This is a genomic window from Bacillus sp. WC2503, assembly GCF_052682895.1.
In genome coordinates, this window is record NZ_JBQYMD010000001.1 from 1063706 (window position 1) to 1294391 (window position 230686).

210 protein-coding genes, 15 pseudogenes, 3 riboswitches and 2 other annotated features (2 of these 230 cut by a window edge) are annotated in these 230686 nt (G+C 33.8%); of the genes and pseudogenes, 174 read left to right on the forward strand and 51 right to left on the reverse strand.

Translation table 11 applies throughout. The features are described 5' to 3' along the window. The 7 genes and pseudogenes from ACUN26_RS05690 to ACUN26_RS05720 all read left to right on the forward strand — a co-directional run. A pseudogene (locus ACUN26_RS05690) lies at positions 1-55 on the forward strand (5'-methylthioadenosine/adenosylhomocysteine nucleosidase); it begins 630 nt to the left of the window's first position. 227 nt (positions 56-282) lie between these two features. Beyond that, entirely contained in the window at positions 283-726 is a 444-nt protein-coding gene (locus ACUN26_RS05695; RefSeq protein ID WP_001167038.1) for a GNAT family N-acetyltransferase, read from the forward strand. 27 nt (positions 727-753) lie between these two features. Next, complete coding sequence (locus ACUN26_RS05700; RefSeq protein WP_000342905.1) at positions 754-1113, forward strand: YunG family protein; 360 nt, start codon at positions 754-756, stop codon at positions 1111-1113. A gap of 53 nt (positions 1114-1166) precedes the next feature. Then, positions 1167-2492 (forward strand): bifunctional S-methyl-5'-thioadenosine deaminase/S-adenosylhomocysteine deaminase, encoded by a 1326-nt coding sequence (locus tag ACUN26_RS05705; RefSeq protein WP_002038396.1) that lies wholly within the window; start codon positions 1167-1169, stop codon positions 2490-2492. Positions 2493-2647: 155 nt separating this feature from the next. Continuing rightward, complete coding sequence (locus ACUN26_RS05710; RefSeq protein ID WP_445540872.1) at positions 2648-4276, forward strand: peptide ABC transporter substrate-binding protein; 1629 nt, start codon at positions 2648-2650, stop codon at positions 4274-4276. Between the two features lie 394 nt (positions 4277-4670). Then, positions 4671-5426: a class I SAM-dependent methyltransferase gene (locus ACUN26_RS05715; protein WP_001260789.1), complete on the forward strand. Its 756-nt coding sequence runs from the start codon at positions 4671-4673 to the stop codon at positions 5424-5426. 431 nt (positions 5427-5857) lie between these two features. After that, entirely contained in the window at positions 5858-7009 is a 1152-nt protein-coding gene (locus tag ACUN26_RS05720) for a TIGR04053 family radical SAM/SPASM domain-containing protein (protein ID WP_002038462.1), read from the forward strand. A gap of 165 nt (positions 7010-7174) precedes the next feature. Here the strand turns inward: ACUN26_RS05720 and ACUN26_RS05725 are convergent, their stop codons facing one another. Continuing rightward, positions 7175-7705 carry a GNAT family N-acetyltransferase gene (locus ACUN26_RS05725; RefSeq protein ID WP_000483987.1) on the reverse strand — a complete coding sequence of 177 codons (531 nt, stop codon included), beginning with the start codon at positions 7703-7705 and terminating at the stop codon, positions 7175-7177. Positions 7706-7849: 144 nt separating this feature from the next. Here ACUN26_RS05725 and ACUN26_RS05730 point away from each other — a divergent pair, with 144 nt between their 5' ends. The 3 genes from ACUN26_RS05730 (at position 7850) to ACUN26_RS05740 (ending at position 10546) form a co-directional block, all read left to right on the forward strand. Then, positions 7850-8548, forward strand: coding sequence for a response regulator transcription factor (locus ACUN26_RS05730; RefSeq protein WP_000414519.1), 699 nt, complete (start codon positions 7850-7852; stop codon positions 8546-8548). Then, complete coding sequence (locus tag ACUN26_RS05735) at positions 8514-9614, forward strand: sensor histidine kinase (RefSeq protein WP_002093790.1); 1101 nt, start codon at positions 8514-8516, stop codon at positions 9612-9614. Before ACUN26_RS05730 ends, ACUN26_RS05735 begins: the two co-directional genes overlap by 35 nt. A gap of 71 nt (positions 9615-9685) precedes the next feature. Next, positions 9686-10546 carry a M23 family metallopeptidase gene (locus ACUN26_RS05740; protein ID WP_000265665.1) on the forward strand — a complete coding sequence of 287 codons (861 nt, stop codon included), beginning with the start codon at positions 9686-9688 and terminating at the stop codon, positions 10544-10546. A 57-nt stretch (positions 10547-10603) separates the two neighbouring features. Here ACUN26_RS05740 and ACUN26_RS05745 read toward each other — a convergent pair whose 3' ends face one another. Beyond that, on the reverse strand, positions 10604-11899 hold the full coding sequence (locus tag ACUN26_RS05745; RefSeq protein ID WP_001030659.1) for an Nramp family divalent metal transporter: 1296 nt from the start codon (positions 11897-11899) through the stop codon (positions 10604-10606). Positions 11900-12394: 495 nt separating this feature from the next. On the opposite strand from ACUN26_RS05745, the gene trhO reads away from it, so the two are divergent. Then, positions 12395-13354, forward strand: coding sequence for an oxygen-dependent tRNA uridine(34) hydroxylase TrhO (gene trhO, locus ACUN26_RS05750; RefSeq protein ID WP_000246236.1), 960 nt, complete (start codon positions 12395-12397; stop codon positions 13352-13354). A gap of 178 nt (positions 13355-13532) precedes the next feature. On the opposite strand, the gene ACUN26_RS05755 is transcribed toward trhO, so the two are convergent. Further along, positions 13533-15008, reverse strand: coding sequence for a hypothetical protein (locus tag ACUN26_RS05755; protein ID WP_000387455.1), 1476 nt, complete (start codon positions 15006-15008; stop codon positions 13533-13535). Between the two features lie 174 nt (positions 15009-15182). Here ACUN26_RS05755 and panE point away from each other — a divergent pair, with 174 nt between their 5' ends. Next, positions 15183-16127, forward strand: coding sequence for a 2-dehydropantoate 2-reductase (panE, locus tag ACUN26_RS05760; RefSeq protein ID WP_001221916.1), 945 nt, complete (start codon positions 15183-15185; stop codon positions 16125-16127). A 62-nt stretch (positions 16128-16189) separates the two neighbouring features. Here the strand turns inward: panE and ACUN26_RS05765 are convergent, their stop codons facing one another. Then, positions 16190-16318, reverse strand: coding sequence for a hypothetical protein (locus ACUN26_RS05765; protein ID WP_000038255.1), 129 nt, complete (start codon positions 16316-16318; stop codon positions 16190-16192). A 140-nt stretch (positions 16319-16458) separates the two neighbouring features. Then, positions 16459-16606, forward strand: a riboswitch (cyclic di-AMP (ydaO/yuaA leader). A 144-nt stretch (positions 16607-16750) separates the two neighbouring features. On the opposite strand from ACUN26_RS05765, the gene ACUN26_RS05770 reads away from it, so the two are divergent. From ACUN26_RS05770 to ACUN26_RS05790, 5 genes are all read left to right on the forward strand, one after another. Beyond that, positions 16751-18577 carry an APC family permease gene (locus ACUN26_RS05770; protein WP_000254863.1) on the forward strand — a complete coding sequence of 609 codons (1827 nt, stop codon included), beginning with the start codon at positions 16751-16753 and terminating at the stop codon, positions 18575-18577. Positions 18578-19178: 601 nt separating this feature from the next. Then, on the forward strand, positions 19179-20339 hold the full coding sequence (gene nheA, locus ACUN26_RS05775; protein ID WP_000751861.1) for a non-hemolytic enterotoxin NHE subunit A: 1161 nt from the start codon (positions 19179-19181) through the stop codon (positions 20337-20339). 37 nt (positions 20340-20376) lie between these two features. After that, positions 20377-21585, forward strand: a complete 1209-nt coding sequence (nheB, locus tag ACUN26_RS05780; RefSeq protein WP_000162968.1) for a non-hemolytic enterotoxin NHE subunit B — start codon at positions 20377-20379, stop codon at positions 21583-21585. 134 nt (positions 21586-21719) lie between these two features. After that, the gene (nheC, locus tag ACUN26_RS05785) at positions 21720-22799 is read left to right on the forward strand and encodes a non-hemolytic enterotoxin subunit C (protein ID WP_001244616.1); all 1080 of its coding nucleotides are present in this window, start codon (positions 21720-21722) and stop codon (positions 22797-22799) included. Positions 22800-23033: 234 nt separating this feature from the next. Then, positions 23034-23660 carry a LysE family translocator gene (locus ACUN26_RS05790; RefSeq protein WP_000432984.1) on the forward strand — a complete coding sequence of 209 codons (627 nt, stop codon included), beginning with the start codon at positions 23034-23036 and terminating at the stop codon, positions 23658-23660. A gap of 339 nt (positions 23661-23999) precedes the next feature. On the opposite strand, the gene ACUN26_RS05795 is transcribed toward ACUN26_RS05790, so the two are convergent. Next, positions 24000-24665: a CPBP family intramembrane glutamic endopeptidase gene (locus tag ACUN26_RS05795; RefSeq protein WP_001009316.1), complete on the reverse strand. Its 666-nt coding sequence runs from the start codon at positions 24663-24665 to the stop codon at positions 24000-24002. A 626-nt stretch (positions 24666-25291) separates the two neighbouring features. On the opposite strand from ACUN26_RS05795, the gene ACUN26_RS05800 reads away from it, so the two are divergent. From ACUN26_RS05800 to ACUN26_RS05835, 8 genes and pseudogenes are all read left to right on the forward strand, one after another. Beyond that, entirely contained in the window at positions 25292-25882 is a 591-nt protein-coding gene (locus ACUN26_RS05800) for a TetR/AcrR family transcriptional regulator (RefSeq protein ID WP_000169660.1), read from the forward strand. Positions 25883-26251: 369 nt separating this feature from the next. Further along, positions 26252-27199 carry a sugar-binding transcriptional regulator gene (locus tag ACUN26_RS05805; RefSeq protein ID WP_000409788.1) on the forward strand — a complete coding sequence of 316 codons (948 nt, stop codon included), beginning with the start codon at positions 26252-26254 and terminating at the stop codon, positions 27197-27199. A gap of 307 nt (positions 27200-27506) precedes the next feature. Then, the gene (deoC, locus tag ACUN26_RS05810; protein ID WP_001017434.1) at positions 27507-28178 is read left to right on the forward strand and encodes a deoxyribose-phosphate aldolase; all 672 of its coding nucleotides are present in this window, start codon (positions 27507-27509) and stop codon (positions 28176-28178) included. Positions 28179-28279: 101 nt separating this feature from the next. Then, complete coding sequence (locus ACUN26_RS05815) at positions 28280-29461, forward strand: NupC/NupG family nucleoside CNT transporter (protein ID WP_000876190.1); 1182 nt, start codon at positions 28280-28282, stop codon at positions 29459-29461. Positions 29462-29497: 36 nt separating this feature from the next. After that, complete coding sequence (locus ACUN26_RS05820) at positions 29498-30799, forward strand: pyrimidine-nucleoside phosphorylase (RefSeq protein ID WP_002093789.1); 1302 nt, start codon at positions 29498-29500, stop codon at positions 30797-30799. Positions 30800-30832: 33 nt separating this feature from the next. Further along, positions 30833-31228 (forward strand): cytidine deaminase, encoded by a 396-nt coding sequence (locus ACUN26_RS05825; RefSeq protein WP_000358537.1) that lies wholly within the window; start codon positions 30833-30835, stop codon positions 31226-31228. Between the two features lie 147 nt (positions 31229-31375). Next, positions 31376-31771 carry a DUF2871 domain-containing protein gene (locus ACUN26_RS05830; RefSeq protein WP_000737880.1) on the forward strand — a complete coding sequence of 132 codons (396 nt, stop codon included), beginning with the start codon at positions 31376-31378 and terminating at the stop codon, positions 31769-31771. A gap of 15 nt (positions 31772-31786) precedes the next feature. Next, positions 31787-32280, forward strand: a pseudogene (locus tag ACUN26_RS05835) (CcdC family protein). Positions 32281-32329: 49 nt separating this feature from the next. On the opposite strand, the gene ACUN26_RS05840 reads toward ACUN26_RS05835, so the two are convergent. After that, complete coding sequence (locus tag ACUN26_RS05840; protein ID WP_000789785.1) at positions 32330-32560, reverse strand: DUF896 domain-containing protein; 231 nt, start codon at positions 32558-32560, stop codon at positions 32330-32332. Between the two features lie 245 nt (positions 32561-32805). On the opposite strand from ACUN26_RS05840, the gene ACUN26_RS05845 reads away from it, so the two are divergent. After that, the gene (locus ACUN26_RS05845; protein ID WP_000994712.1) at positions 32806-33720 is read left to right on the forward strand and encodes a membrane protein; all 915 of its coding nucleotides are present in this window, start codon (positions 32806-32808) and stop codon (positions 33718-33720) included. Between the two features lie 71 nt (positions 33721-33791). On the opposite strand, the gene ACUN26_RS05850 is transcribed toward ACUN26_RS05845, so the two are convergent. Continuing rightward, positions 33792-34499: an alpha/beta fold hydrolase gene (locus ACUN26_RS05850; protein WP_000109315.1), complete on the reverse strand. Its 708-nt coding sequence runs from the start codon at positions 34497-34499 to the stop codon at positions 33792-33794. A gap of 143 nt (positions 34500-34642) precedes the next feature. Here ACUN26_RS05850 and ACUN26_RS05855 point away from each other — a divergent pair, with 143 nt between their 5' ends. Beyond that, positions 34643-35518 (forward strand): LysR family transcriptional regulator, encoded by an 876-nt coding sequence (locus ACUN26_RS05855; RefSeq protein WP_001100317.1) that lies wholly within the window; start codon positions 34643-34645, stop codon positions 35516-35518. Positions 35519-35568: 50 nt separating this feature from the next. On the opposite strand, the gene ACUN26_RS05860 is transcribed toward ACUN26_RS05855, so the two are convergent. Together ACUN26_RS05860 and ACUN26_RS05865 are read right to left on the reverse strand one after the other, a co-directional pair. Further along, the gene (locus ACUN26_RS05860) at positions 35569-36297 is read right to left on the reverse strand and encodes an urease accessory protein UreH domain-containing protein (protein WP_000493105.1); all 729 of its coding nucleotides are present in this window, start codon (positions 36295-36297) and stop codon (positions 35569-35571) included. Positions 36298-36312: 15 nt separating this feature from the next. After that, positions 36313-37290 carry a F510_1955 family glycosylhydrolase gene (locus tag ACUN26_RS05865; RefSeq protein WP_000683854.1) on the reverse strand — a complete coding sequence of 326 codons (978 nt, stop codon included), beginning with the start codon at positions 37288-37290 and terminating at the stop codon, positions 36313-36315. 206 nt (positions 37291-37496) lie between these two features. Between ACUN26_RS05865 and ACUN26_RS05870 the strand changes: the two genes are divergently transcribed. The 3 genes from ACUN26_RS05870 to ACUN26_RS05880 all read left to right on the forward strand — a co-directional run bounded on the left by ACUN26_RS05870 (position 37497) and on the right by ACUN26_RS05880 (position 42833). Then, on the forward strand, positions 37497-38780 hold the full coding sequence (locus ACUN26_RS05870) for an aminopeptidase P family protein (protein WP_000842952.1): 1284 nt from the start codon (positions 37497-37499) through the stop codon (positions 38778-38780). A gap of 118 nt (positions 38781-38898) precedes the next feature. Further along, positions 38899-40539, forward strand: a complete 1641-nt coding sequence (locus tag ACUN26_RS05875) for a multicopper oxidase family protein (protein ID WP_000675770.1) — start codon at positions 38899-38901, stop codon at positions 40537-40539. A 614-nt stretch (positions 40540-41153) separates the two neighbouring features. Further along, positions 41154-42833 (forward strand): SH3 domain-containing protein, encoded by a 1680-nt coding sequence (locus ACUN26_RS05880; RefSeq protein WP_000721644.1) that lies wholly within the window; start codon positions 41154-41156, stop codon positions 42831-42833. Positions 42834-43045: 212 nt separating this feature from the next. Here the strand turns inward: ACUN26_RS05880 and ACUN26_RS05885 are convergent, their stop codons facing one another. After that, a complete protein-coding gene (locus ACUN26_RS05885; RefSeq protein ID WP_000458513.1) occupies positions 43046-43591 on the reverse strand; it encodes a hypothetical protein in 546 nt (181 codons plus the stop codon). A gap of 871 nt (positions 43592-44462) precedes the next feature. Between ACUN26_RS05885 and ACUN26_RS05890 the strand changes: the two genes are divergently transcribed. From ACUN26_RS05890 to ACUN26_RS05935, 10 genes and pseudogenes are all read left to right on the forward strand, one after another. Then, on the forward strand, positions 44463-44897 hold the full coding sequence (locus tag ACUN26_RS05890) for a hypothetical protein (RefSeq protein ID WP_002038451.1): 435 nt from the start codon (positions 44463-44465) through the stop codon (positions 44895-44897). 236 nt (positions 44898-45133) lie between these two features. Further along, positions 45134-45832, forward strand: a complete 699-nt coding sequence (locus tag ACUN26_RS05895) for a YrrS family protein (protein WP_000532007.1) — start codon at positions 45134-45136, stop codon at positions 45830-45832. 371 nt (positions 45833-46203) lie between these two features. Continuing rightward, positions 46204-47667 carry a hypothetical protein gene (locus ACUN26_RS05900; protein WP_001134790.1) on the forward strand — a complete coding sequence of 488 codons (1464 nt, stop codon included), beginning with the start codon at positions 46204-46206 and terminating at the stop codon, positions 47665-47667. 343 nt (positions 47668-48010) lie between these two features. Continuing rightward, positions 48011-48493, forward strand: a complete 483-nt coding sequence (locus ACUN26_RS05905; protein ID WP_000287105.1) for a hypothetical protein — start codon at positions 48011-48013, stop codon at positions 48491-48493. A gap of 656 nt (positions 48494-49149) precedes the next feature. Further along, positions 49150-49336, forward strand: a pseudogene (locus ACUN26_RS05910) (hypothetical protein). 864 nt (positions 49337-50200) lie between these two features. Further along, positions 50201-51649 carry a transglutaminase domain-containing protein gene (locus ACUN26_RS05915; protein WP_023441220.1) on the forward strand — a complete coding sequence of 483 codons (1449 nt, stop codon included), beginning with the start codon at positions 50201-50203 and terminating at the stop codon, positions 51647-51649. Positions 51650-52020: 371 nt separating this feature from the next. Next, a pseudogene (locus tag ACUN26_RS05920) lies at positions 52021-52223 on the forward strand (hypothetical protein); the annotation flags it as partial. Between the two features lie 974 nt (positions 52224-53197). Then, the gene (sdaAB, locus tag ACUN26_RS05925; RefSeq protein WP_001056997.1) at positions 53198-53896 is read left to right on the forward strand and encodes an L-serine ammonia-lyase, iron-sulfur-dependent subunit beta; all 699 of its coding nucleotides are present in this window, start codon (positions 53198-53200) and stop codon (positions 53894-53896) included. A gap of 21 nt (positions 53897-53917) precedes the next feature. Continuing rightward, the gene (gene sdaAA / locus ACUN26_RS05930) at positions 53918-54808 is read left to right on the forward strand and encodes an L-serine ammonia-lyase, iron-sulfur-dependent, subunit alpha (RefSeq protein WP_000282016.1); all 891 of its coding nucleotides are present in this window, start codon (positions 53918-53920) and stop codon (positions 54806-54808) included. A gap of 293 nt (positions 54809-55101) precedes the next feature. Then, positions 55102-56424, forward strand: coding sequence for an aromatic amino acid transport family protein (locus ACUN26_RS05935; protein ID WP_001014214.1), 1323 nt, complete (start codon positions 55102-55104; stop codon positions 56422-56424). Between the two features lie 71 nt (positions 56425-56495). Here the strand turns inward: ACUN26_RS05935 and ACUN26_RS05940 are convergent. Further along, a pseudogene (locus ACUN26_RS05940) lies at positions 56496-56606 on the reverse strand (IS6 family transposase); the annotation flags it as partial. A 507-nt stretch (positions 56607-57113) separates the two neighbouring features. Here ACUN26_RS05940 and ACUN26_RS05945 point away from each other — a divergent pair. From ACUN26_RS05945 to ACUN26_RS05970, 6 genes and pseudogenes are all read left to right on the forward strand, one after another. Beyond that, positions 57114-57584: pseudogene (locus ACUN26_RS05945) on the forward strand (ATP-binding protein); the annotation flags it as partial. A 542-nt stretch (positions 57585-58126) separates the two neighbouring features. Further along, on the forward strand, positions 58127-58378 hold the full coding sequence (locus ACUN26_RS05950) for a WYL domain-containing protein (protein WP_224992858.1): 252 nt from the start codon (positions 58127-58129) through the stop codon (positions 58376-58378). A gap of 18 nt (positions 58379-58396) precedes the next feature. Further along, positions 58397-58564, forward strand: a complete 168-nt coding sequence (locus tag ACUN26_RS05955; protein ID WP_229198737.1) for a hypothetical protein — start codon at positions 58397-58399, stop codon at positions 58562-58564. A gap of 239 nt (positions 58565-58803) precedes the next feature. Continuing rightward, positions 58804-59463: a serine/threonine protein kinase gene (locus tag ACUN26_RS05960; protein WP_000026521.1), complete on the forward strand. Its 660-nt coding sequence runs from the start codon at positions 58804-58806 to the stop codon at positions 59461-59463. A 261-nt stretch (positions 59464-59724) separates the two neighbouring features. Then, positions 59725-60099: a recombinase family protein gene (locus ACUN26_RS05965; RefSeq protein WP_000333841.1), complete on the forward strand. Its 375-nt coding sequence runs from the start codon at positions 59725-59727 to the stop codon at positions 60097-60099. 232 nt (positions 60100-60331) lie between these two features. Continuing rightward, positions 60332-61732, forward strand: coding sequence for a zinc dependent phospholipase C family protein (locus tag ACUN26_RS05970; RefSeq protein ID WP_000725204.1), 1401 nt, complete (start codon positions 60332-60334; stop codon positions 61730-61732). A 279-nt stretch (positions 61733-62011) separates the two neighbouring features. On the opposite strand, the gene ACUN26_RS05975 is transcribed toward ACUN26_RS05970, so the two are convergent. Next, on the reverse strand, positions 62012-62332 hold the full coding sequence (locus tag ACUN26_RS05975; RefSeq protein ID WP_001202918.1) for a helix-turn-helix domain-containing protein: 321 nt from the start codon (positions 62330-62332) through the stop codon (positions 62012-62014). Between the two features lie 361 nt (positions 62333-62693). On the opposite strand from ACUN26_RS05975, the pseudogene ACUN26_RS05980 reads away from it, so the two are divergent. Then, positions 62694-62876, forward strand: a pseudogene (locus ACUN26_RS05980) (ISNCY family transposase); the annotation flags it as partial. A gap of 319 nt (positions 62877-63195) precedes the next feature. On the opposite strand, the gene ACUN26_RS05985 reads toward ACUN26_RS05980, so the two are convergent. Continuing rightward, positions 63196-64323, reverse strand: a complete 1128-nt coding sequence (locus ACUN26_RS05985) for an FtsW/RodA/SpoVE family cell cycle protein (RefSeq protein ID WP_000722112.1) — start codon at positions 64321-64323, stop codon at positions 63196-63198. A 187-nt stretch (positions 64324-64510) separates the two neighbouring features. Then, a riboswitch (M-box (ykoK) riboswitch) is annotated at positions 64511-64687 on the reverse strand. A gap of 501 nt (positions 64688-65188) precedes the next feature. Then, positions 65189-65356, forward strand: a riboswitch (M-box (ykoK) riboswitch). 273 nt (positions 65357-65629) lie between these two features. Between ACUN26_RS05985 and mgtE the strand changes: the two genes are divergently transcribed. From mgtE to ACUN26_RS06000, 3 genes are all read left to right on the forward strand, one after another. Then, the gene (gene mgtE, locus ACUN26_RS05990) at positions 65630-66958 is read left to right on the forward strand and encodes a magnesium transporter (protein WP_000735192.1); all 1329 of its coding nucleotides are present in this window, start codon (positions 65630-65632) and stop codon (positions 66956-66958) included. A 160-nt stretch (positions 66959-67118) separates the two neighbouring features. Next, positions 67119-68216, forward strand: a complete 1098-nt coding sequence (locus ACUN26_RS05995) for a phosphodiester glycosidase family protein (protein WP_000681827.1) — start codon at positions 67119-67121, stop codon at positions 68214-68216. Between the two features lie 859 nt (positions 68217-69075). Then, positions 69076-69969 (forward strand): cation diffusion facilitator family transporter, encoded by an 894-nt coding sequence (locus ACUN26_RS06000; protein WP_000993331.1) that lies wholly within the window; start codon positions 69076-69078, stop codon positions 69967-69969. 197 nt (positions 69970-70166) lie between these two features. Here ACUN26_RS06000 and ACUN26_RS06005 read toward each other — a convergent pair. Next, positions 70167-70256: pseudogene (locus tag ACUN26_RS06005) on the reverse strand (DUF4878 domain-containing protein); the annotation flags it as partial. A gap of 263 nt (positions 70257-70519) precedes the next feature. Here ACUN26_RS06005 and ACUN26_RS06010 point away from each other — a divergent pair. After that, complete coding sequence (locus ACUN26_RS06010) at positions 70520-72004, forward strand: WD40/YVTN/BNR-like repeat-containing protein (protein WP_080001225.1); 1485 nt, start codon at positions 70520-70522, stop codon at positions 72002-72004. Between the two features lie 744 nt (positions 72005-72748). Here ACUN26_RS06010 and ACUN26_RS06015 read toward each other — a convergent pair. Continuing rightward, positions 72749-73359: pseudogene (locus ACUN26_RS06015) on the reverse strand (tyrosine-type recombinase/integrase); the annotation flags it as partial. 557 nt (positions 73360-73916) lie between these two features. On the opposite strand from ACUN26_RS06015, the pseudogene ACUN26_RS06020 reads away from it, so the two are divergent. From ACUN26_RS06020 to ACUN26_RS06030, 3 genes and pseudogenes are all read left to right on the forward strand, one after another. Next, positions 73917-75083: pseudogene (locus ACUN26_RS06020) on the forward strand (serine hydrolase domain-containing protein). A gap of 568 nt (positions 75084-75651) precedes the next feature. Next, a complete protein-coding gene (locus ACUN26_RS06025) occupies positions 75652-77184 on the forward strand; it encodes an alpha/beta hydrolase (RefSeq protein WP_000105168.1) in 1533 nt (510 codons plus the stop codon). Position 77185: 1 nt separating this feature from the next. Continuing rightward, positions 77186-77338: pseudogene (locus ACUN26_RS06030) on the forward strand (IS4 family transposase); the annotation flags it as partial. A gap of 329 nt (positions 77339-77667) precedes the next feature. Here ACUN26_RS06030 and ACUN26_RS06035 read toward each other — a convergent pair. The 3 genes from ACUN26_RS06035 to ACUN26_RS06045 all read right to left on the reverse strand — a co-directional run bounded on the left by ACUN26_RS06035 (position 77668) and on the right by ACUN26_RS06045 (position 81674). Beyond that, complete coding sequence (locus tag ACUN26_RS06035) at positions 77668-79455, reverse strand: response regulator (protein WP_000460014.1); 1788 nt, start codon at positions 79453-79455, stop codon at positions 77668-77670. Between the two features lie 113 nt (positions 79456-79568). Continuing rightward, positions 79569-80147, reverse strand: a complete 579-nt coding sequence (locus ACUN26_RS06040) for a sensor domain-containing protein (protein ID WP_001239359.1) — start codon at positions 80145-80147, stop codon at positions 79569-79571. Between the two features lie 204 nt (positions 80148-80351). Next, the gene (locus ACUN26_RS06045) at positions 80352-81674 is read right to left on the reverse strand and encodes an erythromycin esterase family protein (RefSeq protein ID WP_000226292.1); all 1323 of its coding nucleotides are present in this window, start codon (positions 81672-81674) and stop codon (positions 80352-80354) included. A 381-nt stretch (positions 81675-82055) separates the two neighbouring features. Between ACUN26_RS06045 and ACUN26_RS06050 the strand changes: the two genes are divergently transcribed. Together ACUN26_RS06050 and topB are read left to right on the forward strand one after the other, a co-directional pair. After that, the gene (locus tag ACUN26_RS06050; protein WP_000600474.1) at positions 82056-82940 is read left to right on the forward strand and encodes a CPBP family intramembrane glutamic endopeptidase; all 885 of its coding nucleotides are present in this window, start codon (positions 82056-82058) and stop codon (positions 82938-82940) included. A gap of 528 nt (positions 82941-83468) precedes the next feature. Next, positions 83469-85613, forward strand: coding sequence for a DNA topoisomerase III (topB, locus tag ACUN26_RS06055; RefSeq protein ID WP_000766748.1), 2145 nt, complete (start codon positions 83469-83471; stop codon positions 85611-85613). A gap of 424 nt (positions 85614-86037) precedes the next feature. Here topB and ACUN26_RS06060 read toward each other — a convergent pair whose 3' ends face one another. Further along, complete coding sequence (locus tag ACUN26_RS06060; RefSeq protein ID WP_001017070.1) at positions 86038-86739, reverse strand: YczE/YyaS/YitT family protein; 702 nt, start codon at positions 86737-86739, stop codon at positions 86038-86040. A 138-nt stretch (positions 86740-86877) separates the two neighbouring features. Between ACUN26_RS06060 and ACUN26_RS06065 the strand changes: the two genes are divergently transcribed. Then, on the forward strand, positions 86878-87753 hold the full coding sequence (locus ACUN26_RS06065; RefSeq protein ID WP_000347546.1) for a LysR family transcriptional regulator: 876 nt from the start codon (positions 86878-86880) through the stop codon (positions 87751-87753). 331 nt (positions 87754-88084) lie between these two features. After that, complete coding sequence (locus ACUN26_RS06070) at positions 88085-89332, forward strand: DUF4153 domain-containing protein (protein WP_001084258.1); 1248 nt, start codon at positions 88085-88087, stop codon at positions 89330-89332. A gap of 128 nt (positions 89333-89460) precedes the next feature. Here ACUN26_RS06070 and ACUN26_RS06075 read toward each other — a convergent pair whose 3' ends face one another. Continuing rightward, complete coding sequence (locus tag ACUN26_RS06075; protein WP_000103793.1) at positions 89461-90426, reverse strand: arsenic resistance protein; 966 nt, start codon at positions 90424-90426, stop codon at positions 89461-89463. A 282-nt stretch (positions 90427-90708) separates the two neighbouring features. On the opposite strand from ACUN26_RS06075, the gene ACUN26_RS06080 reads away from it, so the two are divergent. The 5 genes from ACUN26_RS06080 to ACUN26_RS06100 all read left to right on the forward strand — a co-directional run bounded on the left by ACUN26_RS06080 (position 90709) and on the right by ACUN26_RS06100 (position 96206). Then, the gene (locus ACUN26_RS06080) at positions 90709-91401 is read left to right on the forward strand and encodes an FMN-dependent NADH-azoreductase (protein ID WP_000522497.1); all 693 of its coding nucleotides are present in this window, start codon (positions 90709-90711) and stop codon (positions 91399-91401) included. A 238-nt stretch (positions 91402-91639) separates the two neighbouring features. Further along, the gene (gene brnQ, locus ACUN26_RS06085) at positions 91640-92998 is read left to right on the forward strand and encodes a branched-chain amino acid transport system II carrier protein (protein WP_001284765.1); all 1359 of its coding nucleotides are present in this window, start codon (positions 91640-91642) and stop codon (positions 92996-92998) included. Between the two features lie 84 nt (positions 92999-93082). Further along, entirely contained in the window at positions 93083-93502 is a 420-nt protein-coding gene (locus ACUN26_RS06090; protein WP_000750859.1) for a VOC family protein, read from the forward strand. Between the two features lie 399 nt (positions 93503-93901). Further along, a complete protein-coding gene (locus tag ACUN26_RS06095) occupies positions 93902-95551 on the forward strand; it encodes a copper resistance CopC/CopD family protein (RefSeq protein ID WP_000114318.1) in 1650 nt (549 codons plus the stop codon). Between the two features lie 34 nt (positions 95552-95585). Then, entirely contained in the window at positions 95586-96206 is a 621-nt protein-coding gene (locus ACUN26_RS06100) for a YcnI family copper-binding membrane protein (protein WP_000821385.1), read from the forward strand. 46 nt (positions 96207-96252) lie between these two features. Here the strand turns inward: ACUN26_RS06100 and ACUN26_RS06105 are convergent, their stop codons facing one another. Then, the gene (locus tag ACUN26_RS06105) at positions 96253-97158 is read right to left on the reverse strand and encodes a DMT family transporter (RefSeq protein ID WP_000192823.1); all 906 of its coding nucleotides are present in this window, start codon (positions 97156-97158) and stop codon (positions 96253-96255) included. 97 nt (positions 97159-97255) lie between these two features. Between ACUN26_RS06105 and ACUN26_RS06110 the strand changes: the two genes are divergently transcribed. The 7 genes from ACUN26_RS06110 to ACUN26_RS06140 all read left to right on the forward strand — a co-directional run bounded on the left by ACUN26_RS06110 (position 97256) and on the right by ACUN26_RS06140 (position 103248). Further along, complete coding sequence (locus ACUN26_RS06110) at positions 97256-98125, forward strand: LysR family transcriptional regulator (RefSeq protein ID WP_000156755.1); 870 nt, start codon at positions 97256-97258, stop codon at positions 98123-98125. 120 nt (positions 98126-98245) lie between these two features. After that, positions 98246-98677 carry an Rrf2 family transcriptional regulator gene (locus tag ACUN26_RS06115; RefSeq protein WP_000704077.1) on the forward strand — a complete coding sequence of 144 codons (432 nt, stop codon included), beginning with the start codon at positions 98246-98248 and terminating at the stop codon, positions 98675-98677. A 72-nt stretch (positions 98678-98749) separates the two neighbouring features. Continuing rightward, on the forward strand, positions 98750-99400 hold the full coding sequence (locus ACUN26_RS06120; RefSeq protein ID WP_000216688.1) for a DsbA family oxidoreductase: 651 nt from the start codon (positions 98750-98752) through the stop codon (positions 99398-99400). Between the two features lie 57 nt (positions 99401-99457). Then, a complete protein-coding gene (locus ACUN26_RS06125) occupies positions 99458-100060 on the forward strand; it encodes a nitroreductase family protein (protein WP_001277038.1) in 603 nt (200 codons plus the stop codon). Between the two features lie 126 nt (positions 100061-100186). Further along, positions 100187-100318: a hypothetical protein gene (locus tag ACUN26_RS06130; protein WP_000997344.1), complete on the forward strand. Its 132-nt coding sequence runs from the start codon at positions 100187-100189 to the stop codon at positions 100316-100318. A gap of 111 nt (positions 100319-100429) precedes the next feature. Beyond that, positions 100430-102040, forward strand: coding sequence for an amidase family protein (locus ACUN26_RS06135; protein ID WP_000759437.1), 1611 nt, complete (start codon positions 100430-100432; stop codon positions 102038-102040). A gap of 188 nt (positions 102041-102228) precedes the next feature. Continuing rightward, a complete protein-coding gene (locus tag ACUN26_RS06140) occupies positions 102229-103248 on the forward strand; it encodes an AI-2E family transporter (protein WP_001006567.1) in 1020 nt (339 codons plus the stop codon). A gap of 37 nt (positions 103249-103285) precedes the next feature. Here ACUN26_RS06140 and ACUN26_RS06145 read toward each other — a convergent pair whose 3' ends face one another. Both ACUN26_RS06145 and ACUN26_RS06150 read right to left on the reverse strand, forming a co-directional pair. Continuing rightward, complete coding sequence (locus ACUN26_RS06145) at positions 103286-103576, reverse strand: YesK family protein (RefSeq protein WP_000342830.1); 291 nt, start codon at positions 103574-103576, stop codon at positions 103286-103288. A gap of 115 nt (positions 103577-103691) precedes the next feature. After that, the gene (locus tag ACUN26_RS06150) at positions 103692-104636 is read right to left on the reverse strand and encodes an L-lactate dehydrogenase (RefSeq protein WP_000715319.1); all 945 of its coding nucleotides are present in this window, start codon (positions 104634-104636) and stop codon (positions 103692-103694) included. A gap of 200 nt (positions 104637-104836) precedes the next feature. Here ACUN26_RS06150 and ACUN26_RS06155 point away from each other — a divergent pair, with 200 nt between their 5' ends. From ACUN26_RS06155 to ACUN26_RS06185, 7 genes are all read left to right on the forward strand, one after another. Then, on the forward strand, positions 104837-106273 hold the full coding sequence (locus tag ACUN26_RS06155) for a flavin monoamine oxidase family protein (protein ID WP_000528022.1): 1437 nt from the start codon (positions 104837-104839) through the stop codon (positions 106271-106273). Between the two features lie 110 nt (positions 106274-106383). Continuing rightward, on the forward strand, positions 106384-107301 hold the full coding sequence (locus ACUN26_RS06160) for a CobW family GTP-binding protein (RefSeq protein ID WP_001044962.1): 918 nt from the start codon (positions 106384-106386) through the stop codon (positions 107299-107301). A 282-nt stretch (positions 107302-107583) separates the two neighbouring features. After that, positions 107584-108801, forward strand: a complete 1218-nt coding sequence (locus ACUN26_RS06165) for a substrate-binding domain-containing protein (RefSeq protein ID WP_000062008.1) — start codon at positions 107584-107586, stop codon at positions 108799-108801. A gap of 89 nt (positions 108802-108890) precedes the next feature. Then, complete coding sequence (locus tag ACUN26_RS06170) at positions 108891-109664, forward strand: ABC transporter ATP-binding protein (protein WP_000149304.1); 774 nt, start codon at positions 108891-108893, stop codon at positions 109662-109664. Next, positions 109642-110343, forward strand: a complete 702-nt coding sequence (locus ACUN26_RS06175) for a branched-chain amino acid ABC transporter ATP-binding protein (RefSeq protein ID WP_001196711.1) — start codon at positions 109642-109644, stop codon at positions 110341-110343. Before ACUN26_RS06170 ends, ACUN26_RS06175 begins: the two co-directional genes overlap by 23 nt. A gap of 22 nt (positions 110344-110365) precedes the next feature. Continuing rightward, positions 110366-111226: a branched-chain amino acid ABC transporter permease gene (locus ACUN26_RS06180; protein WP_000382809.1), complete on the forward strand. Its 861-nt coding sequence runs from the start codon at positions 110366-110368 to the stop codon at positions 111224-111226. Between the two features lie 49 nt (positions 111227-111275). After that, positions 111276-112229, forward strand: coding sequence for a branched-chain amino acid ABC transporter permease (locus ACUN26_RS06185; RefSeq protein WP_002093784.1), 954 nt, complete (start codon positions 111276-111278; stop codon positions 112227-112229). 91 nt (positions 112230-112320) lie between these two features. Here the strand turns inward: ACUN26_RS06185 and ACUN26_RS06190 are convergent, their stop codons facing one another. Beyond that, positions 112321-113109, reverse strand: a complete 789-nt coding sequence (locus ACUN26_RS06190) for a LysR family transcriptional regulator (protein ID WP_000404971.1) — start codon at positions 113107-113109, stop codon at positions 112321-112323. Positions 113110-113229: 120 nt separating this feature from the next. Between ACUN26_RS06190 and ACUN26_RS06195 the strand changes: the two genes are divergently transcribed. Then, positions 113230-113778 (forward strand): DUF4865 family protein, encoded by a 549-nt coding sequence (locus ACUN26_RS06195; RefSeq protein WP_000579879.1) that lies wholly within the window; start codon positions 113230-113232, stop codon positions 113776-113778. Between the two features lie 88 nt (positions 113779-113866). Here the strand turns inward: ACUN26_RS06195 and ACUN26_RS06200 are convergent. Then, positions 113867-114040 (reverse strand): annotated as a pseudogene (locus ACUN26_RS06200) (siderophore biosynthesis protein); the annotation flags it as partial. Here ACUN26_RS06200 and ACUN26_RS06205 point away from each other — a divergent pair. The 10 genes and pseudogenes from ACUN26_RS06205 to ACUN26_RS06250 form a co-directional block, all read left to right on the forward strand. Next, positions 114036-114107, forward strand: a pseudogene (locus ACUN26_RS06205) (DUF4352 domain-containing protein); the annotation flags it as partial. The pseudogenes ACUN26_RS06200 and ACUN26_RS06205 overlap by 5 nt on opposite strands. A gap of 369 nt (positions 114108-114476) precedes the next feature. After that, complete coding sequence (locus ACUN26_RS06210) at positions 114477-114920, forward strand: MarR family winged helix-turn-helix transcriptional regulator (protein WP_001205523.1); 444 nt, start codon at positions 114477-114479, stop codon at positions 114918-114920. A 118-nt stretch (positions 114921-115038) separates the two neighbouring features. Then, positions 115039-116093: pseudogene (locus ACUN26_RS06215) on the forward strand (LLM class flavin-dependent oxidoreductase). Positions 116094-116685: 592 nt separating this feature from the next. Continuing rightward, positions 116686-118089 carry a cytochrome ubiquinol oxidase subunit I gene (gene cydA / locus ACUN26_RS06220; RefSeq protein ID WP_000448866.1) on the forward strand — a complete coding sequence of 468 codons (1404 nt, stop codon included), beginning with the start codon at positions 116686-116688 and terminating at the stop codon, positions 118087-118089. Further along, entirely contained in the window at positions 118076-119092 is a 1017-nt protein-coding gene (gene cydB, locus ACUN26_RS06225; protein WP_000950090.1) for a cytochrome d ubiquinol oxidase subunit II, read from the forward strand. The genes cydA and cydB overlap by 14 nt, the downstream gene beginning before the upstream one ends. Beyond that, positions 119092-120813, forward strand: coding sequence for a thiol reductant ABC exporter subunit CydD (gene cydD, locus ACUN26_RS06230; protein ID WP_000824053.1), 1722 nt, complete (start codon positions 119092-119094; stop codon positions 120811-120813). Before cydB ends, cydD begins: the two co-directional genes overlap by 1 nt. Continuing rightward, positions 120810-122534: a thiol reductant ABC exporter subunit CydC gene (gene cydC / locus ACUN26_RS06235; RefSeq protein ID WP_000073465.1), complete on the forward strand. Its 1725-nt coding sequence runs from the start codon at positions 120810-120812 to the stop codon at positions 122532-122534. Before cydD ends, cydC begins: the two co-directional genes overlap by 4 nt. Before the next feature lie 299 nt (positions 122535-122833). Then, positions 122834-125395, forward strand: a complete 2562-nt coding sequence (locus ACUN26_RS06240) for a glycosyltransferase (RefSeq protein WP_001214020.1) — start codon at positions 122834-122836, stop codon at positions 125393-125395. 219 nt (positions 125396-125614) lie between these two features. After that, positions 125615-125836 carry a hypothetical protein gene (locus tag ACUN26_RS06245; protein ID WP_000459109.1) on the forward strand — a complete coding sequence of 74 codons (222 nt, stop codon included), beginning with the start codon at positions 125615-125617 and terminating at the stop codon, positions 125834-125836. Positions 125837-125925: 89 nt separating this feature from the next. Beyond that, positions 125926-126372 (forward strand): DUF6376 family protein, encoded by a 447-nt coding sequence (locus ACUN26_RS06250; protein ID WP_000695210.1) that lies wholly within the window; start codon positions 125926-125928, stop codon positions 126370-126372. An 87-nt stretch (positions 126373-126459) separates the two neighbouring features. On the opposite strand, the gene ACUN26_RS06255 is transcribed toward ACUN26_RS06250, so the two are convergent. Then, entirely contained in the window at positions 126460-127461 is a 1002-nt protein-coding gene (locus ACUN26_RS06255; protein ID WP_000602821.1) for a S66 family peptidase, read from the reverse strand. 204 nt (positions 127462-127665) lie between these two features. Here ACUN26_RS06255 and ACUN26_RS06260 point away from each other — a divergent pair, with 204 nt between their 5' ends. Then, positions 127666-128619 (forward strand): D-alanyl-D-alanine carboxypeptidase family protein, encoded by a 954-nt coding sequence (locus tag ACUN26_RS06260; protein ID WP_001080885.1) that lies wholly within the window; start codon positions 127666-127668, stop codon positions 128617-128619. Positions 128620-128863: 244 nt separating this feature from the next. Continuing rightward, positions 128864-129466 carry a nitroreductase family protein gene (locus ACUN26_RS06265; RefSeq protein WP_002093783.1) on the forward strand — a complete coding sequence of 201 codons (603 nt, stop codon included), beginning with the start codon at positions 128864-128866 and terminating at the stop codon, positions 129464-129466. 142 nt (positions 129467-129608) lie between these two features. Here the strand turns inward: ACUN26_RS06265 and ACUN26_RS06270 are convergent, their stop codons facing one another. Then, the gene (locus ACUN26_RS06270) at positions 129609-129779 is read right to left on the reverse strand and encodes a hypothetical protein (RefSeq protein WP_000789336.1); all 171 of its coding nucleotides are present in this window, start codon (positions 129777-129779) and stop codon (positions 129609-129611) included. A gap of 691 nt (positions 129780-130470) precedes the next feature. Here ACUN26_RS06270 and entFM point away from each other — a divergent pair. Beyond that, positions 130471-131760, forward strand: coding sequence for an enterotoxin EntFM (entFM, locus tag ACUN26_RS06275; RefSeq protein ID WP_000755500.1), 1290 nt, complete (start codon positions 130471-130473; stop codon positions 131758-131760). Between the two features lie 96 nt (positions 131761-131856). Here the strand turns inward: entFM and ACUN26_RS06280 are convergent, their stop codons facing one another. Next, complete coding sequence (locus tag ACUN26_RS06280; protein ID WP_001194291.1) at positions 131857-132621, reverse strand: alpha/beta fold hydrolase; 765 nt, start codon at positions 132619-132621, stop codon at positions 131857-131859. Positions 132622-132861: 240 nt separating this feature from the next. Here ACUN26_RS06280 and ACUN26_RS06285 point away from each other — a divergent pair, with 240 nt between their 5' ends. The 8 genes from ACUN26_RS06285 (at position 132862) to ACUN26_RS06320 (ending at position 140530) form a co-directional block, all read left to right on the forward strand. Then, complete coding sequence (locus ACUN26_RS06285; protein ID WP_445540873.1) at positions 132862-134622, forward strand: ABC transporter ATP-binding protein; 1761 nt, start codon at positions 132862-132864, stop codon at positions 134620-134622. 86 nt (positions 134623-134708) lie between these two features. Continuing rightward, entirely contained in the window at positions 134709-135386 is a 678-nt protein-coding gene (hitR, locus tag ACUN26_RS06290) for an envelope stress response regulator transcription factor HitR (protein WP_000612405.1), read from the forward strand. Next, positions 135383-136456 carry an envelope stress sensor histidine kinase HitS gene (hitS, locus tag ACUN26_RS06295; RefSeq protein WP_001231633.1) on the forward strand — a complete coding sequence of 358 codons (1074 nt, stop codon included), beginning with the start codon at positions 135383-135385 and terminating at the stop codon, positions 136454-136456. Before hitR ends, hitS begins: the two co-directional genes overlap by 4 nt. Before the next feature lie 169 nt (positions 136457-136625). Further along, positions 136626-137345, forward strand: a complete 720-nt coding sequence (locus ACUN26_RS06300) for a 3-ketoacyl-ACP reductase (RefSeq protein ID WP_000818985.1) — start codon at positions 136626-136628, stop codon at positions 137343-137345. 148 nt (positions 137346-137493) lie between these two features. Continuing rightward, positions 137494-138165 carry an O-methyltransferase gene (locus ACUN26_RS06305; RefSeq protein ID WP_000103829.1) on the forward strand — a complete coding sequence of 224 codons (672 nt, stop codon included), beginning with the start codon at positions 137494-137496 and terminating at the stop codon, positions 138163-138165. A 133-nt stretch (positions 138166-138298) separates the two neighbouring features. Next, positions 138299-139171, forward strand: coding sequence for an aminoglycoside 6-adenylyltransferase (locus ACUN26_RS06310; RefSeq protein ID WP_001258517.1), 873 nt, complete (start codon positions 138299-138301; stop codon positions 139169-139171). Positions 139172-139288: 117 nt separating this feature from the next. Continuing rightward, positions 139289-140119, forward strand: a complete 831-nt coding sequence (locus ACUN26_RS06315; RefSeq protein ID WP_000291210.1) for a peptidoglycan-N-acetylglucosamine deacetylase — start codon at positions 139289-139291, stop codon at positions 140117-140119. A 69-nt stretch (positions 140120-140188) separates the two neighbouring features. Further along, the gene (locus tag ACUN26_RS06320; protein WP_000964938.1) at positions 140189-140530 is read left to right on the forward strand and encodes an SdpI family protein; all 342 of its coding nucleotides are present in this window, start codon (positions 140189-140191) and stop codon (positions 140528-140530) included. A gap of 48 nt (positions 140531-140578) precedes the next feature. On the opposite strand, the gene ACUN26_RS06325 is transcribed toward ACUN26_RS06320, so the two are convergent. Beyond that, positions 140579-141187, reverse strand: a complete 609-nt coding sequence (locus ACUN26_RS06325) for an NUDIX hydrolase (RefSeq protein WP_000141362.1) — start codon at positions 141185-141187, stop codon at positions 140579-140581. 82 nt (positions 141188-141269) lie between these two features. On the opposite strand from ACUN26_RS06325, the gene ACUN26_RS06330 reads away from it, so the two are divergent. From ACUN26_RS06330 to ACUN26_RS06435, 22 genes are all read left to right on the forward strand, one after another. Then, positions 141270-141908, forward strand: a complete 639-nt coding sequence (locus ACUN26_RS06330) for a pyridoxamine 5'-phosphate oxidase family protein (protein WP_000510739.1) — start codon at positions 141270-141272, stop codon at positions 141906-141908. 234 nt (positions 141909-142142) lie between these two features. Next, positions 142143-142374: a binding site (T-box leader), on the forward strand. A gap of 115 nt (positions 142375-142489) precedes the next feature. Then, positions 142490-142721, forward strand: a binding site (T-box leader). A 306-nt stretch (positions 142722-143027) separates the two neighbouring features. Further along, a complete protein-coding gene (locus tag ACUN26_RS06335) occupies positions 143028-144323 on the forward strand; it encodes a homoserine dehydrogenase (RefSeq protein ID WP_000552042.1) in 1296 nt (431 codons plus the stop codon). Next, positions 144316-145374, forward strand: a complete 1059-nt coding sequence (gene thrC, locus ACUN26_RS06340) for a threonine synthase (RefSeq protein WP_000276420.1) — start codon at positions 144316-144318, stop codon at positions 145372-145374. Before ACUN26_RS06335 ends, thrC begins: the two co-directional genes overlap by 8 nt. Continuing rightward, complete coding sequence (gene thrB / locus ACUN26_RS06345; protein ID WP_000612653.1) at positions 145371-146264, forward strand: homoserine kinase; 894 nt, start codon at positions 145371-145373, stop codon at positions 146262-146264. The genes thrC and thrB overlap by 4 nt, the downstream gene beginning before the upstream one ends. A 116-nt stretch (positions 146265-146380) precedes the next feature. Continuing rightward, the gene (locus tag ACUN26_RS06350) at positions 146381-146593 is read left to right on the forward strand and encodes a DUF6366 family protein (protein WP_000095422.1); all 213 of its coding nucleotides are present in this window, start codon (positions 146381-146383) and stop codon (positions 146591-146593) included. A 216-nt stretch (positions 146594-146809) separates the two neighbouring features. After that, the gene (locus tag ACUN26_RS06355; RefSeq protein ID WP_000738143.1) at positions 146810-149116 is read left to right on the forward strand and encodes a glycoside hydrolase; all 2307 of its coding nucleotides are present in this window, start codon (positions 146810-146812) and stop codon (positions 149114-149116) included. A gap of 318 nt (positions 149117-149434) precedes the next feature. Continuing rightward, entirely contained in the window at positions 149435-150439 is a 1005-nt protein-coding gene (locus ACUN26_RS06360; RefSeq protein WP_002093782.1) for an LCP family protein, read from the forward strand. A 152-nt stretch (positions 150440-150591) separates the two neighbouring features. Then, on the forward strand, positions 150592-151839 hold the full coding sequence (locus ACUN26_RS06365) for a hypothetical protein (RefSeq protein ID WP_001174827.1): 1248 nt from the start codon (positions 150592-150594) through the stop codon (positions 151837-151839). Between the two features lie 13 nt (positions 151840-151852). Beyond that, positions 151853-152542, forward strand: coding sequence for a response regulator transcription factor (locus ACUN26_RS06370; protein ID WP_000104235.1), 690 nt, complete (start codon positions 151853-151855; stop codon positions 152540-152542). Continuing rightward, on the forward strand, positions 152539-153900 hold the full coding sequence (locus ACUN26_RS06375) for a HAMP domain-containing sensor histidine kinase (protein ID WP_000824523.1): 1362 nt from the start codon (positions 152539-152541) through the stop codon (positions 153898-153900). The genes ACUN26_RS06370 and ACUN26_RS06375 overlap by 4 nt, the downstream gene beginning before the upstream one ends. Positions 153901-154152: 252 nt before the next feature. Next, positions 154153-154974, forward strand: a complete 822-nt coding sequence (locus ACUN26_RS06380; protein ID WP_000409398.1) for a peptidoglycan-N-acetylglucosamine deacetylase — start codon at positions 154153-154155, stop codon at positions 154972-154974. A 14-nt stretch (positions 154975-154988) separates the two neighbouring features. Beyond that, on the forward strand, positions 154989-155645 hold the full coding sequence (locus ACUN26_RS06385) for a YkyA family protein (RefSeq protein ID WP_033657376.1): 657 nt from the start codon (positions 154989-154991) through the stop codon (positions 155643-155645). Positions 155646-155801: 156 nt separating this feature from the next. Continuing rightward, positions 155802-156482: an MgtC/SapB family protein gene (locus ACUN26_RS06390; protein WP_000119504.1), complete on the forward strand. Its 681-nt coding sequence runs from the start codon at positions 155802-155804 to the stop codon at positions 156480-156482. A gap of 79 nt (positions 156483-156561) precedes the next feature. After that, a complete protein-coding gene (locus ACUN26_RS06395; RefSeq protein WP_000229281.1) occupies positions 156562-157086 on the forward strand; it encodes a GNAT family N-acetyltransferase in 525 nt (174 codons plus the stop codon). A gap of 307 nt (positions 157087-157393) precedes the next feature. Further along, complete coding sequence (locus tag ACUN26_RS06400; protein ID WP_001163329.1) at positions 157394-159202, forward strand: IucA/IucC family protein; 1809 nt, start codon at positions 157394-157396, stop codon at positions 159200-159202. Between the two features lie 66 nt (positions 159203-159268). Next, positions 159269-161107, forward strand: a complete 1839-nt coding sequence (locus ACUN26_RS06405; RefSeq protein WP_000861775.1) for an IucA/IucC family protein — start codon at positions 159269-159271, stop codon at positions 161105-161107. Next, positions 161094-162332, forward strand: coding sequence for an AMP-binding protein (locus ACUN26_RS06410; protein ID WP_000909555.1), 1239 nt, complete (start codon positions 161094-161096; stop codon positions 162330-162332). Before ACUN26_RS06405 ends, ACUN26_RS06410 begins: the two co-directional genes overlap by 14 nt. Continuing rightward, on the forward strand, positions 162329-162604 hold the full coding sequence (gene asbD, locus ACUN26_RS06415) for a petrobactin biosynthesis protein AsbD (protein WP_001250763.1): 276 nt from the start codon (positions 162329-162331) through the stop codon (positions 162602-162604). The genes ACUN26_RS06410 and asbD overlap by 4 nt, the downstream gene beginning before the upstream one ends. Positions 162605-162627: 23 nt before the next feature. Next, the gene (locus tag ACUN26_RS06420; protein ID WP_000200694.1) at positions 162628-163611 is read left to right on the forward strand and encodes a DUF6005 family protein; all 984 of its coding nucleotides are present in this window, start codon (positions 162628-162630) and stop codon (positions 163609-163611) included. Between the two features lie 37 nt (positions 163612-163648). Beyond that, positions 163649-164491 carry a sugar phosphate isomerase/epimerase family protein gene (locus tag ACUN26_RS06425; RefSeq protein ID WP_000877704.1) on the forward strand — a complete coding sequence of 281 codons (843 nt, stop codon included), beginning with the start codon at positions 163649-163651 and terminating at the stop codon, positions 164489-164491. Between the two features lie 125 nt (positions 164492-164616). Continuing rightward, positions 164617-164823 carry an alpha/beta-type small acid-soluble spore protein gene (locus ACUN26_RS06430; protein ID WP_000113546.1) on the forward strand — a complete coding sequence of 69 codons (207 nt, stop codon included), beginning with the start codon at positions 164617-164619 and terminating at the stop codon, positions 164821-164823. Between the two features lie 236 nt (positions 164824-165059). Beyond that, a complete protein-coding gene (locus ACUN26_RS06435; protein ID WP_033657374.1) occupies positions 165060-166289 on the forward strand; it encodes an MFS transporter in 1230 nt (409 codons plus the stop codon). Positions 166290-166337: 48 nt separating this feature from the next. On the opposite strand, the gene ACUN26_RS06440 is transcribed toward ACUN26_RS06435, so the two are convergent. Further along, positions 166338-166955: a LysE/ArgO family amino acid transporter gene (locus ACUN26_RS06440; RefSeq protein WP_001287313.1), complete on the reverse strand. Its 618-nt coding sequence runs from the start codon at positions 166953-166955 to the stop codon at positions 166338-166340. 119 nt (positions 166956-167074) lie between these two features. On the opposite strand from ACUN26_RS06440, the gene ACUN26_RS06445 reads away from it, so the two are divergent. Together ACUN26_RS06445 and ACUN26_RS06450 are read left to right on the forward strand one after the other, a co-directional pair. Then, entirely contained in the window at positions 167075-168520 is a 1446-nt protein-coding gene (locus ACUN26_RS06445) for an aminotransferase-like domain-containing protein (protein WP_002038489.1), read from the forward strand. Positions 168521-168532: 12 nt separating this feature from the next. Beyond that, positions 168533-168700, forward strand: coding sequence for a DUF3933 family protein (locus ACUN26_RS06450; RefSeq protein ID WP_000816372.1), 168 nt, complete (start codon positions 168533-168535; stop codon positions 168698-168700). A gap of 105 nt (positions 168701-168805) precedes the next feature. Here the strand turns inward: ACUN26_RS06450 and ACUN26_RS06455 are convergent, their stop codons facing one another. After that, a complete protein-coding gene (locus ACUN26_RS06455; RefSeq protein ID WP_000686787.1) occupies positions 168806-169771 on the reverse strand; it encodes a patatin-like phospholipase family protein in 966 nt (321 codons plus the stop codon). A gap of 81 nt (positions 169772-169852) precedes the next feature. Continuing rightward, on the reverse strand, positions 169853-169999 hold the full coding sequence (locus ACUN26_RS06460) for a YjcZ family sporulation protein (RefSeq protein ID WP_000540425.1): 147 nt from the start codon (positions 169997-169999) through the stop codon (positions 169853-169855). A gap of 224 nt (positions 170000-170223) precedes the next feature. On the opposite strand from ACUN26_RS06460, the gene ACUN26_RS06465 reads away from it, so the two are divergent. The 4 genes from ACUN26_RS06465 to ACUN26_RS06480 all read left to right on the forward strand — a co-directional run bounded on the left by ACUN26_RS06465 (position 170224) and on the right by ACUN26_RS06480 (position 173177). Beyond that, the gene (locus ACUN26_RS06465) at positions 170224-170976 is read left to right on the forward strand and encodes a YwqG family protein (protein WP_000368922.1); all 753 of its coding nucleotides are present in this window, start codon (positions 170224-170226) and stop codon (positions 170974-170976) included. A gap of 150 nt (positions 170977-171126) precedes the next feature. Beyond that, the gene (locus ACUN26_RS06470) at positions 171127-172287 is read left to right on the forward strand and encodes a transglutaminase domain-containing protein (RefSeq protein ID WP_000520819.1); all 1161 of its coding nucleotides are present in this window, start codon (positions 171127-171129) and stop codon (positions 172285-172287) included. Positions 172288-172388: 101 nt separating this feature from the next. Continuing rightward, positions 172389-172586 (forward strand): DUF4083 domain-containing protein, encoded by a 198-nt coding sequence (locus ACUN26_RS06475; protein WP_000362892.1) that lies wholly within the window; start codon positions 172389-172391, stop codon positions 172584-172586. Between the two features lie 129 nt (positions 172587-172715). After that, complete coding sequence (locus ACUN26_RS06480; RefSeq protein ID WP_000796419.1) at positions 172716-173177, forward strand: NUDIX hydrolase; 462 nt, start codon at positions 172716-172718, stop codon at positions 173175-173177. Positions 173178-173219: 42 nt separating this feature from the next. Here ACUN26_RS06480 and nadE read toward each other — a convergent pair whose 3' ends face one another. Further along, entirely contained in the window at positions 173220-174038 is an 819-nt protein-coding gene (nadE, locus tag ACUN26_RS06485; RefSeq protein WP_000174898.1) for an ammonia-dependent NAD(+) synthetase, read from the reverse strand. A gap of 273 nt (positions 174039-174311) precedes the next feature. On the opposite strand from nadE, the gene ACUN26_RS06490 reads away from it, so the two are divergent. The 3 genes from ACUN26_RS06490 (at position 174312) to ACUN26_RS06500 (ending at position 177805) form a co-directional block, all read left to right on the forward strand. Next, on the forward strand, positions 174312-176192 hold the full coding sequence (locus tag ACUN26_RS06490) for an FtsX-like permease family protein (RefSeq protein WP_001026012.1): 1881 nt from the start codon (positions 174312-174314) through the stop codon (positions 176190-176192). A 114-nt stretch (positions 176193-176306) separates the two neighbouring features. Then, positions 176307-176594 (forward strand): AbrB/MazE/SpoVT family DNA-binding domain-containing protein, encoded by a 288-nt coding sequence (locus ACUN26_RS06495; protein ID WP_000648323.1) that lies wholly within the window; start codon positions 176307-176309, stop codon positions 176592-176594. A gap of 260 nt (positions 176595-176854) precedes the next feature. Beyond that, positions 176855-177805: a serine protease gene (locus tag ACUN26_RS06500; protein ID WP_001089053.1), complete on the forward strand. Its 951-nt coding sequence runs from the start codon at positions 176855-176857 to the stop codon at positions 177803-177805. Positions 177806-177845: 40 nt separating this feature from the next. Here the strand turns inward: ACUN26_RS06500 and ACUN26_RS06505 are convergent, their stop codons facing one another. Next, complete coding sequence (locus ACUN26_RS06505) at positions 177846-178154, reverse strand: ArsR/SmtB family transcription factor (RefSeq protein ID WP_001259900.1); 309 nt, start codon at positions 178152-178154, stop codon at positions 177846-177848. 107 nt (positions 178155-178261) lie between these two features. On the opposite strand from ACUN26_RS06505, the pseudogene ACUN26_RS06510 reads away from it, so the two are divergent. After that, positions 178262-179196, forward strand: a pseudogene (locus ACUN26_RS06510) (aldo/keto reductase). 246 nt (positions 179197-179442) lie between these two features. On the opposite strand, the gene ACUN26_RS06515 reads toward ACUN26_RS06510, so the two are convergent. Together ACUN26_RS06515 and ACUN26_RS06520 are read right to left on the reverse strand one after the other, a co-directional pair. Then, positions 179443-179667 carry a hypothetical protein gene (locus ACUN26_RS06515; protein ID WP_000162608.1) on the reverse strand — a complete coding sequence of 75 codons (225 nt, stop codon included), beginning with the start codon at positions 179665-179667 and terminating at the stop codon, positions 179443-179445. Positions 179668-179751: 84 nt separating this feature from the next. Continuing rightward, complete coding sequence (locus ACUN26_RS06520; protein WP_000426317.1) at positions 179752-180099, reverse strand: DUF4257 domain-containing protein; 348 nt, start codon at positions 180097-180099, stop codon at positions 179752-179754. A gap of 194 nt (positions 180100-180293) precedes the next feature. Here ACUN26_RS06520 and ACUN26_RS06525 point away from each other — a divergent pair, with 194 nt between their 5' ends. The 5 genes from ACUN26_RS06525 to ACUN26_RS06545 all read left to right on the forward strand — a co-directional run bounded on the left by ACUN26_RS06525 (position 180294) and on the right by ACUN26_RS06545 (position 185387). Continuing rightward, positions 180294-180821, forward strand: coding sequence for a DinB family protein (locus tag ACUN26_RS06525; protein ID WP_001019819.1), 528 nt, complete (start codon positions 180294-180296; stop codon positions 180819-180821). Between the two features lie 182 nt (positions 180822-181003). Beyond that, on the forward strand, positions 181004-182056 hold the full coding sequence (gene rsgA, locus ACUN26_RS06530; RefSeq protein ID WP_001073071.1) for a ribosome small subunit-dependent GTPase A: 1053 nt from the start codon (positions 181004-181006) through the stop codon (positions 182054-182056). A gap of 208 nt (positions 182057-182264) precedes the next feature. Continuing rightward, positions 182265-184247: a methyl-accepting chemotaxis protein gene (locus ACUN26_RS06535; RefSeq protein WP_000040625.1), complete on the forward strand. Its 1983-nt coding sequence runs from the start codon at positions 182265-182267 to the stop codon at positions 184245-184247. Positions 184248-184460: 213 nt separating this feature from the next. Beyond that, positions 184461-184766, forward strand: a complete 306-nt coding sequence (locus tag ACUN26_RS06540) for a hypothetical protein (protein ID WP_000539577.1) — start codon at positions 184461-184463, stop codon at positions 184764-184766. A 255-nt stretch (positions 184767-185021) separates the two neighbouring features. Continuing rightward, positions 185022-185387, forward strand: coding sequence for a DUF3979 family protein (locus tag ACUN26_RS06545; RefSeq protein ID WP_000965089.1), 366 nt, complete (start codon positions 185022-185024; stop codon positions 185385-185387). Positions 185388-185423: 36 nt separating this feature from the next. On the opposite strand, the gene ACUN26_RS06550 is transcribed toward ACUN26_RS06545, so the two are convergent. After that, positions 185424-186464, reverse strand: coding sequence for a YkvI family membrane protein (locus tag ACUN26_RS06550; RefSeq protein ID WP_000370197.1), 1041 nt, complete (start codon positions 186462-186464; stop codon positions 185424-185426). A gap of 241 nt (positions 186465-186705) precedes the next feature. Between ACUN26_RS06550 and ACUN26_RS06555 the strand changes: the two genes are divergently transcribed. The 3 genes from ACUN26_RS06555 (at position 186706) to ACUN26_RS06565 (ending at position 188919) form a co-directional block, all read left to right on the forward strand. After that, on the forward strand, positions 186706-187149 hold the full coding sequence (locus ACUN26_RS06555; RefSeq protein WP_000105199.1) for a Dps family protein: 444 nt from the start codon (positions 186706-186708) through the stop codon (positions 187147-187149). A 105-nt stretch (positions 187150-187254) separates the two neighbouring features. Beyond that, positions 187255-187710 carry a DUF3939 domain-containing protein gene (locus tag ACUN26_RS06560; protein WP_000488204.1) on the forward strand — a complete coding sequence of 152 codons (456 nt, stop codon included), beginning with the start codon at positions 187255-187257 and terminating at the stop codon, positions 187708-187710. 264 nt (positions 187711-187974) lie between these two features. Next, positions 187975-188919 carry an alpha/beta hydrolase gene (locus ACUN26_RS06565; RefSeq protein ID WP_000798330.1) on the forward strand — a complete coding sequence of 315 codons (945 nt, stop codon included), beginning with the start codon at positions 187975-187977 and terminating at the stop codon, positions 188917-188919. 45 nt (positions 188920-188964) lie between these two features. Here the strand turns inward: ACUN26_RS06565 and ACUN26_RS06570 are convergent, their stop codons facing one another. Both ACUN26_RS06570 and ACUN26_RS06575 read right to left on the reverse strand, forming a co-directional pair. Beyond that, positions 188965-189966: an LLM class flavin-dependent oxidoreductase gene (locus ACUN26_RS06570; RefSeq protein WP_000594073.1), complete on the reverse strand. Its 1002-nt coding sequence runs from the start codon at positions 189964-189966 to the stop codon at positions 188965-188967. A 104-nt stretch (positions 189967-190070) separates the two neighbouring features. After that, positions 190071-190262, reverse strand: coding sequence for a DUF3896 family protein (locus ACUN26_RS06575; RefSeq protein WP_000810136.1), 192 nt, complete (start codon positions 190260-190262; stop codon positions 190071-190073). 324 nt (positions 190263-190586) lie between these two features. Between ACUN26_RS06575 and ACUN26_RS06580 the strand changes: the two genes are divergently transcribed. Both ACUN26_RS06580 and ACUN26_RS06585 read left to right on the forward strand, forming a co-directional pair. Beyond that, positions 190587-192050, forward strand: a complete 1464-nt coding sequence (locus tag ACUN26_RS06580; protein WP_001168166.1) for a flavin monoamine oxidase family protein — start codon at positions 190587-190589, stop codon at positions 192048-192050. Positions 192051-192134: 84 nt separating this feature from the next. Beyond that, entirely contained in the window at positions 192135-192719 is a 585-nt protein-coding gene (locus ACUN26_RS06585; RefSeq protein WP_000803474.1) for a GNAT family N-acetyltransferase, read from the forward strand. A gap of 23 nt (positions 192720-192742) precedes the next feature. Here ACUN26_RS06585 and ACUN26_RS06590 read toward each other — a convergent pair whose 3' ends face one another. Beyond that, positions 192743-193645 carry an aldo/keto reductase gene (locus ACUN26_RS06590; protein WP_000442807.1) on the reverse strand — a complete coding sequence of 301 codons (903 nt, stop codon included), beginning with the start codon at positions 193643-193645 and terminating at the stop codon, positions 192743-192745. 165 nt (positions 193646-193810) lie between these two features. Here ACUN26_RS06590 and ACUN26_RS06595 point away from each other — a divergent pair, with 165 nt between their 5' ends. After that, positions 193811-194761: a CobW family GTP-binding protein gene (locus tag ACUN26_RS06595; RefSeq protein ID WP_000613433.1), complete on the forward strand. Its 951-nt coding sequence runs from the start codon at positions 193811-193813 to the stop codon at positions 194759-194761. A gap of 136 nt (positions 194762-194897) precedes the next feature. Here the strand turns inward: ACUN26_RS06595 and ACUN26_RS06600 are convergent, their stop codons facing one another. Together ACUN26_RS06600 and ACUN26_RS06605 are read right to left on the reverse strand one after the other, a co-directional pair. Next, positions 194898-195368, reverse strand: a complete 471-nt coding sequence (locus ACUN26_RS06600; protein WP_001048673.1) for a GNAT family N-acetyltransferase — start codon at positions 195366-195368, stop codon at positions 194898-194900. A gap of 137 nt (positions 195369-195505) precedes the next feature. Then, on the reverse strand, positions 195506-196456 hold the full coding sequence (locus ACUN26_RS06605) for a metal ABC transporter substrate-binding protein (protein ID WP_001126163.1): 951 nt from the start codon (positions 196454-196456) through the stop codon (positions 195506-195508). Between the two features lie 264 nt (positions 196457-196720). On the opposite strand from ACUN26_RS06605, the gene ACUN26_RS06610 reads away from it, so the two are divergent. Both ACUN26_RS06610 and ACUN26_RS06615 read left to right on the forward strand, forming a co-directional pair. Beyond that, positions 196721-196870 carry a hypothetical protein gene (locus tag ACUN26_RS06610; protein WP_000540935.1) on the forward strand — a complete coding sequence of 50 codons (150 nt, stop codon included), beginning with the start codon at positions 196721-196723 and terminating at the stop codon, positions 196868-196870. Positions 196871-196986: 116 nt separating this feature from the next. Next, positions 196987-197646 (forward strand): oxidoreductase, encoded by a 660-nt coding sequence (locus ACUN26_RS06615; protein WP_001042745.1) that lies wholly within the window; start codon positions 196987-196989, stop codon positions 197644-197646. 29 nt (positions 197647-197675) lie between these two features. Here ACUN26_RS06615 and namA read toward each other — a convergent pair whose 3' ends face one another. Next, positions 197676-198713, reverse strand: a complete 1038-nt coding sequence (namA, locus tag ACUN26_RS06620) for an NADPH dehydrogenase NamA (RefSeq protein ID WP_000555706.1) — start codon at positions 198711-198713, stop codon at positions 197676-197678. A gap of 133 nt (positions 198714-198846) precedes the next feature. Between namA and ACUN26_RS06625 the strand changes: the two genes are divergently transcribed. From ACUN26_RS06625 to ACUN26_RS06650, 6 genes are all read left to right on the forward strand, one after another. Then, on the forward strand, positions 198847-199299 hold the full coding sequence (locus ACUN26_RS06625; RefSeq protein ID WP_000283917.1) for a methylated-DNA--[protein]-cysteine S-methyltransferase: 453 nt from the start codon (positions 198847-198849) through the stop codon (positions 199297-199299). Between the two features lie 25 nt (positions 199300-199324). Continuing rightward, a complete protein-coding gene (locus ACUN26_RS06630; protein WP_000388939.1) occupies positions 199325-200323 on the forward strand; it encodes a DUF2628 domain-containing protein in 999 nt (332 codons plus the stop codon). Positions 200324-200394: 71 nt separating this feature from the next. Continuing rightward, positions 200395-202056 carry a peptide ABC transporter substrate-binding protein gene (locus ACUN26_RS06635; RefSeq protein WP_000824261.1) on the forward strand — a complete coding sequence of 554 codons (1662 nt, stop codon included), beginning with the start codon at positions 200395-200397 and terminating at the stop codon, positions 202054-202056. Positions 202057-202115: 59 nt separating this feature from the next. Beyond that, positions 202116-202532 carry a FosBx1 family fosfomycin resistance bacillithiol transferase gene (gene fosB, locus ACUN26_RS06640; RefSeq protein WP_000911701.1) on the forward strand — a complete coding sequence of 139 codons (417 nt, stop codon included), beginning with the start codon at positions 202116-202118 and terminating at the stop codon, positions 202530-202532. Positions 202533-202545: 13 nt separating this feature from the next. Continuing rightward, positions 202546-203088 (forward strand): short-chain dehydrogenase, encoded by a 543-nt coding sequence (locus ACUN26_RS06645; RefSeq protein WP_000543132.1) that lies wholly within the window; start codon positions 202546-202548, stop codon positions 203086-203088. A gap of 16 nt (positions 203089-203104) precedes the next feature. Next, positions 203105-203716 carry a phosphoserine phosphatase 1 gene (locus tag ACUN26_RS06650; protein WP_000859191.1) on the forward strand — a complete coding sequence of 204 codons (612 nt, stop codon included), beginning with the start codon at positions 203105-203107 and terminating at the stop codon, positions 203714-203716. Positions 203717-203762: 46 nt separating this feature from the next. Here the strand turns inward: ACUN26_RS06650 and exsB are convergent, their stop codons facing one another. Beyond that, positions 203763-204344 carry an exosporium protein ExsB gene (exsB, locus tag ACUN26_RS06655; protein WP_000817491.1) on the reverse strand — a complete coding sequence of 194 codons (582 nt, stop codon included), beginning with the start codon at positions 204342-204344 and terminating at the stop codon, positions 203763-203765. Between the two features lie 181 nt (positions 204345-204525). On the opposite strand from exsB, the gene cotH reads away from it, so the two are divergent. The 8 genes from cotH to ACUN26_RS06695 all read left to right on the forward strand — a co-directional run bounded on the left by cotH (position 204526) and on the right by ACUN26_RS06695 (position 212305). Then, on the forward strand, positions 204526-205602 hold the full coding sequence (gene cotH / locus ACUN26_RS06660) for a spore coat protein CotH (protein WP_000938007.1): 1077 nt from the start codon (positions 204526-204528) through the stop codon (positions 205600-205602). A gap of 104 nt (positions 205603-205706) precedes the next feature. Continuing rightward, positions 205707-206324, forward strand: a complete 618-nt coding sequence (locus ACUN26_RS06665) for an NUDIX hydrolase (protein ID WP_000153577.1) — start codon at positions 205707-205709, stop codon at positions 206322-206324. Positions 206325-206428: 104 nt separating this feature from the next. Next, positions 206429-207031, forward strand: a complete 603-nt coding sequence (locus tag ACUN26_RS06670; protein WP_000880689.1) for a DedA family protein — start codon at positions 206429-206431, stop codon at positions 207029-207031. A gap of 96 nt (positions 207032-207127) precedes the next feature. After that, positions 207128-208507: a putative polysaccharide biosynthesis protein gene (locus tag ACUN26_RS06675; RefSeq protein ID WP_002038509.1), complete on the forward strand. Its 1380-nt coding sequence runs from the start codon at positions 207128-207130 to the stop codon at positions 208505-208507. A gap of 184 nt (positions 208508-208691) precedes the next feature. Next, positions 208692-209633, forward strand: coding sequence for a magnesium transporter CorA family protein (locus ACUN26_RS06680; protein ID WP_000933700.1), 942 nt, complete (start codon positions 208692-208694; stop codon positions 209631-209633). A 198-nt stretch (positions 209634-209831) separates the two neighbouring features. Further along, a complete protein-coding gene (locus ACUN26_RS06685; protein ID WP_000418718.1) occupies positions 209832-210728 on the forward strand; it encodes a permease in 897 nt (298 codons plus the stop codon). A 3-nt stretch (positions 210729-210731) separates the two neighbouring features. Then, on the forward strand, positions 210732-211601 hold the full coding sequence (locus ACUN26_RS06690; protein ID WP_000488051.1) for a TIGR03943 family putative permease subunit: 870 nt from the start codon (positions 210732-210734) through the stop codon (positions 211599-211601). A gap of 197 nt (positions 211602-211798) precedes the next feature. Next, the gene (locus ACUN26_RS06695; protein WP_000141169.1) at positions 211799-212305 is read left to right on the forward strand and encodes an acyl-CoA thioesterase; all 507 of its coding nucleotides are present in this window, start codon (positions 211799-211801) and stop codon (positions 212303-212305) included. Between the two features lie 126 nt (positions 212306-212431). Here ACUN26_RS06695 and ACUN26_RS06700 read toward each other — a convergent pair whose 3' ends face one another. Further along, on the reverse strand, positions 212432-212518 hold the full coding sequence (locus tag ACUN26_RS06700) for a YjcZ family sporulation protein (protein ID WP_000505094.1): 87 nt from the start codon (positions 212516-212518) through the stop codon (positions 212432-212434). Between the two features lie 160 nt (positions 212519-212678). Here ACUN26_RS06700 and cls point away from each other — a divergent pair, with 160 nt between their 5' ends. The 4 genes from cls (at position 212679) to ACUN26_RS06720 (ending at position 215442) form a co-directional block, all read left to right on the forward strand. Beyond that, the gene (cls, locus tag ACUN26_RS06705; protein WP_033657373.1) at positions 212679-213863 is read left to right on the forward strand and encodes a cardiolipin synthase; all 1185 of its coding nucleotides are present in this window, start codon (positions 212679-212681) and stop codon (positions 213861-213863) included. Positions 213864-213893: 30 nt separating this feature from the next. After that, complete coding sequence (locus tag ACUN26_RS06710; protein WP_000340533.1) at positions 213894-214358, forward strand: spore coat protein; 465 nt, start codon at positions 213894-213896, stop codon at positions 214356-214358. 182 nt (positions 214359-214540) lie between these two features. Continuing rightward, positions 214541-214720, forward strand: a complete 180-nt coding sequence (locus ACUN26_RS06715; protein ID WP_001045965.1) for a hypothetical protein — start codon at positions 214541-214543, stop codon at positions 214718-214720. A 101-nt stretch (positions 214721-214821) separates the two neighbouring features. Then, positions 214822-215442, forward strand: a complete 621-nt coding sequence (locus ACUN26_RS06720; RefSeq protein ID WP_000861679.1) for an NAD(P)-dependent oxidoreductase — start codon at positions 214822-214824, stop codon at positions 215440-215442. A 24-nt stretch (positions 215443-215466) separates the two neighbouring features. Here ACUN26_RS06720 and ACUN26_RS06725 read toward each other — a convergent pair whose 3' ends face one another. The 3 genes from ACUN26_RS06725 to ACUN26_RS06735 all read right to left on the reverse strand — a co-directional run bounded on the left by ACUN26_RS06725 (position 215467) and on the right by ACUN26_RS06735 (position 218336). Then, a complete protein-coding gene (locus ACUN26_RS06725; RefSeq protein WP_000215663.1) occupies positions 215467-215949 on the reverse strand; it encodes a DUF456 domain-containing protein in 483 nt (160 codons plus the stop codon). Position 215950: 1 nt separating this feature from the next. Next, the gene (locus ACUN26_RS06730; RefSeq protein WP_000353739.1) at positions 215951-217258 is read right to left on the reverse strand and encodes a hemolysin family protein; all 1308 of its coding nucleotides are present in this window, start codon (positions 217256-217258) and stop codon (positions 215951-215953) included. A 208-nt stretch (positions 217259-217466) separates the two neighbouring features. After that, the gene (locus tag ACUN26_RS06735; RefSeq protein ID WP_000055279.1) at positions 217467-218336 is read right to left on the reverse strand and encodes a hypothetical protein; all 870 of its coding nucleotides are present in this window, start codon (positions 218334-218336) and stop codon (positions 217467-217469) included. Positions 218337-218592: 256 nt separating this feature from the next. On the opposite strand from ACUN26_RS06735, the gene cbpA reads away from it, so the two are divergent. The 4 genes from cbpA to ACUN26_RS06755 all read left to right on the forward strand — a co-directional run bounded on the left by cbpA (position 218593) and on the right by ACUN26_RS06755 (position 221969). Further along, on the forward strand, positions 218593-219240 hold the full coding sequence (gene cbpA / locus ACUN26_RS06740) for a cyclic di-AMP binding protein CbpA (protein ID WP_001220521.1): 648 nt from the start codon (positions 218593-218595) through the stop codon (positions 219238-219240). 447 nt (positions 219241-219687) lie between these two features. After that, positions 219688-221025, forward strand: coding sequence for a branched-chain amino acid transport system II carrier protein BrnQ4 (gene brnQ4, locus ACUN26_RS06745; protein WP_395935011.1), 1338 nt, complete (start codon positions 219688-219690; stop codon positions 221023-221025). A gap of 66 nt (positions 221026-221091) precedes the next feature. Next, positions 221092-221421, forward strand: a complete 330-nt coding sequence (gene csaA, locus ACUN26_RS06750; protein ID WP_001263029.1) for a chaperone CsaA — start codon at positions 221092-221094, stop codon at positions 221419-221421. Between the two features lie 20 nt (positions 221422-221441). Continuing rightward, positions 221442-221969 (forward strand): DUF1572 domain-containing protein, encoded by a 528-nt coding sequence (locus ACUN26_RS06755; RefSeq protein WP_000351102.1) that lies wholly within the window; start codon positions 221442-221444, stop codon positions 221967-221969. On the opposite strand, the gene ACUN26_RS06760 is transcribed toward ACUN26_RS06755, so the two are convergent. Both ACUN26_RS06760 and ACUN26_RS06765 read right to left on the reverse strand, forming a co-directional pair. Further along, positions 221942-222247: a hypothetical protein gene (locus tag ACUN26_RS06760; protein ID WP_044810160.1), complete on the reverse strand. Its 306-nt coding sequence runs from the start codon at positions 222245-222247 to the stop codon at positions 221942-221944. The two genes, ACUN26_RS06755 and ACUN26_RS06760, sit on opposite strands and share 28 nt — an antisense overlap. A 4-nt stretch (positions 222248-222251) precedes the next feature. Continuing rightward, a complete protein-coding gene (locus tag ACUN26_RS06765; RefSeq protein ID WP_000770733.1) occupies positions 222252-222548 on the reverse strand; it encodes a hypothetical protein in 297 nt (98 codons plus the stop codon). A gap of 89 nt (positions 222549-222637) precedes the next feature. On the opposite strand from ACUN26_RS06765, the gene spoIIP (ACUN26_RS06770) reads away from it, so the two are divergent. From spoIIP (ACUN26_RS06770) to ACUN26_RS06790, 5 genes are all read left to right on the forward strand, one after another. Further along, positions 222638-223792, forward strand: coding sequence for a stage II sporulation protein SpoIIP (gene spoIIP, locus ACUN26_RS06770; protein WP_001079305.1), 1155 nt, complete (start codon positions 222638-222640; stop codon positions 223790-223792). Between the two features lie 265 nt (positions 223793-224057). Continuing rightward, complete coding sequence (locus tag ACUN26_RS06775) at positions 224058-224555, forward strand: GNAT family N-acetyltransferase (protein WP_000617587.1); 498 nt, start codon at positions 224058-224060, stop codon at positions 224553-224555. A gap of 11 nt (positions 224556-224566) precedes the next feature. Beyond that, entirely contained in the window at positions 224567-225307 is a 741-nt protein-coding gene (locus tag ACUN26_RS06780) for a M15 family metallopeptidase (RefSeq protein ID WP_000747716.1), read from the forward strand. Positions 225308-225330: 23 nt separating this feature from the next. Beyond that, positions 225331-225777 carry an NUDIX hydrolase gene (locus tag ACUN26_RS06785; protein ID WP_000178280.1) on the forward strand — a complete coding sequence of 149 codons (447 nt, stop codon included), beginning with the start codon at positions 225331-225333 and terminating at the stop codon, positions 225775-225777. 185 nt (positions 225778-225962) lie between these two features. Beyond that, positions 225963-227438: an amidase family protein gene (locus ACUN26_RS06790; RefSeq protein WP_000405411.1), complete on the forward strand. Its 1476-nt coding sequence runs from the start codon at positions 225963-225965 to the stop codon at positions 227436-227438. A 49-nt stretch (positions 227439-227487) separates the two neighbouring features. On the opposite strand, the gene ACUN26_RS06795 is transcribed toward ACUN26_RS06790, so the two are convergent. Next, positions 227488-228705 carry an MFS transporter gene (locus tag ACUN26_RS06795; RefSeq protein WP_000267076.1) on the reverse strand — a complete coding sequence of 406 codons (1218 nt, stop codon included), beginning with the start codon at positions 228703-228705 and terminating at the stop codon, positions 227488-227490. A 273-nt stretch (positions 228706-228978) separates the two neighbouring features. Here ACUN26_RS06795 and ACUN26_RS06800 point away from each other — a divergent pair, with 273 nt between their 5' ends. The 3 genes in view from ACUN26_RS06800 to spoIIP (ACUN26_RS06810) are tightly spaced (at most 2 nt apart) and all read left to right on the forward strand, a layout consistent with a single transcriptional unit that may run on beyond the window. Further along, a complete protein-coding gene (locus ACUN26_RS06800; RefSeq protein WP_000929499.1) occupies positions 228979-229407 on the forward strand; it encodes an NfeD family protein in 429 nt (142 codons plus the stop codon). 2 nt (positions 229408-229409) lie between these two features. Continuing rightward, positions 229410-230378, forward strand: a complete 969-nt coding sequence (locus ACUN26_RS06805) for an SPFH domain-containing protein (protein WP_000561128.1) — start codon at positions 229410-229412, stop codon at positions 230376-230378. After that, positions 230356-230686, forward strand: the start of a protein-coding gene (gene spoIIP / locus ACUN26_RS06810) for a stage II sporulation protein P (protein WP_002093778.1). Its footprint extends 917 nt past the window's final position; only the first 331 of its 1248 coding nucleotides appear in the window; its start codon is at positions 230356-230358; the stop codon falls past the right edge of the window. Before ACUN26_RS06805 ends, spoIIP (ACUN26_RS06810) begins: the two co-directional genes overlap by 23 nt.

The following is a 230686-nucleotide window of genomic DNA, read 5'->3' on the forward strand; positions in this document are numbered from 1 at the left end:
TTCAGCTTCACATCATTCCATTCATTTTGTTAAAAAGTTACTAGAATCGTTGTAAAAGACATAGCTCTACTTTGAGAAAAAGCGAGTACTGAACTATAAGAAGCACGTGTAATACTGCTCTGTAGTGAGTGTTCGCTTTTATTTTATGAACTAAATGCGTGGAGATGTAAGTATTGCAGCGAGGGATAGTAAAGATATTTATAGAATAATTGTAAAGTATCGTATTTTACTATGGAATGTGAAAATAGAACTACAAGTAATAAAAGAGAGGATAAATAAACTATGCAAATACGAGAAGCTGCATTAGCAGAAGCAAATGAATTAAGTGAATTCGCACTACAATCAAAAGCAACGTGGGATTATAGTGAAGAATTCATATTTGCTTGTAAGGAAGATTTAACAATTACAGAAGAATACATAAAAAATAATTTTGTATATGTTTTAGAAAACGATAATGCGAAGATTGGTTTTTTCTCATTTTTACGTAATGATAAAGCTCTCGATTTTTTGTACATTCATCCTGATTACAAAGGAAAAGGTTACGGGAAAATACTTTGGGAGTATGTAATAGAAAAAGCCAATGAACTAGGATTAAAAAGTTTTACGATTGATAGTGATCCGAATGCAAAAGGATATTACTTGAAAATGGGAGCACAGTTAATAGGAGAGACACCATCAACTGTCTTTAAGGGTCGTTTACTGCCTCTTTTGAAATATGATGTGTAAAACTACTAATAGTAGGGGAAGATTAGAATGGATGATGTAAAGGAAAAAAGAATATATGAAGCACTAATAAAATCGTGGTCGATTGAAACAAGTTCAAAGTGGACAATTGAAAATCCAGCAAAGGGACAGTGTGGTGTAACGGCTCTAGTCGTTCAAGATATATGTGGAGGGAAAATTAAAAAGACAAAAATAGGGGGCGTGTGGCATTTTTATAACTTTATAGATGGACAGAGGTTTGATTTTACAGAGGCTCAATTCAATGAAAACCTGAATTATTTGGATGTGGAATCAAATCGGGAAGAAGCATTTGCAGATACAAATGAAAAACAATATAGCATTTTGAAGGGAAAAATAACGAAAGAATTCAAATTATCTTTTGACTCTTAATCTTTAATAAGTTACTATAATGGTGGTAACTTATTAAAGGGAACTTCATAGAGTTGAAAGGGGAAATACTTTTGAAAACAACTTATGTAAACGCTACAATTGTAACGATGAATGAACAAAACGAAGTGATAGAAAATGGATATATCATTGTAGAAAATGATCAAATTATAGATGTAAAGAGCGGAGAATTCGCTAATGATTTTGAAGTAGATGAAGTAATTGACATGAAAGGAAAGTGGGTTTTACCAGGGCTTGTAAATACACATACACACGTTGTAATGAGCCTTTTAAGAGGTATTGGCGATGATATGTTATTACAGCCGTGGCTTGAGACGAGAATTTGGCCACTTGAAAGTCAGTTTACTCCAGAGCTTGCGGTCGCTAGTACGGAATTAGGATTACTTGAAATGGTGAAAAGTGGTACGACATCATTCTCTGATATGTTTAATCCAATTGGAGTAGATCAAGATGCAATTATGGAAACGGTATCAAGGAGTGGAATGCGCGCTGCTGTTTCAAGAACTTTATTTAGCTTTGGAACGAAAGAAGATGAAAAGAAAGCAATTGAAGAAGCTGAGAAATATGTGAAGCGTTATTATAACGAAAGTGGAATGTTAACTACGATGGTTGCACCACATAGTCCATATACATGTTCCACAGAACTGTTAGAAGAGTGCGCACGTATTGCAGTAGAAAATCAAACTATGGTTCATATTCACCTTTCGGAAACAGAGCGTGAAGTACGTGATATTGAAGCGCAGTACGGAAAACGTCCGGTAGAATATGCAGCAAGTTGCGGATTGTTTAAACGCCCAACAGTTATTGCGCATGGTGTAGTATTAAATGAAAATGAGCGTGCATTTTTAGCAGAACATGATGTTCGAGTAGCTCATAATCCGAATAGTAATTTAAAACTAGGTTCTGGTATAGCGAATGTGAAAGCGATGCTAGAAGCAGGAATTAAAGTAGGGATTGCAACAGATAGTGTTGCGTCTAATAATAATTTAGATATGTTTGAAGAAATGCGCATTGCAACTTTATTACAAAAAGGTATTCATCAAGACGCAACAGCATTGCCAGTAGAAACTGCTCTTTCTCTAGCGACAAAAGGAGCTGCAGAAGTAATTGGTATGAAACCAACTGGATCACTTGAGGTTGGAAAGTGTGCTGATTTTATTGCGATTGATCCGTCTAATAAACCGCATTTACAACCAGCTGATGAAGTGTTATCACACCTTGTATATGCAGCTAGTGGAAAAGATATAAGTGATGTAATTATTAACGGAAAACGTGTCGTTTGGAATGGTGAATGTAAAACGTTAGATGAAGAGCGTATTATATTTGAAGCAAGTCGTTATAAACGAGGTTTACAAAGATAGGTATGTGCAAGTTGTTTGAAAAAGCTGTCCTTTTTTAAAAAGGACAGCTTTTTTCTTGAGCGAATAAATATTCAATATAATGTCGCATCTTTCTGTTAATATTTCTGTTATAATATATAACGTTTATAATATTTTATTTTTAAGGAGAACAATTCATGAAGCGAAAAAAGAGCCATTTAATGGTAATGGCAATTATTACATCTTTATTTTTAACAGCTTGTAATAATAAAGCGAATAAAAGTGATGCAGAGGCTAAAAAACAAGTGTTAAATGTAACAGTATCAGAAGAAATTCCTTCACTTGATACTGCAAAAACGATGGATGGGACATCATCACACGTTATGCAAAACATATTTGAAGGGTTGTATGTGCTAGGTGATCAAGATCATCCTATTCCAGCAGTAGCAAAATCGTTTAAAAGAAGTGAAGATGGTAAAAAATATACATTTGATTTGCGTAAAGATGCAAAATGGTCAAATGGAGACAATGTAACAGCAAATGACTTTATATTTGCATGGAAACGTGCAGTTAACCCGCAAACGGCATCTCAATATGCGGACATGTTCTTTCATGTGAAAAATGCGAAAGAAATAAATAAGGGAACAATGTCACTTGATGAACTTGGGGTTAAAGTTATAAATGATTATAAGTTAGAGGTTGAACTTGAACAGCCAATTCCGTATTTTTTACAGTTGTTAGCACTGCCTATATACTTACCACAGCATGAATCATTTTTGAAAGAACAAGGAAATAAATACGGATTGGAACCTAGTAATCTCATATATAACGGCCCATTTGTATTAGAAAAATGGAAACATGAACAAGAGTTCCAATTAAAGAAGAATGCTACATATTGGGATCAAAAGAAAGTGAAATTAGACGAAATAAATTTTCATATTGTAAAGGATACAATGACGGCTGTAAATTTATATGAGGCCGGCGATTTGGATCGAGTACCTATTAATTCTCAAGTTGTAGACAAGTATAAAGGGAATAAGGAATTACATATGTCAAGTGATCCTGGAATCGCTATGCTACGTTTTAATGAGAAAAATAATGCGTTAGCCAATAAAAAAGTACGTCAATCTATCTCATTAGCATTAAATAAAGATGATTTTGTTGCTCACTTTATTAATAACGGGGCAAAACCTGCAAATGGACTTGTACCAGTTGGTCATATGAATGAAGAGACTGGCAAAGATTTTAGAAAAGAAAACGGAAATATTTCTTCATATGATTTGCAAAATGCGCAAAAGATTTGGGAAGAAGCGAAAAAAGAGCTTGGAGTAGAGCAAGTAAACCTCGGGTTTTTAACGTTTGAACAAGATAATGCAAAACGTATGGCAGAATATATAAAAGGTGATTTAGAAAAGAATTTGAATGGATTAACGTTACAAATTAAACAGCAGCCATTTAAGCAAAAGTTACAGTTAGAACAAACAGGTGATTACGATATAACGATGGCAAATTGGGGACCTGACTATAAAGACCCAATTAATTATTTAGAGTTATTTACGACGGGGAATCCGAATAATAAAATGAGTTACTCGAATTCTCATTACGATGATTTAATAAGGAAAGCGAAAAATGATTTTGTACTTGATCCGGAGAAACGATGGGAAGCGTTGCGAGAGGCTGAGCAGGTCTTATTAGAAGACGCTGCCGTGGCACCGCTTTATCATCTTGGTTCAGCTTATGTACAAAAGGATTATGTAAAAGGAATTGCAAAACATCAATTTGGTGGCGTTTATACTTATAAGAATGCTTATGTTGATAAGAAGTAAATAAAAAAACCTTACTTTTAAAAGTAAGGTTTTTTTACAGAGTGTTGGGAAACCCTTTAGGGTTGTTGCCAGCACATAAAAAAGATGAATGCGTAATTGTTGTTACGTATTCACAAAAAGTTGCAAAAAAATCAGATTGAGCAGTTTATTTAAGTAAAAAGAAGTTAGTAGTAAACGAAATTAAATAGCTAAGAAAAAAGCTCAATTTCTTACTTTTAATACTGAGAAACTGGTCAGTTATTAAAAAATTAGGGTATATTAACGGGGATTCATATTGGAACTAAGGTAGATCCATTTGGCTGTATTCTTAAGTTGTAGACTTAGAGATTGAAGCTGGAATTAATTATTTAATTCCTATTTCTGTACATAATATCGTGGGGAAGAAGGTAGTACTTTGAGAACAACAGAAAATTTTAACGACAAGGCCGATATATATGCGAAATATCGCCCCGATTACCCTAATGCATATATTGATTATTTGTTTTCGGCTAACCAACTGAAAGAGGACCGAATTGTGGCTGATATTGGTTCAGGTACGGGGATATTTAGCCACCAGTTGCTTGAAAGAGGTTTAAAGGTTATTGGAGTTGAGCCAAATGATGACATGAGAAAGATGGCTGAGCAATCGTTAAAACTATATGCTCGTTTTCAATCAATAAAAGCAACAGCTGAAAATACCACTTTAAAAGAGCATAGTGTGGATTTAGTAACTGTTGCTCAAGCATTTCATTGGTTTGATAAAGCAGCTTTCAAAATGGAATGCCAACGAATCTTGAAACAAAAGGCAAATGTTGCTCTCGTTTGGAATAGTAGAGATTTAACTAGTTCGATTATGAAAGAGAATGCAGAAATTTGCCAGAAAACCTGCCCGACTTTCAAAGGGTTTAGCGATGGAATAGAGGAAACTCCCGAAGTATTTAACACCTTTTTTAAGGATGGAAAGTATGAGTTTAAAGAGTATCAAAATGATTTACTTTTTGATTATGAAGGTTTTTTGGGAAGGAATTTATCAGCGTCCTATGCTCCGAAAAAGGATGAAGAAGAATATAAAAAATTTGTTTTTCTCCTGTCAGAGTTATTCGAAAAACATAGTAAGAATGGAAAAATTGTTCTTCAAAACATGACGCGAAGCTATCTAGGAAATGTCTAAACAACCGGACATAAAGGGACTTTAATCGAAGTGCCTATTTGAATTGTAGATTATCATGTACTAATTAAGATCTTCAACAAACGGGAGCGATTGTTGAACAACAATTAAAAGGGCGATACATATTATTCATGCATAATATGTATCGTCCTTTATTTTTTATGACCTTTTACAATTTAAGTCTTCTAACTAAAAAAAATCTGTTGAAGAAAGCCGCGATGTTTATAAAAAGTTGTGAAGCTTTGCCCTTTTAGATCATTTAGTCTAAAGGGGTGTTTATATTTTTAACAAAGAGCTTTTGTGATTGTTGAAGAGGAAGGTAGAAACATTAGATTAATAGCAGTATAGGGGCATTATTATGACTGAAGATTTTTATTTGTGATACATCTCACACCATAAATACATATATAACTTTACAATTAGAATATCAATTGATGGGAGGGTTAATCTTGATTAATCGTGATTTTAATGAAAATCCGTTTATTGTGATATGGGAGTTAACAAGGGCATGTCAATTAAAATGTCTGCATTGTCGTGCAGAAGCACAGTATCATCGTCATCCTCTAGAGCTAACATTCGAAGAAGGAAGAAAGCTAATTGATGATATATATGAAATGGAAAATCCAATGCTTGTATTTACTGGTGGAGATCCATTAATGCGTCCAGATGTATATGATATCGCGGAATATGCAGTGAAAAAAGGTGTTCGAGTTTCTATGACGCCAAGTGCCACTCCAAACGTGACGAAAGAAACGATTCAAAAAGCAAAAGAAGTGGGACTTGCTAGATGGGCATTTAGTTTAGATGGACCAACAGCTGAAATACACGATCATTTTAGAGGGACAGAAGGATCATTTCAATTAACAATGAATTCCATTCGTTATTTGCATGAATTAAAAATTCCTATTCAAATTAATACTGTTGTTTCTAAATATAATGTGGATGTACTTAAAGAAATGGCAATGTTAATAGAAGAATTAAAATGTGTACTTTGGAGTATATTTTTCTTAGTTCCAACAGGACGAGGTAAGGAAAAAGATATGATTTCACCAGCCCAACATGAAAGGGTATTCCATTGGCTATATAAGCTTAGTAAAAAGGTTTCTTTTGATATTAAAACAACAGCTGGTCAGCACTATAGACGGGTTGTGCTTCAAGAAAAAATGAAAGAAAATAACAAGACAAATCAGATCATTCAATATCAGGATGTATTGATGAATGGGACGACAGGGCGAATTGATGGGCTTGGTCGTGCTCCAAAAGGGGTGAATGACGGAAACGGTTTTGTATTTATTTCTCATATTGGAGATGTATATCCAAGTGGATTATTGCCTATTAAAACCGGGAATATTAGAACGACAGCACTAGCTGAAATCTATCGAAACTCTCCTGTTTTTCAAAACCTTCGTAATCCGGACAAGTATAAAGGAAAGTGCGGTGTTTGTGAGTTTCGATATGTTTGTGGGGGATCTCGTTCTAGAGCATATGCGATGACGGGGGATTACATGGAAAGCGAACCTTTCTGTGTATACATTCCAAAAGCATTGCGAAAACAGAAAAAGAACGTAAAAACGGGAAATGAGTAAAAGTTTGCTCATTTCCCGTTTTTTTAGATTTTATAATGTATTGTACTTCGCATCAATCGTACGATAATCTAAGAAATGAAAACCGATCGTTTTTTTCCATCCCTCATTAAAAATCTACTATTTGGATCCGTTGTACGGATACGAATTCTTCACACATAAATTCTATTAAACCGATTTTAATAAAGCATAAAAATTCGTATCATATGGAATATCATCTTGATACATATAATTTTTTAGAACGCCTTCTTTTTCAAAACCTAATTTTAATAGCACCTTATTTGAAGCTTCATTTTCAAGAAAGACAATTGCACCAATACGTTTTAAATGAAGCGTGTGGAAACCGTATGATATAACCTCAGAAACTGCTTCCGTAGCATAGCCATTTCCCCAGTGTTCAGGGAGAAAGGCATAACTTATATTTGCTCGTTTATGCTCAGAAGACCAATCGTGAAAACCAATTGTTCCAATGAGTTCTTTTTTATCTTTTAATTCGATGCCCCATTTTATACCGTTTCTTGCATTGTAACTCAACTTGAAATTATTAATAATTTGCTTTACTTGATCTACATTCTGTAATGGTTTTTGGCCATAATAGCGCAGTACATCAGTATTAGAAAAGCATTGTAGTATACCCGGTGCATCTTTTTCCGTAAGTTCTCGCAAAATGAGTCGGTCAGTTTTTAATATAGGAAACATATTTTCACTCCATTTCTTATGAAACTAGAATGCATTTGTTATTATATAATTTAAACTGAAAATAAAGATTATTCAAGATGAAAGGGTAGGTTTGATTTATGTTAAAATGGGATGTGGAATATATTTCAAAAAAGAGGTTTAGAAATGGAGAAAAACTCAATATTAATTGTAGATGATGATCTAGATATTGTTCAATTTATTAATGTGAATTTAACGCAAGAAGATTTTACTGTTTTTAGTGCTCATAACGGAGAAGAGGCATTAGAGATAATAAATAATAACAGTATTCAACTTGCTATTCTTGATATTATGATGCCTCAAATGGATGGTATAGAACTGTGTAGAAGGATTAGAGAGAAATATAGTTTACCAATTATGTTTTTAAGCGCAAAATCATCGGATGTAGATAAAGTAATTGGATTTAGTACTGGGGCAGATGATTATATTGTGAAGCCGTTTAGTACAATTGAATTTATAGCAAGAGTGAAAGCTCAATTAAGAAGGTATACATATTTTAATCAAATTGCTGTCCAAGTAATGGAAAAGAAAATAAACATTAAAGGTTTAGAAATAGATGAAATTTCTAGAGTAGTAAAGATATATGGACAAACAATTAATGTTACAAAAACTGAATATGATATTTTGCACTTAATGGCAGCTGCAAAGAACCGTGTGTTTACGATTGAAGAAATATATGAAAGTGTTTGGAATGAAAGGGCCTATGAAAGTAATAATACGGTAATGGTTCATATTGCGAGATTAAGAAATAAAATTGAAGAGAATCCAAAAGAACCGAGGTTTATACAAAATGTTTGGGGAGTCGGGTATAAAATTGGAGATTAAATCATTACAAGGAATTAGAGCTAAATTCTTTTTTGCATTTATATGTAGCATTCTGTTAGCTACGGTAAGTATCATATTAGTTCAAATTTTATTTGGAAGTATATATAGTGACGTTGTCGCGCTAGAAGAGAAATATTCGTTTTTTTATTTTATGTTTTTTCTGCTGTTAACCACTATATATTTTGCATTACTGACAAAGACAACTATAAAAAGATTGAATGAGATCAATAAGAATGTGAAGGAAATAAGCAATGGTAATTTGGAAATACATATACCTATTTCGAAAAGCGATGAGATTGGTGAGTTAGCGACGAATGTCAATAGAATGGCCAAAAGTTTAAAAGAGTCTATTGAAAATGAAAAAAAATCACAGGAAATGAAAAATGAAATGATTAGTAATATTTCACATGACTTACGAACGCCTGTAACATCTCTAATTGGTTATGCGGACTTACTAGGAAATAAGCTTCATTCACATGGAGAAGAATGTGGACAATATGTAAGCATATTAAAGCGAAAAAGTTATGAATTAAAAAATCAAGTTGAAGATTTATTAGAATACTGTCAAATAAACTATAGAGAGATTGAATTACATAAAAATGTAGTAGATATGAAAGCATTAATTGAACAGGTCATGATTGATTTTTTACCACAGTTAGATGATGCCAATATGAGTTTTTATATTAAAAGTAATGAAGAGCTATATGTAAAAGTTGATGTAGCGCTTATAGTGAGACTATTTGAAAATATAATTAGTAATAGCATTATGTACGGGAAAGATGGAAAAGAAATTTCAATTCAAATTTCCCAAAGAGAAAGGAATGTTGAAGTAGAAATTAAAAATTTTGGACAATGTATTCCGACAAAGAGTCTTCCTTACGTTTTTGAGAAGTTTTATCGTGGTGAAAAATCACGTAGCTCTCATACGGGTGGGAAAGGAATGGGACTTGCAATTTCGAGAAGTATAGCTCAGCTCCATAAAGGAGATATAACTGTATGTAGTAACGATAAAGAAACAATTTTCACTGTGAAATTACCACAGTATAAAAAAGTAAGAAAGTCGTAAGTATTTCTTTCATATGCCGTAATTTTTACTTCGTATCATTGAGAACAAAGATATGAGAGTAGGGATACAGCATGTGGAAGAAAAGTTTGTTAGCAATTATAGTTTCTTTTTTAATTATAAGTTGGAGTGTAGTTTATTTAGCTCATGGTATTATATCAGTCGTTGTTTGGTGGTGGATACAAGCATTTAGCGTAGTTTCGATTTTTGTTTTGATAGGCTCAGTAGTAATGTTTGCTTGGAAAGGCATCTTTAGAAAGCGAATAGATAGAATGCTACTTTTAATAGTTCTGTTCTCTATCATTGGAGCTTGGCCTGTCGGGTGGTTCGCTAACATTGGGAGAATTGCATACCCAGCAGATGTACAGTCTACGAGTCCTAAAATAGTCGTTCGTTTTCCTTTGAATGAGCGGGCGTTAGTAGGATGGGGTGGTGATCGCCTAGAGAAGAATTATCATGTGATAAAACCAAATGAAAGATGGGCATATGATATTCTCATTCCACCTGCTGAAGTGAAAAGTAGTAAGTTAGAGGATTATGGAATATATGGAGCGACAGTAATGGCGCCAGCTTCTGGAACAGTTGTATCAGTTAATAATGATGAAAAAGATTTAGTTCTGGGATCAGATGATTTTCAGTCAATGGCCGGGAATCATATTTATTTACGGTTAGATGAAACAGGGACATTTTTGATTCTCGCTCACTTAAAGAAAGGGTCAATTAAAGTTAAAGAAGGACAACATGTAAACGAAGGCTTCGTTCTTGCCCAAGTTGGTAACTCTGGAAGTTCAAGTGAGCCGCATTTACACATCCATCATCAAAGAGAGAATCCATCCGAGGTGAGTATGTTTTATACGGAAGGCTTGCCACTTTATTTTCGAACTAAAAAAGGTGCGCTGATGCCGGAAAGAGGTACATACGTAAAAGGTAATTAGAAGAGAATTATTTTACTAAAAAGGGTATTCCATTTTTGATTGGAATACCCTTTTTCATTACCCTATAAATGTTTGATACAGTAAGAAAATATTTAAAACGATAACGAGTGCAGCAATTATCCAAGCGATGAAAGTTGTTATACGGTGGTTAACGAGTGCCCCCATAATCTTTTTACTACTTGTAAACATAATAAGCGGTACTAATGCAAAGGCAATACCAAACGATAAGACAACTTGGCTCATAACGAGAGCATAAGTTGGGTTTACACCTAGAGCAATTATAACTAGAGGTGGAATCATTGTTATAAATCGGCGTAAATATAACGGAATATGCATGCGAATGAATCCTTGCATAATAATGTCACCAGACATTGTACCGACAGACGAGCTAGATAATCCTGCTGATAAAAGTCCGATTCCAAATAAAGCAGCGGATGCAGGACCGACTAAATTACTGAATTGGTTGAAAGCGACGTCAAGGTCTTCAACGTGCAAGCCGTTTTTAAAGAATAAAGCAGCTGCTACAATTAACATACTCGCATTAATGGCTCCAGCGATAACCATTGCAATAATGATATCAATGAATTCGAAACGGAAAATCTTTTTCTTTTGTTCATCATTTGTTCCGACTACACGGCGCTGTGTTAAGGCGGAATGTAAATATATTGCGTGTGGCATAACTGTCGCACCTAAAATACCAGCTGCTAAAAGAATACTATCCACGCCTTGGAATTTTGGGATAAATAGTCCTGAAAGAAGAGGGCTTAATTCCGGTTTTGCATAAAAGACCTGGACACCAAAAGCGATAACAACGATAAAAATCATCCCTGTTATGATTGCTTCTAATGGACGAAAGCCTCTGCGTTGAAATTCAAGAATAATAAACGATCCAGCTGCTGTAATTAAAGCTGCTGGTAACATTGGAATTCCGAATAACAAGTACAATCCGAGTGCTGCTCCAATAAATTCAGCTAAATCAGTTGCCATAATAACAAGTTCACCTTGAATCCATAAACCGATGGAAACAGGTCTCGGGAAATTTTCACGAGCTATCTCTGGAAGGTTTCTCCCAGTAGCAATTCCTAATTTAGCTGATAAAGTTTGAATTAATACAGCCATTAAATTAGAAGCGAGAATTACCCAAAGTAATAAATAACCATATTGTGAACCAGCAGCAATATTCGTTGCGAAATTTCCAGGATCAATATAAGCGACTGAAGCGATGAAAGCAGGCCCTAAGAATGGTAATAGTCTTTTTAAGCCTTTCGTTTGTCCGCTTAGCGCTAAATGTGCTGATTGAACAGTTGTACTTTGAGAAGGGATTTGTTCGTCTTTTGATATATCTTTATTCATAGTAGTGTTCCCCTTTGAAATCTTAACTTGATGAAATTATTGTATTTATTCTTACTCATTATTTCAATACATTTATATATGTTATGTGTTGATTTCATTTGAACATAAAAGTTTCCTTAATGCAAATTATATGACTTTGTACAATTAATGGTGTGGAAATACAAAAATATTTTGGAAGTTTATGGGCGCTGAATAAAGGAGAAGATAATAAATTAAAGGACTGTTTTTGAAATTTATGTGAACAAAAAGCCTATTATACAGCATATTAATTGATGGAAATGGATTTGTATGATATATAATATATTGGGATTGCAACATAACCATAGTGTTTTGGTGTGTAATCTTGTTTTTTATTTTTGTTAACTTATAGAAAATAGTATAAAGAGAAGAAAATGGGATGCATAAAACTTTGGATACATTTTCTTATTATATATGTTTTGATATGAACGTTAACTTATACATGATTTTAAAAATTAGATAGGTGGTAGAAATACATTGGCAACTACAAAACCATATAGAGTATTACTTTATTACATGTACACAACAATTGAAAACCCTGAAGAATTCGCTGCAGAGCATTTAGAATTTTGTAATTCACTTGAATTAAAAGGTAGAATCCTTGTAGCAAAAGAAGGTATTAACGGAACTTGTTCTGGAACTGTAGAACAAACAGAGAAATACATGGAAGCAATGAACAATGATCCACGTTTTGATGGAATCGTGTTTAAAATAGATGAAGAAGAAGGCCATGCATTCAAGAAAATGCACGTACGTCCGCGTCCAGAATTAGTTACACTTCGTCTAGAAGACGATATTAATCCAAAAGAAATAACTGGAAAATATTTAGAGCCAAAAGATTTTTATGAGGCGATGAAACAAGAAGATACAGTTATTATTGATGCACGAAATGATTATGAGTTCGATTTAGGGCATTTTAAAGGTGCAATTAAACCAGATATTGAATCATTCCGTGAATTACCAGATTGGATTAGAGAAAACAAAGAAACACTTGAGGGTAAAAAGATTTTAACTTACTGTACAGGCGGAATTCGATGTGAGAAGTTTTCTGGTTGGTTAGTTCGTGAAGGCTATGAAGATGTAAGTCAGCTTCACGGCGGAATTGTAACGTACGGAAAAGATCCAGAAGTACAAGGCGAGCTATGGGATGGACAATGTTACGTATTTGATGAGCGTATTGCTGTACCAGTAAACCAAAAAGAACATGTTATTGTTGGTAAAGACCACTTTACAGGTGAACCTTGTGAGCGCTATGTAAACTGTTCAAATCCAGAATGTAACAAGAAAATTTTATGTTCTGAAGAAAACGAAGCAAAACATTTACGTGCATGTTCTCATGAATGTCGTGTAAGCCCACGTAACCGCTACGTAATACAACATGAATTAACGGAAGAACAAGTAGCTGCTGCATTAGAGAAAATCGAAGCAGGTAAGTAAGTTGAATTCGTGTAATAAAAAAGGGTACTCCAAACTTTATTTTGGAGCACCCTTTTTATATTGTTAGGTTCTGTCTTTTGTCGATTTTTGTCGGTAAGTCCATATATTTAAAAAATCGCTGATAAAAATTTCATTTACTGAAACGCATCATGTATTTGTAATTTAAAAAGAATCGTCTTTAATTTTTATCCTCTTTTTCTTTCACAGCAGAAAGTACAGTTTGTTTTACCCACGCTTGTCTTCTTCGATGCTGTATACCCCATTGGTATAAACTTTGTACACCTAAAATAAAGGAAATGACTATACCGCTAATTGCTATTAACAGTGCAAAAAATTCAAGAGGAGATGATATTTTGTTTGAATCTGTATTTCTTAAAAGGTCAATCATAGTAAAACCTAACATTTGGCCTACTACAGAGTAGAGCGTTAAAATTAATAATAAAAGGCTATCTTTTTTAGCGGCGACATTTTCTTGATATTTAAACAAACTATCAAGATTTTGTTTCGCGTTCGAGTATAAAATTTCAATGTTAAAAAGTTTTCTTAAGCGGAAGAAAATATCTTCACTTTGTGATTGAGATACTAATTCTAAAGAAAAATAATTGGCTGTAAACGAATTGATTGAATAAATTAATTTCTCTATTTCATTTGTATCTTGTTCAATATTTAGCTCAGCATAAGCATTCGCCATCTTTAATAAAACAACTTTATGAAATAGGTTTAATAATAAAGCGTAATAAAATTCTCCGTACATTTGACTAGCAAGTTTAGTGACTTCTTGTTCACCTTCATTTGTTATACATGTGAAAATATGTTCTTCCATAATAAAATAACGGTTAGGAGCCCATCTTTGATAAGAATGCTTTGTTAAATAATCGTGAATATAAGGAACATTATTTGCACTAATATACGGCTTACCATCGTCTGTTAATCCGGAAAGACTGGAAGCTCGATATACATCAACTACATGAAGGTCTGACTTTTTGTTAATAGATAATAAGGTTTGTACATACATTCGTTGGTCTTCAAAGAAGGGGAATGTTTGAAAGTATGAACTCCGCAACCTCTTATTCTCAAAGAAGTCTGTTAAGCCATGATATAAATCGCCGAATATAAGTTTTTCTACTTGTGAATATTTTTTTCCATCACATTCAATACAAATGGTCTCGGTTGTATCATTTCTAGTTTCAAGCACACGGAAGCGAGAAGCAAATTCGATGGCTTCTGATAATGTCATGTTTGGGGCGGTTTTGACTTCTGTTCGAATTGTTAAGAAGCCAAGCTCATAAGGACAAAGGGTTACATCAATAGAATGTATCTTGAATGGAACGGAAATAAGATTTGTTGTTAAATGTCCATTTAAATTAAGGTCTTTAGAATAGCGCTGTAGTCCCTTTTGATGTTCTGAATGAGGAAAAAGAATTTTATTCGTAAATGAAAGATAGTATGCTTCCATATTTTGATGTGAAACTTGAAACTGCCCGTAATATGTATTTTCATCTTCAAGATGATCAAGTCGAAAAGGACGGAAATTATTTTTTTGTAAGAAAGGGAACATATTTTGTTCATATCCAGTTTTAAACGAAAACGGGAATATAAATTGAAATATAGCTGTTGTTACATCTTTTTCTTCGATTGTTTGTATTGCCTCCATTTACATTGTTTCCTTTCCGTATAAGCTATAGAAACAACATGCCCAATTTTTCTTGAAAATAACCTTGTTTTTTCAATAGATTAAGAATGAAAATTCAGCCAATTTAACAAGGGACATGTATAATGTTATGTATACTAAAACTAGTATAATTGTGTGAGGAAAAGGGGATGTTGTATGCGCATTTTAGTATTAGGAGCTGGTGGCGTCGGTGGATTTTTTGGTGGCCGATTAGTAGAAAAGGGAGAAGATGTTACATTTCTCGTTCGCAGCAAAAGAAAACAACAATTAGAGGAAAAAGGACTTGTTATTCGTAGTGTGAATGGAGATTTTTCCTTTCAACCGAAATTGATAACGAAAGAAGATAGAACTTCTCCATTTGATGTGATTTTATTTTCAACAAAGGCGTATCACTTAAACGAGGCAATTCAAGATTTGAAGCCGTTTGTTGGCGAAAATACTGTAATCATTCCATTGTTAAATGGTATCGCTCATTTATCGCTATTACAAAAAGAATTCGGCGGGGAAAAAGTAATGGGCGGTTTATGCTTTATTGAGACGACGTTAAACGATCAAGGAGAAATTGTACAAACTAGTGCTGCCAACAGACTTGTATTTGGAGAAATTAAGCCTCAAGATTCAGAGAGAATAAAGCGTATTACGAAAGCATTTATAGGTACGAAAGCTAGCTTTGTTTTAAGTGAAAATATTATGCAAGATATGTGGCATAAATATTTATTTATTACTGTCATGTCAGGCGTTACAACATTAATGCGTGCACCGATAGGACCAATTCGTGAAAGTGAAGGTGGACGTGAATTTATCCGAAATTTATTTGAGGAATCTGTGCAAATTATGAGGGTATTAGGAGCTCCAGTTAAAGATAATATTGCCCAGGAACATATGAAAACGATTGATAAAATTTCTTATGATATGAAGTCCTCTATGCAGCGTGATATGGAAAAAGGTTCGTTTATTGAAGGGAAGCATTTGCAAGGATACTTACTAGATGTAGCAGAACAATTTTCTTTAGAAGCACCATTACTAGGAGTGGTATATCAAAATTTGAAGGTGTATGAAGAAATGACATTTAACAAACCCGTAATAGAATTAGATGTATGAAATAATAAAAAAGATAGCAATATATAAGTGTATTGCTATCTTTTTTATTTGCGTATGACAAATTATTTGTTTCTTTTAATTCTTTCTGTCAAGTTTATTTCCTGTTCACGTTTACCATATAACTGATTAATTTCATTTGCTACTGCATCTAAATATGAATCGGAAAAAAGCGGTTTCTTCTTTTTAGACATACGGGTCTCCTTTAAGGGTTTTTTAGTATTCATTATGTATATTTATCAGCGGATTATGCGCAATCATTTTAAATTTTTTCTTTTTAAAAATTTTTGTTTACATTTTGAAAATAAAGGAGTATTATAATCCACAGTTTCAATTTTCTAAATCGCTGAAACCGCATGGTACGGGGGACCCGTTCTTACGGATTAGTACATAATCCGATGGGGTGAATCCTTAAAAAAAGGTAGGGCTACTCATAGGCCCGAATCCGACAGCTAACCTCGTAAGCGTTATATTGAGAAGGAAGGTGGAGCTTGTGCGACAAAAAAAATAATGTCTACAAGTCTATTTCGCTATGGCTTGTAGACATTTTTTGTTTTCTGAAGAAATAGTTTGCTGGCTGTAACAAGCAGAATCGTTCGTACAAAATTATTGGAGAGTGGACAGCTGTGGTTTCATCTATTAAAAGATTTTTAATTGGAAGGCCGTTAAAATCAACTGAGTTAGGAGAGCAAAAGCTTAATAAAACGAAGGCGCTAGCCATTCTATCTTCTGACGCATTGTCATCAGTTGCATACGGACCAGAGCAAATTTTAATCGCTTTAGCAGGTCTTGGAGCGATTGCGTATTGGTATTCCATTCCGATCGCTATTGGGGTATTAGTATTATTGACAGCTCTTATTTTATCTTATCGTCAAATTATTTTTGCCTACCCACATGGCGGGGGCGCATATGTTGTATCAAAAGAAAACTTAGGGATGAATCCAGGCTTAATAGCTGGAGGGTCTTTATTAGTGGATTATATTTTAACTGTTGCAGTAAGTGTATCAGCAGGTACAGATGCGTTAACATCTGCTTTTCCTAGCTTACATGCACATAATGTAATCATTGCGATTATATTTGTTATATTTATAACCATATTAAATTTAAGAGGTGTAACAGAGTCAGCTTCCGTTTTAGCATATCCTGTTTATTTATTCGTTTTAGCACTATTTATATTAATTGGTGTAGGGATATACAATATTTTAACTGGTCACGTTTCACCGACCTTACACACGCCGATTGGAACGCCGGTTGCGGGAATTAGTTTGTTCTTACTGTTAAGAGCATTTGCATCAGGTAGTTCGGCTTTAACAGGTGTTGAAGCGATTTCAAACGCAATTCCAAATTTTAAAGATCCTGCACCAAACAATGCAGCAAAAACTTTGCTTGCGATGGGCGCATTACTTGCTGTGTTATTTTCAGGAATTGTATTTTTAGCTTATTATTACGGAATTACACCGAGTAAAGAAGTAACTGTTGTTTCTCAAATTGCTGAACAAACATTTGGACGTAATTTCATGTACTATTTCATACAAGGCACAACAGCTTTAATATTAATTCTTGCTGCTAACACAGGGTATTCTGCATTTCCATTATTAGCAGTTAACCTTGCAAAAGATAAATTCATACCGAGAATGTTTACGATTAGAGGAGACCGTCTTGGTTACTCAAACGGTATTATTATACTTGGAATTGCTTCGATTATTTTAATTGTAGCTTTCCAAGGTCAAACAGAACATTTAATTCCGCTATATGCAGTAGGTGTGTTTATTCCATTTACACTTTCTCAAACGGGTATGGTATTAAAATGGCTTCGTGAAAAACCTGAAGGATGGGCTTTAAGATTAACGGTTAATTTAATTGGTGCAGTCATTAGTTTTATCGTTATGAGCATGTTCTTTTTAACTAAATTCGCTCAAGTTTGGTCGATCCTTATTTTCTTACCTGCTATTATCTTCTTGTTCCATCGAATTAAGAAGCATTATGATGCAGTCGGTGATCAATTAAGTTTAAAAACTTGTGAGCCTCTTATTCCGATTGAGGGGAATGTAATTCTCGTGCCTGTAGCTGGTATGACTCATGTAGTAGAAAATTCATTGAACTATGCGAAGGCTCTTTCTGCAGATCAAGTTATCGCTGTATATGTTGCTTTTGACAGAGAAGAGGAAAAGAAATTTGAAGAGAAATGGAAGAAGTGGCAACCTGAAGTAAGGCTTGTTACATTGCATTCTCATTATAGAAGTATTATTCAGCCGCTAACTAAGTTCATTGATACAGTGCAATATAAAGCGAGTGAATCAAATTATCGAGTTACGGTCGTTATACCACAGTTTATTCCGAAAAAAGGCTGGCATAACATTCTTCATAATCAATCAAGTTTACTCATACGTGCGTATTTACTCTATAAGAGAAATGTTGTTATTACGACAGTTCCATATCATTTGAAAAAGTAAGAAGATTTTTTAAGGATAGTTTCACGAAAGTGAAGCTATCCTTTTTGTGTATACGCTATGCATTATTGCATATTTAACTAAAAATTATATTAATATAATTTTATCCATTGTGAGTAAGTAGTGTTTTCTGTTGTGATATATGGATATTTTAATCGGGAAAGTGAAACGAATTTTATTTTGGGATAAGGACATGAGAGCTTGAAAATAAAGGGAATGAAAATACTTCTTTACGTTATATAAATAGCTGTGTTTAAATGACCTTACAGTACAAAACTTACTTGAAAACAAAACGAAATTTCATACTTTTATACGTGAATTAGTTTAAAATGAATAATATTTTTATGTAATATATTCACTGTATGAATGTGAAAATTGCAATAGAATAGAAATTTTATACAAATCTATTCATACTAAGCACATATGAAAAGGTATGAAATGTTTTATAACAATAAGTAAGTACTGTAGAAAAAAGTTAGGAGAGATGGTTCGTACACGAATCACGGTGAGAATGTTCTCTATTTTAACCATCTCAAATTAATTGCAAGAAAATAGAATAATAAAATGCGATAGTAATAGTTGCTAATACATAGGAGGAGTTAAAGTGAAAAAGACTTTAATTACAGGGTTATTGGTTACAGCAGTATCTACGAGTTGCTTCATTCCTGTAAGCGCTTACGCTAAGGGGGGGCAAACAGAAGTGAAAGCAGTATATGCACAAAATGTAATTGCTCCAAATACATTATCCAATTCAATTAGAATGTTAGGATCACAGTCACCGCTTATACAAGCATACGGATTAGTTATTTTACAACAGCCAGACATTAAGGTGAATGCGATGAGTAGTTTGACGAATCATCAAAAGTTTGCAAAGGCAAATGTAAGAGAGTGGATCGATGAATATAATCCGAAGTTAATCGATTTAAATCAAGAGATGATGAGATATAGTACTAGATTTAATAGTTATTATAGTAAGCTCTATGAACTAGCAGGAAACGTAAATGAAGATGAACAAGCAAAAGCAGATTTTACAAATGCATATGGAAAATTACAACTGCAAGTACAAAGCATCCAAGAGAGTATGGAGCAAGATTTATTAGAGTTAAATCGATTTAAAACAGTATTAGACAAAGATAGCAATAACTTATCGATTAAAGCTGATGAAGCAATAAAAACACTGCAAGGATCAAATGGGGATATTGTGAAATTAAGAGAAAATATTAAAAGAATTCAAGGGGAAATTCAAGCTGAACTAACTACTATTTTGAATAGACCGCAAGAAATCATTAAAGGTTCTATTAATATCGGTAAACAAGTATTTACAATTACAAATCAAACTGCACAAACGAAAACAATCGACTTTGTTTCTATCGGTACTTTAAGTAATGAAATTGTAAATGCTGCAGATAGTCAAACGAGGGAAGCAGCTCTTCGTATTCAACAAAAGCAAAAAGAGCTATTACCACTTATTCAAAAGTTATCACAGACTGAATCAGAGGCGACTCAAATTACATTCGTTGAAGATCAAGTAAGTAGCTTTACAGAACTAATTGATCGCCAAATCGCAACTTTAGAAACGTTATTAGCGGATTGGAAAGTTTTCAATAATAATATGATCCAAATTCAAACAAATATTGAAGAAGGCACGTATACAGACAGTAGTTTACTTCAAAAACATTTCAATCAACTTAAAAAAGTAAGTGATGAAATGAATAAGCAAACAAATCAATTTGAAGATTATGTTACAAACGTTGAAGTACATTAAACAGAAAAATAATTAGCGATATAGGGAGAGAAGAAAAATGACAAAAAAACCTTATAAAGTAATGGCTCTATCAGCACTTATGGCAGTATTTGCAGCAGGGAATATTATGCCGGCCCATACGTATGCAGCTGAAAGTACAGTGAAACAAGCTCCAGTTCATGCTGTAGCAAAAGCTTATAATGACTATGAGGAATACTCATTAGGACCAGAAGGCCTAAAAGATGCAATGGAAAGAACAGGTTCAAACGCTTTAGTAATGGATCTGTACGCTTTAACAATTATTAAACAAGGTAATGTTAACTTTGGTAATGTATCGTCTGTTGATGCGGCTTTAAAAGGGAAAGTGATTCAGCACCAAGATACAGCTAGAGGAAATGCGAAGCAATGGTTAGATGTATTAAAGCCACAGCTTATTTCAACGAATCAAAATATCATTAATTACAATACGAAATTCCAAAACTATTATGATACTTTAGTTGCTGCGGTAGATGCAAAAGATAAAGCGACTCTTACGAAAGGCTTAACTAGATTATCAAGTAGTATTAATGAAAATAAAGCACAAGTAGATCAATTAGTAGAAGACTTGAAGAAATTCCGCAATAAAATGACGTCAGATACGCAAAACTTCAAGGGAGATGCAAATCAAATTACATCTATCTTAGCTAGTCAAGACGCTGGAATTCCGCTATTGCAAAATCAAATTACAACGTACAATGAAGCAATTAGTAAATATAATGCAATTATTATCGGTTCATCAGTTGCTACAGCGTTAGGACCAATTGCAATTATCGGTGGTGCAGTAGTTATTGCAACTGGTGCAGGAACGCCGCTAGGAGTCGCGTTAATTGCAGGTGGTGCGGCAGCTGTAGGTGGTGGTACAGCTGGTATTGTTTTAGCGAAGAAAGAGCTTGATAATGCACAAGCAGAAATTCAAAAGATAACAGGACAAGTTACAACTGCGCAATTAGAAGTAGCAGGATTAACGAACATTAAAACACAAACAGAGTATTTAACAAATACAATTGATACTGCAATTACAGCGTTACAAAATATTTCAAACCAATGGTACACAATGGGATCAAAATACAATTCTTTACTTCAAAATGTAGATTCAATTAGTCCAAACGATCTTGTTTTCATTAAAGAAGATTTAAACATTGCGAAAGATAGCTGGAAAAACATTAAGGACTATGCAGAAAAGATTTATGCTGAGGATATTAAAGTAGTAGATACGAAAAAAGCATAATAGTAATTGAACTGTTACAGCATTACGTACAGATAAATGATTTTTAAATAATAGAGAGCTCCTGTTCAGTAGTGAGCAGGAGCTTTTTTTACCTCTAACGTTTCATATCTTCATAAAAAGAATAGGTGATAATTATGCGTAATAAATTCTATAAAAAATGTCTTTTAACGATAATGATTGCTGGATTCGCAACAAGTAACGCGTTTCCTTTACATCCTTTTGCAGCGGAACAAAACGTAAAAACATTGCAAGAAAATGCGAAAAATTATTCTCTTGGACCAGCAGGTTTCCAAGATGTAATGGCGCAAACGACATCGAGCATATTTGCAATGGATTCATATGCAAAATTAATTCAAAATCAGCAAGAGACTGATTTGAGTAAAATAAGTTCAATTAATAGTGAGTTTAAAGGAAATATGGTTCAGCACCAAAGAGATGCAAAAATTAATGCAGCGTATTGGTTAAATAATATGAAGCCTCAAATTATGAAAACGGATCAAAATATTATTAATTACAATAATACTTTTCAAGCGTACTATAATAGCATGCTAGTAGCGATTAATCAAAAGGATAGCGGTAAATTAAAAGCGGATTTAGAAAAGTTGTATGCGGACATTTTAAAAAATCAAAATGAAGTAGATATTTTATTAGGGAATTTAAAAGCATTTCGCGATAGAATGGCGAAAGATACAAACAGTTTTAAAGAAGATACAAATCAATTAACTTCGATTTTGGCGAGTACGAATGCTGGTATTCCAGCATTAGAGCAACAAATAAATACATATAATGATTCGATTAAAAAGAGTAATGATATGGTTATTGCTGGTGGTGTACTTTGCGTAGCGTTAATAACATGTCTTGCTGGCGGACCGATGATTGCGATTGCGAAAAAAGATATCGCAAATGCAGAAAGAGAAATAGCCAATTTAAAAGATAGAATTTCTGGCGCACAAGCAGAAGTCGCAATTTTGACAGATGTGAAAAATAAAACAACAAATATGACAGAAACAATTGATGCAGCAATTACAGCACTACAAAACATATCAAATCAATGGTATACAGTAGGTGCAAAATATAATAATTTACTACAAAACGTAAAAGGAATTAGTCCGGAAGAGTTTACGTTTATAAAAGAAGATTTATATACAGCAAAAGATAGCTGGAAAGATGTAAAAGATTATACAGAAAAATTACATGAAGGTGTGGCGAAATAAACAGTGGACTAGTTCTGCTGTTTATTTTTTTATCCTGTTTTTTGTGAGAGTTGAACTTGTCGTTTGATATATAAGTTTGCCATGTGTGTTATCAATATGGCTTTGGGATAATGTTTAGCCAAATTGATACTAATAACCCAGATAAACTTCTGATCAAGCCTTTTATATGTAATGTTTTAATGAAAAAAGCTATACTGTAAGCAAAACTAAAAATTAGAAAGGAAATATTAGAACATGGAAAATTATTTATTATTTATCCTTACAGCAATGCTAATCATAATTATGCCTGGTCCTGGTTTTGCCTTAGTTACAAAAAATACTATCTCGCATGGTAAAAATGGTGGGATAAAGACCGTCTTAGGAACGATATCTGGAATGATGATTCATACAATAATGGCTACGCTAGGACTCTCTGCCATCCTAATGAAATTTGCTATGTTATTTACATTTATAAAATATGCTGGGGCTTTTTATTTAATGTACTTAGCTGTGAAGTCAATTAAAAGTGCTTTTTCTAGAAAAGAAGATATGTCAGGTTCAGTAGAAATGGACTATAAAGATATTGGAGCAATTAAAAGTTTTAGACAAGGATTTACTACGGCAATTTTAAACCCAAAAACTGCTGTATTTTTCCTAAGTTTTTTACCCCAATTTATTGTGAGCAATCAAAGTCATTTCTTCCAATTTCTTTTGTTAGGACTCACATTTACGACTTTGACAGCAATATGGTATTTGCTTTATATCACGCTAATACGTCAATTAAGAACTTTTTTAAGAAAAGAAAAAGTGAACCGTACAATAGAGGGTATTACTGGCACAGTATTATTAGTATTTGGAGTTAGGTTATTTTTCCAAAAATAAATATGTAAATGAAATGAGAAATAAACAATGACGGTAATTTCTCGTTTCATTTATTCTAAAGCTACCATTTTATAATTGATTTCACACCTTCATACCAATTTTCTTATCTCAGGATATTTGCTTTTCTTAGTTTAATTGTGATGTGGGTCCCCTATATAAAAAAAACCACAGTTTACATCCAAACTGTGTTTTTTTGACGTGCAAGGAATTACACAAATCATTAGTCACTATCTAAATTGCACTCCCCATTTATTAATATCTATTTCTATTTTTTAACTCTGCAACAGAAACAAGTCTAGTTTAGAATGAAAGTAATGCCATTGTTTAACATATGTCTCACTATGACATGTACATTTGAATGAAAGCAATAGAATTATTTAACACATGTATCGCCATAACATATGCAATGGATCTGTTAGAAATAAGATAAGCCGCAGTAAGAATTACCGATCCAGGTAAATAAATAGCAATATCCGAAAGCTGGTTCGTATGAAGTACTGTAAAAATTATAATTGAAATGATAGATGCAATAGCAGTACCAACATAATGCGAAAAACGATTTAATAATATATGGCGAAACATAATTTCTTCAATTACTGGACCCATAATTCCAAATAGGAGCAATGTGAATATAATAGGAATCTCTGCCCCTTGTGTAAGGACCTGTTCTTGGTTCTCTGGCTGACCTGTATTTAGAAAATGCATAATAGAATTTTCCACAATTACCATAAATAAAACCACTATAGGAATACTTACTATTTTCAAAATTGTCTTCTCTTTAAAATAAGTAAAACTTTGAATAATTTCTTTCCTAAAGAACATTACTCCTAGAATAGTAGGTATAGTCAAGCTCATGGCACCAAGAGCAAATTCTGATTCAACTAAATTGACATTAGTTAAAAGTGATATGCCAAATAATATGAACAAGCCAATTTGAAATAGTGTAAACATTGGATAAACTAGTAGCATAATAAGTTCTTTTTGATTCATTTTAATAAAGTTCACCTTATTACCTCCATAATTAAATTACTTAGAATCTTTGATTTTTCTTTCTGCATAAGGTTCTCCTTCTAATTTATACAAGATTCCGAACCGAACGGTTCGGTTCGGAATCTAATGATACTATAAGTTTCTAGTTTTTTAAACCCTTTTTACAAATTATTAACAAAATCAAAATAGTAAAAACCGAGTATATTTATATATCGGTTGTTTATTTACAATCAAATTACAGCAATCATTAATGATTACCCTTTTATAGAATGAAATGAAAGTGGGAGTAGCTCATCCCTTTAGCTAAACATATTAATAAAAATTATATATAATAGTTATATGTCTATACATTAAAATTAACTATATATTTTTACTTCTTCTATGGTTTTAAATAGAATTAGTTGTATAATATGACTGAATTAACCGATTGTTCACATTGTTATTAACAGAAAATTCATTCGAATGTTATAGATAACATAATTTAATGAACCTCAAACTGTATTGTTTTAGGTTCCTATAAGATAGGGATTGATAAGATATTTTTGCTTCAAACTTATTTATACTTACAATAAAAATTCAAAAAAATCATAGTAAAAATCACCTTGAATATTAAGTTCGTTTTATTAGGAGGACCACAAAGCATGACTAAAGTTGATAAGGTAAAAGAAAAGATTATTGAAACATCTTTATATTTATTTAATACTAATGGAATAACTTATACATCCATTCAGGATATAATGACAGCTACTGAACTATCTAAAGGAGCTATTTATCGTAGATTCAAAAATAAAGAAGAAATTGTCCTTGCTGCCTACGACAAAAGTGGTGAGATTATGTGGAACCATTTTCATAAAGCGATGGAAAATAAAAAGACAGCAATCGATAAAATCCTTGCAATATTCCTTGTATATCAAGATGCAGCTAATAACCCCCCTATTGCTGGAGGCTGTCCATTACTTAATAGCGCAATTGAAAGTACTGGAGTATTTCCAGAATTACAAAAAGCAGCAGCAAAAGGTTATGATGATACAGTAATGTTAATGGCCTCTCTCATAAAGGAAGGAATAGAGAAACAAGAACTTAAAGAAGATTTAGATATTATATCGCTCGCTTCTTTTCTTGCATCTTCAATGGAGGGAGCTATTATGGCAAGTCGAGTATCTAACGATAATATACACCATCATTATTTTATTGAACAAATAAAACATCATCTTTTCTCTTATTCTAAATAAGTGAGAACTTGCATTGTTTCCATCCAATTTTTATAGAATTAAATTGAATGAATACCCCTCATAAACAGTATCTTCAGTTTATGAGGGGTATTTGAATAGTTTTTAGACGATGTTTCATGTTTCTTATTGAACGGCTTTGTTATCGTTACTACAGAAAAAGAAAAAAGAATGAATTACATATAAATCGATTTATATGTTTCAAGTGTATCTATATTGAGTTTGTAAATCTACACAAAAAGGTTTCATTGTATATACTAAGTGAAGTAGAAGTTCAGTTAGTAAAAATTCGGTAGTCGAATTTTTTTGCATAAAGCTGTATAATGCTTGTAACGAAAGGGAAATACAGGAAAGGGTTTGTAATAAGTTATTATGGAAAAAGATAAACAACAATTAAGCGTTGAAGTTGCAAGATTATATTATCAATCCGATTATAGTCAGCAAGAAATTGCTAACAAATTAAATATTTCAAGACCGACGATTTCTAGATTATTAAAGTACGCGAAAGAAAAAGGATTTGTTCAAATTAGTATAGCCGATCCATTTGCTGATTTAGATAACGTTGGGAATTTATTGAAAGAAAAGTACAACTTGTTAGAGGCGCATGTAGTATTTTCTCCAGTGCCAGAATATGCAACGATTACTGAGTATATTAGTAAATATGCGGCTGAGTACATGGAAAAGACAGTGAAAAACGGTGATATCGTCGGTGTAAGCTGGGGAATGACGATGTATGAAATTGCTAGGAAAATCGTACCACAACATGTGAAAGGTGTAGAAGTTGTCCAGCTAAAAGGTGGTATTAGTCATTCGAGTGTAAATACATATGCGAATGAGACCATTGCTTTATTTGCAGAGGCTTTTCAAACGACACCAAGAAATTTACCGCTCCCAGTTATATTTGATAATGCGGTGACAAAAGAATTAGTAGAGCAGGATCGACATATTCATCACATTATTGAAATGGGGAAACAAGCAAATATTGCAGTTTTCACTGTCGGAACAGTGCGTGATGAAGCGTTATTATTCCGATTAGGATATTTAGATAAGGATGAAACGAACATTCTGAAAAAACAAGCTGTCGGTGACATTTGTTCACGTTTCTTTGACGGAGACGGAAATATTAGTAGTGAAGAAATTAATAAGCGTACCATTGGAATTGAGTTAGAGGAACTTAAATTAAAGAAACGTTCTATTTTAGTTGCAGGTGGTAATAGAAAAATACAAGCAATTGATGGTGCGTTACGTGGCGGGTATGCAAATGTATTAATTATTGATCAGCATACAGCAAAAGAACTGTTACATTATCAAAAAGGTTAGAAATAAAAGGCTTTCTCAAGATGTTAATTTTGAGAAAGCCTTTTATTTTGTTATGTATGAATTATGGGAGTGTTTTTTGAATACAAATTGCCTTTTTAAAAATAATTATGGATATTGAGATACATACTACCATTGTTAATATAAAAGTTTTGATTTTAAATGTGAATTGTTTCTTAGTTAGAATGCGCTTTATTTACTACAAGAAAATTCCTTTTAAAAAAGAATGAACAAAATTTCAAAAGTGTATTTACATTTGTTCAACTAAGAGTTAGAATGAAGTTGTTAAAAGATATGAGGAGTGATAATAATGAATATTGCAAAGTTAATTGACCATACAATTTTAAAAGCTAATTCTACAAAAGAAGATGTTATGAAAGTAATCGAGGAAGCAAAGGAATATAAATTCGCTTCTGTTTGTATTAATCCTACATGGGTAAAGCTAGCTGCTGAAGAATTAGCTGGACATGATGTAGACGTTTGTACTGTAATCGGTTTCCCATTAGGAGCAAGCACTACTGAAACAAAAGCATTCGAAACAAAAGATGCTATCGCAAAAGGTGCAACTGAAGTTGATATGGTAATCAACGTAGGTGCTTTAAAAGATGGCGACAATGAGTTCGTTGAAAAAGATATTTATGAAGTAGTACAAGCAGCAAAAGGAAAAGCTCTTGTAAAAGTAATCATTGAAACTTGCCTTCTAACAGACGAAGAAAAAGTTCGTGCTTGTGAATTATCAGTAAAAGCTGGCGCTGATTTCGTAAAAACTTCAACTGGATTCTCAACTGGCGGAGCAACTGCTGAAGATATCGCATTAATGCGTAAAACGGTAGGACCAAACGTTGGTGTAAAAGCATCTGGCGGAGTTCGTACACGTGAAGATGCAGATAAAATGGTAGCTGCTGGAGCTTCTCGTGTTGGAGCAAGCGCTAGTGTTGCAATCGTATTAAACGATGCAAAAGGTGCTACAGATAACTACTAATTAATAAAGTGTGAAAAGCGATAGATACACAAAGTATAGTGTATCTATTGCTTTAACAATTGAAAAGAATGTAAGCGGATACGAATGGGAGGAGACGGCTTATGAAATACTTAATCGGTGTTTTTGGCCTCGTATTGATTTTAGGTATCGCTTGGCTTGCTAGTAATGATAGAAAGAAAGTCAAATATCGTCCAATCATAACGATGGTTATATTACAATTCATTTTGGGGTTTTTACTATTAAATACAAGTGTAGGGAATATATTAATTAGCGGAATAGCAGATGGTTTTGGGGAATTATTAAAATATGCCGCTGATGGTGTGAATTTCGTATTTGGTGGATTAGTAAATCAAAAAGAGTTTTCATTCTTTTTAAGTGTATTAATGCCAATCGTATTTATATCAGCTTTAATAGGTATTTTGCAACATATTAAAGTATTACCTATTATTGTGAAATCTATCGGTCTAGCATTAAGTAAAGTAAATGGAATGGGTAAACTAGAATCATATAACGCGGTAGCTTCTGCGATTTTAGGACAGTCTGAAGTGTTTATTTCAGTTAAGAAACAACTAGGATTATTGCCAGAGAAAAGAATGTACACATTATGTGCATCTGCAATGTCTACAGTTTCTATGTCTATCGTTGGATCATACATGGTGTTATTAAAACCGCAATATGTTGTAACCGCTTTAGTGCTTAACTTATTCGGTGGCTTTATCATTGCTTCTATCATTAACCCGTATGAAGTTACTGAAGAAGAAGATATGTTAGAAGTGCAAGAAGAAGAGAAGAAGACTTTCTTTGAAGTATTAGGGGAATACATTATCGATGGATTTAAAGTTGCGATTACAGTAGCAGCTATGTTAGTTGGTTTCGTTGCTCTTATCGCATTCATTAATGCAGTATTTAAAGGTGTAATCGGTATTTCATTCCAAGAAATTCTTGGTTATGTATTTGCACCATTTGCATTTATTATGGGTGTTCCATGGCATGAAGCAGTTAATGCCGGTAATATTATGGCAACAAAACTTGTATCGAATGAATTTGTCGCTATGACAGATTTAGCGCAAGGGAACTTTAATTTCTCAGACAGAACGACAGCGATTATATCTGTATTCTTAGTTTCATTTGCAAACTTCTCTTCAATTGGAATTATTGCAGGGGCAGTTAAGAGCTTAAATGAAAAGCAGGGGAATGTAGTCGCAAGATTTGGTTTGAAATTACTTTTCGGTGCAACGCTAGTAAGTTTCTTATCAGCAACAATCGTTGGCTTATTATTTTAATAGATTCATATCATATAAAAAGGAATGGTGATTGTAATGAGAATGGTAGATATTATTGCAAAAAAACGTGACGGCAAAGAATTAACGACTGAAGAAATCAAATTCTTTATTAATGGATATACAGACGGAAGTATTCCTGATTATCAAGTGAGTGCACTTGCAATGGCAATCTTCTTTAAAGATATGACAGATCGTGAACGTGCAGATTTAACGATGGCAATGGTGGAGTCTGGAGAAACGATCGACTTATCAGCAATTGAAGGCATTAAAGTAGATAAGCATTCAACTGGCGGTGTTGGTGATACAACTACATTAGTATTAGGACCATTAGTTGCTGCTTTAGATGTACCAGTAGCAAAAATGTCAGGTCGTGGTTTAGGACATACGGGCGGAACAATTGACAAATTAGAAGCAGTGGAAGGATTCCACGTTGAAATTACGAAAGAGCAGTTCATTGATATTGTAAACCGTGACAAAGTAGCTGTTATCGGACAAACAGGAAACTTAACACCTGCTGATAAAAAGATTTATGCATTACGTGATGTAACAGGAACAGTAAATTCAATTCCTCTAATCGCAAGTTCAATTATGAGTAAAAAAATTGCAGCTGGTGCTGACGCAATCGTACTTGATGTAAAAACCGGTGCAGGTGCATTTATGAAAACGGAAGAAGATGCAAAAGAATTAGCACATGCAATGGTACGCATCGGAAATAATGTAGGACGTCAAACAATGGCTGTTATTTCAGATATGTCACAACCTCTTGGCTTTGCGATTGGTAATGCCCTAGAAGTGAAAGAAGCAATTGATACGTTAAAAGGTGAAGGGCCAGAAGATTTAACAGAATTAGTACTTGTATTAGGAAGTCAAATGGTCGTACTTGCGAAAAAAGCAAATACGTTAGAAGAAGCTCGTGAAATGTTAATTGAAGTTATGAAAAACGGAAAAGCAACTGAGAAGTTTAAAGAGTTCTTAAGCAATCAAGGTGGAGATAGCTCAATTGTAGACAATCCAGAAAAAATGCCACAAGCGAAGTATATAATTGATGTACCTGCTAAAACTTCAGGCGTGATTTCAAACATTGTTGCAGATGAAATCGGTATCGCTGCAATGTTACTTGGTGCAGGCCGTGCAACGAAAGAAGATGAAATCGATTTAGCTGTAGGTTTAATGTTACGTAAAAAAGTTGGCGATGCAGTAAAAGAAGGCGAGCCATTCGTAACGATCTACGCAAATCGTGAAAATGTAGAAGATGTAAAAGCAAAAATTTATGAAAATATTTCTATCGCTGAAACAGCAGTGGCTCCTAAATTAGTTCATACTGTTATTACTGACTAATCAACATTACATTTACTTTGAGGAGGAAATAATATGGATAAGAAAAAATATATTGAAGAAGCAAATAAGATGTTATCGAAAGCGTATATTCCGTATTCAAAATTTCCGGTTGGTGCTGCATTAGTTACAAAAGAAGGTAAAATCTATACTGGTTGTAATATAGAAAATGCTTCTTACGGTTTATGTAACTGTGCAGAAAGAACAGCAATATTCAAAGCAGTATCAGAAGGGGAGCGCGACTTTAGTTACTTAGTCATTACAGGAGAAACTGACGGACCTATTTCACCATGTGGTGCTTGTAGACAAGTGATTGCTGAATTTTGTGATCCGAAAATGCGAGTTTTACTAACGAATGTAAAAGGTGACGAAAAAGAAGTGACTGTTGAGCAGTTACTGCCTGGTGCTTTCACAATTGATGATTTAAAATAAGTTGAAAAGCCATTCCGCAATTAATAATTGTGGAATGGCTTTTTTGTTCTTTAAAAATAGAATGTAATATTTTGTTCATATTCCGTTCATAAACTTTGCGTAAAATGATTGCAGCGAATATGGAAAATTTACAGCAGGAGGAATAGAATGAAGAAATTATATAATGCAGCATTCATTTACTTAATTATTGGTTTATTATCAGGAGTATTTGCGCGAAAGTATACGAAAGCACAAGGAATTAAAGGTTCCACTATGTTGCAATTAGTACATACACACGTACTAGTGCTTGGATTCATATTCTTTTTAGTCGCTGTTGCTTTAGTTAAAGTATTTCAAATACAAGAAACAAAAAGTTTTCATGCCTGGTTTGTTGTATATAATACAGGATTAATTATTACTATCGTAACAATGGTATGTAGAGGTCTTCTACAAGTAAATGGAACTGACTTTAACGGTTTAAGCCATATGGCTGGATTAGGTCATGTTATTATAAGTATCGGTTTCGTTTGGTTTATGATTTTACTCAAAAAGTCTATTAAATAGATAGGAGTGGAGAGTATGAGTGTAGCACTTTTATCAAGTATCGTAGCAGTTTGTATGGCCGTTGGTGTTATGTTTCTTCGCTTTAAGTCAGCGAAAAAGCCGGTTACGAAAAAGAAAATTATTTTGCCGCCAATTTTTATGAGTACTGGCGCCATGATGTTCTTCTTACCGGAATTCCGATTAACATCGTTAGAAATAGTAGAGGCAATTATCGCAGGACTTATTTTCTCTATATTTCTTATTAAAACAACTAAGTTCGAAGTAAGAGGCGAACATATATATATGAAACCGTCAAAAGCATTTATATTTATTTTAATTGGTTTATTAGCTGTACGAGTCGCATTAAAATCATATTTAAGCCAAACACTTGATTTGGCGCAATTAAGCGGGATGTTTTTCTTACTCGCATTTGCGATGATTGTGTCGTGGAGAATTGCAATGTATCGCTCGTATGTTACATTGCAAAAACAACAATATTAAGTAGAAAAAGAGCTGGAATTTCATTATGAAAAGTCCAGCTCTTTTATGTTTTATACAATTGTTTCTTTAGCTTTAATTTCATTTGCTTAATTTCAAACGAATTTGAGCATCTTGTAATGCAACTGGTGTAACATTAAAACCATTTGAATCGACAATTTTTGTGTTTAATAAAATGGAATCTAAACTTCCACGAAATGTTTTTGTATAGTTTTGACGTAACATTTGTTGTTCTTGTTTTTCATCAACTGTTAATCCAGATGTTTTTTCTTTTTTTGATAATTCGTTAATACGGAATAAAATGTTTTTCATTTGTTTTCACCTCAAGTTACATTTAATTACATTAGTTACTTACTAATGTATAGTTATTGTAACCTATCTTTCAATGAGTGTCAACGCCTATAAAAATCCTTTTTTTGTAAGTGTAATGGGTGATGAAAAATGAAAAAATTACAAATACTTGAAATGGAAAAGATATTAATATACAATACCTTAGTAGGGTATATTGAATTTTTGTTTTACATTGTGAGAGTAGTAAGTAAAGGGAGTATGTAATAATGAATGCAGTAATTTCAAAAAAAGAAACAATCATCTCATATACGATTGCTATTTTCTTTATTTTAGCTATGGTAACAGCGGGTGTGTTATTAAATGATCCGGAAGTCATTTTGCCGGAAATAGCAGCGATGGCAATTGCTTTATGGGCGTATCGTGAGCCAGGTTGGTTAAGGCAGCCAGAAAAAATCTTTATTGCACCGTCAGTAACAGCTGGTATTGGTTTTATGGTGAATCAAATGGATTTAGCTTATATAGCAAAAGTAAGCGTAACACTTATATTTATGATGCTGTTTTTACGTATTATACAATCAAATTTAGCACCATCTATTGCGACAGGTTTATTACCTTTAGTGACAAATGCGACTGAATGGTCATTTGTTATCTCAGTCTTCGTTTTAACATTTATTTTAATGGTTGGTGTCCTTGTTTTTAAATTGAATAGCGGTATTGAGAGAAAAGTTAACATCCAATATAAATATATGGCTGTATTTCTAATACTAAATTTCATTTGGATAAGTATATGCTGGATCACTGGTCATGAACAATTAGCGGTTATTCCGCCAATATTAGTTGTTGTGTATGAATCACTTCAAAAACCGATGTACAATGAAAAAATGGCATGTAAACAAATAGTAGTATTAACTACATCTCCAACTGTTGGAACGTTATTGTACTTTGCAATCGACTCATGGATTATAGTCACTTTATTAAATATGATTTTAATGCTTATTTTATTAAAAATAGTTGGTGTACGTATTCCAGCAGCATATGCATTTCCATTACTGCCGCTCGTATTTCCAGATGAAATGATAAAGATGTTACCAGTAGGTTCATTTGTTGCGGGGGTATTCTTATTTGGTGCAGTATTACTGTATAAAAAGTGGGAGATGAAGCAAAAGGGAATGCAAATGTAGAGAAGAACATACAATTCTTAGTTAGCATAATAAATAGACACCCGCGGGTGTCTATTTTCATTAAATGAAATTTAGCTTAACGCATGTAAACAATTCACAAGTTCTGTTGCTTTTGAAAAGAAGGGAGAATGATCAGCTTCTAAAGTAATAATCTTCGAGCATGGAGTTTCTGTATTCATTCGGCGCTGAAAATCAATTGGAATCGCTCTATCTAGAGTTGTTTCAATATAAATGCGATCTACAGTTCCGAAGTTTTCTTCAGAAATTTTTAGCTGTTGTTGAAATGGTCCTAGTGGCTGAGGACGCATTTTTTTGGAAGATGCTTCTTTAATTTCTTCATTTTCGGTAGCATTTAAAAATGTTTTTTCAATTAGATTAGGTATAAGTTCAGCTGTCATGTCGTTCTCATTTATTGAGAATTGTGGACCAGCTTCACCATCTAATTTACTGCCAAGGCTTTCTCCGTTTTGTGGTAAGAATGCACAAAGATATACTAATTTATCGATTTTATTCGGTATAAGTTCAGCGGTTTGAGTGATCACAATTCCACCCATACTATGTCCAACAACAATAACTTTTTCAGTTTGTTGATTTATAGTAGCTGTTACTGCATCAACATAGGAATCTAACGTTATATTTTGTGAAGGAGTTGTATCTTTCCCACTTCCAGGTAAGTCTAGTGTAATAACAGTGTGACCTAAAGCCTCTAGTTGAGGTTTTACTAATTCCCATGCCCATTCACCTTGCCATGCTCCATGTACTAAAACGTAAGTACTCATTTAATCAACACTCCTCTAATGTTTATATGCTTTATTTTTTTGTAAAATTGATAGTGTATACTTAGTGTATAGGAAGTAGTTTGATAAATATAATGAAGGTTATTTATAGATGATATAAATATCTTTTATATAAGGAGAACAGAATGAACGTCTTTGATTTTAAAGTTTTTAAATATGTGGCTCGGTTGAACAGGATTAGTTTAGCAGCTAAGGAATTACATATGACACAGCCAGCAATAACGCATATTATAAACAAACTAGAGAAACGATATGCTTTAACTTTATTTGAGCGCTCTAGACAAGGAACGATGTTAACTGAAAATGGAAAAGAATTTTTAGTTTGTGTAGAACGACTTCTAATGGAGTATGAAAATCTTGAAGAAACAGCTTTACACTTGAAGAATAAAAGTTTGTATAAGATTGTATTAGCTACGTACCCTTCCGTTACTGTATATTGTTTGGCAGAGTGTATCCAATTAGGTAATATTGATCAAAGTCAGTACGTGCTTGCAGTTAGAGAGGGAAGCTATCAAGAAGTTTTAAATTGGCTGTCTGCTGGAAGTGCTGATTTTTCTATTTCTATAAAAGAAAATCTAATACCAGGATTTCACTATGAAGTTATTGGTGAAGATCCTTATGTTATCGTTTCTTCAAAGAATATTCCACCTAATCTTACTAGTAAAGAATTGAAAAATTATCCTTTTATTATGCCACTTTCTGGTTGTAAAGAAGTACTTGAACCATACTTAATGAAAAACGAAATAACAGTGAATAAAGTGATGGAGTCAGAGTCAATTAGCTCGGCATTAGCACTTACTTTACAAGTTAACGGTATAACGATCGTTCCGTTATCAGGACTTCATAAACAAATTATTCATGACTTTATCGTGCAACCGATAGACATTGAAATCCCGCGGCAACTCATTATGCAGTGGTCGCCTAAAAAAGAGAAAGATCCATTGTTTCTCGCGTTTGTTACGAATTTGTTAACACAATTACAACAAAAGAAAAATGAATAAAATGATACAAAAGGTAAGCTCATTTCACTGAAGCTTACCTTTTGTATGTATTACCAATATAGGGCGGTATCATAAAGTCCGATTAAAACGAGAAGTACACCAGCTATACGCTGAATATTTCCCCCTATTTTTCGGCTCTTTTTAAGTAGTGTTCCATTTAAGCCTAGGTAGGAGATAATGGACAGTAATACAACGACAGGTAGAGCAGTTCCTATAGAGAAAAAGGTAGGAAATAAATACCCGTAATTAGATGTTAAAGAGAGTGGTATTAATGTTCCGAAAAATAGCACAAACATAGTAGGGCAGAAAGCTAACGAAAAGAAAAACCCAAGCAAAAATGAGCTGACTTCATTTTGTTTTCGTATAGATGTGATAGGGAAGATGGTAGAGAAGAAGTTTCTACCTTTTATAATACCTGATAATATTAACCCCATTATTATTAATAAAGGTCCGATCAGTTTACGTAACCATGGGAAATACAAAGTTAATATTTGCTGAATTTCTTTTCCTAACACCCATACTAATAGTCCAAGCGTCGTAAAAGCTATTATTTTTCCTAAAATGAATAACAATATATGTTTCCAGATATGTCCCTTTTGTAAAGATTGATTGCCATAGATTGTAATGGCGCTAATGTTTCCTGTTAATTGGCATGGAGCAAGGGTACCTACTATGCCTAATAAAAACGCAAATAAAAGAGGAATTGATTTCGTAGCATTCGTGACATCCATTAAAGGAGACATGAGTTGATAACTCCACTCGCTAATTGTTGAAAACACGTTATATTCACCTTTCTAATTAAATTGTAATAAGCCATTTTTTGTAATCTGTTTCCACGTTTTACCGTTATCTGTGGAAAGGAATACATTTGCTTGCATTGTAGCAAATACTATTTCAGATGAATTTTGAGGGTTTTGTGATATATACATAATTGTATCTTTAGAATCTAAAGATGGAATCTGTAAGTTTGTTTCTTCATTTGTAGCAATTGATTTCTTCGTTATCATTTGCTTATTGATAGGGGCGTAAAAAACATCTTCATTACTTAATGTAACTGCTGTCGATTCAAGTGATGTAGAGAATAGTTCAAATGTATTCCCGTAATCTGTAGATAAATAAATACCATCTTTAGCACTTACTGCGACTACACTCGCTTGATCCGGATGTACTGAAAATGTATGGATTGTACTTGAAAGGCCTTTTAACTTACTATTTTTCCATTCTTGTCCGTTGTTTGTACTGAAATAAAAACCTTGTTGTAATTTAGAATTTGGACGCTCGTTATATAAATAAATCGTTTCTGTATTATATCCGACAGCAAGGTTATGAAAATCAGATTCTCCATAGAATGCTAGCTTTTCAAGGTTATTGCCGCCATCAGAACTTTTCATTAATCCTAAAGGATTTTTTAAATTTGCACCTGGTTCTGGGTGCCCACTAGCAAAAAATCCATTTTTAGTTGCCTGAAAGCCCATATAATCGTGTAACTGTGTAGCAGTTTCAAACCATTTTCCATTTTGATAAACTTTTATACCACTATGAGTTGCGATAGAAATACCAGGCATATTTCCTGCATAGCCAATTCCGTGAATGTGCGCTATTTTTCCAGATGTAATTTCTTTATAGAAGTTTTGCGGAATCGTATTTGCGTTATCTTTATTTTGGGGCTGAGATTGAACTGTTTCTTTTTTTACTGGTGGTGTTTCTACGTTATTAGAGCATCCTGTAATGATAAATAATGAAGTAATGGCTAGTCCTACGTAATGTTTCACGTTTGTAGGCTCCTTTCTTATATATATATGAGATATTAAGTATATGGAATAAATGTCAAGAAATTGTGGAGTGATTAGATGCCTAGTAATGAAAGTTTATCTTCTATATAAACATTATTAATTGACGAAAAATTATAACAATAATAGAATGAATTATATTGGATAATCAGTTTCAAAATTATACATAGAACGCTAGGGGGATTATTATGAAATCAACATTTTTTGCTCAAAATAGAGAACGATTAGCGAAAACATTACATGATGAATCGATTACGATTTTATTTGCTGGACAAGCACCTCATATGTCAGCAGATGCCCATTATAAATTTGTGCCGAATCGAAATTTTTACTATTTAACGGGAATCGATGAGCCCAATGTTATTTTCATGTTGAAAAAGTTTGGAAATGGTGTGGAAGAAACTCTTTTCATTGAAAAATCAGATCCAGTAATGGAAAAATGGGTCGGTAAAACAGTTTCTAAAGAAGATGCAGAACGAATTTCAGGCATACAAAAAGTTGTATATATAGATAGCTTTGAGAAGACAATGGCACATACACTTTTCGCAGAAAATGCGCAACATGTGTATTTAGATTTAGAGCGTCGTGAGTGGAAGGGTACTGAGACGAAAACGTTAGCGTTTGCTAAACATGTAAGAGAACAGTACCCACACATAACAATTGGTAATGTATACCCGGAAATTTGTGAATTACGAGTGTTTAAAACAGAGGAAGAAATTGAAATCATTAAAGAAGCAATTGCTGTAACGAAAGACGGTATTTACAATGTGTTAAAGCATGCAAAAGCAGACATGATGGAATATGAATTAGAAGCTCAGTTTGATTTCACACTGAAGTCATCTGGGATTAAGCATCATGCGTTCAATACAATTTTGGCAAGTGGGAAAAATGCAACAGTTCTTCATTATGAAGATAATGATGCACAAATTCAAAATGGTGATTTAGTACTGCTAGATTTAGGCGCTCAAAAAGACTATTATAACGCTGATATTAGTTATACTTTCCCGGCAAATGGAACATTCTCTAGTCGCCAAAAACAAATCTATAATATTGTATTAAAAGCATTGAAAGAAACAACAGAGATTATTAAGCCAGGCTTAAATTTTGCTGCATTAAATGAGCATACAAAAAAGGTACTAGCAGAAGAGTGTAAAGCTATTGGTTTAATTCAAGAAGATGAGGAACTATCTAAATATTATTATCATGGTGTCAGTCACTTTCTTGGTTTAGATACTCACGATGTTGGAACATACAAAGAAAGAGTATTAGAAGAAGGTATGGTTATTACGATTGAACCAGGTCTATATATTGAAGAAGAATCAATTGGTATTCGTATTGAAGATGATATCCTTGTAACAAAAGATGGCTATGAAAATTTGTCAAAAGATATCATTAGAACAGTTGAAGAGATTGAAGGGTTTATGAGTAACAATAATGTAAATGTAAAAGAAGATGAAGTTGTTACAAAATAATAGTTAGAAGAGGCGCTCAATTTTGGGTGCCTTTTTATTTTGCTCATTTTATATCTCCATATTTTCTTGAAAATTATCTTCTATAATAATCTTGAAAAAGAAAAAGGAGGGATTTTCTATGAAGGGATTTGTATTAACAGCAGTTACAGTCTCCGTAATATCTTTAATTGCTGCATGTTCTGCGACCACAAATAAAACAAATGATCATAAAAATATGAATGATAAAAAAACAACACAGACTGAAACGGCTACAAAGCCATTGAAAGTTGTAAAAGGGCCAGAAGTTACTTTAGTAGCGAAAGAAGAAAAACAAAAGCTAAGTAGCGGTGTTATTGTTCCAGTCTGGACATTTAATGGTTCATCCCCGGGTCCGGAAATTAGGGTGAAAAAAGGTGAAAAGGTTAAAGTGACATTAAAAAATGAATTACCTGCACCAGTATCTATTCATTGGCATGGGTATCCTGTCCCAAATAACATGGATGGAATTCCAGGCGTGACACAAGATGCGGTTGAATCAGGAAAAAGTTTCACCTATGAATTTGAAGCGAACGTACCAGGAACGTATTGGTATCATTCACATCAAGATTCTGTAAATCAACTAGATAGAGGCTTATATGGTGCTCTTATTGTAGAGGATACAAATGAAAAGTATGATAAAGATTACACGTTAATGTTAGATGAATGGATAACAGATAAAGAAGAAATTAATAAGCAGTTAAAAGAAATGACAAAAGCGCAAAAAGGTAATAAATCTAAGGATAATGAAAATGCAAAAAAGAATGATGATATGAAAGGCATGGATCATTCAGGTATGAACATGGGGAGTGATAAAAAAGACTCTGGTAATATGGCAGGAATGGACCATGGAAATATGAAGATGGAAGGTCATGATATGGGTATGTATAACTTATTCACAATCAATGGTAAAAGCGGTGATTTAGTAGAGCCGTTAAAAGTGAAAAAGGGTGATAAAGTTCGTCTTCGACTCGTTGATACTGGTTATCTATCACATGATATACACGTTCACGGTCATGATATAAAAGTAGTTGCGACAGATGGTCAACCAATAAACGATCCAAAAGCTATAAAGGATAAGGTAATTTCAATCGCACCGGGTGAACGTTATGATGTTGAATTTACTGCTAACAATCCTGGGAAATGGTATGTTGAAGACCATTCAGCAAATAAAAGTGCAAAAGGAATGAAAATCATTATTGAATATGAAGGTAGTAAAGAGATGAAAGACAGAGCAAATGAAAAAGAAAAACTACCGAAATTAGATATGACGAAATATGGTGAGAAAAAATTAGGTAATTTCACACTAGAGCAGCAGTATACTGCCACATATAATATGGACTTGAATACGAAAATGAATGGAAATGAAATGGTTTATACAATTAACGGAAAAGTATTTCCAGATATTGATCCAATTCTAGTGAAAAAGGGTGACTTAGTAAAAGTGAAATTAGTAAATCGCTCTAAAAGAGACGATCACCCGATGCATTTGCACGGTCATTTCTTCCAAGTATTAAGTAAAGATGGAAAACCGATTGAAGGTTCTCCAATTGTTAAAGACACATTAAATCTGAAACTAGGAGAAGAATATGAAGTAGCCTTTGTAGCAGACAATCCGGGTGAGTGGATGTTCCACTGTCACGATCTACACCATGCTTCAGCAGGGATGGTAACGGAAGTAAAATATACAGATTACACATCTGATTATGTTCCAAACCCTAATATTCCTAATAAGCCGGAATAATGTGAAATTCATGTAGTTTATCATAATGTAAAGCAGTTATCTTAGTAGATTGCTGCTTTTATATGTCATGTTGTGAATTGGGAATATTATTTTTATAAAAGTTTAGACAATAAGAGAGCTATCCTGTAGGAAGAGTTTACAAGGTGAAAATGTTTTTTGGTTATTTAGAGATTAAAAAACATAATTATTTATGATTAGATTAGAAATGGATAAATGTAATGTATTGTAGTTACAAAAGGCTAAATACTTATATTTGACCTTTCTTTTATTTTATACTACAATTCGTAGTGTGAAAGGAGAGCAGGTATATTTAAGCAAAAGTATAAGTTAAATGAAGAAGGCCTAAATTATGATTTTTTTATTTTTGTAGTATTAATTATAGGTGATTATTAGTAGCTATTTTTTTTGGAAATTAAAACTACATTGTGTAGTGTTAGATTGAAGCAATGAGAGAATTTTCAAAGTGTAATGGATTTAAGTTTCTTTTATTACTAGGTATAGATGGTGGATAATAAAAGGATACTTTTCCTGAATAGTTAGAATGAAAAGAAATGGAAGTTAACATAAAAACATAATGATACTTGAATATGTTTGTAGGAAGGTGTTTTATACTTATGAAAAAAATTTTAGCTAGTGTAGCAGTAGCTTCTGTTACAGGAAGTGTATTTATTAGTACTGCTCAAGCGAAAAATACTGTTATACAAAAAGACACGAAGCATGAGCAAACTATTGATGTAGTAAAATATGAAAATCAAGTAACAGTAAATACGAATGTTCTACGTGTCCGCACACAGCCAAATACGTCTAGTGCAATTATGGGACGCGTGTATGAAGGGGAAGTTTTACAAGTTATTGGAGAAGAAAACAGTTGGTTGAAAGTCAATCATAACGGAAAAATTGGCTACGTGAGTAGTGAATTTATTTCGAAAAATGGCGTACTAGCAAAGACGAATATAGGTAAGAGTCGTAGTAAAATTGTAACTGCTAATGTATTACGTGTTCGCACACAGCCAAATACATCTAGTGCAATAATGGGGCGCGTGTATGAAGGGAAAGTTTTACAAGTTATTGGAGAAGATAACGGCTGGTTGAAAATTAACCATAATGGAAAAGTGGGTTATGTAAGCAGTCAATTTGTGAAAGACAGTGGCTCAAATGGAAGCGACAATAACAATGGGAAATTTCAAGTAGCGAGTGGGGATTACAAAGTTAACGTATCCTCCCTCCGCGTTCGTACAGGTCCAAGTACTTCCCATACGATTTTAGGCTCTATGTATAAAGGACAAGTAGTTCGAGTGACTGGTGAAGTACAAAATTGGTTCAAAATTAACTATAAAGGACAAGACGCCTATATTAGTAAAGATTACATTTCAAAGAGTGGCTCTAATGCAAATGAACAACAAAATAATGTTACGGTTCAGGCTGACGGTATATACATTGTAGACGCTACATCTTTACGTGTGCGTACAGGTCCTGCTACATACCATAGTGTAATTGGTGGTGTATTAAACGGACGAACATTGCAAGTAACTGGCGTTGAAAATGGCTGGTTGAAAATTAATCATAATGGAAGAACTGGTTATGTAAGCAGTGAATATGTAAAATTTGTTAAAAGAGGTACACCACCAAAACCTGAAACAAGTAATCCATCTACTGGAGCAACAGTTGATGACTACTATGTTAACGTAAGCGTGTTAAATGTAAGAAGCGGTGCTGGTACAAATCATGGTGTAATCGGTGCTTTATCAAAAGGAATAAAAGTACAAGTTCTATTTGAACAAAATGGATGGAAAAAAATTAATTACAACGGTAAAAACGGTTATGTATCAAGTAAATTCCTATCAAAAGCAAGTGAGACTGATGCAGAGGAGCAGCGACAATCCCAAGAGATAAATACAACAAATGAATTTATTCAATCAGCTGTAGGAAGATATACTTCTGGATTTGAGAAACGTGGTGGGCAAATGCATCACGGATTAGATATTGCTGCTTCAGGAATAGTGCCGGTTGTTGCCGCCGCAGAAGGTGTAGTCACTCGCTCTTATTATTCTACAAGCTATGGTAATGTTGTGTTTATTTCTCACAATATTAACGGACAAACATATACGACTGTATATGCTCATTTAAAGAGTCGTTCTGTTTCTGCTGGTCAAAAAGTGAAGCGAGGACAACAACTTGGCATAATGGGGAATACAGGACAATCTGAAGGACAGCACTTACATTTTGAAATCCATAAAGGTGAATGGAATGCACAGAAGAGCAATGCTATGGATCCAAAAACATATATTGGTTAAGTTAAAATTTATTATTTCAAGATGGAATGGTATACCTTCTCAAGCAAAGAGAATTGAATATCTATGAAATTAATGTGTTATCAATTATATAGATGTAGAAATTTTGGACTAGCGATTCAAAGTGTTTTTAATCTTCATCTGTTAAGAAATAAAATTAATGAAATCGATCCCCTCTAATATAATGAAATATTAGAGGGAATCGATTATAGCTGCTAATGTTTATGTTGTTCTTCTGTGGAAGAGGTTGGCGGGACATGCTCTGGGAACGTTATGAATACAGTCAGGATAATTACTACGCCAATGGAGAGTAATAATAGAAACCGACGATGGATATAAGTAGTAAAGGTTTCTGATAAAAGCTGAATTATACATGACATAGTTATCGTTATAGAAAGTAAAAGGCTAATGAATAGTATACTATGAGCTTGTTGCGCATTTAGCATTTCTGTAATCATTGCTCCCATCATACTTGCCATTAATCCAGAGAACATTCCTTCTAAGGCAGTATATAGGTGAAAACGTAGACCGACTAAAAGACCGATACAACCACTAATCAAAATAGCAAGCAAAGTAGAATATAGTAATTCCCCTTTAAAGAGAATACCTAAATAAAAACCTATACTTAAACCGATACTCATACTAAAAGACATAATAAATACCATATACTCCATTAGGGTACCCTTACGTTTAGAAATATATGATGTAATAATAATTGAGATACAACAAAGTGTTAAGGCAGTTAACGTATAAGCAAACATCATGATACCTCCCTGTCCTATCATTCACTTCATCATATGTTCGAATGGAGAGTACTTATGCTAATATATATCTGCAAATTATCTGCACAATTTAAAAAGGTAAGTTCAATATAATTCTCAAAAAATGATGGTTATCTTAGTAGATGATGCTTCATAAGGAATTGTTGTATTTAAAATTTTATAGAATATACTGAAGAAACTGTTTTAGTGTGATAACTGCAAGGATCATCAGTGGAATCTAAAAAATCTCTATGTAAAGCTACTGATTCAATGATTCATGTAAAACTGATATTACTTGTTCTGCCGATTATACTTTCAAAAAGCAACCATCAACAGATAGCCAACTCATTACATTTGAAGCTGTACGAAAATAATATGATCGCACATTTATGAAATGGGATGTTTGTAAAAGAACTGAGCGTTATTTTTCGCTCAGTTCTTTTGTTTATATAAAAAAGATTTTTAACTAAACCTGCTAAGAATTTGTGAAGAATTACATTTAAACTAACGAGGTGCGTTAGTTTAATAAGAATTAAGTGATATTATGAGTGAGGTGAGATTTTGGTTATTCAATTAAAGGAGCGCTTTAACGGAATAATGAAAAGAACCTAATTCCTCAATATAAATGTTGATAAATGGGGCTTTTTAATATGGGGATTTCCTTAACGTTGTAAATGCGCATTTTCCTGACGCTACCCCTACTTGACGAAACAAATGATAGGAAATTCATGATGATATATACATATTCATTATTGAAATTAGTAATAATAAAATGTATTATTGAAAAGCACTATTTATAATTCAAGTAATCAAGGCTATGTATCCATAATAATTTGAACATTCAGAAATTATAATATTATCTAAAAATGAGGTGAGGTTAATAGAAACAGTACATATTAAGTGGTATGGATTGTATAGTTTAAATGATTTTTATAATAGAGAAGAAGCTTTTAAGAAGGGAATATTTGCAATCTCTAGAGTATATGCTAAGAATGAAACATTAATCTATATAGGAAAAACCAAAAGAAGCTTTATACAAAAGATAAGGGAACTTAATAAGGATTGGATTTTTGATGAAAGCGAATTAAAGATTACATTAGGAATAATAGAGTTTCCTAGTGGTGAAAGTTACTCTGAGAGAAAGGTAAAAGAGATAAAATCCCTTTTGATTTTACGACATACCCCAGTAGAAAACAACACATCTTTATTGTACCATAGGGGGCAGTTTAATTTGAAAATTATAAATAAGGGAAGAAGAGGCTTAATTGTTAAAAAGATTTCTACAGGAGATCTAATGTGGACGTAATTGGAATCACCTTTGAATAAAATTGAAGGTTTCTTACGAACAGATGCTTATCAATTTTTAATGTATTAAAATATTTTTGAATAACATATGTCAGATGCTTGAAAAAACACAAATTTTATTATGATATGAAATCTTGTATGGGAATTGTAATTCATTTCCATCGTTTAATAAAAATATTAAGAATTATAAGAAATGCATAAAGATTAGAAGAGAAAATAAACTCGGAGGTTTAAAAAATGGGACAAGTAAGCAGGTTTCAAGAAAAACAACAAAATCGTCGTAAAAAGGTGATTTTTAATATTGCATTTACTTTGGTATTAGTGACAGTTGGTATAGTGACATACCAGTTGTTTTCCCCTTCTGATACATCAAAGAAAGCAATTGCTCAAGAAAAGAAAGCAACAAAGATAGAAGAGAAGAAACGTAAAGAGAAAGAAGCAACGCAGTTAGAAGAGAAGAAACGTGAAGAGAAAGAAGCAGCGCAGTTAGAAGAGAAGGAACGTGAGGAGAGAGAAGCGGCACTGTTAGAAGAGAAGAAACGTGAAGAGAGAGAAGCAGCACTGTTAGAAGAGAAGAAAAATGAAGAGAAAGAAGCAGCACTGTTAGAAGAGAAACAAAAAGCAGAAAAATCGGTATCTCAAGAAAAGGGTTCTCAAACTAATCCTTCTTGGAAGCCAATTGGTACAAAGCAAGGAACAAAACCTGAAATGAAATTTAAAGAAGGAACAGTAGATTGGAATGAGATGAAAGAAGCAATTTCTTATGCTGTTGATGTTCCAGAGGGCCAATTGATTTTCGAGTTTATTGGGAATAATGGTAATAATAAAGCTTACGGTAATATACGAGATAAACAAAGTAATAAAAAATATAAGGTTGATATTGATTGGGTAGAGAATCAGGGTTGGAAGCCAGTATCTGTCCAAGTGGTAAAATAGATAATAGAATTTTAATTAGGTGTTTAAAAGTTTACTTTTGTAAAAGTTCAAAAAAGAGTCCTGATCAATCAGGACTCTTTTTTGTATGTTGACAGCATTAATCACGTTGTACGAGAAAAAAAGAAAGGAATGAAATATTCTCCTCGTAGTAAACGACTTAGTGGTACCAATGTTTATATGACCAACACTCCTGCTTGAAAACATTAGAGATGTACAGAAACAAAAGCAGCAAGGTTTTTTCGGTTTGTTTAAAGACTAATTAATTGATTAAATGACTCTTCCAAAAAAAACTTAAATCTATTAAATAGTCTAAGCACTCTTTCGTTTTTTTCATATTATATATTGAAAAAAATAATAGAAAGGGTGATCAAATGCCGCCAAAACCAAAACCAAATGATAAAGAAGTTCAAGTGAATAACCCTGCTGTTGATATCGCTAGTTTTCCAAATATAACTCAAAGCGAGACAAGCCTTGCGCGTTTTAAAGATTTTATTTTGTATGGATTTAATGATACCAATAATGCCACAGGGGTAGCTGGGGCATCAAGTTATTCAGGGTTTTCCTTTTCAAAAGATTTAGGTAAAAATTGGACCGATGGTGGGTCAATACCAGCCAATCCTGGAGGTCAAAATTTTGGTGATCCATCTTTAGCAGTTGATAGAAATGGAGTATTTTATTATTCACAAATTGGGGATGAATTGATTGGAGGCAGGCAAGAAGGTGTAATCACTGTTTCAACCGGAACGATCAGTCCAAACAAAACAATAACTATGAACCTTCCTCAAGTTGTTGGGCGAGGGCAGACTCCAGCTGCTAGTGATTCAGGAAATCAAGATAAAGCGTGGATTACAGTAGGTCCTGATGCTGATAATCCAGGAAATGAGGCTTTATATGTTGTATGGACTGACTTTGGCCCTCCTAATGTAGGTACAAAAATTCGTTTTTCAAAATTTGGAACAGGTGTAACATTAACTCCTATTATTCCAAGTCAAACGATTGTCGCTGGGGCTAATGCAGTGTTTGGAGCCTTTCCGGTAGTGGATAAAGCGGGGAATATATATGTTTTTTATGAAAGTCGTTTGCCAGGCACATTTGCTCAGCTAAATACTGCGAACCGTTCCATTCGTATGGCTAAGTCAATCGATGGAGGAAATACCTTCCCAATAAATGTACAAGTCTCTGCTGGCCTATTTGCAGCAGCGGCTACGGATGTTGTACCATGCGGACCAGCCAATGAACTCCGTCCTGTTATATTAACAGAGCAGCAACGGGTGATCAGGATGTTTGAGATCCCTCAAGCAGGTATAGGACCAGATGGTACGATTTATGTAGTATGGAATCAACGTAGAAATATTGGAGGTACAATCTTTATCGATGTCTTTTTAGCCTATAGTCAAAACGGAGGAAATAACTGGACTCAAGTGAATATCTCCAATAATTTGCCCCTTTCATTCTTTCCATCAGTAGCTGTCAATAAAGAGGGAGCTCATGTTCAATATAACCGCTTTAATGATCCTAATAATGTTGGCGGCATAGGTAATGGAACGTTTGGTGTGTTTATGAAAACTTTCTCTTTTCATAAGGGTGTTGGTAAAGTAGGTAAAGAAAGTATGGTTAGCACTGCATTTTCTCAAGTGCCTAATAATCATATACCAAGCGGCGGGGTTTTCGTGAATTTTGATCCAAGAGTATTTTCTTGTTATATGGGTGAATACAATCAAGTTATTACAGGTCCAGGCCATTCATTGCTCCATGCTTGGGGTGACAATCGAAATATTTTGAACGGACAGAATAATCCTGATGTATTCTTTAGAAAAACCGAGTCAAAGCCATAACCTAGTAAATTTCTCTAATAGGGGTCACCATACATGCCCATCAACTTAAGAAATTGGTAGTTCCCCAAAACGAAGAAAATTTTCGTTTTGGGGATACTTCAAAATATTAGCTTGATGGGCATGGGATAGTAACAACAAAACGCAAATTTTCAAAACGGTTTACCAATAATCGCTATACACCAGCTTGATACAATAATATTTGGTGTGAGTTCAATACATATTATTAAAATTAAGATGGTTTAAGTCGAAGGAAGGTACCTTAGGGTGTCTTTATATATATATGTTATACCGTCAGCATTTCGGAACAAAACAGGAGGTTCCCTTGCGAGGTTAGGATTCTTCCTTGTACTCGCTACTGATGAAATTACAAATTAACGAATTATATAATTTATTAGACACATTTAAAGAAAAAGAACTATCTATTGGATATAGTGGATTAATAATTTATAGTAATAGTGCATTAGAAAAGGAACAATTGGGGTATAGCATAGATAATAAAGGAGATTGGAGACAGTCTTGGTTTGTCATAGGGCACGAGGAGGAATATGGAAACCCTATCTTTGTAGATATGAGTAGAAGATATTTACCAATATATACTGCGGAACATGGCGAAGGTGAATGGAATCCAAGGATAATAGCATCTTCATTAAAAGGATTTATTAAGACATTAAACTACCTATATGATTTATCAAAAGACAGGGAAAATCCGATTGAAAATAAAGATAATGCTTTGTCTGTATGCGATAAAGCAAAACTCCTTACTAAAATCATAATTCAAACAAAGCGACTAAACATCCGTTTTTGGCTAGGATACTTTCTAGAATGAATATTAGAGGGTTAAATTCCGATAACGATAATTATGTAAATGAACTGTCCATATGGGCAGCTTATTTTATTTTTCCGCATAGCTTACGTTATTTTGAAAAATACTTGCGGTACCCTTACTAGTATTCTTGCATTTAAATTATTTTTAATATATTATATTTATATGGTAATATAAATATAATATGCAAAAATGATTCAAATCTATTAATAAGATGTAAGTCCTTTTCAAAGATAAAAAAATTTTAAATAGAAGTTTATTTACCTTTCAATGATAGGAGTTAATGTTCCTAGAACATAGAGAAAAAAGGCGCCATACAGAGTAATCTGACAAACCTGAGAGGTATTGTATGTAGTTTGCTCATCTCATACAAAACAAAAGAGCCTTACCTCTCTAGGCAAGACTCTACTAGTTTAGTTGTATAATATTTACATAGTAACTAAGAAACAGAAAACATACAGGACTAAGTAGCAGAACCCTAACATTCCTCCTACAGCTAATACCTGTTTAACCCAACCCTTAAATTTTAGATTACTGTCAATCTCTTGCACTCTTTCCATATTTCCTCCTATTAAGGAGAACCCTTAAAGACTCTCACCTCGTTATGGTACCATTAAAGAATGACTAATAGAGGTCTAATTTTGTCTAAACGTATAAATATGCAATATTGCATACAGAAATGTATTGTTATAATTGTAAGCGCTTACTATAATGAGAGTATAAAGATTAACCACATCTTAATACGAAAAAAGAGGAGAGAATAATATGGAAATCGCAATGGCAGTTTTAAAATTTATAGGTGGAGCAATCCCATTAGTTCAAGAACTTCTAAAAGCATTTATGTAAATTCACTATTTAGCAATTATTTATAAAAATTATCATACAAATGATCTGTATATCAAAAATGAATTGATTTACAGATTATTTGTGTGAGTAAGGTCCCTTTAACATTATTAAGGGACCTTTTTTAATTTCTAACTACTTAAGGTTACGTCACATCAACATCAAATTAAAAGTACTTTTAAAACATTAAAAAGTGCTCTTTATTTATTATAAATATGAAAGTTAATTTTTGAATATTCGTTCATTTTCGTTTCAACACATAAATGTTCGTAATTACATACATTCTATTATCGCTAACAATATGATTCTCAAAAAATCCTAAATATTAAAAGCTGTTTGAAAGACATAGATCATCAAGTCAATATTGCAAAAAGCAAACGTCCCGAATGTAAAGAACCTCTTATTATAACAGGTACTCAGTATACAGAAGTGACAACAAAATGGTTAATAAATCTGAATTCCGTATAATTAACATAACATTTGACCTGAATTACCCCATAATGCGCCGTTAAAAAAATTTCACGTACCATATGTTTAATATGTTTATATAGATAAATAAATGCCAAATCTTGCTTTAATCGCTAATATTGACTAAGATAACTCTTATAACAAAGAGGCTATGTATTATGTGTTTCATAAGCGGAAAGACAAAGAGTTGCATCGTCATCTTTTGGCTAGTTGGTCTAATTTATCCCACATTAACTGCTCGTAAAATCCCGATTGAATCAACTAACAATCAGTGAGGAGAGTAATATCTACTAATGAAAGTGTCACTTTATAATATTGAGTATTTATTTTAGTTTTGCAACGCCCTCATTGTTAATGTTTGATAGATAAATAGCTCGAGAGAAGGGGAATATTAGATTTATGAAACAGAATATAAAAGTTTTAGCTATGGCAGTCGGTCTCACAGTGATGGGATCAACAGTAGCTACTTATACAAGTGCTGATACAGGTTGGAAACAAACTGGATCAGTATGGAATTACTATAATGTAAACGGTGTGAAGCAAACAGGTTGGCAGCAGGTAAACGGAGCATGGTATTACTTTAACGGAAGCGGAGCGATGCAAACAGGTTGGCAACAGGTAAACGGAGCATGGTATTACTTTAACGGAAGCGGAGCGATGCAAACAGGTTGGCAACAGGTAAACGGAGCATGGTATTACTTCAATGGAAGCGGAGCGATGCAAACAGGTTGGCAGCAGGTAAACGGAGTATGGTATTACTTCAACGGAAGTGGAGCGATGCAAACAGGTTGGCAGCAGGTAAACGGAGTATGGTATTACTTCAACGGAAGCGGAGCGATGCAAACAAATTGGCAGCAGGTAAACGGAGTATGGTATTACTTCAATGGAAGCGGAGCGATGCAAACAAATTGGCAGCAGGTAAATGGAGCATGGTACTACTTCAATGGAAGTGGGGCGATGCAAACAGGCTGGATCCAAGATAATGGTAAACAGTACTACCTTGAAAGTAATGGTGTTTGGAATCCAAATACTACATCTGCAAATAATAATTCACGACCTGACGGGAAACTATTAGACGCATTTCAAAATGAAATAAAAACTCATATTAATAATCAAAAAGAAAATATAACGATGACATATAAATCCCAAAACTCTAATATTAATGAGGTTCTAAATACACTTGTTAAAGAATATGACAAGGCAGTCGAATCTAACGAATATTTGAATCATAATATTTCGCATACGCAATATTCCGTTCGTGGTATTCCAGGAAATTACACGTTTACAGTAAAGATTACATATCGTGAATCCAAAGGACAAACGGACTATGTAAAGGCGCAAGCGAAATCAATTATTAATTCCATTATCAAAGCTGGTATGGATGAACACGAAAAAGTAAAAGTAATCCATGATTATGTCGTAAAGCATGTTTCTTATGATACTTCTTTCCAAGCTTATACAGCATATGAAGCTTTAGCAAACCGCTCTGCTGTTTGTCAAGGGTATGCATTATTAACGTATCAATTGTTAAAAGAGGCTGGAATAGAAACTCATATTGTAACCGGAACTGGAAATGGACAACCACATGCTTGGAATCAAGTGAAAATTGAAGGGAAATGGTACCATCTTGATACAACTTTTGATGATCCAATTCCAGATGTGCAAGGACGAGTAACTTATTCATATTATAATCTGTCTGATGAACAAATCGCTAGAAATCATCAGTGGGATCGTAATAAATTTGCGCCGGCAACAACAAACTATGCTAATGAATTAGCAAAAAAAATCCAGTCGGGTAGCTCAAAAACATGGGAATATCAGGAAATATCAAAAATCATTAAACATTAAAATTAATGTTTTGATGTAACTGCTTTAAAACACTTACTTAGGCATACAGAGATTATGAACCTACAGAGGTAAGTAATATCCGTATGAAAAAGTACATGTATTCACGTTGAGGGTGTTGCAAAACCAAAATGAATATTCTTATAATCAATAAAACTAGTTAAACATAAAATATATAGTGATTTAGTTTTTGTGATAGCAGTGGCTGTTGAAGCTGCAATTTAATTTGTCAAAATGGAATTAGGTTAAAAAAATGAAATAACCTTAGTAGAACAGTTCAATTGATTTGAACTGTTCTACTTGTGTTTGTAAGGTAAACGTCAAGTAACTCCAAAATATACAATAAAACTGGATTTTGGAGTTGTTTTTTGTGTGCTTCACTTGTTTCCATAATGGTTACTTCAGCTGGTTTGATGTACATCCGAGGGTTTATTAATAAAGGGGGCTAGATCATAGGGGATGGGCATTGGAAGGTCCAGAGCTATTATGGCCAATTTGGGGATTAGCTCTGTTTGGCGCTACAATTGCTTATTATTATCGGAGGTGTGGTATGTGCAAATATTGCAAACGGATATAAAGTGAACATTTATTAAGTGTGGAAGTGTATTGCCAATGAATAGCAGGATAAATAATTTGTTACAGGAAAACAAAGCTCTTTTATAATTTAATTTTGACGGAATCGATACTTTTTTCCTTTTATCAGCTTGTGAAGTAGTATGGAAATTAGATTTATAATATAAAAGTCAGGCTAAAGTAATTGCAATAAGCAATTTGAATAGTAATCTTAAGTAAATAAAAAAGAGAGAAGAGCTCACAAATGTTCTTCTCTCTTTTTAAATCTAATTAGGGTTTCCATAACTGTAGATATCGATGGTGTAAATTAGTGAATATTGTCAAAGTAGTACTTCAAGTTAAGAGTATAAAAAGAAGTTTCTTTTTTCTGAAAATGTATATTAATACAAAATTAATTATTAATATCAATAAATGATTTTATGTTTCATTAATGGATTCATTGTCATCTACATTTATTATTTATTGCAACAGCTTTCATTTCCAAAATTAGATGTTTTAACAAAGGACAATATAAGTATCATTATAATGACTTTCCAATATAATCAATGTGTTAATGAAAGGAACTCTGTGTTATTTTTGCTTTTCTAGTAACTAATACAGCTTCAAACAAAGGACACAATTGCTACATGCTAAGTGTAATCTATTACTCATTCAAGATTCTGTTTATTCAATCTTTCTAAAAATAAAAAAATATTGAGCTCATAAATATACAAGCTATAATGAGGGCGTCGAGAGAGAATTTATTACCTTTAGAGAAAGTATCAAACCTAGTTTTTTGCAAAAATTCTAATGACATTGCAAGTAATCTTTTAAAATTGGACATACTGACATGATTACTCTAAGAAAGGTATGTGATTAAAAGGAAGTGTATTTGACACGAGAATGAAAACGCATTCAATGAGGTCTTGTTTTGAATCAGTCATTTTAATAACTTAGATTCAACTGCAATTAAAAATAACAAATTATGGGGGTGTTTATATGAATATGAATGTAGCATCTATTAAAGAAAAAAAGATTGTTAAATACAAAAGTTGTTTTGATGTGATTGGGCCAATAATGATAGGTCCTTCAAGTTCACATACTGCAGGTGCCTTGGCTATTGGAACAGTTGCCAATAAATTATTTCAAGGTCTTCCAAAAAAAGTTGTGGTAAAGTATTATGAATCATTTGCTGAAACCCATAAAGGTCACGGAACTGATTTTGCAATTATTGCTGGGATATTGGGATTTGCTGCCGATGACAGCAAAGTGCCAGATGCTATTAAAATAGCAGAATCTAAAGGAATTGACATTACCTTTATTGAAAAAGCGGGTGATAGTCCTGCTGGTCATCCAAATACGGCAGATGTACATTTAGAGGATGAAAGTCGAAGTATTAGAACGATGGGTATTTCGGTCGGTGGTGGATTGATTGAAGTCAAACATGTTGAAATTGACGGATTTAGCTTAGATCTGCAGGGGCCATTGCCAGTTATTATTGCGATTTCTGAAAGAGCTGACTTTGAATTTGTCTTACGAAGGATCTTTAAACAATATGATGTGGAAATTAACAACTTTCATAGTTTAGAAGATAACAAGAAATATTTATATGCATTCGCTTTGGATTCTCTATTGCCTGGTAATGCGCAGAAGGAATTGGGAAATTTAAGTAATATAGCTAACCTTATTATTCTTTAGTTCCATTAAGGAGTGAAAAAAATGTATATGACCATAAAAGAAATTGTGGATACAGCTAATAAAAGCCAAAAGCCAATTTATGAATTAGCAATGGAACAGGAAATCAAACAAACTAAAACTTCTTATGAAGAAGTTTGGAGTAAAATGGAACGAAATTTAGCGACTATGGAAAATGCCATAAATAAAAGTATCGAGGGCGACGGGGTATTTTCTCCAACCGGTTTAACCGGAGGTGATGCTGTTAAGATTAAAAATTATCGAGAAAATAGGAAAACACTTTCTGGCGATTTGATGGTGTTAGGGATTCAAAGTGCTATCGGTGTTAATGAAGTAAATGCTGCATTAGGGGCTATTTGTGCAACTCCAACAGCAGGTGCGAGTGGGACAATCCCGGGAGTCTTATTTAGTATTAAAGATACGTTGCAGTTAAGTCATGAAGATATGATTCATTTTCTATTCACTTCAGCGTTATTTGGAACGATAGTCGCAAACAACGCTTGTATTTCAGGAGCGTACGGAGGATGTCAAGCTGAAGTGGGCAGTGCCTCAGCAATGGCGGCTGCAGCAGCGGTAGAAGCTGCCGGAGGAACACCACAACAATCTTCTGAAGCTTTCTCAACCGCATTACAAAATTTACTCGGTTTAGTGTGTGATCCGGTCGCTGGTTTGGTAGAAATTCCTTGTGTAAAGAGAAACGCCATTGGAACGGCAAATGCTTTAGCAGCAGCGGATATCGGATTAGCCGGCGTAAACAATATCATCAATGCTGACGAAGTTATTGAAGCGATGTATAGAGTTGGAAGACAGATGCCTCGCGAGTTAAGAGAGACAGGTTTAGGCGGAATTGCCGCTACACCTACAGGGATTTCCATTAAAAATAAAATCTTTGGAGAGAAACAATCAAATCAATAAATAGTTATCGGATATATTGTGAAAAGTGTAACAAATTTATTCTCTATTGTTTGCCTAAGGATATCTGTATATTGGGGGAATTACCACTAAAATATACTACTATATAATTGAAACATTTTGTAAGTGGTAACAAACCCATCTGGTTGATGACTAGTGGAATTTTTGATTTTGATTAACTGAGAAGAAGGATAAACGATGTGGCGCACTTTTTAAGTAATTCATTTTTCAAGAACGATCTATATTCCTAAGTCTAAAAAGAGACGTAAGAATAGGACACAAGGAGGAAGTATTATATGAATGGGAATACTGCAAAAAACATAGAATTTCAAGCTGATAATACTGTAGCAGTAAAAAATGATAAATATCCAGATCCTAAAAAGTGGAATAAGCAGGATACTACCTGGGCATTGAGCCTTTTTGGAACAGCAATTGGAGCAGGAGTACTCTTTTTACCTATTAATGCAGGTTCAGGTGGTTTATTATCATTACTACTAATTACCATACTGGCATATCCCGTAATGTATTACTCACACAGGGCGCTTGCTAAAATGATTTATGCTTCTAATTCTGCTGATGAGGGGATTACAGGGACAATAAGAGAGTATTTCGGAAATAAGGCAAGTATTATTTTTAACATAGTATATTTTGTTTCAATTTATACGATCGTGCTGATGTATTCGGTTGCACTTACAAATACTGCAAGTAGTTTTATCGTGCATCAATTGCATATGCCAGAGCCTCCAAGAGCCATTTTATCGCTCGTATTAGTACTTGGTCTTATCGCTATACTAAATTTTGGTCAAGATATCACTGTGAAAATAATGAGCATGCTCGTATATCCTTTCATAGCTTCTTTACTTTTTATCGCAATATCTTTGATTCCACAGTGGAATACGTCAATGCTTAGTTTTTCAAATGTTTCTACTGCTTCAACAGGAACAGGATATTTTGGAACGATATTGATGATTCTACCAATCATTGTATTCTCGTTTAATCATTCTCCAATGATTTCATCATTTGTTATGAAACAAAGAGCTACCTATGGAATAGAAGCTACTGATGCCAAGTGTGCTCAAATACAAAAGGTTTGTTATATTATGACATTCTCTGTTGTTATGTTCTTTGTTTGGAGCAGTACCTTAAGTTTGACTCCAAATGATCTCATGATGGCAAAAGAACAGAACTTATCAATCCTATCATATCTTGCTAATGAGCTTAATTCGCCTGTAATTACTATTGCAGCTCCTATCATTGCTTTTACGGCCATAACAAAGTCTTTCCTTGGACACTATATAGGAGCATATGAAGTAATGCGTGACATGATTATCAAGTCCAGTCAAACACGCGGGAAAGATATAGGAGAAAAAACAGTTAAGACAATCATCCTTACTTTTGTCGTATTAACATGCTGGTATGTTGCTTATGCAAATCCAAGTATTCTTGGACTTATTGATGCTCTTAGCGGTCCGTTAGTAGCTGCTATCTTATGTCTATTACCGATGTATGCAATCTATAAAGTACCGGTACTAGCTAAATACAAAGGGAAAGCGAGCAATGTATTTGTCATTATTATAGGTATCCTTACTGTACTAGCAAGTATTAAATCATTATTCTAATCCACTATTTTGGGTTCTCATGTGAAAATCGTGAGATATGAAAAAAGAAAGATTGCTAGCGGAATTGAATTTTATATTGTGAAATCAAATAGATTATGGTTTTGGACAAATTTCTCACCTTGGAGAGTTTGTCCTTTTTTGATCATATGCTTAACTTCTATTCCAGCAATTACTTTTTTAGCTGCTTACACTGATTATAATTCAAGCATATTAGACTGCTGTCCCATACCTATCAAGCTAATATTTTAAAGTATCCCAAAACGAAAAATTCATATCACTACAACAGTGATTTATGAGAATGTAGTGTTTTTTTGTTTTGGGGAACAATCAATTTCTTAAGTTGATATGCATGGGCGGTACCTCTTGTATGTCTTCCTTTATTTTTGGATTAATTATGACTTTTATTTTAAAGTTTGGCGCCCATTAAAGATTTTTTAATAGAAATGTAGAAATATCCTTTAAAGTGATATAAAACATATAATTATACATACATAGAGGAAACTCATTCAAAATGGAAGAATAGAGAAATAACTGTTGTTATATTTATGGAAATGTTAGAACTAAAGAAAAACACCTTTTATAAAAATATGAAGGAATATGAAGAAGTAAATTAGGGCTTTTCCTATAAAGCGTACGACCAACACTTTAACGAAACGCTAGCAAACCATCCGAATTTAAAATCTGTACGTATCAACCTTGATGATGTAGTAAAAACTGTAATTAGAAGAAATTATAGAGATTTTATTCATAAGAGAATAAAATTAGATATACAAGATATTGATGAGATTGTATATAGTGATGGAAAATGGGTTGAATTTATTATTAATCAAATAATAGGAAATTCTATAAAGTACTCAAATAACAAAGAACAAATGATACGTATATACTCAATTAAGAAAACTAACTCAGTAATACTAACTATAGAGGATAATGGAGTAGGGATAGTAACTAAAGATATAAATAGAGTTTTTGAGAAAGGATTTACTGGAGAGAATGGAAGAAGATTCAGCAAAAGTACAGGAATGGGCTTGTATCTATGCGAAAAACTGTGTTCAAAATTAGGATTGAAAATTGGCATTGAATCTGAAGTGAATAGAGGAACTAGCGTTACATTAATATTTCCCTTGTCAGGTATAGTAACTTTTGAGCCCTGGTTATAAAAGGGATGCTGCCATCTTTCCACGAATTTCGTATGAAACTTATAAACAAATGTAAAACGGTATGAAAAGAGTAGAAATTCACTTCATACCGTTTGTATTATTTAGCCATTTAACATATTGGTATATGTAATTGTGAATCGGATGGATGTTAATCTGGATTAGTTATTACTATTTTTGATATCCACTAATACTTAAAGTAAGATTTGGTTCGGTTGCTACACAGACCTCGTAAGCGAGAAATTGTACACGATATAAAACAGTAAAATAAACATCCGATCCCCTACCGTACAAGGAATCGGATGTTTTGTGTCTAAAATGTGTCCAAACGTACAATTTTCTTTTTTTGATATGGGACCCCAAAGAGGCAAAAAGAGATAGTTCATGAGGCAGATCAAGTTATCCAATTTGTAGGAATAAATCAAAAAAAGGAATCGCACTTTTTAGGAGAACTCTTCTCTGCAATACTGAATAAAAAGGTAATAGAAATCAATGATTGTAGCTATGGTAACAATCATTGAATCATTTAACACTTAAGATTATTAATTACAAATAGAAATTGGTATTGCTTTAGTTGGGATTTAGACAAAAAAGAATTTCGAAATTTCCGTTGTGACTATATTCAATATACAAAGTATGAAGATGAGGAAAGCATTCCTTTTACTGAAGAGACAATTAGTTCGTTATATAGAAAACAATTCAATACACAACGACCTTTTTCTTTTAAAGTTAGTGAGAAAGGGGTTGAACAATTCTATAAACGCATTTACGATAACATGTCTCTTCAAGAAGAATAACAAAACAAATACATTATTGTGACTTTTGGAGAAAAGGAGATGGATTTTCTGGTTCAGTATTTTTTGTCTTTCGATAAAGAAATTAAAATAATTCCTCCGGAAATGCTACGCTCCAAATATAAGGAATATTTAAAAGAAATATTGGTGGATTGTTATGAAATAAAAAATAGTTCATCTGCAAATTAGCAGGTTAAAATAACATTCCTGATTTAATTTCAATTAGGTTTTTGATGCAATTTTAAACTAGCCCACTGTTATAAAGTTAATATTTATGATGTTCCAAGAACGAAAAATTGTTGTCTTTTATAGCAATAGGATTTATTTTTATTACAAGTTAGGACAAAATCTCGTTCTGGAGTAGTTGTATTTTCTTAGCTTAATAGCGATGGGGTGGGACCCCTTTTAGCAAAAACGGAGTGGAAATGATGAGTATAAATAGTTTTGTGGGATTGATAAAGGACGAATTATTAAAAGAGGTAAGCATAAGAAGTGAGGATGAATTCGAGCCTGTAGTAGTTAAAGATATTCCTAGACTTTGGAAGTGTTTAGGGACAGGTAATTATGCTGCAGTATTTATGCACAAAGAACACAAAGGTTGGGTAGTGAAAGTTTATGCGCGAAAAGGAGAAGGAATTGAAAAAGAGTCAGAAGTATACCGAAGAATCGGAAATCATCCTTCTTATTCGAGGCTTATATATAAAGGAGAAAATTTCATAGTATTGAAACGTTTAAAAGAAATTACCTTATACGATGCTATTCATAAGGGGATTAAAATTCCTAAGCAGGTAATCCTCGATATCAATGAAGCTTTAGAGTATGCAAGAGAACAAGGATTAACTCCTTGTGATGTTCACGGGAAAAATGTGATGATGGAAAACGGAAGGGGATATGTAGTCGATGTATCTGATTTCTTAAAAACAAAAGAAGATAGTAAGTGGAGAGATCTAGAAAAGGCATATTTTACATTTTACTTGCCTTTCATTTATAAATTGCCTCTCCCTGTTAAAATACCGTATTTCATGTTAAACATTGTTAGACGTTCATATAGAAAATATAAGAAGCTTAAAAAGAAATTCAAATTGTAAAAGGACCACATACTTATCTTTAGGTTAGATAAGTGAACCACTAGTAAACAAAAGGGATGTACATTTTAGATTAGTAGTCAACGGTGCATAAAATTTTCGTTCTAGAGGTACTTTAAAATCTTAGGTCGATGGGCATGTAGCGATACTCCATGCCCATTAACTTAAGAAAACAAATCAACCCCAAAATGAAAAAAGAGCTTTTTATTACATATTAGGACAAAATCTAGTTCTGGGAGTAGTTATATTTTCTTAGCTTGATAGGTGTGTGGTGGAACTCAAGAAGGAGATATAGTTGTTGAAGCTCGGATGAATCGATTAGCTAAAAATTTAAAACACATGTTAGAACTCGCTCAAAACTTGGAAAAGCGAAATGTTCATATAGTTAGTCTGGATTATAATTTTGATACAAGAATAGCAACTGGAAAAATGCTCCTTCATATTATTGAAGGTGTTGCTGAATGGGAACGAGAGTTATTGAAAGAAAAGCAAAGAGTCGGATTAGACATTGTTAAAAAAGGGGGACAGCGGGGTTGTCCTCGTAAGTGTGGGAAGAAACATGAAGGGATGGAACATGCTATCCATTTATATATGGAAGGTTATTTCATCCCCTATATTTGGATATGCAAAATTACATAAAAAAATATGTTTAAATAAGACGTGCTTTTATATATAACTAGAGGTAGAGAAGGAAAATTATTGTTTAGGATCAATTTAAAACTTTTAATTTGATCGATGTGTGGTGGTATTCCTTTAAGACAAAAATTAAGCAGTTAGCCTTTGCTCATTGTTCTTTTATTAGAGCTATTTAACTGTGGTTATTAAGATGAATATCCGCATAAGAATCTTTATATTTAGAAAGGAATATAAAATGAAAAAAATCGTATCAACACTATGTATAGCTGGAGTGACTTTAACTATTTTAGGAGTATGTCCTCAAAGTAGCTATGCTCATCTCGATCAAATTGATTTAAATGAGAATGATCCTATTACTGCAAGATGGTCTGCAGAAGCTCCGTATCATTCTGATAAAAGTACACATTTATGGATTGCAAAACAAGCTATTGAAATTATGAAAACAGAATCTAATATTGAAGCAAATAAGCAGGCTGTGGACTTTTTAAATTATCCACAATATAAAGATTTATTTTCTAAAGGATTATATGATGCAGATTATAATGCAGAGTTTAACGATGGTGGTACAGGAATAGGTGGCGTTTTTAAAGGCGGATGGAAATCTCATTTTTATGATCCTGATACTAAAGAAAATTATAGAGGAGAAACAAATCCAACGGCTCTTACACAAGGTAAGAAATACTTTTATGAATCTGGAGAACATTTACGAAATAAGGACTATGAAAAAGCTTTCTATTACTTAGGAGTAGCCACGCACTACTTTACAGATGCTACTCAACCTATGCATGCAGCAAATTTTACCGCAATTGATACGAGAGCTATAAAATATCATAGCTACTTTGAAAATTATGTTACAACCATTCAAAATCAATTTGCAGTCAATACTGGAGGGAATTATAACAATTCTCTATCTACACCTGAAGAATGGATTGATTATGCAGCTCGAGTAGCTAAAACTGAAATCCAAAATATTACTAATGATAAAACATTTAAGTATTATAATAGTGGTAAGGCACAATTGTGGCAAGAAATGGTTACCCCAGCTGTGCAGCGGAGCTTAGGAGAAGCTCAGCGTAATACAGCAGGTTTCTTAAATCTTTGGTTTAAAACTTTTACTAAAAATGTGAAAGCTCCAAGTATAGAGACTGCATTAATCTATGATATTGAAGGAAATGTCATAGAAGCAGGGAAAAACTATTATATCGTACCAAGTGAATCTCCTTATCAAGGTCTAACTTTTGAATGGTATTTAGCAAATCGTTACGATTATGTCACACTTGCAAATAAAGAAAACAATGCTTTATTTGGTACACCTATAGAGTTTGAATTCTACAAAGAAAATGATGCAAAGCTACACCACGGAGAGAGTATATATCTTCGCATGAAGCACTCAAATTACGACCAATTCCAATATTTAAATTGGTCCAATTATTCTAGTTGGATTCACCTTGCTCAAAAATCTGATAGTTTAGCTGATTTTAAAATTAAAATTAACCTGGATAATCCTACAGAATATAATATTTTTACAGATGACTATCCATTAAATTATGAGAATATAAATGCAAAGAAAAATTGGATTGTACTAGGTGAAAAAAAACAAAAACCTAGCTCATGGAAGTTTATCCCTGTCAGATAACCTAAAAAGAAAAACACTCGTCCTTAATCAGAACGGGTGTTTTTCTTTTTAGAAATTATAACCCAGAAATTTAATGTTAAAATTTTATCGTTTTCCGAAAGAAGACTTCTTCCTCAAAAATGAGAAGGTGTGAAATACCAATTTTAGATAATCAAAAATTAGAACATATAAATGAAATAGTTTGTTTTGTAATTGCTGAAAATAAGCAAGTATACAGTTCATATCAAATACAAAGGATGTTCCAATCGTATAACTTGTTTGGGGATTTATTTCATGATTTTACATTTGTAACCATCCACGTTTTTTGAGCTCTTTATACAAATTACTCACGTGGCACCCCATTTCCTTTGCAATATCTGGATAATTTACTCCTTGATTATATAAAATTATTGCTTGTTTGCACTTTTCATCCCATTTTTCTTCTATCGTTTTTACTTTTGTCGATCTCTTTCTAAATTCTTTTTTACCCAGCGTAATAAGTTTTTTTCCTATGTCGCATTGTTCAATACAATACTGTTCTACATCCGTTTGATATTTACAATTTTTACAATATTCATCCTGCAAACGTATTATTTTTACTTTTTTCGCGACCGCTCTCATATCGTATTCACTCCGATTTGATTTATATATATCATAATTTTACGAGCGTACTCTTGCAATTTACGTTAATCTCACAATTAATTCCAGTAAAAGCTCTACCAATAGTCTTATTCCCTGTCCTTTCTTAGCAAAATTTCCTGTTGGCAAATATCATTCCACTTTAATTTCCTAAAGGGTAATTTTATTTAGAATTGTTAACTTGGAACTGATAAATATCCAAAAATGAATGCATTAATAATTCTGTATTCCTAGAAGAATGATAGTAGCCATCACTATCTTTGAAATGGAATAAATTACTAGTACAATAACTAAATGAAAGGAAAATAAATCCAAACAACAGGTTTTATTTGCTTTTGTAGGCATTCTAACAATAGGAGGTGTTTCGTCTGTTACAGGTTGCCCGCCAATCTGTAGTAAAGCTTTACTTAAATGTTTTCTCTTGAAAACTGTATTTTAAATGTACTCTATACGTAAATTGATTCATTTTTTGCATCCGTATTCTTTGTTTCGTGTATCTTTTGCCTTGTCTTTAATGCTTTATATTTTCAATGATTGCTTTTTCTTTTGATTTAATAATTTCTATCTGATATATATTACTATTAACTTCCTAATATTTTTATGCTTATCTATATAATAAAAAGAATTTTAAGAATTGAGACCAGCCAATTATATATATATTTTCTCAGCCATTATGAATGCTTCATCCCTTGCCACGGATTTTTACAATGTTATATTTTTTTTACTGTGTTTATTTTATTGTTTAGCAATAATTCTAATGAAAAAACAACAGATTGATTTACGGAATCAGTCTGTCCAAAACGAGAAAGAATTCATCCATTAAAAATAGAATCTTATATTGATAATCATATATTATGATTATCAAACTTAATTTTATTGAAAATTGAAATATTAAGTAGTATTCCTATTGCTATTAAATTAACCATTAAAGAACTTCCACCAAAACTTACAAATGGAAATGGGGTACCCGTAAGAGGAAGTATTCCCGTAATACCGCCTAAATTAACAACAGATTGCATACCAATCATACAGCCTATACCAATTGCTATAAAACTTCCAAAGGGATCTTCACATAGCTGTGCAATTTTTAGTGAGCGAAGAACTATAGCTAATACTCCGGTCATTATAATGAATACACCAATAAATCCTAATTCTTCAGAAACGATTGCCATTATAAAATCAGTATGTGGTTCTGGGAGATAACCAGTTTTTTGAATGCTATTTCCGAATCCACGTCCAATAATTCCTCCTGAGCCAATGGCAATAAAAGAATTTACAAGCTGATATCCATTCCCTTGTGCATCAACAAAGGGATTGAGAATCGTAGTAATACGTGTCTTTTGAACTTCTGACAAACTAAATTGAATCAAAAAATATAAAATAGGTAACCAAAAAATAGAACCGAGTATAGTTCTTTTAATTAATAGATTTATATTTATTCCCGAGCAAAGAAATATGCTACAACCTATACCTAATATTAAAAGAGCAGATCCTAAGTTTGGCTGTTTATAGATTAGGAAAAAAATTGTAGCTAAAAAAAATAAAAGTTTTCCGCCCCCAAACCAAGTTTGTTTAACTGGTCCTTGTCGCAATGCAAAAAAACGGGCTGTTACAAGTATTGTTCCTAATTTAAGAAATTCAGCTGGCTGTATTCCAAAGATCCAAGATTGAGCATTATTTACGACCTTTCCTTTCCATAAAACCATAATTAACAAAAAAATTCCCCCAATCATAATACAGGTTGAGACTATTCGTTTTTTCCATATTTCATATGGGAGAATAGCACAAACTATTAGCCCAATTGTTCCTAAAAATAGCTTTGTTAATTGAGAATCGACAAAGTGCCTACTGTTATAACCGTAATGTTGAACAGCTACAATGGAGCTCGCGCTATACATCATGATAATACCTAAAGTACATGTTATGAATAGAGGGAGGAGCAATAGATAATCGAGTTTTAATATTTTTTTCATTTTTATATCCTCCTGATTTACATTAACACTTAATATTACATTTGCTAATGAATAGAATCTTGTTCTCACCAATTAATAAATAGTATTTTTGTTTTGAGAGATCCTATCGCTTACACCCTGTTTTCTTACGTAAAAATCCCCCTAGTTACATACTAGGGGGATTTCAAAATGGCATGACTAAATAAAGCTTTTCTCCCCCTAGTAGAGCTTTGGCACTATACAACGTAAAGTAATGGAAATTCATTACTTAGCTATCTTAAGAAGAGCCTTAATCCGACAATTCCTGTTCTACCCATTGGCGTCTTTCGACATTTTTGGGCAATAGCCTGTGTTTGTATAGGAGCCTCACCTAACAGGTTTAGCAATATAAATTTTATGTGTTAGTTTCGTGTAGCCAGCATAAATACTTTTTTTTTGCTTGTCAAGTAAACGTATTGCTAACTTTATATTCTTTATTGCTTTATAAATCTTTGAGAAATGATTTGAGAAATTGTATTTAATTGTCTCATATAGATACATATTTGCGACTTGGAATGTATAATTTGATTAAGTAGTTTAACCATATAAATTTGATAAACAGTAAAGAAGATATTAATCATAAAATAAGATTTTTTGAAGAATGTTCTTTTGAAGTACGGTATGACTAATGATGTAACTTCTGCTATAAAGTTACAAATTAATCATAAACAATACGTTTCTTATACGAAATTTCATATGTTTTATAACGTTTTTTTGAATTAATTGTATTTAAATTTCAAATTTGTAATAGAATCTAATTACATTTCTCTAAAAAAGAATTTTTTATGAATCAAATCGAAAGTTAGTTGACAAATATTAAATTCTGGTTTAAATTTTGAAGTAATTCAATAATCTTTGTTAGGTGAGGCTCCTGTATAGAGAAACGCTGCTGCCCAAAAATGTCGAGAGACGCCAATGGGTCAACAGGAACGGTCGGATTAAGGCCCTTTTTAATGTAGCTGGTTATAAAAACCTATGCTATACAGTGCTAAAACTCAACGAGGGAGTGGTATACGATTTGATAGAAAGGCACCTCTGGGATTTTTGCAGAGCTGTCTTAATAATCATTTATTTGTATTGTAAAAAAACCTTACTCCTTTTTGAGTAAGGTTTTTTTGTTTAATGTTATTTATTTTTATCTTGTCTATATTCAAAAAGGAGGTAGTTCTTAATAAATTGCTTGCAATGTAACTATTAATGCTCTAATCAAAATTTTAGACAGATAAAATAATACAAAACCACTCATGAAACTCTAGAGTCTCCCTTAGCAATATGAGGAGGAGTTAACATGAAGAAATTATTAAATGAATTACTTGTAACCCAAAATGATTTGGATGCAGATAAAGTTTTACGTCATCCGTCGTATGATGTTGCGCAAGAAATAAAACGGTTTTCAATTGAAGATCAAGTCATATTACTAGATAAGATTCCTGTATTAAAAAGCTCAAAAATTCTTCAACATTTGAGTATAGAAGAAAAATATAATATCTTAATTCACTTATCTGAAAACAAAGCTAAAAAATTACTAAATTTACAACCGATTGATGAAACAGTAGATCTACTTCTTGCGGTTCATCCGGAAAAACAAGCTCAATTAATGGCGTATCTAAATAAAATTACAAAACATAATGTAAAAAAGTTAATGGCTTTCAAACCTGAAACGGCAGGAAGTCTTGTCACAAGTGATTATGTTGCAGTTAGAGGGAATTGGTCAGTAAAAATGACATTGAAGTACATTAGGGAACATTCTGAAAATGTAGAATCAATTTCTTATATTTATGTTCTTGATAGTCATGGTTATCTTAAGGGAATCGTTTCCATACATGAATTATTACTAGCAGCAGATGAAGAGATATTATCTAATATCATGATTCGAGAGGTGATTTCAGTACCCGCTGAGGTTGATCAGCAAGAAGTTGTAAAAAAGCTACTGAATTATAATTTAGCGGCAATACCCGTAACAACAGCAAATAATGAAATGATTGGTATTATAACATTTGATGACGTAATGAATGTTATGGAAGCAGAGGCTACAGAAGATATCCAAAAGTTAGGTGGAAGTGAACCATTAAATCAATCTTACTTTGAATCTAGTATTTGGAGCATTTTCTTTAAACGCCTACCATGGTTATTGCTTCTTTTTGTTGCTGAAGCATATACAGGTACAGTACTAAAGTATTTTGAAGACGAAATTGAAACAGTAGTTGCCCTTGCTTTCTTTGTTCCATTATTAGTAGGTACTGGAGGGAATACAGGAACACAGGTTGTAGCAACAATTACTCGTGCAATCGGTATTGGAGAGGTGAAATTTAAAGACATTTTCCGTGTAATGAAAAAGGAATTTGCAATTGGTATGCTTCTCGGACTTGCACTTGGGGTAGCTGGGCTCATTCGTGCTTATATGTTAGGGGTTGGAACAGAAGTTGCACAAGTTGTAGCAATCACTTTATTATTTATTGTTATTTGGGCTTCGCTTGTCGCAGCTGTTTTACCTTTAATTTTGAGAAAATTTAAATTAGATCCTGCAGTCGTTTCTGGTCCATTTATTACAACATTTGTTGACGGAACAGGATTAGTAATATATTTCTTGGTTGCAAAAACGTTATTAAATTTGTAAATATACACTGAAATAAATACGAAATGTAGAATAAGTATTTTGCCTTGCTTGCTAAGACATAGTGGGGAACTCGGGAATAAGGAGAACAAACACTTTTGTCTTTAGGTAAATAATATTTTAAAGGATTCATTGAATGTAATTAATGCCGGAGGATAAAACTATGAAACATCTAAGAAAAATCTTCAAACGAATTTTGCTCCTTCTTTCTATTTTCATGCTTATTGGCATAGGAATATTATTTGGTACTAACTATGGCCGAGATTTTCGTGTAACAATTGCTGGGAGTATACTAACTTCTCAGCATCCACAATATGCGAAATATACATTCCTATCCCAAAAGGAACTAGATAAATTACAAGATAGAATTAATCATCCAAAATGGTTAAATAGTGATGAGAATATTTATAAAAAAATAGCAGGAAAAAGATTAGAAGAATTAAAAAATCAGCCAATAAAAATTGACGTAGAAACGATTAAAAGTAACAAAGATAGTCGCTTTCTTTTCGAAGGAAAATTAGTCACTATTAGTAACCCTTTCAATGTTAAACTTGTTAGCCATCAAGGAACACAGGGCGATAAAAGAGGAGAAAAAATTAGCGTAATGGCAAAACGTAATCATGCACTTGTTGCTGTGAATGCAAGTGGATTTGCCGATGAAACAGGAAGGGGTGGAGGAAATATTGCAACTGGAATAGTAATAGAAAATGGGAAAGCAATTGATACAAATATAGATAAAAATACCCCTACAATTATTACGGGCTTAACAAAGTTTGGACAAATGATAACAGGGAATTATTCTACCCAACAACTTTTGGATAAACAAGTCGTTTCAGCAGCAGGATTTATGCCACAGTTAATTGTTAATGGAGAAAAAATGATTACAGAAGGAGACGGTGGTTGGGGCTCTGCTCCCCGAAGTATTATGGCGCAAAAAGAAGATGGCACAATAATGTTTCTAGTGATTGACGGTAGGCAGACACATAGCATAGGAGCTACGTTAAAAGAGTGTCAAGATATTCTATATGAAAAAGGAGCAATAAATGCAATGGCTATGGATGGAGGTTCTTCTGCTACGCTATATTTAGGAGGAAAGGTTATAAATTCACCTTCTACATTATCCCATGAAGATCGTTATTTACCGAATGCTTGGATAGTAACAGCAAACCAAAAACAAGAAATAAGGGTGACAATAGATGGGGAAAAAATAGATACTAAAAAATCAGATGAATTTGATGCAAATATTTCAACTGATTTATAAATTCTTAAATAAATGAAGGTTTAATTAAAGTTTAAAAACTAACATACAAAGAGTGTAATAAAATTGAAAGTTTTATCATTTAACATTCATTAAAGAAAAGCGTATAGAGATACTCAATCATATGGAAAATCTCCAAGAAGTTAAAAGAAGGATAAATAATGTATACAGCTTACACTCATATTCAATTATATGCTTTTAATCTTATAGTATTTGCTACAGCTATGTGAAATGGACAACCTGTAAAAATAATTGTTGTGATCAGATGAGTAAAGATTAATGTGCAGAGTGAATTAGAAATCATACCTGAAGACATTTCATCAAACATCAAAGCAACACATTAGTCGCTTTGATGTTTGTAATGATAAAAGGGTGATAAAAAACATAAACAATAGGTGTATCAAGCAAAGGGATAATACACCTTAAAACTACATTGTTAAACAACATGCGTCATCGTGTAGTATATCTTATTTATCTTTAATTATTTTAGGTTCAATATTACATCTTATAAATCGTTTTTTCTATGATTTCCTAATTTCCAACTCTCGTCTTTTTATTCAATCATAATTACTATTTTAAGGATGTTAAAGTAACTCCAATACTAAACGTAAAAGGAATAATAAAAGGCATATGGCATTTTGTGTCACTCTTTTTTACACTTCATAACAAATAAGGATAAAAGAACAAAGTAAGTTATGCTTTTAACCTTTACTGATAGGAGAAAATGTTTGTATAGACCCACATACTTATTATTTGGTAATGTATGAAAGAAATTAAAATGATGAGATATAGACTTATAACTAAACAATTGAATTAAACAATAATATTTTGAAACAAGAGTAAAGTTAAGGTGGGGATAACTATGAATGCTAACCCAAAAACGTCCTTATTGGCAGCATGGATTAGTGTAATTAGCAATATATTTCTGACTCTCATCAAAATTATAGTCGGTTTACTTTTCAAAAGTCAGGTATTATTAGCCGATGGGATTCATAATGCTGCCGATGTTGTAGCATCCGTAGCCTCATTGGGATCAATGAAAATTTCAAACCAGCCAGCTGATGAAGATCATCCTTATGGACATGGTAAAGCAGAAGTTATATCATCAGGAATTGTAGCTGTGATTTTAATTTTAGCGGCTTTATTTATGGCTTATGAATCGATAAAGTCATTATTTGAACCAGCGACAGAACCCCATATAATTGCTTTTATAGCAGCGATTATTTCATTAATATGGAAGCAAATTTTATATGTATACACAATACGAATTGGTCGAAAAACAAGAAGCAACGGGCTTATAGCAACTGCTTATGATCATCTTGCTGATGTTTATGCCTCAATTGCAGCTGTAATTGGAATTGGTATTGCTTTGATAAACAATATCTATTCCATTCCATATGCAGCTTATGGGGATCCTTTAGCCGGTATTATTGTTTCTTTTTTCGTATTAAAGTTAGCGATTAGTATGGGGAAAGAAGCAATATATATATTAATGGAAGGTGGTATTCCTACCGAGAAATGTAGTGAATATAAGAGAGTAATTCAGGCCCATCCTTTTGTAAAAAGAATTGATAGAATGCGCGCACGTGATCATGGTCACTATGTATTAATTGATATTAGAATTAGTGTTCCGGCACATTTAAGCATCCAGCAAGGACATGATATTTGTAGGGATATAAAAACCACTATTATAAATCAGAACCCAGAAATATATGAAGTACTAATTCATTTAAACCCATGGTATGAGGAGAAGTAGGTTTAATGAATTATAGATAGATAGATATAAGTAAGTAAGTAAGTAAGTAGTTAAACCGTCCTTTTTAGATATTGGAGAATTGGTCGACTTGTATAATGTCCATAATTAAAAAACATTTATAGTTATGAGTACAATACATCTCAACTACATTATTTATAGAAGAAAAAACGTCCTATTAAAATATAGGACGTTTTTATCTATGATTTACTAATTTCCCAACCTTCGCATGTTTTCTCTAATTCAATTACAATTACCTTTTTAGAATCTTTTTTATACAAAGCATCAACAAAATCTGAAAGATAAATATCATTGAGGGGAATGAATTAATATATGAGGGTTCATTTTCAATATTTAGCTCTCAAATGAAGCAACTTTAGTATTCAATCAAAAGTCCATTGTCTATGAAACAACTAAATTTTTAAACGGCTTTAATAGACATCTACCATTTACATAGACGGATGTCTATTGTATTTTTGGCGGCAAGATTAAATAGCTTTTTTGTTACTTTACAATAAAGTATACTTAATATTAGTAATTCATGTAATTAGGAGTGGTTTCTATATTTAGAGAAAATACAAAAAGGATACTTCTGTCATTAGTAACAAATCCAATACTAATAATTGTATACGGGATTTTTTGTTATGAGTTGGCCTTATACTGTCAGTACGGAAGAATGAATTATAATATTTACATTTTGTTATTATGTATAGTACTTTTTATATCCATAACTACATTTACTACAATGCGGGTGATAAAAAATAGAGAATATGAATCTAAAAAATTAACTAATTCAATAGCATGGAGATCCATTTCTATTATCATTATTGTTGCAATTACATCATTTTATGGGATGCAGATTTATAAAAGTGCAATAAATTACAATGGCAAATTGGCATGGTTTGTAGAAAAGTTAAAACATGAAAGGTCAGTTAAACTTAAACATAATAATATATATAAATCTGGAGTAGAAGGTATTTTTGAAGATATAAATAAAAAATATCCTTTGCCAAAGAAATTGTATATGGCAACTGATTTTGATCTTACATTTCATTCAGATGGAACAATTACAGCGTTTGATACATTTGTTTATGGGAAAAATGTTGATGGGAAAGAAGAAACTTATTTAATCTCTTATAATGAGAAGAAATCAGAAGATATTACTATAATACGAGACGGATACGCAAAGCCTGATTATAATGATGATAAATTAGTAGAACCTTTAATTAAAACGGTTAAGGCGATTCCAGTTAAGCAAACGGTCAAAAAATGGAATGAAAGTAAGTATGGGTTGATTTATTATGGAAAAAGAAATTGGGGATCCAATACAGAGGGAATTATTAATATTACTGAGGATGGTAAGGGGCAGAGTCTTAAAGAAGCAGCTTCTGATATCATTGGATATACTGTATCTATATTTGTCCCTGGAAAAGAGAAAGAGCTAGTCCCTGCTAGATATAATTTAATAAGTGACGCAAGTTGGAGTAAATCAAAGACGCCTCCAAAAGAAGATAGGCTTAAAGAGAAGGAACAACAAGATTTAAAGAATGAAAAAGAACAGTTTTTCCTATCGAAAGAAGTTGGTTATAAACTAAATATGACAGATAAAGCATTAGGGAGCGCCTTTTATTCATTAAGCAGGACTAGTGATGAAGGGGAAACATGGGAGGTTATTAATCCAGACCCATTTAATAGGGGGATTGGTAGTGTATCAGGAATCACTTTTATAAATGATAAACTTGGTTTTTTAGGAGCAGTTAGACCTTCTGGTAATGAGGGAGAGTTATATCGCACAGATGATGGGGGGGTATCTTTTAAAAAGGTAGAATATCCGCCGCATGAAGTGAAATTAGATTATACACAGTCCGCAATAAGTCCTTTTGATTCTCCTAGTATGCCATATGAGAAAGATGGGGTTTTTAATATGTTAGTTGGACAAGGGGCAGATGGAGACTACAATGGCGATAGTAGTGCACTTTATCAATCAAAAGATAACGGAGAGACATGGGAATTTGTAGAAGAAGTGAAAAAGAAATAGTCAGAATGTTCTTTTGAAAAATAAGGTAACTACTCAGCTATACATTTTATTTAGAAGTTTGGTAAGGAGTATAATTCCAGCGATGAAGATAAAAATGGACCTACACCTCGCTGCCTTTCTTTGTTTTAAAGCTTTGCGCGTGGCAGGAAAAGGCACTGACTGCCTCTATGCATGGCCAGTCCCTCTCGCCCATTTAAAAAGATGCTTTTCTGGCTTTTTTCATAGAGGGGCTGAGTAGTTACTAAAAGTAAATAATTTAAATCGAACCATAAGCTTGCCGGCAAATTTATGGTTCGATTTTTTTTAGGGCAAAGATATCGTTCTAAACGGGTATCACCACATCGCTATCAACTTAAAAGAGTGAACACCAAAAAAATGAAAAAAGAGCTGACTTTTGATGAGTTTATTTCTGTAAATCTAAAAAATTTTAGTTTAAACTTTCTTGTTTAAATAGTTTGGAGTTTCATGTCTTTCTACAACAGATGGGGGAAGGGGTTAATCCCCATTTTCCCGAGTTTACGTTAAATTCACATTTAACGTAAACAACAATTGTAGGAATCTAAAATTTTCATTTATCTAATCTAACAAGAGACCGTTTTTATATACTAATTAAAGTAGAATTTTAACTATGTATTTTTTATATAATAAAATTAAATATGTAATGAATAATGCATGACATTTTAAACCACTACTCTAACAGAGAAAATAATGAAAGTTCAGCAAGTTTGCATTGCTGAACTTTTATTATTTATTTTTTCCTATTCTGCCTAAGCTATCTTTAATAGTTGTTTCTCCAAGCTGTGTGTATAATAAGGCCGTATCTTGGCTGGTATGCCCAAGTTGTTGCATCACTTGTAACGAATTTTTGTCTTCCATATATAATTTATTTGCCAATGTGTGTCTTAATTTATGAGGATACATTTTTTTCCATATTCCTTAGTATATTTTTCTACTATATCTTGGATAGCCCTAACGGAAAGAGGCTGTGCAGTATGTTTATACTTTGATAAAAACACATTTTTTAATTCTTTTCCTAGAACATATTTGTTATCTCTAATTTCCATATACTTTTCAAGGGCATTTAATGCAATTGGGGTAATCCATACAGAGTCTTCTTTGTTTCCTTTTCGTATTACATCAATTAGCCTTTCTTTTAAGTTTATATCTTCCATACGAAGATCGGCCAATTCACTTACACGAATACCACTACCAAGAAAAAAAGAAAGGATTGCTACATCACGATGTTCATCTCTTAGGAAATAGAATAACTGATGTTTTGTTAAAGATTTTTCATGCTCATACTTAACATAATTCAAAAATACTTAATCGTCATCATGATGAAATGTCTTATTTTTAGCGTGAAAGCTGTTATGAAAAATAATACATATAGATGATAAGGAATAATGTTAGAACATGTATAGGTAAGATATTGAATATTAAATAGTAATATGTATTTAAATTTATTTTTTGGAATAAAGAAACTTTTGTGCGCTGTCAAATTCCTATCAAATTAATACAACTAAATGTTATTAAAATAATAAATAATCAATTATAAAAGTGATTTTGAACGTAAGGAATTTGTAAGGAAGAGGTAAGAAAAAAGAGATTTTCATTGTGTATGATTAAAATATAAAGAAGAGTGAGAGGAGAAAGACCATATATTTATATAGGGAAACAAATCGATTAATAAGACCTGTATGGAGGAAACGAGACATTACAAAAGTTAACATACATCTCAAACAAAGGATAGACTATTTTTTAGGTCAGAAAGCCGTTTGTAGAATAACGGATATAAGAGTGATTACAAATACAATGTCGTCCTTTTGCAGTTGGTTAAGAAGAAAGCTGTGTGATTAGTTCCAAACAGAAAATAAACATTTATACAATATGAATAGGGGAGAGGAATATTTTGATGAAAAAGCATCGTCAAATTACATTTACAGGTTTAGCCCTTTTAATAATTGGAGGTTCCCTGTTTTATACAACTCCAACCTCAAGTGTAAAAGCGGAGCTCACTCAAAATCTATCTAGTTCGTTACCAACAAGCAACCAAAGAGATCGAAATTCCGTCAAAGAGGCAATGCGGGATACATTGAAACTTGGATATCCAGGGATACTTGCTAAAACTTCTGAGGGCGGAAAAACACGGAGTTATGCAGCTGGGGTAGCGGATCTAAGTACCAAGAAACCAATGAAAACAGATTTTCGATTTCGAATTGGCAGCGTGACAAAGACGTTCACTGCAACAGTTATACTTCAATTAGCGGGAGAAAACCGCTTGAATCTAGACGATTCCATTGAAAAATGGTTGCCTGGTGTCATTCAAGGAAATGGATATGATGATAAATAGATTACTATCCGGCAATTATTGAACCACACAAGTGGTATTGCTAATTACACAACGTCAAAGGATTTTAATATCATGGATACAAAAAAATCTTATACTGCTGAAGAATTAGTAAAGATGGGAATATCCATGCCTCCAGATTTTGCTCCAGGAAAGAGCTGGTCGTATTCAAATACAGGATACGTATTACTAGGGATTATTATTGAAAAAGTAACTGGGAACAGCTATGCGGAAGAAATTGAAAATCGAATTATTGAACCACTTGAATTATCGAATACATTCTTACCCGGAAATTCAAGCGTTATTCCAGGAACCAAGCATGCCCGTGGATATATCCAATTAGACGGAGCAAGTGAGCCAAAAGATGTTACTTATTATAACCCAAGTATGGGGAGCTCGGCCGGAGATATGATTTCTACAGCTGATGATTTAAACAAATTCTTCACTTATTTACTTGGGGGCAAATTACTGAAAGAACAGCAACTAAAGCAAATGCTTACAACAGTCCCTACAGGAACAGATGAACTTGGCGATTCCGGGCTTGGAATTTTCAAAATGAAGCTTTCAAACGGTGTATCGATATGGGGGCATGGAGGAAGCATTCCTGGATTTTTAACTTTTGCTGGGGGCACACTTGGAGGCAAGCATACATTGGCCATCAATTTGAACAGCCTTAAAGCTGATAGTCCTGACCCTTTTAAAAATATTTTGCTTGCTGAATTTAGCAAGTAGATAAAAAGGAAAACGGATAAATTTTGTCATAGTTTTTATAGTTGAAAATATACTTTTCTGGTTCAAAAAACAATTTTTATGAAAAATATTTTGGGGTAAAGCAAGTTCTTAATTTGATGGACATTTGGTGGTACCCCATCGCTATCAAGCTAAGAAAACAAATTAACCCCAAAACAAAAAACCTTCACATTATATGTGATAGAAAAGGATAGATAAAGGCATTTTAGCCTTATCTATCCTTTTCTGTAATACAAATGATTACGTTTATTATTCAAAAGTAGGAATTTTTATTTTTATAAATCATAAAAATTTTAATTTGGATGCCGGTTTACCTGTATACCTTTGGTCGGCTACATGTGATTCAGCTTGGTCCTTCCATGCCACTCAAAAATCCAGTCAAAAAAAGAGGGAGAAGGCATTTTTTATTGAAGTTTGTTAATAGTAGCTTTTTAATTTGTTAGGGGGGATTGTAAAGTAGACTATTAATCTCTTTGATAATTTTAATTTTTCTTATAGTACAGGGCAAGCTGTATAAAAAAATTTAATTTCGAAAGGAGAATCAATAAATATGAGCACGAAAAGAAGGATAGGGAATAGGTTATTACTTGTTAGTGCAATTTGTACAATAGCTATTCCTTCAGTTTCATATGCGGAGGAAGTAATTTCACCTGAAAATTTTGTGAATGATTCAAGTTTGTATGAGGGACGGAATACGGATGTATTAAAATCAAGCTTATATCCTTGTACATATAAAAATCCGTTCAATCACCAATTTATTTCGACATTAAAGGAAACAAACAACAATATAAAAAAAATAGACAATCCTGAAAGTGAAAATCCTGTTATAGCTACTACCCTTTCATTTATCCGTTATATGGATACAGAAGACTATAAATCTGCAATTGATTTAACTTCTCGATCATTACAGAAAGTAATATCCGAAGAATGGCTGAAGAGTTATTGGAAGGAACTCCCTGCGCAATTACAAGCAGGTTCTTTTAAGGAGATTGGAGAGGTAACACAAAAAGAGACAAATTCTGTTCATACAAATGTAGAGATTAAATTAGTTTTTGAACAATTTACAGTACCTTTATTAATTAAGCTAGATCCATCTGGAAAAATAGATGATTTTCAACTTAGTATGTCGTTTAGTCCAGTTGCAGAGCGTCCGTCATATAGTAAGCCTGAATCCTTTGTTGATAAAGAAGTAGTGGTTGGAAGTGGTGCGTTTCCATTATCAGGAACATTGTCTGTTCCGAAGGGGAAGGGTCCTTTCCCAGCGGTTATTCTTGTTCAAGGATCTGGAGCAACCGATCAGGATGAAACAGCGTTTGCTTTAAAACCATTTCGTGATTTAGCTGAAGGTCTTGCCTCGAAAGGAATTGCTGTCCTTCGCTATAATAAACGAACTTATGAACATGGATTGAAAACACAATCCAGTCCTTTTTATACAGTGGACAAAGAGACAACAGATGATGCTCTTCTTGTGACTCATTTTCTTAAAAATGAATCTCTGATAGATAAGAATCAAATTTATATTCTTGGTCATAGTCAAGGTGGAATGATGCTTCCGAAAATGATTGAAAAAGACCAAAATCAAAATATTGCTGGGGCGATTGTGATGGGAGGACCAGCCCGTACGATTCAAGATGTTGTTTTAGATCAATTTGAGTATCTTTTTTCTATTGGAGCAATGAAACCGGATGAATATAAATTTTACAAATCGCAATTTGAATTATTAAATGATCCCAACTTCTCTAGTCAGAATCCTCCAAAAGGTTTTTATTTAGGATCAGCAGTATTTTGGGATTCTATTCGTAAAGTTAAAGCAGCAGAAATGTCAAAAGAACAAAAGACACCGCTTCTAATTATTCAAGGAGAAAGAGACTATCAAGTTCAATCAAAAATCGAAATTCCTCTATGGAAAGAGCAATTAAAAGAACGAGATAACGTTGATTATCGACTATATCCAAAGTTAAATCACTTCTTTACAGAAGGAGATGGAGAATTAAGTAAACCGGATGAATATTATAGTCCTGCTAATATCCCTGAGTATGTAATAAATGATATTGCTACTTGGGTGCAAGGAAGATCGAAATAAAATTAGCACCCTTCTTTGTGCCTCCGCCATGTTTCAAATACGCCAATTACTCCTCCAAAAGAAGAAACGAGAATGGAGCGAATATAAAGCGATTTATGTCATAAAAGAGTACTTGCTACTTATTTATTATTCTTTACAAAAAGAAGCCAAAGAATGAACAAAGATATTATTTCATCTCTTCAATCTCTAACATAAAAACAGATAAAGATCTTTAATAGGTATGAGAAGTATTGTTTGGCTTCTGGTGAAAAGACGTGAAACTAGTTTCGATATAGTAATAATAAAGATGCTTAATTTTGATATAGAATATAATAGCCTTACTACATATTGAATGTAGTAAGGCTATTTAAAGATTTGAAAACAGGATAAACTTATTCAAAATTGCCTACCAAAAATGATGGAAAATTAGATTTATAGTCTTATTTCTTACTGCATCTTGTAACTACAGCTTAGCTAGCTCTAAAGAAATAACAAACCGTTTTCTCATTCGATAATTCCAATTTCTAGAGCCTTCTGGACAGCTTCTTCCTTGTTACGTACTCCTAACTTTGTGTAAGCCGAGGAAGCATAGTTTCTGACCGTACCATTCGATAAATATAGCCTTGAAGCTATCGTATTGTATCGAAGTCCTTTTGCTACTAGTTGCAATATTTCTATCTCTCTGGCTGTTAGTTCATAAGCAGTTGCTTTTGATTGTGGTGTCTCGTTTTGCTCATCAAACTGCTCAAATATTTTGTGAGACATACCCTGATCAATCAGCGTCCCACCGCCATGAATAAGTCGGATCGTATTAGCTAGCTCTAACGTTTCAATGGATTTAAGTAAAAAACCATCCGCACCGTTACGAAGCGAGTCTAACGCCTGTTTCGTATCCTGAAACGTTGTAAAAATCAATACGCGGATATGTGGCCATTGTTGCTTAATTTTTTTTGTCGCTTCGACTCCATCCATTTGCTGCATATCTAAATCCATGAGTACAACGTGAGGTTGAAGGCGCCCACACAAGTCGATGGCTTGATCGCCATCTTCAGCCAAACCGACTACATTTATATCTTCATACCTGTCGAGTAGTGTACTCAAACTTTCCCGAACAAATGGCTGATCGTCGACAATTAACAAACGAATAAGTCCATCTTTTATTTCAGTTTGTCGCGGTATGGTACATGTAACAAGCATTCCTTCCTCTGGCTTTGTATATACAGACAATTGACCTTGCAAATTCATTGCCCGCTCTTTCATCGTATTCATACCGAAGCCTTCCTGCCATTCTACATTTCCCTTTCCATTATCTTGCACTTCTAATCTCGTATATTGTTGTTCAAACTGCAATGAAACTATTATTTCAGTCCCTTGACCATGACGTACCGCATTCGTAAGGGACTCTTGTAAACAACGAATGAATGCTATCTTCGCTTGTCGAGACAGTTGATATTCATCTCCGAATGTTCGGAAGCTTACATCCACCTGAGCGTGCTCCTGAAATTCAGCTCCAAGATTTTGTAGAGATTGAATCAAGGAAGGCGATTGACACTGAGGATCCATTTGATGTAGGTAACCTCTCACGTCCTCGATGCTTTTACGTCCCATTTCAAGCAGGGAATCTAGCCTCTGTACACCCATTTCGGTAGCAAGATCGGTTCGCAACGTTTCCATCCCCATAATAATGGAAGTATAGGCGTGACCTACTGTATCATGCAGCTCACTAGAGAGCCTGTTTCGTTCCTCGGCCAGTGTGATGCGTTCGATCTGAGACATATATTGCTCAAGTACCGCGTTTTGTTTACGAATTACTTCATTTTGTTTATGATTGATGATTAATAAATGGAAAGCGAATCCCATTACATAAGCGAATCCGTAGTAGGTGACCATAATCCAATAGCTATTACTTGGCGCAACTGCATAGAAAATCCCGGTTATTACAAAAACTGTTGTTGGAGCTGTCCAATAATAGGACAAATGCTTACTATTTGCTGCGATAAGAAACACCGATATAAGAAAAATATTGTAAGCTTCTGGAAATAAAGAGGTTAAATATATACATAGTCCACCATATAGCAATATTTCTGTGAATAAGTAATATTTGTAATTGAACAGCAAGGCCACCCATGGAATAGAGAAGGCAATAATTTCCCAAAGAATAATAATCCAAAGTGGTAATGTTAAACCATCCTGAAAATTTAATGTTGCTAGGATGGTAGACACACTAACAAGTAGACGGATTCCTAACATAATCCAATCATACCAAAACCAATATTTAACCATATCAAACAATTCATTTACCCCCTAAGTAGCCTTCTTTCTCATTTCCTATATTATAGAATAATCCTTCTTGCATTGTTATATTTTTAAGTTTAAACTGCCTACTATTCGTAGACTACAAATTTCTATCGATTTAGTTGTTGAATCATACTGCGTGTATAACCTCCAAACTTTTTCGTTAAACCATCTACTATTTTAATACTTATGGCGGTAAACATTATACCCATAAACATTACAAGGAGTGACTTTGGAAAAGTATCTATCTGTATGAGAATAATATTCATATCGATGTATCGATACAATAGTGGTGCTAACAGGAACATAAGTGGCATTACATAAAAAATGATTGCACTAATGAGACTGAAAATGCCAATCACAAATTTCTGCATTAACCAAAAGACAGCAGACCAAGTGCGGCGATCCGTAAGTCCTAATTTCACTTGAGCCCAGTCCGATGTATCCGTTGTTACACTTCTATCGTAAGAGTCTGTCGAAATATCAGTATAAATTTTCGTTTGTATGCGCTCGAATTGGATAAAGGGTGTGGTAGTTTGTAGTACACGTATAACTAGTGGAATCCCAACTACCGTAAATGAAAGGGTGAAACTGAATAGCAGAGCTATTAAGTAAAAACAAAAATAAAACAAACCTGTAATGAAAGTTAGTAATAAAAAATAACCATTCTGGATAAATCTTAATCTCATAAAGTGCATCGCTCCTATCTATGTAATAACCGCATCATACTGCTTTTTTTGTCAAACTCACCAGTGTAAAAATGTCATATGACATTTTTACATGATGATAAAAGGGGGGATTAGCCTATTCCTAGTTAAAAACAAGACGATTTTATTAATCCTCTACAAAACAATCCCGTTCTTAGATCTGCAAGAAGGGATTGTTTTGTACTCTTATTTAATATGAGATGGACTTGTTTTTCGGATATGAAAAATAATATCGAATTGCTCAAGCAATGAAGTATCAAAGTATAACGAACCGTCTGGGAGGAGTTGTCCCCCTATACTTAGTAATGGCCTTTTTGCTCTAACCCATTTCTCTGCGTGTCCTTTAAGGTGACGGTTATCCAATAAAAACATTTTATATGGTACTTTTCCGAGGGTGTAATTGAAACTTTTTACATTTTGTGGAATAGTATCTGTTGCAATCTTACCTCCGGTGGAAGGATTATATTCGCTGTATAAAGTGAAATTTCCCTCCGTAGTTGTACTACCAATTGTGACATAATTATTGTCTAAACGTTCCTTCAAAAACTGCCCCGCAGCATCAGGGTATAATTTCTCATCGATAATTCCTTTAGCCATATGAATATTGTGTGCCCATACCATAGTTTTACCACCAAATGTCTCTTGTGCCCACATTGCATGATCGGCCAAGTATTGCTCGTGTAGCTTTATTACATTTGGGTAGTCATTAGAAAGCAGCATTGTGGTAAATTTCTCTATTGCATTCGCTGTTGCTTTTACCCAGATGTACTCGGATGAACCTACATCTTTGTTTGTCTGTTCCTTCTCATCTTTTAGTAATTGGGCTACTTTCTCAGCGTTTGCCTTGAACTTTGCTTTCATTTCAGGAGAAAGATTCATATATTCCTGTATACTTCCAGTGAAAGAAGAAAGATCTTTATAGTTTTCTTCTACTTCTGCCCGCAAATCTGGTCGATGCTGCTTTACATAATCAATTACTTTATTAAAGACACTTTGGTCCATTGTTTTTAAGTCAAGTCCGATAAATTGGATTTTCTTTTTATTGGATGGATCAGCATTATAATCTTTCATCCACTCAATCATGGCAATAATTTCATCAGTAGGATATAACAATTTCAAAAACTCCCTAGGGTTTCCTTTTCCTGTTTGTATATATTCATTTAACTTTAATCCGTTTCCCCAATCTTCTTCCATTGTGAAATTTGTAAAACCCATCTCAGTAACCAAATATTTCACAAGTCGAAACTTCATAGTGAAAATTTCAGAGCTTCCATGAGTATTCTCTCCTAATCCTACATATTGTGCGCTCCCAATCATTTTCTTAAGTGGTTTTAAATCCTCAAATGGTTTTGACGGTTCTATCGTTTTTAATGGATGCGCCTGTGATTGTATTGATTTAACGATATTTTTTTGGATTGATTGAGCTGAATCTTCAACTGCAACCGTTTGTGCTTTTCCTACTTCTCCACCTCCTGCGACTAATATAGCTGTACTAACCATTGCAACCATTCCACAATACCTCTTTTTTTTATTCATTTTTTTCACCTCAATTGAATTATTTTCAAAAGCAAGATTGATTCATGTACTTGCACGAATCAATTGCCGTAATTCAATTTTTATTTATTCCATATCATATTTTCTAGTTACATATTGTCACAAGATTATTTGACACAGGTCATAGGTTAAACATTACAGTTTCGTACTATCGGTTATGACAACTTATGAAGAATAATTACATGATTGAATCGTAAGTAAGGCTAGATTATGAATTTAAGAGGGGGGGATTGATTAATCAATATGAAAAAACATCTTCATTCTGTGTTGTATTTCTCGAAATGACAGGAAGTTGATTAGATAAACAAATTAATAAAAGGGGAAGGACGGATTACAATGATATTACATGCAAAATCATTCCACAATATGGATAAAGTCCAACGTGCTAAAAAAGGACTTCAACTGTTTTTAAGTATTTTGTTCATTATTTCTATTCTTTTAAATGTAGTAATAATGATTACGAAAAGCATGCCGCTAATTGTGGTATATATGTTTACTCCTGCAATTTCTTCTATTCTAACTCGTATCATACTGCGAGAAGGCTTTAAAGATGTATCTTTTAGTCTAGATAACTTAAAGATATGGAAGGGGATTGCTTTGGCCCTGATAATACCTATGATAATATGTGGAATTACATATTCGATTGCCTGGTTTAGCGGATTTGCGAGGTTTCAGCTCCCACAAGGTGGTATGCTAGAACCTATCTACAATATACTTGGACTTCAGTATCTACCGATACCATTACGTTTCATTTTTATAGTAGTATTGAGCGGAATTTTAGGAAGCTTGCTTAACTTAATCCCAGTTATGGGAGAAGAGATGGGTTGGCGGGGTTATATGCTCACAAGGCTAGTCGATGCGGAATTTTCACATCCAATCCTTATTGGTGGATTAATATGGGCAACATGGCATGTCCCAATTGTTATTGTTGGTCTATATGTAGAGGGAACATCTGTCTTTCACTCTGTACTTGGCATCTATTTTTGTATTGTACCATTCAGTTATATTACAGCTTATTTACGACTTATCACAGGTAGTGTTTGGCCGTCGGTTATCATCCACACCACTTGGAATGCTATTATTCAAGGGCCTTTTGCACGTGCAACTACAGGATATCAATTAGAGATTTGGATTGGAGAATCTGGCTTGATAACCGCTCTTATTATTTCGATTACTGCAATAATTGTGTATCGGATCATAAGGTTTACTAAACATGTATAACTTTGAAATAAAAGTATGATATTTAAAAAATGTAATTTTGTTACTTTTAATTGAGCATTCACAGCATGGGATAGATTAGGAGAGTCCTCAACCCATATTTTAAAATCTTGAGTAAATGAATCCGTCTCGCTCCAAACATAATTATGTTTGGAGCGAGACGGATTCTTATATGAGAACTAATCGTAATATCAAATCACATTTTTTTACTTCAAGGACATATAGAAAAGAGAAGATATCTCATCTTTTGAAATGTAGTAGCTAATTTAGATGTGAATAGATTTAGAATTATTTATAAAATCATGAAATCTAGAAATACCAATTACCATGTTACGAAAGACGAATTAAGAGAGGATACTTGGATAATGCAACTCTCCCTATTGTGAAGCAATAAAGAAAAAGCGTATAATATTATAGTTATCCCATTTTTGGGAGCGACCCGCGAATGATAAATAAGATTGTTGTTTTATCATCGCTTCTAAACATATATACAATGAAAGTAACACTGGAATACAGATAGGGAGTTATACAATGAAATTAATTATTGCCGAGAAACCAGATCAAGGTTTGGCTCTTGTTTCACAGTTTAAATATCGCCGAAAAGATGGATATTTAGAAGTAGAAGCAAATGAGTTATTTCCAAATGGAGCGTACTGTACATGGGCAATTGGTCATTTGACGCAGTTATGTAATCCAGAACATTATCATGCGGAGTGGAAAAAATGGTCACTTAATACGTTACCGATGATTCCAGAACGTTTTCAATTTGAAGTAACAAAGTCAAAATATAAGCAATTTAATGTAGTGAAACAGCTGTTACATAATCCGGGGGTAACAGAAATTATTCACGCAGGCGATGCTGGGCGCGAAGGGGAATTAATTGTACGAAACATTATTAATCTTTGTAACGTGCAAAAGCCGATGAAACGTCTTTGGATTTCATCTTTAACGAAGCAAGCCATTTATCAAGGATTTAAAAATTTACTAGATGAAGCAGATACGATTAATACGTATTACGAAGCATATACAAGATCTTGCGCCGACTGGGTTGTTGGTATGAATGCATCGCGTGTTTTTAGCATTTTGCTAAAGAAAAAGGGAATGAATGATGTGTTTTCCGCCGGACGTGTACAAACACCGACACTCGCATTAATCGTAAAGCGTGAGAAAGAAATTGAAGACTTTAAGTCAGAGCCGTTTTGGGAAGTGTTCGCAACCTTTAATATTGAAGGGAAGAAATATGATGGGAAATGGGAGAAGGATAATGAATCCCGCTTAAAAGACCCTGATATGGCGAATAAAATTGCGGCTTTTTGTCAAGGGAAACCGGCAGAAGTGAAAGAAATGAAAACGGAGCGTAAAGAGTTTCAGCCGCCGCTTTTATTTAATTTATCAGCACTGCAAGCGACAGCAAATAAAGCTTTTAAATTTTCGCCGAAAAAGACGCTTGATATAACGCAAGCACTATATCAAAAAGGGATAGTTTCTTATCCACGTTCGGATTCTAACTATGTTACACAAGGAGAAGCAGCGACGTTCCCTGATATTTTACAGAAATTAAGTCAGTTTGATGAATATAAAGGTTTATTACCGGCTCCGGTTGAATCGATTATGAACAATAAGCGTTATGTGAATGAAAAGAAAGTTACAGATCACTACGCAATTATACCGACAGAACAAGTTACCAATCCAAGCAAATTATCAGGCGATGAAAAGAAAATTTACGATATGATCGTAAGACGACTTATTGCGGCGCATTATGAAGTAGCAATCTTTGACTACACAACAATTACAACTCTTGTAGACGAACGTGCTGCGTTCATTTCGAAAGGAAAACAGCAAATACAAGAAGGTTGGCGTAAAGTTATTTTCCAAGACGATAAAGATGACGAAACGATTCTTCCAATTGTAGCTGAAGGTGACCAAGGAAAAGTTGTAAAGGTGAAAGTGAAAGAAGGAAAAACACAGCCACCGAAGCGTTATACAGAAGGACAACTTATTACGTTAATGAAAACGGCAGGTAAGTATTTAGAGAATGAAGAGCTGGAGAAAGTATTAAAGAAAACAGAAGGTTTAGGTACGGAAGCGACTCGTGCCGGCATCATTACGATGCTGAAAGACCGTAAATATATAGATGTGCAGAAAAACCAAGTGTATGCGACTGATAAGGGAAAAGTATTAATTACAGCAATCGGCGACAAAATACTAGCTTCACCGGAAATGACTGCAAAATGGGAACAACGTCTTGCAGAGATCGGAGAAGGTACCGCTTCACCAGCTACATTTATGGAACAAACGAAAAAGCTATCAGCTAAAATTATTGAAGATGCGGTAGAAATGTCGGAGAAATGGGATTTCACTGGATTACATGTTGAATCGATTGAGCGAAAAGGATCAAAATTTACGACAGGTAAAAAGGTTGGAAGTTGTAAAAAATGCGATGGTGATGTAATTGATAAATCTACGTTTTACGGTTGTTCCAATTACAATACAACACAATGTGACTTTACCATCTCGAAGAAAATATTAAGTAAAACAATTTCGCAAAAGAATATGACAAAGCTCTTAAAAGGTGAGAAGACCGATTTAATTAAAGGCTTTAAAAAGGGCGAGAAAACGTTTGATGCGAAGTTAGAGTGGAAAGATAATAAGATTAATTTTGTGTTTGAGAATTAAGTAGTTTCAACAAGTGACAAAGCTCTTTCCCGAGTAAAATGTTCTGTATTCGATTTGGAAATATAGATAGAAAAGAAAAAGCATGACAATTTTATGTCATGCTTTTTTATTTTATATTTACAGGGTTTTGTATACTAGCACTAAAATTTATTTGAAATAATTGTTTGAAAAGATGGTATGAAATAGCGTTAAGTAGCAATAAAGTTATTTAATTTACAATAAAGTCTTTTAAAATATAAAAAAGTTTAAAGATCTTTCTTTAACTAAACGGCAGGTTAGTTTTAATATAATGTTTGTTTTATCATTTAACCAAAGTGATAGAAGGTCAAAGAAAAGGGAGTAATAAAGAAGTGCCATTCCTAATGTGGACTGGCACTTGATAAGGTGCAAAATTCATTATTTGATTTCGGCTGAGGAATTTGATTCATCTATTTTTCCTGTACTTTATTATGATTCCTTGGGCAGCCTTTTCTGTTTTAAATACCCATTGTTGGAGAGGTGGTTGATAATACGGTATCATCCACCCTAAAATTTTGCCGATAAAATAGGCGGCAATTAGTGTGCCAATTCCTATTGAGCCTAATGATTGAATGAAAATTATACAAAGTGCACCAGCTACACAAATGTTTATTAAATCGCTCAAAATTTTTGCTTTACCGAATTTTAAATTAAATTTTTCACTAATTGCATAAGTTAATGCATCATACGGCATTAATGGCAGTTTCGCTGTTGTATAGCCCATTAAACCGACTGCTATAACAAATAAACTAACAATCAAATATATACTTCGAGCAAGGAGAGTTTCAGGTGCAGGGAAAAGTTGGACAAGGAAGAGCGTTGCATCCATGAAAAAACCAAATAAAAACGAAATAATGAATTGACTCACAAATTCATTTAACTCCATTCGTTTACTTAATATCACTTGAATGATAATGTATAAAACATTTGCAAGCGCCATTGTCACACCAATCGATAAACCAATCGTTAGCGTACTTGCATATGCTAATGATGACACAGGCGATACACCAAATCCTGCTTGAATCGACATGCTAATGCCAATCGACATAAAAAATAACCCGAGCACGTATAAGAAGATGCGCTTCAAGGTTCTGTTCCAATGATTCATAGTATCTCTCACTTTCTAGTTAATATTATCAATATAAAGACTATAGCTATAGAATTAAATATAACGCCAAATTCGACATATGAAAAAAATATATATGATAAACTAATCATATCAAAAAACATATGACGGAGAGATACAATGGATTTCAGGCAATTATATTACTTTAAAGAAATTGTGAAACAAGGAAGCATTTCTAAAGCAGCAGAAGTGCTCCATATCGCGCAGCCCCCGCTTAGCCAATTATTAAAAAAGCTTGAAACTGATCTTGGCACAACTTTAATTCATCGATATCGTCAAAAATGGGAGCTTACAGCAACAGGTGAAATACTATACCAATATGCCAATAAAATGTTAATGCAAATTCAAGATGTAAAGCAGCAAATTCAAGAAATTGAACAAGGTATAGGCGGAACAGTAAGTATCGGTGTATCGTCTACATGTTCGAATATGCTCATTGACTATGTTAGTATGTTTAGAACACAATACCCTAATGTCAAAATAAAAATAGTAACTGGAAATTCAGAAGAATTATTAAAAAAACTAGAACAAAGAGAAATTGATGTTGCCTTACTTTTACGATTGGGCAATAGTGAACAATATGAGATGAAAATATTAAAAAAACAACCAACCGCTGTGATTATTCCATCAAGTTGGGCAACATCGTTTTCATCACAGCATGTGACGATTGAACAGATTGCCAGGTTCCCATTCATTATGCTAGGAGCAATGGAAGGGCTCTCTTTCAATGAAGACCTTTTCAAGGTGTTTGATGAACATCAGGTCAAGCCAAATATCATTATCGAGTGTAAAGATATACGGATGGTTGTAGCACTTGTTAGTAGAGGACTAGGATTATCCGTTATTCCAAGAATGGATTACACATCATCATTTTTAGAACATACAACGCTTTTTGAATTGAAACAATTTGATTTTCATATAGAACCTGTAATAGTAAAATTAAAAGACCAAAGAATTTCCAAAGTAGCATCTCAATTTTGGGAAATGGTTGATTAGGAGATATGAACAAAGCAAAAATAGCCTTCAATCAAGTAATAAAGACATCTTACGAAAAATTGAGCCGGGATAAAAAGTTCTTTACTTGAGGAAGTTTCAAAACTGACTGTAGCTTACACCGATGTCTATAAAAAGTTATAGAGCATTTCTTTGAATGAGGAATGCTTTTTGTTTTTGCTTGGAATAAAATATACAACAAAAATATTATCTAAAATAATAAAATTTTATTGTAAAACGATAAAATTTATATTAAAATCAAAATCAGAATAAAAAATCGAGTTGCTTTTTATCGAAAAGGTAACAACGTTGTTTTTTTAGAGGAGGTAAAAATATGAACAGTCACAATTTGATTATTGAAAATATGGATAACCCTCATGAGTTGGAGAGAATGTATAGAAAAGACCCGAAAGCTTTTAAAAAGTCATTCTCACAAGCATGGGAACAAAATCCGGATTCTCAGGTTTTGGGTATTTGGTATGAAAGATTACATTTCAAGGAGAAGGGAAATACAAGAAAGTCCTCCTTGATTCAAAAGGGTTTCTTATTCATGGGCATGTTAGCAATTCTAGCCGGATTAAGCACCAGAATCATTTTCCACTTTGTCGAACAGGAAGCAATTGCTCCAATTAATCTGGCTTTTGGTATAATCCCTTTTATTGCTGCCTATTTTGTCTACAATAATACTCCGAAAAAAAGTATTATTTATTCTCTTGCAGCGTTGTTCCTAATTTCTGGACTTTATCTTAATATGCTGCCATTAAATGATAAAGACAGTATTATCCTTGCTTATTTACACCTTCCTATATTCTTATGGGTATTGGTAGGGCTTGCGTTTACAGGAAATGAATATTCAAAAGGCAGTACAAGGTTAGCTTATATTAAATTTAATTTGGAATATTGTATTCTTTATGCCAGCATGGCAGTTAGCGGAATGATACTAGCAGTATTCACCATGCGGTTATTTAGTTTTGTTGACTTGGATATAGGAGAGTTCTATTTTAGTAATGTTGTTTTATTTGGTGCTGCCGCTCTCGCTATTGTGGCTGCATACTTAGTATCAATGAATCTTAAGTTTGCTAAAAATATTACCCCCTATATAGCTAAAATCTTTAGTCCGCTTGTCCTGATCACCTTGTTGATCTATCTTATAACGGTTATATGGGTTGGGAAAAATCCATTTTTGGACCGCAATTTCTTGATGGTCTTCAATGGAATACTTCTTGTTGTATTGGCTGTTACTATATTTTCCATTGTTGAGAGCGACTCAGATGAGAAAAAGAACATTTCAGATTATATAAATTTTGTCTTAATTGTTCTTGCACTTATTATTGACAGTGTGGCTTTGTCAGCTATCGTGTTCAGACTTTCTTCCTATGGTATTACGCCTAATAGACTTGCTGTTTTAGGAGTCAACATACTGATTTGGGCAAATCTAATTTGGATTATGCTTTCTTATATGCGTTTTCTACAAAATAAATCCGGACCTTTACCTATCCAAGATGCCGTTACGAAGTATTTGCCAATCTACGGACTTTGGGCAGCGTTTGTTATATTTACTTTTCCTATCCTTTTTAATTAAAAAGGATCTGTTAATGTAACGAAAAGTCAATCTTCTATAACGTATAAAATTTTTAGAGCCGATAATTCAATTTTGCATTTATATAATTTCTCGACAATAAAAAGCGTCCCAAAGTGGGACGCTTTTTATTATGCGTATTGCCGTTTTTTCTTAATAAGTAACAACACTTGTGAAACACAAGCAAGTACTGGTAACTCAATTAACGGTCCAATAACGAGTGCAAGTGCGATAAGAGGCTCGTCTGGAAAAGCAGTCACAGCAATAGCGAGCGCAACAGGCGAGTTTCTTGCTAATGTTGTTAAGCTTAAACTTACTGTATCTTTATAAGATAAATGCAGGATGCGCCCGATAAATTGTCCTAGTAAAAAATTAATGATGAAGAACAATAGAACAGGAATGAGTAATAATAAAACAACATTCATATTTTGGAGTAAATATTTACCTTGTGATGCAAACATCGCTACAATTGCTAAACTTAAAAATACAATTTGAGCAGAGCTGAAAAACGGAATGATTTTATTCTCGAGTGTTTCAGCGTTTTTCATTTTATTCATAATGAATTTTGTAGCATGTGCAAGTAAAAATGGTAAGACGATAACGATTACGATACTTTCTATTAGAATAGAAACCGCTACAGTCTTCATTACACCGGCAAATAAAAATAAATAAACAGGTAGCAATAATACTTGTAAAATTAAGTTTACAGGCAAAATCGCTGTGGAAAGCGCTACGTTTCCTTTCGCTATTTCAGTAAATATTAAGTACCAATCTGTACATGGAGTAACCATTAACATTATAAACCCAACCCAAAGTGCTGGGTGATCTGAAAGAAATAATGCACCTAATCCCCAAGCGAGGAAAGGCGTCCATAAAAAATTAATGGTAAGGCTTGTTCCTGCAAATTTTAAATTGCGAAATCCGTTTTTAATCTCTTTCAATGGGATGCTGAGGAATAATCCATATAACATGAAAAATAAGAAGGGGACAATAAATTTGTCTGAATACATATGTATGATATTAAATTGTCCGAGTACAATGCCGCATGTAACAGCAAATAGAATAATAAAAGTTTGAATCTTTTCTATAGTGCTCATGAATAAATCCTTTCTAAATATGAATTTCCCTCTCTAAGTTAATTATACAAGTAATAAAGTAGTATTTGGTGTTTTATTATTATTTTCAATTCGAGACTTTATTTTTTATTAAAAGTTACTTGACTAAAGTAAGTGACTATATTACAATCACTTACATAAGGTAATTAAATAACAAAAAGTTATAGATTCCTGAAATGAAGGTCTCTATTGGAACTTTTTCTTAGAATAAGAATTTTTATGATGATGAATAATGAATATGAAAAGAAAGATTAGGTGAAGAAAATGGGACTATTTAGCTCATTATTTGGTAAAAAAGAAGAAATTACGAAAGTAGAGGAGAATAAAACAATGTCAAAAGTATTATTTGTAAAAGCGAACGATCGTCCAGCGGAGCAAGCAATTAGTTCAAAAATGTATGAAACATTTGTAAGTACTTATAAAGAAGCGAACCCAAATACAGAAATTACAGAGTTAGATTTATTTGCATTAGATCTTCCTTATTACGGAAATATCGCAATTTCAGGTGGATATAAACGTAGTCAAGGAATGGAGTTAACAGCTGAAGAAGAGAAGGCTGTAGCAACAGTAGATCAATATTTAAATCAGTTTTTAGAAGCTGATAAAGTTGTATTTGCGTTCCCATTATGGAACTTCACAGTACCCGCACCATTAATCACATATATTTCATACCTTTCTCAAGCTGGAAAAACGTTTAAATATACAGCAAATGGTCCGGAAGGTTTAGCTGGTGATAAGAAAGTAGTTGTACTAGGTGCTCGTGGTTCAGATTATTCTTCAGAGCAAATGGCTCCTATGGAAATGGCGGTTAATTATGTAACAACTGTACTTGGATTCTGGGGAATTACAAATCCAGAAACAGTGGTAATTGAAGGACACAATCAATATCCAGATCGCTCACAACAAATTGTTGAAGAAGGTATAGAAAACGTTAAAAAAGTAGCTGCGAAATTTTAATTACTGATAGTAAATGGAAAAACCAACATGGATGACCATGTTGGTTTTTTAGTCTATATTCTATGTTAAAAAATGTATATTCATAAAATAAAAGAAAAGTTTGAAAATAGTATTGCAAAATATTATATAGCGAATTATAATGAGTTCAAGAATAGTTGATACTTAAATTAAATATTCAGAAAATTCAATTAGTTAAAATTGGAAAATGAGATAAGGAAATTTGAATGGGGGTTATATTATGGCGAATAAAGTACCGTTTTCGTTCATAGTAGTTATTGGATTAATGTTATTTGCACTATTTTTTGGAGCCGGAAATTTAATTTTCCCAGCTATGCTAGGTCAATCGGCAGGAGAGAATGTATGGATTGCTAACGCTGGATTTTTAGTAACAGGTGTTGGATTACCATTACTAGGTGTACTAGCATTTGGTTTTTCGGGTAAAGATGATTTACAGTCATTAGCAAGTCGTGCTCACCCAGTATTCGGGATTGTGTTTACAACAGTTTTATACTTAGCGATCGGTCCGTTATTTGCAATACCAAGAACGGGTAATGTTTCTTATGAAATTGGTCTTAAGCCTTTTATGCCAGAAGGATTAGGTTCTACACCTTTAATTCTTTTCACAATTATATTCTTTAGCATCACTTGTTTTTTTTCGCTAAATCCTGCGAAAATTGTCGATATTGTTGGAAAAATATTAACGCCAATTAAATTGACATTCATCGGTATTTTAGTAATCGTTGCTTTTATTCATCCAATTGGAGATATGCAAGCACCAGTGGAAGGGTATACATCACATGCATTCTTTAAAGGATTCCAAGAAGGATACTTAACAATGGACACGCTTGCATCATTCGTATTCGGAATCATCATCATTAATGCAATTAAAGAAAAAGGTGCGAAAACGAAAACACAGATTATGGTCGTTTGTGCAAAAGCGACAATCATTGCAGCATCTATTTTAGCAATTATTTATACAGCACTTTCTTATATGGGTGCTTCAAGTGTTGCAAAGCTTGGACATTTAGAGAACGGCGGAGAAGTATTAGCGAAAGTTTCTAACTACTATTTCGGATCATATGGCGGAGTATTATTAGGATTAATGATTACAGTAGCTTGTTTAACAACTAGTGTGGGACTTGTATCAGCATGTTCTTCATTCTTCCATAAGTTATTCCCAAATGTTCCTTACAAAGCAATTGCAATTACGCTATGTGTATTTAGTGCAATTGTTGCAAACGTAGGATTAACACAATTAATCGCAGTTTCTGTTCCAGTATTAACAGCAATTTATCCACTAGCAATTGTATTGATTTTCTTAACATTCTTCCATTCACTATTTAAAGGAAGAGCTGAAGTTTATCAAGTGAGTTTAATCATAACATTTATCATCAGCTTATTCGATGGATTAAGTGCAGCTGGAGTTAACATTGAAGTAGTAAGCCAAGTGTTCACTAAATTCCTTCCGATGCAGGAAGTAGGATTAGGCTGGATCTTCCCAGCGATTATCGGTGGATTTATCGGATATGGCATTAGCGTTTTAAAAGTGAAAAAACAAGTTCAACCTGCAACTAGAGCGGACAAGAAAATAAGTTAATTGAAAAAGTTATAGAACTTGTTTCTATAACTTTTTTTGTTACTATTAATAAGGAGTAAAAAATAAAGTAGTAGGGGAAATAAAATGAAAAAAACAATTGATCATATCGGAATCGCAGTTCGTGATATAGATAGTACGATACGTTTTTATGAACAGGTTCTATCAGGGAAATTAATAGATCGTTACGTAAGTGAAGCACCAGGTGTGGAAAGTGAAGTTGCTATTATAGAAGTGGATGGAGATAGAATTGAACTACTTGCACCGACGAATAATACGACGTCGCCAATAGCACGCTTTATAAAACAAAAAGGGAAAGGTGTTCACCACGTTGCGTATCGTGTCGATGATTTAGATGTGGCTTTAGAAGAATTAAAAGAACAAGGTATTCGAACATTAGAGCATACACTTCGAATGAATAAACATGGTAGACGATTAATTTACCTGAACCCAGCGGATACAGAAGGAACGATTATTGAGTATTGTGATTATCCGGAAGAGAAATAGAAGAAGGATATTTTTTAAAAGGTGTTACGTTATTACGTAACACCTTTTAATTTATCTCGCTATTTGTAGGAGTCTTACTGCCCGTAAAAGCTCTATTAGTGAGGGCTAATTAAAGTTTCACTTTATGTATTTCACATTTTCTTCACAAATGATTCACGAGAACTTTTCTTCTTAAGGAACTTACATAAATATATTTTATGATATAATTACAATCTACTTTAAAAATATAAGTTGTTTTAATTAGGGTAGTTACTATTATATTGGTAGTTTAAAAGCGGGGAGAAAGTAAGTATTATATAGCATGGAAATTTATACTTAATCAGGTTAATATTTCGTCAGAAAATCAAACTAGGAAGTATAAAGTAATGAAAGTGTAGCGATGAAGAAGAAAGAAGTGAAATGAGTGTGAAAGTAATGAGAAGGTTAGGGGCATGGCTAGTAATAGCATGTGTGCTTATTATATTGATACCAAAAAGCGCGTCTGCTCATGCATATGTTGTGAAATCAAATCCTGTTGAAAATGAAACGTTGAAGAAAGCACCAACTGTCGTGAAAATCGAATTTGATGAGGATATACAAGTTTCACATTTTAATACATTGTTTGTAAGAGATACCTCAGGTAAAAGAGTAGATTTAAAGGATGCTCATATTGATAAAAGAAACAAAAAACTATTAGAGGCAGGGGTAAAAGAGAATCTTAAAGACGGTCTCTATTCTATTCAATGGAAAGCTATTTCAGCTGATGGACATCCAATTCAAGGAGTTATTCCGTTCCAGATTGGGTTAGCCGAAGCGGGAGCAGATGATGTACAAGTAGAAGAGATGGGGTATGTCCCGCAAATCGATATGATTATGGAACGCGGGGTTCTATATACAAGTTTCTCACTATTTTTAGGAGTTCTATTCTTTAATCTTATTATATATAAAGGGGATGCAATAGAAGTTCACTCAAGGAGTAAGAGAATAATATGGATATCATTAATAGGTATATTCATTAGCTTACTATGCAATCTACCATTGCAAGCGAAAATAAATGCTGATGTTTCGTGGTTAGAAGCATTTGATCCACTATTATTAAAAGAAACATTGCAACTATCTGTTTTTGGTTATGTATGGATCACTCAAATGGCTCTTATTAGTGTGCTTATCATTGTTACTTATTTTGCGTTGAAGCGTGAGAAACTTTCATCGTTTAAAGTATGGAGCATTCCAATATTACTTTTTATTGGGTTACTCGTTATGAAAGCCTTTAATAGTCACGCATTTGGTTTGAAGTTTAAAGACATTGCTGTCGTTATGGACTTTCTACATTTATTCGCAGCTTCGTTATGGGTTGGCGGTCTATCATCGATTATTCTTCTTTTACGTAAAGAGGATGACAAGTGGACGAAGTATTGGGATGCAATTAAGCGTTTTTCACCATGGGCAACAGGTGCTGTCATAGTCATTGTATTAACGGGTCTTTTTAACAGTACATTTTTTATTCCCACGATTCATTCCCTATTTGATACGAAGTATGGATTAGCATTATTAGCAAAGATACTTTTATTCGTTTTCATGGGGATATTGGGAATTATTCATTATGTGAAAGGGAAAATGCGAGCCCGACAAGGATTAGGCGCTACGCTGAAAGTAGAGTTGATCATTGGAATTATCGTTTTCATAATCGTAGCTTTTATGACAAACGTACAAACACCGCCGATGCCTCCTACTGGACCTTTTACAGAGAGTAAACAATTAGATAATGGATATGAACTTACTTTACATGTAAGCCCCAATAAGGTAGGACAGAATACATTTCATATTACTTTGAAGGATGAAAATGGACAGCCTGTTACTAATATGGAACAAATTGTATTGACGACTCAATCGTTAGATATGAATATGGGCAAAGGGTCATTTAAAGTTTCAGCAATTTCACCGGGAGAATATGAAGCGGAAGGTATGTATATTAACATGACAGGCAACTGGAATATACAAGTTCACGGATTAACAAAATCTCTTGATAGCTTTGATACGGATTATAAATTTATTGTAGGCGGCAGATAAAGAGAAGGTATAGATAAAAAGGAGCTAATAGAAAATGAAACGTATAAAAAAATTAGGAACAACAATGATCGCAACAATAATTGCAATGGGAATTTTTTCGTTACCTGTAAGTGCGCACGTCACTGTGAAGCCAGCAACTTCGGATGTTAACTCTTGGGAGACTTACACGATAAAAGTACCAGTTGAAAAGAATGTAGCAACGACAAAAGTTACATTGAAAATACCGTCCGGCGTCGAGTTTCAACAGTATGAACCAGTGTCAGGATGGAAAGTGGAAGAGCAAAAAGATGCAGCTGGAAAAGTTAAAACTGTAGTATGGGAAGCAACAGGAGAAGGGATTTTATCTGGTCAGTTCCAACGATTTACTTTCGTTGCTAAAAACCCAGATAAAGAACAAAAGATAGCTTGGGATGCATATCAACAATATAAAGACGGAGAAATTGTTGAATGGACAGGCGATGAGAAAGCTGAAAAACCGCATTCAGTTACTACAATTGCAAAAGGTAAGTCCTTAACTGGGGAACATGGGGAAGTATCTAGTGTGGGAAAGAATGAAAGTACAAGTAATATGCAAACAATAGCAATTGTGTTATCAGTTTTAGCGATTGTATCTTCGGTAAGTACGTTTGTTTTTGTAGTACGTCGTAAAAAGTAAGGTATAAAAAAGAGCCTACAAATAGTAGGCTCTTTTTCACGTTTATTTATTTCACTTCAACTTGTTGCCCTACAGCAAGTGTTTTCGGCTTTATATTTACAAAGCAAATACTCACGACAATAAATAATAGACCGATAAACAAGCTCATTGTAATGGCCTCATGTAAGAAAATTGAACTTACAATAATAGCGATAAGAGGGATAAGGAACGTGTAAGCTCCAACTTTACTTGCTTCACCAGCTCCAACAAGTGTGAAGTAAGCGAGCCATCCCATTGCAATAACAAAGAACGAAATAAAGAGTAGCACACTAACAAATGGCATACTCCAAGCGATACTAGACCAGCTTTCAAACTCTGATCCAAATCCAACTAAGCAAACACCTCCAATAATAAGCTGAAGTGTTACCATCCAAATAGCATTAACGCGGTGCCCGGTTTTTTTAATAAATACTGTACCCAGTGCCCATCCAATCGCACAACCTAATGCGAGAAGGATTCCAATGATAGAAATATGGCCGGTTAAGCTACTAGAGCTAATAACCCCCACGCCAATAAATCCTAGAATTAAACCGAAAATTTTTAAGCCATACATTGATTCTTCAAGCCATATCCACGAGAAAATGCCGAGTAAAACAGGCTGTAGAAATACAATTGCGGAAAATAATCCAGCGGGCATGTATTGAAGACCGACAGTTTGTAGTCCGTAAAAGATAATGATGTTAAGTACAGAAGAAATAACGTATAAATGCCAAGTTTCTTTTAAATGTAGCTCTTTGTATTTCGGTAATGCGAAAATAAGTAAAATGAATCCCCCAATTAAGGTTCTAACGCCTGCAAATAAAACAGGTGGTGTATAATGCAAGGCAAATTTAGATAAAGGCCAATTAATTCCCCACATAATAACGAGAAAAGTAAGGATTATGGCCGTTTTTGTTCGAGAAAGCTGTGTCACGGTAAGACCTCCTTGTTGTATTTCATTTCACTATGATATGATATCGACTGTGATAAATAAAATGAATCTTTTTTATAAGGGGTATAAGTGATTAGTTATGACCATTACACAACTACAAGTTTTGATTAAAACGGTTGAATTAGGTAGTTTTACGAAAGCAGCAAAAGCACTTAATATGACACAGCCTGCTGTCAGTCATGCCATTTCAAGTATTGAGTCAGAATTAGATATTACGATTCTTATACGTGATAAGAGAGAAGGTTTAATTGTTACTGACGTAGGAGAGAGAATTCTTGTTCATATTAGAGAAATATTGAATGGAATTGAGAAAATTGAGCAAGAAGTTGCGATGGAGAAAGGACACGAAGTTGGGACGATTCGAATTGGGAGTTTTCCGAGCGCTTCTGCACATTTCTTACCCAAAATGATAAACCTTTTTAAGGAGAAGTATCCGAACTTAGAAGTCGTTCTTTGTGAAGGAACGATTAAAGAAGTTGAAGATTGGTTAGTATCGAGGGTTATTGATATAGGAATTGTTATTTTGCCTAATAAAGATATGGAGATTGTTCCATTAGCGAAGGGGAAAATGGTTGTTATCTTAAGAGAGGATCATCCTCTCTGTAAGAAGGACGCTATTACAATTAGTGATTTAGAGAATGAACCGATCATATTATGTAAGGGTGGATACGAACCACCCATTATTGATATGTTTAAACAAGCAAACGTACCACTTCGGGCTGAGTATGTAATTTCGACAGTTACTACAGCTTTAAATATGATTCAAGAAGGATTAGGCATTGCAATATTGGCTGAATTATCTTTAACGAATTTACCCAAAAATGTGCAAACGAGAGAATTGGAACCACAAGTATGGAGAGAAATTGCTTTAGCTGCTCCTTCATTAAAGGATTCTTCAATCGCTGTGCAGCTATTTATTGAAGAATTTCAAGCGCTATTTGCAGAATAAAAAGAGGTGTCTCATATATCATAATGGGACACTTTTTAATTTACTTATAAAAAATCTGTGAAAAGGATTGACTTATTTTTTAGTTGTAACTATAATGATTACATCGAGGTGGTGATGACGATGAAAATTAGTAGCCGCTTTTCTATAGCTGTTCATATTTTATCTATTTTGAAAAACAATCCATCTTCACTTTGTACTTCAGACTATATGGCTGAAAGTGTAAATACAAATCCGGTAGTAATCCGTAAAATTATGTCGTACTTGAAACAAGCTGGATTTGTTTACGTAAATCGCGGGCCAGGTGGTGCGGGATTATTAAAGGATTTACATGAAATCACATTGTTAGATGTGTATCATGCAGTGAACGTAGTCGAAGAAGACAAGCTATTTCATATTCACGAGCAACCAAATCCAGATTGTCCAATTGGAGCGAATATTCAAGTGGTGTTAGAAGTTATATTAATTCAAGCACAATCCGCGATGGAAGAAGTTTTGAAAAATATTTCGATGGAGCAGTTGTTTGAATCTTTACAAGAGAAAATGAATGCTTAAAATATTATCTATATTTTTTTATTATCGATGTAACTATATTGATTACAACTATAAAGGTAAGGTGTAAAAATTATGACTGTAAAAATGAAAGTATACTCAGACTTTATATGTCCGTTTTGTTTTTTAGCAAAAGGTCCATTAGATGAGGTAGTGAAAGAGAAAGATGTAGAGATTGAATGGATGCCATTTGAATTACGTCCAAGTCCATATTCAAAAATAGACCCATGGAATGAGCCAGAAAAATTAGGTTCATGGGATGCTTTCATTCTTCCGACAGCGAAGAAGTTAGGAATTGATATGCGTTTGCCACGTGTTTCCCCACATCCATATACGCATTTAGCTTTCGAAGGATGTCAATTTGCGAAAGAACGTGGACTAGGTAATGAGTATCATCACCGCGTATTCACAGCATTTTTCCAAGAAGAGCAAAACATTGAAGATATTGATGTGTTAACAAAATTAGCGGTAGAAGTAGGACTTCCTGAGGCGGAATTTAAAGATGCTTTAGTAACTCGTAAATATAAAGAAAAGCATCAAGAAGCAATTCAGCACGCATATGATGAAGCGAATATTATGGCTGTTCCAACTGTCATGATTGGAGATGAAGTCATTCAAGGGCTTGCTAGTAAAGAAACACTAGAAAGGGTCATTGATAAAGAAATTGAAAAGGATAAAACAAATTCATTTGAAGGTGTGCAATGTAATACCGATGGATATTGCTAATTCGATTGTTATGAAATAACAAAATAAATAATAAAACAAATATTTGGAGGAATTAAAATGTCAGCAACTACAACAAATTTAAAAGAAGCAATCGTGAACCGTCGTTCAATTCGTAAAGTAACAAAAAACGATGCGATTACGAAAGAAAGAATTGAAGAAGTGTTAAAAACAGCTTTACACGCACCAACATCTTTTAATATGCAAAGTAGCCGTATGGTTGTATTAATGGATGGAGAGCATGAAAAGTTTTGGGATATCGTAAAAGAAACGCTTAGATCACGCGTACCAGCAGAAAACTTTGAAGCGACTGTAGAAAGACTAAAAGGTTTCCATACAGGTGTAGGTACAGTTTTATTCTTTGAAGACCAAGCAACTGTAGAAAAAATGCAAGAAAATGCACCGTTATATAAAGATCAATTCCCATTCTGGTCTCATCAAGGTAATGCAATGTTACAACATACTGTGTGGATGCTATTATCTGCTGAAGGAATTGGCGCATCGCTGCAACATTACAACCCAATCGTAGATGCTGATGTAAAAGAAACTTGGAACATTCCAGCAGAGTGGAGCTTAGTAGGTCAAATGCCATTTGGTGAACCAAATGAACAGCCAGCAGAAAGAACATTCTTACCTACTGAAGATGTAGTGAAATTTTATTAAGAAATACAATATGTAACGATAAGGAAGCTGTGCTTAGAAACAGCTTCCTTTTTTGTATTAGTGTTAATTTATAAGCATTTAGGGAAGGAATATAACAAATAGTCAGGTGAGAAAGGAAGTAGGAAAATGAATGACGAGAAAAAATATACAGTGGTAGGTACTGATGTCGAGGAAGTAAAACGTTTAAATAAAAATTCAGGATTAACGTATAATCAAGTGAAAGAAATGTTAGCGAAGCAAATGCAAAAAAAGAAGTGATTAGATTGAAATCATTCATTTTTTCATTTAACATTTTGATTGGAGAGAGTTAAGTAAAAGGTAACTCTCTTTTTTATATAACTGAGCAACTGTAAGAGTGGAGGAAGCAACATGAAAAAGTGGGTAAAGATAACGTTGTCTATCGCCGGAGGTATTGTCCTATTGGTATGTGCCGGTGGATATTACGTGTATAAAAATTATTTTCCAAAGGAACCAGAGCGTATTGTATATGATAAAGACAGAGTGTTAAAGCCGATACATAACCAGCTTAAAGGGATCAACATAGATAATGTAAAGATAAAAGAAAAAGCAGTTGTAAATGCAACTGTGGATGAACTTCAAAATATGGTCGATGATGGAAAATTATCATATGAAGAATTAACGAGTATTTATCTCTTTAGAATACAAGAACATGACCAAAATGGAATATCATTAAATGCTGTTACAGAGATTAATCCAAATGCAATAGAGCAAGCACGAAAGTTAGATAAAGAGAGGTCGTTAAATAAAAAATCGAACTTATACGGCATTCCTGTCATCGTAAAAGATAATGTACAAACTGCAAAAGTGATGCCAACAAGCGCAGGCACTTTTGTATTAAAAGATTGGGTTGCAGATGAAGATGCCACGATTGTGAAGAAGTTGAAAGAAGAGGGGGCATTTGTTTTAGGTAAAGCAAATATGTCTGAATGGGCGAATTATTTATCTTTTACAATGCCAAGTGGATATAGCGGGAAGAAAGGGCAAAATTTAAATCCGTACGGTCCAATTACATTTGATACATCAGGATCCAGTTCGGGGTCTGCTACAGTGGTTGCGGCAGATTTTGCACCGCTTGCAATTGGGACAGAAACGACGGGATCTATTGTCGCACCAGCGACGCAGCAATCTGTAGTTGGGTTACGTCCATCGTTAGGTATGGTTAGCAGAGCTGGCATTATCCCATTAGCTGAAGCACTTGATACTGCAGGGCCAATGGCAAGAACGGTAAAAGACGCGGCAACGTTATTTAATACAATGGTAGGTTATGATGAAAAAGATGCTATGACAGAAAAAATGAAAGATAGAGATAGAATAGATTATACGAATGATTTATCAATAGATGGATTAAAAGGAAAAAAGATAGGGATTCTTTTTTCTGTAGATCAACAAGATGAAAATAGAAAAGCAGTAGCAGAAAAGATTAGAAAAGACATTCAAGATGCCGGTGCGATATTGACTGATGATATTCAGTTAAGTAGCGAGGGTGTAGATAATCTGCAAACATTAGAATATGAGTTCAAACATAATGTTAACGACTATCTTTCGAAGCAAAAAAATGTGCCTGTAAAATCGTTAGAAGAGATTATAGCGTTTAATAAAAAAGATAGTAAAAGAAGAATGAAATATGGACAAACATTAATTGAGGGCTCTGAAAAATCTGCTATAACGAAAGATGAATTTGAAAAAGTAGTTCAAACGAGTCAAGAAAATGCAAGGAAAGAGCTAGATAGATATTTAGTAGAAAAAGGATTGGACGCTTTAGTCATGATTAATAACGATGAAGTTCTTTTATCAGCTGTAGCTGGTTATCCTGAATTAGCGGTACCAGCAGGCTATGATAAAAATGGAGAGCCAGTAGGTGTTGTATTTGTCGGGAGGCAGTTTGGTGAAAAAGAACTTTTCAATATTGGATATGCGTATGAACAACAGTCTAAAAATAGACGTTCTCCTAAAATATAGAATTTAAAAATAGTTTTTAGGAAAGGATTAGATAAAAAATCAGACATTAAAAAAGAAAAAAAGGATTCTTCCAAATTAGTAAGAAAGATTGTCTATAGAAGTTCATAAAATGTAATAGTATTACAATGAATACGTTCGTTTTGTAATATATCAAATTTACATCCATAGAAGGGGGAGGTTAAATCTTAATGAATGAAGTGAAAAATTTTTTTCGAAGTAGAGGGTTTCAACGGTTTATCGTTTTAATAATATTAGCGTTTGTATTATACGGATTAAAAAGTATGATCAATTTAATATTAATTACGTTTATACTGACATTTTTAATGGATCGGTTTCAACGTTTTATTTCAAAGAAATTGAAAGTGAATCGAAAAATTGTTATCGCATGTTTGTATATAATATTAGTTTCCTTTATCGGCACGACATTGTATAAATATTTGCCTGTGCTAACGATACAAATTTCACAATTGATTTATCAATTTAAACTGTTTTTTCAAAATCCACCGGATAATGAGATCATTAAATATGCACTTTCGACAATTAATGGAATGGAAGTATCAAAATATATAGAACAAGGTGTAGATGTCATCTATCAATCGATAGCGAATATAGGAAAGGTGAGTTTACAAATATTATTGTCTCTAATATTAAGCTTATTTTTCTTATTAGAAAAAGAGCGTATTATTACATTTACTTCTAAGTTTAAAGAGAGTAAACTAAAGATTTTTTATGAGGAGATTGCATATTTTGGTGAAAGGTTTGCAAGGTCGTTCGGTAAAGTAATTGAAGCACAATTTTTAATTGCAGTTGTAAATTGTATCCTGACTGTCATTGCATTAATCGTTTTAGGATTTCCACAGCTTCTCGTATTAGCTGTTATGATTTTCTTATTAGGGTTGATTCCTGTTGCCGGCGTAATCATTTCACTGTTTCCACTTTGTATCATTGCCTATAACGTAGGTGGGGTTATGTACGTTTTGTACATACTAGTGTTCATTACAGTGATTCACGCTCTTGAAAGTTATTTTTTAAATCCAAAATTTATGTCTGCAAAAACGAATTTGCCTGTCTTTTATACATTTATGATTCTCATCTTTTCAGAGCACTTCCTCGGAATATGGGGGCTTATTATCGGGATACCGATCTTTATCTTTTTATTAGATGTACTTGACGTAAATAATGATAAATTGATTAAAAGCAATAAGTGATAGAAATAACCGATGTTGTCTTTTTTGAAAACATCGGTTATTTCTTATTTTTTTTTGGAGGAGGTAGTTTTATAAATTTATTTGCAATTAAAGCTATAATAACAGCAGCAAAAATAAGGACCGCGATTATGCCAATCCCCATACCTGCCCATCCTCCTATAAGGAACATACTTATCGGTATTGCTAATAAGCTTAAAATAATAAGGATCAACCCGAGATTCTTATCATATTTTTTAGTTGGAAATAGCGTTCTGATGATTAAAAAGAGAAAAAGTATTAATGACGCTACAGCTAGTAAGAGGATGACAATTGTCCAAGAATCATCCATAAAATCACTCCTTTCTATTATGGATAATATTACGGTTTAGATTGAGGGTGAACAATAAAAATATAAAAAAGCAATCCAATATGAATTGGATTGCTTTTTTGAATGAAATATACGATTAAAGAACGGGAGCCATTGTTTCTTTCAACACTTGAACAGAGTGATCGAATTTTAATTCTTCGTCTTCACTTAATTCTACTTCTAAAATTTCACGAACACCGCCACGATTTAAAACAGCAGGTACGCCGATATAAACATCTTTTTGACCGTATTGACCTTCTAAGTATGCTGAAACTGTTAATACGCTATTTTCGTCGTTTAAAATAGCTTTTGTAACACGTAGAAGTGACATACCAATACCATAATAAGTTGCACCTTTGCGCTCAATAATATGGTAGGCTGCATCACGAACATTTATGAAAATTTTGTCTAAATCTTCTTGTGTGTATGTGTTGTCTTTATCAAGAAGCGTTTGTAGTTTTTGAATACCAACTGATACGTGACTCCATACTGGAAGTTCTGTATCACCATGTTCTCCGATAATATAAGCATGAATGTTGTGTGGACCAATGTCGAAGTACTCACCTAACATATAGCGGAAACGAGCAGAGTCAAGCGTTGTACCAGAACCGATTACTCGTTCTTTTGGTAAACCAGATTCTTTCCAAGTAACGTACGTTAAAATATCTACAGGGTTTGTTGCGATTAAGAAGATGCCATCAAATCCGCTATCCATAATACTGCGAACGATTTGTTTAAAGATTTTAGCGTTTTTCTCAACTAAATCTAAACGTGTTTCACCTGGCTTTTGTGGTAATCCAGCTGTAATGACTACAAGATCAGCATCTTTACAATCTTCGTAGCTACCTTTCCATACTCTAGTTGGAGCTGGTGCAAATGGAACAGCGTGACTTAAATCCATTGCTTCTCCTTCGGCTTTTGCTTCATTTACATCAACTAAAACAAATTCTTCAGCTACAGCTTGGTTAATCATGCAGTAAGCATAGCTACATCCAACTGCACCTGTTCCTACTAATACAACACGGTTAATACCTTTTTTCATTTCACAATTCCTCGCAATTTCATTGATTTTATTATGTAAGATAATACGTCCTACTTCTATAAATTCATATCTAGTTTATTACATTTTATAAAAGATATTCAAGTATTTGAAAATGTATCCGTTCAAATTTGCGAACAAAACATAGGAATTCAGTTAACTGAATATAATTCAGTAAAATCCTTTTTAAAAGGGGAAATGGTATGGGGAATCCATTATCGATGGAACAAATGCTTCAAATTGTTCATGAAGGGCTTGCCAAAACGAATAACCCCAAACAAATTACAGTTGCCGGTGCAGGGATTTCTGGATTAGTTGCAGGTTCTTTATTGAAAGAGGCTGGACATGAAGTAACGATTATAGAAGCAAATAACAGAATAGGTGGCAGGGTGTATACGATTCGTGAACCGTTTAGTGCGGGTTTATACTTTAATGCAGGACCGATGAGAATTCCTGATACGCATGAGTTAACTTTAGCGTATATTCGTAAATTTAAACTACCGTTAAACCTTTTTATAAATAAAACTTTTGCAGATATCATTTATACGAATCATATTCAAACGAGATTGAATGTGTTTGAATATGATCCAAGTATACTTGAATATCCGGTTTTGGATAAAGAAAGAGGAAAAACGGCAGAAGAGCTAATGCTTGAAGTATTAGAACCAATACTAAATTATATTAAGAAGGATCCTAATAAAAACTGGTTTATCGTTGAAAAAAAGTATAAAACGTATTCGCTTGGTTTATTTTTAATGGAGTATTATTCGGATGGAGCAATAGATATGATTGGTGTACTTCTTGATATGGAAGCATATATGGGAATGTCTTTAATTGAAGTATTACGGGAAATGATTTTTTTTACTTCAACGGCGAAATATTACGAGATAACGGGCGGGATGGATGCATTACCAAATGCATTTTTACCACAGCTAAAGGATAATATTTTTATGTCCTATAAAGTAGAAAAAATAATACAAGAAGATAATAAAGTGATGCTGCAAGTAAAACATGAACAAACGTTAGATCCATTTACAATAACAAGTGATATTGCTATTATCACAATTCCGTTTTCGGCGTTACGATTTGTAGAAGTTCAGCCATTTCATTTATTCACTTATTTTAAAAGACGAGCAATTCGTGAATTAAATTATATTGCTGCAACTAAAATTGCGATAGAGTTCAAAAGTAGATTTTGGGAAAGAGTCGGGCAGTATGGTGGGAAATCTATTACGGATTTACCGATACGTTTTACATATTATCCGAGCTATGGCATTCAGTCACCAGGGGCAGCTATCGTTATAGCAAGTTATACGTGGGCGGATGAGGCTTTAACATGGGATAGTCTCCCGCATAGAGAGCGTATTCGTTACGCATTGAAAAATTTAGCGCAAATATATGGGAATGTAGTCTATAGTGAGTTTATAACAGGGGAATCTTTTAGCTGGAGTAAGAATACGTATTCTTGCGGAGCATTTACAGCTTTTGAACCAGGCCAAGAGCTAGAATTATTTCCTTATATTGCGTCGCCGGCTGGAAACGTACACTTTGCAGGAGAACATACAACGTTGACACATGGGTGGATGCAGGGAGCGATTGAGTCTGGAATTAGAGTTGCTCATGAAGTAAATGAAAAGTGAAGATAGAAGATATATTTACAAATTGTTATTCTTTTAATAAAATGATAAATATAAATCGTAATTATTACGCTTTGAATACGTTTGAAATAAAGAAATGGATGGTTGATCAAATGAATAAAGTGGAAATTCATATATTAGGTGGTTTTTTAGGTAGTGGAAAATCAACATTATTACAAAATTTATTAGTAGCGGAGAAGAAGAAGAATAGAAAAGTTGCTGTTTTAATGAATGAAATTGGTGAATACTCAGTAGATACAGATATTATTGGTAAAGAGAATGTGTTAAGAGAATTACTAAAAGGATGTATTTGTTGTACGTTAAAGGAAGAACTTGAAATACAATTGCATTCATTATATCAGCAAGAAAGACCAGATGTAATTTACATAGAAACAACAGGCGTCGCACATCCAATTGAAGTGTTAGATGCATGTGTATCACCAATTTTAGCACCTTTCTTAGAAGTGAAATCAATTGTAGTCGTTTTAGATGCAGTAAGATGGTTAAATCGAAGTATATTAAGTGCAAATGTGCAACAGTTACTGCATGAGCAAATGAAATTTAGTAGTCACCTTCTTATTAATAAATCAGATTTACTAACAGAAGAAGATAAGAACAAAGTACTTGAAGAAGTGAAAGCAATAAATAATCATGCGAAATTGTTTGAAACAAAATATTGTAATATATCTTTAGATGATATAGAAGAAGCTGAATTTGTGAGTGCTGGGGAACACGAGACACTTCATGTTAAACAGCATTTACATATACAAACGATGACGTATCAATTTACGAAATCGATTGATCAAGACAAATTATATGAATGGCTTTCGAATTTACCAGATAGTATTTATCGAGTGAAAGGTTTTGTGAAATTCCATGGAGATAAATACCCTCATCTATTCCAATATTCGTTTGGCGTACCAACTTTACTAGAGCAAGATTTTGGTTTCCCGACAAACTTGGTAGTAATCGGGGAAGGGCTAGATAAGAAACAATTGGTTGAAGGGTTAGAAAAGGTAGAAAATAATTAAGTGCTTTTTATGTAGGCTGCAATAATTAACTTAAGTTAATTATTGCAGCTTTTTTCGTGATGAATACTGTAATGAAACAGTATTTTCAATTGGATAACGGAATATATATTGATTGTATGTCCATTTCCATTTAATAGGAAGGTGATTATAGATTTGTGCCGAATGTAGAGGATACTACAAGAGTTTTCCATTATCTATCTTATAGTTTAAAAGTCATGATTACGGGCAGGGGAATTTGGCGTGTTTGATTCTATCAGAAAGTAAAGTATGGGGAGGATCACAATGTCGATGAAAAAACGTAAGTGGCTAAAAACGATGTTTACTGGTTGTGTTTTAGGTTCGTTATTAATAACGGCAGCTTGTTCAGGAAAGAAAACAAGTACAGAGGATGAAAAAACGATTAAGGTAGGGGTTCTTGCATCATTAACAGGTCCATTAGAATCGTATGGAAAGCAAACAGTGAACGGATTTGAATTAGGGTTAGACTATGCAACTGGTGGAACAGGAAAAGTGGAAGGGAAAAAAATTAAGTTTGTAGTAGAAGATACGGAAACGAAAGCCGATGTAGCGGTAAAGAAAGCTACGAAATTATTAGAAGAAGAGAAAGTTGATTTCTTAGTCGGATCGTCTAGTTCAAGTGATACGTTAGCGGTTTTACCACTTGCTGAAGAATATGAAAAAATTATGGTTGTAGAACCGGCAGTTGCTGATAGTATTACCGGGAAGAACTGGAATAAATATATTTTTAGAACTGGAAGAAGTTCCTCACAAGATGCGATTGCAGGAGCAGCAGCAATTGCGAAAAAAGATGTAAAGATTGCGACGTTTGCTCCAGATAACGCTTTTGGTCGTGAAGGGATTGCGGCATTTAAAGCGGGTGCGAAAAAATTAGGAGCAAACATTGTAAACGAGCAATACGCTGACACGAATTCAACAGATTTTACGGCAAATATTCAAAATATCATTAGCTCAAAACCAGATTACTTATTTATCGTTTGGGCAGGGGCAAATTCACCTTGGAAACAGTTGAAAGATATGAATGTGGAAGCGCAAGGTATTAAAGTCTCTACTGGTGCACCGGATATACCAGCATTAAAAACGATGGATGCATTAGTAGGAATGCAAGGTTTTTCTGTTTATTATCATGCACTTCCAAAAAATAAGGTGAATGACTGGTTAGTTGAAGAACATAAAAAAAGATTTAATGGTGCAGTACCAGATTTATTTACAGCAGGAGGAATGTCAGCGGCAATTTCCATTGTGGAAGCATTAAAGAAAACAAATGGTGATACAGATGTAAATACATTGATTAAGAAAATGGAAGGAATGGAATTTGATACACCGAAAGGAAAGATGAAATTTAGAGAGAAAGACCACCAAGCGATGCAGACGCTATATTCTATCACGTTGAAAAAGCAAGATGGTGTTGATTATCCGGTACCAGTGTTAGAGCGAGAATTAACGATGAAAGAGACAGAACCACCAGTTCAAAATAAATAGACTGAATTTTCTGTTGTTTTTGTATAAAGAGGTGATACCCTCTTTATACGTATTTCTTTCATACTGAAAGCTTTAAAGGGAGGGATTTCGTGACACATTTGTTAGAGACGAAAAATCTTTGTGTATCTTTTGGTGACCATCATGTTATTAAAGATGTTAATTTAACGGTACAAAAGGGAAAGCTCATTTCAATTATTGGACCGAATGGTGCCGGCAAGACAACGTTATTTAACTTACTAAGTGGACAAATTTCTCCGACGAAAGGTGAAGTGTATTTTAAAGGAAAAGAGATTACAAAATTATCGATTTCAGACCGAACAAGATTAGGAATCGGGCGCTCTTTTCAGCTTACAAATATATTCCCAGAGTTAACGGTACTTGAAAATGTACGTTTAAGTGTTCAATCATTCGTTCAAGATTATTACAGTTTTTTCCCGAATGTAGCTAAGTTAAAGCAGCAAACTGGAGAGGCGAGACGTCTTTTAAAAACAGTGCTACTTCATGAGAAAGAGGGGGTATTAGCAAAAGATTTAGCTCACGGGGAAAAAAGAAAGTTAGAGCTTGCTATGTTATTAGCATTAAAGACAGATGTATTACTGCTTGATGAGCCAACTGCGGGTATTTCAGTTGAGGAAGTTCCGGCTATTTTACAAGTGATTGAAAATATTAAAAAACATCCAGAGAGCACAATCGTACTCATCGAACACAAAATGGATATGGTACTAGGTTTGTCGGACCATCTTATCGTTTTATTTCATGGCGAGTTATTAGCGGAAGGGTTACCAGAAGAAATGATGAAAGATGAGCGTGTACAAAGTGCTTATTTAGGGGGATTATATAGTGGCTCTATTACAAGTGAATAATATAGAGACGTATTTAGATCAGTTTCATATTTTACAAGGGGTATCACTCACTGTTGAGAAAGGGACGATTACTGTACTGTTTGGAAGAAACGGGGCGGGAAAAACAACAACGTTGCGATCGGTTATGGGATTTCATCGGATAGCAAATGGTGAGATTTATTATGATAGTACGCAGGTCAATGGATTATCTACACATTTAATTTCAAGAAAAGGAATAGGCTATGTACCAGAAAATCAAGGGATTTTTCATGATTTAACAGTAGAAGAGACGTTCGCACTTGCGAGTGGAAAAGGAGAAGAAGTTCACGAGAAAATAGATTGGATGCTCGAGCTATTTCCTGATTTAAAGCAGTTTTGGAATAAGAAAAGTGGGCTTTTAAGCGGGGGACAAAAACAAATGTTGGCTATTTCAAGAGCGTTTATTAATAGTGATGGACTATTGCTTATTGACGAGCCAAGTAAGGGGCTATCACCAATTATGATAGAAAAATTAATGGTAGCAATTTTGAAAATGAAGGAGAAAACGACTGTTTTACTTGTTGAACAAAATTTTATGATGGCTAGTCAAATCGGTGATTATTTTTACATTATGGATAATGGGCGTATTGTGCATAAAGGTTTTATGAATGAACTGCGAGAGGATAAAGAAACATGTCATAAATATTTAGGTATTTCTTAACATTGATACGGGGGGATAGAACGTGGATGTGTTAATTAACTTATTTGTAAACGGCGTTTCAACCGGGATGCTTATTTTTTTATTAGCATCAGGTCTTTCACTTATTTTCGGCCTAATGAGCGTTTTAAACTTTGCACATGGTGGTTTATTTGCATGGGGAGCTTTTACAGGCGTTTGGTTATTTAATATGACAGGTAGTTATGTGTTAGCGTTAGTTGGAGCGGTTGCTATGGGAATGTTGCTTGGTTTTATTTTAGAACGATTTCTTATTAGGCCAGTGTATGGAAACCATGTTCGCCAGCTACTCGTTACACTCGGAGGAATGCTCGTTCTTAGTGAGTGTATAAAAATATTTTGGGGACCGAATCCAATTAGTGCAAAGTTACCGATATGGTTACAAGGTAGCTATACATTTGGAGGGGTTATATTAATAAAATACCGGTTGTTCGTTATTTTAGTTGGGATACTAATTTACATTGCTCTACTATTACTACTCAAAAAAACAAAGATAGGTCTTATGATCCGCGCTGGTGTAATGGATAAGGAGATGGTTCAAGCACTCGGCATTAACGTGAAAGCTATATTTTCGTTCGTCTTTCTATTAGGAGCAGGAATGGCAGCGTTAGGTGGATTCTTATTTGCACCATATTCAGGCGTTGTTTTCGCCGAAATGGGTATGCAATATGCAATTTTAGCTTTCATTGTAGTAATAATTGGAGGGTTAGGTAGCGTCCAAGGTTCAGCAATCGCTTCTTTAATTGTCGGATTAGCCGGAGCTTTTACAGCATATTTCATGCCAGATTTATCACTTGCAATCAATATGTTAATGTTACTGTTTTTCTTAATAGTGAAGCCAACTGGACTTGTTGGTGAAAAGGGGTGAAATGGTGAACAACACATCGAATCGAATTAAAGTATACTTCGGAGTATTTATGCTCATTTGTTTAAGTGTATTTCCGTTCGTAAATGATTCACGGAGCTTGTTAATTTTGTTCACTCAAATCTTCATCTTTGCTATTTTTGCAATGAGTTTTGATATATTGCTTGGTTATACAGGAATTGTATCGTTCGGCCACTGTATGTTCTTTGGAATAGGAGCATATGGGGTAGCACTTTTATTCGATCGACAAGGTGTATCAATAACAAACTTTTTCATAGGTATAATAGCGGCAATTATCGTTTCAGCAATCGTTAGTTATATAATCGGCTTGCTTTCTTTACGGTTGAAAAGTCATTTTTATGCAATGTTAACGCTCGCTATTTCACAGTTGTTTTTCGTACTTGCTGAAAAATGGCGTGGGCTAACTCACGGAGGAGATGGATTTACATTTGGAGTACCAGAAATATTCCGTGATCGTTTTACATTTTATTATGTAACGTTTATATGTTTAATCAATATTTTCATTTTGCTACGTCTTTTCACCAAATCTTCAATTGGGAAAGTATTAAAGGCAATTTCACAAAATGAACAAAGAGTTGAAGCACTTGGTTATAAAGTTCTTCATTATAAAATTATCGCAAGTGTAGTGGCGGGAATAGTTGCAGCGATTAGCGGTGGTCTATTCGTCATCACATTACGCTTTGTAAATACCACTGTATTTTCAATTGAAATGACGTTAAATGCATTATTAATGACAATGATTGGAGGGGTTGGAACGTTAATCGGAGCCATTGCAGGAGCTGGTATCATTGAATCACTAAAATATTATTTATCAGAATTAGCGACGGAGTATCCGATTTTTGAAAGATGGACGATTATTCTAGGGTTATTGTATATAATCGTGTTACTAGTTTTTCCGAAAGGATTAGTTGGAACGGTTAAGCAGTTGAAGAGTGTTAAAAGGAGTAAGAAGGAGAAAAGCGCAGGTGTGGAGCAGAACGTGTGAAAAATCAATTGTATATAAAAAAAACCCCTCTTTTATATACGTTCAAGAGGGGTTTTTATTTTGAAAAAAGTTTGTAAACAAAGTCATTCTATTACTCAAATAGTTCATCAGGGGTATGCTTAATAAAGTTTCGATTCGTAAAAAAATGAACAGCTAATTTCTCTATTGGAACATTTTCAATTGTTACTAACTTATCATTTTTAATCGGTAAAAAAGCTATCCCATTTCCCTCAACGATAAATTCTTCCATAAGCGAATAAGAATCTAACTGTTGAAGTTGGCGCTGAGATAGATTGTTTTCTTTTAAAAATTGTATTGTCTTATTTCTAAAAGGGCACTTCTTGTCATTACTAACGAAGAAAAGTTCTTTTGAATAGTCAATGGTACACTTTTCTTTCGCTTTTAATAAACCTACAGAAATTGAAGTGGTGAATACTTTTTTAAACGCTGCGTCAGGATAATCCTCATAAGTTATGACCATATCAACTTTTTGTTGCTGTAACAGTGTTTGTAAGTGGCTACTACTTTCAATGTATAGTTGGTAACTCCTAAAATTTTCTTTAATGCGCATACTTAAATAATTTGTCAAAATAGATTGTGATGTCGCAATTACATAAGAAGAACCACTCGTTTTAATTTCATTTTTTGCTTCTTCTAACAGAGTTAATATTCTATTCGTGTAGTCTAATAAAATGTCACCAGAAGGTAACAATGAAACACCTTTGTTATCTCTATGTAGTAATGGTGTTTCTAACTCTTGTTCTAATTTTTTTATTCGCTCCGTTATATTCGGTTGCACATAACCTAGCTCTTTAGCAGCTTTACTAATAGAGCCTTCATTCGCTACAGTTTTAAATATGATAAGATCATTTATTTCCATTCATTTCAGCCCCTTATACGGTATCATTATAAATGATACCAAACATAATTTATACCTATTTTACGTTAGTTAGCCATCGGTTTATCATTATGTATATAAGATTGAAAGTGAGTGATAAACATGATTGGAATGCAATATAAGGTTATTTTGCCAAAGGATTATGATATAAGGATTATTAGAGAAAGGGTAAAAAAGAATGGTCATAAAACAGATGGTTTTCAAGAGTTGAATTTTAAGGCCTATTTAATTACTGAGGCAGGTAAGGACAGGAATTTCTATAATTGCTATGCACCTTTATATATTTGGAATGGTCATGAAGGGATGAACAAATTTATCTTTGAAGGGTATTACGATAATATTTTACAATCGTTCGGGTGGCAACAAATAAATATAGGTGTTCCATTCGTTGTTAATGTAAGTAATGACTTTAGAAAAAGTAGATATGTTGTTGAATATGTAGGGAGTATTTCTCAAATGGATTCATTGATTGGGGCTCAATTTAATATTTCGAATCAGAATGTCCAGAATACAGAAAATTGTATAGGGAATGTAATAGTCTATAACCCAGATAAGTGGGGATATAGTCATTTTGATTTTTATGAAGAAAAGCCTGAAATTGAAGCAATGAAGGATATTACAATATATGAAGTTCTACACATTTCACAGTAGATGTGGAATTGAAATATAGATTAATTATTTATAAAAAATCCATTTTGATTCAAGTAAAAAGGTTCAAAATGGATTTTTCTTGGTTATCTTATGTATACTCAAAACAAATTACTGCTTTTCTTAATTCTTTATTGAAGAATAAGTATATACGATCTGCACCATAAGCTTGAAAATAATATCCTGTAACAAATCCAACATACGTAAATGGATGACCATATTCATCTTTTGGCACATATAGAAGATTAGTATAGTCAAAAGATTCAAATCTTCAATTAATTTATAGACCTGATGTTATGTCTAAGGAGGAAGTAAAAGTGGAACTTAAGTAATTTATCCCGTAAAAGCCCGATGGGTGTAAACAAGGGTCTCTTATGCAAACCTATACAAGTTTTACATGAAGACGGTAATCTTGAATGAATTTACGGTACGATAAAAGAAAATAATAGGTTAGATGGTGTGAATTTCAAACATACCGTTTTGGAAAACAAAAATAAATGCATGATAAGGATTAGGCGTTGGAGCTTAATCCTTTTTTTATGGAGATGTAGAGAATGGTAAGTAGACCTAATACTACACGAGTAATACCTTTGGTTAAGTTCAAGTAAGTTGAGTTATATAAAAAAATGTAATTATCACTTGCATTAACATCACTTGCGTAGTAAAGTGATAATAAGATAAACGCTAGGAAGTGATAAAACATGCGTGATAATACGATAGGATCGTTAATATGGTTACGTTTAATACGATTTACGAATCAAAGTAATCAAATGTCAAATGAATTTTTAAAACGGTTTGATTTAACGACAGCCCAATTTGATGTCCTTTTGCAAATACGGACATATCAGCCGTTGACACAAATGGAGTTAGCTGAAAAGGTTACTGTTACGCAAGGCGGTATTTCTCGAATGTTAACTCGTCTTGAAAAAGAAGGATATATTGTGCGAAAACAAGATTGGAAAACAAAAACAATTAGTCTTACAGAGCAAGGAGAAGCAGCTTTAGAGAGAGCATTGCCAGAGCAACTTGCATTTCAATCTTCGTTTTTTGATGATGTATTAAATGAAGAAGAGCAGAAAATATTATACGAGCTGATGACGAAAGTTCATAAGCATAGTGAAAAAAAAGAATTACCGCAAGAGTAATTTTTTTATACTATCAATTGACTAATCAAGTGAGGGCGTAGGTAATACGGAGATACACTTGACTTACCAACGTTTTTAGAAAAAAACTAATACTACTTTATTAAAGGGGAGAGTAACTATGGAAAAATACCGTATAGATACAAGAAAAGGAATTGAGTTTGGATTATATTCAATCGGTGATCATGTTTTAAATCCACATAATGGGGAGAAAATTACGCCAGAGAAAAGAATTCACGAACGAATTGAAACAGCTAAGTTAGCAGATGAGGCAGGGCTTGATGTGTTTGCTGTCGGCGAAAGTCATCAAACACATTTTACAACGCAAGCTCATACAGTTATTTTAGGGCGGCCGCGCAAGCTACGAAAAATATAAAAATTGCAAGTTCCGCAACGATATTAAGTACATCTGACCCAGTTCGAGTATATGAGGATTTCGCTACCATTGACTTGATTTCTAATGGTCGTGCTGAAATCGTAGCTGGTCGTGGATCTCGTATTGGAGGATATAGTTTACTTGGTTACGATGTAAATGATTATGAAGAGTTATTTGAAGAGAAGATGGATCTTTTATTAAAAATTAATAAAGAGGAACATGTCACATGGAATGGGCAGTTCAGAGCACCACTTGAGCATGCTTCAGTTATTCCTAGAGCTAAAAACAATAACCTGCCAATTTGGCGTGCGGTTGGTGGACCGCCAGCTAGTGCAATTAAAGCAGGACGTGCAGGTGTGCCAATGATGATAACAACACTTGGTGGTCCAGCAATTAACTTTAAAGTGTCAGTAGATGCTTACCGCGAGGCTGCTCAGCAAAGTGGATTTGATCCAGCTAGTTTACCAGTTGCGACAACGAGTTTATTTTATACGGCAAAAAATTCACAAGATGCACTTAGTGAATATTACCCTCATATTAATGCTGGTATGCTTACACTGCGCGGTGGTGGGTATCCGAAACAGCAATTTACAAATGCAATAGATTACCGTGATGCTTTAATGGTTGGTAGCCCACAACAAATCATTGAGAAAATGCTTTACCAATATGAATTGTTTGGCCAACAACGCTTTATGGCACAAATTGATTTTGGCGGTGTACCATTTGATAAAATTGAGAAAAATATTGAATTAATTGCTACTGAAATTTTACCAGCCGTTAGAAAACATACAGCAAAATAAATAAAAAAACTGAGAGTCTAATTGACTCTCAGTTTTTTATTTGTTCTGGAAAAATGACAAAAAAATGAACTTTTAGTCGAGGGAGAGGGAAGCTATTTTTCTATTTTTGAATAACATTATTTCGAGTTTGAATTTTGAAAATACATTTTTCTCTTGACAAAAAATAAGCATTTATCCAGGGTGGTTTCGAGGACATTTTTCCGGGTGAAAGTCAAGTGTATGAAGAAAAAACGATTGTTTTATAGATATAAAAGTAAGCCGTATATTGAAAAAACACATTCTGCTAATGAGAAAAATCTGATTCAAAAAAATGACAAAAGACATATTTCAGACAAAATGATGTCAATAATACGTCAAAAATAACCTGAATTTACTATGCAGGTATATTATACAATTCGATTAACGAATCAAAACACTACAGAAATAGTGAAAAGATAAAAATAGCATTGCAATAGTTTGAAAAACTGAAATTTTGCATTTTTCGACAATACATACAAGATGTTTTTGTCTTTTCGCATTTCTTAATAATTGAGTTTTTTAAGATTGCTCAATTAATTTTAATTATAAAAACTATGAAGGAAGTGATTTTAGTATGGAAACGCTCGAATTGGCACGAATACAGTTCGCATCAACAACGATTTTCCATTACTTTTTTGTTCCGCTGTCAATTGGTTTAGCTTTTATTATTGCAATAATGCAAACGTTGTATGTGGTAAAAGGACAAGAAGTATATAAGAAGATGGCGAAGTTTTGGACGCAATTATTCCTTATTAACTTTGCAGTAGGTGTAGTAACAGGTATTTTACAAGAATTTCAGTTTGGTATGAACTGGTCCACATATTCACGTTTCGTAGGTGATGTATTTGGTCCATCACTTGCAATTGAAGGATTACTAGCATTTTTCATTGAGTCTACATTTTTAGGTTTATGGGTATTCGGTGAAGATAAACTACCGAAGCGAATTCACTTACTATGTATTTGGCTCCTTTCAATTGGAACAATGTTATCAGCGTTTTGGATTTTAACTGCAAGTGCATTTATGCAGTCACCTGTAGGGTATGAAATGGCAGCAGATGGTCGTGCGCAAATGAATGACTTTTTAGCGATTATTCAAAATCCACAATTATGGGTACAGTTCCCGCATACAATTACAGCGGCAATTGCAACAGGTGCATTCTTTATTGCGGGTGTAAGTGCATGGAAAATTACAAAAGGACAAGAAACTGTAGTATTTAAAAAATCGTTCCGAATTTCTATCATTGTTGGAACGATTACAACAGCGCTTGTATTGTTCTTCGGTCATGCACAAGCACAACAATTAATTAAGACACATCCAATGAAAATGGCTGCAGCTGAAGCGCTATGGAATACGAGTGAGGATCCAGCGCCATTTACAGTATTTGCGAAAATTGATACAGAGAAGAAAGAAAATTCATTTGAAATTCAAATCCCTTATATGCTAAGTCTATTGTCGTATGATAAGTTTAGCGGTCAAGTTGAAGGGATGAATCAAATTCAAAAACAATATGAAGAAAAATACGGACCTGGAGATTATATTCCTCCAGTGCATACGATGTTTTGGAGTTTTAGAGCAATGGTAATGAGTGGAACATTCATGTTACTTCTAGGAGCTTACGGATGGTTCTTATCAAGAAAAGATCGTTTAGCTGAAAAAACGTGGTATTTAAAAGTAATGGTGTATGCAATTTCTCTTCCGTTCATCGGTAATACAGTAGGATGGATTATGACTGAAATGGGTCGTCAGCCTTGGGTAGTATTTGGTGTAATGAAAACAGAAGATGCTGTATCACCCAATGTAACATTCGGTGAAGTATTATTCTCACTTATTTCATTCACATCAATGTATTTAATTATGGGTGGAATTTGTGTGTACTTATTTGTTCGTACTATTAAGGGACATACGAATAAGAAAACGAAAAAGGATTATCAAAGCCATGATCCATTTGATAAGGAGGAAGAGTATGTTATCTCTTAATGAGTTGTGGTTTTTAGTTATTGCAATCTTATTTGTTGGATTCTTCGTACTGGAAGGTTTCGATTTTGGTGTAGGAATGGTTTCAAGGTTTTTAGGAAAGAATGATTTTGAAAAACGAGTTTACTTGAATACAATAGGACCGTTCTGGCACGCGAATGAAGTATGGCTTGTTTGTGCTGGTGGCGCTATGTTTGCGGCATTTCCGCACTGGTATGCAACTTTATTTAGTGGTTTTTATGTTCCCTTTGTATTTATGCTACTTGCTTTAATTTTAAGAGGTGTTTCCTTTAAATTCCGGGCGAAAATAGATAATCATAAATGGAAGAGTGCATGGGATTGGGGTATGTTTATTGGAAGTATGCTACCTCCGATCCTTTGGGGAGTTGCGATTGCAAACTTTATGGTAGGTGTACCTATCGATGAGAGTAAAAATGTTGTAGGTGGATTCTTGCAATTACTTCATCCATTTGCGTTACTTGGAGGAGTAATGTTCCTTCTGCTATGTATTGTTCATGGACTACAATTCCTTACAATACGTACAACGGGTAAATTGAGAGAACGTGCACGAATTGCTGCAATAAAAATTGCACCATTTTCATTAATAACACTTCTTATTTTTGCTGGTATAGGGTTATGGAAAACCGATATTTTCACTGCCCATGGTACAGAATGGATTATGGTACCAATTGGAGCTTTTGTAGCACTATTAGCGTCCACTTTATTAAATAAAAGAAGAAGAGATGGTTGGGCTTTCTTTATGACGAGTTTAACAATCATTTTACTAAGTGCGAGTGTATTTATCGGTATGTTCCCACGTGTTATGATTAGCTCTTTAGGAGCAATGAATGATTTGACAATTTACAACGCAGCATCAGGAGCTTATGCATTAAAACTTATGACTTACTTTGCGATTGCTATTTTGCCTTTCGTTATCGGAAGTCAAATATGGAGTTATTATGTATTTAGACAACCTGTTAAGTCAGACAACGATTTGGAGTACTAATGAAAAGAAAAAGAGGACTTCCGTCTTATCCCGGTAGCCGTATGTTATATGTAGCGTTAACGATTATTAGTATTTTAGAAGCTTTTAGTATTATTGCGCAAACAGTGTTTTTAGCGAGAGCTATTACGTTTTTATTTAATGGAGAAACAGTGCAATCTGTGTTGAATGAAACTGTTTATTTTGGGGTCATGTTTGCAGCGCGCCACATGTTGGTTCGAATATCACAAATTTTAGTGGAACGTTTCGCTGAAAAAACAGGATCGTTGCTAAGAAAGCAATTAATAGAGGCATATTTCACGTTAGGACCAAGATATGTTCAAACTGTCGGAACAGGTCATCTGGTTACCTTATCGATTGAAGGGATTGAAAAATTTAAAACATATATTGAATTGACAATCCCTAAAATGATTAGAAGTAGTATCGTTCCGGGATTAATTGTACTATATGTTTTTACGCTGGATATTAAGTCTGGAATCATTTTAGTTGTAACGATTCCTATTGTAATCATATTTATGATTCTTTTAGGATTAGCAGCGCAGAAAATGGCTGATAGTCAATATGAAACATATCGTGTACTTTCTAATCATTTTGTAGATACGTTAAAAGGGTTAGAAACATTAAAGTATTTAGGGAAAAGTAAACAGCACGAAGGAAAGATTGAAAAGGTTAGTAAAAGATATAGAAAAGCAACGATGCGTACTTTGCGAGTTGCTTTTCTTTCTTCTTTTGCATTAGATTTCTTTACAAGTTTATCAATTGCGTTTGTGGCAGTAGGTTTAGGAATTCGTTTAATAGATGGAACGATTCTTTTATTGCCTGCTCTTACAATATTAATTTTAGCTCCGGAATATTTTCTACCGATTAAGCAAGTTGGAGCGAATTATCATGCTACATTAGATGGCCAACTTGCGATGGAACAAATAGAGGGAATTCTACAGCAACAAAAAGAAATAGAAAAGAAAGATTCAAATGTAGATATAGTATGGAATTCTTCAAGTAGCTTGAAATTACAAGATGTAAAAGTAAATAACGATGAATCTAAAAAGGCTATATTAGAGGGAATTGACTTTGCTTGGCAAGGTAACGGTGCTATAGGCATTATTGGTGAAAGTGGGGCAGGGAAATCAACGTTAATCGATGTGTTAGCAGGATTTCTCTATCCGTCCGGTGGGAAAGTGTTAGTAAATGGTGTGGGAATTGACGGATCTACTCGTGAAGATTGGCAAAAAAATATTGCTTATATTCCACAGCAACCATATATTTTCCCACTTTCATTAAAAGATAATATTTGTTTCTACGAGACAAATACAACGGATGAAGAAATGAAGAAAGTTATTCATGATGTAGGGCTTAGCTCACTCATTGCATCTCTTCCAAATGGAATGGATGAAAGAATTGGAGAAGGTGGACGTATGCTTAGTGGCGGACAAGAACAACGTGTCGCTATGGCGCGTGCACTTTTAAGTAAAAAACCAATCATTTTATTAGATGAACCTACGGCGCATCTTGATATTGAAACTGAATTTGAAATAAAGCAATCGATGTTACGTCTGTTTGAAGGTAAGTTAGTATTTCTTGCAACACATCGTCTGCATTGGATGAAACAAATGGATCATATTTTTATTTTAAATAAAGGGGAAATTAAAGAAAGTGGAACGTATGAAGAACTGTTAAAGAAAGAGACATTACATTTTCATAGGGAAGAGAGGGGAGAGAAATGAGTAACTGGATTAAACCTTATATACAGCAAAATAAAGGTAGAATGACTTTAACTATTTTCCTTGGGCTTCTTGGAGTTAGTTCAGGTGCGATGTTACTTTTTATTTCAGGTTATTTAATCTCTAAATCTGCTCTTAGACCAGAAAATGTAATGGCTGTATATGTTCCGATTGTTGCAACACGTGCGTTTAGTATAGGGCAAGCTGTTTTCCATTATATAGAGCGTTTAGTGGGACATGATGTCGTACTACGCATATTAGAACGAATGAGAACGAAACTATACAGAATAGTAGAACCACAGGCGTTATTTTTTCGTTCCCGATTTCAAACGGGTGATGTGTTAGGTGTACTATCCGAAGATATAGAGCATTTACAAAACCTATATTTACGTACAATATTCCCTAGTATATTAGCACTAGTTGTATATAGCATTTTCGTACTTGTTATCGGTACATTTGACTTCGTATTTGCACTGATTGCTGGTTGTATGTTAGCTATTATCGTTTTTCTTCTTCCATTCGTATCATTACTATTGATGAGGCGACATCATGTTACTTTAAAGCAGGGAAGAAGCCGTTTGTATCAACAACTAACAGACGCAGTCTTTGGATTATCGGATTGGCAGGCAAGTGGTCGAAAAGATGAATTTATTAATGAGTATGTAGAGCAAAATGATCGATTGTTAAAAACAGAGAAGAGATTGAAACGCTGGTATCATATTCGAGACAGTCTCATTCATTTAGTAGTAGGTATTGTAGTTATTTCAATGATTATATGGACTGGGAATGAAGCGGCAAGTGAACAGATTGCACCTACAGTTATCGCGGCCTTCGTATTAATGACTTTATCTGTAACGAATGCGCTTATTCCGATTTCAGATGCCATCGATCGAATCCCATCTTATGTAGAATCTGCTCATCGTCTGAATCGTGTAGAAAGTGATAGTGTTTTACATGATGAAATGGATTTGCATGAAGATAAGGATTACGGTGCACCAAAACATGTAGATATTGAACTGAATCATGTATCGTATAGTTATCCAGACAGTAACGAGACTGTATTAAAAGATATATCGTTACAAATAAAAGCAGGAAAAAAAATTGCCATTTTAGGTAGAAGTGGGACAGGGAAATCTACTTTACTAAAATTGTTAACAGGGGCGTTAAGTCCGGTACATGGACAAGTTTTATTGAATGGTGAACAAGCGCATACGAATCTTTTATCCAAATATATTTCCGTATTAAATCAAAAACCGCATTTGTTCGATACGACAATTGGAAACAATGTGCGAATCGGTAAACCAGAGGCTAATGATGAAGAGATATGGAACGCTTTAGAGAAAGCACAATTAGCTTTGCATATCGCTTCTCTTCCAGATGGATTACAAACAAAAATGCATGAAATGGGGAAGAGATTTTCTGGTGGAGAAAGACAAAGGGTTGCTTTTGCTAGAACGCTTATGCAAGAAGCGCCGATTATTGTATTTGATGAACCTACTATCGGGTTAGATCCAAAGACAGAGTTATCTTTAATAGAAACAATGTTTTCTGCAACGGAAGAAAATACAGTCATTTGGATTACGCATCATCTTGTAGGAATTGAACATGTAGATGAAGTTATATTCCTTGATCGTGGTCAAATTGTAATGCAAGGAAGTCATGAGCAATTACTTAAAGAAAATGAGAGATATCGTATGCTTTATGAGCTAGATAAAGGAATATAATTTGATTAAGTACTTATCGTAAAAATAGCTGCACCTTATGGTGTAGCTATTTTTTGTTAAGAAATATATATTCATTTCAACGTATAGATTTGTTTGGCTCAATACTGTTTTAGGATGGTAATCATTATGAATGGAAAGCTGTAAATCAAATGTCTGTATTATTGAATGTGTATATATAGGAGTGAAAAGTAGGATATTTTGTTACGAGCTTGCATAAAAGTATAAAGGTTCCATACGGTTTTAGTCAGGTGATTTTGTGTCGCGTATATAAATAATATGCGAAAAGGTGGAGGAATAAGATGAGAGGTCATTTTGAAAAAAGTAAAGAGGCGATAGATCGAATGCCATTGGTGAGTGTATTAATTCCTACTTATAATCGTCCTCACTACTTTGAAAAAGCATTATGTAGTGTGTTAGAACAAACATATCCTAACATAGAAATTATTATTGGAGATGATAGTACGAATGACGAAACAGAAAAGGTATTACAAAAATATTTGTGTAAGTATTCAAATATTAATTATATAAAAAATAGCTCAACTCTAGGGCAATTTGAAAATGCACTTATGTTATGTAATGAGGCGAACGGCGAGTATATTAACTTTTTAATGGATGATGATATATTTCATGTTAATAAAATTGAAAAAATGATGAAATATTATGTCAATGATTTAAATCATGAAATTAAGCTCGTAACATCCCATCGCCAAGTAATTGATGATGAAGAGAACGAATTAAGACATATTTATTCAACAGTACGTCTATTTGAAAATGACACAATAGTAGATGGGGTGGAATTAGCAAATAGTGTAATTGTAAATCAAAAGAATTATATAGGAGAACCTACAACGGTATTATTTCGTAAAAATGATTTGAAAGAACCGTATGGTATGTTTGATAAAAGGAGGTATCTATGCAACGTAGATATCGCCTCATGGTTATCCTTATTAAGTAAAGGAAAAGCAGTATATATAGCGGAGACACTTAGTTACTTCCGATTACATCCAGGTCAACAGTTAAATGAATCTAATAAACTTATGGATGGATTAGAAGATTTTTCACATAGTATTATAGTTGGAGAAAAATATGGTTTTTTAGCTAATGAAACAGAGCTAGACAAAGCAATAACTAATTTTCTAGACTATGCAAGAAGAATAGTTCCATCATCACTATTATATACATTAGATTTTTATCAACAAATTAAGCTAAAGAAAATTAATATAGAAAAGAAAAAACAATATATGAATTATAACTCTCATTTACCGAAAGTTAGCATACTTATTCCTGCCTACAATAAACCTCATTATTTGGAATTAGCTCTCAAAAGTGCTTTGAATCAAACATATGAAAATGTTGAAATAATAATTTCTGACGACAGTACGAACGTTGAAGTTCACGCGATGATCCAACCATATTTACGTGAATATGAATGCATTACATATGTTAAAAGTGAAACCCCATTAGAAGCTGAGAACTTTAATAAATGTATAGAACTTGCAACTGGAGAGTATATAAACTTTTTATTAGATGATGACTTATTTCATCCTGAAAAGATTAAAAGAATGATGAATTGTTTTTTTAGAATAGAAAACATTTCGTTTGTGACATCATATCGGGAACTAATTGATGAGAATGGAAAGGTTTTACCACCATCAACATTGAATATGAAAATTGCCAAAGAAACTACACTTTTTGAAGGGAAAGAATTAGGGAATTATATGTTAAAAAACTTGAAAAATGTAGTTGGTGAACCTACAACAGTTCTGTTTAATCGGAAGTTTTTTGGAGGGGAGTTTGGTTGTTTTAAGGGGAAAGCTTATTCTGCTATTCATGACATTGCAACATGGCTCGATATGATGAAGAAAGGTAGAGTCGTTTATATACAGGAACCTCTTAGTTATTTTAGACAGTATAGTGGACGAAATCAAAAGGAAAAGCAGTTTATATTCATGACAATTGAGGAATGGATTGAATTAATAATAGATGCATATAATAGTGGATTTTTAAATGATGAGCAAGATTATAAAGAGTGCTTGACTTATTGTTTGGAAAATGCGGTGTTCATAATGAAAGATGCAGTAAGAGGTGGGCAAGTAAATGAAATTGATAATGGAAAGATAGAGAAGGCACTAAATAAGGTAGTTACTCGTATATTTGAGAAAGAAGTATGTTATTGTCAATATTGCAATCAACAATTTGCAAAATTTTCCCCTTGGCCAGCACATTACGATTTTCCAAAATATAAATTCGAGATGTGGAATAAAGATACGGGGATTTGTCCGGTATGTGATTCGATGGATCGTGAAAGGTTATATCGTGTTTATATTGAAATGGAAACTGATTTATTAAGTGGAAATGATACTGTACTTCATATTGCACCGGAAGCAAAGGTAAGAGGATGGTTTAGTCAGTATAAAAACATTACATATGTATGTGGAGATATTGAACCGAAGGATCAGTTAATGAAAGAAATAGATGTTACAAGAATTGTATATGAAAATAACACATTTGATGTGATTTTATGTAACCATGTATTAGAACGCGTTTTCGATGATGAAAAAGCGATGCGAGAGTTATATAGAATATTAAAGCCAAATGGATGGGGAATTATTCAAGTGCCAATCGTAATGAATGTAGATTCTATTATAGAGAATGAATTAATTGTAACACCGAAATTAAGAAAATTAGCTTTTGGTCATGAAGATCATGTAAGAATTTATAATCAATCAGGATTTATTCAACGATTAATGAATGCAGGATTTAAGGTGGAACTGTATAACATAGCTGAAAAACAAGGAATGAAAAGCGCTAAGAAATTTGGGTTATCTGAAACAGATATGCTCTATATTGTCCGAAAATGATAGGCAAGAGATGTGTATTGAGGGGAAGTGATATCCCCCATCTACAGGGGGGAAGGACCTTTAAAACAACGTTTTGAAGAAGCGTTCATTCTTTAAAAAAAGAATGAATGCTTCTTATTTTAATTATAGAGCAGCGTGTATCGTATTTTTAGGTTTTAAATTTAGTTGACCAAGGCAATACTGAGCCATAGTGAATGTAAAGTTGGAGGGCGAGTGTATATGTTTGATGAGGATGGGATTGTTTTAATTATGGAACCAGCTGATGAAAGAAACTTGAGGAGATTTATTTTTACAGTGCCAAAGTCAGTTTATGAAAAGAAGGGGCTGTCATTACACTATGGAACAGCTATAGGACAAGGATATATGGATATAATTGAAGATATTATTAGCGTACATATAGAAATTGATGTTGTAACAATAATAGGGCATGTAAGTGGGTAAATTGCTATTTGAAAAAAGGTTATAAGCAATTAAGCTAGAAGTTATGAAGGGAAGCTTACAGACAATTATAAAGACGAAGGGAGTCTAAAATGAAAATAAAATCAATTTTATTAGTATTGATAGTTTCAATTGGTTTAATAGGTTGTTCGATAGTAGAGGAAGGAAAGAACTCATTAGATTATGCTCAAAAGGCAACAGACTATGTGAATGAAATAAGCGCATTTGCAAATGAAGCTCCAGCGTTAGCGGAAAAGGCTGTTAATGATAAAGAAGCCCGAAAAGAATTGGAAGCGAAGCTAAATGAAATTAAACAAGATATACCAGCTTTTAATGAATTAACACCACCAGATGTTGCGAAGGATCTTCACCAACAAATCGTCGGATATAATGAAAAGTTAAATACATTAATTGATACGTCTATGAAGAAGGTAGAGGAAGGGAAAATTGATGTAGAGCAATTTAAAAACTCTGAGCTTATGCAGACGATGGATCAAGTGCGAGATTTGAAAGATAAGATACAAAATTTAGGTCAATAATGAAAAGCTCCGTTTTTCATAAACGGAGCTTTTCATTGTTTTCTAACGGTAAGTTCATTATATTTTCTTCCTATAATATAAGTGTGCTTAGACCGTCCATTTTTCTAAAATATGTATCGTTTTATTGGTCGCATCCAACTTAATTGGAATACCTATGGGCATAGTGATCATTGGATGCATATGACAACAATCAAAGTCAGCTAGAAAAGGGATTCTTTGATTTTGTAGTACTTCTAATAGTATTTCGTAAGGTTTTCGATTCGTACCGCAATCATCAAATTGCTCATGTTTTCCAAGAATGATACCAGAGACTTTATCAAATACTCCGTTAAGTTTAAGTAAGGAAAAGCTTCTTTCAATAGTAGCTGCATCTTTTGAGCTATCTTCAATAAATAGAATATCACCTTCTTGAATAGGTGGCATATAAGGACTACCCCAAATTCCTTGTATTGTATTTAAGTTCCCGCCAATCATACGCCCAGTAGCTTGTCCATTCGTTACAGAAATCCAATTATTTGGTCTAAGTTCTTTTTCTTTCATTTTTTCTTCCCAATTAATAAATTCATCTGACCAAAATAACGGTTGCTTTATATTGTAAGGAAGAGGTTGATCGTTTAGTAATGTTTCTGAAAAATATTTGTATGTGTCATCTACAAAAGGCTCAAATTCTCCAAAAGAAGGAACGAGTGCAGGACCGTAAAATGTAGGAGTTCCTGTTTTTGCATAAATTCCTAGCAATAAAGCTGATACGTCGGAATATCCAATCATTATTTTAGGGTTATTTCGAAAAGTATCATAATCGATATAAGGTAATAATGAATTGGAATTCATCCCACCAATTGTTGACATGATACAAGAAATATTTGGATTTCTTATCAAATCATTTAGTTCATCAGCACGCTCTTGTATGCTGCCAGAACGATAATAATCATATTGATTTGTAAGTGAACCTTCCAATATATGAAACCCTTTCTGTTTCAAGTAAGATTTTGCTCGTTCAAACCTTTTTGGGGAAGTGTAGGTTGCTGGTGAAGAGGGCGAATAAATCCCAATAGTATCGCCGTATTTTAATGGTTTTGGAAGTATCATTTGTATGAATCCTTTCTATTAAATAGTTTGTTTATGAATTTATCATTGAATATTCTTATATTTCAGTATTCATAGTGTAACATAAATAGATTGAAATAATAATTGTTGTATATGAATAAATATACTTTTTACCTTGACGATATGCAGGAATTGTTGTTATGGTTGACTGTGAGTGTATAAAAGGTTTGCTAAAGGAGTTTTGAAATGAATCGGTTGAAATGGGGAAGAGTAACAATCCTATTAGTCATTATTTTAGGGATATGTTGGTTCTTATTCCAAGGAACTCAAAAGAGTACAACAAATGTAGAGGGACCACCTTTACAAGTGGCAGAGCTACCTAAAACTGGGTTAACTGAAAAAGTAGTTCCGTCAAAGTACATCCCACCAAAAGTTGATGCAAAAGCAGCTATGATTATCGATGCGAGTAATGGAGATGTTATTTATCAACATAACGAAAATGAAGCTTTTGCGCCAGCTAGTATGTCTAAGATGATGACAGCGTACCTTTTATTAGAGAGTGTACATAATGGGAAAGTTCGCTGGGAAGATCCGGTGAAAATGAGTGAGAAAGCAGCGCAAACAGAGGGTGCGAGAATCCCAGTCCAAGTGAATGACACATTGACTGTGAAAGACTTGTACCATGCATTAATGATTGAATCGGCAAATAATTCGGCGGTGGCGTTAGCAGAACATATGGCAAAGACGGAGAAAGATTTCGTTCAACTTATGAATGCAAAAGCGAAACAGTTAGAAATGTCGGAACATGCTAAATTCGCAAATGCATCAGGGCTACAAGAGCCTGATGGAAGTGAGACTAAGATGACAGCTGCCGATGTAGCAAAACTGGCGTATCATCTTATAAAAGATTATCCGGAGATATTAGAAGTGACTCACTTACGTCAAAGTCAGTTAGCATTTAATAATATTAATGTTATCAGTACAAATGACATGCTAAACAAAAATAATAAAAGTTTATATATAGAAGGAATAGACGGATTAAAAACAGGATTTACAGATAGTGCAGGGTACTGTTTTACAGGTACTGCAAAACAAGGAGATACTCGAATTATTACAGTAGTCATGGGGACTTCCAGTAAAACAAAACGTTTTACAGAGACGAATAAGTTAATGTCATATACATTTGGATTAGTTAATTAAGTAAAATGCTAAGTTAGAACATTACATGAGGAAGGCAGTTTATTGTTACTTATTTTTAGTAACGATAAACTGCTTTTTTATTTAAAACACGGGAAGTAAAAAGGTAAAAAATGTGAGAGTTATTATTTGAGTTTATCAATGTTTGTTGATAGTATAAAGTTATAAACTTATTAATAATAAGTTTGAAGGGGCGTTGTATGATGTATACATATGAAATAGCCTCAATTGAAAATTGGAGGGAATTATGATGGCAAAAGATTTTTACTCAGCAATTGAAGACAGAAGATCTATTTATGCAATTAGTAAAGAGCAAGTAGTTTCTGATGAGAAAATTCAAGAAGTGATTTATCATGCTGTAAAACATACACCTTCAGCTTTTAATTCTCAAAGTGCTCGTGTTGTTGTTTTGTTAGGAGAACAACATGATAAATTATGGGATCTTACGAAAGAAACATTACGGAAAATTGTACCTGAAAATAACTTTGCACCTACAGAAGAAAAAATGAATGCATTTAAAAGTGGTTATGGAACGGTTTTATACTTTGAAGACAGTGAAGTAGTGGAAGGGCTTCAAGAAAAATTTGCACTATATAAAGAGAACTTTCCAACTTGGTCACAGCAATCCTCAGGGATGTTACAATTTGCAATTTGGACAGCTTTAGAAATTGAAGGATTTGGTGCTACATTGCAACATTATAATCCATTAATTGATGAAAAAGTAAGAAAAGAATGGGATGTTCCAGAAAACTGGAAACTCACTGCGCAAATGCCATTTGGTAAACCAGTAGTACTTGCTGGCGAAAAAGAGTTCCAACCATTAGAAAATCGTGTGAAAATTTATAAATAAGGTAGAAATTATAAAAGGTGAACAGGGATACGACCTGTTCACCTTTTATTATCACGCATTAACGGCCCGCAAACGCCCGATTGGTGAAGGATAATAATTAGTGGGAGATGCAAAAAATCCTTACTACTTATAAAGTTTCACTTTATAAGTAGTAAGGATTTTTTTGTTGGCAATTTTTCATCTGATTTTTCAATTCTTTTTTACGTGTTTCAATAGTTGATATTTTTTGTAATGTTATAAATGAAACGAACTGAATAGAGGCGTAGTATAATTCTATATTTTTGTTTATGTGATCGTCTATTATGTTTTTCACAAATGCACCTCCTTGTTCATTACTAGTAAGACTACAATTTGGAATGGTGGAAGTCGGCAGTCCTTAAATTCCTATTGCACATCTCTTTGTTGATAAGAGTTTCATATTATATGATTATATAAATAATAACGGAAATATTTCAAAAATTCCATAGCTAGTAAAAAAATAAATAGTCAATGGAGTGTGTATTTTCTTTAACATAGAATGAGGTTTTGAGAACTAAATCTTACAATTCGTCAAATTATTTAAAAAACATAGATCGTATAGGAAATTAGTTTTCTGAAAATATTATACTATTGATTAATTAAGTAATTTTTGCCATGATAAGAGTACGCTTCATGTAATTCATTTTATCAAGAAAACACATAGTTTGTTTTGTATTCGTTAATAAATTTTTTTATTGGATAGAAAATAAGTATTCTATATTGAGATAATGAATGGAATGTCGAATTTTCATGCGATACATAAGAAATTTGAAGAAAATCGTTGCAAAATTACTATGTTTAATGATAAAGTTCACATGAAGTTCACACGGAATTCACTTCATGCATTTAAAATGAAATACGTGTGAAAAATAAAACTCTTGTTAAAAAATGGAACTTGATGAATATTTTACTTTGATAATATTGTAAAGTATTAAGTTTATATGTTTTTTTAAGAGGATAGTAGGGAAAGGAAGTAAAGACAACTTATGAAAAAAGTAATTGCAGGTTTAGCAGCAGCTTCAGTAGCAGGTGTTGCAGTTCCAGGTATGGATTCTGCTCATGCACAAGTTTCGAACGAAGCGCTAAAAGAAATTAATGGACAAACTCAAACACAAACTCAAACGACTGTAACTGAAACAAAAAAAGTAGAAACAACTTCTGAATTAAAATACACAGTAACTGCTGATGTATTAAATGTTCGTTCAGGTGCTGGTACAGGACATAACGTTATTTCTAAAGTAAAACAAGGTCAAGTACTACAAGTAATTGGACAAGAAAACGGTTGGTTCAAAGTAAGTGTAAACGGCCAAACAGGTTATGTAAGTGGTGACTTCGTAACAACTGGTGGTAACAAAGGAACAACTGTTCAACAAGGAACAGGTACTTACACAGTAAACGTTTCTTCACTTAACGTACGTACAGGCCCAAGTACTTCTCATACAGCATTAGGTTCTGTAAATAAAGGGAAAACAGTACAAGTTGTAGGTGAAGTACAAGATTGGTTTAAAATCAACTTCAACGGTGGAACTGGATACGTAAGCAAAGACTTCGTAACAAAAGGTGGTTCTGCTGTATCTAACGAAACACAAAAACCAACTACAAACAACAACAATACTACTACAGTTCAAACTGGTGGTTCTTATGTTGTTAACACTGGTGCTTTAAAAGTACGTACAGGCCCAGCTACATACAATGCTGTAATTGGTGGGGTAACAAACGGTAAAGTATTAAACGTTACTGGCGCAGAAAATGGTTGGTACAAGATTAACCATAATGGCCGCACAGGTTACGTAAGTGCAGACTATGTTAAGTTTGTAAAAGGTGGAGTGACTGGTGGTAACCAAGGTTCTAACCAAGGTTCTAACCAAGGTTCTAACCAAGTACAAAAACCAACAGCACCTACAGGTGGAGATACGTCTTCAATCGCTGGATTCGCTAGATCTTTAAATGGTTCACCATACAGAACTGCTGGTACAACACCTGCTGGTTTTGACTGCAGTGGATTCATTCACTACGTATTAAATCAAACTGGTCATAAAGGCGCTCGTCAAACAGTTGCTGGATACTGGAGCTCTAAAACAAAAACTAGTAATCCACAACCAGGTGATTTAGTATACTTCCAAAATACTTATAAATCAGGTCCTTCTCACATGGGTGTTTACTTAGGAAACGGTCAGTTCATTAGTGCAGAAACTGATGCAACTGGTGTACGTATTAGTTCTGTAAGCAACTCTTACTGGAGCAAGCACATTTTAGGTTACACAAAAGCATACTAAGAAAAAGTATTTTATACTTTTCGTATAGAGAAAAGGCTTTCCAAGGAAACTTGGGAAGCCTTTTTATAGTTGAATAAATTGGAAGTTTAGTAGTTTTTATTTTAACTTTCCATTTAAAAATCGATCATATAAGTCATGAAAATAGTTAGGACGAAATAAGTTTGCAGCATGTCCTGCTAAAGGTATTTCCTTATATAGAACGTTTGGCAGAATAGATTTTAAATCAAATAGGCAAGATTTATAGAGATGATCTTGTTCACCCATTACCCATAATATTGGGTGGGGAAGTGATTTTAATTTAGATTTTAAATCGAATTCTAACCGGTGTCGTAATGATTGGGCAATTATGGATGAATGTAATTGTAATCCGAAACGGTAGTAAATATTTCTTGAAATGACTGCGAACGGATTCGCTTTTAATATGCCGCTTGGAAAAATAGTATTTGCGTATTGAGAGAGCCATTTAGAGTATTCGTCTCCTCGCTTCTCCCAAAATTTTTGAAATACGTTATATAAAAGGGATGGATTATTATAATGTCCACCAATATGACAAATGCTTAATACCTTTTCCGGGTGCATTTGTGCAAAAATAGTGGAGATATAACAGCCATAGCTTAAAGCGCAAATATGAGCCTCTGTAATACCTTCTTTTTCATATAATTTCAATAATTGATCTACGAGGCGCTGTAATGAAAATTCAATAGCTTCTCCTTTATCGTCGCCGTGACCTAATAAGTCATAAGTTATAATGTTGTAGGAGGCAGAAAATCGTTTATGCTCTTTTTTGAAGGCACGACGATTGCCAACTAAGCCGTGAATAAAAATGATTGTTTCCTTTTCAGAATGTATATTTGTTTGCAAAAAGGATACTCCTTTCAATAACTGGAGATTTATATAGTATTTTAAATTAGTTATCTATAATTCACATACAATAATATTAAGTACCAGGTAATAATATCAGATGTTTATATCTGTTGTAAAGATGAGTTTTTATGTATATTTTGTAAAAATAGAAAAAGTGTGTTTACATTCAGTTTACATTTGTACTGTATTCTAGTTTTAGAAAGAGCAGTTTGGCTTAACACGAGGAGATGAACAGGAATGGAAGTTAGAAATGAAATGAAGAAAAAAGGAAGTTGGAGGCAGTTTTTACGCCTTATTCGAGATACAAATCCTCCGAAAGGGATTCTTGTTTTTGCATTGTTAATGAGTTTGCTTTCTACAGGAGCGAGTTTATTTATTCCGATGTTAACAAAAGGATTAGTAGATAATTTTTCGCTTTCGTCAATTAGTACAGGACAAATTGTTGGGCTAGTTGCCTTCTTTGTCATGCAAACCATTGCTGCAGGATTGTCTATTTATTTACTAAATTATATTGGGCAGAAGATTGTAGCTGGACTGAGAGAACGTTTGTGGAAAAAGGTGCTTGTTTTACCAGTATCTTATTATGATCAAAATAGAACAGGCGATACGATTAGCCGTATGACAAATGATACAGGTGTTGTGAAAACATTAATTTCTGAGCACTTGTCAAATTTATTAACAGGCGGTATTTCAATTGTTGGATCATTAATTGTATTATTTGTTTTAGATTGGAAAATGACAGCTTTACTCTTAACGGTTATTCCGTTGTCTGTATTAATTTTAGTTCCTCTTGGACGAAAAATGTATAAGATTTCAAAAGCGCTTCAAGATGAAACAGCATCTTTTACAAGTGTGTTAACACAGGTGTTATCAGAAATTCGTTTAGTGAAATCTTCAAATACAGAAAAAAGAGAATATGAGACAGGTAATACAGGGATACAAAAGTTATTGCAATTTGGTTTAAAAGAAGGAAAAGTGCAAGCATTAATTTCACCAGTTATGTCGTTTGTTTTAATGGCACTGCTTGTTATTATCGTAGGCTATGGTGGAATGCGAGTTTCTAGTGGTGCATTAACAACAGGTGAACTTGTAGCATTTATTTTATATTTAGTTCAAATTATTATGCCAATGAGCCAGTTATCTATGTTCTTTACACAATTCCAAAAGGCAATTGGTGCAACGGAAAGAATTAATGCGATTTTAGAATATGAAGTAGAAGATCATGAAACTGGTGTGAAGGTTTCGAATGCTAAGCAGTCGATAGTTCTTGAAAATGTACATTTTGAGTATAACGAAGATGAGAAAGTATTGAACAATATTGATTTCACAATTGAATCTGGAAAAGTAACAGCGATTGTAGGTCCAAGTGGTAGCGGAAAAACAACTTTATTTTCATTATTAGAACGTTTTTATGAGCCAACTGGTGGTGCTATTAAATTAGGAAAAGAATCAATTACGAGCTATTCATTGCAGTCATGGCGACGTCAAATTGGTTATGTATCACAAGATAGTCCGTTAATCGATGGAACGATTCGTGATAATATTTGTTACGGTGTTGAGGGCGAAGTGACGGATGCAGAAATTGAAAAAATAGCAGCTATGGCATATGTTGATGCATTTATTCATGATTTACCAAATGGATATGCAACAGAAGTTGGAGAGCGCGGTGTGAAGCTTTCTGGAGGACAAAGACAGCGAATTGCGATTGCCCGAGCATTACTTCGAAATCCGCAAATTCTTATGTTAGATGAAGCAACTTCAAGTCTAGATAGTAAATCCGAGTCTGTCGTTCAAAAGGCATTAAATAACTTAATGAAAGGCAGAACAACTTTAGTTATTGCACATAGGCTTTCTACGGTTGTAGATGCGGATAAAATTATCTTTATTGAAAAAGGGAACCTTACAGGAAGCGGTACGCACGATGAATTATTACGTACACATGACATGTATCGTGAGTTTGCAACGCAACAATTGAAAATTAAAGAGGGTGCATTATAAAATGAATAATCAGTGGAGGTTGTACTCCGCTGATTATTCATTTTAAAAAAATATAAAAGATGCTTAGTAGAAAGGAAATGGTTCCTTTGATACCTAAAATTTTAATAGTAGACGACGATCCACATATTAGAGAACTCGTTTCTGTTTTTTTAGAGCGGGAAGGCTTTCAAACATATGAGGCAATTGATGGCATAGATGCACTTAGGAAAATGGACGAAGTAAAAGTCGATATGGTTATTCTTGATATCATGATGCCAAATATGGATGGATTTGATGTATGTTTTGAATTAAGAAAATACTATGATATCCCGGTTCTGATGCTAACTGCCAAAGGAGAAACATCACAAAAAGTAAAAGGATTTCACCTTGGGACAGATGATTATCTCGTAAAACCATTTGATCCTATAGAATTAGTAGTGAGAGTAAAGGCGTTACTGAAACGTTACCAAATTACAGTATCGCAATCGATTCAAGTTGGAAATGTACTGTTAAACCGTAAAACGTTTGAAGTGACACTGGGGGAACAAACGGTTACGTTACCGCTAAAAGAATTCGAGTTACTTTTTACATTAGGATCTAAGGCGGGAAGAACTTGTTCGAGAGAGCAATTAATTGAAGAAATATGGGGATATGATTTTGAAGGGAATGAACGTACACTAGACGTTCATATTAATCGGTTACGTGAGAAGTTTCAAGAAGAGAAGTCGAAATTTAGTATTAAAACAATAAGAGGTTTAGGGTATCGCTTAGAGGTAAGTAAATGAGAAAAAGAAAACGAATGAGTAAGTTGAAGATGCTGAAAGTATTTGGAGCGGTATTAGCTCTCTTTACTTTTCTTACTATCATTTGGTCTATCGCATTTTATGTAGCAACTAGTTTATTGAATGCTTTTGACGTAAATGTATCGCCGTTTGTTGCCTTTCTAATTAGTGATATGGTCGGTTTTGTATTTATTATTCTTATTTGGACATTAATTGGAATATTAATGAGGCCAAAACGAGAGGCAATGATTTGGACTATTATTGAACCGATACAAAAAATTGCAAAAGGAGACTTCTCCGTAAAAATACGAAATGAAGAAAAGTATGATGGAGAAATTGGCGTGCTCGTAAAAAGTATAAATGATATGACAGATGAACTGAATACGATGGAGAAAATGAGACAAGAGTTTGTATCAAATGTTTCTCATGAAATACAGTCACCATTAACTTCTATAAAAGGATTTGCTAGAGCACTACAAGATGATAATCTTTCTGAGGAAAAAAGAAAGCATTATCTTACCATTATTGAAACTGAAACAACGAGATTATCTAAACTAAGTCAAAACTTATTGAAGCTAACTCTTTTAGAATCCGAAGAGTATACACCAGAAAGAGTGAGCTATCGATTAGATCAACAGTTAAAGCAAATTGTATTAAATAGTGAACCACTCTGGGCTGAAAAAGAAATTGAATTAGATCTTGATTTAGAGAAAGTCCATGTAACTGCAGACCAAGAAAGTATGAGTCAAGTGTGGATTAATTTAATTCATAATAGCATTAAATTTACTCCAAGCGGTGGTACGATCACTATTCAGTTAAAGGAACATGAGACAGTAGTGGAAGTGCGTATCTGTGATTCAGGAATTGGTATATCAGAAGAACAGAAACAACATATTTTTGAGCGTTTTTATAAAGCGGATTCTTCACGAAATCGTGCCTATGGAGGAAGTGGCTTAGGTTTAGCTATTGTAAAAAAAGTACTTGATCTTCATGAAGGAGAAATAAAAGTCGAGAGTGAGGAAGGAAATGGTACAGAATTTATTGTGTGTATTCCTAAATATGAAGAAAAGTAGTGTTAGGTGGAAAGATTTCTAACACTATTTTTCTTTAAAAAGGCATATATAGCTACTATGGTTACCTACAAGTAACCTACGCACATGAAAGTGCATCATTGCCTTTTTACATAAACATAGATACACTTTTAATATGATAAACAACAGAGAAGATTAAGGAGTGTTATACTTGGCAGAATTATTACAAGGTAAAAATGCTTTAATTACAGGAGCAGGTAGAGGTATTGGTCGTGCTGTAGCGATCGCATTAGCGAAAGAAGGCGTAAATGTAGGTCTTTTAGCTCGTTCAGAAGAAAACTTAAAAGCTGTAGCGAAAGAAGTGGAAGCAGAAGGCGTAAAAGCTGTTATTGCGACTGCTGATGTATCTTCGTATGAAGAGGTAACGACTGCAATTGAAACGTTAAAAAACGGTTTAGGGTCTATCGATATTTTAATTAATAACGCTGGTATTTCTAAATTTGGTAAGTTTTTAGAATTAGACGTTGCTGATTGGGAAAAAATCATTCAAGTAAACTTAATGGGTGTATACTATGCAACTCGTGCCGCTTTACCAAGCATGATTGAACAACAATCTGGTGATATTATTAATATTTCATCTACAGCAGGACAAAAAGGCGCGCCTGTAACAAGTGCATATAGTGCTTCTAAATTTGGTGTTCTTGGCTTAACAGAATCGTTAGCGATGGAAGTTCGTAAACATAACATTCGTGTAACGGCTTTAACTCCAAGTACAGTAGCAACTGATATGGCTGTAGATTTAGGGTTAACTGATGGAAATCCTGATAAAGTAATGCAAGCAGAAGATATTGCAGAGTTTATCGTAGCACAGCTGAAATTAAATAAACGTACATTTATTAAATCAGCAGGACTTTGGTCTACTAATCCGTAAGGGCTACATGTATTAACAAAGAAGGGACATCTATTCTGTAATGGAGTGGGTGTTCCTTCTTTATTTTTTGTATATAAAACGGAATTTTCGGTATAATCAAGTGTGAATGGTAGAAAAGCATAAAAAACTTTAAGGGGATGGTATATACATGAGTACGATTGAGAAATGGTCGGCTGTTGATCAATATATGAGTGATGTATTAATACCGAAAGATTCTACATTAGAAAGGGTCCTTCAAGCAAACGCTGCAGCTAATTTACCGGCACATGATGTATCGCCAACGCAAGGGAAGTTTTTGCAACTATTAGTACAAATTCAAGGAGCTCGAAACATTTTGGAAATTGGTACTCTAGGCGGATATAGCACGATATGGATTGCAAGGGGCTTACCATCTGGAGGACAAGTTGTTACATTGGAAGCAAATGAAAAACATGCAGAAATTGCACGTAGCAATATTGAACGTGCTAATTTGAATGATAAAATTGAAATACGAACAGGATTAGCGTTAGATTCTTTACAACAAATAAAAAATGAGCAGTATGAACCTTTTGATTTTATTTTCATAGATGCTGATAAACAAAATAACCCTGCTTATTTTGAATGGGCACTAAAACTATCACGACCGGGTACTGTAATTATTGGTGATAACGTAGTACGTGAAGGAGAAGTTATTGACAATACTAGTAGCGATCCTCGTGTACAAGGAATACGCCGTTTCTATGAATTAATAGCTGCTGAGCCACGTGTTAGTGCTACAGCGCTTCAAACTGTAGGAAGTAAGGGATACGATGGGTTTGTGATGGCAGTTGTAAAAGAGTGATGTAAGAAGGAAAAAGGGATGAAAAAGAAGTTTCGAAAATTATAACATGTATCGTGTATAACGAGATTAGCTCGTGGACCTCCAGTATACATAACGCTATATTATATATTAAAAAATTGGAGGCTATAAGTAGATGAGAACTGAAAAAGAAATGCTAGACTTAATTATAAATACAGCAAAAGAGGATGAAAGAATTCGAGCTGTCATCATGAATGGATCGCGTGTAAATCCAAATGTGAAAAAAGATTGTTTTCAAGATTATGATATTATGTATGTTGTGAATGATATACAATCTTTTATATCTAATCATAATTGGATTCATAGATTTGGAGAAATAATGATTGTACAAATGCCGGAAGAAATGTCATTAATTCCAGCAGATGAAGACGGGAAGTTTCCGTATTTAATGCAGTTCATGGATGGGAATCGGATTGATTTAACACTAGTTCCAGTTGAGTTAATAAAAAAGTTCGTTGGAAAAGATAGTTTAAGTAAACTGCTTCTTGATAAAGATAATTGTCTGGGAGAATTCCCACCAGCAAGCGATAAAGATTACTTAGTAAAAAAGCCTACGGAAAAAGAGTTTTTAGATTGCTGTAATGAATTTTGGTGGTGTAGTACAAATGTAGGAAAAGGGTTATGGCGCGAGGAGCTTACTTATGCGAAAGGAATGCTTGAAGGCCCAATGCGAGATATGTTAGTTGTAATGCTAGAGTGGCATATTGGTATGAAAACAAAGTTTACAGCTAATGCTGGGAAGTTTGGGAAGTATTTCGAACAATATGTTGAAAAAGATGTCTGGGAGCAGTTTAAAAGGACATTTTCAAATGCAGAGTATGAAAATATTTGGGATTCATTTTTCATAATGGGTAATTTATTTAGGAAAGTTGCGAACGAAATTGCTAACACTTATGAATATCAATATCCGCAAGATGATGATGACAAAGTGACGAGCTATTTAAAGCATGTAAGAAAATTACCGAAAGATAGTAAAGTAATTTATTAAGTATATAAATCAGTAAGACTGTCCTAATTACGGACAGTCTTATTTTTGTTCAGGAATCAGAATTTCTCTAACAAAGTACAGATGAAACACATATGAAATTTTAGGGAGGTTTTTATCATGTATTATTTTTATTCACCAGAAATGTTCGTTCCATTTCCTTTAGGGCTAGAACGCAATATTTCGTACGCTTATATGCCATATCATTCATTTTATTATGGAGACTATGTAAATGCGCTACCATACGCATTACATGTTCCTCAAAATTATGAAGCACAAATGAAAGAAGAGGATCGTGGATCATGGACACCATTTTCATGGGTCGAAAAATATGCGTATGCATTTTCAGGACCATACAATAAAGCGGAAGTAGCTCTTACATTTGATGATGGACCAGATTTAGTATTTACGCCAAAAATTTTAGATAAGTTAAAACAACATAATGTGAAAGCTACTTTTTTCTTGCTCGGTGAAAATGCAGAAAAGTTTCCGAATGTAGTAAAGCGTATTGCAAACGAAGGGCATGTAATTGGTAATCATACGTATAGTCATCCAAATTTAGCGAAAGTAAATGAGGCTGAGTACCATAATCAAATTATAAAAACGGAAGAAATATTAAATCGGTTAGCTGGTTATGCACCGAAGTTTATACGTCCGCCTTACGGTGAAATACTTGAAAATCAATTGAAGTGGGCAACAGAGCAAAATTTTATGATTGTACAGTGGAGTGTTGATACGGTTGATTGGAAAGGTGTAAGTGCTGATACGATTACAAATAATGTGCTAGGGAATTCATTTCCAGGTAGTGTCATACTTCAGCATTCAACTCCAGGTGGGCATTTACAAGGATCTGTAGATGCGCTAGACAAAATCATTCCACAGTTGAAAACGAAAGGAGCGCGCTTTGTAACACTTCCAAGTATGTTCCAGACATCTAAAGAGAGAAAATGAAAATGTTAATAATTGGAACTTGGGTGATTATATAGTATAATGAAGGTATAAATTAGGGGGTGGATATAATTGTTGTATGCACTAGTAAACATAGGAATAAGCATGTTGATCGGTATTATATTTATACTTGCCGCACGTATTCTTCAAAAAAATCCACCGACAGATATTAACGCAGCATATGGTTATCGTACGAAACGGTCTATGAAAAATAAGAAGTTATGGGATGCAGGTAACAAGTATAGTGCAGAAGTGATGAAGAAAAACGGATTCATCATGATATTAATTGGAAGTGTTATTAGTATACTGTTTAGATATCCCCATACAATAATAGCGATTATGGTGGTTATGCTGTTATTAATCATTCGTTTATTTATACAAGTAGAGAATAGATTGAAGATACTTGAACAATAGTAAAAAAATAGGACTCTGCGCAATATTATGCTAGGAGTCCTATTTTATTTATAAACTATTATTTTTTAAGAATTCTTTTCCTTGCTCTATAACAAATTCATAGTATGTAAGATCATACGGATAAATATCTTCAATTGTTATTGTAATTGGTTTATTGTTTAAAACAGAAATAGCCGAAAAAGATGAAATCTCTCTTTTTAATAGTTGTAGAAAAGCAGTTGCATGTACTTTCATCACATCGTCTACTTCATCACCTGGTGCAAATGGAAGAGGCTTTATTACGTTGTGAAAATACATATGACAAAACTCACGATCAGTAAGATCTGAAATTTCATAATCTATTTTATAGATTCCTTTGTATGCTAAATCAGTCCTTTGAAAGGAAAGCCCCAATTCTTCTTCAATTTCACGAAGGCCGCCAATTTCTACATCTTCATCATGCATAATATGTCCAGCTGAAGTAATATCCCATATACCCGGAGCTTCTTTTTTATTTTTAGAGCGTAATTGAAAATATAAGAACATATCTTCATCATCTTTTTCTATAAACCAGCAATGGAATGTTTCGTGCCAATCACCGTCACGATGCACTTCATCACGTAATTTCTTTCCAAGTGTATTTTTTTCAGAATCAAATATCGTTAACCACTCTGTCATTTTAATTCCCCTTTCTGCAAATTTTATTATACAATATTTGTATTAAATTTTGGGAAAATAAAGAAAAAAGGGGTGGTTGTAAATGGGGATAGAAAGTAAGGAAATAAAATCGATTATTTCAACAGAGGAAGAATTACGACAAATATTGGGGCAACCAAGTGAGCGAGCTTTGAAAAAAGTTATTTCATCACTTGATCATCATTGTGTAGATTTTCTGTCTAAATCTCCTTTTCTAGTATTAGCTACTGCAAATAAATTAGGAGAGTGTGATGCTTCGCCAAGAGGGGATGCACCTGGATTTGTATATGTATTGAATAAAAATAAAATTATCGTTCCGGAAAGGCCGGGCAATCGTCGTATAGACTCCATTTTAAATATTATTTCAAATCCGCACGTAGGGTTAATCTTTTTTATTCCTGGTCTTGGGGAAACACTCCGAATAAACGGTAAAGCATATATTACAAACGATGAAGAAATTTTGAAAGAGATGCAGGCGAATGGACGTAATCCGTTACTTGGAATTGTTGTTGAAATAGAAGAATGCTACATTCATTGTGCAAAAGCTTTTATTCGTTCTAAGATGTGGGATCCAGAATCTTGGTTAAATAAAAAAGGGTTACCTTCAGCAGCAAAAATGTTGTTGGAGCATGCGAAAGTGAATACTTCAGAAGAAGATGTTGCACGTTCTTTAGAAGAAAGTTATACGAAAAGATTGTATTAAAAATCCTTTATTAGTATAGTTTTAAAAGGAAGAGATCTACTCGTTTTAGAATGGAATACTTTTATGTGAAACATTAATTTACAAGTTGGGAAATTACGAAATAGGTAAATAGATTGGCCGGTATAAAATATTATTGTGAAATATAATAAAAAATGATCTTGAAAATAGTTAATAAAAATAGGCTTGCTTTTTAAAAATTTGATAACTATAATAAGTTAACAAATAGACATGAACGAAAAAGTAATGACAAGGACACGAAATCATTTTTACGGTTTACAGAGAGGGAAGTCAAGGGTGTGAGCTTCCTAACACGAGAAATGATTTTACCACCTTTGAACTTCAATAGTGAACGAGTAATCTAGTAATTATTGACGGTATCAGCCGTTATCTGAACTTGAGCAATCTAGAAGGAAATACGTCTAGATTGGAACAAGGGTGGAACCACGAAAACACATTCGTCCCTTTCCTAGGGATGAGTGTGTTTTTTTACGGCCTTAGAGATAGAAAATTTGAAATAATTAAAAAATTTTATTGATTTTGTTTTTTATGCGAGTATAATGAGTTAACAAATAAACATGAACGAAAAAGTAACGATAAGGACACGAAATCATTTTTACGGTTTACAGAGAGGGAAGCCAAGGGTGTGAGCTTCCTAACACGAGAAATGATTTTACCACCTTTGAACTTCAATAGTGAACGAGTAATCTAGTAATTATTGACGGTATCAGCCGTTATCTGAACTTGAGCAATCTAGGAGGAGATACGTCTAGATTGGAACAAGGGTGGAACCACGAAAACACATTCGTCCCTTTCCTAGGGATGAGTGTGTTTTTTTATCCCGCATTAACGGTCAGTAAGACTCCCATCTCAAAATTTGGCAGATGCGAGGGAGTTAGATGGGAGATCAACTGTCCGTAAAAGCCCGATTGGTTCAACTAATAATCAGTGAGGAATGGACAAAATCTCCACTGATTAAAGTTTCACTTTATTACTTTGAAAGGAGGTGCTGTAACATGAAACGATTCGTACGTACGGAAATAACCACCACCTGCATGATTAAAAAGCAGAACAAGGTGATTGATAGAGATAAAAAATAAAATTGTAGGAGGAGATTAGAAGATGCATAACGTTATTAATGTTGGGGTGTTAGGATTAGGTACAGTCGGAAGTGGTGTTGTCCACATTTTGAAAGAACATTATAAAAAAATCGCACTTGATACAGGATACGAAGTGAAAGTAAAAACAGTCGTTGTACGTGATTTGGAAAAAGAACGCGATGTTTGTATTGATGGAATTGCAGTAACAAGTCATGCAGATGAAGTTCTAAATGATTCAAATATTGATATTGTAGTAGAGGTAATGGGCGGAATTGAAGAAGCAAAACAGCATATTGTGAAGGCTTTACGAAATAAGAAGCATGTCGTAACAGCAAATAAAGATTTAATGGCTGTATACGGTGCGGAACTTCTTCAATTAGCGAACGTAAATGATTGTGATCTATGTTATGAGGCAAGTGTAGCGGGTGGTATTCCAGTGTTAAGAGGATTAACAGACGGATTAGCTTCAGATCAAATTGAAAAAATAATGGGAATTGTAAATGGAACAACAAATTACATGTTAACAAAGATGAGTCAAAATGGATGGTCGTATGAAGAGGCTTTACAGGAAGCACAAAAATTAGGATTCGCAGAATCAGATCCGACAGCAGATGTAGATGGACTAGATGCGGCGAGAAAGGTAGCGATCCTTGCGAATTTAGGGTTTTCGATGAATGTTTCATTAGATGATGTGCAAGTGAGAGGGATTCGAAAGGTTGCAAAAGAAGATTTACAAATGGCTGAAAAGTTAGGATTTACTATGAAACTAATTGGTAAAGCGGAGAAACAAGGAGCAGCTATTCATTTAAGTGTAGAACCGACTCTTTTACCAAGCCGTCATCCGTTATCAAATGTAAATAATGAATTTAATGCAGTGTATGTTCACGGTCAAGCAGTAGGGGAAGTGATGTTTTACGGACCTGGAGCTGGGAAGTTACCGACTGGCTCTGCTGTAGTAAGTGATATTATTTCGATTGTTAAAAATATGAATCAAGTTCCGAAAAATAAAAGTGCGTTAAAAGAACCAGTGCCGTATGAATTACAAGGAGATGAAGAAGTTGTTTCGAAATACTTCTTACGTATTTCATTACAAGATGAGCCAGGGATGTTGCAAAAAGTAACAGAATGTTTCGTTAATTATTCTGTAAGTTTAAAAGAAGTGATTCAATTACCTTTGAATCGTGAGCTTGCAGAAGTCGTTGTTGTGACACATCAAACTTCAAAATATCAATTCGAAAAAGTTTTAGGAGCAATAGAAGCTGTCGCAAGTGAAATAAACAGTTATTACATTATTGAGGAGGAAAAACAATATGTATAAAGGACTATTAAAACAGTATGCTGCTTATTTACCAGTAAATGAAAACACACCTGATGTCAGTTTAATGGAAGGGAATACGCCTCTAATTCCATTATTAAATATATCAAAACAATTAGGGATTCACTTATATGGTAAGTATGAAGGAGCGAATCCAACAGGTTCTTTTAAAGATCGTGGTATGGTAATGGCGGTTGCTAAAGCGAAAGAAGAAGGTTCTGAGGCAATCATTTGTGCATCAACAGGTAATACATCGGCAGCGGCTGCAGCATATGCGGCACGCCTCGGAATGAAATGTATTATCGTAATCCCGGAAGGAAAGATTGCGCATGGAAAGTTAGCGCAAGCAGTCGCTTATGGAGCTGAAATCATTTCAATAGAAGGAAATTTTGATGATGCACTTAAGGCTGTAAGAAACATTGCTGCAGAAGAGCCAATTACATTAGTAAACTCAGTGAACCCTTATCGAATTGAAGGGCAAAAAACAGCAGCGTTTGAAATTTGTGACCAGTTGCAAAAAGCGCCAGATGTTCTCGCTATTCCTGTTGGGAATGCAGGGAATATTACAGCATACTGGAAAGGGTTCTGTGAATATGAGAAAGAAAAAGGCTACAAAAAGCCAAGAATTCACGGCTTTGAAGCGGAAGGAGCAGCTGCAATTGTAAAAGGACATGTAATTGAAGAACCTGAAACAATTGCAACAGCTATACGTATCGGTAACCCAGCGAGTTGGTCATATGCAGTAGAGGCTGCTGAGCAGTCTCGAGGCGAGATAGATATGGTATCAGATGAGGAAATATTACATGCGTATAGATTGTTAGCAAAAACGGAAGGGGTTTTCGCTGAGCCAGGATCAAATGCTTCATTAGCTGGCGTAATGAAACATGTTCAATCTGGAAAAATCAAAAAAGGAGAAACAGTAGTTGCGGTATTAACTGGAAATGGTTTGAAAGATCCTGATATCGCAATTTCTTCTAATAAATTAGATATTGCAAGTGTTTCAAATGATATAGAACAAATTAAAGAACATATAAAAGGGGTGATTATGTCGTGATACCATTGAGAGTACGTGTGCCTGCTAGTACAGCAAATGTTGGACCTGGATTTGATTCAGTAGGAATAGCTTTGTCATTGTATTTAGAGGTTGTTGTAAAGGGCACAGCTGATAAATGGCAAGTAATACATTCCTTTGAAGATTCAATTCCGACAGATGATAAAAATTTAATCGTTAGCACGGCATGTAAAGTATGTCCGTCTTTATCACCCCATATAATAGAAGTTACTAGTAATATTCCGCTAACAAGAGGACTAGGAAGTAGTGCCTCAGCGATTGTAGCAGGAATAGAGCTTGCGAATCAACTTGCTAATTTGAACTTAACGACTGATCAAAAGGTTCAAATTGCTACAAATTTTGAAGGGCATCCAGATAATGTTGCAGCTTCTATATTAGGTGGAACTGTAATCGGAGCACTTGATGGAAAGAATGTTTCAGTTGTAAGGATTGAAAGTAAGGAATTAGGCGTAATTTCTCTTATTCCAAATGAAGAGCTAAATACAGATGAAAGTCGATCTGTATTACCAGAAATGTTTCCGTTTCATGAAGCAGTTAAAGCTAGTGCGATAAGCAACGTATTAGTAGCAGCATTATGCCAAAAGCGGTGGGAAGTTGTAGGTGAAATGATGGAAAGAGATCATTTTCACGAGCCATATCGTTTAGAACTCGTACCGTTATTACCATCTATTCGTAAATGCGCAAAAGAATTCGGTGCGTACGGCACAGCACTTAGCGGTGCGGGACCATCTATTTTTATATTAACGCCGTATGAGAAACGTCAAGAAATCGCTGAGCAATTAGCGAAAGTATTTACAGCTATGAAAGTATGTGAGCTTGAAATCGATCATAAAGGGATTTCTGTAAATAAGGAAGAACATATTGGATTATAAAAAAAGCTAGCATCGCTAGCTTTTTTTTGCTGTAAATATATTTTAAATCAGCATATAAAATGAAAATGAGTATTGTATAATTCAGTAAAGAGCGTATTAATTTTGGAGGTGATTATATGAGTTCAAAAGAGTCACCAGAAGAAAAAAGAGAACACATAAGACAAAGTGAGTTAAAAAATAACCCTACCGGTTCTTTGAATGATGGGCTCAATAGAGCGGAATCAGGTAGCCTTGGTGATATGACAGGGGGCATGAATTGGAAAGGTACAGGGATATTAATTTTAGTGTTAGTTTTAGGATATATTATATACACTTACTTTTTCAGTTAAGGAAAGCCTAGCGAAACTTTAATTTGTTTATTTGCATTATTTGTGAAAATAAAAAACAAGGATTAAAGTCCCGCTGTATTACATATTAAAAAATAAATTATAGTTATTTGAGAACTTTTTATACTCATAATAGAGTTAGCATTATGCTAGCTCTATTATTTTTTGCCATATTCCTGTAACAAATCCCCTGTATATTCAGGGATGGAGGTGCAGGAGATGAAAAAAATGATAGCGATATGTCTTCTTACAACTATGTCATTTTCGACTTTAGTCGGGTGTGATGTAAAAGGTAATAATGCTGTACAAGAGTCTAAAATAAAGAAAGCGACGTATAAAGATTTTACTTACGATGTAAATCCAGAGACTTTCACGTTAACTGTAGAACATGATGGTGTAAAGGAACAGGCATCACGAGCTCTGCCGATAATGAAGGTGTCGAATGTAAAAAAAGATAAGGATCGTATGTCGTGGGAATATCCAGATCAAAAAGTAAAAGTAAACTTAGAAAAGAAAAAAGACCACTTAAATATTGAAGTAGAATCGATTGGTGCAGAAAGCTTTACATGGCCGAAAGTACAGGCTGAAAATTATACACTTCCGTTATGGGAAGGTAAACAAATTCCAAGTAATGATGAGAATTGGAAGAAGTTTTTAAAGGATGATGCATATTCATTTGCTGAATCATTTTCTATGAAGTTTTTTGCATTAAATGGTTCGAAATATTCCATTGTATATATTGCGAATAATATATTTAATAATGAAGTGAAATTTCATTCGGATCCGAAAATAGGGTTTGATTTTATACATGAATTCCCGAGTATAAATAAAAATAAAACATATGGTTTTCAATTATATGTCACAAATACTGATGCAGTAAGTATTGCTAAGCTGTATAAGGATAACATTATGGAAAAAGGTGAATTTAAAACATTACAAGAAAAGGCAAGAAGAAATAAAGAAATTGAAAAACTTTATGGAGCGGCTCATTTTTATTTTTGGAATCAAAATGGTTTATCAGCAAGTAATGTAAATTGGCCGAAGTTAAGAGAGCAAATAAATAGCCCAGTGTTTAGCCATATAAAAGAGCTTATTCAAAAAAATAGTTCAGAGCCTGGGGAATTAAATGTATTTGAGCAAGTAAGTAAACAAGATTTCATTGATAAGTATCAAAAAAATGTTATTTTGCGTTATGTAAACGAAGTGTTATCAATGAAGGAATTGTATAAAGAGGATATTTTCCCGAAAGTTGATCAGGAGGCTAGTGAGTTATTAAAAAAAGGTATAGATCACTTATCGAAAGCAGAACTGTATAGCTTAAATAAGCATTTATTAAAGTCAGTACTTGGTGATTCAGTTGAAGATATAAGTAAGTGGGGAAACGCAGATGGAACGGATATAATAAAGGAAATGAAAGAAGAAGGGATAGACAAAGCTTGGATTGGTCTACCGAACTGGGAACAAGGATTTATGCAACCTAATTTTGTTACAGAAGCTAAGAAAATGGGATATTTAGTTGGTCCGTATGATTCTTATCATTCCATTCATGAGAAAGGTGATAAAAATTGGAACACAGCGTCCTTTAATGATCCATCGTTATATGAAGAGGCAACTGTAACGAAGAAAAATGGAGAAAAGGTGCAAGGGTTTTTAGGTAGAGGGCGAAAACTAAATCCAACATTATCACTTCCTAGTGTAAAAGAACGAATGAACGATATATTGCAAAATGGTCCTAAATATAATTCATGGTTTATCGATTGTGATGCAACGGGTGAAATTTATGATGACTATTCATCAAAACATGTAACGACACAGGAACAAGATTTAAAAGCAAGATTACAACGAATGGATTATATTGCCCAAGAAAAAGGTATGGTAGTTGGCTCTGAGGGCGGAAATGATTTTGCCAGTAGTACGATTGCATTTGCTCATGGAATTGAAACGCCAGTTATTAAATGGGACGATGAAGATATGCGGAAAAACAAAACAAGCCCGTATTATGTCGGTGGATATTATTCACCAAATCAAAATGTTCCAGAAAAATATGCAAAACAAGTACCATTGAAAGAAGAATATAAACAAGTATATTTAAATCCAGTATATTCGCTTCCTTTATATAAATTAGTATACAACGATTCCGTCATTACAACGCATCACTGGGAATGGGGAAGTTTGAAAGTGAAAGATGAGGTAGGAAGCCGTATGCTATATGAGTTATTGTATAATGTTCCTCCTTTGTACCATTTAGATGAAGTAGAGTGGAATCAGCATAAAAAAGAAATTACAGAGCATCTGAAAGTTTGGAATGAAGTTCATAAAAAGGCAGTAAAAGAAGAAATGACAAACTTTGCATACTTGTCAGAAGATAAGCTAGTACAATCTACTTCATATGGAAAAGATATTAAAATTATTGTGAATTTCTCAAATGAAGATGTGGAAATAGAAAAAACGAAATTAAAAGCAAAGACTGCTTTAATTTATAATAATGGGAAGAAAATCATGTATACGCCGTTGGCGAAACAATAATGTGAAATATAACTGTATGAATAGAGAGTTAATAACTAACTTGACTCACTATTTTGTTCGTTCTTTCAGTTGAAAGTCAGATTATTTGAAATGAAAAGGTTGATAAATCTGTAATTTCGAATGTTGCGAAGTGCTAAATTTTTGAAGTTAGTAAATAGTGACTTGCCAAAAATAAGTACGAGAGTATAATGTGAAATGGAATATATATTGAATCCACAATGTAACCTTACAAATTTGTAAGGTAATTGAAAGGAAATTCAATATGAAGATTACTAGACATACATTATACTAGGGAAAGAGAAAGAGAGGCGAATGGGTATGAGCTCTGAATTAGAACAAAATACGAGAAGTAATAAGAAGCGTTCTAAAAGAAAGTCAATAAAGTGGTTTATAATAATTCCATTGTTCTTGCTTGTTTTTGGTGGAGTAGGATATGGGTCGTTAATATATAATAAAGCAAAAGCGGTTGTAAGTGATGCATATGCACAAATTGATAAATCATCAAAACGTGATAAAGAAGTGGAACCTTTAAAGGATAATATCTCAATTTTAATTATGGGTGTAGACGGTAGTGAAATGCGGAAAAGTCAATATGGTGAAGCGGTTCGAACGGATGCACTTTTATTAGCAACAATTAATAAAGATGATAAATCTGTTAAATTAGTTAGTATTCCGCGTGATTCACGTGTTTATATTCCATCTAGAAAAAAATTAGATAAAATTACGCATGCACATGTATTTGGTGGTGTTGAAAGTACACGAGATACTGTGGAAAGATTTTTAAATGTTCCAGTTGATTATTATGTGAAGTTTAACTTTGAGTCATTTGTTCAAATTGTAGATTCACTAGGTGGTATTGATATTGATGTACCTGTTACGTTCACAGAGCAAGATAGTAAAGACCAAGCAGGTATGATTCATTTAGAAAAAGGTTTCCAACATTTAAATGGAGAACAGGCACTTGCACTTGCAAGAACACGTAAAATTGATAGTGATGCAATGCGCGGACAGAGACAACAACTTGTAATAGAAGCAATTGCGAAAAAAGCAATGTCTGTTCAATCAATTAGCAAAATGGGCTCTCTACTTGATGCAGTTGATAAAAACATGAAAACAAACTTAACATTTGATGATATGCTTGCTATTACGAAAAACATGGCAGGATCGGATCTACAAATGGAAAAGATGCAAATTGAAGGTACTGATAAACGTATTGGTGGTATTTATTATTACATTCCAAATGAAAAAAATGTGAAAGATATTTCAAATAAACTGAATCAACATCTAGGTGTAACGCCAAAATCAGTTCTAAATGAAAAGTAAAAAAGATTGGCCTTTGCCAATCTTTTTTTATGGAAATGGATTTGTAACTTTTCTGTAACGATTTTTTATTCTAGAAAAATTATACTCATATGTATGAGATTATTGGATAAGCAAAAAGTAAAGATAAATACTGTTATAAGGAAAGATAACATATGCAAAAATGGATAAGCATTATGGGAATCGTCTTTATATTGACTGGATGTAAAATGTCTGAAGCTCCAACCAATTTAATGGGAGCTCCTGCAAATGAAAAGTGGATTAATGAACTAAAAGAGCAAATAGATAAAGATTTGCCTGTTAATTATCGGTTGCTTACTCCAAAGTCTAATAAAGATAAACAAATGATTTGGTCAATGGATTTTAAACAAGATAATAAAAAAGAAGCCATCGTATTTTATAAATTGCCGAATGAAGATCGTAGCGTATATTTAGCTGTATATGAGGAAATCGGCTATAAGTGGAAAATAAAGTCCACGCATAAATTTGATGGTGAGGATATAGATATCGTTGAAGTCGGTGATTTTACAGGGAATGGGAAGCGAGAATTATTAATTGGAATCTCTGTAAATCGTGAATCGTTAGAACATGTTATGTATGCTTTTTCAGAAGAAAATGATGATATGAAGGAGATTTATAATCGGCGTTACACGAAGTTATTTATAGAGGATCTAAATAGAAATGGTCTTAATGATATAAGCCTTGTTACTTATGAAAAAGATGAGAAGTTGACAGTTGAGCTTATTGAGCAGTTTAAGACAATATCAGAAGTTACATTTGATCCATTTATAAATAGTATTCAAAGAATACAAATGGGCCATATTTCTAAAACATTAAAGGCGATTGTAATTGATGCAGGAATTGGGGCTCATTCAGGTATAACTTATGTAGCAAAATTTGATAAGGATCATTATGAGGTACTACCTATAGATGGGAAAGAAGATTTATTCAATGAATATGTGGTGGAAAGTAAAGATGTAAATGAAGACGGTATTATTGAATTTGTTCGTACTGTACGTCCAAAAGGTTGGGAAGATAAGTCACATGGAGATAGTCCGCTCTTTGAACGTTACATACAGTGGAGTGAAGATGGAACGAAACCTATAGAAGAAAGATACATCGATATAGAAAAAGGGTATTTTGTGAAAATTCCTGAAGAGTTGATTGGGAAAATTACTATCCCAGATCAGCAGAAGGAATCAAATTCTCAAAAGTTTTTGGGCGTAAATACAAATGAAATATGGCTTGAAGTCCAAATTTTTAAGCGGAAAGAATGGTTCAAAATAAAAGGATTCGAGGCAGCGGTGAAAACGGCTTCTCACGTATATGCAGTGCCGAAGCGATCAAAGTTTAAAAAAGTGAAAGCATATATAAAACCGCTAGCGGATTATCAACAAGAGTAGGGAGGTGGAAATTATGTCAACAATTTTAGTTTTAGAAGATGAAATGCCAATCCGTAGTTTTATTGTCTTAAATTTAAAGCGTGCTGGATTTTATGTATTAGAAGCTAGTACTGGAGAAGAAGCGTTACAGATTTTATGTGATCACACTGTTGATGTAGCGTTACTTGATGTCATGTTACCAGGAATTGATGGTTTTCAAGTTTGTAAAACTATTCGGGAAGAAAATAAAAAAATGGGCATTATTATGTTAACCGCACGTGTACAAGATGGAGATGTGGTGCAAGGACTAGGAATTGGTGCAGATGATTATATTACAAAACCGTTTAGTCCAGTAGAGTTAACTGCACGTATACAATCTCTATTAAGAAGAATAGAAGTGCATAAAGAAAAAACGAATACAATTACGTCTGGTCCGTTTTCGTTAAATATTATAGAAGAAAGATTATATAGAGATGGACAATTGGTTGATTTAACACCTACAGAGTATATGATTTTACAATACTTAATGAATCAATCCTCAAAGCCGGTTTCACGTGATGAAATTTTAAATATGATTTGGGGAACGAATTACGTAGGCGAGACGAAAGTCGTAGATGTAAATATGAGACGGTTACGCCAAAAGATAGAATGTAATCCATCAGAACCCGAATTTATCCTTACAGTGTGGGGAAAAGGATATGTGTGGAAGGAAAGTATAAGATGAAACGGAAAGTGACTTTATATTTTATGACGGTCATTACACTTATGCTTGTATTGTTTGAGGTAGTATTTTCGGTCTCAATTTATCGATATTATTATAATGGTATTGTGCAATATATAGAATCTCATGCGAAGACGAGTACTCGATTTTTCTCAGAATACAATTCATTATATTTTATTCGTTTGCAAGAATATAGTGGTGACATAATTAGTAGTTTTCAATTAGATGGAACGGAATTACAGTTAATTGATCGTCATAGTTCGGTTATACAATCTTCAAGTGGTGAAAAAGTAGAAGGTAAAGTGAATATCCCACAATCTTTATTGGAAGGTGAAATGTATAATCAAGTTACTACTACGAAAGATAATGAAAAACAACTAGAAGTGCTAAGCCCACTTATACATCAAGGACAAACAATCGGTGTTTTAAAATATACGACAGTATTAACACATGTGAATGCAAAGATTATTGAAATTATTATGTTTACTATTGCCGTTGGTATTGTTATTTCATGTATTGTCTTCTCAATTAGTAGACGCTTGGCAAATTCTTTTGTTGAGCCAATTGAATCTATCATTCAAGCTTCTTCACAAATCGCAGAAGGAACGTTGAAAAATAAAATTAAAGAAGATTATCCTGGTGAATTAGGTGAATTAGCACATAGTTTAAACTATATGTCTGATAAAATAGAAAAAGCGGAACAGATGAAAAATGAATTTATCGCTTCTATTTCTCATGAAATACGAACACCTTTAACAGGAATTAAAGGTTGGAGTGAGACGCTTAAAACAGTAGAACATTTAACAGAAGAAGAAATCAAGCAAGGTATGGGGATTATTTCCGGTGAGACAGACCGATTGATTCATTTAGTAGAAGAATTGTTAGATTTTTCAAGATTACAATCAAATCATTTTAATTTATATAAACAAAAGGTGCAATTGTACGATATACTAGAGGAGACGATTTGGCAATTAACTCCTAACGCTGAAAAGAAACAAATTCAATTCATTAATACTATAGAACGAATTGAATTGTTGGGAGACCGAAATAGGCTAAAGCAAATTTTCTTGAATATTATTCAAAATGCAATTAAATATTCACATGAAAATGGTACTGTATACATTGAAGCGACTAAAAATGAAGGACAAGCAGTGATAAAGGTGAAAGATGAAGGGATTGGAATTGCTAAAGAGCATTTACCATATATAGAGCAGTCTTTTTACCAGATTAATAATCATGCTGCAGGTGCAGGTCTTGGCTTAGCTATCGTAAAAAAAATGGTGGAGCTTCATAGAGGTACACTTAGTATTGTGAGTAAAGAAGGAATAGGAACAACAATTTTGATAAAACTCCCATTATAATACATATACAGTCTATTTATCACGCTATTTGTGGGTAGTGAGATTCCCGCCTCAAAATTCGGCTAGAGCAAAGAAGGTAGGTGGGAAATTAACTGCCCGTAAACAATCGATTGGTGAAGGTTAATAATCAGTGGGGGATGAATACTCCCCACTGATTAAAGTTTCACTTTATATCGTGCAATAAAATAAATAGATGTATAATTACATTGGGTGATTTATATATAAGATTAATAGGGAGAGGAATTCGATAGAATGGAAAAAGCTTTTAATATGAAACGAGTAGTAGTCGTTTTAATAGCGGTTGCAGCAGTAGCTATTGGGTATTTTATGTTTCAATCAATTACTTCACCAGCAAAGGCTGTTGCAAAACAAGAAAATGTAGTACAGCTTGCAAGTGAACAATCAAAAGTTGAATTGAATAAAACGGCACCAAGTCGTTTTAATGGAAAAGAAAGAAAAGTTGCTTATCTTACATTTGATGATGGACCAGGCAAATATACGGCTGAATTATTAAATACGTTAAAACAGCATGATGCGAAGGCGACATTCTTTTTAATTGGAGCGAATGTAAAAGAGTTTCCGGATTTAGTGAAACGTGAAAATGCAGAGGGACATTATGTAGGTATGCATAGTATGACACATAATTTTGCAAAGTTATATAAAAATGGTGAATATGTAAATGAGATGAAAGAAGACCAAAGCTTAATTGCTAATATTATTGGAAAATCACCTAAATTAACACGTCCACCATATGGTTCGATGCCTGGATTAAATGAAGGTCTTCGAAATAAAGTGGTAGAAGGCGGTTTTAAAGTTTGGGATTGGACAATTGATTCATTAGATTGGAAATATAATAAAATGCAAGTTGATGCAGCTGCAGCGCAAATTGCTCAAAACGTATTAACAAATGCAACAAAACCACAAGAAGTAATTTTAATGCATGATATTCACCCGCAATCAGTCGCTGCTGTGCCAGCAATTTTAAAGGGGTTAAAAGAAAAGGGTTATGAGTTTGAAGCTTATCATGAAGAAAGTCACTTCCCAGTGAACTTCTGGCATGATAACCGTATGTAATGGAGGAATGAATGTTGAAGTATGGAAAAGTAGCATTAGTTGGAGCGTTATCAGTAGGGGTATTAACAGGTTGTTTCGGTGAAAAGCCAGAAGAAAATTTATATACAGCTTTTGAAACAGCAGCGACACAAGAAAAGTCTTTAGTTGATGAAGCGAAAAAATTAGAGGATTTAGAGAAGCAAGGTCAAGAACTATATTCTCAAATTTTACAAGAAGGTAAAGATCATAATGACGCAGTTATGAAAAAGATAGAACAAGCGACTGCAAATGTAGCTGACCGTGAAAAAGTATTGAAAAATGAAAAAGAAATGCTAGAAAAAGCGCAGAAGGAAACGAAATCCGTTCAAAGTAATATAGAAAAACTTGAAGATAAGAAAGTGCAAAAGCAAGCAAAGGCAGTTGAAGAGTCGTATAAAAAACGTTACGATGCATTCCAAAAGATGAATGAAAACTACACGAAGGCGTTAGCGACTGAAAAAGAACTGTACGAACAATTAAAGGTAAAAGAAACGAAATTAAAAGAGATTGGTGAGAAAGTTAAAACTTTTAATGAGTTAAATGGAGATGCACAAAAGTCGAAAGAGCAGTTTAACAATTATACAAAAGAGTATAATGACAGTAAATTAGCATTTTATAAAGATGCGCAGATTAAGATTAAAGAACAGAAATAAAGAAAGTTCTTAATCGGAATATAAAGCCGAAAAAACATGTAAAAATGTTTTTTCGGCTTTTATCGTTAAATGAATAGAAAAGACTGGAATAGATATCATAAAAGAGTTATAGTGAATTATTCGAAGGGAAACATTGTAAAGTAAGGAGAATGAAACATGTCATATGAATTTTTACTCAAATTAGGTTTAGCGCTCTTTTTAGGATTATTCATCGGGATAGATAGGCAGCTAAAGAATAAACCGCTTGGTGTGAAAACAAGTATGGTTATTTCTGTAGCAAGTTGTTTAATTACGATGGTTTCAATTGAATCAGTTCATGTATATTCTGTTCCAGGTCATACAAATATGGATCCAATGCGTCTTGCTGCTCAAATTGTGAGCGGAATCGGTTTCCTTGGGGCAGGTGTCATTTTACGAAGAAGTAATGACGTTATTTCTGGATTAACGACAGCTTCTATGGTGTGGGCTGCTTCAGCTTTAGGTATAGCAATTGGAGCAGGGTTTTATTTACAAGCGACCGTTGCCATGATTTTAATTATTTTAGCGATTAACGTACTGCCTCACCTTGTGAAAATTGCAGGCCCGTATTCATTAAGACAAAAGGACTTATCTATAAAAATTACTGTAAAAGAGCACCAAGAATTAGATGGTATATTTAAGCAAATTAAAAAATTAGGCATGCATGTAAAACGAGTGAAAATTAAAGATATTGATAGTGGTGCATTTCAGCAATTGGAGATGGTTATTTTAGCTCCAGAAGATTTATATACAACTGAGTTATATAGTTCACTAAAAGAGATTGATCGAGTTGTTTCAGTTGAAGTTGAAAGTAGATAAAAAAGGGTGATGAAAATTCACTCTTTTTTTACGCGTAAAAAAAACAGTTTGCTATAATTATTCTCTAAAGGGGATGAGAATGGTGGAGATACACATTAGAAGGGCGACAAAATCGGATATTGCAGCAATAGCAAAAATACATGTGGAAAGCTGGAAAACAACGTATACCGGGATATTCGAAAACGAAATTTTAGAAAATGTAACATTTGAACAAAGAAAAAAGCAGTGGGAGAATATTTTTCAAAAAGAAGATAATTACCAATTCAGATTTGTAGCAGAAACGTTAAATGGAAAAATAATCGGATTCATTGATGGGGGAGTTGAAAGAAGCGGTACATATAATTGTGATGGGGAATTATATGCGATTTATCTGTTACAACAGTATCAAGGAATGAAAATAGGACAAAAATTATTTCAAGTGTTACTGTCGGAATGTATAAAAAATGGTATGCAATCTCTTTTAGTTTGGGTCGTTACTAATAATCCCGCTAAAAAGTTTTATGAAAAATATAATCCTGAAAAAATTGATACGAAATTTTTAGAGAGAGTACAGGTAGAAGAAACAGCGTATTGCTGGAGGAATATAAATAATATTATTATGTAAACTTTATGTTTTTAAAAGGTATACCTTTAATTGGTATACCTTTTTGTTTAACTCTGTTCAATCGATTAATAACGAGTAATGTGAAAAATAATGAATAGTTAACTTGAGAGTAAAAATTTTTCTATTGTATCTTTAATTAGATGAAATAAATGATAGAAAAGGAAAAAAATTTTGTCAGATAAAAAAATTCTGAAATATACTCTTGAATTGATAATAACAATCAATTAGAATCATAATTGATAATGATATTCAATCATTGGTTGTTTTATAAAATTTCGATAGCGTTAATATAAAGAGGAGGACCAGTATGCAGCATGCGAAACAAATCGCAGAACATGCAACAATACAAAGTTTTTTAAACTGTTATTTAAGAGAAACAGGGAGTGGGGAATGGATTACAGAGGATGAAAGAATGGAAAGTATCTTCAGTAATACGTTAAATAGAAATGTAGTCCCCACATATTTATGTTGTCGGCTATCGGCACAGAATGTTACTTTGTATGGAGAAGTTATATATAAATCAGCAACAGATCGCCATTTGTTTGGAGAACAGTTTTATTATCAAATTGGAGAAACTAAAACTGTTATAAAAGCAGATTATGTTACAGTTATTACATTTTTAATAAAAGAGATGTCTATCAACTATGGAGAAGGAACTAATCCTGCTGAGCTTATGCTTCGAGTTATTTGTAGTTGTCAAAATATTGAAGAATTTACAAAAGAGAGAGCAGAAGATACATCTGCATTATATGGTTTCCATACAACTTTTATAGAGGCGGAGCAATCTTTATTATTTGGGCATTTAACTCATCCTACCCCAAAGAGTAGACAAGGTATATTGGATTGGAAAAGTGCAATGTATTCTCCAGAATTAAAAGGAGAATGCCAGCTTCATTATTTTCGCGCACATAAAAGTATAGTAAATGAAAAATCATTATTATTAGATTCTACAACAACGATTATAAAAGAAGAATTAAGTAAAGATGAGATGGTAAATGAGGAATTTATAGAGAAGTACTGTAAGGAAGATGAATATTCATTAATTCCAATTCATCCGCTTCAGGCTGAATGGTTATTACATCAACCTTATGTACAAGAGTGGATAAATCAAGGAGTGCTTGAATATATTGGTCCAGTAGGTAAGTGTTATATGGCAACATCATCACTTAGGACGCTATATCATCCTCATTCGAAATATATGCTTAAGTTTTCCTTTCCAGTGAAAGTAACAAATTCAATGCGCATTAATAAGTTGAAAGAACTTGAGAGTGGCCTTGAAGGGAAGGAAATGTTAAATACGGCTATTGGTGAAGTACGAGAAAGATTTCCAGGCTTTGATTTTATTTGTGATCCAGCCTTTATTACATTAAATTATGGAACACAAGAATCTGGATTTGAAGTAATTATTCGCGAGAACCCTTTCTATAGTGAACATGCAAATGATGCTACATTAATTGCTGGACTAGTTCAAGATGCTATTCCTGGAGAGCGCACTCGTTTATCGAATATAATTCATCATATAGCAGAGTTAGAAAATAGAAGCTGTGAAGAAGTAAGTTTAGAGTGGTTTAGACGGTATGTAAATATTTCTTTAAAGCCGATGGTATGGATGTATTTACAGTATGGAGTTGCATTAGAAGCTCATCAACAAAATAGTGTTGTACAGTTGAAGGATGGTTATCCAGTAAAATATTATTTCCGTGATAATCAAGGATTTTATTTCTGTAATTCAATGAAAGAGATGCTTAATAATGAGTTATCTGGTATTGGAGAACGTACTGGGAATTTATATGACGATTATATTGTAGATGAAAGGTTTCGTTACTATTTAATTTTTAATCATATGTTTGGACTTATTAACGGTTTTGGTACGGCAGGATTAATTAAGGAGGAAATTCTACTTTCTGAATTAAGGTCTGTATTGGAATCATTCCTTCCATATAACCGTGAACCTTCTACATTTTTAAGAGAATTGTTGGAAGAGGATAAGTTGGCATGTAAAGCAAATTTATTAACGAGATTTTTCGATGTCGATGAATTAACAAATCCATTAGAGCAAGCAATTTATGTGCAAGTGCATAATCCACTCGTTAGAGAAGTGGCTGTTCGTTCATAAATAGCGTTAAAATTTCACGTAATACAAATAATGGAATTTGGTATTTCGTCATAAGTGGAGGAGTTTATGAAAGTGGATATGTATCACACGAAAATATTGAAGGCACTTGAATCAGAAGAATACATTTCAGTGCGAAGAAGGGTGTTACGTCAGTTAGTAGAATCGTTAATTTATGAGGGGATTATAACGCCAGTTCGTGTAGAGAAGGAAGAACAAATTCTTTTTATTATACAAGGACTTGATGAAGAAAATAAAAATGTTTCGTACCAATGCCACGGAAGAGAAAGGATGACATTTGGACGTATTGCTGTAGACTCGTTACTAATACGAGTGCAAGATGAACAACAAGAAATACAATCTGTGTCGCAATTTTTAGAAGAAGTTTTTCGGGTTGTTAACGTAGAACGAACTAGATTAGATTCTTTTATTCACGAATTAGAACAAACAATATTTAAAGACACGATTGCACAATATGAAAGAAATAAAAGGGAGGAATATACTCGAAAATCTTACGATGAGTTTGAAAGCCATTTAATAGACGGTCACCCGTATCATCCTAGCTATAAAGCGCGCATTGGATTTCAATATCGTGACAATTTTCAATATGGATATGAATTCATGAAGCCAATAAAACTCATCTGGATTGCAGCACATAAGAAATATGCGACTGTAGGTTATGAAAATGAAATGATTTATAGCAATACTTTAACAGAAGAAATTGGTGTGCAGAGAATAGAAGAATATATAAATCGTATTCAAAATATGGGATGTAATCCAAAACAGTATTTGTTTATCCCAGTCCACCCTTGGCAGTGGGAGAACTTTATTATTCCTAATTATGCTGATCATATACAGGGGAAATATGTGATTTATTTAGGGGAATCATCGGATGATTACTGCGCCCAACAGTCAATGAGAACATTAAGAAATATGACGAATCCAAAGAAGCCGTATGTTAAGTTATCGATGAATTTACTTAATACTTCAACTATCCGTACGTTGAAACCACATTCGGTTGTGAGTGCACCAGCTATATCAAATTGGTTAAGTGATGTCGTAAGTCAGGATCCTTATTTAAGGGATGAATCGCGCTTGATTTTATTAAAGGAATTCTCGAGCGTAACGTATGATACGAATAAGAAAGCTACATATGGTTCATTAGGATGTATTTGGCGTGAAAGCGTTCACAAATATGTAGATAAACAAGAGGATGCAGTTCCCTTTAATGGCTTATATGCAAAAAAGAAAGATAGTACACCAATTATTGACGCATGGTTAAACAAATATGGAATAGAAAATTGGCTGCAAGTACTTATTCAAAAAGCGATAATACCGGTTTTACATCTTGTTGTAGAGCACGGGATCGCATTAGAATCACACGGTCAAAATATGATTTTAGTCCATAAAGAAGGGCTACCTGTCCGGGTTGCATTAAAGGACTTTCATGAAGGACTTGAGTTTTATCGTCCATACTTGAAAGAAATTGACAAATGCCCTGAGTTTACAAAAATGCATAAAACGTATGTGAACGGAAAAATGAATGATTTCTTTGAAATGGATCGCATCGAATGTTTGCAAGAGATGGTTTTAGATGCACTTTTCTTATTTAATCTAGGAGAGTTAGCTTTCATACTTGCGGATGAATATGAATGGAAAGAAGAACGTTTTTGGATGCTGATTGTCGAAGAAATTGAAAATCATTTTAGAAAATATCCACATTTGAAAGAGAGATTTGAATCCATTCAATTATACACAGCTACTTTCTATGCGGAGCAATTAACGAAGCGTCGTTTATATTTGGATGTAGAATCGCTTGTTCATGAAGTTCCAAATCCATTGTATAGTGCAAAGCAACTTAACATACAAAAATCATTTGTTACAGGGGGAAATTATGCTAATCGTTAATAAACAAGAGTATAGTAAAAATGATTTTGAATCGAGATTACAAGTTTACGAGGAAATGGAACAATTTCAAGCAGCAAAAGGAAATAGATTTGCACTTTGTCTGAAAGATCCATTTGATATTATTACACTTGTGTTTTTCTTAAAAGAAAAGAAATCATCTGTACTTCTTATACATGAAGATACACCAAAAGATACGGCTATTAAAATGGCAAGGCGTGCAAATTGTACGGGACTTTTATATGGAGAATGTAGCGAATTTACAAAATTAGAAGTAGTGAATTCATTACTACAAGAGCCTTCTTTATTGCAATATAGCTCAGGAACCACGGGAGAACCGAAATTGATTTGCAGATCATGGACGGAAGTTGATACTGAAATCGTTGCTTATAATGAAGCTTTAAATTGTGAAGAAGATGAAGTACCGATTGTTATGGCTCCTGTTTCACATTCGTACGGATTAATATGTGGTACGTTATCTTCTATTACAAGAGGAAGTAAGCCTATAATTATTACGAATAAAAACCCTAAATTCGCATTAAATATTATTCGCAATACAGAAAAACATATCATATATGCAGTACCATTGATGCTACATATTATGGGGAGTTTTCCACTAGGAACGTTCCAGTTTCATAAAATTATGACATCCGGATCACCTTTGCCCGAAACATTATTTTATAAACTAAATGAAATGACAACGTACATGATGCAGCAATATGGATGTTCTGAAGCTGGTTGTATTAGTATATGTCATGATATGGAGAGTCATTTAGATTTAGGAAAACCACTTCCACATGTAAGTATAAACATAGGATCAGATGAAAATGAGCCTGAAGAAATCGTAGTGAAAATTGCTGGAAAGGAAATTTATACGAAAGATTTAGGGTATGAATCTGAGCGTGGCCTTCACTTTATGGGGCGTATGGATGATGTAATCAATGTTTCAGGGTTAAAAGTGTTTCCTATAGAGGTGGAAGAAACGATGCTTCGATTAGAAGGTATTCAAGAAGCCATTGTATACCGAGGGAAACATCCAGTGATGGGAGAAATCGTAAAAGCGAAAGTAATCTCTCATATTGACCCAGTACAAATAAGAGAATGGTGTATTCAGCACTTACCGTCTTATAAAGTTCCGTATGAAATTGAAAGTGTAACTGAAATTCCGAAAAATAAAACTGGAAAAGTAAGTAGAAAGTTACTAGAGATGGGAGAGGTTACAACATGAGACGTGAAACGTTAAAGAGTGCAGTGCTGAAAATTATGACAGAAAAAATGGAACTGAGAAATGTAACGCATTTAGAAGAAACAATGCGTTTAAATCAAGATTTATATATAGATTCGGTAATGATGTTGCAGCTTATCGTATACATAGAAATGGATTTGAAGTTATGTGTCCCAGAGGATGAGGTAGATCCAAAGGCGTTTCTTACTGTAGGATCTTTACTTGATTTTATGGAAGAGTTACAGCCGTTACAAGAATCAAATGTGAATAACTAACCTTGGAGAAAGTGGATGAGAGTATGACTTCAATTAAAGTGCACTGTTTAGTGAGCTGTTTTTGTGAAATTATAAAAAGACGTGGTGATATAGATTTTCGTCCATTTTATTTTGGACTATGGGATGGAGACTTTGATATAACAGAAGGCGGAATTATTTCGTATCACTCCGAAAACATTAACCATGATAATTATTTACTTTGGTATGAAAAACTGTATGGTATTAAAGTGAACGAATGGTATGATCATGCAAAAGATAAAGATAGAAATGTAGAAACATTTTTAGAATTAGTAGAAAATAAGCCGGAAAATCGTTATGTAATTGTAATGGTGGATATGTCTTTATTACCAGAGAGGGAAAATAAGTTTCACCAAAAACCATTTCCGCATTATTTAATGATATCGAAGACAGAGAAAGAAGAAGAATGGTTCATGTTAGATCCTGATTTTCGTTGGGAAGGGAATATGGAAAGAGAAAAAGTGATTCACTCTGTTCAAGATAATCCATTCGGTGGTGGTTATTTCATTGATGTAGAGGCGATTCAGGAGCCGACGCAAGAAATGGTAGCTAATTATTTCACTGAGACATTCAAAAAGTATGATAATGAACTGACTATGGAATTAAAAAATTTAATTATAAAAATGGCAAATGAGGAAGAGGGGTATTCGCTCTCTAAGCTTGTAGTAGCAGTAAAACAAATACCAGTACTTGCAATTCGTAAATATAGTTATGAACATGCCTTTGCATACTTCCGTGAAACGTTACAATACTCGGAAGAGGAGTTTGATTATTGGTGTGATCGGGTAGAGGATATTGTACAAGGATTTACAAATGTACAGTATCGTGCAATTAAAATGGCAATGACGAATAATAAGGGTATGCTCGTATCGATTATTGAAAAACTGGATGAAATGAATGCAATTGAACTGCAAATTAAGAAGGAATTAGAGAGACAGTTTCTATCATGGAAAGGTATGAAAACAAATCAGTCTGTCGTAACTCTTTAAAAAGCTAACTGAATTTAAGATAGGGGAGTTTAAAGTTATGAAATATTCGCTATGTACCATTTCATTTCGTCATCAATTAATTTCATTTACTGATATTGTTCAATTTGCATATGAAAACGGTTTTGAAGGAATTGAATTGTGGGGAACTCATGCACAAAATTTGTATGTGCAAGAGCGTGAAACGACAGAACGAGAGTTGAATTTTTTAAAGGATAAAAACTTAGAAATTACGATGATAAGTGATTATTTAGACATATCATTATCAGCAGATTTTGAAAAAACGATGGGGAAATGTGAACAACTCGTAATGTTAGCAAATTGGTTTAATACGAATAAAATTCGTACGTTTGCCGGACAAAAAGGGAGTGTAGACTTCTCGAAACAAGAGAGACAAGAGTATGTAAAGAGAATTCACAAGATTTGTGATTTATTTGCTCAGCATGATATGTATGTACTTTTAGAAACACATCCAAATACGTTAACGGACACGTTGCCGTCTACTTTGGAATTATTAGAAGAAGTAGACCATCCGAATTTGAAAATAAACCTTGATTTTCTTCATATATGGGAGTCTGGTGCAGATCCAATAGACAGTTTTCATCGACTAAGACCGTGGATACAACATTACCATTTTAAGAATATATCGTCAGCGGATTATTTACATGTATTTGAACCTAATAATGTATATGCCGCAGCGGGAAGTCGTATTGGTATGGTTCCATTATTTGAAGGTATTGTAAATTATGATGATATCATTCGGGAAGTGCGAGATACGGACTATTTTGCTTCGCTAGAATGGTTTGGACACAACGCGAAAGATATATTAAAAGAAGAAATGAAAGTATTAACAGATAGAAGATTAGAGGTAGTAACTTCGTAATATAAAATGATAAAAGAGTCTCTATTTAGAGTCTCTTTTTTTATAGTTAAAAATAACCAAAAATTACCATGTATTTAAATTCGAATTTGGCACAATTTATATATATATCAAGGAGGTGATTGGTAATGGCTAGAAATCGTAATTCTAATCAATTAGCATCACATGGAGCACAAGCGGCTCTAGATCAAATGAAATATGAAATTGCACAAGAGTTTGGTGTACAACTTGGAGCTGAAACTTCTTCACGTGCAAACGGTTCTGTAGGTGGTGAAATCACGAAACGCCTTGTAGCGATGGCAGAACAACAACTTGGTGGCGGATATACTCGCTAAATGTAGAAGGTTATAGGAGAAAGGAAGGATTCTTCCTTTCTTTTTTTTTCAATTAATTGGTATGGATATATAGCGAACTGGATTCAAACAATAGGAATAATACTATATTTTACCCAATTTCTTTCGTTATGAATGGGAAGTAGTAAAGATGTAATAGCCCTGGTGGAATGAAAAATTACGTTCCACCAGGGCTATTATATGGTAAGAAATATATGATGAAAGGTTCCGAAGTCAACATGTTAAAAAAAGAAAACTGTTGTTTAATTGCGCTTGCATCAGTTCCACTTGTTATGACATTAGGGAATTCAATGCTCATTCCAATACTGCCGACTATCGAAAAGAAATTACATATTTCATCGTTTCAAGTATCCATGATTATTACAATTTACTCCATAGTTGCAATTTTACTTATACCGATTGCTGGTTATTTATCAGATAGATGGGGACGGAAGATGGTAATGGTTCCGAGTTTACTGATTGCGGCTATCGGAGGAGCGGTAACTGGTTGGGTATCATGGAAAGTTGATAATCCCTACGTTTGGATACTTATCGGTAGAGCGATTCAAGGTATTGGTGCTGCTGGTGCAATGCCAGTTGTTATACCGTGTGTTGGTGATTTATACAAAGATGAAAAACAGGTTAGCGCAGGTTTAGGAATCATTGAGACATCAAATACATTTGGAAAAGTACTCAGCCCTATTTTAGGATCTGCTCTAGCTGCCATTGTATGGTTCTTACCATTTTGGGCGATTCCAGTTTTATGTGTAGTATCGATTGTTTTATTACTGGTACTAGTAAAAGCAAAAAAACAAGAAGGAGAAGTACCACCACTAAGAGAGTTTATTCAAGCTATTATCTCTACGTTTCGAGAAAAGGGAAGATGGTTAATTGCCATTTTTGCACTAGGTGCAATTATAATGCTTATTTTATTCGGAATTCTCTTTTATTTGTCTACTATACTGGAGTCAAAGTATGACATTCATGGTATATGGAAAGGGTGTGTACTTGCTATTCCTTTGCTTGTATTATCGATTAGTTCATATATGGCTGGTAAAAAAATTGGAGATAATCAAAATGTTATGAAGAAGTGTATTTATATTGGCTTTTTACTGGCTGCGACATCAGTTATAATCCCTTTATTTATAAAAGGGATCTATTTACTACTTCTATGTCTCGTTATTATGGGAGTAGGAATTGGTATGGCACTCCCATGTTTAGATGCCCTAATTACACAAGGGATTGAAAAGGAGCAGAGAGGCACGGTTACGTCATTTTATAGTTCGATGCGATTTATCGGTGTAGCAGCTGGACCACCCCTATATTCATTTTTTATGAAAGGGTCGGACCATGAAGTGTTTTATTTGACAAGTATTTTCGCTGTTATTGGTGCCGTTATAGCAATGATTTGGATTAAACCAGCAAAAGATGAAAAGGCAATAAAACAGAATCCAGAACCGACTGCATAATTTGAAATAGGATTGCATGGCCTATAATTAGCGTGCAATCCTATTAATTTAGTTAGGGAAAATAACTTGTTTTAACATATAAAGTGCGACTCCCCATATGACGAGTCCTGAAATTTTGTTTAATAATACGATTGCCTTTCCAGTTGAGTCTAGCCTCTTTAAAAACTTTCCAGCTAAAGCTAAGCTAATAAACCAAATCCAAGAAATGATAATCGTTGCAGATGTAAAAGCCCATTTTTCCCTTCCTATATATTGAATAGAATTTGTCCCAATTACACCGATCGTATCTAAAATCGCATGTGGATTTAATAACGAAACCGATACAGCGAAAATAATTTGTTTTTTTAAAGGCATGCTTTTTTCTTGTTTTACATCTTTGGAAGGCTTACTTCTCCAAATAACGAAGCCCATATATATGAGAAAGATAAATCCAATCGTATATAATGTCGTCGTTAGCCAAGAAAAAGTAAGGAGTACAAGGGATACACCCTGTACTGCAATTAATATTAGTAACGTATCACATAGAGAAGCAGTTAATACTACAGGGGCTGCCCTCCAAATATTAGGTTGGCTCGCACCTTGGTTAAATACGAAAACATTTTGGACACCTAATGGAATGATAAGGCCAAATGCAAGGATGATACCGTGAATAATCGCTTCACTCATTATATTACCTCCTACTTTAATTCATTATGATAGTGTATATTGTATAGAAGAAATGAAAATTTGTATCCATCCATATGGTTGGGGAGGTCACCAACCAAAAAGAATGTAAGGTGATATGTATGATGGAAAGGTTAGTTTGGAAGCCTGATATGTCTTTAGCGTCTCCTTTGTATAAACAAATAGAAACGTATATAAAAGAAAGAATCGTTAATGGAGAATGGACTGTTGGAACAAAGTTACCTTCACAAAGAGATTTGGCACATACATTTGGTGTGAATCGAAGTACAATTGTAATGGCTTTCGATGAACTAGCAGTAAAAGGGTACATTGAGGGAAATGGCCGAAAGGGAACGATTGTTGTAAATAATAATGAGAACACTTCAACATATGCTCCGCCTCCTAATTGGCAGTCTTATGTAGAAACAGGGCTTCATTATCCGAACCTTCCTGCTATTCAAGATATTAATCAAGCTGAATTTTATCCGCATGTAATTCGTTTAGGAACAGGTGAACTCGCGCCGAGTCTCTTACCTGAAAAAAAGATGAAACTAATAATGAATAAGCTGTTGCAATCAAACGTGCCACTTGGGTATGAAGAGCCGAAAGGAAATCTCTATTTAAGGGAGAAAATTGCGGGCTACTTAAAAGGGCATGGTGTATATGTATCTCCTAATTCTATTTTAATTGTTTCAGGAGCAATTCAAGCGTTGCAACTTATTTCTATGGGGCTTCTTCCGAAAGGGGCATCGATTTTACTAGAAAAACCATCCTATTTATATTCGCTTAATGTTTTTCAATCAGCAGGAATGCGTTTAATTGGAATACCAATGGATGAGAATGGATTAAATGCATCATATATTGCGAAATATAAGAAGCAATTTAACGCATCTATTTTATATACAATTCCGTCTTTTCATAATCCGACGAACTTTAGTATGAATGCAGAGAAGCGGAAAGAAGTAATGGAGATATGTAATGAAATTGGATTGCCTATTATAGAGGACGCAGTGTATCAAGACTTATGGTTTGATGAGCCTGTTTCAAAGCCTTTAAAAGCATATGATAAAAACGGAATTGTACTATATATCGGGAGTATGTCTAAAGTGATTAGTCCAGGTTTAAGAATTGGATGGATTGTTGGACCTGAATCAGTAATTCAAAGGTTGGCAGATATAAAAATGCAAACAGATTATGGTTCGAGTTCTATATCCCAGCAAATTGCAGCAGAATGGTTTACAAATGGATTATATGATGAACATTTACAGTTTGTAAGAAATGAATTGAAGAAACGTAGAGATTTTATGTTACATATGTTAGAGAAATATTGTCGTGAAATAGCAACATGGTATGAACCGACAGGTGGTTTTTATATTTGGTTACATATGAATGTACCCGTTTCGAATCGTAGCTTATTTGACAAAGCTTTACAAGAAAAGATTATATTAAATCCAGGTACTTTGTATGATAGAAGTGCAAACCAATTTTTGCGACTATCGTATTCATATGCAACGTTAGAAGAAATTGAAATAGGTATAAAAAAACTTGCACAACTAATTAAAATGTAAAAGGAGAAAGTAATGAAACAATATGTAATTTGCCAAATTATCGATGGAGATAAATATTTAGCTGCTTATGCAGAGACGAAGCAGGACGCAGTCGAAAAAGCAGAACTGCTAGGATTAAGAACGGGAAATCGTTACATAGTAATTACCGCGGAAGAAGCGAAAGGGTTAACTTATCCGTAAGCAATGTGTGGGGTACGTAGTTGGTAAATAAGCCTAGTAATATATGAAATTACTAGGCTTATTTATTATTAAAGCGTCAAGAAATCTCGTATGAAAATAATAATATTATGAGTCAAGCTGACGGAAAAATCGATTGGTTTTGCGATGTTGATTTCCATTTCTATATTCATCAACATATTGTCTGAAGTTCCAAGATTGTAAAAACTTATTTGCGGAGTTATAACCAGAATTGTAAAGCCATTCTTTTTCCTCTTTCGTTAATTCAAAATTTGTACTTGTAATCGTCCCTGTAGGAATTGTAATTGTTCTTGCTTTTGATTCTTTATCTAAATGCCGTAAATCATGAGCTTGCATCATTGTTTTAAATAGTCCTTTGAACATGGAAATGGGCTCTTTATAATGGGCGGGATCAGCTTGAATTTCATTTTTTACAAAATGAAATCCAAAAGTTGGCCAGCGAGGTGAGGTAGGGGAGTCAAAAATCCAAATGGGATAATTGCTTAAAATCCCACCATCAACCATATAACAAGGTTGTTTCCATTTTGGTGTTCTCCATTTTACTGGTTCAAAGAAGAAAGGAATGGTACTACTCATTCTTACTGCCTTAGCAATCGAGAAGCGATAATTTAAAAATCCGTAGTTTGGCAAGTCATCGGGAAAGACAACCATTTTACCGTTGCTTATATCAGAAGCAATAATTTTAAGTTTGTTTAAATCAGGTAAATCTGTAAATAAGTGAATTCCTTTTTTTCGTAGTAATTCTTCAAGCCATTCTTCTATAAATACATTGGAATAAATACCTAGAGTAGACCATGCACTTATTCCTTTACCGATAAACGGGATTCTATCAAGGAAAGTTTTCTTCATAAATTTGTTATAATCAATATCAGTTATAATTGTTTTTAATTCTGAACAAGAATAGCCAGCAGCTAAAAGAGCTGCAATAATAGCACCAGCCGATGTTCCAGCTACACGCTCCCATTCATACCCTTTTTCAGCTAACGCGCAAATTGCCCCTACATGTGCAATTCCACGCACACCGCCTCCTTCAAAAACACCATCAATTTTCATTGCACATACTTCCTTTCTAAAAATGAAAATGTAAAAAAAGCACGTAATATACGTGCTTTTTTACAATAGTTTTTAAGTTTACTAGCAGCCTACAAAGCCGCCCCAACAGCTAGCTCCGATGATGATTAGAAGGATAAATAAAACGATTAATAAAGCGAAACCTCCATAACCACATCCACCACAACTACCGCCGTAACCGTAACCGCCGCAACTATATCCGTAACCCATGTGGAATTCCTCCTTAAATTAAAAATGAAAATGAACGAAGGGAAAATGTACTGGAAGGAATAAAGAACTATCGTGTTTGTAGGAACAATGTATACTATGCTTTTTTAAACTTGTTCGCGTATGAGGGATAAGCCCGTTTTTTGGAAGGCTTGTTGATTTTGTGATATATGGAGTATAATCTTTGTGCTATGATACAAATAAGTATAGAGATGTAAGGAGAATATATGGATAACAAAATTGAAGTGTTAATTGATAAATATGGACTGACACATTTAAAAGAGGAACTTATTAATACTGTATTTCCTTGTGTAAAAGTTGTGCCTGAGCAGCAAGAAACGGTTGCGATTGGTAGTTCAAAAATGGGGGGAGCTCCTGATTTACCGGATACATTTGAATATCCAATGTATAAAGGAAATCCGTTACATTTTATCGCGCAATTTAATCTAAATGATTTACAAAACGTTCGTATGAATCACAATCTACCTAAGGCAGGAATGTTATATTTCTTTAGCATTGAAAATTACTTTGAAGAAGATGTGAATCCAATGGAAGCTGGGCGCGTACTTTATTATGATGTTCCAGTAGAGCAATTACGAAGAGCGGATGAAACGCAAGCGAAATATAATCAATGCGCAATTACTTTTGAACTGACGTATAAATTACCAGAACTTTTCATTGAAGATGAGGCCGATTCAGATCGTTTCTTGCAATTACTTGAAGAACTAATCCCAGATAACTACGATAACCATCAAATGTTTGGTGAGCCATTCTCTGTACAAGAGGAAGTACTACATGAGACAGGAGAATATATGGGGATAGATCCACAGCAAATGACGCTTTTATTCCAAATCGATTCAGATCATAAAAATTGTAATATGGTTTGGGGAGAGTTAGGAATGCTATATTTCTGTATTGGTAATGAAGATTTGAAAAATCGACGTTTTGAAAATACATGCTGTGTGTTACAAACTTGTTAATAAAAAAGGTTGCTCTTTTTAAAAGAGTAACCTTTTTTATGTGAATTAATTAATATGCATAATCTCATATGACCTATTTTGAAAAGTATTGTATACTCTGAAACTATACGATACTTTTTCGTATAGTTATAGAATATAAGGAGTGACAAGATGGGAAAGACAAGTAAGTATATGACAGCTGCCGCACTTTGTTCAACGATTGTAATGGGAGGCTTACAATCGTCAACTGTATCTTATGCAGCTACGAATCCAACTGTAGTGACGACACAATCAGATGCAAAGTTATTAGATGATTTCAGAAAAGAACTAAAAAAACAGATTGATAATCGTGAAGAAAATATTACAATCACATATAAAACAAAAGATAGAGATGCTAGAAAGATTATGGACCAATTGTACGGCGAGTTTAATAAAATCGTAGATGCTGATGAGTATGTAAAATATAATGTAGCCTCTACTAGATATTCTATTAAAGGGATGCCAGGGAACTATTCGTTTACACTACAAGTGAAATACCGTGAATCAAAAGAGCAAACACAATATGTAAAATCTCAGGCGAAAGCAATTATAAGTTCAATTGTAAAGCCAGGAATGGATGCGCATGAAAAAGTAAAAGCTATTCATGATTATGTTGTGAAACATGTATCATACGACACTTCTTATCAAGCGTATACAGCATATGAAGCGTTAGCGAACCGTTCTGCTGTTTGCCAAGGGTATACATTATTAACATATGAATTACTAAAAGAAGCAGGTATTCAAAATCATATTGTAACTGGTACAGGAAATGGACAAGCTCATGCTTGGAATTTAGTGAACATTGAAAACAAATGGTACCACCTTGATACTACATTCGATGATCCAGTACCAGATAAAGCTGGACGTGTAACATATTCATATTTTAATATGTCTGACGAACAATTAAGTAAAGACCACGACTGGGATCGTAGTAAATATCCAGCGGCAACTACAAGTTACTTTGGTGAGTTAACAAACAAAATAAAAGCTGGTAGTTCAAAAACCGTCGTATATGAGCAAATGTTAAAAGAAACAAATTTACAATACTTATCTGCACAATATGGAGCGGAAAATTATAATGAATTTAAGCAAAAGTTGCAGCAACAATTTGCTAGTAAACCAGAGAAGGTAGAAGTACGATATAAGCAGTCCATGGATGGAACAATGCAAGATATAAAGAAAGTATTAAATGAAATAAATTGGCCAAAAGGTGCAAAGCGTGTATCTTATCAAGTAGCACCATATAGTGCAATGGCAGGTTATTCATTAGCGACAATTACATTTACGTATTAAGTAATGAAGAAGAGCATCTGTAAAAGGTGCTCTTTTTATTATGTATCGTTTTTAAAAACAGAATTGTGTGATAAAATAAAAAGGAAGGATGTGGAATTTAAATGGATTTGTTCGGAAGTAATATTTTTATATTGATATATACTTGTTTAGTAATCGGACTTATCGTTTTGTTTTTCCTATCATTTACTTTGTTTATTAGAAGATTATTGCAAAGTAGCGCTGCAAAAAAACAACATGTTATCAATATGAATCAGAAGCTAGATCGAATTATTGAATTGCTAGAAATAAATAAGAAATAAAGCGAAGGCTTTTACGAGCAGTTGATATCCCACCTAATTTCTTTGCTTCCGCTACATTTTGAGGTGGGGATCTTACTGCCTGGCAAATAGTGAGATAACGATGGAAGACGTATGAAAAGGGGAAAGGGAATGGCCGATTATATAAAAGAATTACGTGAAAAAGTAGGACATGATTATGTTTTCTTAAACTTTGCGGGTGGTTTTGTATTTAATAAAGAGGGAGAAGTATTACTGCAAAAAAGAGGAGACTTTAATGCTTGGGGCTTTCCAGGTGGCGCAATGGAGATAGGAGAGTCGGCTGCGGAAACTGCGATTCGAGAAATAAAAGAAGAAACTGGGTATGATGTAAAAATACATGAGCTTATTGGAGTGTATACAAAATATTTTCAAACATATCCAAATGGAGATAAAGCACAGACAATTGTGATGTGCTTTTCATGCTCAATAGTTGGAGGGAATAAAAAAATAGACGGTGATGAGACGTTAGATTTAAAATTTTTCCCATTAGACAAAATGCCTCCGTTATTTTGTAAACAACATGAAGATTGCTTGCAAGATTTATTGGAGAAAAGAGTAGGGGTATATCGCTAACATATAAAAAAGAAGCTAAAAGATTAGCTTCTTTTTTATGTTTTATTTCCACCAATCATCAAACATTGACGCTGGTACTTGTCTTTTATGTTCACTCACTGTGTAACGCTTTTCGATTTTTTCTGCAACGTCAGCTGGAACTGATTTACCTTCTAAATAATCATCTAATTGATCGTAAGTAATGCCTAATTCTGTTTCATCAGCTTGACCTGGCTTTTCATCTAATAAATCAGCTGTGGGCATTTTTAAGTAAAGACGCTCATCTGCACCTAACTCTTGTAATAAAGCACGTCCTTGGCGCTTAGTTAACCCCGTTAATGGTAATAAATCTGCACCACCATCTCCGAATTTTGTAAAGAATCCTGTTACAGCTTCTGCAGCATGATCTGTTCCGATAACAAGTAGACCTTTTTGTCCACCAATTGCATATTGTGTAACCATACGGATACGAGCTTTCACGTTACCTTTATTGAAATCAGTTAATGATTCACCTAATAAGTTCTCGTATTGATTTGAAAAAGCATCAACGGTTGAAGCGATATCAAATGCAGTTGATTGATCAGCTTGAATAAATTGTAATGCTAATTGTGCGTCATCTTCATCCTTTTGCACTTTGTAAGGAAGACGTACAGCGATAAACGTTGCGTTACCACCTTCGTTACGAATTTCTTCAACTGCAAGCTGTGCTAAACGTCCTGCTAATGTAGAGTCTTGGCCGCCGCTAATTCCAAGTACAAATCCTTTCGCACCTGTTTTTTTTACATAATCTTTTAAGAAATCAACTCGTTTACGAATTTCTACTTTCGGATCAATTACAGGCTGAACATGTAATGCTTTCATAATCTGTTCTTGTAATGTCATTATGTTTTCCTCCTATTCATATTAAAGCGGTAAATAAAAAATTTTTATGTATATATTGGTACATACTTCTATCCTTTATTATTTCGCAAAACTAACGAATATACAATAGGGTGTGTGTATGAATATGAATGTAGTCATTATAATGAAACTGTTTCGTTTAAGCAATTTTTTTACCTTTCAAAAATGTAAGGTTTTTGTCATTTGAATCGATGGAAGGTATTTCCCTACTTTACTACTATAAAAGCATAGTTAGTAGAAGGGCGGAGAAGTAATATGAACATTAGAGAACTCGCATATCGGAATGTAACGCGAAATAGACGGACATATTCAGCATATTTTTTGAGTAGTGCATTTGCAATTATGGCCTTTTTTGTATATTCGTTTTTTGCGTTTCATCCGGCATTAAGTGCAGGAGAATTAGGACAGTATGTATTTGTAAGTATGTCGTTTGCACAGTCTATTATTTACGTATTTACATTCTTCTTTATTTTATATTCAATGGGAATGTTTTTAAAAACGAGAAAGCGTGAACTAGGAATTTTAATGATGCTTGGTATGACGAAATATCAATTAAAGCGTCTTATCTTCTTTGAAAATATTATGATTGGAATAGGGGCAATTATTTTCGGGATTCTTTCAGGTATGTTGTTTTCAGGAGTATTAATTTTTGTAGCCCCAATGATATTAAAACTAGATATTTCCTTATCCTATTACATTCCAATGAAAGCAGTTGTTGTAACGAGTATTATGTTTTTCATATTATTTATGATTATTTCATTATTTAGTGCCGGAATGGTTCGTAAAAATAATATTATGAAATTGTTTAGAGGATCAGCAGAGGCGAAGCCAGAACCGAAAGCATCGAGTATTTCTTCTATATTAGCAGTAGTATTGCTTAGTACTGGTTATACAGGCGCTCTTATGTCACATGGTGCTATGGTATTTGTGATGATGATTCCGGTTACAACGGTAGTCATTATTGGTACGTATTTGCTGTACAAGCAGTTGAGTGTCTTTATTATTCGGCTATGTAAAAAAAGTAAACGTTTCTATTGGACACAGACAAATATTATTACGTTGTCAGATTTAGCGTACCGTATGAGAGATAACGCAAGAATGTTCTTTATTGTAACGATAATTTCAACTGTAGCATTTTCGGCAATAGGTACATTAGTTGGCTTTGCATCAATGACGAAAGGGATTATGGAGAGGCCAATTGCGTTTCATTACCACTCTAAGCAAGGGAATAGTAATGAATCACAGCATCTAAAGATCATCGATGAGGGACTAAAAAAACATAATATAGCAGCTTCAAAAACTAATATCTCATCGAAGAAAACGGAGGAGCAGTCATTAAGAAGCGCCATTTTTATAAAAGAATCAGAGTATAAGGAATATGCAAAGTTAACAGGAGAACCATTTAATACTGTAGCAAATAAAGAGGTTTTATTTTTGTCGGCCGAAATACCAGGACCACCGATGAAAGAAAGAAAAGAAATTACTTTACCTAATATGAATGAACATTTAAAAGTGAAAAAAGTTACTTCGTCTTCATTGGGGAAAATATTAAGAGGAAATGTTTATGTAATCCCTAATAATCAATATGATTCATTACAAGGTGGATTTATAGAAACAAAAGATTATATGTATAAAACTGAAGGAATGAAAGATGAAATTGAGGTTGGTAAAGAACTTACGAGTCAGATGAAGCCTTATGAAGAACATGCAACGTTTAGTGCAGAAGAGTACGAACAAAACCAAAGTTTACAAATCGCAGGACCAATTTTATTTGTAGGTTTCTTTATTGGTATTGTATTTTTCGTATGTGCAGGAAGCTTCCTTTACTTCCGTTTATTTTCTGATTTGGAGGATGATACTCGGTTATTTGAAATGATTCGAAAAGTTGGCTTAACGAGTGGGGAATTATCGAAAGTAGTTACAATTCGATTGGCACTTTTATTCTTCGTTCCGATAGGTGTTGCAACATTACATGGGGCAGTAGCGTTAACTGCGTTAGGACAGATGTTTGAGTACTCACTGTTTAAAGAAAATACAATTGTATTAAGTATTTTCGTAGGAATTCAAGTTGTATACTTCTTAATAATACGATCTCGTTATTTAAAACAATTGAAAGAGAGATTACGTATTCGTTAACTGTGTTTTTTTAACTTGAGTACAAAATTTTCTAAAAAGATACAAGTATTGCCAAAAAGTGATAAAATGGAAAAAGCGAGGTGGAAAATTAATAGAGAGTAAGGGGGGAGTAATATGAAAGCAACAGGAGTTATTCGAAAAGTAGACGAATTAGGACGAATTGTTATTCCTAAAGAATTAAGAGATGTATTAGGGATACAAATTAAATCACCACTTGAAATTTTCGTAGATGAAGATAAAGTCATTTTACAAAAATATGAACCTTACAATGCTTGTCAAATAACAGGTGATGTTTCAGACCAGAACATATCATTAGCAAATGGAAACATTACTGTTAGTATAGATGGAGCGAAACATTTAATAAAAGAAATAGAGAAATTTTTAAAAAAAAGTGAGATTTAGTTTTCATTTATAATATTTTAAAGATTATATATCATTCTTTAAAAAAACTATAAAAGGGCCATTTAATGGTCCTTTTATTTTTATACATTCGTTGAATGATTTGAACTGTTATTGCCTGCAAAGCACGGGATAAATGTTAGTAAGTTATATTGAGAAACATTTAAAATGAAGGAAAATAGAACAGTTAAAACGAATGTTAAATGTAAACCTATTCAATAGTGGTCTGAAATGAAAATAATATATTTTCAGGAGGGATTACGATGAACAGTAGTACAGCGAATAAACAAAAAGGTATACAATTGATTCCGTTTACCGTAAATAAGGTGGTTGAACAAGTAAATGAAATTCCACCAGGTGTACAACTGATTAACGCTCCACAAGTATGGGAGAAGAGTGCGAAAGGAAAAGATGTTGTCGTTGCCGTATTAGATACAGGTTGTGATATTAATCATATAGATTTAAAAGATCGTATTATTGGTGGGAGAAATTTCACGAAAGATTATGAAGGAGATCCGAACATTTACCTTGATAATAACGGCCATGGGACTCATGTAGCGGGGACGATTGCAGCGACTGAAAATGATGTCGGTGTTTTAGGAGTCGCACCTCTTGCTAAAATGCTAGTGTTAAAGGTTTTAGCGGGAGATGGTTCTGGTAGCTATGAGCAAATTATTGAGGCGATTCATTACGCTGTAAATTGGAGAGGACCTAATAAAGAAGAAGTCAGAGTTATTTCAATGTCACTTGGTGGTCCGCAAGACGTTCCGGAATTACATGAAGCTATTCAAAATGCAGTAAATCAAGATGTTCTCGTTGTATGTGCTGCAGGAAATGATGGAGATTGTGATGATAATACGGAGGAACTAGATTTCCCAGGTGCTTATGCTGAAGTAATTGAAGTTGGTGCTGTCAATTTAGAGCGGAAAATCGCATGTTTTAGTAATTCAAATCAAGAAATTGATTTAGTAGCGCCAGGTGATGAAATATTATCTACGTATCCAGAGGGGAAATATGCTGTATTAAGTGGAACTTCAATGGCGACGCCGCATGTCGCTGGTGCATTAGCACTTCTCATTAAGCAGTGCGAAAGAGAATATGGCAGAAAGTTATCAGAGCCAGAAATTTACGCGCAACTTATTAAAAGAACTGTACCTTTAGGATATGAGCGTACATCTGAAGGGAATGGATTAATAGATCTATTAAAAGAATAACAAATACTAAAAAACATCTCATTTGTAAGTGAGATGTTTTTTAGTATGGTTCTGTCGCATGTAATACAACGTTTAATAAACCCGGGAATCTAGCATTTAAGTCATCTTCACGAATTGAAATGAAACGTTGTGTTCCTTCAAGACGTGTATACATGACACCTGATTCACGTAAAACTTTGAAATGGTGAGATAAAGTTGATTTTGCGATTGGAATGTTTAACGCACCACAAGATTGCTCATTTTTCTCTAGTAACATATTTACAATTTGTAAACGAATTTGGTCGCTAAGTGCATATAGGACAGAAGAAAATTGAATTTCTTCTCGATTTGGATGATAGAGTGTACGCATTTTTTCACCTACTTGTATAAGTTAATATATTTGCACTATAGCATATAAAGTGATATATTTCTATTGTTCAATTATATTCGAACAATAGAAATATAAGGGGAGAAAAAATGAAGTATATAAAATTGCAAAAGGCTGGACTAAATATTTCAAAGTTGGGTTTAGGTACAAATGCAGTAGGGGGCATAATTTATATGTTGATGTGAATGAGGGAGAAGGAAAACGATTAATAGAAGAAGCAATCCTGCAAGGAATTACATTTTTTGATACAGCGGATTCATACGGTTTTGGTAGATCGGAGGAATTGATAGGAGAGGTATTAAAAGAGAAACGCCACGAGTTTGTACTTGCTACAAAAGGTGGAATTCAGCCGTTATTAAATGGAGAAACGTATATTAACAATGAACCAAGCTATTTAAGAAATGCTGTGGAAAATAGTTTAAGAAGGTTACAGACAGATTATATTGATTTATATTATTTACACTTTATAAATCCTGAAACAAGTTACATAGATTCAATCGGAGAGCTTATTCGTCTAAAAGAAGAAGGGAAAATCCGTTCAATTGGGATATCTAACGTAAACATAGAACAATTAAAAGAAGCGAATCAACATGGTCATATTGATGTTGTACAATCGCCTTACAATATGTTAAATCGTACTGCCGAGGAAGAACTATTGCCGTATTGTATAGAAGAAGGTATTTCATTTATACCGTATGGGCCTCTTGCCTTTGGGATATTAGGTGGTAAATATACAGAAGATTTTGAGTTGGATAAAGGGGATTGGCGTCAAAGTGTAAATCTATTCGAAGAAAATACATATAAGAGTAACTTTAAAAAAGTTGAAAAGTTAAAAGATGTAGCTAAAGAAAATAATATTGAATTGCCTCATTTAGCGTTAGCATGGTTATTAAACAACAAAGGAATTGATACTGTTATTCCTGGCGGGAAGCGGGCAGAGCAACTAAGGGAAAGTGTAAGAGCGGTGGATGTATCATTGAATGAAGGTGCAAGGAAAGAAATCGATTTAATATTAGAAGAGTAGTGAGGAAGAGGAAGATCGCATGCTAAGCTCCTTTTCTTTTATACTATATAAACAGCATATAGTATAAAAATAAAAAATCCCTATAAAGATAGGGATTTATATATCGGCATATAGTTCCTCGGAAAAGGATATACTTAGTTTAACATATAGGATTACTTATATTTGTGAAATAGATGTGAAAGTAATGTGAAAAATGCTTATGGTGAAAATCTTTGTAAATAAAAAGCACTGTTTTAGCTAATATAACTAAAACAGTGCTTTTCTCTTTGATTGAACAGTTGCTGCATTTTCATCATGTATGCCTGCATCTTTAATAATTCGTTGTTTTGCTTTATTTAGTAGATGGTTTACTTCTTCACCAAAATAGTTAGCTTCGCTTTTTGTGCGGGCTTCTCGTAAACATTTATAGTTTTCTAGCAGTTCCTCTTTTTCGGTGTTTGTTAAGAAATCTTCTATTTTCTTTTTTGTCATACGAAACACCCTTTCTTCTGACAAACGACGCAATAGAAAATATATATTTTTCATTATAACAATAATTTTTAAAGAAAGTATAGACTAACGTCGTAATAATTTGTCAATTTCTTGAATCTTCTCATCAGCTTTTCCAATTTGCGTATTTTTAGCCTGCTCACCACCTAGAGCTTGGTGAAGTAAAAAAGTTTGACCGGAAATAGCAGTCACAATGGAGACTTTTATAATTTCCTTTATTGCGGTGACATCGAATAAAACGAGTCCAAGAAGTGCGGCTAGGCTACCAGTGAAAATATCAGTTAAAAATCCAAAATGAAAAAAAGTTTTCAAACGGCGTGGAAGCAATAACTTACCTTGGTTATTGATTAGATGGGAAACGAAGCCAGTAATGCCACCAACGAGAACTGCGGTTAGCCATTGATACATTTCCATCGAATCCACTCCTTTTAGTGAATAAGATTCGATTTTTTCATATTGATTCCTTTTCATATTTCATATAAGCATATTGAGAAAGTTTGTTTGGGTAAATCTTATTCAATTTAATTATAACAGAAAATTCTGATATATTTCAGTCTATTATATGAATCATATTTACAATAATATGAATACAGAAAGAGGTGTGTGATATGAATATAGAGTATCGAATAAGAAGTGTAGATGGTTATACGAAAAATATAGGGGAATTAGTGAGTATGCTGGAGCATACGAGGGCGGTAACATTACAGGAAATAGAAAATCTATCAGTTGAGCAATTAGATTTAATTATGCCGAGTGGTGGGAATTCAATTGGCGCCTTATTAAAACATATGGCATCTATAGAAAAAGCCCATCAGCTTATTTCATTTCAAAATCGTGACTTTACAAAAGAAGAATTAGAAATATGGGAAGATGCACTGTATTTAGGGGAAGTTGGGAGAACGATTCATGGTCATGAAATACAGTATTATGTACAACTTTTGCAAAGTGTTCGAGAAGAGTCGCTAAAGTATTTGAGTAAAGTAGATGATACATGGCTAATGTCAGAAAGAAAGTGGCCTAACGATGTAGCGTATAACCAGCACTATCTTTGGTTTCATGTGATAGAAGATGAAATTAATCACCGTGGACAAATTAGAATGTTAAAGAGAGATTTATTTGAAAATTACGTCAAATAAAGTAGCTTTTTAAATTAATATTCCATATAATGAGAGTAATTAAAATAAGATCGGAGTGATGTATTATGGCGAATATGACTGTAATGAATAATAAATTAAATACAAACGTGGATGGAAAGGGCGATATTATATAAGATAGTTCGCAATCCTTCCACTTAGTACAAACTAGGGAGGATATTGATTTGAATCAAAATATTTTAGAGTCGTTCGGCTGGGATTCATTTTTTGAAGAGCAAGCTGTAGAGCAGAATTATGAAGTAGGGCGTATTTTACTTGAGCATAAGCATATATATCGCATTATTTGTAATGACGGTGAATATATGGCAGAACTGTCTGGGAAGTTTCGACATGAAGCGGTAACGAAAGGAGATTACCCAGCAGTTGGTGATTGGGTGTATATAAAGAAAATAGAAAATGAGAAAAAGGCAATCATTCATCGTATTTTTTCGAGAAGAAGTTCTTTTTCAAGACAAGAAGCTGGTAATAGAACTGAAGAACAAATTATTGCAGCAAATGTTGATTATTTATTTTTAGTGAATGCACTTAACCATGATTTTAACGTAAGAAGGTTGGAGCGTTATTTACTATTAGCGTATGAAAGTGGTGCAATGCCTGTTATTGTTTTAACAAAAAGTAGTTTATGTGAAGATGTGGAACAAAAAATTGTAGAAACGGAAGCTGTTGCAATTGGTGTTCCGATCTTCGTCGTCGATAGTTTAGAGCATAGAGGTATTGACTCGTTACAACAATTTGTTGCTTCAGGAAAAACAATTGCTTTAGTCGGCTCATCAGGGGTTGGAAAATCTACTTTGTTAAATGCACTCGTAGGAATTGAGATAGCGAAAACGGGAGATATACGTGAGGAAGATAGTAAAGGGCGACATACGACAACTCATCGTGAACTGTTCCAACTACCGAGTGGGGGCTTAGTCATTGATACTCCTGGCATGAGAGAGTTACAGCTTTGGGAAGGAAGCGATGCAATCCAGACAACATTTTCTGATATTGAAGAATTTGCAAAAACATGCCGCTTCCGAGATTGTAAACATGAAAATGAACCAGGATGCGCAGTGCATAAAGCAATTGATAACGGGCTAATGAAGATAAATCGTTTGCAAAGCTATAAAAAGTTGCAAAGAGAATTGGCGTATTTTATGAGAAAACAAGATGCTATTCTCGCAAGAGCTGAGCGTGATAAGTGGAAGAAGATTTCTAAACAACATAAAAAAATGTAAAAAACCAAAGGACTATTCCTTTGGTTTTTTGTATTTGCAAATTTTATAATAATATTATTCATATATATAGACAAAGGGGGAATATTTGTTTAAACTTTACAAGGTGTTTATGAAAAACGAATTGTAAAAATAGAGGATAGGGAATGGGATATATTCATAATTAGTTATTCATCCTTAAAACTTAATATTTAAATGTAGGAGGTTTATAATGAGTAAACTGTTAAGGTGGTTTCGAGATATAAAAGTAGCAAAAAAGCTATTAATTTCATTTTTGGTAATTTTAATTGCAGCTGTCTCTATTATTGGAGGAATGTCTTATCAAACGGCTAAAAAGAATTTTGAATCACAAATTACGAGTAGTGCTCACGATAATATAAAAATATTAGATAATTTAATCAATCAAATGATTGAGGCGAAATTTAACGAAATAAATAACTTTGCACGAGTGGTTCATAGTGATATGTATCAAGGAGATAATCAAGATGAATTAAGAAAGGTGTTATCTCAGTATATTAATTTAAATAAAGATATTGAACAAGTATATGTTGCCGGCAATGATAAGAAATTTGTGCAAGAACCCAATATACAAATGGCAGCAGATTATGATCCAACAACTCGTTCTTGGTATAAAGATGCAGTGAGTAAACAAGGTGGAATCGTGGTCACTGAACCGTATAAGGCAAAAGGAAATGGACATATTGTCGTAACGATTGCGAAACAAACAGAAGATAAAAATGGTGTTGTTGCGGTAGATTTAAGTTTAGAGAGTTTATTGAAAACAACAAAGTTAATCAATATTGGTAAAAAAGGATATACTTTCATTTTAGATGGAAAACAAAAAATAATTGCTCACCCGCAAGAAAAATCAGGTGATAAAGCAGCTGATTCTTGGGCAAAGAGAATTTACGAAGATAATCAGGGCGCTTTTTCATACACGTATGACGGTAGTGAAAAGAAAATGGTATTTGCTACAAATTTAAAAACAGGTTGGAAAATCGGTGGAACGATGTACTCAAATGAAATAATCGAAGCTGCTCAGCCTGTATTTTATAATATGTTAATTGTTATGATTATTTCACTAGTTGTAGGAGGGGCACTTATTTATTTCGTAACGCTTTCTATTACAAAACCTTTAAAGAGATTAGTTGCCACTTCTAAAGAAATAAGTGAAGGAGATTTAACGCAAACAATTGAAATTCATTCAAACGATGAAATTGGTCAACTTGCAAAAGGATTTAATGAGATGACAGATTCACTACGAACGTTAATTGGAAGAATTAATGATTCGGCCGGGCATGTTGCAGCGGCATCAGAAGAGCTAACTGCTAGTGTAAGACAAGCGAGTGAAGCAACGGAACAAATTACAATGGCAATGGATGAAATATCAAGTGGGGCAACGACGCAAACAACAAGTGTAGAAAATGGTGCAATGTTACTGTTTGATGTAACAGAAGGAATTCAGCATGTAGCAAATAGTTCATCATCTATTAATACGGCTTCTACTCATACTCGTGAAAAAGCAGAAGATGGTGGAAAGTTAGTAGGGAAAACAGTTAATCAAATGCAGTCTATTGCAGAATCTGTTTCACAATCCGATGCAGTTATACAGTTATTAAATAATAAATCAAAGCAAATTGGTGAAATATTAGAAGTAATCCAAAATATTGCAGATCAAACAAATCTTCTTGCTTTAAATGCTGCAATTGAAGCTGCAAGAGCTGGTGAGCACGGAAGAGGATTTGCGATCGTTGCAGATGAAGTACGTAAATTGGCAGAGCAATCTAGCGTATCTTCCAGTGAAATTAGTAAATTAATATGTGAAATACAAGATGATATGAGTAAGACAGTAAAATCTATGGGTCATGTAAATAAAGAAGTTCAATCTGGACTAGTTATTGCAAATGAAACGAAGCAAAATTTTGCTGAGATTTTACAATCTACAAATGAAATTGCTAATCAAATTAAAACGATGGTTGAAACGGCTAATGGGATGTCAAAAGGTGCCAATGAAGTATCTATTTCAGTCGGGCAAATTGCAATGACAGCACAGAATAATGCGACGAGTACACAAAGTGTCGCAGCGTCTGCTGAAGAACAATTAGCTTCGATGGAGGAAATTGGTTCCGCAGCTGGTACATTATCTCAAATGGCTGAAGAGTTGCAAGGATTAATTGAAAGATTTAAAGTTTAAAAGAGAAAGACTGCCCCAATAGCAGAATGCTATTGGGGCAGTCTTTTTTTTACGCAATAACTGCGATGAATTTATGCTTATAATGAATGAGGATGGAGAATAGCTTAATGATGTTTAAAACTGAATTTCTCATATTATTTGTCGAAAAATAGAGGTATTTGTTAACTTTGTGTATAATTACAATCATATAGAATACAAATAAAGGAGATTATTATGGGAGTGTATTGGGGTACAAAAAGACATTCTTGGCTTAGTTATGTCTCATTTTGGCTAAGTATTTCATTTTTTTTGGTGTTTCTAATTGAAGTGTTTATTTTAAAAACACTTTCGGATAGCTCGGTGCAAATTGTTAAATATTTCTATTTCATACTCGTACCAGTAAACATCCTTCTTAGTTTAAAGTTACTTTTTAAGAAGAATGAAAAGAAAGCATTACCCATTTTTAGTTTAATTGTCTCATTATTATTTACAATTTTAATTATAGTATTAGCAATAGCAGCTACAGGGAAATTTATTTAGGGAGAGTGATATATATCACTCTTCTTTTTTGTTATGAGCAAATAAAAAATAGGTGTTGAATAAAACTTACAGTAGAATAGTAAGTAACGGACTAAGATACATAATAATGAAGATAGAATAAAGTGTTTTGTAAGTATTAATGAAGCAAATGAATACGGTAAGAACGGTGATATATGGTACAATGACTATGGATAGTGATAGAGATAAAGGGTATATAAAATACTCATCGTTTTTTAGTAAGAGAGGGGTTATCTTATGCTATACGAGGATTTGATGACATTATTTCAAGCAGCTCCAAAAAAAGATAGAGGTGGCTGGAAATATATAATCCAAGAACAAAATGATAAATATGAAATTGTTGATGAAATGTTGAAAAATCAAATGAGTATTGAATTGTATTTTAATGAATATGATGAGGTGAAAATCACTTTATATAAAGATGGAATTCCTATTTCTACTATGCAAAGAATTGCTATTTCAAAAATTGAATTAGACGAGGATGAAGAAGGGATTCAATTCGTTTTAGAGCGCATGCCTAGTCGAATGATTCGATTGCAATTAAAGCCATATTTGGCATTGGAAATGGGACCGTACTGGGAAATATGTGATGATTGTGAATGAACATAAAGAAAGCATCCAATAAAATGGATGCTTTCTTTATGTTTTTTGAAGTTGTTTAAAAGCAATGATTGGAAGGAGAACGATACTTACCCATCCGATGATTGGATATAGAATGTGGAGTAGTTCACTGTAACCGATGTAACTAAAGCAATAACTAATTAGTAAAATGAAGAAAATAATATTGTTACTTTTCCACCCAGTGATAGATTGCATTTGTTTTGTCATCCCGAACACATTACCAACTAAAGTTGTAAACACTTCACCGAAAATAATAAGAACAAAGAAAAAGTGAAAAGTTGCATTAAATCTTCTTATGACTTCAGCCATTGGGATATTGTATTGATAAAATTGGTCGACTGATAAGATAGCTAAATGGCTGCATAATAAAATTAAAGAAAGTCCTGCACCACCTAAAATTCCACCCCACAAAATGGCTTTTCGATCCTTTACTTCACCGGCTAACGGGACGAGAACGCTTTGGGCGAGAGAAAGATTTAAAGCGACATATGTAATAGGGCTAGTAATCCACTTCATATTCCAGCTCTCTGCAGGAATAGTATTACTAATAGGTGTTGTACTGTGGAAAAAGGTTGTAATAGCAAGTCCTATAATAAATATCATCATAATAGGTACGACAAGTGTATTTACTTCAAAAACACCTTGTAATCCGCGGCTACCTATAATGAGACAGGCGATAACTGTAATGAGAATACCGAGTTGTCTTGGTAAACGAAGTTGCTCTTCAAATACCGCCCCAGCCCCTGATAGCATAACGCTCGTTACACCAAATAATACGAGTAGTAATAATGTATTTACAACATTTCCGAATACATCTCCAAATAAATATTTGTTAAAATCTTGCGCTGAAAATGCCCCGATTTGTGATGAAAGTAACATCATCTTTGTGCCGAGCCAAATAAAAAAAAATCCACTTACACATATACCAATTGTTCCGTATAATCCGTTCACTGTAAAGAATTCAACAATTTCTCGTCCAGTAGCAAATCCAGCTCCAACGACAGTTCCGATATAAGTAGCAGCAACTTTCTTTGCTACTTGCCATTGTTGATTGTCCATGTTATCCCTCTTTCTTCTATGATGAGCTTGACTTACTATAATGCATATGTAGCAGCTTGGACGATTAGACATATGAAGTAGTTGAAAAAATACATGAATTGTATGATATTAGGGAAATATTAAAGGTGTTAAAACTTTGTTACATATGAGCCAATCATTCGAAAGGGTAGGAAATGTATGGTAAAATGTAATTAGGTTATTAAAAGATAAGCATTACAAAACGATAAGAGGAGTGGATTGTATGAGTACGAAAACAAATGTTGTTGAAGTATTAAACAAGCAGGTAGCAAACTGGAATGTGTTATATGTGAAACTACATAATTATCACTGGTATGTGACAGGACCACACTTCTTTACATTACATGAGAAATTTGAAGAGTTTTATAATGAAGCAGGGACGTATATTGATGAGTTAGCAGAACGTATTTTGGCGTTAGAAGGTAAACCGTTAGCGACAATGAAAGAATATCTTGCAACATCTAGTGTCAGTGAGGGGACAAGCAAGGAATCAGCTGAGGAAATGGTGCAAACTTTAGTGAATGATTACTCTGCACTTATTCAAGAATTAAAAGAAGGTATGGAAGTTGCTGGTGAAGCTGGCGATGAAACATCAGCTGATATGTTACTAGCAATTCACACGACATTAGAACAGCATGTATGGATGCTAAGTGCATTCTTAAAATAAAAATAAATATATTTTGGAAAATCCATTGAAAAATTTTTTCAATGGATTTTTTGTGATTTTTCAGTTTTCTTTTATGCTATAATATAGTAAAAGGGAGGCGATGCAATGTTTCGCTTTTTCAGAACTGGAAAAGAAGAACGGGAAATTACGAAAGATGAATTAGAACAAGCGATGGCTAAGTTTCTAGAGACAAATGCTAATATCGTATATACAGTATTAGTAAATGATGATTATACAGTAAATTATGATTTGTTAAAGCCGTATTTGCCTGTATTTCCGACAAATGTTTTTCTTATTACGAAGGAAACGCTTGAGGTATTTGAACATACAGAAGAAAATTTAAACCTAGTTAAAGAAATTGATATCGTACAAAAGGCAGTAGATCAATATGTAACAGAAAAAGAAATGTTTCCAATTGTTGAGGGTAGTGAAGATCGCCTTATATGTGGAATGAAGCTAGGGCCGTACTTAAATCGTCTATTAAAAAGAGACTTATATATTTCAGAAAAACATTATTTAGTTTCAAGTAAACCGGATAGAAAAAAACAAAAGAGCGGGTAGATGTAAAAAACAACAATAATATATTGTTGTCTTTTTTTGGTTAAAAATATATTGACTATTCTGTCTATTTAGTTTTATACTACACGTATTGGATAGGAAGAGGTGATGTAATATGCGTATACATACGGTAATTATTAAATATCATTCTGAGGATCAAGTATGGTTAGGTTGAGTTATTGAATATAACAATGTACATACCATGATCAAAGGATGATATACAAGTTCGAGAAATAAATATTATAAACGGTTTCGGGGGATTGGTATATGAAAAATAGTATGACTTACATCCAGTTATTAAATGAAACGTTACGTTGTTATGCAAATAAAGGAAGTTTTGAAGCGTATACGTATATAATGGAACATGCTAAAGGTGTAATAGGTAATGAGGCACAAATATATAATTTTAAATATGCACTAGCAAGTGCAGCAGGACTTGAAGAAGAAGCTTTGCATGTAATGAAGGAAGCTATTATAGAGAATGGATTTTGGTATGGAAATGAATATTTAATTTCCGACGACGATTTAAAACCACTACATAAGTTTGAAGAGTTTCATAAAATGGTTCAATTATGTAAAGAAAGAGAAGAAGTAGCAAAGAAAACAGAACGAGCAGATGTGAAATATATTTACAGCGAGGAAAAGGGAAATCTACTAGTTACAATGCATGGTGATCAAGAAAATATAGGAATAATAGAACCATATTGGAAATCAGTTATTACACAAGATTATACGTTAGCGTTACCACAGTCTTCGCAAATTCAATTTTCAGATGGGTTTGTTTGGGATGATATACATAGAGGGAAAGAAGAATTAAAAGAGCATTACGATAAATTTATAGAGAATCATACAGTAGAAAATGTAATAATAGGTGGTTTTTCTGCTGGAGCAAGAGTAGCTTTACTTACGATTTTACAAAAAGATATAGATGTAGATGGTTTTATTTTTATGGCACCGTGGCTTCCAGAGATTGAAGAATGGAATGAGTTGCTGGAAGTACTACAGGATAAACATATAAAGGGATATATAGTATGCGGGGATCAAGATGAAGATTGTTTCGAATGCACGCAGCAATTTGTACGATTATTAAGAGATAAGAATATAGAACATAAGTATAAAATTGTGCCTAACTTAAATCATGATTATCCTAATCATTTTGATGAGTTATTAAAAGAAGCTATTGAATATATAGGAAGTAAAAACAATAAGTAGTAAGAAAGGGAGATGCATCGTCGTTGATGTATCTCCCTTTTACAATTATAAATTAAAAGCATTTGCTAGTAAGCGATAAGAATTTAATTTATGTTCAAATTGATGAGTAATCGTGATAACCATAAATTCGTCAGTATTGTACGCTTTACTTAAATTTACTATTTTTTCTTTCACAGAAGTCGGATCACCTACGATCATACGTTGACGATTTTCTTTTATACGGAATAAATCATACGCACTGTATGAATAATTTTGAGCAGTTTCGATAGAAGGTGTACCAGTTGTTCGTTTTCCTTGCTCTAGTAATAAGATTGATAAATCTAAACTAGAAGCAATTTTTTCTGCCTCTTCATTTGTTTCTCCGCAAATAACAAAAATCGCGACAATTGATTTTGGTTTATCTCCTAAATAGGAAGGTTGAAATTGTTCCTGGTAAGCCCTCATAACTTCTGGGCCTCCGAAGCCATTAATAAATTGTGCAAATGCAAAAGAAGCTCCGTTGTGCGCCGCAATTTTAGCGCTCTCTCCGCTAGAACCGAGCATCCACATTTCAGGTGATGTTGGAATAACTGGAGTAGCCTTTAAATTTGCATAATGATGATTTTCTGGTACTTGATCATGTAAATACATTGCAACATCTGCAACTTGTTCTGGGTATTGATCAAGTGAGACCATTTTTCCTTCTTGTAGTGCACGAGTTGCTATTGGCATACCACCAGGTGCTCTACCAACACCAAGGTCGATGCGGTTTGGATAAAGTGCTTCTAAAACGCGGAAATTCTCGGCAACTTTATATGGGCTATAATGCGGTAACATAACACCACCCGAACCAACTCTAATATGTCCCGTTTTCGCTGCAATATGAGAAATAAGTATTTCTGGACTTGAACCAGCTAAGCTTACGGAATTATGATGCTCGGATACCCAAAAACGTGTGAATCCGAGTTTTTCTACTTCTTGTGCAAGCGTAACTGTATGTGAAATAGCTTGGGTTGCTGTGCTACCATCTGAAATAGGTGATTGGTCTAATACACTTAATTTGATCATAGAATATACCTCTCAATCTTAATGTACATCCTATTATATATTTACTTACGAAAAATGCGTAATGAAATGCTCAAAATGAAAAGCGGATAATATTATATCCGCTTTCAACGAGAAAATCCCCGTTCATAATGATTCATTTCGACTAAGTTTAAAATATATTCATAGTTGTCAATTTCATGTTTTAGCTGTTCACGTTCTTTTTCAGATAGTCTCTTATTGCTAAGTTTTTTACATAAGTTTTGTTTCTTTAATTCTAGATGTTTTTTTGTAGCGTCGTAATCATAAATCTGTTTCATTTTCAACCACTCCTTCGTTGAGTTGCTATATTATACGAAGCATAAAGAAATGTGAGATCTGTCTCTTATGTACTTTTAGTGAATATTCAAATTGCAATGGTGTTATGTTTATGGGGATTTATGAATAAAATGCACTAAACCACTAATGCGCATTTTATCCCGCATTAACGGGCAGTAAAACTCCCACCTCAAAATTGGGCTGGAGCAATGAAGTTAGGTGGGAGATTAACTGCCCATAAAAGCCCGATTGGTTCAACTAATAATCAGTGGGGGAAGAACACCCCACTGATTATAGTTTCACTTTATGAAGTAAGGGGTGGAATTGTGCAGAAAGACTTAATGTATAACACTAAGATGGATGAAACGTTACAAGTTATAAATAAGGGATTGAATAAGACGACACGTCCGAAACAAATTATTGTAGTAGGGGCAGGCATGGCTGGATTAGTTTCGGCATCTTTATTAAAGGCTGCAGGACATGAAGTGAAGATTTTTGAAGCAAACAATCGTGTAGGCGGCCGCATAGAGACAGTTAGAATGGAAGATACCGGATTATATTTAGATGTTGGGGCGATGAGAATTCCATATTCGCACACGTTAACGATGGCATATATAAGAAAGTTTGGGTTACAGGTGAGTCCTTTTATTAATAGGAATGAGACAGATATCATCTACGTAAATGGTCGGAAAACGACATTAAAACAATATGAAAAAGATCCAAGTATTTTAAGATATCCTGTGGAAATGAATGAAGTTGGGAAAACGTCTGAGGAACTATTATTGTTAGCGGTACAGCCCATTATAAATTTTATAAAAAAGAACCCAGAGAAAAATTGGGATGTTGTAGTAAAGGATTTTGGAAGATACTCTACAGGACAATTTTTAAAGTACCATCCTTATCAATATAATACGTATTTTTCACCAATAACGATTGAGATGATTGGTGTTTTATTAGATTTAGAAGGTTTTTTAGAAAGGTCATTCGTTGAGACGTTACGTTTTTTATACATTATGCAAGAGGAGAGCGGATTTTGTGAAATAATAGGTGGAAACGATAGATTACCAAAATCTTTTTTACCGCAATTAGAAGAAAATATTATTTATAATCAAAAATTAATGAAGCTACATCAACACGATAACGGTGTGACAGCTTTCTATCGAAACGAGGAAACTTTTGAATATAGTAGTATTACAGGGGATTTAGTTATTGTTACAATTCCGTTTTCGACAATGCGTTTTGTGGAAGTAGATCCATTTGACTCTATATCTCATGAAAAGTGGAAAGCAATTCGTGAATTGCATTATATGCCTGCGACGAAAATAGGCATTCAATTTAAAAGTCGATTTTGGGAAGAACAAGGGCAATTAGGTGGCAGAATTATAACAGATTTGCCAATTCGTTACGCCTATTATCCAAGCCATGGAATTGGACAGAAAGGACCAGCTATGATGTTAGGAAGCTATACATGGTCTTATGATGCGTTGCTATGGGATGGGTTATCGAAGGGTGATCGTATTTATTACACATTACACAACTTAGCAACGATATTAGGTGGTCAAGTATATGATGAATTTATGTCTGGAATATCAAAAAGTTGGACATTGGATCCATATGCACTTGGAGGATTTGCTCTTTTTCAAGCCGGTCAAGAATCTGAGCTACAACCAGCGATTGTAAAGCCAGAGGGGAAAATATTCTTTGCTGGAGATCATACAACGTTATATCACGGATGGATTCAAGGTGCGATTGAGTCTGGAGTTCGTGTAGCGGTGGAAGTGAATGAGTAAAAAGTTTTTAATTCAGAAAATTCTTTACTATATAACTTGAGATGGATATTATTATATATAAAAGAAAAATAGGGAGTGTTTACAGTGAAACCGTTATTATTCGATTTTCCTTCTGAATTTTATACTGACAGGCTTTTTATTCGAATGCCGAAACCAGGAGATGGTAAAGTTGTATACGATGCAATTCAAGCTTCAATACAAGAACTAAAACCTTGGATGGTGTTTGCACAAAAAGAGCAAACAGAGCAAGAAGTAGAAGAAAGTATTAGAAAATCACATATTCAATTTTTGCAACGTGAGGATTTAAGGTTACTAGTATTTTCGAAAGAAACAGGTGAATTTATTGCATCTGCCGGATTACATCGTATTAATTGGGATATACCTCAATTTGAAATCGGATATTGGATTGATTCGAGATTTAGTGGAAAAGGCTATATGGTAGAGGCTGCGAAAGGTATAACGGATTATGCTTTTTCTGAACTGAAAGCAAACCGCGTAGAAATTCGTTGTGATGCTCTAAATAAAAAGAGTAGAGCGATACCTGAGAAATTAGGTTTTAAATTAGAGGGTATTTTAGAAAGTGCCAGTGTTGCGGTAGATGAAAATGGATTAAGGGACATGTGTGTATTTGCAATGACTAGAAATACATATGAAAAAGAAGAGCTGTAAAGAAACAGCTCTTCTTTTTCATATTATGGTACAGGATGACCGTTAGAGCTTTCAAAAATTGTAAACCATTGTTGACGATCTAAGTTAACTTTTGTAGCAAGAGCGGCCGTTTTTATACGATCTAATTTCCCAGAGCCAACGATTGGCATCATGTTAGCTGGATGAGCAAGTAGCCATGCATACATAACCGTATCGATGCTAGTAACACCTAGCTCATTAGCAACTTTTTGTACAGTTTCACGTACACGTACTGCACGTTCAGTTTGACCGGTAAAGATTTCGCCACCAGCAAGAGGTGACCAAATCATTGGATTGATTCGTTTTTCTTGGCATAAATTAATCGTACCTTTTTCAAAGTGCTCAAGCTGCAGCGCAGATACCTCGATTTGATTTGTAATGAGCGGGAAATCTAAATATGAACTTAACATATGAAACTGTGAAGGTAAAAAGTTAGATACACCGAAGTGACGAACCTTTCCTTCTTGTTTTAAGCGTGAGAACGCTTCTGCCACTTCATTTGGATCCATAAATGGATCAGGACGATGGATGAGTAATACATCAATATAATCTGTATGTAAGTTTTGTAATGAATCCTCCGCGCTCTTTATGATATGTTCAGTACTTGTATTGTAGTGAGCAACATATCGCTCTGGAAATTTTGGTGATGGGGGAGCGATTCCACACTTGGTAACAATTTGCATGTTTTCTCGTAAGGAAGGCTTTAGTTGTAAAGCTTCTCCAAACAGCCCTTCACACGTATATCCGCCATAAATATCAGCGTGATCGAAAGTAGTAATCCCCATATCCATGCATTCTTCAATGAAAGAAAGTAACTCTTGTTTCGTCATATTCCATTCTGCTAAACGCCAAAATCCTTGAATAATACGAGAAAATTCTAGTGTTTCGGCCATTTGAACTCGTTCCATTATAAGTACCCCCTTGATGTATGATTATTATTTTGAAAAGGCTTTCTTACTACATATTATTATATAGTTTGAGGAGCGTACAAACAATAAATATGTTTTGCTACAAAAACGATTTTCTCTATATGCTATAATGTAGACACATATAGCTATAAGGAGATGTAAGGGATGATTCCAGTAACAATATTAACTGGTTTTCTTGGATCAGGGAAAACGACTTTATTAAATCGTATTTTATCAGAAAATCACGGTAAGAAATTAGCGGTGATTGTAAATGAAATAGGACAAATTGGTATCGATAATCAGTTGATTATGAATGTTGAAGAAGAAATTATGGAAATGACTAACGGTTGTCTATGCTGTACTGTACGTGAAGATTTACTCGTTGCGTTAAAACAATTACTGGACGTAAAAGCAGAAGGGAAAATGGACTTTGAAGGCTTAGTAATTGAAACAACAGGTCTTGCAAATCCAGGCCCGATTATTCAAACATTTTTTTTAGATCCTGTTATTCAATCTGCATACCAAATTAATGGCGTTGTAACGGTAGTAGATAGTTACCATATACATAAACATTTTGAAAAGGGACTAGAAGCAAAGGAACAAATTGCATTTGCTGATGTAGTGTTGGTGAATAAATTAGATTTAATTGAAGAAAGTGAAAAGGAAAATCTTTTGCATGAACTGCAAGGTATTAACCCCACTGCAAAGTTAATCGAGGCAACTAACTGTGAGGTAGATATACCATCATTATTACAAATTCAAACGTTTAAAACGAAAGATACGTTACAAATTTATCCTCATAAAGAGCATAATCATTTAGAAGGTGTAAAATCATTTGTACTACGTGAAGAGCGTCCGTTAGATTTACAAAAACTAAATGAGTGGATGTCAGCTGTCGTGCAAGAGCTAGGGGAGTATTTATATCGTTATAAAGGGATTTTATCTATCGATGGAGTAGATAAACGTATCGTGTTCCAAGGTGTACATACATTATTTGCTGCTTCGTATGATAGAGAGTGGCAAGAGGGTGAAAAGCGAGTAAGTGAAGTCGTATTTATCGGTAAAGATATTAATAAAGAATGGTTCCAAGAACATTTTGGGGAGTGTGTGAAATAAGTCTGCGTCAACTGCAGGCTTATTTTTATATGAGCATTCTATTGAGATTGTACTAGATTTCAATAACGAAACACATAAGGGAAAGAAACGGAAAATAGAAAATAACATTGATAAATATATAATAACAAGCCTGTTTTCACAGGCTTGTGTTTTCGTTTATTAGTAACTCCATTACAACACCTACAACTGGACCCTCATCATCAATATCCCCGTTTAAATGGAAACCAAATGATTCATATAGGCCCATGGCAAGTTTGTTGCCCGGATGTAAACTTAAGTAAATTATTTTACATGTAAATTGTTGTTGTAAAAATTGAATGAGTAAGCGAAGGAAACGCTTTGCGTATCCTTTTCCTTGATGTTGTTGGTCAATCATAAAACGATCTAACCAGATGCTTTCGTGTTTTTTTGAATACCAACCGTACATTGCGTATCCAACAAGTGTTTCTCCATCATATAAACCTACTGACGTCCCGTTTCCTTCATATAATGATTCTGCTAAAGAAAACGCATTACTTTCAATAAATTGCTGCTGGTTTTTTGCGACGTTTAAAGCAGCTACTGAACGCCAATTTTTTGCTGTTACTTCACAAATGTGAAGATTCATAATTCCAACTCACCTTCTAAAAGAGTATAGCTTAAAGCTAATATGGATAATTTTACTTGTTATTTTGGTCAAGTCAAGGATACATACATAAAAAGGCAGCTGAACAATAGATTCAGCTGCTTAGAAAATATAGTAAATTAGTTTGTTGCTTCTTTCAATGTGTTTACGTTTTCTTCCATTAAAGTAAAGTAATCTTTATTGTTCTTCGCATCATCTTCAGAAATAGTAGCAAGGTGATTTAAGCGTAAAACTGTTGTACCAGTTTCTTTTTGAATAACTGATGCGACTTTTGGCGTAGAGAAAGTTTCAAATAAAATATATTTTAGACCGTGTTCTTTTACTGTTTTTGTAATGTCAGCAAGCTCTTTTTGAGATGGCTCATCAGAAGCTGAAATTCCGGCGATAGGAATCTGTTTTAAACCATAGCGTTGTTCCCAATAACCATAAGCAGCATGAGAAACTAAAATTTCTTTCGTTTTCGCATTTGCTACAGCAGCTTTAAATTGATCGTCTAAATCGGTAAATTTAGTTTGAAGTGCTGCAAAGTTTTTCTCGAATTCTTGTTTATGGTCAGGTTGTAATTCCACAAGAGCATTTTTGATTTTTTCAGCTTGTTTCATCGCAAGAGTAGGGTCTATCCAAACATGCGGGTCTTTATCATGATGGTGATCATCTTCTTTATGACCATCTCCGTGATCGTGATGTTCTTCTTCAGAAGAAGCACGAAGTTTAATTCCTTTTGATGCATTTACAATTTTAACATTTTCTTTTTGTAATGTTTTTTCCATCTTCTCAGCAAATGGTTCTAATTCAGCACCGTTATAAACGAATAAATCGGCTTTTGCAACTTGTACTGTTTGTTTTTGACTCGGTTCAAATGTATGTGAATCGGCACCAGGAGGGTAAATTGCTTCTACTGTTACATAGTCGCCACCAATTTTTTTTGCGAAATCTGCAAGAGGGAAGATGGTTGTATAAACAGTTAGCTTTCCATCTTTCTTGGCAGTACCTTCTTTTTTATTTGAGCAGCCAGTAAAAATTAAAGTGAAAATAAGTAAGAATGAAAATATAGTCAATCTTTTAGGCATGAAGTTCTCCTCTTTTCTTTTTTTACGGATATATCTTCAATTATAGAAGAAAAATATCATTTTAATACAAAACGGAATAATTACGTTTTAGTTTGCGAACTTAGTATAATACATCTTTCATAAAGTTGCAATAAATAATAATCATTACGATTTGATTTTGTTATAAAGTTGTCAAATATAGATGTATTATTTTTGTGAATGCATGCATATGTGACAACGCTGCTTTCATATATTTGAAAGGAAGGTGAAGAGGGGGATGAGCGCTTGGGATATTTAATGGAAGCTATCTTATTGATATTAGCGGTAGTATTGCCATTATCTTTCGTTTTAATCTTTTTAAGACGCTTAATAAGTAATTTAGGGAATGCATCAACGATAACGAAATTACCAGAGAAAGAAAAGAAAAAAGAGTAAGTAAAGCACTATGCATACGCATAGTGCTTTACTTATGGTAAAATAAAAAGAAGGAAACTCCTAAAAGTTGCATGTCACTGAAGGAGAGAAAAGTAAAATAAGAGGTATATGCATATATGAATAAGCGAACAGCGTTAGTACTTGGTGCAAGTGGTTTAGTTGGACAAGAGATAACGCGTCTATTACTTGAATCAGATTACTACGATTCGGTTACTATTTTTGTAAGAGAACCAATGCAATGGCAACATGAGAAGTTACAGCAGAAGAAAGTAGATTATTCGGCATTAGAAGAATATAAAGAATTTTTTGCAGTAGATGATGTTTTTAGTTGTCTAGGAACAACAATAAAAAAAGCAAAAACAAAGGCGAATTTCAAAAAAGTAGATTATGAATATACGTTACGAGCTGCTTGTTTAGCTGAAAAGCAAGGGGTGCAAAACTTCCTTGTTGTGTCTTCGATGGGAGCAAATCCTAAATCATTTTTCTTTTATTCACAAGTAAAAGGGAAAATGGAAGAGGAATTGCAAAAGTTAGTGATTGGTGGTATTCATATTTTTAGGCCGTCTTTATTAGTTGGAAATCGACAAGAGTTTCGTTTTGGTGAACGAATGGCTGAAAAGTTAACTCGAATTATTCCTTTTATATTTAAAGGGGCTTTCAAAAAGTATAAACCAATTTCAGCTAAAGATGTGGCGAAAGGGATGTATATAACTGCGCTGCGAGAAGAATCTGGTCTCCACATTTATAATTCAAATGAAATTACAACGATAGAATAAATAAAACCGAGAAGAATGGCTTCTCGGTTTTATTTATTCATATTGATTTTCCCAGGAGCCCGCTTATATTGATACGGTTCTTGCAATTCAAAACCAAGTTCATTTGCCGCTATTCTTGGGAAGTACGGATTGCGAAGTAACTCACGTCCGATAAAAATTAAATCTGCTTCGTTATTATTTAATATTTGCTCTGCCTGTGCCCCAGTCGTAATCAATCCAACTGCCCCAGTTGCAATGTTAGCATGTTCTTTAATATGTTTAGCATATTGTACTTGGTAACCAGGATAAACATCAATATGTGTCGGTACAACTGCACCAGAACTACAATCGATTAAATCTACTCCTTGTTCTTTCATCCATTTTGAATACTGAACGTAATCTTGAACGGTTAGCCCGTCAGGATGATAATCATTTGCTGAAATACGAACAAATAACGGTCCGTCCCAAACTTCATTTATAGATTCGATGATTTCACGTAAGAAACGATAGCGGTTTTCAGATGAACCGCCATATTCATCCGTTCGTTTATTGGAAAGTGGAGAAAGAAATTCGTTAATTAGATAACCGTGAGCGCCGTGTATTTCAATAACGTCAAATCCAGCTTGTTTTGAACGCAGTGCAGCCTTCTGAAAAGCTAGTGCGGTGTCTTTAATTTGCTCTTTACTCATTTCCAGTGGTATTTTCATTGTTTCATTAAATGGAATTGCTGAAGGTGCTAACGCATCTGTTTCTAACTCAGCTTTTCTTCCGGCGTGAGCGAGTTGAATGGCAGCTTTTGCACCATTATCATGTATAAAAGTTGTCGCTGTATGTAATCCTTCAATTAGACTGTCGTCCCAAATACCTAAATCTTTGTTAGAAATGCGACCTTCAGGTAACACAGCTGTTGCTTCAATCATAACTAAACCGACTTGACCGGCAGCCCTAGTTCCATAATGAACGAGGTGGAAATTCGTTACTTTTCCATCCTCATTTTCCGAAGAATACATACACATAGGCGACATGACGATACGGTTTTTTAGTGTAACATCCTTAATTGTGTAGGGTGAAAAAAGTTTGGAATGCATCAAATAGCCTCCTTGATTGAATTTTCTTATATTTTACCATTCTCTTTTTTGTTTCTCTAATAAAACGCTTATACGAAAAATTTTGTCTATTCGTGTTACAATGACTAATATGAACTGAATTGGAGGATGACATATGTACCAGGCTTATTATAAAAGTGAATTAGGTTTGCTAGAAATTACAGCGAACGAAGAAGGCATTACGTCTGTTATATTTGTTGATGAACGACAAGAAGAAAATACAAATGAAATGATAGATCAATGTATAAATGAGCTAGATGAATATTTTAAAGGAAAAAGAAAAGAGTTTACTGTACCACTGTCTGCAGAGGGAACATCATTTCAAAAAAATGTATGGGATGCGCTCTACACTATTCCTTATGGCGTAAGTGCTTCATATTTAGATATTGCGGAGAAAGTTGGTAATACGAAAGCTGTACGAGCAATAGGAGGAGCAAACAGTCGTAATCCCATTTCAATTATCGTTCCGTGTCACCGTGTAATAGGAAAGAGTGGAAAGCTTGTAGGGTATGCGGGTGGTTTATGGAGGAAAGAGTGGCTGTTAAAACACGAAGGTATTTTGAAATGAAGTATGAATGGAAAGAGGGATTGTTTTGGAATGTATAAATTGTGGGCAACCTTGTGCGAATGAACAGTTAAATTGTGCAAACTGTCAGCAAAAACTGCATAATAAACAAGGTGAAGGAAGCTCGCTAATAGACAAAGAATTAGAAGAATATGTAGGGAGACAATATCCGTACTACAAAAAAAAATGGGAGCTTGAAAATAAGCGAATTGCAAAATGGAGCTGGAATGGTTGGGCTGCTATTTTTAATGTAGGTTGGCTTGGCTATCGTAAGTATTATTTACCTGCTGCACTATTTATACTGTTATTAGTAGTGTGTGATGCGTTTTCATATTATATGGGCTTCAACGTAGCATTGCCAATCATTAATATGGTGCCTCTTACGTTTTTATTACTCGTTTTTATCTTATTCGGGCTAGGGATTTTTGCGAATGGATTATATTATCAATTTGCAGAAAGACGTATATACCGCATAAAGGCACGTGAAATTAAAGATGAATCGGTTGAAAATTATCTCATTCGTGATAGTGGAGGAACGAGTAAAATGGGAGCAACGATCGTTACAATGTTAGCAGTTGCTAGTATTTTGTTCAGTCATTTCTTTTTCCCAACTGATCAGGATATTATTCAAAAAGTTCGTACAAGCTCGCTTTATGAATATCCAGTCTTTTCAATTGGTGAATCGTTCGAAAATTATTTTCAAAATTCAGGATGGATATACTATCGTGGAACGGAAGGATTAGAATTAGTAGAATTTCAGGGGGAGAGTCCTGAGATGCCAAGGAAAAAGGTGACAATTCAATTTATTGTTGATTATAAATTGGGAGAAGTGGAACCATATTCACTTACGATTAACGGTGAATCTAAAAATGAAGAAGAGTTTTTGAAAATAATGGAGGAAATATTTAAAGTTCAAAATCCATTTGATATAGAGGATGGCTTACAAGTAAATACTATTCAACAAAGCGGAGGGAAAGCAATTTCTGACCGCTTTTTTTCTTTTTATGAAAATAAATATTTAAAATAATCAGAATCTTTTGTATAATAAAATATATTATACAAGTTTTAACTTATACATATAGATTGGGGGAAGGAAGAATGAAAAGAAAGACAACAACAATTGCTGCACTTGCGTTATCGACTAGTGTACTGGTTGCGGGATGTGGGAATGGGGAGAAGGCTTCGACAACGAAGAAAGAATCAAGTAAGGGAATGGCAGATAAACAAGTTTTAAATTTGCTAGAAACAGCTGAAATTCCTTCAATGGATACATCTAAATCAACAGATTCTGTATCTTTCCGTGTATTTGTAAATGCAATGGAAGGATTATATCGTCTAGATAAAGATAATAAACCAACTCCAGGTATGGCCAAAGATGTGAAGATTAGTGAAGATAAAAAGACATATACATTTGAATTACGTGATGCAAAATGGTCAAATGGTGATCCAGTTCGAGCGCAAGATTTTGTATATGCATGGCAACGTACATTAGATAAAGCAATAGCAGCAGAATATGCATTTATTTTATTTGATGTGAAAAATGCACAGAAAGTAAATAAAGGAGAAGTACCGTCGGATCAATTAGGTGTTAAAGCGAAGGATGATAAAACGTTGGTAGTAGAATTAGAGCAACCAGCACCTTATTTCCTTGAGCTTACTTCGTTCCCTACATTCTTCCCATTAAATGAAAAGTATGTAAAAGAACAAGGGGATAAATACGGATTAGAAGCAGATAAATTATTGTACAATGGACCATTTACAATGAGTGAATGGAAACATGAACAAAGTTACCAGTTAAAGAAAAACCCAAATTATTGGGATAAAGATGCTGTAAAATTACAAGAAATTAATGTGGGTATAGTAAAAGAGACAAGTACTGGGGTAAATTTATATGATAGTGATCAAGCAGACCGTGTCATTTTAAGTTCTGAGTTTGTAGACAAATATAAAAAGAATAAACCAGATGAATTTAAAACGAAGCTAGACCCACGTATGTATTTCCTACGTTTTAATCAAAAAAATGCAACGTTTAAAAATCAAAAGGTTCGTGAGGCGATTGATTTAGCGTACGATAAAAAAGGAATTGCGGATGTAATTTTGAATGATGGATCATTGCCAGCGTATTTCTTAGTACCTGAAAAGTTTACGACAGGACCAGATGGAAAAGACTTCCGTACTGTAAATAAAAATTTCCGTGACAGTAAAGATAATGCTGCGAAAGCAAAAAAACTGTGGGAAGAAGCGAAGAAAGAACTTGGTCAAGATACAATTACAGTAGAATTACTAAATGATGATAACGGTAGTCGTAAAAAAGTGGGCGACTTTATTAAAGAAGAATTAGAGAAAAACTTACCAGGTATTAAAGTGAATTTGAAGCAACAACCATATAAGCAGAAGTTAGATTTAGAAAAGAAATTTCAATATGAATTCTCATTATCTGCATGGAGTCCAGATTATCCAGACCCAATGACATATATTGATATGTTCGTTACTGGAAGTTCATTTAATGAAATGGATTATTCAAATCCGAAGTATGATGATTTAGTAGCGAAATCAAAAGGAGAACTACTAAAAGATGACGCAGCACGCTGGAAAGCACTTGCAGAAGCTGAAAAAATCTTAATTGGTCAAGATGTTGCAATCTCTCCTACGTACCAACAAAGTACAGCTTACTTAGAGAAGACGTATGTAAATGGTATTGCTAACCATACGTTCGGTGGCGACTTCAGTTATAAATGGGCATATATTACAAAGAAATAGTATAATAAAAGATGAGTGAATTTTCGCTCATCTTTTGTTTGTTTAAGGAGGAACGTGGAGTGTTGAAAGGAATCAATCATCTTTGTTTTTCAGTATCAAATTTAGAAAACTCTATTCTGTTTTATGAAAGAGTGTTAGAAGGAGAACTATTAGTTAAAGGGAGAAAACTTGCATATTTCAATATATGTGGAGTATGGATAGCACTGAACGAAGAGGCACATATTCCAAGAAAGGAGATTCATCAATCTTATACGCACCTCGCATTTTCTGTTGAACAAAAAGATTTTGAACGCCTGTTACATCGGTTAGAAGAAAATAATGTTCATATTTTACAAGGAAGAGAACGTAATGTGAGAGATTGTGAGTCTATATATTTTGTTGATCCTGACGGTCACAAGTTCGAGTTTCATTCAGGGACACTGCAAGACCGTCTAAATTATTATAGGGAAGAAAAACCACATATGACATTTTACTAGGGAGGAAGAGCATTTGCATGCACTTGTAATCGGGGGAACAGGGATGTTAAAGAAAGTTTCTATGTGGCTTTGTGAGCAAGGATTCCATGTTTCTATTATTGGACGAGATGAAGTGAAATTAGAATATGTGAAGCGAGCAAGTTCTGCACCAGAAAATATCACATGCCTTCCGTTAGATTATCATAATAATGACGAAGTAAAGATAGCTATTAAAGGTACAATTGAGAGAAATGGTCCCATAACATTAGTTGTGGCATGGATACATTCAAGTGCAAAGTATGCGTTATCACTCATTTGTAAGGAGATAGAATTTTCGTCAGAGACATACAGTTTATTTCATATTTTAGGCAGTAAAGCATCGCGTATGAATGCAGGGAAAATAGGTGGTACGCTTTGCCTGTATCATAGAATTATATTAGGTTTTATTTTAGAAGATACATTCGGAAGGTGGCTTACTCATCAAGAAATATCAGATGGAGTAATTAATGGGATTGAAAGTAATTGCAATGAATGGATTGTGGGGCAAATAGAACCATGGGAATTACGACCAAATTGATAAGGGGGAATGGGAAATGAAAACAACTGTATATGTAACAAGGCATGGTGAAACAGAATGGAATGTAGCGAAGCGAATGCAAGGACGGAAAAATTCAGCTTTAACTGAAAATGGTATGTTACAAGCGAAACAATTAGGGGAGCGTATGAAGGATTTACCACTCCATGCCATATATAGTAGTCCAAGCGAAAGAACACGTCATACTGCTGAATTGATTAAAGGGGAACGCGATATTCCAATTATAGAAGATGAACGTTTCTATGAAATAAATATGGGGATATGGGAAGGGCAAACAATTGCTGATTTGGAAATGCAATATCCAGAAGAAGTACATTTATTTTGGAATGAACCACATCTTTTTCAGTCAACATCAGGGGAAAACTTTGCGGCCGTTTATAAAAGAGTAATTGAAGGGATACACTTTCTTTTAGAAAAGCATAAAGGAGAAAACATTTTAATAGTTACTCATGCTGCAGCAGCGAAACTACTTGTAGGACATTTTGCAGGTCTTGAAATTGAACATGTATGGGGAGAGCCATTTATGCATAGCGCGAGTCTTAGTGTAATTGAATTTGATGAAGATCTTGGTAAAGTAAAACAATTTGCAGATATAAGTCATTTTCAGTAAACGTAAAAAAGGCCGCAACGCGGCCTTTTTTGGTGGACATAAAAAACTAGCAATTACGTTTTTTATACCAGAAGTGATCGAATTTTTTATTCTTGCAAGAAGAAGACTTGTGTCTGCTATCTTTGCAATCATTCCATTTGTGTCCGTCATCGTGACAGTCTCTACCGTGATCACATGAATCATCGCAAGAGTGACCGTGTCCGTGAGGGAAGAATTCGCATTTTTTACAGAAACTTCGTTTTGTCCAGTAAAATTTCTTTTCAAAGCGTATGCATTTTGTAACGAAAGTACAATGTTTTCTACGAGTACGTTTTGTAACTAAAACGCATTCTTTTCTACGCGTCACTTTCGTAACGAATGTCCATTTTTGAACACGAACACGAGTACATTTCGTAACAAATGTCCATTTTTTTACGTGCGTACATTTTGTAACGAACGTACAATGTTTCACGCGAGTACATCTTGTTCTTGGACATCTACCTCCTGTAGTGCATTTACATCCTGTAGTACATTTATGATGAGAGAATTTATCATCATCGCACTCAAAAGTACTTGGATCTTGATGTAAGAAATCCTCCATCCCAGCACTTTTGATTTCTTCAACAGCTTTTCTAATATCACGTTTCATAGAAATCCTCCTTATCATGTATTAAAGTGAAAAGGTATTCTTTTTCCTTAACATGATATGAGATATGACGACGTTCTGAACAGGACAAGAGTGTAATTTTATATAAATAGATGATAGCGGATGTATGGACAAGACAAGGCGCATACATTGAATGAAGAGAACTGAGAAGGGATGAGAAAACATGCTGCCTTCATATGATTTTTTTGTTCATCCAATGTACTTAGTGGAATTGAAAAAAGATATTTGGTCAGATAGTCCAGTGCCAGCAAAATTAACTTATGGAAAAAAGAAGTATGACATTGATATCGTATACCGGGGTGCTCATATTCGCGAATTTGAGAAAAAGTCTTATCATGTTGTATTTTATAAACCGAAAAAATTTCAAGGCGCGAAAGAGTTTCATTTGAATTCTGAGTTTATGGATCCGTCACTCATACGAAATAAATTATCTTTAGATTTTTTTCATGATATTGGTGTACTTTCGCCAAAATCACAACATGTATTTATAAAAATCAATGGTCAAATTCAAGGTGTATATTTACAGTTAGAATCAGTTGATGAAAACTTTTTGAAAAATAGAGGATTACCGAGTGGTTCTATTTATTATGCGATAGATGATGATGCGAATTTTTCATTAATGAGTGAGCGAGATAAAGATGTTAAGACAGAGCTCTTTGCGGGTTATGAATTTAAATATTCGAATAAAAATAGTGAAGAACAACTAAGTGAATTTGTATTTCAAGCGAATACTTTGTCGAGGGAAGATTATGAAAAAGAAATTGGGAAGTTTCTACATGTAGATAAATATTTACGATGGTTAGCTGGAGTAATTTTCACGCAAAACTTTGACGGTTTCGTTCATAACTATGCACTATACCATAACGATGAGACAAATTTATTTGAAGTTATACCGTGGGATTATGATGCAACTTGGGGGCGAGATGTACAAGGGAGACCGCTTAATCATGAATATATTCGCATTCAAGGGTATAACACGTTAAGTGCAAGATTGTTAGACATACCTGTATTTAGAAAGCAGTATCGAAGTATTTTAGAAGAAATATTAGAAGACCAATTTACAGTTTCGTTTATGAGGCCGAAAGTAGAAGCGTTGTGTGAATTGATTCGTCCATATTTACTACAAGATCCATATATGAAAGAAAAATTAGAAACGTTTGATCAAGAGGCTGATATGATTTATGAATATATAAATAAAAGAAGGAAGTATATACAAGACCACTTACATGAATTGGATTAATTTTGAAAGAGATTGGAACATTATCAATCTCTTTTTTTGTATAATAAAGGTGTACCAAAAAAGTGAAATGATATGTATTTGATAGAGAATGGGGTTGTGTAGAGATGACGATTAAATGGATTGATTGGGTAAAACAAATACAATCTATAGCCCAAGCGGGTTTAACGTATTCTAAAGATGTGTACGATATAGAACGTTTCCAACAATTACGAGACATTTCGATTTCGATGATGTCACATTACACAAAAACAGATTGGGAAGTAGTAGCGAAACTATTTGCAAGTGAGACGGGCTATCAAACACCAAAAGTTGATATACGAGCAGTTATTTGTCAAAATGAAAAGCTATTATTTGTGAAGGAAAAAAGTGATGGGAAATGGGCATTTCCAGGTGGATGGGCTGATGTTGGTTATACGCCAACAGAAGTAGCAGCAAAAGAGGTTTTCGAAGAGACAGGATATGAAGTAGATCGTTTTAAGCTACTAGCTATATTTGATCAAGAAAAGCATCAACCATCGCCTTCAGCAACGCATGTATATAAGATTTTTATTGGTTGTAATATTGTTGGTGGGGAAAAGAAGGTTAGTATTGAAACAGAAGAAATAGAGTTTTTTGGTGAAGATGAATTGCCGGATTTATCAATTGCTAGAAATACAGAAGAGCAAATTAAAGAAATGTTTGCTTATATGAAAGACCCACAGAAAGAAAAAATAATAGATTAATGCTGCTTGAATTGTACATATTGTTAAAATGAAGATATTGGCAGATTGCAATCTTTATGTGATAATGGGATGGTATGTGAAGAAAAAAGGAGATAGAAAAGAACATGTTAGCAAATATAATAGATCAGTTATTGCAATTTTTTGCAAGCTTAGGGTACTTTGGAGTAGCTCTTGCTTTAATGATTGAAGTAATCCCAAGTGAAATTGTACTTTCGTATGCTGGCTTTTTAGTAGCGGATGGTAAAATTAGTTTTGTGGGGGCAGTTATCGCCGGAACGATTGGTGGTACTTTAGCGCAAATCTTTTTATACTGGCTTGGATACTACGGAGGGCGTCCGGTTGTAGAGAAATATGGGAAATATCTACTTATTAATAAACACCATTTAGACATAGCGGAAGGTTGGTTTAAACGTTACGGAGCAGGCGTAATATTTTCTGCACGCTTTATTCCAGTAGTACGTCATGCGATCTCTATTCCAGCAGGACTAGCTAAGATGCCATTAAAACTATTTACACTTTATACGGTTGTAGCGATTATTCCATGGTCAATTCTATTTATATACTTAGGTGAAAAACTTGGTGGGAATTGGCGTCATATTAAAGAGTATGCATCTGATTATACACATTACATAATTATAGGAGCTGTGCTCTTTATTGCACTATACTTCGGTTTAAAGTATTTGAAAAAGAAAAAAACAACACGTTAAAGTCAATGATGATTCATTGGCTTTTTTATTTGTTTCGGTTCTAAACAAAAGGAGTTGTCCATAATGTGTAATAATAAAGCGTAGCGGAGGAATGTGATGAAAGGGTCACCGTTTATACGTGGAACGATATTTTTAACGATGGCAACGATGATATCTAAAATGTTAGGGTTTATATATATTATACCATTTACAGCAATGGTTGGTACGAGTGGGTACGTTCTATACGCGTATGCATATCGTCCTTATACGATTATGCTGAGTATAGCGACGATGGGGTTACCGCTCGCTGTTTCAAAGATGGTATCAAAATATGATCAACTAAATGATTATCATACAGTTAAAAGAGTACTAAAGAGTGGTATCGTTTTTATGTTAATAATGGGAGTTGTATCGTGTGTCACACTGTATGTATTAGCCCCGCATTTAGCTGAACTTGTAGTTGATGGAAGTGATCAAACGGGGAATAGTGTAACTGCTGTCGCTACTAACATTCAAATTGTAAGTTTTGCGTTAATACTTGTACCAGTAATGAGTTTATTAAGAGGCTTCTTTCAAGGATTTCAGTCGATGGGACCTTCTGCATTAAGTGTAGTTGTAGAGCAATTCTTTCGGGTCTTAACTATATTGATAGGAAGTTTTGTCGTATTATATGTTTTAAAAGCTTCTGTATCGCTAGCAGTTGGTATTTCAACGTTTGGTGCTTTCATGGGAGCAATAGGTGGATTAGCTGTTTTAACTGCGTATTATGTAAGAAGGAGAAGGCATTTAAAGAAAAAAGAGATGGCAAGTATACCGCAAACGACGAAATCTTTCTTCTCGTTGTATAAGGAGCTCTTTACATATTCTATTCCTTTCGTCGTGGTTGGTTTAGCTATTCCTTTGTATCAGACTATAGATACATTTACAATTAATAAACTACTTATACAAATTGGATATATGCAAGGAGAAGCGGAAAAAATCAATGCGATTATTGGTCTTGTTCAAATGGTTGTACTTATCCCAGTTTCAGTTGCGACTGCTTTTAGTATGTCTCTCGTTCCAGAGATGACGAAAGCTTATACAGCAGGGAATACGAAGTTACTATATAAACATTTTACAAAGACGAATCTATTAGTAGTAGGGATTACGGTACCAGCGGCGATTGGAATGATGGTGTTAGCAAAACCAATATATACGCTTTTGTTTAGTACGGGGAATGATCCGGAGATAGGGAGTGTTATTCTACAATATTATGCTCCTGCGTGTATACTATTTTCACTCTTTACTGTAACGGCTGCCATGCTGCAAGGAATTAATCAACAACAGAAAACAGTATTAGGTTTAGTAATCGGAATTATTGTAAAGATAATATTAAATATTGTATTGCTTCCGTATTTCGATTATGTAAGTTTTATCATTTCAACTTACGCTGGCTATACGATTTCAGTTGGTTTTAACTTGTGGATGCTTTCTAAATATGTTATAAAGGCAACATAAGCTTTTTAAGGCAGAGAATCCTCTGTCTTTTTCTACGTTTATAATATTTTTCACGTAAAAGCGTTTTCAAAATAATTTTTCTATTGAAATTTAAACGTATGTTTCATATGCTGAGAATGGCGGTTCAAAAACTGTTATGTAAGAGAGGTAGATTCCTACATGTAAAAAGAATCGGGGTGATAGTATGTTAAATATGTATTTAACAGACCGAAACGGAAAACTACAAGAGATTGAGGAAATGCAAAAGGGTTGCTGGATTAATGTACTTCATCCAACTGAAGAAGAAATTCAGTATTTAGTACAAACTTTAAATGTAGACTTAGATTTCATTAAAGACCCTTTGGATGATGAAGAACGCTCTCGTATTGAAAAGGAAGACAATAATACCTTAATCATCGTCGATATTCCGACAGTTAGGCATGATGAAGAGGGGAATTCGATTTATGACACGATTCCAATAGGTATGATTGTAATGCCAGATTGTTTCGTTACAATTTGTTTAGAAGAGAATCCAATTTTTGAACGTTTTATTAATCAACGTATTAAAGAATTTTATACGTTTAAAAAGACACGCTTTGCACTGCAGCTCTTATATACGATTTCTACTTATTATTTAAGATACTTAAAGCAAATAAATCGAAAAACAATCGATTTAGAGCACCAATTAAATAAATCAATGAAAAACAAAGAAATTTTTACATTGTTAGGCCTTGAAAAAAGTTTAGTTTACTTTACAACATCACTAAAGGCTAATAAAATTGTAATTCAAAAATTAATGCGAAACAGTACATTTTTAAAAATGTATGAAGACGATCAAGATCTATTAGAAGATGTATTAATTGAAAATAAACAGGCTATTGAAATGGCGGAAATATATAGTCACATTTTAAGTGGAATGATGAATACATTTAGTTCCGTTATATCAAATAATTTAAATAGTGTTATGAAACTGTTAACGTCTATTACAATTATTTTATCTTTACCAACAATGGTTTCTAGTTTCTTTGGAATGAACGTAAAGGTTCCATTTGAAGGTGAAGCGTATGGTTTTGTAATTGTACTCATTATATGTGTAACTTTATCGTTCACATTGGCATTTGTTTTTTGGAAGAAACGTTACTTTTAACAATAAAAAAGCTGCTCTAGCATAGTTGTAAAACTACGCTAGAGCAGCTTTTTTGCTATGAAATCTCAATTTTGGAATAGAATATAACATGTGAAATGTAATGTGTATGAAGGTTATGAATTCCGTATAAGCCTTGTCCAATTAATAAAATGGGGTTAAAATTACATATTGTTAAAGAAAAGTTGGAGGAAATACATCATGGAATTGTTTCAATTACCGAAAGCATTCCTGCAAATGAATACAATTTTTATCTCAATATTAATCGAGGCACTTCCGTTTGTGCTAATTGGTGTATTTATTTCAGGATTCATTCAAATGTTTGTGACAGAAGATATGGTGGCAAAATGGATGCCGAAGAACCGATTTCTGTCAGTTTTATTAGCTACTTTTTTAGGCATGATGTTTCCAGGATGTGAATGTGGAATTGTTCCGATTGTAAGACGGTTAATCGGAAAAGGCGTTCCGCCATACGCAGGGATTGCATTTATGTTAACTGGACCGATTATTAATCCGGTTGTACTATTTGCTACATATGTCGCTTTTGGAAGTAGTATGCACATGGTATGGTATCGTTCTATTGTAGCGATTATCGTAGCAATTATCGTTGGAATTATATTATCATTTATGTTTAAAGAACATCAATTACGAGACGATCACTTCCCAGAAGTGAATCATAAGCGTCCGTTACGTAAAAAAATGTGGGAGGTATGTACGCACGCAGTTGAGGAATTCTTCTCAATGGGAAAATACTTAGTACTAGGTGCGTTAATTGCAGCAGCGGTTCAAACGTTTGTACAAACTTCAACACTTCTTGCTATCGGACAAGGGCCGTTTTCTTCATCAGCTGTAATGATGGGACTTGCCTTTATATTATCACTTTGTTCAGAAGCAGATGCATTTATTGCTTCGTCATTCCAAAGTACATTTTCAACAGCATCACTCGTCGCGTTTCTCGTATATGGACCGATGGTGGATATTAAAAATATGTTTATGATGCTTGCGACATTTAAAACAAAATTTGTAATTGTCGTTACAGTTACAGTTACTCTTGTTGTTTATGCAAGCTCACTACTCATTTATGCGATGGGGTGGTAGGTTATGTTTCGAGCATATATATTATTAGGTTTCACAATATTAATTGCACAGCTTCATATTTCAGGTAATATTACGAAATATATCAATATGAAGTATGCTTATTTATCAACAACAGCAGCCATTATTTTAGGGTTTTTAACGATTGTTCAAATTATTATCGTTTTCCAAAAAGAACATCAAAAAGAAAAAGATCAGCACAATTGTGGTTGCGATCATAGTCACTGCGGGCATGATCATTCGAAAGATGAGAATACATGGTGGAAAAAAGTGTTTTCTTACACATTATTCTGTTTTCCAATCATTACAGGATTGTTTTTCCCAATTGCAACATTAGATTCCGATATTGTTAAGGCGAAGGGATTCCATTTTCCAGTAGCGCAAGCAGAAAGTAAAGATCCATTTATGACAAGGCAATTTCTAAGACCTGATACGAGCATTTATTACGGGAAAGAAGGATACCGTGGTGTAATGGAAAAAGGGAAGAAAGAGTTTGTTACGAAAGACAGTATTACTTTAAAAGATGAAGATTTCTTAAAGGGTATGGAGACGATTTATAACTATCCTGGCGAGTTTACTGGGAAAAAATTATCTTTTAAAGGGTTTGTATTCAGAGATGATTCTTCTAAAAAAGAACAATACTTCTTATTCCGTTTCGGTATTATACACTGTGTAGCAGATTCTGGTGTATATGGTATGTTAGTGAAAAAACCAGAAGGGGTAGAGTGGAATAATGATGACTGGATTCAAGTCGAAGGAGAAATAACAACTGAGTTTTATCAGCCGTTCCATGCAAATATTCCTGTTTTAGAAGTAACGAAATGGAATAAAGTTGAGCAGCCGAAAGAACAATATGTATTTAGAGGAGCCGATTGATAACATCGGTTCTTTTTTATGGACTAAAAGTTCTGAATGTTGTTAATATTAAATGTGTAGTTCACTTAGTGTAGTGAACAAGTACATGGTTAGTTGAACTCATTGAAAGTATACGGACAGCCCGACTTCCACCTAATTTCTTCTGGGAGTCTTACTACCCGCAAATAGCAGGATAATTAATCAAAGGAGTGATAACAATGACTGAAGTAAAGGGGAAAACAGCTAATGAGTCTAGAGTGTTTAAAACGAGCCGAGTATTTCCAACGGATTTAAATGATCATAATACACTATTTGGTGGAAAAATATTAGCGGAGATGGATATGGTTGCTTCTATTTCAGCAACGAGACATGCAAGAAAAGAATGTGTCACAGCGTCTATGGATTGGGTTGATTTCTTACATCCTGTTCGTTCATCTGATTGCGTTAGTTATGAATCCTTTGTAATTTGGACGGGAAGAACTTCAATGGAAGTTTTTGTGAAGGTAGTGGCTGAAGACTTAATTTCAGGTGAAAAGCGTATAGCTGCAACGTCATTTGTTACATTTGTTGCACTTAGTAAGGAAAATAATCCAGTTCCTGTACCACGAGTTATTCCTGAAACAGAAGAAGAGAAAGAATTACATCGTATTGCTGTATTACGTGCGGAACAACGTAATATTCGTAAGGCAGAGAGTAAGAAAGTAGCCACATTGTTAACTTTTTGAATTGAATATATAGCCGTTAAGGTTACCATAACAAACGATAATGGTTTTAAAATAAAAAGCGGACACCTAAAAATAGGTGTCCGCTTTTATAGTTTTTTCATCCACATATCATATGACAATAACTACTTAGCAGAAGCAAGCAGCACCGACGATGATTAAGAGGATAAATAATACGACTAAAAGCGCAAATCCATTACCATGTGCGAAGCCCATTGTTATTTCCTCCTTTTATTTTAAGATACAACATACAATATGCAAATGAGCTGTTGTTTGATATGGACATATATCATGTAAGGACATTTTTTCTTGAATGATTATGTATAAAAAAAGGGAAGATATAGGAATAACAGTAAGTGGAGAAAGGAAATTATCCATGAAGCACTTTTTCGCTCTAATCCTTTTTTTTATAGGTGTATTCATATGGATGAACATCGATGTGGAAATGGGGAAAAAAATGGCTAGTGAATATGAATTAGGACAAGTTCGATTAGGCGAATTTCAACTATATACGAACGGAGAAGAGTTATATAGGAGATTATTTGAGGATATAAACAATGCGGAAAAGTATATATATATTCATTTTTATATTGTAGGTAAAGATGAAATAAGCAGAGAGTTTTTACAGTTATTAGAGAAAAAAGCATCTAGCGGGGTAGAAGTGAAGTTGTCAGTCGACCGTATAGGTGGATATAAGCTGAAGAAAAAGATACTGAATCAATTAAAAAGAAAAGGTGTCCAGTTTACATTTAGTAAAAAACCTAAACTGAAAAGTATATTCTATTCTTTGCATCAACGAAATCATAGACGCATTGTTACGATAGATGGAAAGGTATCATACGTCGGTGGTTTTAATATCGGAAAGGAATACCTTGGACAAAATCCGAAATTTGGTCCATGGCGTGATTATCATGTACGTATCAATGGGAATGGTGCAACTGATATGGAAAGAAAATTTGCTAAAGATTGGAAAGAAGATACCGGGGAAAAAATGCCTGCACATGAAAGTGTACCTGCAAAAGGAAATGTAAAATATCAATATTTGTTTTCAAATGGAAAAGGTTTATGGCAGAAATATGGGGTGCTTATAAAGCAGTCTAAAAAGTCTTTAATAATTGCTACACCTTATTTTGTACCAAGTAAAGAAATGATGAAAGAGTTAAAAGATGCATTACATCGCGGTGTTAATGTAAAAATTCTCGTGCCATTTAAAAGTGATGCCGTATTGTTAAAACAAGCTGCTTATCCGTATTTGAAAGACATGTTACATGCTGGAGCGGAAATTTATCAATATCGCAATGGATTTTTTCATGGGAAAGTAACGATCATTGATGGAGAAATTGTTGATATCGGTACAGCAAATTTTGATAATAGAAGTTTTTATTTAAATTGCGAATCTAACTGTCTCATATATGACAAAACAGTTGTTGCTGACGTATGGAGTCGATTAAAGGAGGATTTTCATAAATCAAAACAATTTTCTGAACAGGATTTTGAGGAAATTAGTAAATGGGATTGGTTTTTAGCAAGAATAGCGAATGTTTTAGCGTCATATTTATAGCATATAGACAAAAGGAAAGGAGGAATTTTAATGGACTGTATGAAAGAATTAATGAAGTATAGTTACATGTTAATTTATAAAGTAGGAGAGTATACTGAAAAAATCCGGGATGAAGAATTAAAGGATATAATACAGCACCATTTACCGTATATGTTACAAGCATATAATGAACAAGTGAATTTTCAAGAAGGAGAAAATGTACAGCATATAACATATGAACCAATTTCGTTTCATTTGTCTGAAATGGAAATGGAAAAGGAAATAGATAATACATATACAGAAGATATCCAAATTGCAATCTGTTATATTTCACATTTGAAACGATTAGCATTAAAGTTTGCTCAAGTTGCAGTGGAAGTTGCAAATCCAGAATTTCGTTCGTTTTTAGAAAACTGTTTCCTGAAAATGAATCGTTACGCTTATAGTGTGTGGCAATATGTTGTGAAGAAGGAATATAAAATTACACATATATATGAAAACGAGAAATTTGCATAAAAAACTAAGGCGGAATAGTTGTCGCCCTAGTTTTTTACTTTCATGCAGAGAAAAGGGCTAAATGTAATTATTATTAGAAAATTTACAAACATTTACCGTATATTTACTATTTTTCAATCTTTCCTTTAAAAATAGAGAGTAATATGGGATTGTACATATTCTATCAAAGGGAGGAAACGCAAATGAACAAATGGGTTAAATCATTAACTGCTATGGCACTTGCAAGTTCTTTATTAATGGTAGGTTGTAGTAAAGGTGAGGACAAGAAGAAAGAAGAAGACACAACAACACAACAGGATGAGAAAAAGGATAAAGAAACAAGTGGAACAGAGAAGTCTACTGATTCTAAAGAAAAGAAATAAAGTAATAAAAAAGCTTCCTCTTATATATGAGGAAGCTTTTTTGTTGTATATTGATTGAGAGTATTGAAAAAATAGAGAAAGAATGAGAGAGGAGTAAACAAATGAAAGTATGTGTATTGGGAGCGACAGGTAGAGTAGGTTCGGAAATAATGAAATTAGCATTAAAGGATTCATCCGAAGTGACGGCATTCGTTCGTGATTTAAATAGAATGGAAATAGAACATGACAGGTTACATGTTATAGAAGGAAATATATTAAACGAAAACGATATAAAGAAAGCGATAGAAGGATGTGATATCGTAATTAGCGCTCTTGGAACGGATGGAAATGGGACATTAGCAAAGAGTATGCCAAATATTATAAAGTATATGGAAAAAGAAGGCGTTAAGAAAATTATTACGATAGGAACAGCTGGTATTTTACAAGCGAGAACAAATCCAAATGTATATCGTTTCCAATCATCGGAATCAAAAAGGAAAACGACAGCAGCAGCAGAGGATCATTTAGCTGCATATAAGGCGCTTCATAATAGTGATTTATGTTGGACCATTGTTTGTCCGACGCATTTAATAGACGGTGAGATAACGGGGGTATATCGCACTGAACAACATATATTGCCAGAAGATGGAGCGAAAATTACAGTTGGTGATACAGCACATTTTACATGGGATTTATGCAATGAAAATATATATGAAAATAGTCGAGTTGGTATTTCATATTAAAAAACCATCCCAAAAGCGGGATGGTTAAAAGATGATATAACATACGAAAATGATAATCATAATGATTTGGAGAATAGCTTTCGCTACAGTACTGCTTAAAAAACCAACTACAGTAGCAACTCCTACTAGAAAGGCGTCTTTTGGCGTCTTTTTATGCATGAGCTCTGTGAAAAATACCGATAAGAACGGTATAATTATTAAACCAAAAGGTGGGAAGAAGAACGATCCAACAATGATAGAAATCATACCGACACGTTCGCCCCATTTTGAACTTCCATATTTTTTTAGGAAATATCCATTAGCAATAAAATCAGCGACGAAAATGAATAGGGTGAAAATGGCTTGAATGACCCAAAAAGTAATTGTTAGTTCCCCGCCATTTATACCAAAATGGTAAATCAAATATCCAGCCCATACAGCTAAGATACCTGGGATAATAGGGTAAATAAAGGCGAGAAATGAAATGATGAAACAGGCAATGATACAGATTGTTAAGAAAACAGTCACTTTATAACTCCTTTTTAATATCTAATTTATGTACAGCAATTTTTTTGATTTGATGTCCATCAAGTTCTAATGCTTTAAATTGAAACCCAGCATATTCAATAGAATAACCAGCTTCAATATTTAAGTCAACCGCTTGAGAGAGGAGCCAGCCTCCAATTGTATCTAAATCGCTATCATCAATATGTAGGCCAAACATATCATTTACTTCAGAAATGAGTACTTTTCCATCTAAAACAGTAAGCTTCGGGGTACGCTTTTCAATCATAGGTGATTCATCCGCGTCAAATTCATCTTGAATTTCTCCAATAATTTCTTCAAGAATATCTTCCATTGTTAAAAGCCCAGCAGTACCACCATATTCATCCATAATGATTGCCATCTGAACGCGATTCTTTTGAAGATGTACTAATGTTTTACGGATTGGAACAGTTTCAAATACAGTTAGTACGGGATGTATATAAGATTCAAGTGGTTTATAAATACCTTTTGTTTGATCATGAAATATTTCTTTCGTATTTATCATCCCGATGATGTCATCTTTATCTTTTTCAATTATAGGATAGCGTGTATATTTTTCAGTTGCGACGATATCCATATTTTCTTCTAAAGTATTTTCGGTAGATAAGCAAACCATTTCAGTACGAGGGACCATGATTTCTTTTGCAACCCGGTCATCAAATTCAAAAATATTATTTACATATTTATATTCGGTTTGGTTTATTTCTCCGCTTTTAAAACTCTCACCTAAAATGAGTCGTAATTCCTCTTCTGAATGAGCAAGTTCATTTTCTTTCGCTGGCTCTAAACCGAGTAGTTTTGTGAAAAATATAGCTGCACTATTGAGTAGCCAAATGAACGGATACATAATTTTATCAAATAAAATAAGTGGTTTGGCAAATTTGAGTGTGATTGCTTCTGCTTTTTGAATTGCGAAAGACTTTGGAACTAATTCACCTAATACAACGTGGAAAAATGTAATAACGCTAAAAGCAATAATAAAAGATAACGTGTTAGCCATTGTTCCAGTCATGTTGATTTTTTCAAAAAGCGGTCGTAGTATATGTTCCACAGTCGGTTCACCAAGCCAACCAAGCCCTAAAGAAGTAATCGTAATCCCGAGCTGACAAGCTGATAAATAAACATCTAAATTAGATAGGACACTTCTTGCAGCTAAAGCTTGTTTATTACCTTCATTTGCAAGTTGGTCAATTCGGCTTTTTCGTACTTTTACAACAGCGAATTCTGATGCAACGAAAAAGCCCGAAATAAGAATAAGTACAAAGATGAGAAAAATATTTAATATGTCCAAGTGTGTTCTCTATTCCAAAGTTTGAAATAAAGATGTCACCTCCTGCAATTATGTTATACTTTTATAATAAATCCAAATGAAAAGAATAGTCAAAGGAAAAGGGTAAATATTGGCATGTTTATAGTGTAGTTTTAGAGTTTGTTGTTATTTTGTCCTCGATACAAAAGGAATAACCCTCTACTTTCAGAATATAGAGGGCTATGTAACTTTACGGTTTTGGGATACTTCGTGTTATAGTGTATGTTTGTTGTTTAGAGTTGTTTGTTGTCCAAAGTGCTTGGAGAAAAGATAAGACGCTGTATGGGATATACAATAGTAGTAAACCGATTGTGACAATTACAGGTGCAGTACCACCAAATTGAACGATAAATTGTAATAATCCGATCGTGTGAAAAGTACATTCCATAATTAAAAAGGAAAAAATAATAGAACTTAAAATAGATTTATGATTCGAAGTAAGTGCTAAAAATAATGTATCAACAAGGAAAGCAGAATTTTTCATTTCATATTCACTTGTGTTATACAGGAAAGGGAGCCATTTCTTTATTGCTTGCATAACGATAATCATAGAGGTACTACATACGATGATCAAAGATGAGAAATAAGAAAACTTTATAAAGTTTGCAATATAGAGAAGAAGTAGTAAGATAGAACATTGTAAAAATACAGTGCAAAAAGAGTACGGTATCCAGTGTAGGAAAGTAGTGATCTTTTTAATTGAATTTGGTGCTTTTAAAAATAGATGACCGATTCCTAAACTTATAAAGAAGCCAATTGCAAGAGTGAAAGTGAAACGAACAATTGATAAAAAATATATTTCCCATATGTAAGGGAATAGTGGTGTTGAATGAGTAGAAGTATGTATCATCTGATTTGCTGAGAAAAAAATAGATTCATGCATCCAATCAATTTTTGGAATTGATATAGAAGAAAGTTGATCGAAGTTTTGGAAAATACTTATTAAGCCATTTTGATAAGAATAATTATGTGTAATAAAAAGAGCTGGGATAGGACTTATGACAAAAATAACAATGACACCAATTATAAATTTGCATATATGCGAGCGTAACAAAGACATATAACCACCTACTCTTTGAATATTCAGAAAATTCTTATTCTTATTTTAGCGTTTTTCTAATAAAGTTACAATATCTTTTTCATTAAGTCATTCAGAGAGAGGCTTTCCTAGTGAAGATATGCAAGTGAAGGATTCATGAATAAATTATGACAAGAAAATGAATAATTTTCAGAAAAATAAAATAAATTATTTATTTTTTTCCGAATATATAATATAGTTATGGCACAGAAAGTATTTTAACATAAGGAGGCTTTTTATGAGGATTAAAGGGAATTACGTGCCGAAAAGGGAAGTTTTACTGTGCTCAAGTTCGATTACGATAGGGGAAGCATTGGAGCATTTAAATAAAACAGGGTATCGTTGTGTACCAGTTTTAGATGAAAAAAAAGAGAAATTTTTAGGGAATATATATAAAGTAGATATTTTAGAATATAAAGGATCACTTGACGAAAGTGTAATACAATTATTGAACGATAAAGAAGGATTTGTGAGAGAAGATTCATCTTTCTTTAAAGTATTTTTTACAATAAAAAAATTACCTTATTTATCAGTAGTTGACGAAAAAGGAATTTTCCTTGGAATTTTAACGCATAAAAAAGTTTTTGAGTTATTAGAAGATGCATGGGGCGTTCATTCTAGTAAATATTCTGTCATGATTGGAACGCAAGACTATAATGGAGCGATCCAAAAGTTATCGACAGTTTTGAAGAAATACACTGGTATTCAAAGTTTAATGACTTTTGATAATGATGCTCTATTAGTTCGTAGAATTATGTTTACATTAGGAGAAGAGTTTGAAGATGGTGAATTAGAAACACTTCAAAAAGATTTAGAAGATCATGGATTTAGAGTTGTGTATGTAGAAGAGATGAATAATCCACGTGAAGTAGAAACGATAGAGTAACATGCAAAAGCCATCTAACATATGTTAGATGGCTTTTGAAATTATTTTAAAATAATAATCTAGAATGAGTCTAGTGCTCGAATAACATTTGTGTGAGAGAATATAAAATGTAGATAATTTTGATTTTCAAAAAAATCAATTTGAAAATATGTTTTTATTTTTCAACTAAATATGTTACTATATGTGTGATAAAAACAAAGAGGTCTGACAACTATACTCCACGTAATAACACTCTAATGATTTAAATATTCAAAAAAATCAAAAATCAAAAACAAAAAATAATGACGAGATTAATAATTAGAGTAATAATAAGGGGAATGGAGAAATTATGGAGAAAGACACTGCTTTGTAAGGGGCATATTTTATCATCTTGAGCAGAGAGGAGGATGCATAGCATATTGTGAAAATAAAGATAAACAATGAAAAAGTGCTATGCAAATGAAGAGTATGAAGGGACGATTGAGGCCAGGTGATACGGTAGCAATTGGTTTAATGCTATTTGCATTATTTTTAGGAGCAGGAAATTTAATTTTCCCGCCAGTTTTAGGTCAACAAGCAGGAGAGAATGTTTGGATTGCTACGATAGGATTCCTTGTAACGGGAGTCGGATTACCCCTATTAGCTGTAACAGCTGTCGCGTTTGTAGAGGGGGACTTGAAAGCGCTATCTTCTAGAGTTCACCCTATATTTGCATTTATTTTCCCATTGGTTAGTTATTTAGCAATTGGACCATTTTTCGCAATCCCGCGTACGGGAGCCGTTTCGTTTGAAATGGGTATGAAGCCGTTTTTATCAGATGCAATGGTTTCAGAGTGGTACATGCTATTTCTTTTCACTATATTTTTCTTCGGAATAACGTGGTATTTATCATTAAATCCATCTAAATTAGTCGATTGGTTTGGAAAATTTCTTACACCATTATTAGTATTAATTGTTGCTGTTATTGTCGGGAAAGCAATTATTGATCCAATTGGAGAACCGGCTGCACCTTTAGCTGCTTATAAAGAGAATGCTTTCTTTGGTGGATTTATTCAAGGATATTTAACGATGGATGCGATTAGTGCACTTGTGTTTGGGATTGTTGTAGTACAAGTTATTCGCTCAAAAGGGATAAAAGAGAGCGGACAAATTGCAAAAATAACAGTTGTATCAGGGATTATTGCTGTATTAGGCTTAACGTTAATATATTTATCACTTGCATATCTCGGATCTACAAGTACATCACTTGGTGTGTCGGAGAACGGTGGTCTTATTTTGACGAATGTTGTAAATGAGTTATATGGAACAAGTGGCAAAATTTTATTAGGACTTGTAATTATACTCGCTTGTTTAACAACTTCTGTTGGATTAACATCTGCGTGTGCTGGCTTCTTCACAAACTTATTCCCAAGACTTTCGCATAAAACGATTGTAACTATGGTATGTGTATTTAGTTTAATTGTATCTAACCTAGGGTTAACACAATTAATCACAGTAACATTACCAGTGTTAATGATCATTTATCCAGTTGCAATTGTATTAATCGTTCTTTCATATTTCCATAAATGGATAGGGAAGCGTAATACAATTTACATTGGGGCGATTTTAGGTGCGTTGTTAATTAGTTTCTTTAACGGTTTAGAAAGTGCGAACATTAAAATTGATGCGATTTCTAATGTACTTCAAATGTTACCATTATATAAAGAAGGAATAGGATGGTTAATCCCATCATGTATTGGCGGAATTCTTGGTTTCTTCTTCTATAAATCAAATGAATCAAGTGAATTACAAAAGAAAGGTGCTTAGGCGCCTTTCTTTTTTTAAAGGGGATTTTTGTATTTTGTCTAAGTAATAAATGGGAGGAATGATAAAATGGCTAATTTTGAAGATTTTTTAACTTTTGATGTAAGAATTGGAACAGTAACACAGGCAGAGGAATTTAAAGAAGCGAGAGTACCAGCGATTAAACTAGAAATTGATTTTGGGGAGCTTGGGGTCAAGCGGTCAAGTGCTCAAATTACGAAGAGATATAATCCAGAAGACTTAATTGGTCAGCAAATTGTTGCTGTTGTAAATTTTCCGCCAAAGCGTGTAGCTGGATTTAAATCAGAAGTGCTTGTATTAGGGGGAGTTCCTGAAGCGGGAGATGTTGTGTTGCTTCAGCCTAATATGGAACTGCCAAATGGAACGAAAATTAGTTAGTGTGAAGGTGGGGGGGCAATATGGATATCGGACGAGAATATTTACAATGTGCCATTTCTAATTTCAAAACAACAAAGCAGCAAGGAGAACGGGCACTTTCTCAATTATCATACGAACAAATACAATGGTCTTCTCATGAAGAAACAAATAGCATAGCGATTATAATGAAACATTTGCACGGTAATATGCGTTCCAGATGGACGGATTTTTTAACATCTGATGGTGAAAAAGTTGATCGTGACCGAGATGGTGAATTTGAAGGAGGCTATTCTTCAAAGGAAGAAGCCCTTGCAGCGTGGCAAGAAGGATGGGAATACGTTTTTAATACGATGAATACTATAATGCCGGAACATCTATTGAAGACGGTATACATTCGTGGTGAAGCACATACGGTCCTGCAAGCAATTGAAAGGCAAATTTCTCATTATGCTTTGCATATTGGACAGATTATTTACATCGGTAAAATGTTAAAAGAAAATGAGTGGGAATGTTTAAGCATTCCTAAAGGACAGTCCACTCGTTATGTAGAGAAAAAACGTTCAACATAATAATATGAAAGAAATCGATATAAAATAGGCAGCAAAAAAATAAGCCAAATGATAGACGGTTCCGTAAGCATAAGAATGCTACCAACAATAAGGCCGTATATAATAAGAAAGAAACAAAAAAGTGTATTCATAGGGATAAAACGTGGGATGAAGAGTTGTTGCTGCTTAAAACAACTGTTGTGAAATAAATAAAAATGGAAGTACCGTGTAGTGGTAATAAGGTCTTTCTTTCGTGTAATTCTTTTTCTACATGTATGACAAATGAACGGTGGCTGCATTTCGTTACGCTCCATTTTTTATTTTCATAATAATGTGAGACAAAAGTAGGTACAAAGTGTATGTTCCTATATACGCTCCTGCAATAAGGAAAAATGGATTCAGTAAAATTCCATGAATGCTCGTCATGAAAACTAAATCTTGTATTAAAACATCGTATACATTAATGGAAATAATTGTACCGAGTACATACAGTGCCAAGTACGCAGAAATATGTAACACAATAGAGACTTTTGGATGTTTAGCGGACAAATAAAAAATGAATGATAGAGCGATTGGTAATATTCCTATTAATAGCTTCAATTCATTTCACCTCATTAACAATATAGCCGGAATTTAAACGGTCTATTCTCTAGAGCTTGTACATAACTTGAAATAGAGAGGGTGATAGTATGAATCGAGGCTTTTTTTATGTGAAGTTTACAAGTGTACGTAAGTTAGTTTTATTTATTATTACTACGGTACTAGCGACTTTTTTTCTTATTAGTATGATGGTAACCTCTATGAAAGAGACAAAGTCAACGTATTTATATAATTGGTTAAATGAGTTATCGATGAATGGCTACATGTATGTTCTTGGAAAAGAAAATCATTATTTTACACAAGAGTATCGAAATTTGAATCAAGATTTTTCAATCTCTTCGTTTCTCTTTTCTATGGCTACGAATATTCGTTTTAACGATGTACGTAGTTTTGTCGGAAAAGAGCTTCCTGGCTTTGGTAAGTACGATACAGAAATCGTTATCGCAGGTGAGGGAACAAATTATTCTAACTTACCGATAGAGTCGAGTGTTCCTCTTGAAGAAGTAGTGAAAGAACGGACTGGAGAAGGTGGACAAGCGCCAAAGCCTGATACGAATAAAGAGAAAAAACAACCAGCTCAAACGACTGGAAAAAGACAAGTTGCATTTATATATCATTCGCATAGCTGGGAATCTTATTTGCCGTTACTGAACTTAACGAATGATCCAAACCCGAATAAAGCGACAAGTTCTGTAACGAATATTTCCATAGTCGGCGACCGATTTCGTGAACAATTAGAAAGCGAAGGAATCGGATCTACTAACGATAAGACTGACGTTGGTCAAAGGTTAATTAGTAAAGGGTTAAATAGTAATAGTTCTTACAAAATGTCACGGGAAATTGTACAAGAAGCGATGGCTGGTAATAAAGAATTACAATACTTCTTCGATTTACACCGTGATAGTGCACGAAAAAATGTAACAACAAAAACAATTGGAGATAAATCATATGCTAAGCTTGCTTTTGTAATTGGAAAAGGTAACAAAAACTATGAAAAAAACTTACAATTAGCAACTGCGTTACACGAGACGATTAGTAAGAAATATCCGGGAATGAGCCGTGGTGTAATTCAAAAAGGATTCCAAACAGGGAATGGAGTTTACAATCAAGACCTATCAGGACAAGCGATATTAATTGAAGTTGGCGGGGTAGATAATACAGAGGAGGAATTAAATCGATCAATTGATGCACTTGCTAAGGCATTTGGTGAATATTTTTGGCAAGCGGAAAAAGTGAATGGATAAAGTGAAATTTGAATGAGTGGTAGGCATTGCAATGGTTATCAGCCTACATCAATTAGGGGAAAACGTAAGTGTAAAGCTTACGTTTTTTGTTTGTCATGAAACGAGGATGATAAGATGTCACATTATAGACATAATTTATAATTGCTATAGTAATATCGAAATTTGTCTATTTATAATAGGGGAATTAGAAAGGGATTTTCGCAATAATAGAGAAAATCTTTTTACAAGGAAAATTTTTTACAATGAAATAGGTAGGGTGATTTAAGTGATTAGGGAGATCAAAGTAGAAGATGCAGCATCATTTTTGCAATTAAGTAAGCAATTAGATGAAGAAACGAAATTTATGTTATACGAGCCAGGAGAAAGAAAAACTACAGCCGAGCAACAAGAGCAAATGATTCATCGATTTATACAGAATGAAAAAGCAACAATATTTGTAGCGATTGAGGAAGAGAAAATAGTAGGATTTATTTTAGTGAATGGAAATAACATACAAAGAAAGAGACATGTTGCAGCCATTGTAATTGGTATATTGCAAGAGTGTAGTGGGCGTGGTATTGGAACGAGCTTGTTTAAAGAGGTTGAGAAGTGGGCAAGATTACATGATGTATGGCGTTTAGAATTAACGGTAATGGCCCATAATACAAGAGCTCAGGCACTATATAGAAAAGTTGGCTTTGAGAAAGAGGGTGTCAAAAAAGCTGCTCTTATTATCGATGGACAAAACATTGATGAGTATGAAATGGCCAAATTATTAAAATAAGAGGTCGTTATATGAAAAAAAGATGGACACTACTTGGTATCGTAGCGGCGATACTCATTGTTGGAGTAGCAGGAATCAATTATAAAATGTATAAGGATAAGCAGGCACAGGAAGTGAATGTAAATAACATATTTCCGAAAGCGAAAGAAACGATTGCGAATATGGATGGGGATATTGCGGTAATTAGTAATCCAAATTCGATGCTTGTACTTGTGAATAAAAGTAGGCGTTTACCAGATGGGTATAGACCGCCAGATTTAGTTATTCCGAAAGTACGTTACTCTAGTGAGGGGGATCAAGAAAAGAAAAAAATGAGGAAAGAGGCAGCTAGTGCGCTTGAGGACATGTTTCAACAAGCTGATAAAGAGCGTATTTTCCTTTTTGCAGTCTCTGGATTTAGATCTTTTGATCGACAAAAGGCATTAAATACGATGTATAAAAAACAAGATGGAGAAGTGAAAACTGCGATGTCTAGCGCGATTCCTGGTACGAGTGAACATCAAACTGGACTAGCTATGGATATTACATCGCAATCTGCTAAATTTCAGTTAGAGACAGTTTTTGGAGAGACGAAAGAAGGGCAGTGGCTTTCTGAAAATGCCCATAAATTTGGTTTTGTGATTCGATATACAAAAGAAAAAGAATCAATTACGGGCTATCGGTTTGAACCATGGCACGTAAGGTATGTGGGAAATCCACAAGCTACATATTTATATGAAAATCAACTGACGCTTGAAGAAGTAACAGAGTGAACAATTGAGGGGAGAGAAATACAATGACGATGTTATATAAGAAAAAAGTACATGCATATATTACAAGAGAAAAAGAAGGGATGAAGCAATTACTTGTTTTTAAACATCGTGATATACCTGAAGCTGGTATCCAAGTGCCAGGGGGAACAGTTGATGAAGGAGAAACGTTAGAAGCAGCAGTTTTACGTGAAGTACAAGAAGAATCTGGATTACGTCTTTTATGTATAGAGCGTTTCCTAGCAGATTACATCATACACGTGAAGGAAAAACAGGAATATCAAAAACGCCACTTTTTCCACGTAACGTTACTAACGAATGTAAAAGATACTTGGGAACATATAGTAAGTGCCGGTGAGGAAGATGAAGGTTTAGTATTTTGCTACGAATGGATTGATATTGCAAAATGCCCTGAATTAGCAGGAAAACAGGGAGAGTTTTTACATTTGTTAGATGAGGTATATGCACAGTAATAAAAAGAGTTTGAAGCGAAGGATGATTCGTTTCAGACTCTTTTTATTTTTCGGGAAATTAAAGGTGTATTAAAAAGTAAGTTGAAACTTTTTAAAGGGATATTAATTTGGAATAGGATGAGGTGAAAAAATGAAAAAGTAAGAAGTATTCGTAAAAACTAAAAGGGATATAAAGGAGAATATAAATGGAAATTCAGTTTAATCCAGTATTAAAAAAAGAATTAACAATTCATGATATACAGACCGCAATGGAAGAAGGGACGTTATCTTCCAAAGAATTAGTTATGTATTATCTTCATAGAATTGCACAATATGATCAAGATGGACCGAAAATTAATTCTATTTTAGAAATAAACCCAGATGCTATTTTTATTGCAGAAGCGTTAGATTATGAAAGGAAGATAAAAGGTGTAAGGGGACCATTGCATGGTATACCTGTTTTGCTAAAGGACAATATTGAAACGAATGATTCCATGCATACAAGTGCAGGTACGATTGCCCTAGAACAAAATATAAGTAGCGAAGATGCATTTCTCGTTACAAAACTGCGAGAGGCAGGAGCGGTGATAATAGGTAAAACGAATATGACAGAGTTAGCAAATGCAATGTCTTTTGAAATGTGGGCTGGATATAGTGCAAGAGGTGGTCAAACAATCAATCCATATGGAACGGGCACGGATGATATGTTTGTTGGTGGCTCTAGTACAGGGGCCGCAATAGCAGTTGCCACTAATTTTACAGTATTATCTGTTGGGACAGAAACGGATGCCTCTATTTTGAGTCCAGCTGTTCAAAGCTCTGTAGTAGGCATTAAACCAACTGTCGGTCTAATTAGTCGTAGAGGAATTATTCCGTTCACTTATTCACAAGATACAGCGGGACCATTTGCTAGAACAGTAACAGATGCCGCTATTTTACTAGGGAGTTTAACTGGAGTGGATGAGAAAGATGTAGCTACTCATAAAAGTGAAGGTATGGCATATGAAGATTATACATCTTATCTTGATGTTAATGGTTTAAAGGGAGCGAAGATTGGTGTTTATAGTAATGCTCCAAAAGATTATTACGAAAATGGTGAGTATGATGAAAATTTGTTTGAGGACACGATCCAAGTATTACGTAGTGAGGGAGCGACAGTAGTAGAAAATATTGATATTCCTTCCTTTCATAGAGAATGGAGCTGGGGAGTTCCGCTTTATGAGCTGAAGCATAGTTTAGATAACTATCTTTCAAAATTACCTTCTACTATTCCCGTACATTCTATTTCAGAATTAATGGCGTTTAATAAAAACATAGCAGAAAGAGCTTTAAAATATGGACAAACTAAGTTGGAGGGAAGAAAAGATTATCCTAATACGTTAAGAAATCCAGAATATTTACATGCAAGATTAGAAGATATATATTTTTCGCAAAAACAAGGTATTGATTTTGCATTGGAAAAATATAATCTTGATGCGATACTATTTCCGTCTTATATAGGCTCTACTATATGTGCGAAAGCAGGTTATCCGTCTATAGCAATACCAGCAGGGTATATGGAAAACGGGAGACCTTTTGGAATTACGATTGCAAGTACTGCTTTTCGTGAAGGAATATTAATTAAACTAGCGTACGCTCTTGAACAAGCGACAAAGCATAGAGAAATTCCCAACTTGTCATGAATAGAATGTACAAAAGGACAGGAATTTCCTGTCCTTTTTGATTTATTGATTAAAGTGAAATATCTTTCTGCTCTGTCTTATGATATTTTAATAGGCTAAAAGATAAACAGGCAGAACATAAAATAAGAAAAGAAGCAATCATATAAATCGTACGAACACCGAACATATCAGTAATAATGCCAACGCTAAGCATAGAAAGACCAGCAGCTGTTGAAAGAAGGGCGCCGTGTGCTGTATACATTTTCGATAATAGAGAAGGGGCGACACTAGATTGTAAAACCGTCGTTTGAGAAATATCTCTAATTTGATAACATGGTCCCATTAGAACACATAGGAAAAGCGCAATAAATCCACTGCTTGTTATACCATATAAAAATGTAAGAATACTAAATATAAGTGATCCTATCGCCATGGAGCGTATTAAATTTTTTTGAATATATGTACTTATTTTCCACGCTAATAGACCACCAATTAACGTGCCCACATAATAACTTGTGTTAATATATCCCCACCATTCTTCTCCTTTATGCAGAACAGTCGTTACATATGCCATCGTAATAGCGCCAATCCATATCGTCCCTGCGAAAGTTTCAATTAAGTCCATTAATGTAACTGTGCGCAAAGAAGGATGATGAAATAATAGTTTCCAGCCTTCAAATAAAGCTGTGTTTTTTGAAGAAGAAGGCTCTGTTACTCGTTCGGTATGGATGGAATGTAATGAAATATGCAATGCAATACATCCGAAAATCATTAAAATAATATTAATCATGAATGTAGAAGTAGCGCCAATGAGCAGAACGATAATACTTGTAAATGAATAAGCTGCCGCTTGTACAATTTGTGATGAAAAGGAAAAGATACTATTTACTTTTACTAATCTTTCTTTTGGTGTTAGGCGTGGAACAATACTGTATAGTAATGGAGCACTCCACCCACTACATAAAGAAATGAAAAAAATGAAAGTTAATAGAGTTACAATGTTTGTGGAAAGGACCGGAAATAATAGCGTTAATAAAATGAATAGGGCAGTTTTTGTCCATTGTAATATAAAAAGTACTGAATAAGATGAAAAATGATTCATTATAAGTGGTGCAGATATGTTTGCGATCAAATTTGTGATAACTTGTAATAATGGAAAAAGGGCAGTAATAGTAGCTGATTTAGTTGATATATAGATATGAGTTGTAATAATCATTATGTAAACGATGTCAGCAAGAGTAATACAGATTTTTGATCCTAAATAGTATGATATTGAATGATTCCACATTAAGGATATCACCTTCCAAAAAAATACAAATTCGAGTTAGAATTATTATAAACTGAAAAAAATAATTTTAAAAGAATTAAATTTTTTGTCATTTTTTGAAAGGAATTTTCATGTATAATGAAGAATATATTGATATAGTATTTTATTAATACTCATTGTAACAGCAAATATGTACGATAGCTTGCAGTAAACGCCCAAGTATGAGAAAGGGCGGATAAACCATTCTTTTCTTCATATACATATAGAAAATGAGAAAGAAAGTGAGGGTTGCATATGGCTGGTTGGGTGATTTGGTTTATTATAGCGGGTATTTTATTTATCGCGGAAATGTTGTCGATAACGTTTTATATGCTTTGGCTTGGAATTGGAGCTGTTGTCGGAGGTCTTATTGCTTTATTTGCTCCTGATGCACTATTGTTACAAGTTACTGTTGGTGCGATTGTAAGTTTAACATTGACATTCTTTACGAAAAGAATTTCAAAAAACTTTCGAGAAGCAAAAGGTTTTACGGATACAGTAGATATGCTTGTCGGTAAAAAAGGAATTGTTGTGCAAGCGATTACAAATGAAACGAACGGTATTGTGAAGGTGGATGGAGATACTTGGACAGCTATTGCAGATGTTCCGATTGACACTGGAGAAAAAGTCGTTGTTATAAAGAGGCATAGTACTATATTACAAGTAAAAAAGGAGAGTGAATAAATATGATAGCATTAACGTTAACGATTATATTCGCGCTAATTGTAGTTACATTTATCGCATTAACAATTAAAATTATTCCTCAGCAAAAAGTTGGGGTTGTTGAAAGATTTGGTAAGTTTCAGCGTATTATGCACCCAGGATTAAATATATTAATCCCAATTGTAGATCGCGTTCGTGTATATCACGACTTACGTATTCAACAAACGAATGTACCACCACAAAAGGTAATTACGAAAGATAACGTACAAGTAGAAATTGATACAATTATTTTCTATCAAATTGTCGAACCTGAACTTGCGACATATGGTATCTCAAACTATGAATATGGTGTTCGTAACATTACTTCTGCAACGATGCGTCAAATTATCGGTAAAATGGAACTTGATGAAACGTTATCTGGTCGTGAAAAAATTTCAACAGAAATTCGCTTAGCGCTTGATGAAGCAACAGAAAAATGGGGCGTTCGTATTGAGCGTGTTGAAGTAGTAGACATTAACCCGCCAAAAGATGTGCAAGCATCGATGGAAAAACAAATGAAAGCAGAACGTAATAAACGTGCAATTATTTTAGAAGCTGAAGCAGCAAAACAAGATAAAGTTCTTCGTGCGGAAGGGGAAAAACAAAGTAAAATCTTGATGGCTGAAGGGGATAAAGAAGCACGTATTCGAGAAGCTGAAGGTTTAAAAGAAGCGAAAGAATTAGAAGCGCAAGGGGAAGCAAGAGCAATTGAAGAAATCGCAAAAGCAGAACAAAATCGAATTGAATTACTTCGTGCAGCAGATTTAGATGAACGCGTACTTGCTTATAAATCATTTGAATCATTGATTGAGGTTGCAAAAGGACCAGCAAATAAAGTCTTTATTCCATCTAATGCAATTGAAACACTTGGTACTCTTGGGGCAATCGGAGAAATCTTTAAAGAAAAACAAGCGAAGAAATTGCCTTCAAATGATACAGGTAAAGAACAATAAGAGTGAGGAAGAGGAATGGGATGCCATTTCTCTTTTTTGTGCGTATATTACGAAAGGCTTGTACATATCCATGTATAAAGAAGGTGATACAGTGAAAAAGTATGCAACTCGTATACATGGGAAAAAACTAATCTCGTTACTTTTTTTATATGCGCTAATAGTAATAATTATCGCGTCAATTTTGACGTCGCTTTTACATACAATGAAATCAAGTTATGCGAATCAATGGTTTGGAAAAGTGTCTATGCAAGGTTTTGTTCAAATGATAGAAAGTGAGAATCACTATTATGGATTTGATTATTTTAAGC

Bases quoted from the DNA above. Each gene is read 5' to 3' on its own strand.
- ACUN26_RS05800 (WP_000169660.1), top strand. From the start codon at position 25,292: ATGACTAAAGTTGATAAGGTAAAAGAAAAGATTATTGAAACATCTTTA.
- ACUN26_RS06160 (WP_001044962.1), top strand. From the start codon at position 106,384: ATGAATAAAGTGGAAATTCATATATTAGGTGGTTTTTTAGGTAGTGGA.
- ACUN26_RS05960 (WP_000026521.1), top strand. From the start codon at position 58,804: ATGAGTATAAATAGTTTTGTGGGATTGATAAAGGACGAATTATTAAAA.
- ACUN26_RS05695 (WP_001167038.1), top strand. From the start codon at position 283: ATGCAAATACGAGAAGCTGCATTAGCAGAAGCAAATGAATTAAGTGAA.
- ACUN26_RS06435 (WP_033657374.1), top strand. From the start codon at position 165,060: ATGTTAAAAAAAGAAAACTGTTGTTTAATTGCGCTTGCATCAGTTCCA.
- ACUN26_RS06520 (WP_000426317.1), bottom strand. From the start codon at position 180,099: ATGGAAATGTATCAATGGCTAACCGCAGTTCTCGTTGGTGGCATTACT.
- ACUN26_RS06330 (WP_000510739.1), top strand. From the start codon at position 141,270: ATGGGGATAGAAAGTAAGGAAATAAAATCGATTATTTCAACAGAGGAA.
- ACUN26_RS05755 (WP_000387455.1), bottom strand. From the start codon at position 15,008: ATGGAGGCAATACAAACAATCGAAGAAAAAGATGTAACAACAGCTATA.
- ACUN26_RS06075 (WP_000103793.1), bottom strand. From the start codon at position 90,426: ATGAGCACTATAGAAAAGATTCAAACTTTTATTATTCTATTTGCTGTT.
- ACUN26_RS05840 (WP_000789785.1), bottom strand. From the start codon at position 32,560: ATGAAAAACATTTTATTCCGTATTAACGAATTATCAAAAAAAGAAAAA.
- ACUN26_RS06405 (WP_000861775.1), top strand. From the start codon at position 159,269: ATGAAAGTGGATATGTATCACACGAAAATATTGAAGGCACTTGAATCA.
- ACUN26_RS05895 (WP_000532007.1), top strand. From the start codon at position 45,134: ATGGGACAAGTAAGCAGGTTTCAAGAAAAACAACAAAATCGTCGTAAA.
- ACUN26_RS06050 (WP_000600474.1), top strand. From the start codon at position 82,056: ATGATATTACATGCAAAATCATTCCACAATATGGATAAAGTCCAACGT.
- ACUN26_RS06450 (WP_000816372.1), top strand. From the start codon at position 168,533: ATGAAACAATATGTAATTTGCCAAATTATCGATGGAGATAAATATTTA.
- ACUN26_RS06545 (WP_000965089.1), top strand. From the start codon at position 185,022: ATGCTATACGAGGATTTGATGACATTATTTCAAGCAGCTCCAAAAAAA.
- ACUN26_RS06440 (WP_001287313.1), bottom strand. From the start codon at position 166,955: ATGAGTGAAGCGATTATTCACGGTATCATCCTTGCATTTGGCCTTATC.
- ACUN26_RS06370 (WP_000104235.1), top strand. From the start codon at position 151,853: ATGTCAACAATTTTAGTTTTAGAAGATGAAATGCCAATCCGTAGTTTT.
- ACUN26_RS06135 (WP_000759437.1), top strand. From the start codon at position 100,430: ATGAAAAAGTGGGTAAAGATAACGTTGTCTATCGCCGGAGGTATTGTC.
- ACUN26_RS06805 (WP_000561128.1), top strand. From the start codon at position 229,410: ATGATAGCATTAACGTTAACGATTATATTCGCGCTAATTGTAGTTACA.
- ACUN26_RS06710 (WP_000340533.1), top strand. From the start codon at position 213,894: ATGGACTGTATGAAAGAATTAATGAAGTATAGTTACATGTTAATTTAT.
- ACUN26_RS06665 (WP_000153577.1), top strand. From the start codon at position 205,707: ATGACGATTAAATGGATTGATTGGGTAAAACAAATACAATCTATAGCC.
- ACUN26_RS06525 (WP_001019819.1), top strand. From the start codon at position 180,294: ATGAATATAGAGTATCGAATAAGAAGTGTAGATGGTTATACGAAAAAT.
- ACUN26_RS05825 (WP_000358537.1), top strand. From the start codon at position 30,833: ATGGATAAGAAAAAATATATTGAAGAAGCAAATAAGATGTTATCGAAA.
- ACUN26_RS06090 (WP_000750859.1), top strand. From the start codon at position 93,083: ATGAAAAAAACAATTGATCATATCGGAATCGCAGTTCGTGATATAGAT.
- ACUN26_RS06350 (WP_000095422.1), top strand. From the start codon at position 146,381: ATGAGTTCAAAAGAGTCACCAGAAGAAAAAAGAGAACACATAAGACAA.
- ACUN26_RS06690 (WP_000488051.1), top strand. From the start codon at position 210,732: ATGTTTCGAGCATATATATTATTAGGTTTCACAATATTAATTGCACAG.
- topB (WP_000766748.1), top strand. From the start codon at position 83,469: ATGAAATTAATTATTGCCGAGAAACCAGATCAAGGTTTGGCTCTTGTT.
- ACUN26_RS06575 (WP_000810136.1), bottom strand. From the start codon at position 190,262: ATGAAACAGATTTATGATTACGACGCTACAAAAAAACATCTAGAATTA.
- ACUN26_RS06695 (WP_000141169.1), top strand. From the start codon at position 211,799: ATGACTGAAGTAAAGGGGAAAACAGCTAATGAGTCTAGAGTGTTTAAA.
- ACUN26_RS06790 (WP_000405411.1), top strand. From the start codon at position 225,963: ATGGAAATTCAGTTTAATCCAGTATTAAAAAAAGAATTAACAATTCAT.
- ACUN26_RS06165 (WP_000062008.1), top strand. From the start codon at position 107,584: ATGTCGATGAAAAAACGTAAGTGGCTAAAAACGATGTTTACTGGTTGT.
- ACUN26_RS06590 (WP_000442807.1), bottom strand. From the start codon at position 193,645: ATGGAACGAGTTCAAATGGCCGAAACACTAGAATTTTCTCGTATTATT.
- ACUN26_RS05805 (WP_000409788.1), top strand. From the start codon at position 26,252: ATGGAAAAAGATAAACAACAATTAAGCGTTGAAGTTGCAAGATTATAT.
- ACUN26_RS06065 (WP_000347546.1), top strand. From the start codon at position 86,878: ATGGATTTCAGGCAATTATATTACTTTAAAGAAATTGTGAAACAAGGA.
- ACUN26_RS06650 (WP_000859191.1), top strand. From the start codon at position 203,105: ATGAAAACAACTGTATATGTAACAAGGCATGGTGAAACAGAATGGAAT.
- ACUN26_RS06430 (WP_000113546.1), top strand. From the start codon at position 164,617: ATGGCTAGAAATCGTAATTCTAATCAATTAGCATCACATGGAGCACAA.
- entFM (WP_000755500.1), top strand. From the start codon at position 130,471: ATGAAAAAAGTAATTGCAGGTTTAGCAGCAGCTTCAGTAGCAGGTGTT.
- ACUN26_RS06305 (WP_000103829.1), top strand. From the start codon at position 137,494: ATGAGTACGATTGAGAAATGGTCGGCTGTTGATCAATATATGAGTGAT.
- ACUN26_RS05700 (WP_000342905.1), top strand. From the start codon at position 754: ATGGATGATGTAAAGGAAAAAAGAATATATGAAGCACTAATAAAATCG.
- ACUN26_RS05880 (WP_000721644.1), top strand. From the start codon at position 41,154: ATGAAAAAAATTTTAGCTAGTGTAGCAGTAGCTTCTGTTACAGGAAGT.
- thrC (WP_000276420.1), top strand. From the start codon at position 144,316: ATGTATAAAGGACTATTAAAACAGTATGCTGCTTATTTACCAGTAAAT.
- ACUN26_RS06245 (WP_000459109.1), top strand. From the start codon at position 125,615: ATGTTTGATGAGGATGGGATTGTTTTAATTATGGAACCAGCTGATGAA.
- ACUN26_RS06255 (WP_000602821.1), bottom strand. From the start codon at position 127,461: ATGATACTTCCAAAACCATTAAAATACGGCGATACTATTGGGATTTAT.
- ACUN26_RS06380 (WP_000409398.1), top strand. From the start codon at position 154,153: ATGGAAAAAGCTTTTAATATGAAACGAGTAGTAGTCGTTTTAATAGCG.
- ACUN26_RS06515 (WP_000162608.1), bottom strand. From the start codon at position 179,667: ATGACAAAAAAGAAAATAGAAGATTTCTTAACAAACACCGAAAAAGAG.
- ACUN26_RS05710 (WP_445540872.1), top strand. From the start codon at position 2,648: ATGAAGCGAAAAAAGAGCCATTTAATGGTAATGGCAATTATTACATCT.
- cls (WP_033657373.1), top strand. From the start codon at position 212,679: ATGAAGCACTTTTTCGCTCTAATCCTTTTTTTTATAGGTGTATTCATA.
- ACUN26_RS06185 (WP_002093784.1), top strand. From the start codon at position 111,276: ATGCTCATTTGTTTAAGTGTATTTCCGTTCGTAAATGATTCACGGAGC.
- ACUN26_RS05730 (WP_000414519.1), top strand. From the start codon at position 7,850: ATGGAGAAAAACTCAATATTAATTGTAGATGATGATCTAGATATTGTT.
- ACUN26_RS06310 (WP_001258517.1), top strand. From the start codon at position 138,299: ATGAGAACTGAAAAAGAAATGCTAGACTTAATTATAAATACAGCAAAA.
- ACUN26_RS06000 (WP_000993331.1), top strand. From the start codon at position 69,076: ATGAATGCTAACCCAAAAACGTCCTTATTGGCAGCATGGATTAGTGTA.
- ACUN26_RS06715 (WP_001045965.1), top strand. From the start codon at position 214,541: ATGAACAAATGGGTTAAATCATTAACTGCTATGGCACTTGCAAGTTCT.
- ACUN26_RS06210 (WP_001205523.1), top strand. From the start codon at position 114,477: ATGCGTGATAATACGATAGGATCGTTAATATGGTTACGTTTAATACGA.
- ACUN26_RS06615 (WP_001042745.1), top strand. From the start codon at position 196,987: ATGAATAAGCGAACAGCGTTAGTACTTGGTGCAAGTGGTTTAGTTGGA.
- ACUN26_RS06120 (WP_000216688.1), top strand. From the start codon at position 98,750: ATGACTGTAAAAATGAAAGTATACTCAGACTTTATATGTCCGTTTTGT.
- ACUN26_RS06735 (WP_000055279.1), bottom strand. From the start codon at position 218,336: ATGTCTTTGTTACGCTCGCATATATGCAAATTTATAATTGGTGTCATT.
- ACUN26_RS06375 (WP_000824523.1), top strand. From the start codon at position 152,539: ATGAAACGGAAAGTGACTTTATATTTTATGACGGTCATTACACTTATG.
- ACUN26_RS06480 (WP_000796419.1), top strand. From the start codon at position 172,716: ATGGCCGATTATATAAAAGAATTACGTGAAAAAGTAGGACATGATTAT.
- ACUN26_RS06285 (WP_445540873.1), top strand. From the start codon at position 132,862: ATGGAAGTTAGAAATGAAATGAAGAAAAAAGGAAGTTGGAGGCAGTTT.
- ACUN26_RS06635 (WP_000824261.1), top strand. From the start codon at position 200,395: ATGAAAAGAAAGACAACAACAATTGCTGCACTTGCGTTATCGACTAGT.
- ACUN26_RS06155 (WP_000528022.1), top strand. From the start codon at position 104,837: ATGGGGAATCCATTATCGATGGAACAAATGCTTCAAATTGTTCATGAA.
- ACUN26_RS06795 (WP_000267076.1), bottom strand. From the start codon at position 228,705: ATGTGGAATCATTCAATATCATACTATTTAGGATCAAAAATCTGTATT.
- ACUN26_RS05725 (WP_000483987.1), bottom strand. From the start codon at position 7,705: ATGTTTCCTATATTAAAAACTGACCGACTCATTTTGCGAGAACTTACG.
- brnQ4 (WP_395935011.1), top strand. From the start codon at position 219,688: ATGAAGGGACGATTGAGGCCAGGTGATACGGTAGCAATTGGTTTAATG.
- ACUN26_RS05985 (WP_000722112.1), bottom strand. From the start codon at position 64,323: ATGAAAAAAATATTAAAACTCGATTATCTATTGCTCCTCCCTCTATTC.
- ACUN26_RS05815 (WP_000876190.1), top strand. From the start codon at position 28,280: ATGAAATACTTAATCGGTGTTTTTGGCCTCGTATTGATTTTAGGTATC.
- ACUN26_RS05830 (WP_000737880.1), top strand. From the start codon at position 31,376: ATGAAGAAATTATATAATGCAGCATTCATTTACTTAATTATTGGTTTA.
- ACUN26_RS06080 (WP_000522497.1), top strand. From the start codon at position 90,709: ATGGGACTATTTAGCTCATTATTTGGTAAAAAAGAAGAAATTACGAAA.
- ACUN26_RS05820 (WP_002093789.1), top strand. From the start codon at position 29,498: ATGAGAATGGTAGATATTATTGCAAAAAAACGTGACGGCAAAGAATTA.
- ACUN26_RS06460 (WP_000540425.1), bottom strand. From the start codon at position 169,999: ATGGGTTACGGATATAGTTGCGGCGGTTACGGTTACGGCGGTAGTTGT.
- ACUN26_RS06605 (WP_001126163.1), bottom strand. From the start codon at position 196,456: ATGCCTAAAAGATTGACTATATTTTCATTCTTACTTATTTTCACTTTA.
- cydD (WP_000824053.1), top strand. From the start codon at position 119,092: ATGAAAAGAAAAAGAGGACTTCCGTCTTATCCCGGTAGCCGTATGTTA.
- sdaAA (WP_000282016.1), top strand. From the start codon at position 53,918: ATGTATATGACCATAAAAGAAATTGTGGATACAGCTAATAAAAGCCAA.
- ACUN26_RS05720 (WP_002038462.1), top strand. From the start codon at position 5,858: ATGGGAGGGTTAATCTTGATTAATCGTGATTTTAATGAAAATCCGTTT.
- ACUN26_RS06475 (WP_000362892.1), top strand. From the start codon at position 172,389: ATGGATTTGTTCGGAAGTAATATTTTTATATTGATATATACTTGTTTA.
- ACUN26_RS05885 (WP_000458513.1), bottom strand. From the start codon at position 43,591: ATGTTTGCTTATACGTTAACTGCCTTAACACTTTGTTGTATCTCAATT.
- ACUN26_RS06355 (WP_000738143.1), top strand. From the start codon at position 146,810: ATGAAAAAAATGATAGCGATATGTCTTCTTACAACTATGTCATTTTCG.
- nheC (WP_001244616.1), top strand. From the start codon at position 21,720: ATGCGTAATAAATTCTATAAAAAATGTCTTTTAACGATAATGATTGCT.
- ACUN26_RS06625 (WP_000283917.1), top strand. From the start codon at position 198,847: ATGTACCAGGCTTATTATAAAAGTGAATTAGGTTTGCTAGAAATTACA.
- nadE (WP_000174898.1), bottom strand. From the start codon at position 174,038: ATGACATTACAAGAACAGATTATGAAAGCATTACATGTTCAGCCTGTA.
- ACUN26_RS06060 (WP_001017070.1), bottom strand. From the start codon at position 86,739: ATGAATCATTGGAACAGAACCTTGAAGCGCATCTTCTTATACGTGCTC.
- ACUN26_RS05765 (WP_000038255.1), bottom strand. From the start codon at position 16,318: ATGTCTAAAAAGAAGAAACCGCTTTTTTCCGATTCATATTTAGATGCA.
- ACUN26_RS06190 (WP_000404971.1), bottom strand. From the start codon at position 113,109: ATGGAAATAAATGATCTTATCATATTTAAAACTGTAGCGAATGAAGGC.
- ACUN26_RS06260 (WP_001080885.1), top strand. From the start codon at position 127,666: ATGAATCGGTTGAAATGGGGAAGAGTAACAATCCTATTAGTCATTATT.
- ACUN26_RS06195 (WP_000579879.1), top strand. From the start codon at position 113,230: ATGATTGGAATGCAATATAAGGTTATTTTGCCAAAGGATTATGATATA.
- ACUN26_RS06360 (WP_002093782.1), top strand. From the start codon at position 149,435: ATGAGCTCTGAATTAGAACAAAATACGAGAAGTAATAAGAAGCGTTCT.
- ACUN26_RS06700 (WP_000505094.1), bottom strand. From the start codon at position 212,518: ATGGGCTTCGCACATGGTAATGGATTTGCGCTTTTAGTCGTATTATTT.
- mgtE (WP_000735192.1), top strand. From the start codon at position 65,630: ATGAAGAAATTATTAAATGAATTACTTGTAACCCAAAATGATTTGGAT.
- ACUN26_RS06680 (WP_000933700.1), top strand. From the start codon at position 208,692: ATGTTAAATATGTATTTAACAGACCGAAACGGAAAACTACAAGAGATT.
- ACUN26_RS06365 (WP_001174827.1), top strand. From the start codon at position 150,592: ATGCAAAAATGGATAAGCATTATGGGAATCGTCTTTATATTGACTGGA.
- csaA (WP_001263029.1), top strand. From the start codon at position 221,092: ATGGCTAATTTTGAAGATTTTTTAACTTTTGATGTAAGAATTGGAACA.
- ACUN26_RS06425 (WP_000877704.1), top strand. From the start codon at position 163,649: ATGAAATATTCGCTATGTACCATTTCATTTCGTCATCAATTAATTTCA.
- ACUN26_RS06240 (WP_001214020.1), top strand. From the start codon at position 122,834: ATGAGAGGTCATTTTGAAAAAAGTAAAGAGGCGATAGATCGAATGCCA.
- ACUN26_RS06455 (WP_000686787.1), bottom strand. From the start codon at position 169,771: ATGAAAATTGATGGTGTTTTTGAAGGAGGCGGTGTGCGTGGAATTGCA.
- ACUN26_RS06445 (WP_002038489.1), top strand. From the start codon at position 167,075: ATGATGGAAAGGTTAGTTTGGAAGCCTGATATGTCTTTAGCGTCTCCT.
- ACUN26_RS06570 (WP_000594073.1), bottom strand. From the start codon at position 189,966: ATGATCAAATTAAGTGTATTAGACCAATCACCTATTTCAGATGGTAGC.
- ACUN26_RS06100 (WP_000821385.1), top strand. From the start codon at position 95,586: ATGAAACGTATAAAAAAATTAGGAACAACAATGATCGCAACAATAATT.
- ACUN26_RS06560 (WP_000488204.1), top strand. From the start codon at position 187,255: ATGTTTCGCTTTTTCAGAACTGGAAAAGAAGAACGGGAAATTACGAAA.
- ACUN26_RS06800 (WP_000929499.1), top strand. From the start codon at position 228,979: ATGGCTGGTTGGGTGATTTGGTTTATTATAGCGGGTATTTTATTTATC.
- ACUN26_RS06720 (WP_000861679.1), top strand. From the start codon at position 214,822: ATGAAAGTATGTGTATTGGGAGCGACAGGTAGAGTAGGTTCGGAAATA.
- ACUN26_RS06315 (WP_000291210.1), top strand. From the start codon at position 139,289: ATGTATTATTTTTATTCACCAGAAATGTTCGTTCCATTTCCTTTAGGG.
- ACUN26_RS06505 (WP_001259900.1), bottom strand. From the start codon at position 178,154: ATGCGTACACTCTATCATCCAAATCGAGAAGAAATTCAATTTTCTTCT.
- ACUN26_RS05935 (WP_001014214.1), top strand. From the start codon at position 55,102: ATGAATGGGAATACTGCAAAAAACATAGAATTTCAAGCTGATAATACT.
- ACUN26_RS05995 (WP_000681827.1), top strand. From the start codon at position 67,119: ATGAAACATCTAAGAAAAATCTTCAAACGAATTTTGCTCCTTCTTTCT.
- nheB (WP_000162968.1), top strand. From the start codon at position 20,377: ATGACAAAAAAACCTTATAAAGTAATGGCTCTATCAGCACTTATGGCA.
- ACUN26_RS06335 (WP_000552042.1), top strand. From the start codon at position 143,028: ATGCATAACGTTATTAATGTTGGGGTGTTAGGATTAGGTACAGTCGGA.
- ACUN26_RS06150 (WP_000715319.1), bottom strand. From the start codon at position 104,636: ATGAAAAAAGGTATTAACCGTGTTGTATTAGTAGGAACAGGTGCAGTT.
- panE (WP_001221916.1), top strand. From the start codon at position 15,183: ATGCGCATTTTAGTATTAGGAGCTGGTGGCGTCGGTGGATTTTTTGGT.
- ACUN26_RS06110 (WP_000156755.1), top strand. From the start codon at position 97,256: ATGACCATTACACAACTACAAGTTTTGATTAAAACGGTTGAATTAGGT.
- ACUN26_RS06470 (WP_000520819.1), top strand. From the start codon at position 171,127: ATGGGAAAGACAAGTAAGTATATGACAGCTGCCGCACTTTGTTCAACG.
- ACUN26_RS06420 (WP_000200694.1), top strand. From the start codon at position 162,628: ATGACTTCAATTAAAGTGCACTGTTTAGTGAGCTGTTTTTGTGAAATT.
- ACUN26_RS06025 (WP_000105168.1), top strand. From the start codon at position 75,652: ATGAGCACGAAAAGAAGGATAGGGAATAGGTTATTACTTGTTAGTGCA.
- ACUN26_RS05900 (WP_001134790.1), top strand. From the start codon at position 46,204: ATGCCGCCAAAACCAAAACCAAATGATAAAGAAGTTCAAGTGAATAAC.
- spoIIP (WP_001079305.1), top strand. From the start codon at position 222,638: ATGAATCGAGGCTTTTTTTATGTGAAGTTTACAAGTGTACGTAAGTTA.
- ACUN26_RS05970 (WP_000725204.1), top strand. From the start codon at position 60,332: ATGAAAAAAATCGTATCAACACTATGTATAGCTGGAGTGACTTTAACT.
- ACUN26_RS06595 (WP_000613433.1), top strand. From the start codon at position 193,811: ATGATTCCAGTAACAATATTAACTGGTTTTCTTGGATCAGGGAAAACG.
- ACUN26_RS06045 (WP_000226292.1), bottom strand. From the start codon at position 81,674: ATGGTTGCAATGGTTAGTACAGCTATATTAGTCGCAGGAGGTGGAGAA.
- ACUN26_RS06550 (WP_000370197.1), bottom strand. From the start codon at position 186,464: ATGGACAATCAACAATGGCAAGTAGCAAAGAAAGTTGCTGCTACTTAT.
- ACUN26_RS06565 (WP_000798330.1), top strand. From the start codon at position 187,975: ATGAAAAATAGTATGACTTACATCCAGTTATTAAATGAAACGTTACGT.
- ACUN26_RS06040 (WP_001239359.1), bottom strand. From the start codon at position 80,147: ATGAGATTAAGATTTATCCAGAATGGTTATTTTTTATTACTAACTTTC.
- ACUN26_RS06685 (WP_000418718.1), top strand. From the start codon at position 209,832: ATGGAATTGTTTCAATTACCGAAAGCATTCCTGCAAATGAATACAATT.
- ACUN26_RS06325 (WP_000141362.1), bottom strand. From the start codon at position 141,187: ATGACAGAGTGGTTAACGATATTTGATTCTGAAAAAAATACACTTGGA.
- ACUN26_RS06070 (WP_001084258.1), top strand. From the start codon at position 88,085: ATGAACAGTCACAATTTGATTATTGAAAATATGGATAACCCTCATGAG.
- cydA (WP_000448866.1), top strand. From the start codon at position 116,686: ATGGAAACGCTCGAATTGGCACGAATACAGTTCGCATCAACAACGATT.
- ACUN26_RS05870 (WP_000842952.1), top strand. From the start codon at position 37,497: ATGAAATCAACATTTTTTGCTCAAAATAGAGAACGATTAGCGAAAACA.
- ACUN26_RS06400 (WP_001163329.1), top strand. From the start codon at position 157,394: ATGCAGCATGCGAAACAAATCGCAGAACATGCAACAATACAAAGTTTT.
- ACUN26_RS05745 (WP_001030659.1), bottom strand. From the start codon at position 11,899: ATGAATAAAGATATATCAAAAGACGAACAAATCCCTTCTCAAAGTACA.
- ACUN26_RS06395 (WP_000229281.1), top strand. From the start codon at position 156,562: ATGGTGGAGATACACATTAGAAGGGCGACAAAATCGGATATTGCAGCA.
- cydB (WP_000950090.1), top strand. From the start codon at position 118,076: ATGTTATCTCTTAATGAGTTGTGGTTTTTAGTTATTGCAATCTTATTT.
- ACUN26_RS06500 (WP_001089053.1), top strand. From the start codon at position 176,855: ATGAACAGTAGTACAGCGAATAAACAAAAAGGTATACAATTGATTCCG.
- ACUN26_RS06755 (WP_000351102.1), top strand. From the start codon at position 221,442: ATGGATATCGGACGAGAATATTTACAATGTGCCATTTCTAATTTCAAA.
- ACUN26_RS06140 (WP_001006567.1), top strand. From the start codon at position 102,229: ATGAATGAAGTGAAAAATTTTTTTCGAAGTAGAGGGTTTCAACGGTTT.
- exsB (WP_000817491.1), bottom strand. From the start codon at position 204,344: ATGAAACGTGATATTAGAAAAGCTGTTGAAGAAATCAAAAGTGCTGGG.
- namA (WP_000555706.1), bottom strand. From the start codon at position 198,713: ATGCATTCCAAACTTTTTTCACCCTACACAATTAAGGATGTTACACTA.
- sdaAB (WP_001056997.1), top strand. From the start codon at position 53,198: ATGAATATGAATGTAGCATCTATTAAAGAAAAAAAGATTGTTAAATAC.
- ACUN26_RS06095 (WP_000114318.1), top strand. From the start codon at position 93,902: ATGAGTGTGAAAGTAATGAGAAGGTTAGGGGCATGGCTAGTAATAGCA.
- ACUN26_RS06535 (WP_000040625.1), top strand. From the start codon at position 182,265: ATGAGTAAACTGTTAAGGTGGTTTCGAGATATAAAAGTAGCAAAAAAG.
- ACUN26_RS06490 (WP_001026012.1), top strand. From the start codon at position 174,312: ATGAACATTAGAGAACTCGCATATCGGAATGTAACGCGAAATAGACGG.
- ACUN26_RS06250 (WP_000695210.1), top strand. From the start codon at position 125,926: ATGAAAATAAAATCAATTTTATTAGTATTGATAGTTTCAATTGGTTTA.
- ACUN26_RS06675 (WP_002038509.1), top strand. From the start codon at position 207,128: ATGAAAGGGTCACCGTTTATACGTGGAACGATATTTTTAACGATGGCA.
- ACUN26_RS05790 (WP_000432984.1), top strand. From the start codon at position 23,034: ATGGAAAATTATTTATTATTTATCCTTACAGCAATGCTAATCATAATT.
- ACUN26_RS06125 (WP_001277038.1), top strand. From the start codon at position 99,458: ATGTCAGCAACTACAACAAATTTAAAAGAAGCAATCGTGAACCGTCGT.
- ACUN26_RS06390 (WP_000119504.1), top strand. From the start codon at position 155,802: ATGTCATATGAATTTTTACTCAAATTAGGTTTAGCGCTCTTTTTAGGA.
- ACUN26_RS06540 (WP_000539577.1), top strand. From the start codon at position 184,461: ATGGGAGTGTATTGGGGTACAAAAAGACATTCTTGGCTTAGTTATGTC.
- ACUN26_RS05740 (WP_000265665.1), top strand. From the start codon at position 9,686: ATGTGGAAGAAAAGTTTGTTAGCAATTATAGTTTCTTTTTTAATTATA.
- ACUN26_RS05735 (WP_002093790.1), top strand. From the start codon at position 8,514: ATGTTTGGGGAGTCGGGTATAAAATTGGAGATTAAATCATTACAAGGA.
- ACUN26_RS06785 (WP_000178280.1), top strand. From the start codon at position 225,331: ATGACGATGTTATATAAGAAAAAAGTACATGCATATATTACAAGAGAA.
- cbpA (WP_001220521.1), top strand. From the start codon at position 218,593: ATGAGGATTAAAGGGAATTACGTGCCGAAAAGGGAAGTTTTACTGTGC.
- brnQ (WP_001284765.1), top strand. From the start codon at position 91,640: ATGGCGAATAAAGTACCGTTTTCGTTCATAGTAGTTATTGGATTAATG.
- ACUN26_RS06410 (WP_000909555.1), top strand. From the start codon at position 161,094: ATGCTAATCGTTAATAAACAAGAGTATAGTAAAAATGATTTTGAATCG.
- ACUN26_RS06465 (WP_000368922.1), top strand. From the start codon at position 170,224: ATGGATAACAAAATTGAAGTGTTAATTGATAAATATGGACTGACACAT.
- ACUN26_RS06670 (WP_000880689.1), top strand. From the start codon at position 206,429: ATGTTAGCAAATATAATAGATCAGTTATTGCAATTTTTTGCAAGCTTA.
- ACUN26_RS06495 (WP_000648323.1), top strand. From the start codon at position 176,307: ATGAAAGCAACAGGAGTTATTCGAAAAGTAGACGAATTAGGACGAATT.
- ACUN26_RS05845 (WP_000994712.1), top strand. From the start codon at position 32,806: ATGAATGCAGTAATTTCAAAAAAAGAAACAATCATCTCATATACGATT.
- ACUN26_RS05875 (WP_000675770.1), top strand. From the start codon at position 38,899: ATGAAGGGATTTGTATTAACAGCAGTTACAGTCTCCGTAATATCTTTA.
- ACUN26_RS05975 (WP_001202918.1), bottom strand. From the start codon at position 62,332: ATGAGAGCGGTCGCGAAAAAAGTAAAAATAATACGTTTGCAGGATGAA.
- ACUN26_RS05855 (WP_001100317.1), top strand. From the start codon at position 34,643: ATGAACGTCTTTGATTTTAAAGTTTTTAAATATGTGGCTCGGTTGAAC.
- hitS (WP_001231633.1), top strand. From the start codon at position 135,383: ATGAGAAAAAGAAAACGAATGAGTAAGTTGAAGATGCTGAAAGTATTT.
- ACUN26_RS06130 (WP_000997344.1), top strand. From the start codon at position 100,187: ATGAATGACGAGAAAAAATATACAGTGGTAGGTACTGATGTCGAGGAA.
- cydC (WP_000073465.1), top strand. From the start codon at position 120,810: ATGAGTAACTGGATTAAACCTTATATACAGCAAAATAAAGGTAGAATG.
- ACUN26_RS05850 (WP_000109315.1), bottom strand. From the start codon at position 34,499: ATGAGTACTTACGTTTTAGTACATGGAGCATGGCAAGGTGAATGGGCA.
- ACUN26_RS06265 (WP_002093783.1), top strand. From the start codon at position 128,864: ATGATGGCAAAAGATTTTTACTCAGCAATTGAAGACAGAAGATCTATT.
- ACUN26_RS06555 (WP_000105199.1), top strand. From the start codon at position 186,706: ATGAGTACGAAAACAAATGTTGTTGAAGTATTAAACAAGCAGGTAGCA.
- ACUN26_RS06780 (WP_000747716.1), top strand. From the start codon at position 224,567: ATGAAAAAAAGATGGACACTACTTGGTATCGTAGCGGCGATACTCATT.
- ACUN26_RS06145 (WP_000342830.1), bottom strand. From the start codon at position 103,576: ATGGATGATTCTTGGACAATTGTCATCCTCTTACTAGCTGTAGCGTCA.
- ACUN26_RS06115 (WP_000704077.1), top strand. From the start codon at position 98,246: ATGAAAATTAGTAGCCGCTTTTCTATAGCTGTTCATATTTTATCTATT.
- ACUN26_RS06760 (WP_044810160.1), bottom strand. From the start codon at position 222,247: ATGCAGCCACCGTTCATTTGTCATACATGTAGAAAAAGAATTACACGA.
- asbD (WP_001250763.1), top strand. From the start codon at position 162,329: ATGAGACGTGAAACGTTAAAGAGTGCAGTGCTGAAAATTATGACAGAA.
- cotH (WP_000938007.1), top strand. From the start codon at position 204,526: ATGCTGCCTTCATATGATTTTTTTGTTCATCCAATGTACTTAGTGGAA.
- deoC (WP_001017434.1), top strand. From the start codon at position 27,507: ATGAATATTGCAAAGTTAATTGACCATACAATTTTAAAAGCTAATTCT.
- ACUN26_RS05915 (WP_023441220.1), top strand. From the start codon at position 50,201: ATGAAACAGAATATAAAAGTTTTAGCTATGGCAGTCGGTCTCACAGTG.
- ACUN26_RS06600 (WP_001048673.1), bottom strand. From the start codon at position 195,368: ATGAATCTTCACATTTGTGAAGTAACAGCAAAAAATTGGCGTTCAGTA.